Annotated in this window: 201 protein-coding genes and 6 pseudogenes (2 of these 207 cut by a window edge); 98 read left to right on the forward strand and 109 right to left on the reverse strand. The window is 57.2% G+C overall.

Annotated features, from left to right (window positions below; all coding sequences use genetic code 11):
- Positions 1–351, forward strand: partial view of a Fe2+-dependent dioxygenase gene (locus tag ACA048_RS04025; RefSeq protein WP_497628025.1) — the 3' portion only. It extends 330 nt beyond the left edge of the window; 351 of the gene's 681 nt are visible here — the last part of the coding sequence; its start codon lies beyond the left edge, outside the window; it ends in the stop codon at positions 349–351.
- Complete coding sequence (locus tag ACA048_RS04030; protein WP_497628026.1) at positions 348–1,109, forward strand: tetratricopeptide repeat protein; 762 nt, start codon at positions 348–350, stop codon at positions 1,107–1,109. The genes ACA048_RS04025 and ACA048_RS04030 overlap by 4 nt, the downstream gene beginning before the upstream one ends.
- On the opposite strand, the gene ACA048_RS04035 is transcribed toward ACA048_RS04030, so the two are convergent.
- From ACA048_RS04035 to ACA048_RS04065, 7 genes are all read right to left on the reverse strand, one after another.
- The gene (locus tag ACA048_RS04035) at positions 1,106–2,098 is read right to left on the reverse strand and encodes an alpha-xenorhabdolysin family binary toxin subunit B (RefSeq protein ID WP_497628027.1); all 993 of its coding nucleotides are present in this window, start codon (positions 2,096–2,098) and stop codon (positions 1,106–1,108) included. The genes ACA048_RS04030 and ACA048_RS04035 overlap by 4 nt on opposite strands.
- Before the next feature lie 38 nt (positions 2,099–2,136).
- A complete protein-coding gene (locus tag ACA048_RS04040; RefSeq protein WP_497628028.1) occupies positions 2,137–3,246 on the reverse strand; it encodes an alpha-xenorhabdolysin family binary toxin subunit A in 1,110 nt (369 codons plus the stop codon).
- Positions 3,247–3,413: 167 nt separating this feature from the next.
- Positions 3,414–4,577 carry a type III PLP-dependent enzyme gene (locus ACA048_RS04045; protein ID WP_497628029.1) on the reverse strand — a complete coding sequence of 388 codons (1,164 nt, stop codon included), beginning with the start codon at positions 4,575–4,577 and terminating at the stop codon, positions 3,414–3,416.
- A gap of 466 nt (positions 4,578–5,043) precedes the next feature.
- A complete protein-coding gene (locus tag ACA048_RS04050; RefSeq protein ID WP_497628030.1) occupies positions 5,044–6,201 on the reverse strand; it encodes an osmoprotectant ABC transporter ATP-binding protein OsmV in 1,158 nt (385 codons plus the stop codon).
- Complete coding sequence (locus ACA048_RS04055) at positions 6,198–6,851, reverse strand: ABC transporter permease (RefSeq protein ID WP_007942812.1); 654 nt, start codon at positions 6,849–6,851, stop codon at positions 6,198–6,200. Before ACA048_RS04055 ends, ACA048_RS04050 begins: the two co-directional genes overlap by 4 nt.
- 13 nt (positions 6,852–6,864) lie before the next feature.
- Positions 6,865–7,758 (reverse strand): glycine betaine ABC transporter substrate-binding protein, encoded by an 894-nt coding sequence (locus ACA048_RS04060; protein ID WP_497628031.1) that lies wholly within the window; start codon positions 7,756–7,758, stop codon positions 6,865–6,867.
- A gap of 20 nt (positions 7,759–7,778) precedes the next feature.
- A complete protein-coding gene (locus ACA048_RS04065; protein ID WP_483842519.1) occupies positions 7,779–8,495 on the reverse strand; it encodes an ABC transporter permease in 717 nt (238 codons plus the stop codon).
- A gap of 454 nt (positions 8,496–8,949) precedes the next feature.
- Here ACA048_RS04065 and ACA048_RS04070 point away from each other — a divergent pair, with 454 nt between their 5' ends.
- Complete coding sequence (locus ACA048_RS04070; protein WP_483842520.1) at positions 8,950–10,533, forward strand: peptide chain release factor 3; 1,584 nt, start codon at positions 8,950–8,952, stop codon at positions 10,531–10,533.
- A 64-nt stretch (positions 10,534–10,597) separates the two neighbouring features.
- Here ACA048_RS04070 and ACA048_RS04075 read toward each other — a convergent pair whose 3' ends face one another.
- From ACA048_RS04075 to ACA048_RS04090, 4 genes are all read right to left on the reverse strand, one after another.
- Positions 10,598–11,152 (reverse strand): protein-tyrosine phosphatase family protein, encoded by a 555-nt coding sequence (locus ACA048_RS04075; RefSeq protein WP_497628032.1) that lies wholly within the window; start codon positions 11,150–11,152, stop codon positions 10,598–10,600.
- 78 nt (positions 11,153–11,230) lie between these two features.
- The gene (locus tag ACA048_RS04080; RefSeq protein ID WP_497628033.1) at positions 11,231–12,217 is read right to left on the reverse strand and encodes a hypothetical protein; all 987 of its coding nucleotides are present in this window, start codon (positions 12,215–12,217) and stop codon (positions 11,231–11,233) included.
- Between the two features lie 162 nt (positions 12,218–12,379).
- A complete protein-coding gene (locus tag ACA048_RS04085) occupies positions 12,380–13,384 on the reverse strand; it encodes a hypothetical protein (protein WP_497628034.1) in 1,005 nt (334 codons plus the stop codon).
- 19 nt (positions 13,385–13,403) lie between these two features.
- Complete coding sequence (locus ACA048_RS04090) at positions 13,404–14,504, reverse strand: alpha-xenorhabdolysin family binary toxin subunit A (RefSeq protein ID WP_497628035.1); 1,101 nt, start codon at positions 14,502–14,504, stop codon at positions 13,404–13,406.
- A 788-nt stretch (positions 14,505–15,292) separates the two neighbouring features.
- Between ACA048_RS04090 and ACA048_RS04095 the strand changes: the two genes are divergently transcribed.
- Positions 15,293–15,547 (forward strand): hypothetical protein, encoded by a 255-nt coding sequence (locus tag ACA048_RS04095; protein ID WP_497628036.1) that lies wholly within the window; start codon positions 15,293–15,295, stop codon positions 15,545–15,547.
- Between the two features lie 164 nt (positions 15,548–15,711).
- On the opposite strand, the gene ACA048_RS04100 is transcribed toward ACA048_RS04095, so the two are convergent.
- From ACA048_RS04100 to ACA048_RS04135, 8 genes are all read right to left on the reverse strand, one after another.
- On the reverse strand, positions 15,712–16,692 hold the full coding sequence (locus ACA048_RS04100; protein WP_046045819.1) for a peptide ABC transporter ATP-binding protein: 981 nt from the start codon (positions 16,690–16,692) through the stop codon (positions 15,712–15,714).
- The gene (locus ACA048_RS04105; RefSeq protein WP_497628037.1) at positions 16,692–17,660 is read right to left on the reverse strand and encodes an ABC transporter ATP-binding protein; all 969 of its coding nucleotides are present in this window, start codon (positions 17,658–17,660) and stop codon (positions 16,692–16,694) included. Before ACA048_RS04105 ends, ACA048_RS04100 begins: the two co-directional genes overlap by 1 nt.
- A gap of 10 nt (positions 17,661–17,670) precedes the next feature.
- A complete protein-coding gene (locus ACA048_RS04110; protein WP_497628038.1) occupies positions 17,671–18,582 on the reverse strand; it encodes an ABC transporter permease subunit in 912 nt (303 codons plus the stop codon).
- A gap of 10 nt (positions 18,583–18,592) precedes the next feature.
- The gene (locus ACA048_RS04115; RefSeq protein ID WP_140664146.1) at positions 18,593–19,603 is read right to left on the reverse strand and encodes an ABC transporter permease subunit; all 1,011 of its coding nucleotides are present in this window, start codon (positions 19,601–19,603) and stop codon (positions 18,593–18,595) included.
- A gap of 74 nt (positions 19,604–19,677) precedes the next feature.
- Positions 19,678–21,273 (reverse strand): ABC transporter substrate-binding protein, encoded by a 1,596-nt coding sequence (locus ACA048_RS04120; RefSeq protein ID WP_497628040.1) that lies wholly within the window; start codon positions 21,271–21,273, stop codon positions 19,678–19,680.
- Positions 21,274–21,350: 77 nt separating this feature from the next.
- Positions 21,351–22,763: an OprD family outer membrane porin gene (locus tag ACA048_RS04125; protein ID WP_497628041.1), complete on the reverse strand. Its 1,413-nt coding sequence runs from the start codon at positions 22,761–22,763 to the stop codon at positions 21,351–21,353.
- Between the two features lie 173 nt (positions 22,764–22,936).
- On the reverse strand, positions 22,937–24,538 hold the full coding sequence (locus ACA048_RS04130) for an ABC transporter substrate-binding protein (protein WP_497628042.1): 1,602 nt from the start codon (positions 24,536–24,538) through the stop codon (positions 22,937–22,939).
- Positions 24,539–24,844: 306 nt separating this feature from the next.
- The gene (locus ACA048_RS04135; RefSeq protein WP_497628043.1) at positions 24,845–26,470 is read right to left on the reverse strand and encodes an ABC transporter substrate-binding protein; all 1,626 of its coding nucleotides are present in this window, start codon (positions 26,468–26,470) and stop codon (positions 24,845–24,847) included.
- Between the two features lie 1,250 nt (positions 26,471–27,720).
- On the opposite strand from ACA048_RS04135, the pseudogene ACA048_RS04140 reads away from it, so the two are divergent.
- Positions 27,721–28,088: pseudogene (locus ACA048_RS04140) on the forward strand (DUF6124 family protein).
- Between the two features lie 140 nt (positions 28,089–28,228).
- Here ACA048_RS04140 and ACA048_RS04145 read toward each other — a convergent pair.
- Positions 28,229–28,945, reverse strand: coding sequence for an SIMPL domain-containing protein (locus ACA048_RS04145; RefSeq protein WP_497628044.1), 717 nt, complete (start codon positions 28,943–28,945; stop codon positions 28,229–28,231).
- 316 nt (positions 28,946–29,261) lie between these two features.
- On the opposite strand from ACA048_RS04145, the gene ACA048_RS04150 reads away from it, so the two are divergent.
- From ACA048_RS04150 to ACA048_RS04165, 4 genes are all read left to right on the forward strand, one after another.
- Positions 29,262–30,524, forward strand: a complete 1,263-nt coding sequence (locus ACA048_RS04150) for an ATP-binding protein (protein ID WP_497628045.1) — start codon at positions 29,262–29,264, stop codon at positions 30,522–30,524.
- A complete protein-coding gene (locus tag ACA048_RS04155) occupies positions 30,517–31,077 on the forward strand; it encodes a response regulator transcription factor (RefSeq protein WP_497628046.1) in 561 nt (186 codons plus the stop codon). The genes ACA048_RS04150 and ACA048_RS04155 overlap by 8 nt, the downstream gene beginning before the upstream one ends.
- A 96-nt stretch (positions 31,078–31,173) precedes the next feature.
- On the forward strand, positions 31,174–32,901 hold the full coding sequence (locus ACA048_RS04160) for an ABC transporter ATP-binding protein/permease (protein WP_497628047.1): 1,728 nt from the start codon (positions 31,174–31,176) through the stop codon (positions 32,899–32,901).
- Positions 32,902–33,075: 174 nt separating this feature from the next.
- On the forward strand, positions 33,076–33,825 hold the full coding sequence (locus ACA048_RS04165) for a FadR/GntR family transcriptional regulator (protein WP_497629796.1): 750 nt from the start codon (positions 33,076–33,078) through the stop codon (positions 33,823–33,825).
- A gap of 69 nt (positions 33,826–33,894) precedes the next feature.
- Here the strand turns inward: ACA048_RS04165 and ACA048_RS04170 are convergent, their stop codons facing one another.
- The 3 genes from ACA048_RS04170 to ACA048_RS04180 all read right to left on the reverse strand — a co-directional run bounded on the left by ACA048_RS04170 (position 33,895) and on the right by ACA048_RS04180 (position 35,980).
- Positions 33,895–34,227, reverse strand: coding sequence for a hypothetical protein (locus ACA048_RS04170; protein ID WP_497628048.1), 333 nt, complete (start codon positions 34,225–34,227; stop codon positions 33,895–33,897).
- Between the two features lie 242 nt (positions 34,228–34,469).
- A complete protein-coding gene (locus ACA048_RS04175) occupies positions 34,470–34,661 on the reverse strand; it encodes a hypothetical protein (protein ID WP_497628049.1) in 192 nt (63 codons plus the stop codon).
- Positions 34,662–34,675: 14 nt separating this feature from the next.
- Positions 34,676–35,980 (reverse strand): phospholipase, encoded by a 1,305-nt coding sequence (locus ACA048_RS04180; RefSeq protein ID WP_497628050.1) that lies wholly within the window; start codon positions 35,978–35,980, stop codon positions 34,676–34,678.
- A 242-nt stretch (positions 35,981–36,222) separates the two neighbouring features.
- On the opposite strand from ACA048_RS04180, the gene kdgD reads away from it, so the two are divergent.
- The 5 genes from kdgD (at position 36,223) to ACA048_RS04205 (ending at position 42,864) form a co-directional block, all read left to right on the forward strand.
- On the forward strand, positions 36,223–37,134 hold the full coding sequence (gene kdgD / locus ACA048_RS04185) for a 5-dehydro-4-deoxyglucarate dehydratase (RefSeq protein WP_497628051.1): 912 nt from the start codon (positions 36,223–36,225) through the stop codon (positions 37,132–37,134).
- A 61-nt stretch (positions 37,135–37,195) separates the two neighbouring features.
- On the forward strand, positions 37,196–38,641 hold the full coding sequence (locus tag ACA048_RS04190; RefSeq protein ID WP_497628052.1) for an aldehyde dehydrogenase family protein: 1,446 nt from the start codon (positions 37,196–37,198) through the stop codon (positions 38,639–38,641).
- 167 nt (positions 38,642–38,808) lie between these two features.
- Positions 38,809–40,176, forward strand: a complete 1,368-nt coding sequence (locus ACA048_RS04195) for an MFS transporter (protein WP_497628053.1) — start codon at positions 38,809–38,811, stop codon at positions 40,174–40,176.
- An 11-nt stretch (positions 40,177–40,187) separates the two neighbouring features.
- The gene (gene garD, locus ACA048_RS04200; protein ID WP_497628054.1) at positions 40,188–41,741 is read left to right on the forward strand and encodes a galactarate dehydratase; all 1,554 of its coding nucleotides are present in this window, start codon (positions 40,188–40,190) and stop codon (positions 41,739–41,741) included.
- Positions 41,742–41,922: 181 nt separating this feature from the next.
- Positions 41,923–42,864: an AEC family transporter gene (locus ACA048_RS04205; RefSeq protein WP_497628055.1), complete on the forward strand. Its 942-nt coding sequence runs from the start codon at positions 41,923–41,925 to the stop codon at positions 42,862–42,864.
- Positions 42,865–42,981: 117 nt separating this feature from the next.
- Here the strand turns inward: ACA048_RS04205 and ACA048_RS04210 are convergent, their stop codons facing one another.
- From ACA048_RS04210 to gatC, 6 genes are all read right to left on the reverse strand, one after another.
- Positions 42,982–43,362 carry a carboxymuconolactone decarboxylase family protein gene (locus ACA048_RS04210; protein ID WP_497628056.1) on the reverse strand — a complete coding sequence of 127 codons (381 nt, stop codon included), beginning with the start codon at positions 43,360–43,362 and terminating at the stop codon, positions 42,982–42,984.
- The gene (locus ACA048_RS04215; RefSeq protein WP_497628057.1) at positions 43,359–44,420 is read right to left on the reverse strand and encodes a calcium/sodium antiporter; all 1,062 of its coding nucleotides are present in this window, start codon (positions 44,418–44,420) and stop codon (positions 43,359–43,361) included. Before ACA048_RS04215 ends, ACA048_RS04210 begins: the two co-directional genes overlap by 4 nt.
- A 50-nt stretch (positions 44,421–44,470) precedes the next feature.
- Positions 44,471–44,845 carry a septal ring lytic transglycosylase RlpA family protein gene (locus ACA048_RS04220; RefSeq protein WP_497628058.1) on the reverse strand — a complete coding sequence of 125 codons (375 nt, stop codon included), beginning with the start codon at positions 44,843–44,845 and terminating at the stop codon, positions 44,471–44,473.
- Positions 44,846–44,993: 148 nt separating this feature from the next.
- Positions 44,994–46,439, reverse strand: coding sequence for an Asp-tRNA(Asn)/Glu-tRNA(Gln) amidotransferase subunit GatB (gene gatB / locus ACA048_RS04225; protein WP_150782085.1), 1,446 nt, complete (start codon positions 46,437–46,439; stop codon positions 44,994–44,996).
- A 10-nt stretch (positions 46,440–46,449) separates the two neighbouring features.
- Entirely contained in the window at positions 46,450–47,901 is a 1,452-nt protein-coding gene (gene gatA, locus ACA048_RS04230) for an Asp-tRNA(Asn)/Glu-tRNA(Gln) amidotransferase subunit GatA (protein ID WP_497628059.1), read from the reverse strand.
- A 16-nt stretch (positions 47,902–47,917) separates the two neighbouring features.
- Positions 47,918–48,205, reverse strand: a complete 288-nt coding sequence (gene gatC / locus ACA048_RS04235; protein ID WP_007901429.1) for an Asp-tRNA(Asn)/Glu-tRNA(Gln) amidotransferase subunit GatC — start codon at positions 48,203–48,205, stop codon at positions 47,918–47,920.
- Between the two features lie 211 nt (positions 48,206–48,416).
- On the opposite strand from gatC, the gene mreB reads away from it, so the two are divergent.
- The 8 genes from mreB to tldD all read left to right on the forward strand — a co-directional run bounded on the left by mreB (position 48,417) and on the right by tldD (position 59,685).
- Positions 48,417–49,454 (forward strand): rod shape-determining protein MreB, encoded by a 1,038-nt coding sequence (mreB, locus tag ACA048_RS04240; RefSeq protein WP_002555108.1) that lies wholly within the window; start codon positions 48,417–48,419, stop codon positions 49,452–49,454.
- A 142-nt stretch (positions 49,455–49,596) separates the two neighbouring features.
- Positions 49,597–50,751, forward strand: a complete 1,155-nt coding sequence (gene mreC, locus ACA048_RS04245) for a rod shape-determining protein MreC (RefSeq protein ID WP_497629797.1) — start codon at positions 49,597–49,599, stop codon at positions 50,749–50,751.
- A complete protein-coding gene (gene mreD, locus ACA048_RS04250; protein ID WP_223516488.1) occupies positions 50,751–51,242 on the forward strand; it encodes a rod shape-determining protein MreD in 492 nt (163 codons plus the stop codon). The genes mreC and mreD overlap by 1 nt, the downstream gene beginning before the upstream one ends.
- Positions 51,243–51,284: 42 nt before the next feature.
- Positions 51,285–51,881, forward strand: a complete 597-nt coding sequence (locus tag ACA048_RS04255; protein ID WP_497628060.1) for a Maf family protein — start codon at positions 51,285–51,287, stop codon at positions 51,879–51,881.
- A gap of 57 nt (positions 51,882–51,938) precedes the next feature.
- Entirely contained in the window at positions 51,939–53,396 is a 1,458-nt protein-coding gene (rng, locus tag ACA048_RS04260; RefSeq protein WP_497628061.1) for a ribonuclease G, read from the forward strand.
- A 75-nt stretch (positions 53,397–53,471) separates the two neighbouring features.
- Positions 53,472–57,275 carry a YhdP family protein gene (locus ACA048_RS04265; protein ID WP_497628062.1) on the forward strand — a complete coding sequence of 1,268 codons (3,804 nt, stop codon included), beginning with the start codon at positions 53,472–53,474 and terminating at the stop codon, positions 57,273–57,275.
- A gap of 100 nt (positions 57,276–57,375) precedes the next feature.
- Positions 57,376–58,224, forward strand: coding sequence for a carbon-nitrogen hydrolase family protein (locus ACA048_RS04270; RefSeq protein ID WP_497628063.1), 849 nt, complete (start codon positions 57,376–57,378; stop codon positions 58,222–58,224).
- A gap of 18 nt (positions 58,225–58,242) precedes the next feature.
- Positions 58,243–59,685, forward strand: coding sequence for a metalloprotease TldD (tldD, locus tag ACA048_RS04275; RefSeq protein WP_497628064.1), 1,443 nt, complete (start codon positions 58,243–58,245; stop codon positions 59,683–59,685).
- 50 nt (positions 59,686–59,735) lie between these two features.
- On the opposite strand, the gene yjgA is transcribed toward tldD, so the two are convergent.
- A complete protein-coding gene (gene yjgA, locus ACA048_RS04280) occupies positions 59,736–60,260 on the reverse strand; it encodes a ribosome biogenesis factor YjgA (RefSeq protein WP_007901505.1) in 525 nt (174 codons plus the stop codon).
- A gap of 107 nt (positions 60,261–60,367) precedes the next feature.
- On the opposite strand from yjgA, the gene pmbA reads away from it, so the two are divergent.
- From pmbA to ACA048_RS04310, 6 genes are all read left to right on the forward strand, one after another.
- The gene (pmbA, locus tag ACA048_RS04285; RefSeq protein ID WP_497628065.1) at positions 60,368–61,714 is read left to right on the forward strand and encodes a metalloprotease PmbA; all 1,347 of its coding nucleotides are present in this window, start codon (positions 60,368–60,370) and stop codon (positions 61,712–61,714) included.
- A gap of 247 nt (positions 61,715–61,961) precedes the next feature.
- Positions 61,962–62,357 (forward strand): FagA protein, encoded by a 396-nt coding sequence (locus tag ACA048_RS04290; RefSeq protein WP_497628066.1) that lies wholly within the window; start codon positions 61,962–61,964, stop codon positions 62,355–62,357.
- Positions 62,350–63,726 (forward strand): class II fumarate hydratase, encoded by a 1,377-nt coding sequence (locus ACA048_RS04295; RefSeq protein WP_497628067.1) that lies wholly within the window; start codon positions 62,350–62,352, stop codon positions 63,724–63,726. Before ACA048_RS04290 ends, ACA048_RS04295 begins: the two co-directional genes overlap by 8 nt.
- Positions 63,727–63,753: 27 nt before the next feature.
- Positions 63,754–64,182, forward strand: a complete 429-nt coding sequence (locus ACA048_RS04300; RefSeq protein ID WP_497628068.1) for a DUF2753 family protein — start codon at positions 63,754–63,756, stop codon at positions 64,180–64,182.
- Between the two features lies 1 nt (position 64,183).
- Positions 64,184–64,795 carry a superoxide dismutase gene (locus tag ACA048_RS04305; protein WP_497628069.1) on the forward strand — a complete coding sequence of 204 codons (612 nt, stop codon included), beginning with the start codon at positions 64,184–64,186 and terminating at the stop codon, positions 64,793–64,795.
- A 30-nt stretch (positions 64,796–64,825) separates the two neighbouring features.
- Positions 64,826–65,719 carry a ZIP family metal transporter gene (locus tag ACA048_RS04310; RefSeq protein WP_497628070.1) on the forward strand — a complete coding sequence of 298 codons (894 nt, stop codon included), beginning with the start codon at positions 64,826–64,828 and terminating at the stop codon, positions 65,717–65,719.
- An 8-nt stretch (positions 65,720–65,727) separates the two neighbouring features.
- Here ACA048_RS04310 and ACA048_RS04315 read toward each other — a convergent pair whose 3' ends face one another.
- From ACA048_RS04315 to ACA048_RS04360, 10 genes are all read right to left on the reverse strand, one after another.
- Entirely contained in the window at positions 65,728–66,003 is a 276-nt protein-coding gene (locus tag ACA048_RS04315) for an HPr family phosphocarrier protein (RefSeq protein ID WP_497628071.1), read from the reverse strand.
- Between the two features lie 15 nt (positions 66,004–66,018).
- Complete coding sequence (gene rapZ / locus ACA048_RS04320; protein ID WP_497628072.1) at positions 66,019–66,876, reverse strand: RNase adapter RapZ; 858 nt, start codon at positions 66,874–66,876, stop codon at positions 66,019–66,021.
- Between the two features lie 2 nt (positions 66,877–66,878).
- Positions 66,879–67,343, reverse strand: a complete 465-nt coding sequence (gene ptsN / locus ACA048_RS04325; RefSeq protein WP_497628073.1) for a PTS IIA-like nitrogen regulatory protein PtsN — start codon at positions 67,341–67,343, stop codon at positions 66,879–66,881.
- A 12-nt stretch (positions 67,344–67,355) separates the two neighbouring features.
- A complete protein-coding gene (gene hpf, locus ACA048_RS04330) occupies positions 67,356–67,664 on the reverse strand; it encodes a ribosome hibernation-promoting factor, HPF/YfiA family (protein ID WP_007942757.1) in 309 nt (102 codons plus the stop codon).
- 74 nt (positions 67,665–67,738) lie between these two features.
- Entirely contained in the window at positions 67,739–69,232 is a 1,494-nt protein-coding gene (locus tag ACA048_RS04335) for an RNA polymerase factor sigma-54 (RefSeq protein ID WP_497628074.1), read from the reverse strand.
- 183 nt (positions 69,233–69,415) lie between these two features.
- Positions 69,416–70,141, reverse strand: a complete 726-nt coding sequence (gene lptB / locus ACA048_RS04340; protein ID WP_007942755.1) for an LPS export ABC transporter ATP-binding protein — start codon at positions 70,139–70,141, stop codon at positions 69,416–69,418.
- Positions 70,141–70,689, reverse strand: coding sequence for a lipopolysaccharide transport periplasmic protein LptA (gene lptA / locus ACA048_RS04345; RefSeq protein WP_497628075.1), 549 nt, complete (start codon positions 70,687–70,689; stop codon positions 70,141–70,143). The genes lptB and lptA overlap by 1 nt, the downstream gene beginning before the upstream one ends.
- Entirely contained in the window at positions 70,676–71,248 is a 573-nt protein-coding gene (lptC, locus tag ACA048_RS04350) for an LPS export ABC transporter periplasmic protein LptC (RefSeq protein WP_497628076.1), read from the reverse strand. Before lptC ends, lptA begins: the two co-directional genes overlap by 14 nt.
- Before the next feature lie 7 nt (positions 71,249–71,255).
- A complete protein-coding gene (locus tag ACA048_RS04355; protein WP_452624958.1) occupies positions 71,256–71,780 on the reverse strand; it encodes a KdsC family phosphatase in 525 nt (174 codons plus the stop codon).
- Entirely contained in the window at positions 71,780–72,754 is a 975-nt protein-coding gene (locus ACA048_RS04360) for a KpsF/GutQ family sugar-phosphate isomerase (protein ID WP_452624959.1), read from the reverse strand. The genes ACA048_RS04355 and ACA048_RS04360 overlap by 1 nt, the downstream gene beginning before the upstream one ends.
- 276 nt (positions 72,755–73,030) lie before the next feature.
- Between ACA048_RS04360 and ACA048_RS04365 the strand changes: the two genes are divergently transcribed.
- From ACA048_RS04365 to hisC, 10 genes are all read left to right on the forward strand, one after another.
- Positions 73,031–73,840 carry an ATP-binding cassette domain-containing protein gene (locus ACA048_RS04365; protein ID WP_007942749.1) on the forward strand — a complete coding sequence of 270 codons (810 nt, stop codon included), beginning with the start codon at positions 73,031–73,033 and terminating at the stop codon, positions 73,838–73,840.
- Positions 73,840–74,637: a lipid asymmetry maintenance ABC transporter permease subunit MlaE gene (mlaE, locus tag ACA048_RS04370; RefSeq protein ID WP_007942748.1), complete on the forward strand. Its 798-nt coding sequence runs from the start codon at positions 73,840–73,842 to the stop codon at positions 74,635–74,637. Before ACA048_RS04365 ends, mlaE begins: the two co-directional genes overlap by 1 nt.
- Positions 74,637–75,104, forward strand: a complete 468-nt coding sequence (gene mlaD, locus ACA048_RS04375) for an outer membrane lipid asymmetry maintenance protein MlaD (protein WP_497628077.1) — start codon at positions 74,637–74,639, stop codon at positions 75,102–75,104. Before mlaE ends, mlaD begins: the two co-directional genes overlap by 1 nt.
- An 11-nt stretch (positions 75,105–75,115) precedes the next feature.
- Positions 75,116–75,757 carry an MlaC/ttg2D family ABC transporter substrate-binding protein gene (locus tag ACA048_RS04380; RefSeq protein WP_497628078.1) on the forward strand — a complete coding sequence of 214 codons (642 nt, stop codon included), beginning with the start codon at positions 75,116–75,118 and terminating at the stop codon, positions 75,755–75,757.
- On the forward strand, positions 75,754–76,059 hold the full coding sequence (locus ACA048_RS04385) for an STAS domain-containing protein (protein WP_497628079.1): 306 nt from the start codon (positions 75,754–75,756) through the stop codon (positions 76,057–76,059). Before ACA048_RS04380 ends, ACA048_RS04385 begins: the two co-directional genes overlap by 4 nt.
- Positions 76,060–76,172: 113 nt before the next feature.
- Positions 76,173–76,412, forward strand: coding sequence for a BolA family protein (locus ACA048_RS04390; RefSeq protein ID WP_008054378.1), 240 nt, complete (start codon positions 76,173–76,175; stop codon positions 76,410–76,412).
- Between the two features lie 22 nt (positions 76,413–76,434).
- On the forward strand, positions 76,435–77,700 hold the full coding sequence (gene murA / locus ACA048_RS04395; RefSeq protein WP_007942739.1) for a UDP-N-acetylglucosamine 1-carboxyvinyltransferase: 1,266 nt from the start codon (positions 76,435–76,437) through the stop codon (positions 77,698–77,700).
- Positions 77,701–77,842: 142 nt separating this feature from the next.
- Positions 77,843–78,478, forward strand: a complete 636-nt coding sequence (gene hisG / locus ACA048_RS04400) for an ATP phosphoribosyltransferase (protein ID WP_007942738.1) — start codon at positions 77,843–77,845, stop codon at positions 78,476–78,478.
- A gap of 124 nt (positions 78,479–78,602) precedes the next feature.
- Positions 78,603–79,928, forward strand: a complete 1,326-nt coding sequence (gene hisD, locus ACA048_RS04405; protein ID WP_497628080.1) for a histidinol dehydrogenase — start codon at positions 78,603–78,605, stop codon at positions 79,926–79,928.
- Positions 79,929–79,930: 2 nt separating this feature from the next.
- A complete protein-coding gene (hisC, locus tag ACA048_RS04410) occupies positions 79,931–80,983 on the forward strand; it encodes a histidinol-phosphate transaminase (protein WP_497628081.1) in 1,053 nt (350 codons plus the stop codon).
- Positions 80,984–81,109: 126 nt separating this feature from the next.
- On the opposite strand, the gene algW is transcribed toward hisC, so the two are convergent.
- Positions 81,110–82,270: a Do family serine endopeptidase AlgW gene (gene algW, locus ACA048_RS04415; protein ID WP_497628082.1), complete on the reverse strand. Its 1,161-nt coding sequence runs from the start codon at positions 82,268–82,270 to the stop codon at positions 81,110–81,112.
- 102 nt (positions 82,271–82,372) lie between these two features.
- Between algW and ACA048_RS04420 the strand changes: the two genes are divergently transcribed.
- The 3 genes from ACA048_RS04420 to cysN all read left to right on the forward strand — a co-directional run bounded on the left by ACA048_RS04420 (position 82,373) and on the right by cysN (position 86,209).
- Positions 82,373–83,131: a Nif3-like dinuclear metal center hexameric protein gene (locus ACA048_RS04420; RefSeq protein ID WP_497628083.1), complete on the forward strand. Its 759-nt coding sequence runs from the start codon at positions 82,373–82,375 to the stop codon at positions 83,129–83,131.
- Positions 83,132–83,383: 252 nt separating this feature from the next.
- Positions 83,384–84,301 carry a sulfate adenylyltransferase subunit CysD gene (cysD, locus tag ACA048_RS04425; protein ID WP_010463281.1) on the forward strand — a complete coding sequence of 306 codons (918 nt, stop codon included), beginning with the start codon at positions 83,384–83,386 and terminating at the stop codon, positions 84,299–84,301.
- 9 nt (positions 84,302–84,310) lie between these two features.
- Entirely contained in the window at positions 84,311–86,209 is a 1,899-nt protein-coding gene (cysN, locus tag ACA048_RS04430; protein ID WP_497628084.1) for a sulfate adenylyltransferase subunit CysN, read from the forward strand.
- Positions 86,210–86,366: 157 nt separating this feature from the next.
- Here the strand turns inward: cysN and yihG are convergent, their stop codons facing one another.
- Genes yihG through ACA048_RS04445 form a run of 3 tightly spaced genes read right to left on the reverse strand, consistent with a single transcriptional unit; the run spans position 86,367 to position 89,768 of the window.
- Positions 86,367–87,269: a 1-acylglycerol-3-phosphate O-acyltransferase, YihG family gene (yihG, locus tag ACA048_RS04435; RefSeq protein WP_497628085.1), complete on the reverse strand. Its 903-nt coding sequence runs from the start codon at positions 87,267–87,269 to the stop codon at positions 86,367–86,369.
- Positions 87,270–89,369, reverse strand: a complete 2,100-nt coding sequence (gene pta / locus ACA048_RS04440) for a phosphate acetyltransferase (RefSeq protein ID WP_497628086.1) — start codon at positions 89,367–89,369, stop codon at positions 87,270–87,272.
- 60 nt (positions 89,370–89,429) lie between these two features.
- Positions 89,430–89,768: a DUF3565 domain-containing protein gene (locus ACA048_RS04445; protein WP_497628087.1), complete on the reverse strand. Its 339-nt coding sequence runs from the start codon at positions 89,766–89,768 to the stop codon at positions 89,430–89,432.
- Between ACA048_RS04445 and ACA048_RS04450 the strand changes: the two genes are divergently transcribed.
- From ACA048_RS04450 to ACA048_RS04460, 3 genes are all read left to right on the forward strand, one after another.
- Positions 89,737–90,222, forward strand: a complete 486-nt coding sequence (locus ACA048_RS04450) for an FKBP-type peptidyl-prolyl cis-trans isomerase (protein WP_497628088.1) — start codon at positions 89,737–89,739, stop codon at positions 90,220–90,222. The two genes, ACA048_RS04445 and ACA048_RS04450, sit on opposite strands and share 32 nt — an antisense overlap.
- A 122-nt stretch (positions 90,223–90,344) precedes the next feature.
- Positions 90,345–90,827, forward strand: coding sequence for a glutathione peroxidase (locus ACA048_RS04455; protein ID WP_497628089.1), 483 nt, complete (start codon positions 90,345–90,347; stop codon positions 90,825–90,827).
- A 196-nt stretch (positions 90,828–91,023) separates the two neighbouring features.
- A complete protein-coding gene (locus ACA048_RS04460) occupies positions 91,024–92,127 on the forward strand; it encodes an NADH:flavin oxidoreductase (RefSeq protein WP_497628090.1) in 1,104 nt (367 codons plus the stop codon).
- Positions 92,128–92,244: 117 nt separating this feature from the next.
- Here ACA048_RS04460 and ACA048_RS04465 read toward each other — a convergent pair whose 3' ends face one another.
- Positions 92,245–93,444 (reverse strand): glycosyltransferase family 4 protein, encoded by a 1,200-nt coding sequence (locus tag ACA048_RS04465; RefSeq protein ID WP_497628091.1) that lies wholly within the window; start codon positions 93,442–93,444, stop codon positions 92,245–92,247.
- A gap of 40 nt (positions 93,445–93,484) precedes the next feature.
- On the reverse strand, positions 93,485–94,237 hold the full coding sequence (gene cysZ / locus ACA048_RS04470; RefSeq protein ID WP_497628092.1) for a sulfate transporter CysZ: 753 nt from the start codon (positions 94,235–94,237) through the stop codon (positions 93,485–93,487).
- A 313-nt stretch (positions 94,238–94,550) separates the two neighbouring features.
- On the opposite strand from cysZ, the gene trxB reads away from it, so the two are divergent.
- Positions 94,551–95,513: a thioredoxin-disulfide reductase gene (trxB, locus tag ACA048_RS04475; RefSeq protein ID WP_497628093.1), complete on the forward strand. Its 963-nt coding sequence runs from the start codon at positions 94,551–94,553 to the stop codon at positions 95,511–95,513.
- Positions 95,514–95,573: 60 nt separating this feature from the next.
- Here the strand turns inward: trxB and ACA048_RS04480 are convergent, their stop codons facing one another.
- The 7 genes from ACA048_RS04480 to ACA048_RS04510 form a co-directional block, all read right to left on the reverse strand.
- A complete protein-coding gene (locus ACA048_RS04480; RefSeq protein WP_497628094.1) occupies positions 95,574–96,824 on the reverse strand; it encodes a 2-aminoadipate transaminase in 1,251 nt (416 codons plus the stop codon).
- A 196-nt stretch (positions 96,825–97,020) separates the two neighbouring features.
- On the reverse strand, positions 97,021–97,359 hold the full coding sequence (locus ACA048_RS04485; RefSeq protein WP_497628095.1) for a HopJ type III effector protein: 339 nt from the start codon (positions 97,357–97,359) through the stop codon (positions 97,021–97,023).
- Positions 97,352–97,648, reverse strand: a complete 297-nt coding sequence (locus tag ACA048_RS04490) for a DUF1244 domain-containing protein (protein ID WP_140666726.1) — start codon at positions 97,646–97,648, stop codon at positions 97,352–97,354. The genes ACA048_RS04485 and ACA048_RS04490 overlap by 8 nt, the downstream gene beginning before the upstream one ends.
- A 68-nt stretch (positions 97,649–97,716) precedes the next feature.
- Positions 97,717–98,088, reverse strand: a complete 372-nt coding sequence (gene folX, locus ACA048_RS04495) for a dihydroneopterin triphosphate 2'-epimerase (protein WP_497628096.1) — start codon at positions 98,086–98,088, stop codon at positions 97,717–97,719.
- Complete coding sequence (folE, locus tag ACA048_RS04500; RefSeq protein WP_497628097.1) at positions 98,088–98,666, reverse strand: GTP cyclohydrolase I FolE; 579 nt, start codon at positions 98,664–98,666, stop codon at positions 98,088–98,090. Before folE ends, folX begins: the two co-directional genes overlap by 1 nt.
- Before the next feature lie 21 nt (positions 98,667–98,687).
- Entirely contained in the window at positions 98,688–99,398 is a 711-nt protein-coding gene (gene folM, locus ACA048_RS04505) for a dihydromonapterin reductase (protein WP_497628098.1), read from the reverse strand.
- Positions 99,399–99,481: 83 nt separating this feature from the next.
- The gene (locus ACA048_RS04510) at positions 99,482–100,051 is read right to left on the reverse strand and encodes an antibiotic biosynthesis monooxygenase (RefSeq protein ID WP_497628099.1); all 570 of its coding nucleotides are present in this window, start codon (positions 100,049–100,051) and stop codon (positions 99,482–99,484) included.
- Between the two features lie 208 nt (positions 100,052–100,259).
- On the opposite strand from ACA048_RS04510, the gene ACA048_RS04515 reads away from it, so the two are divergent.
- On the forward strand, positions 100,260–101,219 hold the full coding sequence (locus tag ACA048_RS04515; RefSeq protein ID WP_497629798.1) for a MerR family transcriptional regulator: 960 nt from the start codon (positions 100,260–100,262) through the stop codon (positions 101,217–101,219).
- A gap of 3 nt (positions 101,220–101,222) precedes the next feature.
- Here ACA048_RS04515 and ACA048_RS04520 read toward each other — a convergent pair whose 3' ends face one another.
- Both ACA048_RS04520 and ACA048_RS04525 read right to left on the reverse strand, forming a co-directional pair.
- Entirely contained in the window at positions 101,223–101,828 is a 606-nt protein-coding gene (locus ACA048_RS04520) for a hypothetical protein (protein ID WP_497628100.1), read from the reverse strand.
- Positions 101,829–101,882: 54 nt separating this feature from the next.
- Positions 101,883–102,359, reverse strand: coding sequence for a PAS domain-containing protein (locus ACA048_RS04525; RefSeq protein WP_497628101.1), 477 nt, complete (start codon positions 102,357–102,359; stop codon positions 101,883–101,885).
- 100 nt (positions 102,360–102,459) lie between these two features.
- Between ACA048_RS04525 and ACA048_RS04530 the strand changes: the two genes are divergently transcribed.
- From ACA048_RS04530 to ACA048_RS04545, 4 genes are all read left to right on the forward strand, one after another.
- On the forward strand, positions 102,460–102,912 hold the full coding sequence (locus ACA048_RS04530) for a flavodoxin (protein ID WP_497628102.1): 453 nt from the start codon (positions 102,460–102,462) through the stop codon (positions 102,910–102,912).
- Between the two features lie 194 nt (positions 102,913–103,106).
- Positions 103,107–103,889: a class II aldolase/adducin family protein gene (locus ACA048_RS04535; RefSeq protein ID WP_497628103.1), complete on the forward strand. Its 783-nt coding sequence runs from the start codon at positions 103,107–103,109 to the stop codon at positions 103,887–103,889.
- Positions 103,889–104,791 carry an alpha/beta fold hydrolase gene (locus ACA048_RS04540; protein WP_497628104.1) on the forward strand — a complete coding sequence of 301 codons (903 nt, stop codon included), beginning with the start codon at positions 103,889–103,891 and terminating at the stop codon, positions 104,789–104,791. The genes ACA048_RS04535 and ACA048_RS04540 overlap by 1 nt, the downstream gene beginning before the upstream one ends.
- Positions 104,792–104,902: 111 nt before the next feature.
- Positions 104,903–105,814, forward strand: coding sequence for an SDR family oxidoreductase (locus tag ACA048_RS04545; protein ID WP_452624987.1), 912 nt, complete (start codon positions 104,903–104,905; stop codon positions 105,812–105,814).
- A 72-nt stretch (positions 105,815–105,886) separates the two neighbouring features.
- Here ACA048_RS04545 and ACA048_RS04550 read toward each other — a convergent pair whose 3' ends face one another.
- From ACA048_RS04550 to ACA048_RS04575, 6 genes are all read right to left on the reverse strand, one after another.
- Complete coding sequence (locus tag ACA048_RS04550; RefSeq protein WP_497628105.1) at positions 105,887–106,654, reverse strand: N-acetylmuramoyl-L-alanine amidase; 768 nt, start codon at positions 106,652–106,654, stop codon at positions 105,887–105,889.
- Between the two features lie 236 nt (positions 106,655–106,890).
- Positions 106,891–107,154 (reverse strand): bacteriocin immunity protein, encoded by a 264-nt coding sequence (locus ACA048_RS04555; protein WP_497628106.1) that lies wholly within the window; start codon positions 107,152–107,154, stop codon positions 106,891–106,893.
- Positions 107,155–107,157: 3 nt separating this feature from the next.
- Positions 107,158–107,397: an HNH endonuclease signature motif containing protein gene (locus ACA048_RS04560; protein WP_497628107.1), complete on the reverse strand. Its 240-nt coding sequence runs from the start codon at positions 107,395–107,397 to the stop codon at positions 107,158–107,160.
- Between the two features lie 32 nt (positions 107,398–107,429).
- Complete coding sequence (tnpC, locus tag ACA048_RS04565; protein WP_497370897.1) at positions 107,430–108,962, reverse strand: IS66 family transposase; 1,533 nt, start codon at positions 108,960–108,962, stop codon at positions 107,430–107,432.
- Positions 108,963–108,980: 18 nt separating this feature from the next.
- Positions 108,981–109,340, reverse strand: a complete 360-nt coding sequence (gene tnpB, locus ACA048_RS04570; protein ID WP_024647222.1) for an IS66 family insertion sequence element accessory protein TnpB — start codon at positions 109,338–109,340, stop codon at positions 108,981–108,983.
- Positions 109,341–109,410: 70 nt separating this feature from the next.
- On the reverse strand, positions 109,411–111,441 hold the full coding sequence (locus ACA048_RS04575) for an S-type pyocin domain-containing protein (RefSeq protein WP_497628108.1): 2,031 nt from the start codon (positions 111,439–111,441) through the stop codon (positions 109,411–109,413).
- A 650-nt stretch (positions 111,442–112,091) separates the two neighbouring features.
- Between ACA048_RS04575 and ACA048_RS04580 the strand changes: the two genes are divergently transcribed.
- From ACA048_RS04580 to ACA048_RS04595, 4 genes are all read left to right on the forward strand, one after another.
- Positions 112,092–113,885 carry a DUF1302 domain-containing protein gene (locus ACA048_RS04580; RefSeq protein ID WP_497628109.1) on the forward strand — a complete coding sequence of 598 codons (1,794 nt, stop codon included), beginning with the start codon at positions 112,092–112,094 and terminating at the stop codon, positions 113,883–113,885.
- Between the two features lie 23 nt (positions 113,886–113,908).
- Entirely contained in the window at positions 113,909–115,276 is a 1,368-nt protein-coding gene (locus ACA048_RS04585; protein ID WP_497628110.1) for a DUF1329 domain-containing protein, read from the forward strand.
- Positions 115,277–115,416: 140 nt separating this feature from the next.
- On the forward strand, positions 115,417–117,978 hold the full coding sequence (locus tag ACA048_RS04590; RefSeq protein WP_497628111.1) for a LuxR C-terminal-related transcriptional regulator: 2,562 nt from the start codon (positions 115,417–115,419) through the stop codon (positions 117,976–117,978).
- A 139-nt stretch (positions 117,979–118,117) separates the two neighbouring features.
- On the forward strand, positions 118,118–120,535 hold the full coding sequence (locus tag ACA048_RS04595) for a dermonecrotic toxin domain-containing protein (RefSeq protein ID WP_497628112.1): 2,418 nt from the start codon (positions 118,118–118,120) through the stop codon (positions 120,533–120,535).
- Between the two features lie 33 nt (positions 120,536–120,568).
- On the opposite strand, the gene ACA048_RS04600 is transcribed toward ACA048_RS04595, so the two are convergent.
- Positions 120,569–121,363 carry an IclR family transcriptional regulator gene (locus ACA048_RS04600; RefSeq protein ID WP_497628113.1) on the reverse strand — a complete coding sequence of 265 codons (795 nt, stop codon included), beginning with the start codon at positions 121,361–121,363 and terminating at the stop codon, positions 120,569–120,571.
- 164 nt (positions 121,364–121,527) lie between these two features.
- Here ACA048_RS04600 and hmgA point away from each other — a divergent pair, with 164 nt between their 5' ends.
- The 3 genes from hmgA to maiA are packed head-to-tail and all read left to right on the forward strand — an operon-like array spanning position 121,528 to position 124,788.
- Entirely contained in the window at positions 121,528–122,832 is a 1,305-nt protein-coding gene (gene hmgA, locus ACA048_RS04605; protein WP_497628114.1) for a homogentisate 1,2-dioxygenase, read from the forward strand.
- Positions 122,833–122,835: 3 nt separating this feature from the next.
- Positions 122,836–124,140: a fumarylacetoacetase gene (gene fahA / locus ACA048_RS04610; RefSeq protein WP_497628115.1), complete on the forward strand. Its 1,305-nt coding sequence runs from the start codon at positions 122,836–122,838 to the stop codon at positions 124,138–124,140.
- Positions 124,141–124,152: 12 nt separating this feature from the next.
- Entirely contained in the window at positions 124,153–124,788 is a 636-nt protein-coding gene (maiA, locus tag ACA048_RS04615; protein WP_497628116.1) for a maleylacetoacetate isomerase, read from the forward strand.
- 146 nt (positions 124,789–124,934) lie between these two features.
- Here the strand turns inward: maiA and ACA048_RS04620 are convergent, their stop codons facing one another.
- Positions 124,935–125,738: a SirB1 family protein gene (locus ACA048_RS04620; RefSeq protein WP_497628117.1), complete on the reverse strand. Its 804-nt coding sequence runs from the start codon at positions 125,736–125,738 to the stop codon at positions 124,935–124,937.
- A 183-nt stretch (positions 125,739–125,921) separates the two neighbouring features.
- Here ACA048_RS04620 and ACA048_RS04625 point away from each other — a divergent pair, with 183 nt between their 5' ends.
- Positions 125,922–126,941: a Glu/Leu/Phe/Val dehydrogenase family protein gene (locus tag ACA048_RS04625; protein ID WP_497628118.1), complete on the forward strand. Its 1,020-nt coding sequence runs from the start codon at positions 125,922–125,924 to the stop codon at positions 126,939–126,941.
- 175 nt (positions 126,942–127,116) lie between these two features.
- Here ACA048_RS04625 and ACA048_RS04630 read toward each other — a convergent pair.
- Positions 127,117–127,356, reverse strand: a pseudogene (locus ACA048_RS04630) (YebG family protein); the annotation flags it as partial.
- Positions 127,357–127,672: 316 nt separating this feature from the next.
- Between ACA048_RS04630 and ACA048_RS04635 the strand changes: the two are divergent.
- Entirely contained in the window at positions 127,673–128,173 is a 501-nt protein-coding gene (locus ACA048_RS04635; protein ID WP_223516618.1) for a phosphate-starvation-inducible protein PsiE, read from the forward strand.
- On the opposite strand, the gene ACA048_RS04640 is transcribed toward ACA048_RS04635, so the two are convergent.
- Positions 128,170–128,487 carry a DUF3509 domain-containing protein gene (locus tag ACA048_RS04640; RefSeq protein WP_497628119.1) on the reverse strand — a complete coding sequence of 106 codons (318 nt, stop codon included), beginning with the start codon at positions 128,485–128,487 and terminating at the stop codon, positions 128,170–128,172. The two genes, ACA048_RS04635 and ACA048_RS04640, sit on opposite strands and share 4 nt — an antisense overlap.
- A 307-nt stretch (positions 128,488–128,794) precedes the next feature.
- Positions 128,795–130,171, reverse strand: coding sequence for an L-serine ammonia-lyase (locus ACA048_RS04645; RefSeq protein WP_497628120.1), 1,377 nt, complete (start codon positions 130,169–130,171; stop codon positions 128,795–128,797).
- A gap of 135 nt (positions 130,172–130,306) precedes the next feature.
- On the opposite strand from ACA048_RS04645, the gene ACA048_RS04650 reads away from it, so the two are divergent.
- Together ACA048_RS04650 and ACA048_RS04655 are read left to right on the forward strand one after the other, a co-directional pair.
- Positions 130,307–131,254, forward strand: a complete 948-nt coding sequence (locus ACA048_RS04650) for a LysR substrate-binding domain-containing protein (RefSeq protein ID WP_497628121.1) — start codon at positions 130,307–130,309, stop codon at positions 131,252–131,254.
- 213 nt (positions 131,255–131,467) lie between these two features.
- Entirely contained in the window at positions 131,468–131,875 is a 408-nt protein-coding gene (locus ACA048_RS04655) for an HPF/RaiA family ribosome-associated protein (RefSeq protein WP_497628122.1), read from the forward strand.
- Between the two features lie 244 nt (positions 131,876–132,119).
- Here ACA048_RS04655 and ACA048_RS04660 read toward each other — a convergent pair whose 3' ends face one another.
- Positions 132,120–132,995: a helix-turn-helix domain-containing protein gene (locus ACA048_RS04660; RefSeq protein WP_497628123.1), complete on the reverse strand. Its 876-nt coding sequence runs from the start codon at positions 132,993–132,995 to the stop codon at positions 132,120–132,122.
- Positions 132,996–133,132: 137 nt separating this feature from the next.
- On the opposite strand from ACA048_RS04660, the gene ACA048_RS04665 reads away from it, so the two are divergent.
- A complete protein-coding gene (locus tag ACA048_RS04665) occupies positions 133,133–134,035 on the forward strand; it encodes a DMT family transporter (RefSeq protein ID WP_497628124.1) in 903 nt (300 codons plus the stop codon).
- A 27-nt stretch (positions 134,036–134,062) separates the two neighbouring features.
- Here ACA048_RS04665 and ACA048_RS04670 read toward each other — a convergent pair whose 3' ends face one another.
- The 4 genes from ACA048_RS04670 to ACA048_RS04685 form a co-directional block, all read right to left on the reverse strand.
- Positions 134,063–134,572: a DUF2165 family protein gene (locus ACA048_RS04670; protein WP_497628125.1), complete on the reverse strand. Its 510-nt coding sequence runs from the start codon at positions 134,570–134,572 to the stop codon at positions 134,063–134,065.
- A 144-nt stretch (positions 134,573–134,716) separates the two neighbouring features.
- The gene (locus tag ACA048_RS04675; RefSeq protein ID WP_497628126.1) at positions 134,717–135,691 is read right to left on the reverse strand and encodes a 2-hydroxyacid dehydrogenase; all 975 of its coding nucleotides are present in this window, start codon (positions 135,689–135,691) and stop codon (positions 134,717–134,719) included.
- 212 nt (positions 135,692–135,903) lie between these two features.
- Positions 135,904–136,281 carry a DUF6124 family protein gene (locus tag ACA048_RS04680; RefSeq protein WP_497628127.1) on the reverse strand — a complete coding sequence of 126 codons (378 nt, stop codon included), beginning with the start codon at positions 136,279–136,281 and terminating at the stop codon, positions 135,904–135,906.
- Positions 136,282–136,606: 325 nt separating this feature from the next.
- Positions 136,607–137,575: a LysR family transcriptional regulator gene (locus tag ACA048_RS04685; protein WP_497628128.1), complete on the reverse strand. Its 969-nt coding sequence runs from the start codon at positions 137,573–137,575 to the stop codon at positions 136,607–136,609.
- A gap of 272 nt (positions 137,576–137,847) precedes the next feature.
- On the opposite strand from ACA048_RS04685, the gene ACA048_RS04690 reads away from it, so the two are divergent.
- The 4 genes from ACA048_RS04690 (at position 137,848) to ACA048_RS04705 (ending at position 142,771) form a co-directional block, all read left to right on the forward strand.
- Positions 137,848–139,359, forward strand: a complete 1,512-nt coding sequence (locus ACA048_RS04690) for an efflux transporter outer membrane subunit (protein ID WP_497628129.1) — start codon at positions 137,848–137,850, stop codon at positions 139,357–139,359.
- A gap of 141 nt (positions 139,360–139,500) precedes the next feature.
- A complete protein-coding gene (locus ACA048_RS04695) occupies positions 139,501–141,693 on the forward strand; it encodes an FUSC family protein (RefSeq protein WP_497628130.1) in 2,193 nt (730 codons plus the stop codon).
- The gene (locus ACA048_RS04700) at positions 141,683–141,883 is read left to right on the forward strand and encodes a DUF1656 domain-containing protein (protein WP_007896379.1); all 201 of its coding nucleotides are present in this window, start codon (positions 141,683–141,685) and stop codon (positions 141,881–141,883) included. The genes ACA048_RS04695 and ACA048_RS04700 overlap by 11 nt, the downstream gene beginning before the upstream one ends.
- Positions 141,884–141,922: 39 nt before the next feature.
- The gene (locus ACA048_RS04705; RefSeq protein ID WP_497628131.1) at positions 141,923–142,771 is read left to right on the forward strand and encodes an efflux RND transporter periplasmic adaptor subunit; all 849 of its coding nucleotides are present in this window, start codon (positions 141,923–141,925) and stop codon (positions 142,769–142,771) included.
- Positions 142,772–142,899: 128 nt separating this feature from the next.
- On the opposite strand, the gene ACA048_RS04710 is transcribed toward ACA048_RS04705, so the two are convergent.
- The 3 genes from ACA048_RS04710 to ACA048_RS04720 all read right to left on the reverse strand — a co-directional run bounded on the left by ACA048_RS04710 (position 142,900) and on the right by ACA048_RS04720 (position 144,768).
- Positions 142,900–143,298 carry a DUF4440 domain-containing protein gene (locus tag ACA048_RS04710; RefSeq protein ID WP_497628133.1) on the reverse strand — a complete coding sequence of 133 codons (399 nt, stop codon included), beginning with the start codon at positions 143,296–143,298 and terminating at the stop codon, positions 142,900–142,902.
- Between the two features lie 148 nt (positions 143,299–143,446).
- A complete protein-coding gene (locus ACA048_RS04715; RefSeq protein WP_497628134.1) occupies positions 143,447–144,271 on the reverse strand; it encodes an SDR family oxidoreductase in 825 nt (274 codons plus the stop codon).
- A gap of 32 nt (positions 144,272–144,303) precedes the next feature.
- Complete coding sequence (locus tag ACA048_RS04720) at positions 144,304–144,768, reverse strand: multidrug transporter (RefSeq protein WP_497628135.1); 465 nt, start codon at positions 144,766–144,768, stop codon at positions 144,304–144,306.
- Between the two features lie 165 nt (positions 144,769–144,933).
- On the opposite strand from ACA048_RS04720, the gene ACA048_RS04725 reads away from it, so the two are divergent.
- Both ACA048_RS04725 and ACA048_RS04730 read left to right on the forward strand, forming a co-directional pair.
- Positions 144,934–147,228 carry an RHS repeat domain-containing protein gene (locus ACA048_RS04725; RefSeq protein ID WP_497628136.1) on the forward strand — a complete coding sequence of 765 codons (2,295 nt, stop codon included), beginning with the start codon at positions 144,934–144,936 and terminating at the stop codon, positions 147,226–147,228.
- A 36-nt stretch (positions 147,229–147,264) separates the two neighbouring features.
- The gene (locus tag ACA048_RS04730) at positions 147,265–147,777 is read left to right on the forward strand and encodes a hypothetical protein (protein ID WP_497628137.1); all 513 of its coding nucleotides are present in this window, start codon (positions 147,265–147,267) and stop codon (positions 147,775–147,777) included.
- A gap of 89 nt (positions 147,778–147,866) precedes the next feature.
- On the opposite strand, the gene ACA048_RS04735 is transcribed toward ACA048_RS04730, so the two are convergent.
- The 13 genes from ACA048_RS04735 to yaaA all read right to left on the reverse strand — a co-directional run bounded on the left by ACA048_RS04735 (position 147,867) and on the right by yaaA (position 166,146).
- Positions 147,867–149,318, reverse strand: a complete 1,452-nt coding sequence (locus ACA048_RS04735; protein WP_497628138.1) for a mannose-1-phosphate guanylyltransferase/mannose-6-phosphate isomerase — start codon at positions 149,316–149,318, stop codon at positions 147,867–147,869.
- A gap of 189 nt (positions 149,319–149,507) precedes the next feature.
- Entirely contained in the window at positions 149,508–150,176 is a 669-nt protein-coding gene (locus ACA048_RS04740; protein WP_497628139.1) for an alginate O-acetyltransferase AlgF, read from the reverse strand.
- Between the two features lie 17 nt (positions 150,177–150,193).
- On the reverse strand, positions 150,194–151,369 hold the full coding sequence (locus ACA048_RS04745; protein WP_497628140.1) for an alginate O-acetyltransferase: 1,176 nt from the start codon (positions 151,367–151,369) through the stop codon (positions 150,194–150,196).
- Between the two features lie 11 nt (positions 151,370–151,380).
- Positions 151,381–152,946, reverse strand: coding sequence for an MBOAT family O-acyltransferase (locus ACA048_RS04750; RefSeq protein WP_497628141.1), 1,566 nt, complete (start codon positions 152,944–152,946; stop codon positions 151,381–151,383).
- Positions 152,947–153,138: 192 nt separating this feature from the next.
- Entirely contained in the window at positions 153,139–154,269 is a 1,131-nt protein-coding gene (locus ACA048_RS04755; protein WP_497628143.1) for a mannuronate-specific alginate lyase, read from the reverse strand.
- An 8-nt stretch (positions 154,270–154,277) separates the two neighbouring features.
- Entirely contained in the window at positions 154,278–155,726 is a 1,449-nt protein-coding gene (locus ACA048_RS04760) for an alginate O-acetyltransferase (protein ID WP_497628144.1), read from the reverse strand.
- 10 nt (positions 155,727–155,736) lie between these two features.
- Positions 155,737–157,326 carry a mannuronan 5-epimerase AlgG gene (algG, locus tag ACA048_RS04765; RefSeq protein ID WP_497628145.1) on the reverse strand — a complete coding sequence of 530 codons (1,590 nt, stop codon included), beginning with the start codon at positions 157,324–157,326 and terminating at the stop codon, positions 155,737–155,739.
- A gap of 26 nt (positions 157,327–157,352) precedes the next feature.
- Positions 157,353–158,834 carry an alginate export family protein gene (locus tag ACA048_RS04770; RefSeq protein WP_497628146.1) on the reverse strand — a complete coding sequence of 494 codons (1,482 nt, stop codon included), beginning with the start codon at positions 158,832–158,834 and terminating at the stop codon, positions 157,353–157,355.
- The gene (gene algK / locus ACA048_RS04775) at positions 158,831–160,375 is read right to left on the reverse strand and encodes an alginate biosynthesis TPR repeat lipoprotein AlgK (RefSeq protein WP_497628147.1); all 1,545 of its coding nucleotides are present in this window, start codon (positions 160,373–160,375) and stop codon (positions 158,831–158,833) included. The genes ACA048_RS04770 and algK overlap by 4 nt, the downstream gene beginning before the upstream one ends.
- A 9-nt stretch (positions 160,376–160,384) precedes the next feature.
- Positions 160,385–161,554: a PilZ domain-containing protein gene (locus ACA048_RS04780; RefSeq protein WP_497628148.1), complete on the reverse strand. Its 1,170-nt coding sequence runs from the start codon at positions 161,552–161,554 to the stop codon at positions 160,385–160,387.
- A gap of 35 nt (positions 161,555–161,589) precedes the next feature.
- Positions 161,590–163,071 (reverse strand): mannuronan synthase, encoded by a 1,482-nt coding sequence (gene alg8 / locus ACA048_RS04785; protein ID WP_497628149.1) that lies wholly within the window; start codon positions 163,069–163,071, stop codon positions 161,590–161,592.
- Positions 163,072–163,222: 151 nt separating this feature from the next.
- Positions 163,223–164,539 (reverse strand): nucleotide sugar dehydrogenase, encoded by a 1,317-nt coding sequence (locus tag ACA048_RS04790; protein ID WP_497628150.1) that lies wholly within the window; start codon positions 164,537–164,539, stop codon positions 163,223–163,225.
- A gap of 827 nt (positions 164,540–165,366) precedes the next feature.
- Positions 165,367–166,146, reverse strand: a complete 780-nt coding sequence (gene yaaA / locus ACA048_RS04795; RefSeq protein ID WP_497628151.1) for a peroxide stress protein YaaA — start codon at positions 166,144–166,146, stop codon at positions 165,367–165,369.
- Between the two features lie 168 nt (positions 166,147–166,314).
- Between yaaA and ACA048_RS04800 the strand changes: the two genes are divergently transcribed.
- Positions 166,315–167,439 (forward strand): polysaccharide deacetylase family protein, encoded by a 1,125-nt coding sequence (locus ACA048_RS04800; protein WP_497628152.1) that lies wholly within the window; start codon positions 166,315–166,317, stop codon positions 167,437–167,439.
- A 335-nt stretch (positions 167,440–167,774) separates the two neighbouring features.
- The gene (locus tag ACA048_RS04805) at positions 167,775–169,169 is read left to right on the forward strand and encodes a PhoH family protein (protein WP_497628153.1); all 1,395 of its coding nucleotides are present in this window, start codon (positions 167,775–167,777) and stop codon (positions 169,167–169,169) included.
- A gap of 194 nt (positions 169,170–169,363) precedes the next feature.
- On the opposite strand, the gene ACA048_RS04810 is transcribed toward ACA048_RS04805, so the two are convergent.
- The 4 genes from ACA048_RS04810 to ACA048_RS04825 form a co-directional block, all read right to left on the reverse strand.
- Positions 169,364–170,587, reverse strand: coding sequence for an MFS transporter (locus ACA048_RS04810; protein WP_497628154.1), 1,224 nt, complete (start codon positions 170,585–170,587; stop codon positions 169,364–169,366).
- On the reverse strand, positions 170,584–171,948 hold the full coding sequence (locus ACA048_RS04815) for a carbamoyltransferase C-terminal domain-containing protein (protein WP_497628155.1): 1,365 nt from the start codon (positions 171,946–171,948) through the stop codon (positions 170,584–170,586). The genes ACA048_RS04810 and ACA048_RS04815 overlap by 4 nt, the downstream gene beginning before the upstream one ends.
- A gap of 193 nt (positions 171,949–172,141) precedes the next feature.
- Positions 172,142–173,977 (reverse strand): methyltransferase domain-containing protein, encoded by a 1,836-nt coding sequence (locus tag ACA048_RS04820; RefSeq protein ID WP_497628156.1) that lies wholly within the window; start codon positions 173,975–173,977, stop codon positions 172,142–172,144.
- A gap of 24 nt (positions 173,978–174,001) precedes the next feature.
- The gene (locus ACA048_RS04825; protein ID WP_497628157.1) at positions 174,002–175,114 is read right to left on the reverse strand and encodes a SagB/ThcOx family dehydrogenase; all 1,113 of its coding nucleotides are present in this window, start codon (positions 175,112–175,114) and stop codon (positions 174,002–174,004) included.
- 479 nt (positions 175,115–175,593) lie between these two features.
- Here ACA048_RS04825 and ACA048_RS04830 point away from each other — a divergent pair.
- The 5 genes and pseudogenes from ACA048_RS04830 to ACA048_RS04850 form a co-directional block, all read left to right on the forward strand.
- A pseudogene (locus ACA048_RS04830) lies at positions 175,594–175,842 on the forward strand (PhoH family protein); the annotation flags it as partial.
- Positions 175,843–176,082: 240 nt separating this feature from the next.
- Complete coding sequence (gene moaC / locus ACA048_RS04835; RefSeq protein ID WP_497628158.1) at positions 176,083–176,556, forward strand: cyclic pyranopterin monophosphate synthase MoaC; 474 nt, start codon at positions 176,083–176,085, stop codon at positions 176,554–176,556.
- Positions 176,553–176,795 (forward strand): molybdopterin converting factor subunit 1, encoded by a 243-nt coding sequence (moaD, locus tag ACA048_RS04840; protein WP_149628750.1) that lies wholly within the window; start codon positions 176,553–176,555, stop codon positions 176,793–176,795. Before moaC ends, moaD begins: the two co-directional genes overlap by 4 nt.
- A gap of 3 nt (positions 176,796–176,798) precedes the next feature.
- Positions 176,799–177,251 (forward strand): molybdopterin synthase catalytic subunit MoaE, encoded by a 453-nt coding sequence (moaE, locus tag ACA048_RS04845; protein ID WP_497628159.1) that lies wholly within the window; start codon positions 176,799–176,801, stop codon positions 177,249–177,251.
- Between the two features lie 323 nt (positions 177,252–177,574).
- Positions 177,575–178,351, forward strand: coding sequence for an ABC transporter substrate-binding protein (locus ACA048_RS04850; protein ID WP_497628160.1), 777 nt, complete (start codon positions 177,575–177,577; stop codon positions 178,349–178,351).
- Positions 178,352–178,456: 105 nt separating this feature from the next.
- Here the strand turns inward: ACA048_RS04850 and ACA048_RS04855 are convergent, their stop codons facing one another.
- From ACA048_RS04855 to ACA048_RS04875, 5 genes are all read right to left on the reverse strand, one after another.
- Positions 178,457–179,083, reverse strand: a complete 627-nt coding sequence (locus ACA048_RS04855) for a helix-turn-helix transcriptional regulator (RefSeq protein ID WP_497628161.1) — start codon at positions 179,081–179,083, stop codon at positions 178,457–178,459.
- Positions 179,084–179,172: 89 nt separating this feature from the next.
- Positions 179,173–180,300, reverse strand: a complete 1,128-nt coding sequence (locus tag ACA048_RS04860) for an NAD(P)/FAD-dependent oxidoreductase (RefSeq protein ID WP_497628162.1) — start codon at positions 180,298–180,300, stop codon at positions 179,173–179,175.
- 147 nt (positions 180,301–180,447) lie between these two features.
- On the reverse strand, positions 180,448–181,395 hold the full coding sequence (locus ACA048_RS04865) for an ornithine cyclodeaminase family protein (protein ID WP_497628163.1): 948 nt from the start codon (positions 181,393–181,395) through the stop codon (positions 180,448–180,450).
- A gap of 136 nt (positions 181,396–181,531) precedes the next feature.
- A complete protein-coding gene (rhlB, locus tag ACA048_RS04870; protein WP_497628164.1) occupies positions 181,532–183,019 on the reverse strand; it encodes an ATP-dependent RNA helicase RhlB in 1,488 nt (495 codons plus the stop codon).
- Positions 183,020–183,115: 96 nt separating this feature from the next.
- Positions 183,116–183,772 (reverse strand): alpha/beta hydrolase, encoded by a 657-nt coding sequence (locus tag ACA048_RS04875; protein ID WP_497628165.1) that lies wholly within the window; start codon positions 183,770–183,772, stop codon positions 183,116–183,118.
- A gap of 466 nt (positions 183,773–184,238) precedes the next feature.
- Here ACA048_RS04875 and ACA048_RS04880 point away from each other — a divergent pair, with 466 nt between their 5' ends.
- The 4 genes from ACA048_RS04880 to ACA048_RS04895 all read left to right on the forward strand — a co-directional run bounded on the left by ACA048_RS04880 (position 184,239) and on the right by ACA048_RS04895 (position 188,400).
- Complete coding sequence (locus ACA048_RS04880) at positions 184,239–185,270, forward strand: amino acid ABC transporter substrate-binding protein (protein WP_497628166.1); 1,032 nt, start codon at positions 184,239–184,241, stop codon at positions 185,268–185,270.
- A 65-nt stretch (positions 185,271–185,335) separates the two neighbouring features.
- The gene (locus ACA048_RS04885) at positions 185,336–186,517 is read left to right on the forward strand and encodes an amino acid ABC transporter permease (RefSeq protein WP_497628167.1); all 1,182 of its coding nucleotides are present in this window, start codon (positions 185,336–185,338) and stop codon (positions 186,515–186,517) included.
- A gap of 10 nt (positions 186,518–186,527) precedes the next feature.
- The gene (locus ACA048_RS04890) at positions 186,528–187,625 is read left to right on the forward strand and encodes an amino acid ABC transporter permease (protein WP_223521451.1); all 1,098 of its coding nucleotides are present in this window, start codon (positions 186,528–186,530) and stop codon (positions 187,623–187,625) included.
- Positions 187,626–187,635: 10 nt separating this feature from the next.
- Positions 187,636–188,400 (forward strand): amino acid ABC transporter ATP-binding protein, encoded by a 765-nt coding sequence (locus ACA048_RS04895; RefSeq protein WP_497628168.1) that lies wholly within the window; start codon positions 187,636–187,638, stop codon positions 188,398–188,400.
- Positions 188,401–188,481: 81 nt separating this feature from the next.
- On the opposite strand, the gene lhpI is transcribed toward ACA048_RS04895, so the two are convergent.
- The 6 genes from lhpI to ACA048_RS04925 form a co-directional block, all read right to left on the reverse strand.
- Complete coding sequence (gene lhpI / locus ACA048_RS04900; RefSeq protein ID WP_497628169.1) at positions 188,482–189,450, reverse strand: bifunctional Delta(1)-pyrroline-2-carboxylate/Delta(1)-piperideine-2-carboxylate reductase; 969 nt, start codon at positions 189,448–189,450, stop codon at positions 188,482–188,484.
- 180 nt (positions 189,451–189,630) lie between these two features.
- Positions 189,631–191,310, reverse strand: coding sequence for a thiamine pyrophosphate-binding protein (locus ACA048_RS04905; RefSeq protein WP_497628170.1), 1,680 nt, complete (start codon positions 191,308–191,310; stop codon positions 189,631–189,633).
- Positions 191,311–191,432: 122 nt separating this feature from the next.
- A complete protein-coding gene (gene hglS, locus ACA048_RS04910) occupies positions 191,433–192,833 on the reverse strand; it encodes a 2-oxoadipate dioxygenase/decarboxylase HglS (protein ID WP_497628171.1) in 1,401 nt (466 codons plus the stop codon).
- Positions 192,834–193,160: 327 nt separating this feature from the next.
- Positions 193,161–196,217 carry a D-2-hydroxyglutarate dehydrogenase YdiJ gene (gene ydiJ / locus ACA048_RS04915; RefSeq protein WP_497629799.1) on the reverse strand — a complete coding sequence of 1,019 codons (3,057 nt, stop codon included), beginning with the start codon at positions 196,215–196,217 and terminating at the stop codon, positions 193,161–193,163.
- Between the two features lie 4 nt (positions 196,218–196,221).
- On the reverse strand, positions 196,222–197,472 hold the full coding sequence (locus tag ACA048_RS04920; RefSeq protein ID WP_497628172.1) for a 2-aminoadipate transaminase: 1,251 nt from the start codon (positions 197,470–197,472) through the stop codon (positions 196,222–196,224).
- A 230-nt stretch (positions 197,473–197,702) separates the two neighbouring features.
- A complete protein-coding gene (locus tag ACA048_RS04925) occupies positions 197,703–198,608 on the reverse strand; it encodes a LysR substrate-binding domain-containing protein (RefSeq protein ID WP_497628173.1) in 906 nt (301 codons plus the stop codon).
- A gap of 143 nt (positions 198,609–198,751) precedes the next feature.
- Here ACA048_RS04925 and amaB point away from each other — a divergent pair, with 143 nt between their 5' ends.
- The 17 genes and pseudogenes from amaB (at position 198,752) to ACA048_RS05010 (ending at position 220,391) form a co-directional block, all read left to right on the forward strand.
- Positions 198,752–200,242, forward strand: a complete 1,491-nt coding sequence (amaB, locus tag ACA048_RS04930; protein ID WP_497629800.1) for an L-piperidine-6-carboxylate dehydrogenase — start codon at positions 198,752–198,754, stop codon at positions 200,240–200,242.
- A gap of 554 nt (positions 200,243–200,796) precedes the next feature.
- On the forward strand, positions 200,797–202,083 hold the full coding sequence (gene amaA, locus ACA048_RS04935; protein WP_497628174.1) for an L-pipecolate oxidase: 1,287 nt from the start codon (positions 200,797–200,799) through the stop codon (positions 202,081–202,083).
- A 167-nt stretch (positions 202,084–202,250) separates the two neighbouring features.
- Positions 202,251–203,372 (forward strand): branched-chain amino acid ABC transporter substrate-binding protein, encoded by a 1,122-nt coding sequence (locus ACA048_RS04940; protein ID WP_497628175.1) that lies wholly within the window; start codon positions 202,251–202,253, stop codon positions 203,370–203,372.
- Positions 203,373–203,442: 70 nt separating this feature from the next.
- Positions 203,443–204,357 carry an ABC transporter permease subunit gene (locus tag ACA048_RS04945; RefSeq protein WP_497628176.1) on the forward strand — a complete coding sequence of 305 codons (915 nt, stop codon included), beginning with the start codon at positions 203,443–203,445 and terminating at the stop codon, positions 204,355–204,357.
- Between the two features lies 1 nt (position 204,358).
- Complete coding sequence (gene livM / locus ACA048_RS04950; RefSeq protein WP_497628177.1) at positions 204,359–205,639, forward strand: high-affinity branched-chain amino acid ABC transporter permease LivM; 1,281 nt, start codon at positions 204,359–204,361, stop codon at positions 205,637–205,639.
- Entirely contained in the window at positions 205,636–206,511 is an 876-nt protein-coding gene (locus ACA048_RS04955; RefSeq protein WP_497628178.1) for an ABC transporter ATP-binding protein, read from the forward strand. The genes livM and ACA048_RS04955 overlap by 4 nt, the downstream gene beginning before the upstream one ends.
- Complete coding sequence (locus ACA048_RS04960; RefSeq protein ID WP_497628179.1) at positions 206,508–207,224, forward strand: ABC transporter ATP-binding protein; 717 nt, start codon at positions 206,508–206,510, stop codon at positions 207,222–207,224. Before ACA048_RS04955 ends, ACA048_RS04960 begins: the two co-directional genes overlap by 4 nt.
- Before the next feature lie 94 nt (positions 207,225–207,318).
- Positions 207,319–207,840: pseudogene (locus ACA048_RS04965) on the forward strand (NAD-glutamate dehydrogenase); the annotation flags it as partial.
- 339 nt (positions 207,841–208,179) lie between these two features.
- Positions 208,180–212,157 (forward strand): annotated as a pseudogene (locus ACA048_RS04970) (NAD-glutamate dehydrogenase); the annotation flags it as partial.
- Between the two features lie 230 nt (positions 212,158–212,387).
- Positions 212,388–213,395, forward strand: a pseudogene (locus ACA048_RS04975) (cache domain-containing sensor histidine kinase); the annotation flags it as partial.
- A 129-nt stretch (positions 213,396–213,524) separates the two neighbouring features.
- The gene (locus ACA048_RS04980; protein WP_497629801.1) at positions 213,525–214,253 is read left to right on the forward strand and encodes a methyl-accepting chemotaxis protein; all 729 of its coding nucleotides are present in this window, start codon (positions 213,525–213,527) and stop codon (positions 214,251–214,253) included.
- Between the two features lie 86 nt (positions 214,254–214,339).
- A complete protein-coding gene (locus ACA048_RS04985) occupies positions 214,340–215,986 on the forward strand; it encodes an acetolactate synthase large subunit (RefSeq protein ID WP_497628180.1) in 1,647 nt (548 codons plus the stop codon).
- A 476-nt stretch (positions 215,987–216,462) separates the two neighbouring features.
- Positions 216,463–217,122, forward strand: coding sequence for a FadR/GntR family transcriptional regulator (locus ACA048_RS04990; protein ID WP_497628181.1), 660 nt, complete (start codon positions 216,463–216,465; stop codon positions 217,120–217,122).
- Positions 217,112–218,422 (forward strand): CynX/NimT family MFS transporter, encoded by a 1,311-nt coding sequence (locus ACA048_RS04995; protein ID WP_497628182.1) that lies wholly within the window; start codon positions 217,112–217,114, stop codon positions 218,420–218,422. The genes ACA048_RS04990 and ACA048_RS04995 overlap by 11 nt, the downstream gene beginning before the upstream one ends.
- Before the next feature lie 114 nt (positions 218,423–218,536).
- The gene (locus ACA048_RS05000; protein WP_497628183.1) at positions 218,537–219,007 is read left to right on the forward strand and encodes a nuclear transport factor 2 family protein; all 471 of its coding nucleotides are present in this window, start codon (positions 218,537–218,539) and stop codon (positions 219,005–219,007) included.
- A 39-nt stretch (positions 219,008–219,046) separates the two neighbouring features.
- On the forward strand, positions 219,047–219,367 hold the full coding sequence (locus ACA048_RS05005) for a GIY-YIG nuclease family protein (protein ID WP_497628184.1): 321 nt from the start codon (positions 219,047–219,049) through the stop codon (positions 219,365–219,367).
- Between the two features lie 88 nt (positions 219,368–219,455).
- Positions 219,456–220,391: a glutathione S-transferase family protein gene (locus tag ACA048_RS05010; protein ID WP_497628185.1), complete on the forward strand. Its 936-nt coding sequence runs from the start codon at positions 219,456–219,458 to the stop codon at positions 220,389–220,391.
- 136 nt (positions 220,392–220,527) lie between these two features.
- Here the strand turns inward: ACA048_RS05010 and ACA048_RS05015 are convergent, their stop codons facing one another.
- Together ACA048_RS05015 and yejK are read right to left on the reverse strand one after the other, a co-directional pair.
- The gene (locus tag ACA048_RS05015; protein ID WP_497628186.1) at positions 220,528–220,878 is read right to left on the reverse strand and encodes a glutaredoxin family protein; all 351 of its coding nucleotides are present in this window, start codon (positions 220,876–220,878) and stop codon (positions 220,528–220,530) included.
- Positions 220,878–221,882 carry a nucleoid-associated protein YejK gene (yejK, locus tag ACA048_RS05020; protein ID WP_007944833.1) on the reverse strand — a complete coding sequence of 335 codons (1,005 nt, stop codon included), beginning with the start codon at positions 221,880–221,882 and terminating at the stop codon, positions 220,878–220,880. The genes ACA048_RS05015 and yejK overlap by 1 nt, the downstream gene beginning before the upstream one ends.
- A gap of 394 nt (positions 221,883–222,276) precedes the next feature.
- On the opposite strand from yejK, the gene ACA048_RS05025 reads away from it, so the two are divergent.
- The gene (locus ACA048_RS05025; RefSeq protein WP_007905514.1) at positions 222,277–222,558 is read left to right on the forward strand and encodes an HU family DNA-binding protein; all 282 of its coding nucleotides are present in this window, start codon (positions 222,277–222,279) and stop codon (positions 222,556–222,558) included.
- Positions 222,559–222,712: 154 nt separating this feature from the next.
- On the opposite strand, the gene rlmF is transcribed toward ACA048_RS05025, so the two are convergent.
- From rlmF to ACA048_RS05050, 5 genes are all read right to left on the reverse strand, one after another.
- A complete protein-coding gene (gene rlmF / locus ACA048_RS05030; protein WP_494376373.1) occupies positions 222,713–223,735 on the reverse strand; it encodes a 23S rRNA (adenine(1618)-N(6))-methyltransferase RlmF in 1,023 nt (340 codons plus the stop codon).
- A gap of 266 nt (positions 223,736–224,001) precedes the next feature.
- On the reverse strand, positions 224,002–226,848 hold the full coding sequence (locus ACA048_RS05035; protein WP_497628187.1) for a valine--tRNA ligase: 2,847 nt from the start codon (positions 226,846–226,848) through the stop codon (positions 224,002–224,004).
- 122 nt (positions 226,849–226,970) lie between these two features.
- Positions 226,971–227,360 (reverse strand): DNA polymerase III subunit chi, encoded by a 390-nt coding sequence (locus tag ACA048_RS05040; protein ID WP_497628188.1) that lies wholly within the window; start codon positions 227,358–227,360, stop codon positions 226,971–226,973.
- Positions 227,361–227,368: 8 nt separating this feature from the next.
- Positions 227,369–227,797, reverse strand: a complete 429-nt coding sequence (locus ACA048_RS05045) for a DNA polymerase III subunit chi (protein WP_497628189.1) — start codon at positions 227,795–227,797, stop codon at positions 227,369–227,371.
- Between the two features lie 60 nt (positions 227,798–227,857).
- The gene (locus ACA048_RS05050; protein WP_497628190.1) at positions 227,858–229,348 is read right to left on the reverse strand and encodes a leucyl aminopeptidase; all 1,491 of its coding nucleotides are present in this window, start codon (positions 229,346–229,348) and stop codon (positions 227,858–227,860) included.
- A gap of 308 nt (positions 229,349–229,656) precedes the next feature.
- Between ACA048_RS05050 and lptF the strand changes: the two genes are divergently transcribed.
- A protein-coding gene (gene lptF, locus ACA048_RS05055) for an LPS export ABC transporter permease LptF (protein WP_497628191.1) crosses the window boundary here: on the forward strand, positions 229,657–230,686 show its 5' portion. The gene runs 89 nt beyond the window's last position; only the first 1,030 of its 1,119 coding nucleotides appear in the window; its start codon is at positions 229,657–229,659; the stop codon falls past the right edge of the window.

A 230,686-nucleotide genomic window follows, 5' to 3' on the forward strand; every position in this document is an offset into this window, starting at 1 on the left:
GTGCGCACCGATCTTTCGGCGACGCTGTTCTTCAGCGAGCCTGCGGACTACGACGGCGGTGAACTGGAAATCCAGGACACCTTCGGCACGCAACGCGTGAAGCTGCCGGCGGGCGACATGGTTTTGTATCCCGGCACCAGCCTGCACAAGGTCAACGCCGTCACACAAGGCACGCGTTACGCCTCGTTCTTCTGGACGCAAAGTCTGGTACGCGAAGACAGTCAGCGCGCGCTGCTGTTCGAGATGGACGGGGCGATCCAGCAGTTGACGCAGGACATGCCGGATCATCCTTCGTTGATTCGCCTCACCGGCACCTATCACAACTTGCTTCGCCGCTGGGTCGAGGTATGAGTTATCAACTGCGCCGCGAGGAAGTCCTCGACGGTGATTCGCTCAAGGCCATGCTGGAGGAAAGCCCGGCGCGCGCAGCCCAGGCAATTTTGATGGCTGCTCGCGAAGGCGTACTCGATGCTCAGGCTTTGCTGGGGCAGATTCTGCTGGATGGGAACGGCATCGCACAGGATCAGACGTTGGCGTTGCGTTGGTTCGAGATTGCCGCTCGTGGCGGACACCTGATGGCGCGCAACATGCTCGGTCGTTGTCACGAACACGGCTGGGGTTGTGCGGCGGATGCTTCGGTTGCCGCGCAGCATTATCGGTTGGCGGCCGACGCAGGGCTGGATTGGGCGATGTACAACTACGCCAACCTGCTGGCGACCGGGCGCGGGGTGGCGGTAGATCAGCCCAAAGCCTTGAGTCTGTATCGACAGGCAGCCGAACTGGGCCATGCGAAGTCGATGAATTTGCTGGGGCGGTATCTGGAGGAAGGCGAATATTGCCTCGCCGACCCGCTAGCGGCGCGACTCTGGTATCGACGATCTGCCGAAGGTGGGGATTTCCGGGGGCAGTTCAGTTATGCGGCACTGTTGGCCGATGACGGGCAGGTTGAGGATGCACTGCTCTGGCTACGTCTAGCATTGGCCACCGGTAACCAGAACTTTTTGCGAGTGAGTGGGGAGGCGTTGAATAACGCTCCCCACCCAAGGATTCGAGCAATAGCTCGGGAGTATCACCAGCGTGCGTCCGAACTCGTTCAACTGTTGGGTTAACCGCGCAGCCACTGGCCTTTAAGGTTTTCCAGGTAGCGTGCTAAAGGCTTGGCCTGCGCTATCAACTTTTGGCCCTTTTTGATGACGTCATTGTCGGCGATGGCCTCAAGAAACAGCGACAAAGCGTCGACGATCTTGCTGGTTTCATCCGCGTACGAATCCCGCGGTTCGATCACCTTTTTTGTATCGTTCAGCTGTTTTACTTTCTTGTCGTTGTCGCTCATTTGGGCGAGAAGAGAATCCAGGCGGTCCTGTCGGTCTTTAAGACGAACCCGCAGCGTTGTACGAGCTTTGATCAGGTCCTGGTATTTGATCAGTTGGTTTGCCTCATCGAGAAACTTGTTCGCGACCACCAGGCCAGCCTTCATTGCGGCGGTTTGAGGTGTTTCAGGTTGAGTGCCGATCATCCCGGTCAGTTGCTCGAAAAGCGGTTTCAGGCGATCAAGGAAGCTGAGGCTTTCAAACAGCCTGATTGCTTCGTTCAAGACTTTTTCATCTTCGAGAAGCTTATCCACAGGTGGCTTTTCTTTTTCCAGTTCCGCGACGAGCGACTCGCGAGCCTCCACCAGTTCGGCAATCTTGAAACGGTTATTGCTGATGGGGGAATACCTGACACTGTAAATAGCGTCACTGAGTTCTGTTTGCGCTTCATTCAGCTTGTCAGTGCACTGCGAAATTAACTGCCTGGCTATTTTGGTATAGGACTCAATAGCATTTTTATTTTGCGGATTTGTTTCTCCTGCGGACAGAGCGGCCAGTGCTTCCAGCGTCTCATTGAGTGCTCTGGTATCCAGGCTGATAATAGCCGAAGTTATTGTCCCGGAAACCACCAGGTCTGTCGTGCTGACTTCGGAATTAAGCTTGATCAGTTCGTTTCGCAGTGCTTCGATATACAAGTCGGCGGAGCCGATAATGGCTTGATAGCGAATGATTTCCCGGCTGTCGCGAATGATCGACATGTCGGGTGTGGTATACGATTGGGTGTCCATAAATATCCTTATTTACAGTGGGTTAGATAGGTTTTGTATTAATCGAAAGCTTTGGTTAGCGCTTTGGCGTTGGATTCGATGTTTTTCCAGTCGCTGAGTATGACTTTCAGGTTCGACACAAAAGCCCTGAGTGTGAGGAACTCGTGAATGCCATCAACTTTGTTTTTTGACGAGTCGATGTATTCAGAAATCGTGATCCAGACGGTTTCCAGCAGAGCGGTACTTTGCGTCGCTCCGAGGATATAAGAGTCGACGCTGTACAGCCGGTCGTGGAGGGCCAGCAAGGTACCTGTCAGCACGCTTTTCTTGCGGACTTGCTCGGTGAGTTCATCCCGACTCCGGATCAGTGGAGCGACATGCACCGTCTGCAGTGTTGCTTTGAGTTTTAGATATTGAGAGCCCAGCGGGTCGGTGAAGGCCAGAAAGTAATCGAAGAAGTTGGGTTCGTGCTCCCGGGATTTTTCCTCGACCAGGCGTTGAGCTTCATCAATTTCAGCATTGAGTCGAGTGATCTCGGCATTCAGCTCGTGGTTGCCCGCCAGCTTCAGCTTTTCGCCAATCGACACCGCCACCACGTCCGTCAACTCGGTTTTAAAGTGTTTCAGGCGAAGCTGGATATCAGTGCTGCTGGTTTTCTTTTGGACGATGGAGCTGGCGATGAACTGAATAGAGTCTTTGATGGACGGAAATCTGTTTTTCTCATCTTGGCCAATTTTTAGCTCAGGCAGTTTGGCAATTTCTTCCTCGGTCAGACCTTCAATTGTGCCGATGTAATTCTGGTAGCCCGGCATGGTTTCAATGGCCGCGATAATGTCATCTCCGAAATACCGCAGGTCTTCGGAGAATGCCTGAAGGCTGCCACTGACTCTTTTCATCGACAGTTCGATATCGTTCCAGTTATTGGCATTGGTGACGACTTTGGCACAGGTGTTTGCAATGTCATAAGGCTCCAGTCCTGCGATGCCAGTGTTTTCGCTTTTTAGCAGGTTTTTAACGTCGTCGATATTCACTGGAAGTGATTTGGCTTGAGCAATATATTCTTTGATTCGTTGGATGTCTCCTTTGGTAACTATGGGCGGCGATGCACTAAAGGCTAATCCTTTACTGATTGGCTCGACGGTAGAGAATGGTGCTTGATAAAGTTGCATGTTGAAATCCCTTTCGAGTTAGTGAGCGCGCAGCATAACTTTACTTTGGGTTTTGGTGGTCGATGGGTGTGTAACGATATATGGAGTTGGTGGTTAGGTTGTTTTAACTATCAGTGGCAATAAAAAACCCGTGAAGTTCACGGGTTTTATTAGTCGGTCATTACGTATTAAACGTAAAACGACTTCAGCGGCGGAAAGCCATTAAATTCAACCGCGCTATAACTGGTGGTGTAAGCACCGGTCGACAACCAGTACAAACGATCACCAATCGCCAGGTTTAGCGGCAGACCGTACTTGTAGTTCTCATACATGATGTCGGCGCTGTCGCAGGTCGGGCCGGCGATGACCACTTCTTCCACTTCGCCTTTCTTCTCGGTCCAGATCGGGAACTTGATGGCTTCGTCCATGGTTTCGATCAGGCCGGAGAACTTGCCCACGTCCGTGTACACCCATCGCTCTACAGCGGTACGGGATTTACGCGCCACCAGCACCACTTCACTGACCAGGATGCCAGCGTTGGCGATCAACGAACGGCCTGGCTCCAGAATGATTTCCGGCAGATCGTCACCGAAATCTTCCTTGAGGAAACGGATGATTTCTTCAGCGTAGGTTTCCAGGCTGTTGGTGCGGGTGATGTAGTTGGCCGGGAAGCCGCCACCCATGTTGATCAGCTTGAGGTGAATGCCGTCTTCTTCCTTCAGGCGTTCGAAGATCACTTTGACCTTGGCGATGGCCGCGTCCCAGACGCTGATGTCGCGCTGTTGCGAACCGACGTGGAACGAGATGCCGTAAGGCACCAGACCCAGGTCACGGGCGAGGATCAGCAGGTCCATGGCCATGTCGGTCTGGCAGCCGAATTTGCGCGACAAAGGCCAGTCAGCGGTGGTCGAGCCTTCGGTCAGGATGCGCACGTAGACTTTCGAACCCGGTGCGGCCTTGGCAATGTTGCGCAGGTCGGCTTCGGAGTCGGTGGCATACAGACGCACGCCCTTGTCGTAGAAGTAGCGAATGTCTTTGGATTTCTTGATGGTGTTGCCGTAGCTGATACGATCCGGGCCGACGCCCTGGTTCATCACTTTGTCGAGCTCGTAGATCGAGGCGATGTCGAAGTTCGAGCCTTTCTCTTTGAGCAGGTCGATGATTTCGACGGCCGGGTTGGCCTTGACCGCGTAGTAGACCTTGGCGAATTCGAAACCGGCGCGCAGGTCGTCATAGGCCTGGCTGATCATCGCGGTGTCGATCACCACGAACGGGGTTTCTTGTTTGTCGGCAAAAGCCTTCATTTTGTTGAAGGTATCGCGCGCGAAATAGTCTTCGACGTTGATCGACATGCTGGGGCTCCTAATGGCAAACGAGTAAAAACAATGGGTGCAAATGAACGTCCTCCGTATCCCCACTTTGGTTCGCCTACTTCCCAAGGCATGTCGCCGAAAGCAAAAAGGCCATGGGAAGCGGTGCTTTCCCTTGGCCTTGCTGTCTCGTCGTCAGTACTTGAGCCGGATGGATCGTTTCCAGCATGGACGTTCGGCGCGAACTTTAGGGCGTGAGGGGCTTGAGATCAACAAAAAATGTCGCGTTTTTGCACGCTTCCGTCGTGCGGTCCCGGACAGCTACTGATGTAACCGACCTGCATGACAGTGTGATGTTCCCGTTGGATGGGTATTTGAGGGGTGTAAGAGGGATTTGTGGTGCCCCCAATCGCGGGCAAGCCTTGCTCCTACAAGTTTTGTGGCGTGCCAATTTCGTTTGCACGACACCAATCCCGTAGGAGCAAGGCTTGCCCGCGATGGCGTCAGATCAGACCAACGCAGTCTCGGCGGGCGAAACAATGCTGGTCTTGCCCCCACGGGACTTACCAGAGCTCAAGTATTCGGCGATCGACTCCTGCGTCACCTCTCCCAGGAACACCCGCTCGGCATCCATCACCGGCAGCCACGAACGATTGAACTCGTACATGCGCGACAGCAGGATGCGCAAATGCTCGTCGTACGCTGCGGTAGCGTTGAACTCCCGCAGGTATTGCGCGCAAGTACCCGTCTGACGGTGCAAGTCGCGACGTCGTACATAACCGAGCGCCTTGTTCTCACCATCCGTGACCACCACATAACGACGGTCCAGTTCGTCCATCAACTCCAGGGCTTCAGGCACCGGCGTTTCCTGGCTCACCGATGGCGCGTTGTCCGCCGCGTCTTCGGCTTTCACCAACAACAGACGCTTGAGGGTGCTGTCCTGGCCGACGAAGTTGCTGACAAAGTCATCCGCCGGGTGCGCCAGCAGGGTGTCCGGGTGATCGATCTGCAACAGCTTGCCGGCGCGGAAGATCGCAATCTTGTCGCCCAGCTTGATCGCTTCGTCGATGTCGTGGCTGACCATGATCACGGTCTTGTTCAGTGCGCGCTGCATCTCGAAGAACTCGTTCTGGATCATTTCGCGGTTGATCGGGTCGACCGCGCCGAACGGTTCGTCCATCAACAACAATGGCGCATCCGCCGCCAATGCACGAATCACGCCGATCCGCTGCTGCTGGCCACCGGACAATTCACGCGGATAGCGATTCAGGTACTGCTTGGGTTCGAGCTTGATCATGCTCATCAACTCGCGGGCGCGGTCGTGGCATTTCTGTTTGTCCCAACCGAGCAGACGAGGAACGATGGTGATGTTTTCCTCGATGGTCATGTTCGGGAACAGGCCGATCTGCTGGATCACATAACCGATGTTGCGACGCAGGGTCACTTCGTCGAGGTCAGTGGTGTCTTCGCCGTTGATCAGGATCTTGCCCGAGGTCGGCTTGATCAGGCGGTTGATCATCTTCAGCGTGGTGCTTTTGCCGCAGCCCGATGGCCCGAGGAACACGCAGATTTCGCCTTCATTGACGGTCAGGCTTACCGAGTCCACGGCTTTCACGTCTTTGCCGTTGCTTTGGAAGGTCTTGCTGAGGTTTTGAAGTTCGATCATTTGAGCAGTCCTTTTGGAGTCAGCGTGCGTTGCAGCCATTGCAGAAGCAGGTCGGCGAAGATGGCCAGAAGACTGACCAGCACGGCGCCGACGATCAGCATCGACATGTCGCTGCGGCTGATGGAAGCGAGAATGAGGACACCGAGGCCACCGGCGCCGATGGTCGCGGCGATGGTCATGACACCAATGTTCATGACCACGGCGGTGCGCACACCGGCAAGGATCACCGGCACCGCGATCGGCAACTCGACCATGCGCAGGCGCTGGCCGAAGGTCATGCCGATGCCGCGCGCGGCTTCGCGAATGCCCGGTTCCACGCCGGTGAGGGCGAGGTAGGTGTTACGCATGATCGGCAGCAGTGAGTACAGAAACACTGCCGTGATCGCCGGCATCGGCCCGAGGCCTTGGCCGAACTTGGAGTAGAACGGCAGTAGCAGGCCGAACAAAGCAATCGACGGCACGGTCAGCAGCACCGTGGCGCTGGCCTGCAAGGGACCTGCGAGCGTCGGGAAGCGCGTCATCAGAATGCCCAGTGGCACGCCAACCAGAATCGCCAGGGTCACGGCGATGCCGACCAAAGTGATGTGCTGCCACGTCAGGTGCAGCACCAACGGCCAGTCGAGATGGGAAAAGGCGTTGAGAAATTCCATGGCTTTTCCTCCCTCAGTTCAGTGGATGCTGGCGCAGGAAATCTGCGGCAACGGATGACGGGCTTTCATGATCGACATCGACCCGCGCGTTGAGCTGGCGCATGGTTTCGTCGTCGAACAGTTCGGCCAGGGGCTTGAGTTCCTCGGCAAGTTTCGGATGGGCGTCGAGGTAGACCTGGCGCACCACTGGCGCAGCGGTGTAGTCCGGGAAGTAGTGCTTGTCGTCTTCGAGCAGTTTCAGCTTGAAGGCGTTCAATCGACCGTCAGTGGTGTAGACCAGACCGGCAAACACCTGGCCGTTGCGCAGGGCGGTGTAGACCAGCCCGGCGTCCATCTGCCGAATGTTTTTGCGGGTCAGGTTCATGCTGTACAGGTCGACCATGCCGTTCAGACCGTCGGAACGGTTGGCGAACTCGGTATCCAGCGCCACCAGATGATTGTCCTTTTGCTCAGCCTGCAACACCGTGTTCAGCTCGCTGATGGTGTTGATCTGCGGGTAAGCCTGTGCGGTGGTTTCCGGCAGGGCCAGGGCGTAGGTGTTGCTGAATTTCGACGGAGTCAGCCAGACGAGGCCTTTTTTAGCGTCGAGCTCTTTCACCTTGGCGTAGGACTGAGCGCTGTCGAGTTTGTCGGTGACATGGTTGTACGCCACCAGCGACACGCCGGTGTATTCCCACATCAGGTCGAGCTGACCACTTTCGTGGGCGCTGCGGGCCAAGTTGCTGCCCAGACCGCCAGTCACCTGCGTGTCGTAACCCTTGGTGCGCAAGTATTGGGAGGTGATTTCGGCCAGCAGGGTTTGTTCGGTGAACACCCGGGCGCCGATGCGGATCACGGGTTTTTCAGCGGCTTGGGCAAATCCTGCGAACAGCAGGGCGCAGCCTAGTAAAAAGCTAAATGTCTTCATAAAGATTCCTTTGCCGAGGCTTAAGACGGGCGCAAGCCGCGTTCGAGCCAGAGGCGGCTGGCGAGTGTCACCAGACCGTCGAGCAGCAAGGCCAGCAGGGCGGTGCAGGCCGCGCCGAGCAGCAGTTGCGGCTGATTGTTCAAGGCGATGCCGGGGAAAATCAGGCTGCCCAGGCTGTTGGCGCCGATCAGGAACGCCAGCGGTGCGGTGCCGACGTTGATTGCCAGCGCCACGCGCACGCCACCGATGATGATCGGCACGGCGTTCGGCAGTTCGACTCGCCACAGCACTTGGGTCGGGGTCATGCCGATGCCGACGGCCGCTTCTTTGAGCGAACCCTGAACGTTTTTCAGGCCTTCATAGGTGTTGCGCACGATCGGCAACAGCGAGGCGAGGAACAGGGCGAAAATCGCGGGGCCGCTGCCGATGCCCAGAATCCCCAGGGCGATGGCGAGTACGGCGAGAGGCGGCACGGTGTTGCCGATATTGAAGAGCTGCATGAAGCGCTCAGCTCGGTCCACCATGGACGGACGGCTGAGGAAGATACCGGCGGGGATGCCCACAACGAGGGCGGCCAGCATGGAGACAAGGACGAGAATCAAGTGAGCTTGCAGGTAAAACAACAAATCGTCGCGGTAATGTTCGATCGTGTTGATGCCAATCCAGTGGACCAGCAGGGCCAGGAGTGCGACGACAACCGCACCTCCTATAAGCCCCTTGCCATAGCGAATAGCCACAGGCGGACTCCTTTTTTCTTTGTCGGCGAACGCAGTCCCGTGTGGCAATGCCATCACTGGCTGCCGGGAAATCAACGTTCGCGAGAAGCAGCTCTTCATGCGGGTAAAACCGCATGAGATCGAGCCATAAGCGCAGCCTCGTCAGGCTAACTTGCTGATTTTTCAGCCCCTGGTACGAGTGCCGTAACAGGGGAGTGGACGTCTGCACCTTTTAAAAGGTTCCATATTTAACAGCAGATAGCCACCCTTGATGCCCAAACACGTACCTGTAGGAGCCAGCTTGCTGGCGATGGCATCACCTCGGTGTATCTGACAGACCGAGGCGATGCCATCGCCCGCAAGCCGGCTCCTACAGAGTGATGCGGTGTTCGGTGGGCCTACGAGCGGTGGTCCGTGACCCTCGGTTTGCGCTATACTCGCCGCCCTTTTTTGAATCACCGCCAGGCGATTTCCCATGACCAAACAGGCCGCCGAAGTCGCGAAACGCCGCACTTTCGCCATTATTTCCCACCCCGATGCCGGTAAAACCACCATCACCGAGAAGCTCTTGCTGATGGGCAAGGCGATTGCGATTGCGGGCACGGTGAAGTCTCGCAAGTCCGACCGCCATGCCACCTCCGACTGGATGGAAATGGAAAAGCAGCGTGGTATCTCGATTACCACGTCGGTCATGCAGTTCCCGTATCGCGACCACATGATCAACCTGCTCGACACCCCGGGCCACGAAGACTTCTCCGAAGATACCTACCGCACCCTGACGGCAGTGGACTCGGCCTTGATGGTCCTCGACGGCGGTAAGGGTGTAGAGCCTCGGACCATCGCGCTGATGGACGTTTGCCGTCTGCGTGACACGCCGATTGTCAGCTTCATCAACAAACTCGACCGTGACATCCGCGACCCGATCGAACTGCTCGACGAAATCGAAGCGGTCCTGAAGATCAAGGCCGCGCCGATCACCTGGCCGATCGGTTGCTACCGCGACTTCAAAGGCGTTTACCACCTCGCCGACGACTACATCATCGTGTACACCGCCGGTCACGGCCACGAGCGCACCGATGTGAAAATCATCGAGAAACTCGACTCCGATGAAGCCCGTGCACACTTGGGCGACGAGTACGATCGCTTCGTCGATCAGCTGGAACTGGTGCAGGGCGCCTGCCACGAGTTCAACCAGCAGGAATTCCTCGACGGTCAACTGACCCCGGTGTTCTTCGGTACTGCATTGGGTAACTTCGGTGTCGATCACGTGCTCGACGCCGTGGTCAACTGGGCGCCGAAACCGCTGGCCCGTGTGGCCAACGAGCGCACCGTAGAACCGGTCGAAGAGAAATTCGCCGGCTTCGTGTTCAAGATCCAGGCGAACATGGACCCGAAGCACCGCGACCGCATCGCCTTCATGCGTATCTGCTCCGGCAAGTACGAAAAAGGCATGAAAATGCGCCACGTGCGCACCGGCAAGGACGTGCGGATCGGCGATGCGCTGACCTTCTTCTCCTCTGAACGTGAGCAACTGGAAGAAGCGTTTGCCGGCGACATCATCGGTTTGCACAACCACGGCACCATCCAGATCGGCGACACCTTCACCGAAGGCGAAGTCCTGGGCTTTACCGGTATCCCGCACTTCGCCCCGGAACTGTTCCGTCGCGTGCGTCTGCGTGATCCGCTGAAATCCAAGCAGCTGCGTCAAGGCTTGCAGCAACTGGCGGAAGAGGGCGCGACCCAGGTGTTCTTCCCCGAGCGCAGCAACGACATCATCCTCGGCGCCGTCGGTGTGCTGCAGTTCGACGTGGTCGCCAGCCGTTTGAAAGAGGAATACAAGGTTGAGTGCTCCTACGAGCCGATCACCGTTTATTCCGCGCGCTGGATCGATTGCAGCGACAAGAAGAAGCTTGAGGAATTCTCCAACAAGGCGGTGGAAAACCTCGCGATCGACGGTGGTGGTCACCTGACCTACCTGGCCCCGACCCGGGTCAACCTGGCACTGATGGAAGAGCGCTGGCCGGACGTGAAATTCCGTGCGACGCGTGAGCATCACTAAGCGTTGCAGGAGAATAGAGAGTGGTCATGATGGCCACTCTCATTTCTAAGGCGGTGCAGTCTTTCTACGGATTTTGTAGCTTGTAGAGTGCGCGCAGGCTTTTTTCCTGGTCATCGGTTTCTGCAGTAGACGCGGCGATAACGGCTTCTAGTTTGGAGACCGCACTTCCTTTGGGAAGTTTGTATATTTCATAAGCCGTCATCATCGTCCCTGTTCTTCCCTGACCAAAGCCACAATATACCAAAACGTTTCCTTTGCTCACGGCACTATCGATTGCCTTGCACCCCTGCAAGAGCTCTTGGGCTGTAGGGGTGTTAAAGTCTTTAACTTCAAGATGGTGATAGGTAATACTTTCCTTGCTCAATTCAGATGCACTAGTACCCTCTAATAGCTTTTGATTCAGGCTGATAATGCCTTTTATTCCGTAGTTTTTTAGAAGTGTAATAGCCGGGGCATCAAATTTTTGAAGCGTGTCCTCCTTGTCGTTGTAGTAGGGTTGTGAACTTCGGAATACTGTTGTCTTGCCTTTGTCAAAAGTAATCCAATTTTGGTACACAACCAATTTGCCATGCGATAGTTTTGTTACGTAGCCTGGGAGCGTGCTGACTTTTATTTTCATTTTAATTCTCGCTATTTAATTATTCAGTGCCCATAGAGTGCGGGGAGGTGCTCGAGCGAATGTAGATATATTATTTATCTACTGCATAATCATGGGTTGATCCCCTAGGGTTTTTTTTACATCACTCCAGTCTTTCATGATTTTTTTCATTCTCACCCTAAAGACTTTAAGCATTTTTATGTCTTTGATAGTGTCGACATTGTCTTTCGAATTCAGAATAAAGCTGCGCGTTTCTATCCAGAGGATTTCGAATTTGGACAAGGCTGGCTGCACGCGAGATATGGACTCAGAAATTTCTAAGAAAACTCTTAGTAAGCCACCAAATTCCAATGGTGACTTAACCTCTGTAGAATTCCGTTTAGCTAGATCATTTCGTATGCTTAAAAACATTTTTTCTCGAGAGAGTGCTTCTTCTATAGATGTTCCGTTTTTTTTTCCTTCTTCTATAATTATGCGGGTGGAATTGATGAAGGATGTATGGAGTGGGTAACTAAAAGCTAACGCACCATCGATAGCGGGGCGCACGCTGTTAGCTAAAAGAAACTTTAGATCCGAAATCTTGCTTTGAAATTTAGAGACGTCATCCAGAGCGCTGGAAATGGACTCTCGAAGTGCGTCCATATGACTTGAAAAGTTCTGGACGCAACCAGCATCTTCAATACTCAATAACGTTGAGTTAAAGTCATCTATCTGTGCTTGGCTGAGGTTCTGAGTGTTGGTGCTTGCTGAGGTGCCATCGATTACTTTAATCACTGAGTCCCCAAAAAGCTGAATGTTTTCCTCTATATTTAAAAGTTTACTTCGGACAGCTAAAGTTTCTGTGCCAAGATGTTTGCGTGCGTCTGAATAGGTAGCGGTGTCTATAGCGAATTGTTCAAGCTTCTTGCTGTCGCCTGACCAATAGTGCGGCAGGTGAGGCCAGCACTCCTCAAACCATCTGACAGAGCCTAGAAGTGTGTCTTGCCATCCTCGGGAACGTTCAATTACCCGCCAATAGCTCAAATTCGTATTAAAACAGTTAGACATCTCTTCTTCTAAGAAAAGACTGATTGTTGAACTATCCATGTGTGTGCCTCGTTAAAGATTCGACTTGTTAAATAGGTGAGTTGAGATGATTCATGTTTGCATCTGGATTTCCTGTCACGTCACAGTCTACGGCAGCACCAGGAAATGCGTTGTTTTTTTTGTCGCGGTTAAAAGAGTTAAAAGTACTGGCTGCTTATATGATTACGCGTTGCGTAACCAATAATACGCGAGTGAGTCAATATGGATCGGGACCGCTGAGTAATTTTCCAGAAGCTTATCCGCTACGACAACTAGTCCTTCTGAAGTGGTTAAATCGTAATTGATGAAAAAAACGTAGTTTATAAGTTTTACAAACATTCCAATGATTTTCCGCCCTTCTACTATATAAAGCTTGCGGGGTTCGATAATGTCAAAAAGCGCCAGTATTTGTGATTTCTTGTCATCTATAATATTGACCTGTTTTTGCTCATAGTTCATTTGTGATTGCCAGATGTGAATTTCACCGGACAGCTTATCGCGCGCCTCAATTAAGTTGTTGTACTTAAGGTTCTCATTCGTAATGGCAAGCAGGCTTTGCGCAATATTCATACCTGCCTTGACCGCCGTTTTCGCCTTTTCAGAGGGTTGGTCAACAACTTCTGTGACTGCTTTTTTTAGCTCGTCAACAATTGGTTGACCTCTATCGATGAACGTTTTTGACTGGAATTCGATGATTGCCTTTTCAAGCACGTCATATTGCTCCCGAAGGATGCTTAGTTTCTTTTGGTCGCTGGGAAGGTTACTTACTAATTTGATACGTTCAGATTCCAGAGTGGAAAGCTCCCCAGAATAGTCGGAGATTGTAGCTGTTTCAAAACCACCCAAAGAAGCCTTCATACGACGTGTAAGCGCTTCAAGTTCTGATTTGAGTGTTTCAAGAGCCTTTTTTAGCTCCTTTTTAGAAGGGGTGATAGTAGACTCTTGAGCGGTGCTCTTGATGACTTTTAAGTAGTCTCTGATTTCGCTGTCATCCAAAATGCTCGATACCTCGCTTAGGGACTCATTAAAAACTCGATCGACATCGTCGAGCGCGATTTTAATACTTTGGAACTCTTGACTTAGCGCTGGGATATAGGCGTTGCTCAGTTTGATATTCGCGTACTCCCGTATCAGGATGCGCGCTTTAATAATGTTAGGATTGTAGGGGGTGATCAATTCGATGGTCATTTTTTTTCGTCCTCCAAAGTTAGTTTCTTTGGCTAAAGGCGTTTGTCATGTCTGTCATATAATCATTGATCTTTTTCCATCGATTCAGCACGGCGGTCATTTTTATAATGAAGATGGTGAGTTCACTGAAATCTTTAGTTTTGCTCAGTATGTTTTTCGACGCGACCACTTCCTTAAGCGTTGTAGCCCAAAGCGTCTCAATTTGCATCAAACCTTCGATGGCGCCGCGTGTAAAAATGCCAAGGCTACGCATCGCGGATTGAATGTTATTAAGTACTGCAGCTACTTTTTGTAGTTCGGCTTGCCTGGATAGTAACGTATTTTCTTCGTTGTGCAGGTCGTTGATTTCAGAGTTATATCCACTGTCTCGAGTGCCAAAATATGCGCCGCACAGCGGCGCACCTATCACTGGGAATACAAGAGTGGCAAACATAAACCACTCGCCAACACTGTATTTTGATTCTTTTCTTAAATCACTGATGGAATTGTTAATAGCGACAAGTTTTGCTGTTATGTCTCTTAGTTCCTGCAATGTCTTTGATGCCAGTGCTTTCGCAGCTTTCTGACCCACATCTACTTCAATCGAGTTCAGGTTTTTGTCAAAATCCACTAGTCGGTCTTTTATTTTGGTTGCTTCAGTTTGTTTGCTCTGAATCGATTTGATGATTGAAATTACGTACTCGTCGATAGTGTCGTAAGTGTTTTTTGTATTGGCATCTCCCTCGTCTAGAGGGGATCGAAACATACTGATCTGATCTTCGGTCAGGCTACTGGTTTTAAGTGCATAATCATTGTAACCCTTCATTTCTTTGATTTCGTCAATGGCAGGTTCTGTATAGTCCTTAAGGTCGCCTGCAAATCTTTTAAGAGAAGTAGCAACCTTTATGATTTCAGTTTCTAGAGGTGACCACTGACTGGCATGTCTATTGATATTGACAAACGTAGTCAAAAGATCTGTAGCGCTAATACCATCCTCGTTAACGGCACCCCGATACACAATGTTGATACTGTCTAGTGTCATGGGAAGTGATAATCCAGTATTTACATACTTTCTTACTTTATCAACATCGTTGCTGGTCACCTTTGCGTTCGGTGGGGTGTACTCAATATCGGTACTCATGGGGTGCTCCTTTTATTAAATGGACTCGTTGCATTGCTGAATCTAGCAATAGCTTTTAAAACGGTATACTGTCAGTTATGACAGTTGACAGTTGGCGTTCATAGTCTTGTTGTTAGGTGTGAAATATGAATGCTTTAAAAAACAATAGCTTGGGTGCGGTGATTGTTGTTGCTTTTTACTCGAGTTTCATAGGTTCGGGACATTAGCCCAGCGGAAGGGTAAATAAATTAGAAGTAGTAGATGCTGGCGCAATAATCCGTTGGAATAACTTAATGTCGCAGAGGCAGACTTAATGTTTGACTACTGCATTAAAGTGCTGCTTTACGACGATTATCACGGACTCAGCATCAAAGGTTGCGACACTCTCAACGTTGTCTACTCGGCTTGATCCAACGCTGGTCAGCAATGGACTCGTAAGTCGAGTTGAAAAAAAGCCCCGCCTGCCGGACTGATGAGCAATTCGACGGGGGCGGTAGAACTCATGTACTGCCCTAGGCTCAAGACCCGGGGGCATGTTTATTGCCTGAAGCAAATCCGCAGGCGAGCCTGCTCGCGATGGCGTCCGGTCAATCACTTGCAGTGTTGAATGGATGACCGTAATCGCGAGCATGCTCACTCCAGGGGCAATAGCGATTCGAGATAACGGTTATTCAAAACCATTCTGCCGATCACGGGCATTTCCAGCCCGTCGTTAGCGTCCTATCTGGTGAACCACGCTGATCGGAACTAGATTTCATTCAGCGCCAGTCAGGCACCCACGCGTTACCCCAAAAAGGATGGATTCGGCTATGAGCATTTTTCAACGCATTGTGCTGTTGCTTAAGGTGTTAGTGATGTTGTCCGTGGGCATGTCGGCGGCATGGGCGGAGTGCCCTGAGCATGGTGAGCAGGTGTCGAGCGGGCAGGTGATACATGCCGGGATGATGATCGCTAAATCTGACTCAGAGCCCGGGAATGAAGATCAGGGCGGCAGCAAGGACGATGACGATTCGACCACTGAAGAGCCTGACACCGACGATGATGAAGGCGACAGCCAGTCTTGATCGACAGGCAAAAGAAAACCTCTTCTACTCCAACTGATGCGCCGTTGGAGTAGAAGAGGTCAGATATCCCTATGGGAGCGAGCCTGCTCGCGATAGCGGACTGTCAGGCACCGTGATGGTGACTGACACACCCTTTTCGTGAGCAGGCTCGCTCCCACATTTTTTCAGGCTGCGCCGTCGAGGAACTGCTCGGCGTAGTGGCAAGCCACCTGGCGGCTGTCGAGCAGGCGCAAGGCTGGCTCTTCGGTGCTGCAGCGCTCGGTTGCGTACGGGCAGCGCTTGTGGAAAGCGCAACCCGACGGCGGGTTCAACGGGTTAGGCAACTCGCCGACGATTTTGATTTTCGGCTTGTTCGGGTCCGGGTGAATGGTCGGCGTGGCCGACAACAGCGCCTGGGTGTACGGGTGCAGAGGGCGCTCGTAGATGTCATTCTTCGGACCCATTTCTACCGGGCGACCGAGGTACATCACCATCACGTCATCAGCAACGTGTTGCACCACTGCCAGGTTGTGGGAGATGAACACGTAGGCGGTGTTGAACTCCTGCTGCAAATCCATGAACAGGTTGAGTACCTGCGCCTGAATCGACACGTCCAGCGCCGAGGTCGGTTCGTCCGCTACCAGCACTTTAGGCTGGAGCATCATCGCGCGGGCGAGGGCGATCCGCTGGCGCTGACCGCCGGAGAACATGTGCGGATAACGCTGGTAGTGCTCAGGACGCAAGCCCACCTGTTTCATCATCGCCTGGACTTTTTCGCGACGTTCGGCCGCCGACAGGTTGGTGTTGATCAGCAAGGGTTCGCCGAGCTGGTCACCGACTTTCTGCCGTGGGTTGAGCGAGGCGTACGGGCTCTGGAACACCATCTGCACGTCTTTGCGCAGCTGCTTGCGCTGGGCCTTGTCGGCACCGGTGACTTCCTGGCCGGCGATTTTCAAGGAGCCGGAGGACGGCTCTTCGATCAGCGTCAACGCACGGGCCAGGGTGGATTTGCCGCAGCCCGACTCGCCTACAACTGCGAGGGTCTTGCCGGCTTCCAGTTCGAAAGACACACCGTTCAGGGCGCGTACGGTCGCATGTCCCTTGAACAGGCCACGGGACACTTCGTAGTGACGGGTCAGGTCGCGGGCGGTAAGTACGACGGCCATTACGCCACCTCCTGATTAAGCGGGTAGAAGCAGCGGGCGAGGCTGTGGCTTTTCGGGTCCAGGGTTGGACGCTGTGCGCGGCAGCTCTCTTGCACGTACGGGCAACGCGGCGACAGCAGGCAACCCTGCGGACGGTCATAACGACCGGGAACAATGCCCGGCAGCGTGGCCAGGCGCGTGGCGCCCAGGCTGTGTTCCGGAATCGCCTTGAGCAATGCTTCGCTGTACGGATGCGCCGGAATGTCGAACAACTGGGGTACTTGACCGACTTCAACCGCTTGGCCGGCGTACATCACGCACACGCGCTGGGCGGTTTCGGCCACGACCGCGAGGTCGTGGGTGATCAGCACCAGGCCCATGTTCTGCTCTTTCTGCAACGCCAGCAGCAGGTCCATGATCTGTGCCTGAATCGTGACGTCCAGTGCCGTGGTCGGTTCGTCGGCGATCAGCAGTTTCGGCTCGCCGGCAATCGCCATGGCGATTGCAACACGCTGGCTCATACCGCCGGACAGTTGGTGCGGGTAGGCGTCCATACGGCTTGCAGCGCCCGGGATTTCGACTTTTTCCAGCAGCTCGATGGCACGCTTGCGCGCTTGCTTGCCGGACATTTTCAGGTGCAGGCGCAGCACTTCTTCGATCTGGAAGCCGACGGTGTAGCTCGGGTTCAGCGCGGTCATCGGGTCCTGGAAGACCATGGCCAGGTCTTTGCCGACGATTTGTCGACGCTGACGGTTGCTGAGCTTGAGCATGTTCTTGCCGTCGAAATTCAGGGCGTCGGCGGTGACGATGCCCGGATGCTCGATCAGGCCCATCAGCGCCATCATGGTCACGGATTTACCCGAACCCGACTCGCCAACGATGGCCAGGACTTCGCCTTTTTCCACGGTGATGTCGAGCCCGTCGACCACCGGAACGGCGTTCTTGTCGCCGAAGCGAACGTTGAGATTCTTGATTTCTAACAGTGACATTTGAATCTCCTCAGGCGGCGTTCTTGAGTTTCGGGTCCAGCGCATCGCGCAGGCCGTCGCCCATCAAGTTGATTGCCAGCACGCTGAGCAAAATGGTCAAACCAGGCAGGCTTACCACCCACCAGGCGCGTTCGATGTAGTCGCGAGCCGAAGCCAGCATGGTGCCCCACTCAGGGGTTGGCGGTTGTACGCCAAGGCCGAGGAAGCCCAGTGCGGCGGCATCGAGAATCGCCGAGGAGAAGCTCAAGGTGGCCTGAACGATCAGCGGTGCCATGCAGTTAGGCAGCACGGTGATGAACATCAGGCGTGGCAGCGTGGCACCGGCCAGGCGCGCGGCGGTCACGTAGTCGCGGTTCAGTTCGCCCATCACCGCGGCGCGGGTCAGACGAACATAGGACGGCAGGGACACCACGGCGATGGCGATAACGGTGTTGATCAGGCCAGGGCCGAGGATGGCGACAATCGCCACAGCCAGCAGCAGGGACGGCAGGGCCAGCATGATGTCCATCAGACGCATGATGGTCGGGCCGAGCAGGCGCGGGAAGAAACCGGCGAACAGGCCCAGCAGGATCCCCGGAATCAGCGACATCACCACCGACGACAAACCGATCAACAGCGACAGGCGCGAGCCCGTGATCAGGCGCGACAGCAGGTCGCGACCCAGTTCATCGGTGCCGAGCAGAAACTGCAACTGCCCACCTTCCAGCCAGGCTGGCGGGGTCAACAGGAAGTCACGGTATTGCTCGCTCGGGTTATGCGGGGCAACCCACGGCGCGAAGATCGCGCAGAAAATTACCAGCAACATGAACATCAGGCCGGCGACGGCGCCTTTGTTGCGCGAAAACGCGTGCCAGAATTCTTTGTACGGGGACGGATACAGCAGGCTTTGATCGACTGCTACCGCTGGAGTTGGAGTGGTCATGGTCATGATCTCAGCGCTGGTGACGGATGCGTGGGTTGGCAAAGCCGTAGAGGATGTCCACTACGAAATTGACCACAATCACCAGGCAGGCGATTAGCAGGATGCCGTTTTGCACGACTGGATAGTCTCGGGCGCCAATGGCTTCGATCAGCCATTTGCCGATGCCGGGCCACGAAAAGATCGTTTCGGTCAGAACCGCACCGGCCAGCAGCGTGCCGACTTGCAGGCCGACCACCGTCAATACCGGAATCAGCGCGTTGCGCAGGCCGTGCACGAACACCACGCGCGACGGCGACAGGCCTTTGGCGCGGGCGGTACGGATGTAGTCTTCACGCAGCACTTCGAGCATCGACGAACGGGTCATCCGCGCAATAACCGCCAGCGGGATGGTACCGAGCACGATGGCCGGCAGGATCAGGTGATGCAGGGCATCGAAGAACGCACCGACGTCATCGGCCAGCAGCGTGTCGATGAGCATGAAGCCGGTGCGCGGCTCGATGTCATAGAGCAGGTCGATCCGCCCGGACACCGGGGTCCAGCCCAGGCTCACCGAGAAGAACATGATCAGGATCAGGCCCCACCAGAAGATCGGCATCGAGTATCCCGCCAGGGAGATGCCCATCACCCCATGGTCGAACAGGGATCCTCGCTTGAGTGCCGCAATCACCCCGGCCAGGAGGCCCAGGATGCCGGCGAACAACAGGGCGGCCATGGACAGTTCCAGGGTCGCGGGGAATAGAGAAGTGAATTCGCTCCACACGCTTTCACGGGTACGCAGCGATTCGCCGAGGTCGCCGTGAGCCAGCTTGCCGATGTAGTCCATGTATTGGGCATACAGCGGTTTGTTCAGACCAAGGCGTTCCATTGCCTGAGCATGCATTTCGGGGTCGACTCGACGTTCGCCCATCATTACTTCCACGGGGTCGCCAGGAATCATGCGAATCAACGCGAAAGTCAGCAAGGTGATGCCGAAGAACGTGGGGATCAATAACCCCAATCGGCGGGCAATAAAACTAAACATCTTGTGGTGTACCTCATCAGCCGGTTAGGCGTGCCCGGTGTCCCTGGAGTCAGGGACACCGGGAGTTTTCTTATTTACTTCACCTGGGTGGTGGCGAAGTTATTCGTGGTAAGCGGGCTAATGTGATAGCCCTCTACGTTGTTGCGCATTGCAGTAAACATACGGGTGTGCGCCATGCTGATCCATGGCTGGTCCTGATTGAAAACCTCCTGGGCTTGCTCGTAGAGCGCTGCACGTTCCGTCGGGTTCACTTTAGCTCGGGCTTCGTCGATCAGCGTCTGGAATTTCTCGTTGCACCAGCGCGCGTAGTTTTCGCCGTTCTTGGCTGCTTCGCAACTCAGCATAGGCGTCAGGAAGTTATCCGGGTCGCCGTTATCACCCGCCCATCCGGCGGAAACCATGTCGTGCTCGCCGTTTTTCGCACGTTTGAGCATTTCGCCCCATTCCATGACGCGAATATCGAGGTTGATCCCGACCTGAGCCAGGTCAGCCTGCATCATCTGCGCACCGAGCATCGGGTTCGGGTTGGTCGTCCCGCCGCCGTTGCGGGTAAACAGTGTAAACGTAGTGCCTTCTGGTACGCCCGCTTCCTTGAGCAAGGCGCGGGCCTTGTCCAGGTCACGCGGTGGATTTTTCAGGGCGTGGTTGTAACCCAGCAGGGTGTCCGGGTACGGATTGACTGCCACGGTCGCATTGCCTTTGCCGAACAGCGCGTTGACATAGGCGGCCTTGTCGAACGCGATGTCGATGGCTTTACGCACGCGCACATCGCTCATGTATTTGTGCGAGGTGTTCATCGCGATGTACGAAACGGTCATCGCGTTCAGCTCATCAACCTTCAGGTTGGTGTCTTTCTTGATGCTCGGGATGTCATCGGGCTTGGGATACAGCGCGATCTGGCATTCGTTGGCCTTGAGTTTTTGCAGGCGCACATTGTTGTCGGTAGCAATCGCCAGAATCAAGGCTTCAGCGGGTGGCTTGCCACGGAAATACTCCGGGTTGGCCTTGAAACGAACCTGAGCGTCCTTGTTGTAACGCTGGAACACGAACGGGCCGGTGCCTATTGGTTTGTTATTCAGGTCGCCGGCCTTGTTCGTCTTGAGCAACTGGTCGGCGTATTCGGCGGAATAGATCGAGGAGAACGCCATGGCGATGTCCGCCAGGAACGGCGCTTCGCGACGGGTCAGGGTGAATTTGACGGTGTTATCGTCGACTTTCTCGACGTTTTTGAGCAGTTCTTTGAAACCCATGCTTTCAAAGTACGGGAAGCCCACGCTCGACAGTTTGTGCCATGGGTGATTCGGGTCCAGCTGACGCTGGAAGCTCCAGACAACGTCGTCGGCGTTCATGTCGCGGGTCGGCTTGAAGTAATCGGTGGTGTGAAACTTGACGCCTTTGCGCAGGTGGAACGTGTAAGTCAGACCGTCTTCACTGATGTCCCAGGAGTCGGCCAGCGCCGGAATCACCTCGGTGCTGCCGGGCTTGAAGTCCGCCAGGCGATTGAAGATGGTTTCGGCCACGGCATCGGCAGTGACTGCAGTTGTGTACTGGACCATATCGAAGCCTTCCGGGCTGGCTTCGGTGCAGACCACCAGGGGTTTGGCCGCGACGCCAACGGCGACACTCAGCAACGCGGCCGTGATGGCCGCACGTAGGGGAAGCATTTTCATCAAGAACCCTCTGCAATCGGTTAAAGGACAAAACCCAAAGGCTGATTCGTCACTGAACCAGCCGTTGGGCAGGTGCATCACAAAATATTGAACGGAATGGTAGTCACGAGGCGGAACTCGTTGATGTTGCCATCACCCTGGTTTTCGCTGGCACGGTGAGCGGTGTAGGTCACGCGAACAGTGGTGGCCTGGAACGGGCCGCTCTGAATGGCGTACGTAGAACCGATGCCGTATTCGTAATGATGTTCGTTGTCCATGTTCTTAACGTCGTAGGCCGTGCCGGTGTAGTGAGTACCGTTGATGTCCCAGCCACGCGCCTGGTAGATGTTGAACTTCAGGCCAGGCACGCCGTATTCGGCCATGTTCAGGCCATAGGCCACCTGGAAGGATTTCTCGTTCGGGCCGTTGAAGTCCGACAGCAGGGAGTTGGCCAGGTAGATGCCGTTGGTTTCGTGCAGGTAGTCGAAGTACTCGTTACCTTCCACTTGCTGGTACGAGAAGGTCAGGGTATGAGCCTGGTGAGTCAGGCCGAACGACAGGGAGTAAGTGTCGTTGTCGATGTTGCCGAGCAGGGCCTTACCTTCTTCCTGGGTTTTGTAGTAGTTCAGGCCGGAGGTCAGGCTAAGCACCTGGCTGTCACCCAGGATGTGAGTGGCGCCGAAATAGTATTGGTTCCAGATATCTTCGGCCTGGGTCGCCCACAGGCTGGTGGTCAGGCTGGCGAATGGTGTGAAGGTGATACCGCCGGTGTAAACATGATCGGTTTCAACGAAGCCGTTGGCGTATTCGGTACGGAATTTACTCAGGCTTTCTTCGGTTCGCGGTGAGTTGCGATCGAACGTGCCCAGGTCGAATGCCAGGTTGTTCAGCTCTTCGCTGTGGATCGCCACACCCTGGAAGCTCGAAGGCAGCGCACGGTTGCCGATGACATCGACCATCGGGCTGCTGAAGTTCATGCGGCCGGCGGTCAGGGTGGTGTTGGAGACGCGGGCCTTGACGTTGGCCAGGCCCAGCTTGCTCCACTGACCTTGAGCGTCGCCGCCCTCTTTGGTCAGGGTACGGTTGTTGCCCGCGCCTGGACGGGTGCCCGGTGCGCCACCGTTGTTGGAAGCCAGGCTCTTGCGGTCACGTTCCAGAGCAACCTCGTTGTAGGCGCCCACTTCAGTGCTCAAGCCCACAGCGCCTTGGGTGAAGCCCGAGTTGTACCTGACGATGGTGCCTTGAACCCAGTTGATACGGCGATCCGTCGGGGTGGCTACACCGTTTTTGAGGTAAGTGAACTTGCTGCCACGATGCAATTGTTCATTGGCGTACCAGTTGCGCGTGGTGCCGCTGATGGACTGGCCTTCGACAAAGCCGGTTGCGTCGGCTTGTGCGCTTTTGGTGTTGACCGTGACCGGGGTGAATTCCTGGCTCTGGGTTTCTGCGTAAGCCGTGGCGGTTATGCTGCTGATGGCCAGGGCCAATATCGCGCTGCTGCTCAGGTTCATGGGTGAAGCTCCTTAGTATTTTTTTTATTAATGCCGGTCTTATTGGGTGATCCGGCTATTTGGTTTAGAACGCAAACAAGGCTTCGCAAACGTTTGCTGTGCGCCTGCCTGGCGAATTTCGGCAATACGCTTGCGTGAGGGCGCAATGCGCCCCCAGCGTTCTGGCTAATCGGTTATTGGTCGATACTGACGCCCGAGAACACATTGCGGCCGAAGGGGCTGACTTTGAACCCTTCGACTTTGGTGCTTAACGGCTGGTTAACCGTCGAGTGGGCGACTGGCGTGATGGGTACCTGTTGTTTGAGGTACTGCTGCGCCTGTTTGTAGAGCACGGTGCGCTGGTCCCGGTCGGTGACGACCTTGGCCTGCTTGATCAGCTTGTCGTAAGCCGGATCGCACCACATGGAGTAGTTGTTGCCACCAATGGCGTCGCAGCTGTAAAGCGTGCCGAGCCAGTTGTCCGGGTCCCCATTGTCACCGGTCCAGCCGATCAGGCTGATGTCGTGTTCGCCATTCTTGGTGCGCTTGATGTACTCGCCCCATTCGTAGCTGACGATCTTCACTTTGAGACCGATTTTTGCCCAGTCAGCCTGGAGCATTTCGGCCATCAACTTGGCGTTCGGGTTGTAAGGGCGCTGAACGGGCATCGCCCACAGGGTGATTTCGGTGCCTTCTTTCACGCCGGCAGCCTTGAGCAATTCCTTGGCTTTTTCCGGATTGTAGGCGGCGTCTTTAATCGTTTCGTCGTAAGACCATTGGGTCGGCGGCATGGCGTTGACGGCCAATTGCCCGGCACCTTGGTAGACGGCGTTGAGAATGCTTTGCTTGTTCACCGCCATGTCCAGCGCCTGACGCACTTCGAGCTGGTCGAAAGGCTTGTGTCGAACGTTGTAGGCGATGTAACCCAGGTTGAAGCCAGGCTTCTCGATGAGCTGAAGTTTGCTGTCGTTCTTCAGCGCAGTCACATCGGCAGGGCGCGGATGCAGGGTGATCTGGCACTCGTTGGCCTTGAGTTTCTGCACGCGCACCGAAGCGTCGGTGTTGATGGCGAAAATCAGGTTGTCGAGCTTGACCCGGCTCGGGTCCCAGTACTGCTTGTTGCCGGTGTAACGGATGTTGGAGTCTTTCTGGTAACTCTTGAATACGAATGGGCCCGTGCCGATCGGCTTCTGGTTGATGTCGCTCGGCTTGCCTTCGGCCAGCAGCTTGTCGGCGTATTCGGCGGACAGGATAGCAGCGAAGCTCATGGCGATATTCTGGATGAACGCGGCGTCGACGCTGTTGAGCGTCATGACCACGGTCAGCGGCCCGGTCTTTTCGACCTTGGCGATGTTCTTGTTCAGGCTCATCCCGTTGAAATACGGGAACTCGGTCGGATAAGCCTTACGGAAAGGTTGTTGCGGGTCGAGCATGCGATTAAACGTGAACAGCACGTCATCGGCGTTGAGGTCGCGGGTCGGCGTGAAGTATGGGGTGGTATGAAATTTCACCCCTTCGCGCAGGTGGAAGGTGTACGTAAGGCCGTCCCCGGAAATATCCCAGCTCGTGGCCAGGCCCGGTACGACGTTGGTCGCGCCTTTTTCAAACTCTGCCAAACGGTTGTACAGCGGCTCGGCGGCGTCGTTATCGGTCGCAGTGGTGTACTGCGCCGTGTCGAAACCGGCGGGGCTGCCTTCGGAGCAGAACACCAGACTGTTACTGGCGGCCTGGGTGATGGAAGTGGCGGCCAACAGGCCGGTGCCCAGCAATGCGGATAAAACCAAGGTATGGCGCATGATGCTCCCTCTTATCGTTCACGAGTGTTATGACAATGAGCCGCCGTCCCGTCCTGGAACGTGGAGGATCATTGATTTCAAACCCTGCTTGCAGCAAAACCGAGAGCCCACGCATGAGCTGGTCAGATCCCGACGGTAGGGGCCGTGGGTCTGGCAGTAAATGCGTAGAGTCCTAAAGACTCGTAGGAAATGGCAACGCGTCCGATGCGACAGCAGTAGTGCGCGACGGAATTGGGTGTAAGAGATTTCCTACTTTGTCGGCAGATAAAACAACGGCGACGTCAGAAACGTCGCCGTTGCAAAACCTTACTTGCTGACGCTGACGCCGTAGAAGGAGTTCAAGCCAAACGGGCTGATCTTGAAGTCCTGCACGTTGTCGCGCATAGGTTGGAACACCGTCGAGTGAGCGATAGGTGTCATAGGAACTGCATCTTTGAGCACGTGTTGAGCCTGTTTGTACAGGTCAGTGCGCTTGGCCTGATCGGTCGTGCGCTTGGCTTCCTTGACGATGCCGTCAAACTTCTTGTCGCACCACTTGGAGAAGTTGTTGCCTTCCAGCGAATCGCAGCCGAACAGCACGTTCAGCCAGTTGTCCGGATCACCATTGTCGCCGCTCCAGCCAATCAGCATCGCCTGGTTTTCGCCACCTTTGGAGCGCTTGATGTACTCGCCCCACTCGTAGCTCTGAATCTTGACCTTGAGACCGATCTTGGCCCAGTCGGACTGGAGCATTTCTGCCATCAGCTTGGCGTTCGGGTTGTACGGACGCTGTACCGGCATCGCCCAGAGAACGATTTCGGTGCCTTCTTTCACGCCGGCTTCCTTGAGCAGCTCTTTGGCTTTCTCAGGGTTGTACGGCGCATCCTTGATGGTGGTGTCGTAGGACCACTGGGTCGGAGGCATGGCGTTGACGGCCAGTTGGCCGGCGCCCTGGTACACGGAGTCGATGATCTGTTGCTTGTTGACGGCCATGTCCAGTGCCTGGCGAACCTTCAGGTCGGCCAACGGGTTTGCATCGGTTTGACCCTTGACCTTGTCCATCACGTTGTAGGCGATGTAACCCAGGTTGAAACCAGCCTGGTTAGGCACTTTCAGGGTCTTGTCTTCTTGCAGCGCCTTCAGGTCGGCTGGACGTGGGAACAGAGTGATTTGGCACTCGTTCTTCTTCAGCTTCTGGATACGCACCGACGGGTCGGTGGTGATGGCGAAGATCAGGTTGTCGATCTTCACGTCGTCCGGCTTCCAGTAGTCCTTGTTCCCGGTGTAGCGGATGTTGGAGTCTTTCTGGTAGCTCTTGAACACGAACGGACCAGTGCCGACCGGCTTCTGGTTGATGTCGGCGGCTTTGCCTTCTTTCAGCAGCTGGGCTGCGTACTCGGCGGACTGGAGCGAGGCGAAGCTCATGGCCATGTTCTGGATGAACGCGGCATCAACTTCCTTGAGGGTGAACTTGACGGTTTTGTCGTCGACTTTATCGATCTTGGTGATGTTGGTGTCCATCCCCATGTCGGTGAAGTACGGGAATTCGGTCGGGTACGCTTTGCGGAACGGATCATCCTTGTTAATCATGCGATTAAAGGTGAACAGCACGTCGTCGGCGTTGAACTCGCGAGTCGGCTTGAAGTACGGGGTGGTGTGGAACTTGACGCCGTCGCGCAGGTGGAAGGTGTACGTCAGGCCGTCATCGGAGATGTCCCAACTGGTCGCCAGACCAGGAATCACGGCGGTGCCGCCGCGTTCGAACTGGGTCAGGCGGTTGAACATGGTTTCTGCAGAGGCGTCGAAGTCGGTACCGGTGGTGTATTGACCTGGATCGAAACCGGCCGGGCTCCCTTCGGAGCAGAACACCAGGTTAGTCGCGGCTTGGGCGAAGGGTGCGCTAGCTAACAAGCTGGCGCCGAGTAAAAACGGAATGACCGCGTTTTTAAGCATGGTGGCCTCATGATTGTGGCTTTTTTGGAATTATAGGACGACCTCGTGAGCCGACCCTGCGGATACTTATGCAGGGGCCATACCCAATGCAAGATCCCGAGTGGCTACAAGCCTTAAACGGTGGCACGAACGTACCTTAATGTCGCATATGTGTAAATCCACGCGCATTTGACCGTTTGCGCAGGTTTTTTTCGGTGCAACCGGGCGCACCGGTGCAGGGCAATTGCTTCGTGTTGCGCACTCGGTTGGCGCGCGGTGTTACTTATTTATACCCGCAGTTTGGGGGCAACCGCCGCTGCTTTCGGTAGCGCCTCAGGGATGATAGAACATGACTGCTACCCCGTATTTGTTTGTGTCCACATTTCCAAAAGGTGGTAGCTGGCTTGTTGGGTCGCCGCATCGCTGCGATGGCGGCCTGACAGCCGACCAGTCTCTTGCAGGTGTACATATCCATTCCTGCGGTAACGGCCGCGTATGGTTTCGCTCTTACGGCGAGTCCCTTTTGTCAAACGCCACAAAAGGAACCAAAAAGGCTCGCCCCGAGCGTCCGGCCCCTCGCCTGGGCTCGGCGTTCCTTCGCTCCGGTATCCATCCGTGGACACTGCCCTCCGGTCGGCTTCGCTTCGACCTACATGCAGCGTGTTCGACTGCGTCGAACGGCGCTGCGCGCCACTCCCCGGATGAACACCTCCACTCAGCCTCCCGAAGGGGCGGGTGGATCAAGATCAAGAGCTGAAGGCGAGCTAACACTCGGCCTGATGAGGGGTGAAGAGCGGCGGGTGTACGCCGATTCATTGTAGGAGCTGGCTTGCCAGCGAAGGCGGCCTGACTGCCGACCAATCCCTTTCTGCTGCCCTCCGACTGATCGTTCCCACGCTCCCGCTTGGGATTGCAGCCAGGAACGCTCAGCGTTCCATTTTTGTGTTGAACGATGTGTAAGAAACGCAGCGCTTTCCCACGCATTTTTCAGGTTGCCGGGTAGGAAGCGGTCCTTCTAACCTTTGGCCGTCGCTGCGATTTCAGCGATCGGGCGTGGAAACCTGGAACTCTTAGTAGCCGCATAGCTGGACCATCGTAATCGTTGCCGACGTCTTCTTTCGTCTGCAAACTGCGTCATGGCGGCTGTGCGTGGGCAGACTTCGGTCTGGCCGGGTCCTACTAACCGGTATTTCCACCCTGCGTGCAGCCGCCACCTATTTGTCGTGTGGAAACGACATTGGATGGCTCCCATTTATAAGTAGGAGTATTCCATGGATAAGTTAATCCCCGATCCGCCCACCACGCCCGAAACCGAAGCCGAAGACTTACGCGCCGAGACGTTGCTCAAAGACCGCGAAGCCATAAAACGCGCGCTCGATTACTACCTCGATCCCCCCTCGCAATACACCGAAAAACCCCGCCGCCCCAGCACGATGTACATGATCGCCCGAACATGGACACCGAAAGCCTGCTGGCCCAAGCCTGCGAGTCACTGGCATCCGCCAGTGTCATGATCAGTGATTTCGCCACCCACCTGATCGGCCCGCAGCGCAACACCGTGTTGGCGATTCAGCAGATCATCATGCTGGCGGAGCTGGCGGTGAATCGGGCGCTGGATAACGTGGATCCGCAGGGCTGATCAAAGACCGCGTTATCGTTCATCGCAGCGGTGCCGGATCACCCAGAACAGAATTTGCTGGTTCAACCGGGCTTTTGGCAGGCAATAAAAAACGGCGACCACTCCAGTAATCGCCGTTTTTTATGTACGGGGTTATCGAATCAAGGCATCAACACTTCAATCGCCCCATCCGCCGTCATGCTGACCTGACTCGTGCCCGCCTCAACATCCGGTGTCACTGGCGCTGCATCCATCGCGGCGGCTTTCATCATCATTGGGCCGCGCATGTACGGTTGTGGATAACCGTTGCTGTTCAAGTTCAGGTTCACGATTTTGTAGCTCTTGCCGCCCAACGCATCCGTTGCCAATTGCGCGCGAGCCTTGAAGGCGGTCACGGCTTCTTTAAGCAGCGCATCTTCACTGGCCTTGCGCGTTGGCGTGGCGATGGCGAAGTCCATGCCGCCCATTTTCAGGTCGGTGAGCAGTTCGCCGGTCAGTTTCGACAGGGCGGCGAAGTCCGAGCTTTCCAGGCGCAGTTCGGCGCGTTCGCGCCAGCCGGTGATTTTCTGGCCCTTGGTGTCGTAGATCGGGTAGCTGTTGCGGCTGCCCTGGCGCAGGGTGATGTCTTTGACCTGTTTGGCCTGGGCCAGCGCTTTGTTCATGGTGGTGCTGACGTCGGCGGCGAGTTTGGCCGGGTCGGTGTTTTGGTCTTCGGTGTAGAGGGTTACGATCATCAGGTCGCGCGCCACTTCCTGGCTGACTTCGGCGCGCAGGGAAATCTGGTTGTAGTGCAGCTCGTCGGCGGCCAAGGCCGGGAGGCTGGCGAGGGTGCCGACACTCAGGGCGAGAAGGGCGGTGCAGCGGCGCGATGTGTGCATGAAAAGCTCCTTGGGCGGTGCGCAGGTGTTGGGTCCGAGCCTGCGTGAAACCATCAGACTCTACCTTTGATGATCCGGTTCGCACAGTTACAACTTCTATACAGATGGATTGCCAGTGACCGCTGCGCGGTCAATCGCGAGCAGGCTCGCACAGGGGGAATGCATTTCAATGTGGGAGCGAGCCTGCTCGCGAAGGCGGTCTTATAGACGCCACCATCCTTTTTGCCATGTGGCTGTTTGCCGCACTTTTGCCTGCCAACCCCCATGCTTGGTTATACTCCGTGCGATCCGCCTGGAGCGCTCATCAGGAGAGCTCATGCTCGCCCCCGTTCAAATCACTTCTGCCACTCGCCAGAACCTCTGGCGGCTCACGTTTATCCGCACATTAGTCCTCGCCGCTCAGGCAGGTTCCGTGGGGTTGGCCTACTGGTTCGACCTGCTGCCGCTGCCGTGGGTGCAGCTGGCAATGACCCTCGGGTGTTCGATGCTGCTGTGCGTGTTCACGGCGGTTCGATTGCGTACGTCATGGCCAGTAACCGAGCTCGAATACGCGCTGCAACTGGCCTGCGACCTGTTTATCCACAGTGCCCTGCTGTATTTCTCCGGTGGCTCGACCAACCCGTTCGTCTCTTATTACCTGGTGCCGCTGACCATCGCCGCGGTGACGTTGCCATGGCGCTATTCGGTGATTCTGTCCGGTATCGCGTTGACGATGTACACCTTGCTGCTCGTGCGTTTTTATCCACTGCAAACCTTCCCGATCGCCCGGGAAAACCTGCAGGTCTACGGGATGTGGCTGAGCTTCGCGCTGGCTGCGGCGGTGATTACGTTTTTCGCCGCGCGCATGGCCGAAGAGCTGCGCCGACAGGAGGAGCTGCGTGCCATTCGTCGTGAGGAAGGCCTGCGTGATCAGCAATTGCTGGCCGTAGCGACGCAAGCGGCAGGCGCGGCTCATGAACTGGGCACGCCGCTGGCGACCATGAGCGTGTTGCTCAAGGAGATGCGTCAGGACCATCACGACCCGTTGTTGCAGGACGATTTGAGCGTGTTGCAGGATCAGGTCAAGCTCTGCAAAGAAACCTTGCAGCAACTGGTGCGCGCCGCCGAGGCCAATCGCCGCTTGGCGGTGGAGATGCAGGACGTCACCGACTGGCTCGACGAAGCGCTGAACCGCTGGCACCTGATGCGCCCGGAGGCCAGTTACCGCTTCCAGCGCCAGGGCCAAGGCACCGTGCCGCGCATGGCGCCGCCGCCCGACCTGACCCAAGCGCTACTGAATTTGCTGAACAACGCCGCCGATGCGTGCCCCGAAGGGCTGCAAGTGACGTTGGACTGGAACGCCGAAGACCTGACCATCAGCATCCGTGACCACGGTGCCGGTGTGCCGCTGGCCATCGCCGAACAGATCGGCAAACCGTTTTTTACCACCAAAGGCAAAGGTTTCGGCCTGGGCCTGTTTTTGAGCAAGGCCAGCGTGACACGCGCCGGCGGCTCAGTGAAACTCTACAGTCATGAGGAAGGCGGCACGCTCACCGAGCTGCGCCTGCCCCGTGTCGCCCGAGGAGACGAACATGAGTGACGAGATCCAAGTAGAAGGCGAAGAACTGCCGCATTTGCTGTTGGTCGACGACGATGCAACCTTCACCCGCGTAATGGCCCGCGCCATGGCCCGCCGTGGTTTTCGCGTCAGCACCGCAGGCTCTGCCGAAGAAGGCCTGACCATCGCCCAGGCCGATCTGCCGGATTACGCCGCGCTGGACCTGAAAATGGACGGTGACTCGGGTTTGGTCTTGCTGCCCAAGCTGCTTGAGCTGGACCCGGAAATGCGCGTGGTGATCCTCACCGGTTATTCGAGCATCGCCACCGCCGTCGAAGCGATCAAGCGCGGCGCCTGTAATTACCTGTGCAAACCGGCCGACGCCGACGACGTGCTGGCCGCGCTGCTGTCCAAGCACGCCGACCTCGATACCCTGGTGCCGGAAAACCCGATGTCGGTGGACCGTTTGCAGTGGGAACACATTCAGCGCGTGCTGACCGAGCACGAAGGCAACATCTCTGCCACGGCCCGCGCCCTGGGCATGCACCGCCGAACCCTGCAGCGCAAATTGCAGAAACGTCCGGTCCGCCGCTGAACGGACGCTGAACGATCATCGCCAGCCCTCGCGATAACCCGAACCGATCAACTATGATCGGTTTGTGTGTGTTCTTTTCCCTATCGAGCCTTATCCATGAATCAGAACGCTGAATATTCCGCGGTCAACGATGCCGTGCGCGGGCAGTTTTTCCGCAAGGTCTGGGCGATCATCACGCCCTACTGGCGAAGTGAAGAGAAGGTCAAGGCCTGGACCCTGCTGATCGCGGTGATTGCGTTGTCGCTGATCAGCGTGGGGATCTCGGTGTGGTTCAACACTTGGTACAAGGATTTTTACAACGCCCTGCAAAAGAAAGATGAAGCGGCCTTCTGGCAGCTGATTCTGTATTTCTGTGCGATTGCAGCGGTGGCGATTGTTGGTGCGGTGTACCGGCTCTATTTGACGCAGATGCTGACCATCCGCTGGCGAGCGTGGCTGACCGAGAAACACTTCGCCCGTTGGCTTGGCAACAAAAACTACTACCAGCTGGAGCAGGGCGGTTACACCGATAACCCGGACCAGCGGATTTCTGAAGACCTCAACAACTTCACTTCGAACACCCTGGAGCTGGGCATTGGGTTGCTTCGCAACATTGTCAGTCTGGTGTCGTTCTCGATCATTCTGTGGGGCGTGTCGGGCAGTATTGAAGTGTTTGGTTTTACCATTCCCGGCTATATGTTCTGGTGTGTGCTGGTCTATGCCGTGGTCGGTAGCTGGCTGACGCACTTGATCGGTCGTCGCTTGATCGGCCTGAACAACCAACAACAACGCTTTGAAGCCGACCTGCGTTTCTCCATGGTCCGGGTTCGCGAGAATGCCGAAAGTATTGCGCTGTATAACGGCGAACCGAACGAAAATCGTCGCTTGAGCAGCCGTTTCGGCATGGTCTGGCACAACTTCTGGGACATCATGAAAGTGTCCAAGCGCCTGACTTTCTTTACGGCGGGTTATACCCAGGCGGCCATCATCTTTCCGTTCATGGTTGCCGCACCGCGTTACTTCGCGGGCAAGATTGAACTCGGGGAGCTGATGCAGATCAGTTCGGCGTTCGGCAATGTTCAAGAGAGTTTCAGCTGGTTTATCAGTGCGTACCAGAACCTTGCATCATGGCGCGCTACCTGTGATCGTCTGCTGAGTTTCCGTCAGGCCATGACTGAAAATGAAGAGCGCCAGCCGGCCATTGACGTACAGAATCAGGGCAATGAACTGAAGATCCACAACCTCGGCCTCGATCTGGCGGACGGCCGCCATCTGCTGACCAACGCCGACATGACGGTGGAAGAGGGCGAGCGTGTCATGCTCAGCGGTCGTTCCGGCAGCGGAAAGTCGACCTTGTTGCGTGCGATGGGGCATCTGTGGCCGGCGGGCCACGGCAGTATTCGTCTGCCATCGGCGCGCTACCTGTTCCTGCCACAAAAGCCGTACTTGCCGATTGGCAGCCTGCGTGAAGCGTTGAGTTATCCACAGTCTGGCGATACCTATTCGCAGGAGCGCTACGTCCACGTGCTGGAAACCTGCCGATTGCCGCATCTTGTTGGACGTCTGGATGAAGCGAACCACTGGCAGCGCATGCTCTCGCCGGGTGAGCAGCAACGTTTGGCGTTTGCCCGTGCGCTGCTGTATGCACCGCAATGGCTGTACATGGACGAAGCGACCTCGGCGATGGATGAAGAGGATGAGGCGTCGCTGTATCAGGCGTTGATCGATGAAATACCGGGGCTGAGCATTGTCAGCGTCGGGCATCGCAGCAGCCTGAAACGTTTTCATCCACGGCATGTTCGTATCGAGAACGGCCATTTAATGGACCAGACCGTGACCGCATAAACACTGCAATCCCTGCAGGAGCAAGGCTTGCCCGCGATGGCCACAACTCGGTCTATCCGAACGAGCGCGTTATCGTTCATCGCGGGCAAGCCTTGCTCCTACACCGACGGTGATCGTACAACCGCGTTGAGCTATGATGCGGATTCAGCCGAATTTTCGAGACAAATGTTCAACATGGAAAACCCGAACGACGCACCACGCCTCCCTCGCAAGCGCCGCAGCCTCGCACAGGAACTGGTGACGGTGCTGTCCGAGCAGATCCGCGACGGTCACCTCAAGCGCGGCGACAAATTGCCCACCGAGTCGGCGATCATGGACGCCCATGGCGTCAGCCGCACCGTGGTGCGCGAAGCGATTTCCCGCTTGCAGGCAGCCGGGCAGGTTGAAACCCGCCATGGCATCGGCACCTTCGTGCTCGATACCCCGAGCCCAAGCGGTTTCCGTATCGACCCGGCGACGGTGGTCACCCTGCGTGACGTGCTGGCGATTCTGGAACTGCGCATCAGTCTCGAAGTGGAATCCGCCGGCCTCGCCGCGCAACGCCGTAGCCCCGAACAGCTTGGTTTAATGAGAGCCGCACTGGACGCCCTCAACGAAAGCGCTTCCCATGCCAGCGATGCGGTCGCCTCGGACTTCCAGTTCCATCTGCAAATCGCGCTGGCGACCGGTAACCGCTACTTCACCGACATCATGACCCACCTGGGCACCAGCATCATCCCGCGCACGCGGCTGAACTCGGCGCGCCTGGCCCATGACGACCAGCAGCACTACATGAATCGTCTGAGCCGTGAACACGAAGAGATTTACGACGCCATCGCCCGCCAGGATTCCGATGCGGCGCGGGCAGCGATGCGCTTGCACCTGACCAACAGCCGCGAGCGGCTGCGCCATGCGCATGAAGAGGCTGAGGCGCAGCGGGGGTAAATGCTTGGGGTGCGGTCGAGGCCGACGCCTTTTGCCGCAACGCAAAGGCGCCCAGCTCAAGTTGACGGGTTACTCTACAATCGGTGCGACAACCACCTCAGAGTCGTTGCTTTCAATTGAGTATTTGATCGTTGCCGTTTTGCCCGCATGCAGCTTGAAGTTCGCGTTATCGAGGATGAACTTGAGTGCTGAGCCCTCGACCAGTTTGAACTCACTCCAATCCACCCCGGTAATCACGCTGAAATGGGCAGTAAGTTTTGTGTCTTGGGCGAATGGGGTTGTGTCGACTTTGATCACCACACCGTCGCTGTTTTTTCTCACGGAAATCTTATTGTCAGGGAGAGCCTGACCTTCGCGATTTTCCAGAATGGGAGCGGGATAGGTTTTGGATTGAGTTGTCATGATCAGCGGTCCTTTACTGGTTTGGGGGGGGCATGCGTTACCCACCATTTATGCTATTCACTGCACCTGCCAGACTACTGTCATAAATAACAGTTCAGACGAGTGGTGAATATGTAAAGGCAGTTGCTCGCGAAGAGTCGCGAGCAGGCTCTCTCCCTCAGGCGATTTTCAGTAAACACACTATGGGTGTTCACCCTCGATCAATTGTGGGAGCGAGCCTGCTCGCGATGGGGCCATTAGCTTCAGCCAGTTTTCAGAATCGAACGATCCACCCGCACGGCCAACTGTGCCGCCGCAGATTTAACATCGAACGTCACACTTCCATGTTGATCCACAACCCCACGAGCAATCGGCATCCCTTTGGACAACAACTCCAGCGGCGCCCCCTTAAGCGATTGCCCCGAAGCCAGTTCCAGTGTCAATTTGATAGTCATCATCGATCTCCTTATCAGGCAACGTTGCCAGTGGGTGCGTAGTCCTTGAGCAGCAAGTAAGTGCTCCAGCCCCACCAGTCGTCGATGGTGGCGGTATCGTTCAGGTTGTTGACGTCCTTGCGTCGCAGCACTTTGTTGCCCTCGACCTTGAACAGTGGCGAGAAATTGCCCGCCGGGTTCAGCACGGCTTGCAGGTCCGGCAACTTTTTCAAGGCGCTGAAATGGCCGGGCAGCGGTGCGACGCCGCTGAGATACGCCGCGAAAATTTCATCCGCAGAAAGCTGTACCGCTTGATTAACCTGGAGCCGGTTGGCGCTGTCGATCGCATCGAAATAACGCTTGTCGCCGTAGGCTCGCCATTGGTCGCCGTTGCCGTTGCGTACATTGAGGCCGAACTTGCTGTCTTCATCGTGCATGAAGCGGGTGATCAGCGAGCCTAGGTCACTGGGCGTGACCACTGCCGCCAGCTGTTTGCGGGGGACGCGCAAGTGGCCGGCGGAAAACAGGTCGGTCAGGTAGTGATCAGCAAAGGCATTCATCGCGTAGGCGATTTCCAGCTGTTTTTCATCACCACTGTTTTTCGCCAGCACCGCTTGCTGCACGGCTGCTGTGTGGCCTGCGATATAGGCTGCCAGTGCCCCTTCGGCAAAGTGGTCAGAATTGTTCGCGGCCAGTTTCAGATAACGCCCCAACGGGAACAAAGCCGAGACAAAACTGCCGCCACCGGTAATCTTGTTCCACTCTTCCGACAACGTATCTCCGAGGGCGTCATAGACCTCGTGAGGTTGTTTACCGTCCCGGATCGCCTGGTTAACCGCGGCGATTTCCTTTTGCATGACGGCGAGGATCTGCTTCGCCTCGGCATTGGAGGCCGGCAGAACGGCGAGGGAGTTAAAGGCGTTGGCAAAACGCTGGACGCGATCAGCAGCCGTCGCGCCATTACTGATGGGCTGATCGGGAATGCCATAAAAATCACCCCCCAGCGCAACGACTTGGCCATAGGTCAGCGCCAGGCCGTTGGGCAGGTGCAGCTCAACCTGCGCTGCTGGAATGGCGGGGGCATCCTTGACGAAACGCAGCAGCGTGGTGTCGCCGATTGCGGTGTGCTCACCCCCCTCGAAACGCAGCTGAGGCTGGCCTTTCAAGGCATACACGGATGCTGAGGCGGACGTTGGAGGTGCTGCGTTGTGTTGCTCGCCAAGGCGCAGAACCAAGTGTTCGTTGGCGCGGATGGTGATGCCGTCCTCGGTAAAAAGATCATCCAGATTGGCAATGACCTGATTGGGGGTTTCCTGCGGTTTTGTGTGTAGACCTGACATTTCTTTCTCCTTGATATGCCATCGGTACAAACTCATCTAACTGTATGCATATACAGTTGTTTCGATCATAGATGAGAAATTTCCTACGTCAAGAAAATACTTGTCCCACACAAAAACTGCAGACGGCGATGAAATGCAGTTGACGGTTATTATTTAAGTTGTACGATGACCTACAACTAGGCGAAAGCTGAACGGTTTTCTCACACACACACACAAACGTTGCTACCCAGGGTGTTCGAATAATGAATCCACAAGAACTGAAGTCCATCCTCTCTTCCGGTCTGCTGTCTTTCCCGGTTACCGATTTCAATGCTCAGGGCGACTTCCATCGCGCGGGCTATATCAAACGTCTCGAATGGCTGGCCCCATACGGCGCCTCGGCACTGTTCGCCGCGGGCGGCACCGGTGAGTTCTTCTCTCTGGCGGCCAGCGAATATTCGGAAATCATCAAGACTGCCGTCGACACCTGCGAAACCAGCGTGCCGATTCTGGCTGGCGTGGGCGGTTCGACCCGTCAAGCCATTGAATACGCACAGGAAGCCGAGCGTCTGGGCGCCAAGGGCCTGTTGTTGCTGCCGCACTACCTGACCGAAGCCAGCCAGGACGGCGTTGCCGCCCACGTTGAAGCCGTGTGCAAATCGGTAAAAATCGGCGTGGTGGTTTACAACCGTAACGTCTGCCGCCTGACCGCTCCGCTGCTGGAACGTCTGGCCGAGCGTTGCCCGAACCTGATCGGTTACAAGGATGGCCTGGGCGATATCGAGCTGATGGTGTCGATCCGTCGTCGCCTCGGTGATCGTTTCAGCTACCTGGGTGGTTTGCCGACCGCCGAAGTTTACGCAGCGGCTTACAAGGCCCTGGGTGTGCCGGTTTACTCCTCGGCGGTGTTCAACTTCATCCCGAAAACCGCGATGGATTTCTACCACGCCATCGCTCGCGAAGATCACGCCACCGTCGGCAAGATCATCGACGACTTCTTCCTGCCGTACCTGGACATCCGTAACCGCAAAGCCGGTTATGCCGTGAGCATCGTCAAGGCCGGGGCAAAAATTGCCGGCTATGACGCAGGTCCTGTGCGTGCACCGCTGACCGATCTGACGGCCGAAGAGTACGAAATGCTCGCCGCGCTGATCGACAAGCAAGGTGCGCAATAACACATCCGATTTAATAAGGCCGCTGAGTGATCAGCGGCCTTTTGCGTGAGGAGAACATTCCGTGGCAGATGCAAAGCGTTTTGATAACTACATCAATGGTGAATGGGTAGCGGGCAGTGAATACTGCGCCAACATCAACCCGTCCGAACTGACCGACACCATTGGCAACTACGCCAAAGCCGATCTGGCACAGGTCCACGCCGCCATCGACGCCGCTCGCGCCGCGTTCCCGGGCTGGTCGACCTCGGGCATTCAGGCTCGTCACGATTCGCTGGATAAAGTCGGCACTGAGATCCTCGCCCGTCGCGAAGAACTCGGCACCTTGCTGGCCCGTGAAGAAGGCAAAACCTTGCCTGAAGCCATCGGCGAAGTGACCCGCGCCGGTAACATTTTCAAGTTCTTCGCCGGCGAAACCCTGCGTCTGTCCGGCGACTACCTGCCGTCGGTACGCCCGGGTGTGAACGTTGAAGTGACCCGCGAAGCATTGGGTGTGGTTGGCCTGATCACGCCATGGAACTTCCCGATCGCAATTCCTGCGTGGAAAATCGCCCCGGCCCTGGCTTACGGTAACTGCGTCGTGCTGAAACCAGCCGACCTGGTGCCGGGTTGTGCCTGGGCCCTGGCTGAAATCATCTCTCGCGCAGGCTTCCCGGCCGGCGTGTTCAACCTGGTGATGGGCAGCGGTCGTGTGGTTGGCGATGCCATGGTGCAGAGCCCGAAAGTCGACGGCATCAGCTTCACCGGTTCCGTGGGCGTTGGTCGTCAGATTGCGGTCAGCTGTGTCTCGCGTCAGGCCAAGGTTCAGCTGGAAATGGGTGGCAAGAACCCACAGATCATTCTCGACGACGCCGACCTCAAGCAAGCAGTCGAGCTGTCGGTACAGAGCGCGTTCTACTCCACTGGCCAGCGTTGCACCGCTTCGAGCCGCTTCATCGTGACGGCCGGCATCCACGACAAATTCGTCGAAGCCGTGGCCGAACGCATGAAGTCGATCAAGGTCGGCCACGCGCTGAAAGCTGGCACCGACATTGGTCCGGTCGTCTCGCAAGCGCAGCTTGAACAAGACATGAAGTACATCGACATCGGCCAGTCCGAAGGTGCGCGTCTGGTCAGCGGTGGCGGTCTGGTGACTTGCGATACTGAAGGCTACTTCCTCGCGCCAACGCTGTTTGCCGACAGCGAAGCTGCGATGCGCATCAGCCGCGAAGAGATCTTTGGCCCGGTGGCCAACGTGGTTCGCGTTGCCGATTACGAAGCAGCGCTGGCCATGGCCAACGACACTGAATTCGGTCTGTCGGCGGGTATCGCCACCACTTCGCTGAAGTACGCCAACCACTTCAAACGCCACTCCCAGGCCGGGATGGTGATGGTCAACCTGCCGACCGCTGGCGTGGATTACCACGTTCCATTCGGCGGGCGTAAAGGTTCATCCTATGGATCCCGCGAGCAAGGTCGCTATGCGCAAGAGTTCTACACCGTGGTGAAGACCTCTTACATCGGTTCCTGATACACCGCAGTACCTGTAGGAGCCGGGCTTGCCCGCGATAGCATCACCGTGGTGTGTCAGTCGCACCGCGGTGATGCTATCGCGGGCAAGCCCGGCTCCTACAAAAGCCAGATCCGGCAAGAAATTGTTGTTACCCGCATAAAAATAATCAGTGGGAGTCCATCTACATGCAAGCGACCAAGCCGACTCACGTCCGCTATTTGATCCTGCTCATGCTTTTTCTGGTGACCACGATCAACTACGCCGACCGGGCCACTATCGCCATCGCAGGCTCCAGCCTGCAAAAAGACCTCGGCATTGACGCGGTCACCCTCGGTTATATCTTCTCTGCATTCGGTTGGGCCTATGTGGCCGGGCAAATTCCCGGTGGCTGGTTGCTGGACCGTTTCGGCTCGAAAAAAATCTACGCGCTCAGCATCTTCACCTGGTCGCTGTTCACCGTGTTGCAGGGTTATGTCGGCGAGTTCGGCATGTCCACGGCGGTGGTTGCGCTGTTCATGCTGCGCTTCCTGGTGGGCCTGGCCGAAGCGCCATCCTTCCCCGGTAACGCGCGCATTGTGGCGGCCTGGTTCCCGACCGCTGAACGCGGTACGGCGTCTGCGATTTTCAACTCGGCGCAATACTTCGCCACGGTGCTGTTTGCGCCGCTGATGGGCTGGATCGTTTACAGCTTCGGCTGGCAGCACGTGTTCATCGTCATGGGTGTGATCGGCATCATTTTCTCGGGCATCTGGCTGAAAGTTATCCACAGCCCGCGTCAGCATCCGATGATCAATGACGCCGAGTTCAAACACATCGCCGATAACGGCGGCATGGTCGACATGGACCAGGACAAAGGCAAAGGCAAAAAGGTCGACGGTCCGAAGTGGGACTACATCCGCCAGTTGCTGACCAACCGCATGATGCTCGGTGTGTATCTGGGGCAGTACTGCATCAACGGCATCACCTACTTCTTCCTGACCTGGTTCCCGGTGTACCTGGTGCAAGAACGCGGCATGACCATCCTCAAGGCCGGTTTCATTGCCTCGTTGCCGGCGATCTGCGGCTTTATTGGTGGTGTGCTCGGCGGCGTGATTTCCGACTACCTGCTGCGCAAGGGCCATTCCCTGACCTTCGCCCGCAAGGCGCCGATCATTGCTGGCTTGCTGGTCTCCAGCAGCATCGTGGCCTGCAACTACGTGGACGTTGAATGGATGGTCGTCGGCTTCATGGCCCTGGCGTTCTTTGGTAAGGGCGTGGGTGCGCTGGGTTGGGCCGTGGTGTCGGATACCTCGCCAAAACAGATTGCCGGTCTCAGCGGTGGCCTGTTTAACACCTTCGGCAACATCGCTTCGATCACCACCCCGATTGTCATCGGCTACATCATCAGCTCCACCGGTTCGTTCAAATGGGCGCTGGTGTTTGTCGGTTGCAACGCACTGGTCGCAGTGTTCAGCTACTTGGTGATTGTCGGTCCGATCAAACGCGTGGTACTCAAGGAGCCGCCAGTCAGCGGTCCTGAAATAAACAACAAATTGTCACAAGCGCATTCCTGAGGAGCGGCGTCATGCAGTTGATTGAACATTCCGACTCGCCGCGTTACATCCGCCTGCACGAGCGGGACAACGTAGTGATCGTGGTCAATGACCAAGGCGTGCCAGCCGGCACTGAATTTCCGGATGGCCTGGTGACTGTGGACTTCGTGCCACAGAGCCACAAAGTCACGCTGGAAGACATTCCCGAAGGCGGGCAGGTGATTCGTTACGGCCAGACCATTGGCCACGCGTTGCAGCCGATTCCGCGCGGCAGCTGGGTCAAGGAAGATCAACTGCGCATGCCCACCGCGCCACCGCTGGACAGCTTGCCGCTGTCCACCGAAGTGCCGGCGGCGCAGGCACCGCTGGAAGGCTTTACGTTCGAGGGTTACCGCAACGCCGACGGCACTGTCGGCACGCGCAATATTCTTGGGATCACCACGACTGTTCAGTGCGTCACCGGCGTGCTCGATCATGCGGTCAAGCGCATCAAGGACGAGTTGCTGCCCAAGTACCCGAACGTCGATGATGTGGTGGCGCTGACCCACAGTTACGGCTGTGGTGTGGCGATTACGGCGGCCGACGCGTACATCCCGATCCGTACCGTGCGCAACCTGGCGCGCAACCCGAACCTGGGCGGCGAAGCGTTGGTGATCAGCCTGGGCTGCGAGAAGTTGCAGGCCGGGCAGGTGATGCACGAGAACGACAGTTCTGTGGATTTGAGCGAGCCATGGTTGTACCGCTTGCAGGATTCGAGTCACGGTTTCACCGAGATGATCGAACAGATCATGGCGCTGGCCGAAACCCGTCTGAAGAAGCTCGATCAGCGTCGCCGGGAAACCGTACCGGCGTCCGAGCTGATTCTGGGCATGCAGTGTGGTGGCAGTGATGCGTTTTCCGGGATCACCGCTAACCCGGCGCTGGGTTATGCCTCGGACCTGTTGCTGCGTGCCGGTGCGACGGTGATGTTTTCCGAAGTCACTGAAGTGCGCGACGCGATTTATCTGCTGACCTCTCGCGCAGAGACTGAGGAAGTTGCTCAGGAGCTGGTGCGGGAAATGGACTGGTACGACCGTTACCTGGCCAAGGGCGAAGCGGATCGCAGCGCCAACACCACGCCAGGCAACAAAAAGGGCGGGTTGTCGAACATTGTCGAGAAGTCCCTGGGCTCGATCGTCAAGTCCGGCAGCAGCGCGATCAATGGGGTGCTTGGCCCTGGCGAGCGTTTCAAGCGCAAAGGGCTGATCTTCTGCGCGACCCCGGCCAGTGACTTTGTCTGCGGGACGTTGCAATTGGCGGCAGGGATGAACCTGCATGTGTTCACTACCGGTCGCGGCACGCCGTATGGTTTGGCGATGGCACCGGTGGTGAAGGTCTCGACCCGTACGGAGCTGGCGCAGCGCTGGCCGGATTTGATCGACATCGATGCCGGGCGGATTGCCACCGGGCGCGCTTCGATTGAAGACCTCGGCTGGGAGTTGTTTCACTACTACCTGGACGTGGCCAGCGGCAAGAAACAGACGTGGGCGGAGACGCACAAGCTGCATAACGACATCACGCTGTTCAACCCGGCGCCGATTACCTGATACCGAGTCGCCTGCATCGCGGGCAAGCCTTGCTCCTACGGTTTTATGTCGTTCACGCCATTGCGTACGACGCAGATCTGTAGGAGCAAGGCTTGCCCGCGATGGCGGTCTACCAGACGCCGGGGTCCTCAGTGGCTTATCATTAGCCCCCTAACGACGCTCACCCAAGGTTCCCCCCTGCATGCTGGCTATCTTCCTCGAAACCCTGAACATCACCGCGCCGGTGTTTGCCATGCTGTTTCTGGGGGTGTTGCTCAAGCGCATCAACTGGATCAACGACAACTTCATCCACACCGCGTCGGCCTTGGTGTTCAACGTCACCATGCCGGCGTTGTTGTTTCTGGGCATCCTGCATGCTGACCTCCACGCCGCGCTACAACCGGCGCTGCTGATCTACTTCTCGATTGCCACGCTGGTGAGTTTCGCCATTGCCTGGGGCTGGGCGATCTGGAAGTGCCCGCGTGAAGATCGGGGGATCTACACCCAAGGCGCGTTTCGCGGCAACAACGGGGTGATCGGCCTGGCGCTGGCGGCGAGTATGTACGGTGATTACGGGATATCCCTCGGCGCGATTCTCGCGGCGCTGGTGATTCTGTTCTACAACACGCTCTCGACCATTGTGCTGGCGGTGTACAGCCCGGTGATCAAGTCCGATCCGTGGAGCATCTGCAAAAGCGTGATGGGCAACCCGTTGATCATCAGCGTGTTTGTGGCGGCGCCGTTTGCCTATTTCAATATTGGCTTGCCGGGCTGGCTGGAGAAATCCGGCCAATACCTGGCGCAAACCACTTTGCCACTGGCGTTGATCTGCATTGGTGGCACGCTGTCGCTGGCGGCGTTGCGCAAAAGCGGCAACATGGCGCTCAGCTCAAGCCTGGTGAAGATGATCGGCCTGCCGGTGCTGACAACACTTGGGGCCTGGCTCTGGGGCTTTCGGGGGGCGGAGCTGGGGATTCTGTTTCTGTACTTCGGCAGCCCGACCGCTGCGGCCAGTTTTGTCATGGCGCGGCAGGCCAATGGCAATCACGAACTGGCGGCGGCGATCATTGTGATCACCACGTTGATGGCGGCGGTGACCACCAACATCGGGATTTTTTTGTTGCAGTGGGGTGGGTGGATTTAGCCTTGGGATTTGCGGTGCCCTTCAGATCCGATCGCGAGCAAGCTTTGCTCCTACGAAGCCTGTAGGAGCAAGGCTTGCCTGCGATGGGGGTGTCGCTGACGACGAAAATCCTGGGACTTACTCCGGCTTCTGATAGCTCTCAATCACTTCCTGCGCCGCCCGAAACGCATCAATCGCCGCCGGGGCGCCAGCGTACACCGCGCAATGCAGCAGCGTTTCACGAATCTCCTCCACCGTGCAGCCGTTGTTCAGTGCACCGCGCACGTGGCCTTTCAATTCTTGCGGGCATTTGAGCGCGGTCAGCGCGGCAAGGGTGATCAGGCTGCGGGTTTTCAGCGCCAAACCATCACGATTCCAGACCGCCCCCCAGGCGTGTTCATTGACGAAATCCTGCAACGGCTGGGTGAACGCTGTGGCATTGCCCAGTGCGCGGTCGACGAAGGCATCGCCCATTACTTGGCGTCGGACTTCAACGCCAGGTTTTTTATTGTCAGTCATGGCACATCCCTCTTGTGGTGTTGGCGACGCCAGGCGAGCAGGGACGTGAACAGCAGATACGCCACCAGCGCCGGCAGGACGAAAAACAGCATCAGGTGTTCAAGCTTGCCGGCCAGTGGCATGCCGGTGGTGAACGACACCACGTGCAGCCCGTAAGCCAGGTACAAACCCAGACACAGCAAACCTTCGGCCCGGGTCACCCGGTAGCCGGTGTAGAACAGCGGCAGACAGAACACCGCGACACCGAGCATCACCGGCAAGTCGAAATCCAGGGCATTGGGTGAAACCGACAGGGGCGACGGCGCGATCAGTGCCGTCACGCCCAGCACACCCAGAAGGTTGAACAGATTGCTGCCGATCACGTTGCCCACGGCAATCTCCCGCTCACCACGCAGGGCTGCGATCAATGAGGTGGCCAACTCTGGCAGGGACGTGCTGACGGCAACAATGGTCAGGCCGATGATCCGTTCCGACAACCCTAGGTCGGTCGCCACCTCTACTGCAGCCCCCAACAGCAGATGCCCGGCGTAGATCAGCATCGCCAGCCCGGCCACGATCATCAGCAGGCTGACGAACCATGGGGGCGGACGGCTTTGCGGATCGCTCGATAGCGGACGAACCGAGTGCCGAGACTGACGCAGCAGCAAGCCCAGGTAGAGCGCCAGCGCCGCCAGCAGTATTACGCCATCCGTTCGGGTCAGTTCTTCATTCCAGGCCAGGAGGAACACCAGCAGGCTGGCGCCGATCATCAGCGGAATATCCAAGCGCACCAGTTGCCGCGAAACGCGCAGCGGAATGATCAGCGCCGAGAGCCCGAGGGTGACGAGAATGTTGAAGATACTGCTGCCGATCACGCTGCCGACGGCGATGTCGGCATTTTCCGCGAGGGTGGCTTGCAGGCTGACCGCCATCTGCGGTGCGCTGCTGCCGAGAGCGACGATGGTCAGGCCGATGATCAGCGGTCGCACATGCCACCGCGCTGCGAGGCGCACGGCGGCACGCACCATTAGCTCCGCGCCTGCGATCAGTAAAACCAGGCCGCTGAGCAGTTCAACCACACTGATCAGGGGTAGATCGACAAGTCCGAAAATAGTTGGTGCTCCGTCTGTCAGTCGTCGAGGGCTTGCACGCGAACCTTGGCGGTGCCGCTTTTGATCATGCCCAAGCGCTCGGCGGCTTCATGGGACAGATCGATCAGGCGCCCGCGGGTATGCGGCCCGCGATCGTTGATGCGGACCACGCAGGACTTGTCGTTGCTCAAATTAGTGACTTTCACCCGCGTGCCGAAAGGCAACTGGCGATGGGCGGCGGTCATGGAATTCTTGTCGAAACGCTCGCCACTGGCGGTGCGTTTGCCTTGGTGTTTGGCGCCGTAATAGGACGCCGTGCCGGTCTTGTCGTAGCCGTGTGGATCGACGACATCGTTACTGGCACAACCGGCCAGCAGAGCGAGCAGGGCGCAGGCACTGAGCAGACGCTTCATTTAAAGGTTCCGAAACTAACTGTAGGAGCGAGCTTGCTCGCGAAAGCGGCATGGCAGTCAACAGAAATGTTGAATGCGATGCCCCCTTCGCGAGCAAGCTTGCTCCTACAAGGATTTGAGCCAGGCTTTAAAACTGGCTCCATGCTCATCAGCCTTCGAGCTTGCTTTTCAGCAGTTCGTTGACCTGTTGCGGGTTGGCCTTGCCTTTGGAGGCTTTCATGGCCTGGCCGACGAAGAAGCCGAACATTTTGCCGCGTTTGGCTTCGTCTGCCGCGCGGTACTGTTCAACCTGTTCGGCATTGGCCGCGAGCATCTCGTCCAGCACCGCCGAGATGGCGCCGCTGTCGGTCACTTGCTTGAGGCCGCGCTTGTCGATGATTTCGTCCGCGCTGCCTTCACCGTTGGCCATCGCTTCAAACACCACCTTGGCGATCTTGCCGGAGATGGTGTTGTCCTTGATGCGCAACAGCATGCCGCCCAGTTGCTCGGCGGAAACCGGTGACTGTTCGATGTCCAGGCCTTGCTTGTTGAGCAGGCTGCCCAACTCGACCATCACCCAGTTGGCCGCCAGTTTGGCGTCGCCGCCGATGCTCGCGACTTTCTCGAAATAATCGGCTTGCTCGCGGCTGGTCGCCAGCACGCTGGCGTCGTAGACCGACAGACCGAATTGCTCCTGGAAACGCTCGCGTTTTTGCGGTGGCAATTCCGGCAGGGTGGCCCGCACGTCGTCGAGGAACGAGTCTTCGATGACCACCGGCAGCAGGTCCGGATCGGGGAAGTAACGGTAGTCGTTGGCTTCCTCTTTGCTGCGCATCGGACGGGTTTCGTCCTTGTTTGGATCGTACAGACGGGTCTGCTGGATCACTTTGCCGCCGTCTTCGATCAGCTCGATCTGACGCTGGACTTCGCTGTTGATCGCCTTCTCGATGAAGCGGAACGAGTTGACGTTCTTGATCTCGCAGCGAGTGCCGAATTCAACCTGACCCTTTGGACGGATCGACACGTTGCAGTCGCAACGCAGCGAACCTTCGGCCATGTTGCCGTCGCAGATGCCCAGGTAGCGCACCAGTGCGTGGATGGTCTTGACGTAAGCCACGGCTTCCTTGGCGCTGCGCATGTCAGGCTCGGACACGATTTCCAGCAGCGGCGTGCCGGCACGGTTCAGGTCGATGCCGGTGGCGCCGTTGAACTCTTCGTGCAGGCTTTTACCGGCGTCTTCTTCCAGGTGCGCACGGGTCACGCCGACACGTTTGATCGTGCCGTCTTCCATGGCGATGTCCAGGTGGCCCTTGCCAACGATCGGCAATTCCATCTGGCTGATCTGGTAGCCCTTCGGCAAGTCCGGGTAGAAATAATTTTTACGGGCGAACACGTTGTGCTGGCCGATCTCGGCGTCAATCGCCAGACCGAACATCACCGCCATGCGCACCGCTTCCTGGTTCAGCACCGGCAGTACGCCGGGCATGCCCAGGTCGACCAGGCTGGCCTGGGTGTTCGGCTCGGAACCGAACGTGGTGGAACTACCGGAAAAGATTTTCGACCGGGTGGTGAGCTGGGTATGAATCTCCAGCCCGATCACGACTTCCCATTGCATGTGTTTCTCCTCAGAAGCCGGTTGGGGTGCGGGTGTGCCAGTCAGTGTTGAGCTGATACTGGTGCGCAACGTTGAGCAAACGGCCTTCCTGGAAATACGGCGCGAGCAGTTGCACGCCCACCGGCAAGCCATCGACGAAACCGGCGGGCATGGACAAGCCCGGCAGGCCGGCGAGGTTGGCGGTGATGGTGTAGACGTCTTCCAGGTACGCAGCGACCGGGTCGCTGTTCTTGGCGCCCAGCTTCCACGCCGGGTTCGGCGTGGTTGGGCCGAGGATGATGTCGACCTCATTAAAGGCTGCCATGAAGTCGTTCTTGATCAAGCGACGAATCTTCTGCGCCTTGAGGTAGTAGGCGTCGTAATAACCGGCCGACAGCGCGTAGGCACCGACCATGATCCGGCGCTGCACTTCCGGGCCGAAACCCTCGCCACGGGAGCGCTTGTACAGGTCGATCAAATCTTTCGGGTTTTCGCAGCGATGGCCGAAACGCACGCCGTCGAAACGCGACAGGTTGGACGAGGCTTCCGCCGGGGCGATCACGTAGTACGCAGGAATCGCGTGCTGCATGTTCGGCAGGCTGATTTCCTTGATCACGGCGCCGAGCTTTTCCAGCTCCTTGACGCTGTTGTGGATCAGCTCGGCAATGCGCGGGTCGAGACCTGCGCTGAAATATTCTTTCGGCACACCGATGCGCAGGCCTTGCAGCGAGCCGTTGAGGCTGGCGCTGTAATCAGGAACGGGTTCGTCGATGCTGGTGGAGTCTTGTGGGTCGAAACCGGCCATGCCTTGCAACAGGATGGCGCAATCTTCGGCCGTGCGAGCCATCGGGCCGCCCTGATCGAGGCTGGAGGCGTAGGCAATCATGCCCCAGCGCGAAACACGACCGTACGTCGGTTTCAGGCCGGTGAGGTTGGTCAGTGCGGCTGGCTGACGGATCGAGCCGCCCGTATCGGTGCCAGTGGCCGCAGGCAGCAGGCGCGCGGCAACCGCAGCCGCCGAACCGCCGGACGAACCGCCTGGAACGTGTTCCAGGTTCCACGGGTTTTTCACCGGGCCGTAGTAGCTCGACTCGTTGGCCGAACCCATGGCGAATTCGTCCATGTTGGTCTTGCCCAGGGTTACGGTCCCGGCAGCGGCCAGCTTGGCAACGACGGTGGCGTCGTACGGTGCTTTAAAATTGTCGAGCATCTTCGAGCCGCAGCTGGTGCGGATGCCCTGGGTGCAGAACAGGTCTTTGTGCGCAATCGGCGCGCCGAGCAGGGCGCCGCTCTCGCCATTGGCCCGGCGTGCGTCAGCGGCTTTCGCCTGCTGGAGCGCCAAGTCCTCGGTGAGGCTGATGAAGCTGTTGAGCTGAGGATCGAGCAGGGCGATACGCGCCAGCAGGGTTTTGGTCAGCTCTTCGGAAGAAAACTTTTTATCGGCGAGACCGCGGGCGATCTCGGCCAGAGTCAATTGATGCATTGCAGGCTCTTTCCCTTTAGTCGATGACTTTCGGAACCAGGTACAGGCCGTTTTCGACCGCTGGTGCGATGGACTGATAGGCCTCGCGATGATTGGTCTCGGTCACGACGTCTGCACGCAGGCGCTGGCTGGCTTCCAGTGGGTGGGCCAGCGGCTCGATACCGTCGGTATTGACCGCCTGCATTTCGTCGACCAGACCCAGAATGCTGTTCAGGGCCGAAGTGATGTGTGGAAGATCGGCATCATTTAGGCCAAGGCAGGCCAAATGAGCGATTTTTTCCACGTCGGAGCGTTCAAGCGCCATTGCGATTCTCCAGTGGAAAACAGAACGGACGGCGTCCGTGTGTTAGATTGTCTGAACACTACCGCATTTCTACGGTCATAAGGCCGCGATTGTGGGGGTTGGTGCACAGAAAAGCGGCCAATTTAACATATTGGCGCCTTGCCCAAAATCCCTGTCGTTGTTAGAGTTTGCCGCACTTTTTTACCCACGCGTTGCCTAGGGTCCCTTTCCCATGTTCAAGAAACTGCGTGGCATGTTTTCCAGCGATCTTTCCATTGACCTGGGCACTGCCAACACCCTTATTTACGTGCGCGAGCGCGGTATCGTCCTGAATGAGCCATCGGTTGTGGCTATTCGGACACACGGTAACCAGAAAAGTGTCGTTGCTGTCGGCACCGAAGCGAAGCGCATGCTCGGCCGAACGCCGGGCAACATTGCTGCCATTCGTCCGATGAAGGACGGCGTGATTGCCGATTTCAGCGTCTGCGAAAAGATGCTGCAATATTTTATCAACAAGGTTCACGAAAACAGCTTTCTGCAGCCTAGCCCTCGTGTGCTGATCTGCGTTCCGTGCAAATCCACTCAGGTTGAGCGTCGTGCCATCCGTGAGTCGGCCCTTGGTGCCGGTGCTCGTGAAGTGTTCCTGATTGAAGAGCCAATGGCTGCCGCGATCGGTGCCGGCCTGCCGGTTGAAGAAGCACGCGGTTCGATGGTGGTCGATATCGGTGGTGGTACTACCGAAATCGCACTGATCTCCCTGAACGGTGTGGTTTACGCCGAATCCGTACGGGTTGGCGGCGACCGCTTCGACGAAGCGATCATCACCTACGTGCGTCGCAACTACGGCAGCCTGATCGGCGAGTCCACCGCCGAACGCATCAAACAGGAAATCGGTACAGCCTACCCAGGCGGCGAAGTTCGTGAAGTCGACGTGCGTGGCCGTAACCTGGCCGAAGGCGTTCCACGTGCTTTCACCCTCAACTCCAATGAAGTGCTGGAAGCTCTGCAAGAGTCCCTGGCCACCATCGTTCAGGCTGTGAAAAGTGCATTGGAGCAATCGCCTCCTGAGCTGGCGTCCGACATCGCCGAGCGCGGTCTGGTACTGACCGGTGGTGGCGCCTTGCTGCGTGACCTCGACAAGTTGCTGGCCCAGGAAACAGGTCTGCCGGTGATCGTCGCCGAAGACCCGCTGACCTGCGTTGCTCGCGGCGGTGGCCGTGCGTTGGAAATGATGGATAAACACACCATGGACCTGCTTTCCAGCGAGTGATTTCGCCGGTTGCATCTATGCTGTTGGCGCGCAGGCAGCACTTTGCAGTGCTGCCTGTTGGCGTTTATCTTCTGTCAGTCTGCATCCAGCCCGGTTTGATGCCGTATGAATAAAGAGAACATTTGCCTGGGAGGAGCGGCTTATTAAACCGCTTTTCACCAAAGGGCCTTCACTGGGCGTGCGCTTGTTGGTGCTGGTCGTGCTATCGGTCGCGCTGATGGTGGTCGATGCCCGCTTCACACTGCTCAAGCCAGTGCGTAGCCAAATGTCGTTGGTGCTGATGCAGTCTTACTGGATCACCGACCTGCCGCAGCGGCTATGGCAGGGTGTGGCCAGCCAATTTGGCAGCCGTACCGAACTCGTCGCGGAAAACGAAAAACTCAAAACCGAAAACCTGCTGTTGCAAGGCCGCATGCAGAAGCTTGCCGCCCTCACCGAGCAGAACGTTCGGCTGCGCGAGTTGCTCAACTCTTCAGCACTGGTCAACGAGAAAGTCGAAGTGGCCGAGTTGATCGGCATGGACCCGAACCCCTTCACTCATCGCATCATCATCAACAAAGGTGAGCGCGACGGTGTGATCCTCGGTCAGCCGGTGCTCGATGCACGCGGCCTGATGGGGCAGGTAGTCGAGTTGATGCCCTACACCTCCCGCGTATTGCTGCTGACCGACACCACCCACAGCATTCCCGTGCAGGTGAACCGTAACGGTCTGCGGGCGATTGCCAGCGGCACCGGCAACCCGGAACGCCTCGAGTTGCGTCATGTAGCCGATACCGCCGACATCAAGGAAGGTGATCTGTTGGTCAGCTCCGGCCTTGGCCAGCGGTTCCCGGCGGGTTACCCGGTGGCGACGGTCAAGGAAGTGATTCACGACTCCGGGCAGCCGTTTGCCATCGTTCGCGCCGTACCGACCGCCGCGTTGAACCGCAGTCGTTATTTGCTGCTGGTGTACAGTGACGGCCGCACGGCCGAGGAGCGCGCCAACGAAGCGGCCCAGGCGCAGGAAGCACTGGACCAGCACGGCGGCGGCCCGATCATTCCGGCGACTGTACCCAAACCGGTTCCTGTGACACCTGCTGCAACGGTTGCACCTGCTGCCGCGCCGACCGCACCTGTCGCGCCTGCTGCCCCGGCTAGCGCAACTCCGGCCAAGCCTGCTGCTGCGAAACCGGGCGCTAACAAGCCGCCGGAGGCTGTACCTGCGGCCGCTAAACCGCCGGCAACGCCACCCACCGTCGTGAAGCCTGCAGCCAAACCGCCTGTCCCCGCGCCGGCGACCACTGGGAGACAAGAATAATGGTCGGTGTCAAAGCCTCCCGAAATGGCTGGATGGTCTGGGTGACGTTTGCTGTAGGCCTGTTGCTCAGCGTCTCGCCGTTGCCGCAATTCATGGAAATTCTCCGCCCGCTGTGGCTGGCGTTGCTGCTCGCGTTCTGGGCGCTGGCCATGCCGCAAAAAGTCGGCATGCTCACCGCCTGGTGCCTTGGACTGGCTGAAGACGTGCTTTATGGCACGTTGCTTGGCCAGAATGCGCTGATCCTGACGTTGATCACCTTCCTGGTGCTGTCGCTGCAACAGCGCTTGCGCATGTTCCCGATGTGGCAGCAGAGCCTGGTGATCCTGGTGATCTTCGGCCTCGCACAGCTTGTTCAACTGTGGCTGAGCGCTTTGACCGGCAATCGTCAGCCAACACTGGCGCTGGTGCTGCCTGCCCTGGTCAGTGCGTTGCTGTGGCCATGGGTCAGCTACGGTTTGCGTGGTCTGCGTCGGCGCTACAAAATCAATTAATTCGGTCAGGCATTTGCCCGCACCAGACAGGGAGATGTCTTGATGAAACAGCTGTACCTTGCCTCAGGCTCGCCGCGTCGGCGTGAACTGCTCACGCAGATTGGCGTGCCGTTCTGCGCCATCAGCGCGGACATCGATGAAACCCCTTTAACTCATGAATCCCCGTCGGCCTATGTCGAGCGCCTGGCGCGCGGCAAGGCCGAGGCCGGGCGAGGCGTCGTCGTGTCCGATGCGGATTTTTGCGTGCTGGGGGCCGATACGGCGGTAGTGCTGGACGGGAAAATTCTTGGTAAGCCGGTGGACGAAGCCGAAGCGTGCGCCATGCTTATGCTGTTGGCCGGCCGTGAGCATGAAGTCTTGACCGCCATCGCCGTACTCGACGCAGAGCGCTGCGAGTCTCGGGTGGTGCGCAGTCTGGTGCGGTTTCGCAACATCAGTCGCGAAGAAGCGGCAGCCTATTGGGCCAGCCGTGAGCCTCGCGACAAGGCGGGTGGCTACGGAATTCAGGGGCTGGGGGCGGTATTTGTTGCCGGGCTCAACGGCAGTTACTCGGCTGTGGTCGGGCTGCCGCTGTGCGAAACCGCAGAACTTCTCGGCCATTTCGGCATACCCTGTTGGCAAACACTTAACGCGCGCTGAGCGTCGTACTGACAAGATGCAGCCATTATCGTGAATACGCCTGAACGAGACCCTGCCATGAGTGAAGAGATTCTGATCAACATCACGCCGATGGAATCGCGCGTGGCGGTGGTCGAAAACGGTGTTCTGCAAGAGGTCCACGTCGAGCGAACGCAAAAGCGCGGGATCGTCGGCAACATCTATAAAGGCAAGGTCGTACGGGTTTTGCCAGGCATGCAGGCGGCGTTCGTCGACATCGGTCTGGACCGCGCGGCGTTCATTCACGCCTCGGAAATTTCCCTGCGCGAAGGCCCGGCAGTCGAAAGCATCAGTGCCCTGGTGCATGAAGGCCAGAGCCTGGTGGTCCAGGTCACCAAGGACCCGATCGGCTCCAAAGGCGCACGCCTGACGACTCAGCTGTCGATTCCATCGCGTTATCTGGTGTACATGCCGCGCACCGCTCACGTCGGTATTTCGTTGAAGATCGAAGACGAGGCCGAGCGCGAACGCCTCAAGCAGGTGGTCACCGATTGCGTGGCCAAAGAAGGCATCATAGAGGCTGGCGGCTTCATTTTGCGCACCGCTGCCGAAGGGGCTGGCGCCGATGAGATCCTCATGGACATCCGCTACCTGCGCCGGCTTTGGGACCAGATCAACGAGCAGATCAAAACCATCGGCGCGCCGAGTGTGATTTACGAAGACCTCGGCCTGGCGTTGCGGACATTGCGTGACCTGGTGAGCCCGAAGATCGAGAAGATCCGCATCGACTCCCGGGAAACCTTCCAGAAAACCACGCAGTTCGTCGCCGAACTGATGCCGGAAATCGCCGATCGTCTTGAACACTATCCGGGCGAGCGGCCTATTTTCGATTTATATGGCGTCGAAGACGAAATCCAGAAGGCCCTGGAGCGCAAAGTCCCGCTGAAGTCCGGCGGGTATCTGGTGGTTGATCCGGCGGAAGCCATGAGCACCATTGACGTCAACACCGGGGCTTTTGTCGGCCATCGCAATCTCGAAGAAACCATCTTCAAGACCAACCTTGAAGCTGCCACCGCCATTGCCCGACAGCTGCGCCTGCGCAATCTGGGCGGGATCATCATCATCGACTTCATCGACATGGAAGACGAGGAGCACCAGCGTCAGGTTTTGCGCACGCTCGAGAAGCAACTGGAGCGCGACCACGCCAAAACCAACATCATCGGCATTACCGAGTTGGGCCTGGTGCAGATGACCCGCAAGCGAACCCGCGAAAGTCTTGAACAGGTACTGTGCGAACCGTGCAGCAGCTGTCAGGGGCGAGGCAAATTGAAGACGCCGGAAACGGTCTGCTACGAAATTTTTCGAGAAATCCTCCGCGAGGCGCGCGCCTATCAAGCGGAAGGCTATCGTGTATTGGCGAACCAGAAAGTTGTCGACCGATTGCTCGATGAAGAGTCAGGTAATGTTGCCGAACTGGAAGGATTTATCGGACGCACCATTCGATTCCAGGTGGAAACCATGTACTCCCAGGAACAATACGACGTGGTGTTGCTCTGAATCGCTGTGTTTCATCCTTACTAGATCGGCTGGCCTCAACTTTTTGCAGCATTTTCGCCATGGGAGCCACCTGACATGGATCGTCTGACACGCATATTGGTCGCACTGACCCGCTGGGGTCTGGGCCTGTGCGCGTTGGTATTGGTGTTGATGGCGTTGTACGTCAGCCTTGGCCGTGAACTGACGCCTCTGGTGGCCGAATACCGTACAGAAGCCGAAACCAAAGCCAGCGAAGCCTTGGGCATGCCGCTGAAAATCGGCAAGCTGGAAGGTAACTGGAGTGGTTTTGCGCCGATCTTGCTGGCTCATGACGTGACAGTCGGAGAGGGCGCCAATGCCCTGCGTCTGGACCAGGTGCGTGCGGTGCCGGACCTGCTGGAAAGTTTATTGGCGCGCCAGGTGCGCATCGCTCACCTGGAGCTGAACGGCCTGAAGATCAGCCTCAAGGAAGGTGAGGACGGGAAGTGGGCGTTGGAAGGTTTACCGGTGCAGAAGGATCTGCCACTTGATCCCGAACAACTGCTCAACCGCCTCCAGATGGTCCAGCAGTTGTCGGTGATTGACAGTCAGGTGACCTTGCAACCACTGGATCATCCGCCGCTGACCCTGACCTACGTCGGCCTTAATCTGAAAGTCGGTGCTGCCCGCCAGCGCCTTGATGCCCGTTTGACCTTGCCTGACGGTCAACCGGTGGCCATGAGCCTGCGCACCCGTATCCGCGCCAGTGAATGGCGCGATGGTGAAGCCGAGGCTTACCTGAGCCTGCCACAAAGTGATTGGTCGAAGTGGCTGTCCGAGCGCCTCACCCGACAATGGGATTTTTCCGAGATCAAGGCCGGTGGCGAGCTCTGGATCAATTGGGGCCAGGGCACACTGCAAAGCGCTGCGATCCGCCTGAACGCGCCACTGCTCAAAGGGGCTTACGCCGAACGCAAGCCGATCCAGATCAACAATCTGGCGCTCAATGGCTATTTCCAGCGCAGTGCCGAAGGCGTCTTGGTGACGCTGGACTCCCTGGCCATGAGCTTCGGCGAGACGCGCTGGGAATCGCATCTGCAACTCAAACAAACTTCAGCGACCGACAAGGTCGAAGAACTCTGGCACCTGCAAGCCGACCGCCTCGACCTCACCCCGCTTACGCCGCTGCTGAACGCCTTGGGTCCACTGCCCGAAGGCGTTGCCACGGCGGTCGAAAAGCTCAAGGTGACCGGCGAGTTGCGCAATGTGCTGATCGACGTTCGACCCAATGCCACTGACGACAGCAAGTTCAGCTTCGCCGCGAACCTCGACCGGGTTGGTTTTGATGCCTATTACGGCGCTCCGGGGGCGCGAAATGTCAGCGGCAGCATCAGCGGTGACCTCGGCAAGGGCGAGCTGCGCATGGACAGCAAGGACTTTGTCCTGCACCTGACCCCCATTTTCGCCAAGCCATGGCAATACCTTCAGGCCAACGCGACGCTGACCTGGAAGCTCGACAAAGAAGGCTTCACCCTGATCTCGCCGTACCTCAAGGTGCTCGGTGAAGAGGGCAAGATTGCCGGCGACTTCCTGATTCGCCTGCGTTTCGATCCCACTCAGGATGATTACATGGATCTGCGGGTCGGCATGGTCGATGGGGACGGTCGTTACACCGCCAAGTACCTGCCGACAATGCTCGGCCCGGCGCTGGACGAATGGCTGCGTACGGCAATTATCAAGGGCGCGGTGGACGAAGGTTTCTTCCAGTATCAGGGGTCGCTGAAACCTGGCGCCGGCGATACGGACCGCAGCATCAGCCTGTTCTTCAAGGTGCACGATGCCGAGTTGGCTTTCCAGCCGGGCTGGCCGCATGTCAGCAAGGTCACAGGTGATGTGTTTGTTGAAGACAGTGGCGTGCGGGTTCTGGCCAGCAAGGGCCAGTTGCTCGATACGCAGGTTCGCGATATTTACGTCGATATTCCCCATGTCCCTGATGGAAAAATCGTCCATCTGTTCCTCGACGGTGGATTCGCCGGCGGCTTGCGCGATGGCCTGAAAATTCTTCAGGAAGCGCCGATAGGCACTGCTGCAACCTTCGCCGGTTGGGAAGGTGAGGGCGATCTACAGGGCAAGTTGAAACTGGATATCCCGCTGGCCAAAGGCGAGCAGCCGAAGATTATCGTCGACTTCAAGACCGCCAAGGCACGTCTGAAACTGGCTGAGCCCGTGCTGGAGCTGACTCAACTCAAGGGCGATTTCCGCTTTGATAGCACCAAGGGGTTGAGCGGGCAGCACATTAGCGCACACGCCTTTGATAAGCCTGTCACCGCGCAGATTTTCGCCGATGGCAATGCGAGTCAACTCAAGACACGCGTCACGGCTTCCGGTCGGGTCGAAGTCAAAAAACTCACTGACTGGTTGCACGTGACTCAGCCCGTGCCGGTTTCCGGGGTGATCCCGTATCAGCTGCAACTGAACCTGGACGGCGCTAACAGTCAGTTGATCGTCAATTCCAACCTCAAAGGTGTGACAGTCGATTTACCGGCTCCTTTCGGCATGACGGCCGATGCTGGCCGCGATACGTTGTTTCGCATGACCTTGCAAGGGCCGGATCGGCGCTACTGGGTCAACTATGGTCAGTTGGCAAACTTTACGTTTGCAGCACCGAACGGCAATTTTTCCGAGGGGCGTGGTGAGCTGCTCCTCGGTGGTGGCGATGCCGTATTGCCCGGTGCCAAAGGCCTGCGGGTGCGAGGCGTGCTGTCGGAGCTGAATGTTGGCCCGTGGAAGGATTTGGCAGACAAGTACGCCGCCCAGGTTTCGGGCGACAGTGCCAAACAGTTGCTCAGCAGTGCGGACTTGAAGGTTGGCAAGCTCAGTGCTCTGGGCGCTACCCTCGATCAGGCTTCTGTGCAGTTGAACCGAAAGCCCGCCAGTTGGGCTCTGCAACTCGACAGTCAGCAGGTCAAAGGCACCGTCGGTGTTCCAGATGCGAAAGGCGCACCGATCACGGTCAATCTGCAATACGTGCGCCTGCCCGCAGCGGATCCTAAGGTAGTGACCGACGAGAACGCACCCGATCCATTGGTCACGGTGGACCCGACAAAGATTCCGGCGCTGGACATCACCATCAACCAGCTGTTCCTGGGGCAGGATCTGGTGGGCGGCTGGTCAATGAAAATCCGTCCGACCGCGAAGGGGATTGCGCTCAACGCGCTGGACATGGGCCTCAAAGGGATTCTGTTGCAAGGCAGTGGTGGCTGGGAAGGTGTACCCGGTAGCTCCAGCAGTTGGTACAAGGGGCGGATCAGCGGCAAGAACCTCGCCGATGTGCTCAAAGGCTGGGGTTTTGCACCGAGTGTAACCAGTGAAAAATTTCATATGGACGTTGACGGTCGCTGGCCAGGTTCGCCGGCCTGGCTGGCCAGCAAGCGTTTCTCCGGCACCCTTGATGCAACGATCACCAAGGGCCAGATTGTTGAGGTCGACGCCAGTGCCCAGGCCCTGAAAGTCTTCGGCCTGCTTAATTTCAACTCCATCGGTCGACGCTTGCGCCTGGACTTTTCCGACTTGTTCGGCAAAGGCCTGAGTTATGACCAGGTCAAAGGTGTGCTGGTCGGGACCAATGGCGTCTACGTCACCCGTGAACCGATCCGGATGGCCGGTCCGTCCACCAACCTTGAACTTGATGGAACCTTGAACCTGGTGGGTGACCGGATCGACGCCAAGTTGCTAGTGACGTTGCCGGTGACCAATAACTTGCCGATTGCGGCGTTGATCGTTGGCGCGCCGGCTGTCGGCGGCGCGTTGTTCCTGATCGACAAACTGATCGGTGACCGCATGGCCCGTTTTGCCAGTGTCCAATACACCGTCAAAGGCCCGTGGAAAGATCCGAAAATCACCTTCGACAAGCCTTTTTGAAAAGCCACGTCTTACGCTGATGGAGTAGCATGACGAAGGTCTTGTAGCAGCCTTCGGCAGTGGCTACAGGTAGCTGACACTTCTCAAGTAAGGAAAGACCATGTCGGTAGCGGTGATTCAAATGGTCAGCCAGAGCGACGTGCTGGCCAACCTGACTCAGGCACGCCGGCTGCTCGAACAGGCGGCGGCCGGCGGTGCGCAACTCGCCGTATTGCCGGAAAACTTCGCCGCGATGGGCCGTCGCGACATCGCCGACATCGGCCGTGCCGAAGCGTTGGGCGACGGCCCGATCCTGCCGTGGTTGAAACAGACCGCCCTCGACCTCAAGTTATGGATAGTGGCGGGCACGTTGCCGTTGCCCCCTGTGGGCCACCCGACGGCGAAAGTGCATGCCTGCTCGTTGTTGGTGAATGATCACGGCGAGACGGTGGCGCGCTACGACAAACTGCATTTGTTCGACGTGGACGTGGCGGACAATCGTGGGCGTTATCGTGAGTCCGATGACTATGCTTATGGCAGTGGGGCGGTGGTTGCAGATACACCGGTCGGTCGAGTCGGGCTGACGGTGTGTTATGACCTGCGCTTCCCGGAACTGTACAGCGAATTACGCGCTGCCGGAGCGGAGCTGATTACCGCTCCGTCGGCGTTTACCGCGGTGACCGGAGCGGCGCATTGGGATGTGCTGATTCGCGCCCGCGCCATCGAGACGCAATGTTATGTGTTGGCGGCCGCTCAGGGTGGGACTCATCCGGGGCCGCGAGAAACCTGGGGGCATGCCGCAATCATCGACCCCTGGGGTCGGGTGCTGGCGCAACAGGATCAAGGCGAGGCCGTGCTGCTGGCCGAACGCGATAGCAGCGAACAGGCGTCCATCAGGGCGCGGATGCCGGTGTCCAGTCACCGGCGCTTTTTCTCGCAGGGCGCTCAGCGACCTGCCTCAGAACGATGAATTTAAGGCGTAAAGCATATGAGCGAGTTGTTGTCCTCAGTCAGTGAACACCTCCTGGCGCCCGGTGGCGTAACGATCGAGAGCCTGCAAGGCGTGCTTGGCGATCTGGCCGGCCCAGGCATCGATGCCGCCGACCTGTATTTCCAGGGGCAGATTTCCGAGTCCTGGGCGCTGGAAGACGGGATCGTCAAGGAAGGCAGCTTCAACCTCGACCAAGGTGTCGGCGTGCGCGCACAATCGGGTGAAAAAACCGGTTTTGCCTACAGCAATGCCATCACTCTGGAAGCCCTCGGTGCGGCGGCCCGTGCCGCGCGTTCGATTTCCCGCGCCGGGCAGAATGGTGCGGTGCAGGCGTTCACCACGCAGGACGTCGCCCAGTTGTACGGGCCCGATAACCCGCTGGAAGTGATAACCCGCGCCGAAAAAGTCGAACTCCTCAAGCGCATCGATGCGGCCACCCGCGCCCTCGATCCGCGTATCCAGCAAGTCACGGTGAGCATGGCCGGTGTCTGGGAACGTATTCTCATCGCGTCCACTGATGGCAGCCTGGCCGCCGATGTGCGGCCGCTGGTGCGCTTCAATGTGAGCGTGATCGTCGAGCAAAACGGTCGCCGCGAGCGCGGTGGACATGGTGGCGGCGGGCGTACCGATTACCGTTATTTTCTCAGTGACGACCGCGCCATGGGTTACGCCCGTGAAGCGTTGCGTCAGGCGCTGGTAAACCTTGAGGCCATTCCTGCGCCGGCCGGTACGTTGCCGGTGGTATTGGGTTCCGGCTGGTCCGGCGTGCTGCTGCACGAAGCGGTTGGCCACGGTCTGGAAGGCGACTTCAACCGCAAGGGCAGCTCTGCCTACAGCGGGCGCATGGGCGAAATGGTTGCATCCAAACTGTGCACCATCGTCGATGACGGTACGTTGGCAGGCCGTCGCGGCTCCCTGAGCGTCGACGACGAAGGCACCCCGACCGAGTGCACCACGTTGATCGAAAACGGCGTCCTCAAAGGCTACATGCAGGACAAGCTCAACGCGCGCCTGATGGGCGTGGCCCGTACCGGTAACGGTCGTCGCGAGTCTTACGCGCACTTGCCAATGCCGCGTATGACCAACACTTACATGCTGGCGGGCGAAAGCGATCCGGCAGAAATCATTGCCTCGGTAAAGCGCGGCATCTACTGCGCCAACCTCGGTGGTGGACAGGTGGACATCACCAGCGGCAAGTTTGTGTTCTCCACCAGCGAAGCGTATTTGATCGAAGACGGCAAGATTACCGCGCCGGTCAAAGGCGCGACATTGATCGGCAACGGTCCGGAAGCCATGAGCAAGGTGTCGATGGTCGGTAACGATCTGGCGCTGGACAGCGGCGTGGGGACGTGTGGCAAGGATGGGCAGTCAGTGCCGGTGGGTGTCGGCCAGCCAACGCTGAAAATCGATGCGATTACTGTGGGTGGTACAGGATCGTAAGCAGGGATGGAGCTTCGGGTGAACCGCGTGCGGTTCACCCGATTCGGGACTTAACGCAGACCGCGTTGAGTCTCGTCCAGCTCACGGATGTACTTGAAGATTTTACGGCTCGATGCCGGTGGCTTGTTGGTCGCCAATTCGTGCTGGGCCTGACGGATCAGGGAGCGCAATTGCTGACGATCAGCCTCCGGGTAGTCGAGCACGAACTTCTCCAGGACTGCATCGTCGCCCGCGATCAAGCGATCGCGCCAGCGTTCCAGTCCATGGAAACGTTCGTTGTACTGCCGGGTGGAGGCATCGAGTTGATCGAGCAAAGTCAGAATGGCGTCAGTGTCCTGATCGCGCATCAGTTTGCCGATGAACATAAGGTGCCGTTTACGCGCGATATTCGCGGTGTGCTTGGGCGCATCGGCCAGGGCCCGGCGCATAGCGTCGGTCAACGGCAGTTTTGCCAGCAAGTCAGGCTTGAGTGTTGTAAGGCGCTCGCCAAGGTCAACCAGAGCATGAAGCTCGCGTTTAACCTGGGATTTGCTTTTTTCTCCCGTATCGAGGGAGTCGTCGTAAGAATCAACCATGGTGGCCGTCCGCAAAGAAACGCCGCCATGATAACCAGTCGGGGGCCGCTTGTCCGGCCCGGTCGCTCGAAGGCCATACCGAAAGCAGAATTTGAGTGGAGAACAGCATGAGTGCAGTTGAAAGCGTCGGCCCACAAGCGTTGCCGGCACTGCAAGAACAAGTCGAGCAGATCATCGCTGAAGCCAAGCGTCAGGGCGCCAGCGCCTGCGAAGTTGCCGTGTCCCTGGAGCAGGGCCTGTCGACGTCGGTGCGTCAGCGTGAGGTCGAAACTGTCGAATTCAACCGCGATCAGGGCTTTGGCATCACCTTGTACGTCGGCCAGCGCAAAGGCTCGGCCAGTACCTCGGCGAGCGGTCCTGAGGCGATTCGCGAGACCGTCGCTGCGGCGCTGGCCATCGCCAAACACACTTCCGAAGACGAAGCCTCGGGCCTGGCTGATGCCGCGCTGATGGCTCGCGATCTGCAGGATTTTGACCTGTTCCACCAATGGGATATCACGCCGGAGCAAGCCATCGAACAAGCGTTGGCCTGCGAAGCCGCGGCGTTTGCCACTGACAGCCGGATCAAGAATGCCGACGGCACCACGCTCAGCACCCATCAGGGTTGCCGCGTGTACGGCAACAGTCACGGATTTATCGGTGGCTACGCGTCGACGCGCCACAGCCTGAGCTGCGTGATGATCGCCGAGGCCGATGGTCAGATGCAGCGCGATTACTGGTACGACGTGAATCGCCAGGGCAACTTGCTGGCCGACCCGGTGAGCATCGGCCAGCGCGCCGCGCAACGGGCGGCGAGCCGTCTGGGCGCGCGTCCGGTGCCGACCTGCGAAGTGCCGGTGCTGTTTTCCGCCGAGTTGGCCGGTGGTTTGTTCGGCAGCTTCCTGTCGGCGATTTCCGGCGGCAGTCTGTACCGCAAATCGTCGTTCCTCGAAGGTACGCTGGGTCAGAAGTTGTTCCCGGAATGGTTGACCATCGACGAGCGTCCGCACTTGATGCGCGCCATGGGCAGTTCCGCGTTTGATGGCGATGGCCTGGCGACCTACGCAAAACCGTTCGTCGAAAAAGGTGAGTTGGTCTCCTACATCCTCGGCACCTACTCCGGCCGCAAGCTCGGCATGCCGAGCACCGCCAACGCCGGCGGCGTGCACAACCTGTTCGTCACCCATGGCGATGAAGACCAGGCCGCGTTGCTGCGTCGCATGGGTCGTGGCTTGTTGGTCACGGAGTTGATGGGCCAGGGCCTGAACATGGTCACCGGCGATTACTCCCGAGGCGCGGCGGGTTTCTGGGTCGAAAACGGTGAGATCCAGTTCGCGGTGCAGGAAGTGACCATCGCCGGCAACATGCGTGACATGTTCAAACAGATCGTTGCGGTCGGTAATGACCTGGAGTTGCGCAGCAACATCCGCACCGGTTCGGTACTGATCGAGCGGATGACGGTGGCGGGTAGCTAAACCTTACCGCTTCAAAAAAGGCGCGCCATCCCATCGGATGGCGCGCCTTTTTTATGCGCCTTGCACCGGCCCCCCTGTAGGAGTGAGCCAGCTCGCGATAGCGGTGGAACATCCACCAACGATGTCGACTGACACTCCGCAATCGCGAGCAGGCTCGCTCCCACAATTAGTTCAGCGCAAGCTGCGGGGTTGTTTTGGTTCTCATTATCATCTAATAATAAATCTCATTACCGAATAGGCCCGGATCATGAGTTCTGCCTTGCACGAGCAGCCGTACCTCGAAAGCTGGCGCTGGATGAGCCGCCAGATCCGTTGCGCGATGGATCCCGACGAGCCGCGCCTGATCGAACATTACCTGGCTGAAGGCTGGTATCTGGCCTGTTGCACGGCGACCTCACCCTGGACCATCGCCGAAACGTCTTTGCGTCTGCTGCTCGATAGCGCCGCCGATGTCGCGCTGCCGTGGCACTGGCGGACCTATTGCCTGGATCAGGCATGGCGTCCGCTGCGCGAACTCGAACGCCTGTCTCTGTGCCAATGCCGCCTCAAGCGTTGGCAACGCTACACCTGGCAGCTGGCGACCTGCGAGTTGCAGCCATCGATTCCCCTCATAGAACTGATGCAAGGATTCCACGATGAGTAAAACTCGTATCGAACGCGACAGCATGGGAGAGCTTCAGGTGCCGGTGGACGCGCTCTATGGCGCACAGACCCAACGCGCGGTGGATAACTTCCCGATCAGCGGCAAGCCGATGCCCGTGCAGTTTGTCCGCGCGTTGATTCTGGCCAAGGCCGCCGCCGCCCGGGCCAACGTCGAGCTCCAACAAGTCAGCGAAGCCCAGGGCAATGCCATCGTCAAGGCGGCATTGGGCCTGCTCAACGGCGACTTCATGCAGCACTTCCCGGTGGATATCTTCCAGACCGGTTCGGGCACCAGTTCGAACATGAACGCCAACGAAGTGATCGCCACACTGGCCAGCCGTGTGCTCGGCGAGCCGGTGAACCCCAACGATCACGTCAATTGCGGCCAGAGCAGCAACGACATCATCCCGACGACTATCCATGTCAGTGCGGCGCTGGCTTTGCATGAGCAACTGCTGCCGGCGCTGGTGCGTCTGGTGCAGGTGATCGAACTCAAGGCCGAGCAGGTTCATCACCACGTCAAAACCGGACGCACTCACTTGATGGACGCGATGCCGGTACGCATGAGCCAAGTGCTTAACGGCTGGGCGCAACAGCTCAAGGCCAACATCGGCCATCTGCACGATTTGCTGCCGAGTCTGCAATCGCTGGCACAGGGCGGCACGGCGGTGGGCACCGGAATCAACGCTCATCCCGAGTTCGCCGCGCGCTTCAGCCAACAGCTGAGCGAGCTGACCCACGTTCAATTCACCCCTGGCACAGACCTGTTTGCGCTGATCGGCTCCCAGGACACAGCCGTCGCAGTCTCCGGGCAGCTCAAAGCCACGGCGGTGTCCTTGATGAAGATTGCCAACGACCTGCGCTGGATGAATTCCGGTCCGCTGGCCGGTCTTGGTGAAATCGAGCTCGAAGCCTTGCAGCCGGGCTCTTCGATCATGCCGGGCAAGGTCAACCCGGTGATCCCGGAGGCCACCGCGATGGTCGCCGCTCAGGTGATTGGCAACGATACCGTCATCACCATTGCCGGTCAGTCTGGCAATTTCGAACTGAACGTGATGCTGCCAATCATCGCCCAGAACCTGCTGAGCAGCATTGAATTGCTGGCCAACTCCAGTCATCTGCTGGGTGAAAAGGCAATCGGCAGCTTCAAGGTCAATGAAGCAAGGCTCAAGGAAGCGCTGTCGCGCAACCCGATTCTGGTCACGGCACTCAACCCGATCATTGGTTACCAAAAAGCCGCCGAGATCGCCAAGAAAGCCTATCAACAAGGCCGGCCGGTGCTCGATGTCGCACTGGAACACACCGACCTGACACGCAGCCAGCTTGAAGTTTTGCTGGACCCGGAAAAACTCACCGCAGGCGGCGTGTAACCACCTCAACCGCTTTGGAGGCTCACCATGGAGCACTGGAAACGCACGATCGAACGGGCAAATCGTTGTTTCATGCTGGGCGAATACGTCGATGCCCGCGAGGCTTACTTGCAGGCGTTGGCCCTGGCCCAGGTGTTGTTCGAGCGCTGGGCGGATGCCGACGAAGCGGTGACGGCCTGCGTGATTTCCCACCACAACCTGGCGGATCTGCATTTGCGTCTGAACCAGCCGGAGGAGAGCGCCGAGTATTTGTGCGCGATCCATCAACGGCTGTTGCAGACCATGCAGGATCCGCGTCTGGTGCCCGCCCTGCGCGATGCCGCACTACGCCAAAGCAGCAAGACTTACGTCGAACTGCTGAATTTCATCAGCGAACACGGCGAATACCCGCGCACCTATCGTCTGCTGCACATCGATGCTGCCTCGCCTGCGCCCCTACATCATGGAGTTCATTGAAATGGCTTTTACCTTGCCTGCCTTGCCCTACGCCTACGACGCCCTGGAACCGCACATCGATGCGCAGACCATGGAAATCCACTACACCAAACACCACCAGACCTACATCAACAACCTCAACGCTGCGGTGGAAGGCACCGAGTTTGCCGAGTGGCCGGTGGAGAAACTGGTGTCGGCTGTCCAGCAACTGCCGGAGAAGCTGCGCGCGGCGGTGATTAATCAGGGCGGCGGGCATGCCAACCATTCGCTGTTCTGGGAAGTGATGGCGCCCAACGGCGGCGGCAATCCTGAAGGCTCCTTGGCTGAGGCGATCGATGAGCAACTGGGCGGCCTGAGCAGTTTCAAGGAAGCCTTCACCAAAGCCGCGCTGACTCGTTTCGGCAGCGGCTGGGCGTGGCTCAGCGTGACGCCGCAAAAGACGCTGGTCGTTGAAAGCAGCGGCAATCAGGACAGTCCATTGATGAACTGCAATACGCCAATCCTCGGCCTGGATGTCTGGGAGCACGCTTATTACCTGCAATACCAGAACCGTCGCCCGGAATACATCAACGCGTTCTACAACGTGATCAATTGGCCTGAAGTCGCTACGCGCTATCAGGCTGCACTGGTTTAAGACTTCTGCAAAAACAATCCAAGGCTGGCTATGGGCACTGAAACACTGGCGATCGGAAGTGGACGAATGTTTCGTTACGCATTCGGATCGCTGTTACTGCTGGCAGGCATGACGTTATTGGTTGCCCAAGGCTTGGCGTGGCTGGACCTCGAGCCGAAACTACTGCGCGCGCTGCAAGGCGGGGCGATCTGCGCTTTGGGCACTGCGTTGGGCGCGGTGCCTGTGCTGGTAATTCGACGGATGCCCCAGACAGTCAGCGATACGCTGCTCGGCTTCGGGGCCGGGGTGATGCTCGCGGCGACAGCGTTTTCGTTGATCGTTCCGGGGATCTCTGCCGCTGAAAGCCTGGGGCTGACGCCTTGGACGGCCAGCGGACTGATCAGTTTCGGCATCATGCTGGGTGCGTTTGGATTGTTCCTGGTTGATCGCAAGGTGTCGGGTGCGTCGCCGGAAATGCTCGTAGGCACGCTGGAGCGACCGGTCATCCCGCCGCGAATCTGGTTATTTGTGTTTGCGATCATTGCCCACAACATTCCTGAAGGCATGGCGGTCGGGGTCTCGGCGGGAGGTGGAATGCCGGATGCTGATAGCCTGGCCATGGGCATCGCGTTGCAGGATGTCCCGGAAGGGCTGGTGATTGCGTTGGTGTTGGCCGGGGCGGGGATGTCGAGGGTCAAGGCATTCCTGATCGGTGCGGCGTCAGGGTTGGTCGAGCCGGTGTTCGCGCTATTGTGCGCGTGGCTGGTGAGCCTTGCCGAACTGTTGTTGCCGCTTGGATTGGCACTGGCGGCGGGGGCAATGCTGCTAGTGGTCACCCATGAAGTGATTCCCGAGTCACGACGCAATGGTCACGACAAGCTCGCAAGTCTTGGCTTGCTGATTGGGTTTTGTCTGATGATGGTGATGGATACGGCGCTCGCCTAGGCGAACGTTTATTCGCCTTCGTCGAAGTATCTGTTGATCAAATCCACCAATGCCTGCATCGCTTCGTCAGCTTGTTCACCTTCAGTGCTCAGGTGGATTTTGGTGCCCTTGCCCGCAGCGAGCATCATCATGGCCATGATGCTTTTGCCGTCGACCGTGGATTCCGGCGTGCGTCCTACTCTGATCGTGCAATCCTTGAATTCACCGGCGACGCCAACGAATTTTGCAGAAGCGCGGGCATGCAGGCCCAATTTGTTGATGATTTCGATTTCCAGAGCAGGCATCGCGGTGTGAATCCTTTAGCTGAGGTCGCGGTGGCGGACCTGGACGTTCTTCAGGGATTGTTGCAGAACCTGGCCCAGACGTTCGGTCAGGTAGACGGAGCGATGATGTCCTCCGGTGCAGCCAATGGCGATGGTGACATAGGCGCGGTTGCTCGCGGCAAAGCGCGGCAGCCACTTGAGTAAATACGATGATATGTCCTGGAACATCTCTTCGACGTCCGGTTGGGCCGCCAGGTACTCGGCCACCGGTTGATCAAGCCCGGACTGAGCGCGCAATTCCGGCTTCCAATAAGGGTTGGGCAGGCAGCGCACGTCGAACACCAGGTCTGCATCGACCGGCATGCCACGTTTGAATCCGAAGGACTCGACCAGGAACGCAGTACCGGCTTCCGGCTGATTCAACAGGCGCAGCTTGATGGTATCGCGTAGCTGATAAAGGTTCAGGTTGGTGGTATTGATTTTGAGATCTGCCAGATCGGCGATCGGCCCCAACAGATTGGTTTCGTCCTCGATGGCTTCAGCCAACGAACGGTTGGCGTTGCTTAGCGGGTGACGACGGCGGGTTTCGGAAAAACGCTTGAGCAGGGTTTCGACGTCGGCGTCCAGGTACAGCACATCGCACTTGATATGCCGGCTCCGGACTTCATCCAGCAGTTCGGGAAACCGCGAAAGGTGGCTCGGCAAGTTACGCGCATCTATGGATACGGCGACCAGCGGTTGTGCCAGTTCGGTATGAATCAGTGCGCGTTCTGCCAACTCCGGCAGCAGGCCGGCGGGCAGGTTGTCGATGCAGTAGTAGCCGTTGTCCTCGAGAACATCGAGGACGGTGCTTTTACCTGAGCCGGAGCGGCCGCTGACGATGATCAAGCGCATGATTACTGACCGTTTTGCTCGTCCAGGACAACCTGATACAAGGCTTCGTTGCTCGGGGCGCTGCGAAGACGTTCACGAACTTCCTTGCGATCGAGCATGCTGGCGATCTGGCGGAGCAGTTCCAGGTGCGCATCGGTAGCCGCTTGCGGGACCAGCAGTACGAACAGCAGGTCAACCGGAGCGCCGTCGATGGCGTCGAAATCAATGGGGGCGTCCAGGTGCATCAAGGCGCTGATGGGTGACTCGCAGCCCTTCAGGCGACAGTGAGGGATGGCGATGCCGTTGCCAAAACCGGTCGAGCCGAGTTTTTCACGGGCAATCAAAGCCTCGAAGACATCTTGCATCTCCAGATCCGGCACTTCCCGGGCGATCAGGTTGGCAATTTGCTCGAGGGCTTTCTTTTTACTGCCGCCCGGCACGTTCACGAGGGAGCGGCCGGGGGTCAGGATGTTTTCAAGTCGGATCATGGGTTGGGAGTGTTAACGACCGGTCGCACCCTGGAGGAGGCTCTGGGTCTTTTCCTTATGCTTTTTGAGTTGTTTATCTAGCTTGTCGGTCAGTGAGTCGATCGCCGCGTACATATCGGTATGTTCCGCGTTGGCGACCACTTCATTGCCGGGAATATGCAGGGTGGCTTCGATTTTCTGCTTCAGCTTCTCGACCGTCATCGTGACCTGCACGTTGGTGATCTTGTCGAAATGCCGCTCTAATCGTTCGAGTTTTTCGCCGATGTAGGCGCGCAGGGGTTCGGTCACTTCCAGTTGGTGTCCACTGATGTTGACTTGCATACAGCTTCTCCTTCGTTGCCAGTGCATAAAGCGGTAGATCAAATGATCTACCACTGGAACGCTGTGGCGTGGCTCTACATCAACCGCTTGCGTTCGCTCGAAGGCGCGATCCCGAGGGACTCGCGGTACTTGGCGACGGTGCGGCGAGCCACCTGAATGCCTTGTGCCTCCAGTAAACCAGCGATCTTGCTGTCACTCAACGGCTTTTTCTGATTTTCCGCGGCAACCAGCTTTTTGATGATCGCGCGGATCGCTGTGGACGAGCATTCACCGCCTTCGGAGGTGCTGACGTGGCTGGAAAAAAAGTATTTCAGCTCATAAATACCCCGTGGGGTATGCATGAATTTTTGCGTGGTCACCCGTGAAATCGTCGATTCGTGCATGCCCACTGCTTCGGCAATGTCATGCAGGACCAGTGGTTTCATGGCTTCGTCGCCGTATTCCAGGAAGCCGCGCTGATGCTCGACGATCTGGGTGGCAACTTTCATCAGTGTTTCGTTACGGCTTTGCAGGCTCTTGATGAACCAGCGGGCTTCTTGCAACTGATTGCGCATGAAGGTGTTGTCGGCGCTGGTGTCGGCGCGTCGTACAAATCCGGCGTATTGGGCGTTGACCCGCAGTCGTGGCACTGATTCCTGATTCAGTTCCACCAGCCAGCGTTCGTTGTCCTTGCGCACGATAACGTCGGGAACGACGTATTCGGCTTCGCTGGATTCGATCTGCGAGCCGGGGCGCGGGTTGAGGCTCTGGACCAGTTCGATGACCTGGCGCAGTTCATCTTCCTTGATCTTCATCCGGCGCATCAGCTGGGAGTAGTCGCGGCTGCCGAGCAAATCGATGTAGTCGCTGACCAGGCGCTTGGCTTCGGCGAGCCAAGGCGTATTGGCTGGCAATTGGCGCAATTGCAGCAGCAGGCATTCGCCCAGGTTACGAGCGCCGATACCGGCCGGCTCGAATTGCTGGATGCGGTGCAGGACGGCTTCGATTTCGTCGAGTTCGATGTCCAGTTCCGGATCGAAGGCTTCGAGGATTTCCTCGAGAGTTTCATCCAGATAGCCCTGATTGTTGATGCAGTCGATCAGAGTCACGGCGATCAGGCGATCGGTGTCGGACATCGGTGCCAGGTTCAGTTGCCACAACAGGTGGCTTTGCAGGCTCTCGCCGGCCGATGTGCGAGTAGTGAAATCCCATTCGTCGTCATCGTTGCTCGGCAGGCTGCTGGCGCTGGTCTGGTAAACGTCTTCCCATGCAGTATCGACCGGCAGTTCATTGGGAATGCGCTCGTTCCAGTCACCTTCCTCGAGGTTGTCCACCGTGGGGGCGGTTTCCTGGTAGGAGGGTTCCTGAATGTCGGCGTTGGGTTGCAGCTCGGCTTTGTCGGCCAAGGGGTCGGCGTTGTCGAAGTCGTCGCCCTCTTCCTGGCGTTCGAGCATCGGATTGGACTCCAGGGCCTCCTGGATTTCCTGTTGCAGGTCCAGGGTCGACAATTGGAGCAGGCGGATGGCCTGTTGCAGCTGCGGTGTCATCGTCAGCTGCTGGCCCATTCTCAAGACTAGCGATGGTTTCATGGCAGGGGCTTAACACCTTATTCGCCGGCGCACATGCGCCATCCACTACAGGGCGCCGGAGCGCCAAACATAAGCAAATTATATGCCTGAAACTGAAGTGTTTGCCTAGAGCGCTGTAACAATAAAAACCTGTTGATTTTTACTGTGATAAGCGCTCAGTCGACTAGCCAGACACCTCAACGCTTACAGGCGGAACTCATGGCCCAGATAGACTTCTTTAACCAGGTCGTTGGCCAGGATAGTGGCGGCATCGCCTTCGGCGATCAGCTGGCCATCGTTGACGATGTAGGCGGTTTCGCAGATATCCAGGGTTTCACGGACGTTGTGGTCAGTGATCAGCACGCCAATGCCCTTGGCCTTGAGATGGTAGATGATCTGTTTGATGTCGCCGACCGAAATCGGGTCCACGCCGGCGAAGGGTTCGTCGAGCAGGATGAATTTCGGGTTGGTAGCCAATGCCCGGGCGATTTCGACGCGGCGGCGTTCACCACCCGACAGGCTCATGCCGAGGTTGTCGCGGATGTGGCTGATGTGGAATTCCTGCAGCAGGCTTTCCAGCTCTTTGCGACGCCCGGCCTTGTCGAGTTCCTTGCGGGTCTCGAGGATCGCCATGATGTTGTCGGCGACCGATAGTTTGCGGAAGATCGACGCTTCTTGCGGCAAATAGCCGATACCGGCCTTTGCGCGACCGTGCATTGGCTGGTGGCTGACGTCCAGATCGTCGATCAGCACACGGCCCTGATCGGCCTGCACCAGGCCGACAATCATGTAGAAGCAGGTGGTCTTGCCGGCGCCGTTAGGACCCAGCAGGCCGACGATTTGACCGCTGTCGATCGACAGGCTGACGTCACGCACGACCTGGCGGCTCTTGTAGCTCTTGGCCAGATGCTGAGCTTTCAGAGTTGCCATTACGGGGCCTTTTGCTCGTCGGTTTTTTTCTTCGGCTGGATCACCATGTCGATACGCGGACGCGACTCGGTCACCTTGCTGCCGGTAGCGCGACCGGCGCTGGCAAGCTTTTTCTCGGTGTCATAGACGATTTTCTCGCCTTGGGTGATGTTGTTGTCCTTGTCGATAACCTTTGCCTTGTCGATCAGTACTACGCGATTTTGCGCGGCGAGGTACTGGATGGTCACCCCCCAACCCTGGACAGGTTTGGGGTCGCCTGCAGTTTGCAGTTGCTCGAAGTAGGCCAGATTGCCCACCGAGGTCACCACGTCGATGTCACCCGCCGGGGTGCGGGTCATGGTCACTTTATTGCCGGTAACCTTCATCGAACCCTGGGTGATGATCACGTCGCCCGTATAGGTAGCAACGCCGTTCTTGTCGTCCAGCTGGGCGTCGTCGGCTTGTATGCGGATAGGCTGCTCTTGATCGTTCGGCAGAGCCCAGGCGCTCACGCTTCCCAGTGCTGCGCCCAGACTGAGCAAAATAGGGAGGGTTTTAACGAGCCTCATACTGTCCTCTTACGTTAGATAGCAGGTGTATCCTGCTTTCTTTCAAGTACGCTTTCATTCCGATGCCTGTCGATACACCGCCAGCGCCGTCGATACTAACGGGTTGATCGGTCTGCGCATATTGCTGCTGCGGGAACACAGTCATACGGGTGGTGGTGATCAGGGTCCTGCGGTTTTTTTCGTCGAAGCGGGTGATGCGTACCGAATCGATCAGCTCGACCTGGGTGCCGTCCGGGTTGACTTCCCCGTGTTCACTCTGAACGTGCCAGGGAAACTCGGTGCCGCGAAACATGTTCAGGTCCGGATTGGTCAGCAATGTGACCTCGGACGCTTTCAGGTGTTCGACCTTGTCGGACGTCATTTCGTACTGCAATTTGCCGTCCGGCAGGAACTGCACGCTGTGGGCGTTGGTCGCGTAATAGTCGATCGCGCTTTCATCGGCCTTGACCACAGGTTTGTCGAGGAAGCGTTCCGGGCTGATGTTCCAGTAGCCGACCGCAGCGAACAGCGCGGCGATGCAACTGAATAGCAGGATGTTACGAAACTTTTTGCTCAGCATAGTGGGCTCACAGGTACGCAGCGTTGGCCGCATCGAGGCGGCCCTGGGCGCGCAGGATCAATTCGCAGAATTCGCGAGCGGCACCCTCGCCACCTCGGGCAACGGTAATGCCATGGGCGTTTTCACGCACGAAGCTGGCGGCGTTGGCTACCGCCATGCCCAGGCCGACGCGGCGAATCACCGGCAGGTCCGGCAGGTCGTCACCGAGGTAGGCCACTTGTTCATAGCTTAGGTTGAGTTGAGCCAGAAGCTCGTCCAGCACCACCAGTTTGTCTTCGCGCCCCTGATAAAGGTGGGGGATGCCGAGGTTTTTCGCTCGCCGTTCGACCACCGGGGTTTTGCGGCCGCTGATGATAGCGGTCTGCACTCCCGCTGCCATCAGCATCTTGATGCCTTGGCCATCGAGCGTATTGAATGTCTTGAATTCACTGCCGTCTTCGAGAAAGTACAGGCGCCCGTCGGTCAGCACGCCATCGACGTCGAACACCGCGAGTTTGATCTGTTGGCCGCGTTGCAGCAGGTCCGTGTTCATTACATTACTCCCGCACGCAGCAAGTCGTGCATGTTCAGGGCGCCGACCGGACGGTCTTCGCTGTCGACCACCACCAGCGCGTTGATTTTGTGGTCTTCCATGATTTTCAGGGCCTCGGCGGCGAGCATTTCGGCGCGGGCGGTCTTGCCATGAGCGGTCATGACCTGTTCGATGGTGGCGCTGTGGATGTCGATGCTGCGATCCAGTGTGCGACGCAAGTCACCGTCGGTGAAGATCCCGGCCAGCTTGCCATCAGCTTCCAGAATGACGGTCATGCCCAAGCCCTTGCGGGTCATTTCCATCAATGCGTCTTTAAGGAGGGTACCGCGCTGAACCTGTGGCAAATCTTGCCCGGCGTGCATGACATTCTCCACTTTCAACAGCAGGCGGCGGCCAAGCGCGCCACCGGGGTGGGAAAAGGCGAAGTCTTCAGCGGTAAAGCCACGAGCTTCCAGCAGCGCGACAGCCAGGGCATCGCCCATCACCAGCGCGGCCGTGGTGGAGGAGGTGGGTGCCAGGTTCAGCGGGCAGGCCTCGTGTTCGACGTGAACGTTGAGGTTGACCTCGGCAGCCTTGGCCAGCGGGGAATCCGGGTTGCCGGTCACGCTGATCAATTGAATGCCGAGACGCTTGATCAGGGGCAGCAAGGTCAGGATTTCATTGGTGGAGCCGGAGTTCGACAGGGCCAGGATGATGTCATCCCGAGTGATCATACCCATGTCGCCGTGGCTGGCTTCGGCCGGGTGGACGAAAAAAGCCGTGGTGCCGGTGCTGGCCAGGGTCGCGGCGATCTTGTTGCCGATGTGTCCTGATTTACCCATGCCGACCACAACCACGCGGCCTTTGCTGGCCAGAATCATCTCGCAAGCGCGTACGAAATCTGCGTCGATGTGGGGCAGCAAGCCTTCTACGGCTTCCAGTTCGAGGCGGATGGTGCGTTGTGCTGATTGAATCAGGTCACTGGATTGGCTCATGTCAGAAATCGTATAGCCTGATGAAAGGCGGCGATTATAGCGGTAATGATCAAAACCCTCACGCAAGTTCGTTGCGCTTTGTCATTCCCGGTGACGCAATCCCCTCTAAACAAGGCTTTTTGCCGATGATGTTACAGAATATGGGCTGGCTTTGGCCTTGGGCGCTGGGCCTTTGCAGTGATATAGTTCGCGGCCAGTTCGGCCTGCCCGGGGAGGTATGTGCTTTCGTCAGAGAGTCAGGCGTCCGAGTGAGAGGCTGCATCGCAAGGAGTTTAGATGAGTGCCGATAACGCCTACGCGGTCGAGCTGAAGGGACTGTCCTTCAAGCGCGGTACGCGCAGCATTTTCAATAACGTCGATATCCGTATCCCGCGCGGCAAGGTCACCGGCATCATGGGGCCTTCCGGGTGTGGCAAAACCACACTGTTGCGATTGATGGGCGCACAATTGCGTCCAACAAAGGGCGAAGTCTGGGTCAACGGCCAGAACCTGCCGAAGTTGTCGCGCAGTGATCTGTTCGATGCGCGCAAGCACATGGGTGTGCTGTTCCAGAGCGGCGCCCTGTTTACCGACCTGGACGTGTTCGAGAACGTCGCCTTCCCGCTGCGCGTTCATACCGAGCTGCCGGAAGAAATGATCCGTGACATCGTCCTGCTTAAATTGCAGGCCGTGGGCTTGCGTGGTGCCATCGATCTGATGCCTGACGAATTGTCCGGCGGCATGAAGCGTCGTGTTGCGCTAGCCCGGGCGATTGCCCTCGACCCGCAGATCCTCATGTACGACGAGCCCTTTGTCGGCCAGGACCCCATCGCAATGGGCGTGCTGGTGCGCCTGATCCGCCTGCTCAACGATGCGTTGGGCATCACCAGTATCGTGGTCTCCCACGATCTGGCTGAAACCGCGAGCATCGCCGACTACATCTATGTCGTCGGTGAAGGTCAGGTATTGGGGCAGGGGACTCCCGAGGAATTGATGAACTCGCAGGAGCCTCGGATCCGTCAATTCATGACCGGCGAACCCGACGGTCCGGTCGCATACCACTTTCCAGCGACGGATTACCGCGCAGATCTTCTGGGGAAGCGTTGATGCGCAAGATTTCATTAATAGAACGCGTGCGCCGGTTTGGCCACGCCGGCATCGATGTGCTGGCGGTGTTCGGTCGTTCGACGATATTCCTGTTTCATGCCTTGCTCGGTCGCGGTGGCATCGGCGGCGGTTTTGGCCTGCTGATCAAGCAACTGCATTCAGTGGGCGTGATGTCCCTGGTGATCATTGTGGTCTCCGGGGTGTTCATCGGGATGGTGCTGGCGCTGCAAGGCTTCAACATTCTGTCGAGCTACGGCTCGGAGCAGGCGGTCGGGCAGATGGTTGCGCTCACGCTGCTGCGTGAACTGGGTCCCGTTGTGACGGCATTGTTGTTCGCCGGGCGTGCCGGTTCGGCGCTGACGGCCGAAATCGGCAACATGAAATCCACCGAACAGTTGTCCAGTCTGGAAATGATTGGTGTCGACCCGCTCAAATACATTGTTGCTCCGCGGCTGTGGGCCGGCTTCATTTCCCTGCCGGTGCTGGCGATGATCTTCAGCGTGGTGGGTATCTGGGGTGGCTCGTGGGTGGCAGTCGACTGGCTGGGTGTGTATGAAGGCTCTTACTGGTCGAATATGCAAAACAGCGTGACGTTCACTGATGATGTGCTCAACGGCATCATCAAAAGCATCGTCTTCGCATTCGTCGTGACCTGGATCGCCGTATTCCAAGGCTATGACTGTGAGCCCACTTCCGAGGGGATCAGTCGTGCCACTACCAAGACCGTGGTGTATGCCTCTTTGGCTGTTCTCGGCCTGGACTTTATTCTGACCGCTTTGATGTTTGGAGATTTCTGATGCAAAACCGCACCCTGGAAATCGGTGTCGGCCTTTTCTTGCTGGCTGGCATCCTGGCTTTGCTGTTGCTGGCTTTGCGGGTCAGTGGCCTGTCCCCGAGTCCGAGCACCGACACGTATAAACTTTATGCGTACTTCGACAATATCGCCGGTTTGACTGTCAGAGCCAAAGTGACCATGGCCGGTGTGACTATCGGTAAGGTCACAGCGATCGATCTGGACCGCGACAGCTTCACCGGTCGGGTGAGCATGCAACTGGAAAAGCGCGTAGATAATCTGCCGACTGACTCCACTGCATCTATTCTGACCGCTGGCCTGTTGGGCGAGAAGTACATCGGTATCAGCGTAGGCGGCGAAGAAGCCTTGCTCAAGGATGGTGCAACCATTCACGACACCCAGTCGTCGCTGGTGCTCGAAGACCTGATCGGTAAATTTCTGCTCAATACCGTAAGCAAAGACGCCAAATGAGGAGCTTTTGAATGATCTCTACCTTGCGACGTGGCCTGTTAGTAGTACTCGCGGCACTGCCGTTGATGGCTAACGCCGTAGCGGCGCCTTCCGCGCACGATCTGGTACAGGACACCACCAACCGGATGCTGGCCGATCTGACGGCCAACAAAGAGAAGTACAAGCAAGACCCGCAGGACTTTTATATGGCACTGAACACGATCGTCGGACCTGTGGTGGATGCCGAGGGTATTTCCAAGAGCATCATGACGGTCAAGTACTCAAAGAAAGCCACGCCGGCGCAGATGAAAACCTTTGAAGAAAACTTCAAGAAGGGTCTGTTCCAGTTTTATGGCAATGCTTTGCTTGAGTACAACAACCAGGGCATCACTGTTGATCCCGCCAAAGACGAGTCCGGCGATCGCACCAGCGTTGGCATGACCGTCAAAGGCAGCAACGGCGCGATCTATCCTGTGTCTTACACACTGGAAAAGATCAATGGCGAGTGGAAGCTGCGCAACGTGATCATCAACGGGATCAACATCGGCAAGCTGTTCCGTGATCAGTTCGCTGATGCGATGCAGCGCAATGGCAACGACCTGGACAAGACCATCAACGGTTGGGCCGGGGAAGTCGCCAAAGCCAAGGCATCCACCGAGACAAACGCCCAATGAGTGTGTCGGCCATTCGCATGAGCGAATCCGGCGAGCTGCAGTTGAGTGGCATGCTGGACTATCGCACCGGCCCGGATCTGCGCAAGCAGGGGCAGGCGTTGATCAAATCCAGCACGGCTACTGAACTGGTAGTCGATTGTTCGGCAGTGTTGAAATCCAGCAGCGTCGGCTTGTCGCTGCTGCTGTGCTTCATGCGTGATGCAGAGGCGGCCGGTAAGGCGCTGAGCATTCGCGCGATGCCCGAAGACATGCGTGAAATCGCTCAGGTCAGCGAATTGACCGAGCTGTTGGCGCACCCCTGACCGCATCTATAAAGAAGCCCCCCGTCAGAGTCCTGCTTAGCGGGGTTCGCAGGCGCGGGGCTTTTTTGTATGATGTCCGACCCGTGCGCACAGGGCGCCGATTGAGGTTGAGCATGCAGGCCGTAGAAGTGAAGAGCTTCCTTGAAGGAAAGCTGCCCGGAACGAAAGTAGAAGTCGAGGGCGAAGGCTGCAATTTCCAGCTGAACGTGATTAGCGATGAACTGGCGGCATTGAGCCCGGTGAAGCGTCAGCAGCAGATCTATGCCCATTTGAACCCATGGATCACCGATGGCAGCATCCATGCGGTCACTATGAAATTTTTCAGCAGCGCGGCCTGGGCCGAGCGCACCTGAGCCCAAGGGCGTCGAGATTCTTATGGATAAATTGATTATTACCGGTGGCGTTCGTCTTGATGGCGAAATCCGCATCTCCGGGGCAAAGAACTCTGCCCTGCCGATCCTGGCTGCCACCCTGCTGTGTGATGGCCCGGTGACCGTGGCCAACTTGCCGCACCTGCACGACATCACCACGATGATCGAGTTGTTCGGTCGCATGGGCATTGAGCCGGTGATCGACGAGAAGCTCAGCGTCGAAATCGACCCGCGCACCATCAAGACCCTGATCGCACCGTACGAACTGGTTAAAACCATGCGTGCGTCGATCCTGGTACTGGGCCCGATGGTTGCCCGTTTCGGCGAAGCCGAAGTCGCACTGCCTGGCGGTTGCGCCATCGGTTCGCGTCCGGTTGACCTGCACATCCGTGGCCTTGAAGCCATGGGCGCGGTCATCGACGTCGAAGGCGGCTACATCAAGGCCAAGGCGCCAGAAGGCGGCTTGCGCGGCGCGAACTTCTTCTTCGATACCGTCAGCGTGACCGGTACCGAAAACATCATGATGGCCGCTGCCCTGGCCAAGGGTCGCAGTGTGTTGGCAAACGCCGCACGCGAGCCAGAAGTGGTCGACCTGGCCAACTTCCTGAACGCCATGGGTGCCAAGGTTTCCGGCGCTGGCACCGACACCATCACCATCGATGGCGTCGAGCGTCTGCACACCACCACTTACAAAGTGATGCCCGACCGAATCGAAACCGGTACTTACCTGGTCGCTGCTGCCGTGACCGGCGGCCGTGTAAAGGTCAAGGATACCGATCCGACCATCCTTGAAGCCGTGCTTGAGAAACTCAAGGAATCGGGCGCTGAAATCACCTGCGGCGAAGACTGGATCGAGCTGAACATGCACGGCAAACGGCCAAAAGCCGTCAACGTGCGGACCGCTCCATACCCGGCGTTCCCGACTGACATGCAAGCGCAGTTCATCTCCCTCAACGCCATTGCCGAAGGCACGGGCGCAGTGATCGAGACGATCTTCGAAAACCGCTTCATGCACGTTTACGAACTGCACCGCATGGGCGCCAAGATCCAGGTCGAAGGCAACACCGCCATCGTCACTGGCACCGAGACGCTCAAAGGTGCGCCCGTCATGGCCACCGACCTGCGTGCTTCGGCCAGCCTGGTCATCTCGGCGCTGATCGCTGAAGGCGACACCCTGATCGACCGCATCTACCACATCGACCGTGGTTACGAGTGCATCGAAGAGAAACTGCAAATGCTCGGCGCCAAGATCCGCCGCGTACCGGGCTAGTTTCTGCTGCATGGGCACAGGGACGTGCCCGTTGAATTCGTTTCAAATCGAGGCTGTCTTTTCATTGTTGAGAAAGCCTCGAAGTATGTCCGGCGCCGTTTGCGACCGGGCATGAGTACCTTGATAAGGACTGACGTTTCCCATGTTGACCATCGCATTGTCCAAGGGCCGCATTCTTGACGACACCCTGCCGCTTCTGGCTGAAGCGGGCATCGTGCCAACCGAGAATCCGGACAAGAGCCGCAAGCTGATCATCCCCACGACCCAGCCTGACGTTCGTCTACTGATCGTACGCGCCACCGATGTGCCGACCTACGTCGAGCATGGTGCCGCGGACCTCGGCGTCGCCGGTAAAGATGTGCTGATGGAATATGGCGGCCAGGGCCTGTACGAGCCTTTGGACCTGCGAATTGCCCTCTGCAAGCTGATGACCGCCGGCCGTGTTGGCGATGTCGAGCCTAAGGGCCGCCTGCGGGTGGCGACCAAGTTCGTCAACGTTGCCAAGCGTTACTACGCCGAGCAGGGTCGCCAGGTCGACATCATCAAGCTTTACGGCTCGATGGAGCTGGCGCCGCTGATTGGTCTGGCGGACAAGATCATCGACGTGGTCGACACCGGCAACACCCTGCGCGCCAATGGCCTGGAACCCCAGGATTTCATTGCCGACATCAGCTCCCGGCTGATCGTCAACAAAGCTTCGATGAAAATGCAGCACGCCCGAATCCAGGCGTTGATCGACACCCTGCGCAAGGCAGTGGAGTCTCGACACCGCGGCTGATTTACCTGCGCGACGTTAAGTCGCGCCCGTCTATCCGCCTCATAGCCAGAATTCTCAGGTGCCCAAGCGGATCGATGGTAGCTTCGGGCACCTGAGTTTTTGCCATTCCTATGAGGCTCTCGCTATGACCGCACCGACTGCAATTCGCCGACTCAACGCTGCTGACCCGGATTTCGCACATCATCTGGATCATCTGCTGAGCTGGGAAAGTGTGTCTGACGACTCGGTCAATCAGCGGGTGCTGGACATCATCAAAGCCGTGCGCGAGCGTGGCGATGCGGCGCTGGTGGAATTCACCCAGAAGTTCGATGGCCTGGAAGTCACCTCGATGGCCGACCTGATCCTGCCGCGCGAACGTCTGGAACTGGCGCTGACCCGGATCACCGTGCCTCAGCGCGAAGCCCTGGAAAAAGCTGCAGCCCGCGTGCGCAGCTACCACGAAAAACAGAAACAGGATTCCTGGACCTACACCGAAGCCGACGGCACGGTGCTGGGCCAGAAGGTCACGCCGCTGGACCGCGCCGGTCTCTATGTACCGGGCGGCAAGGCGTCGTACCCGTCCTCGGTGTTGATGAACGCGATCCCGGCCAAAGTGGCTGGCGTGACCGAAGTGGTCATGGTGGTGCCGACCCCTCGCGGTGAAATCAACGAACTGGTGCTGGCCGCGGCCTGCATTGCCGGTGTTGATCGCGTATTCACCATCGGCGGCGCGCAAGCGGTTGCCGCGTTGGCTTACGGCACTGAAAGCGTGCCGAAGGTCGACAAAGTGGTTGGCCCGGGCAACATCTATGTCGCCACCGCCAAGCGTCACGTGTTCGGTCAGGTCGGTATCGACATGATCGCCGGCCCGTCCGAGATTCTGGTGGTGTGCGACGGTCAGACCGATCCGGACTGGATCGCCATGGATCTGTTCTCCCAGGCCGAACACGATGAAGACGCCCAGGCGATTCTGGTCAGTCCGGATGCCGAGTTCCTCGACAATGTTGCCGCGAGCATCAACAAATTGATGCCGACCATGGAACGTGCCGAGATCATCGCAACTTCGATGAATGGCCGTGGTGCGCTGATCAAGGTCCGCGACATGGAACAAGCCATCGAAGTGGCCAATCGCATTGCCCCGGAACACCTGGAGCTGTCGGTCGCTGATCCGCAAGCCTGGTTGCCGCACATCCGTCACGCAGGCGCGATCTTCATGGGGCGCCACACCTCTGAGGCGCTGGGCGACTACTGCGCCGGTCCGAACCATGTGTTGCCAACTTCCGGCACCGCGCGTTTCTCGTCGCCATTGGGTGTCTACGACTTCCAGAAGCGCTCCTCGATCATCTTCTGCTCCGAACAAGGTGCGTCCGAGTTGGGCAAGACCGCTTCCGTGCTGGCCCGTGGCGAGTCGCTGACCGCCCACGCCCGTAGCGCCGAATACCGCATCGTTGACGACAAGCAGGGGAACTGAGCATGAGTAAATTCTGGAGCCCGTTCGTCAAGGATCTGGTGCCTTACGTGCCGGGCGAGCAGCCGAAGCTGGCGAAACTGGTGAAGCTCAACACCAACGAAAACCCGTACGGTCCCTCGCCCAAAGCCTTGGCGGCGATGCAGACCGAATTGAACGACAACCTGCGCCTGTACCCGGATCCGAACAGCGATCTGCTCAAGCAAGCCGTGGCCAAGTATTACGGCGTGCAGAGCAATCAAGTGTTCCTCGGCAACGGGTCCGATGAAGTCCTGGCGCACATTTTTCACGGCTTATTGCAACACGAAAACCCGCTGTTGTTCCCGGACATCAGCTACAGCTTCTACCCGGTTTACTGCGGGCTGTATGGCATCAAATTCGACGCGGTCCCGCTGGACGAGCAGTTCCAGATCAACCCGGCGGACTACGCCAAACCGAACGGCGGGATCATCTTCCCCAACCCGAACGCCCCGACGGGTTGCCTGTTGGCGCTGGACGCTGTGGAGCAAATTCTTAAAGCCAGCCCAGACTCTGTCGTGGTGGTGGATGAGGCTTACATCGACTTCGGCGGCGAGACGGCGATCAGCCTGGTGGACCGTTATCCGAACCTGCTGGTGACTCAGACCCTGTCCAAGTCCCGCTCGCTGGCCGGCCTGCGGGTAGGCCTGGCGGTGGGGCACCCGGATTTGATCGAAGCGCTGGAGCGGATCAAGAACAGCTTCAACTCCTACCCGCTGGATCGTCTGGCGATTGTAGGGGCTGCGGCGGCGTTCGAGGATCGCGAGTACTTCGACAAGACGTGCCGGTTGGTCATTGATAGCCGTGACAAGGTAGTCGGGCAACTGGAGGCGAAGGGCTTTGAGGTGTTGTCGTCGGCGGCGAACTTCATTTTCGCCCGTCACCCAAAGCACGATGCGGCCGGGTTGGCGGCGAAGTTGCGTGAGCAAGGTGTGATCGTTCGGCACTTCAAGCAGGAGCGGATTGCCCAGTTTTTGCGGATTTCCATCGGCACACCTGAGCAGAATCAGGCGCTGATCGACGGCCTCGGCGACCTCTAAAAGACCCCTCTGACTGATCGTTCCCACGCTCTGCGTGGAAATGTATCCCGTGACGCTCCGCGTCACAGTGGACGCAGAGCGTCCATGGCGGCATTCCCACGCAGAGCGTGGGAAACGATCAATCACTTACTCTTCTTCTTTCTCTTTGACCGGTGCTGGTGGCGGGCGCAGGCCGATCTCGGCGGTAAGCTTCAGCTCTTTGCCGTTGCGCATCACCTGAATAGTGACCTTGTCCATCGGCTTGATCCGCGCAACCTGGTTCATCGAACGGCGCCCATCACCCGCTGGCTCACCGTCGATGGAGAGAATCACATCTCCCAATTGCAGGCCGGCCTTCTGCGCCGGACCATCCCGGAAAATCCCCGCGACCACAATCCCCGGACGTCCTGACAGACCAAACGACTCCGCCAGTTCCTGGCTCAACGGCTGTACTTCAATGCCCAGCCAACCGCGAATCACCTGGCCGTGTTCGATGATCGACTTCATCACTTCCATGGCCAGTTTGACCGGGATCGCAAACCCGATGCCTTGCGAACCGCCGGACTTGGAGAAAATCGCGGTGTTGATGCCCGTCAGGTTGCCATTGGCGTCCACCAGCGCACCGCCGGAGTTGCCAGGGTTGATCGCGGCGTCGGTCTGGATGAAGTCTTCGTAGTTGTTCAGGCCCAACTGGTTACGCCCAGTGGCACTGATGATGCCCATGGTCACGGTCTGGCCGACACCGAACGGGTTGCCAATGGCCAACGCCACGTCACCGATGCGGATGTTGTCGGAACGGCCAACAGTGATGGAAGGAAGGTTCTTCAGATCAATCTTCAGGACCGCGAGGTCCGTTTCCGGGTCGCTGCCAATCACACGGGCCAGGGTTTCGCGGCCATCCTTGAGCGCCACCACGATCTGGTCGGCACCCATGGTCACATGGTTGTTGGTCAGCAAGTAGCCTTCCGGGCTCATGATCACGCCGGAGCCGAGACTCGATTCCATGCGCTTCTGCTTGGGCGAGTTGTCGCCGAAGAAGCGGCGGAACTGCGGGTCTTCAAACAGCGGATGGCTCGGTTTGTTGATGACTTTGGTGGTGTACAGGTTGACCACCGACGGCGCGGCCGTGGTGACGGCGTCGGCGTAAGACACCGGCCCCTGTTGCACGCTGGTGGTTTGTGGTGCTTGCTGCAAATTCACGTCGAGGCTTGGAAGCCCGACCCACTGCGGGTAACGCTGAATTATCAAAAGAGCGATAAGCACGCCGGCCAACAGCGGCCAGCCGGAAAAACGCAGCGCCTTGAGCATTAAGCACGTCCTGAAAGGTTGCAGGCGGTATGAGACCGCCCATAATGTCGCGCATTATACGAGGCCACGCGCGCCTCTGAACGGGATATTTAGGAGTCTTTTATGGCCGTCGCCCTGAGCACCCTGGTCGAAGAAGCCGACCGTTACCTCGCCTGCGCCAAAATTGCCGATTACTGCCCCAATGGCTTGCAGGTCGAAGGTCGGCCGCAAGTGATGCGCATTGTCAGTGGCGTCACCGCCAGCCAGGCGCTGCTGGACGCTGCCGTCGAAGCCCAGGCCGATCTGGTGCTGGTGCATCACGGTTATTTCTGGAAGGGCGAAAACCCGTGCATCACCGGCATGAAGCAGCGTCGGTTGAAAACCTTGCTCAAGCACGACATCAGCCTGCTGTCCTACCATTTGCCGCTGGATCTGCACCCGGAAGTCGGTAACAACGTGCAGTTGGCCCGGCAGTTGGATATCACCGTCGAAGGCCCGCTGGATCCGGAGAACCTTAAAGTCGTCGGTCTGGTCGGTTCGTTGAACGAGCCGATGACACCGCGTGATTTCGCCCGTCGTGTCCAGGAAGTCATGGGTCGCGAGCCGCTGCTGATCGAAGGCAGCGCGACGATTCGCCGGGTAGGCTGGTGCACCGGTGGCGGCCAGGGTTATATCGATCAGGCGGTTTTGGCCGGTGTCGATCTGTACCTCAGTGGCGAGGCCTCCGAGCAGACTTTTCACAGCGCCCGGGAAAACGACATCAGCTTCATCGCCGCCGGCCATCACGCCACCGAGCGTTATGGTGTGCAAGCGTTGGGCGATTATCTGGCGCGCCGATTTGCCCTCGAACACATCTTCATCGATTGCCCGAATCCGATCTGACCCACCACGGATCAAAATGTGGGAGCGGGCTTGCTCGCGAAAGCGGTATATCAGACGACATTAATGTTGAATGGAAGTCAGCATTCGCGAGCAAGCCCGCTCCCACAGGGTGCTTCAGCGCCCGAACTGGCCGGTATATTCATATACTCTTTCGATCTAGCTGGCGTCCTGATTAGAAGAGGTCGCTGTGCTAGGATTCCTCGCTCGAACACGGCCCGCTGGCCGTCCATAAGATCGTTTTCGTGAGTAGCCATGGTCGACAAACTGACGCATCTGAAACAGCTGGAGGCCGAAAGCATCCACATCATCCGCGAGGTCGCCGCCGAGTTCGATAACCCGGTGATGCTGTACTCCGTCGGTAAAGACTCCGCCGTGATGCTGCACCTTGCGCGCAAGGCATTCTTCCCGGGCAAGCTGCCGTTCCCGGTGATGCACGTCGACACCCGGTGGAAGTTCAAGGAAATGTACGCGTTCCGCGACCGCATGGTCGAAGAACTGGGCCTGGACCTGCTGGTACACGTCAACCCCGATGGCGTCGCGCAGGGCATCAACCCGCTGACCCACGGCAGTGCCAAGCACACCGACATCATGAAAACCGAAGGCCTCAAGCAGGCCCTCGACAAGTACGGTTTCGATGCCGCTTTCGGTGGCGCTCGTCGCGACGAAGAGAAATCCCGTGCCAAAGAGCGCGTGTATTCCTTCCGCGACACCAAGCACCGCTGGGACCCGAAAAATCAGCGTCCGGAGCTGTGGAACGTCTACAACGGCAACGTCAACAAGGGCGAATCCATTCGTGTGTTCCCGTTGTCGAACTGGACGGAACTGGACATCTGGCAATACATCTACCTCGAAGGCATCCCGATTGTGCCGCTGTATTTCGCCGCCGAACGCGACGTCATCGAGATGAATGGCACCTGGATCATGATCGACGACGAACGCCTGCTCAATCACCTGAGCGATGAAGACAAGGCGCGCATCGTCAAGAAGAAGGTCCGTTTCCGTACGCTGGGTGACTACCCGCTGACCGGTGCGGTCGAGTCCGAGGCGACCAGCCTGACCGACATCATTCAGGAAATGCTCCTGACGCGAACTTCCGAACGCCAGGGCCGGGTCATCGACCACGATGGCGCAGGCTCGATGGAAGAAAAGAAACGTCAGGGTTATTTCTAAGGGGTTGTCATGTCGCACGTATCTGATTTGATCAGCGAGGACATCCTCGCCTACCTGGGCCAGCACGAACGCAAGGAAATGCTGCGCTTTCTGACCTGTGGCAACGTCGACGACGGCAAGAGCACCCTGATCGGGCGCCTGCTGCACGACTCCAAAATGATCTACGAAGATCACCTGGAAGCCATTACCCGCGACTCGAAAAAAGTCGGTACCACCGGCGATGACATCGACCTGGCATTGCTGGTCGACGGCCTGCAGGCAGAGCGTGAGCAGGGCATCACCATCGATGTCGCGTACCGCTATTTCTCCACCGCCAAGCGCAAATTCATCATCGCCGACACCCCCGGCCATGAGCAGTACACTCGCAACATGGCCACCGGTGCCTCCACCTGTGACCTGGCGATCATCCTGATCGACGCCCGCTACGGCGTGCAGACCCAGACCCGTCGCCACAGCTTCATCGCCTCGTTGCTGGGCATCAAACACATCGTGGTGGCCGTCAACAAGATGGACATCAATGGTTTTGATCAAAGCGTGTTCGAGTCGATCAAGGCCGATTACCTGAAGTTCGCCGAAGGCATCGCCTTCAAGCCGACCACCATGGCCTTCGTGCCGATGTCGGCGCTCAAGGGCGACAACGTGGTGAACAAGTCCGAGCGCTCGCCGTGGTACACCGGCCAGTCTCTGATGGAGATTCTCGAGAGCGTCGAGATCGCCAATGATCGCAACTACACCGACCTGCGTTTCCCGGTGCAGTACGTCAACCGTCCGAACCTGAACTTCCGTGGTTTCGCCGGCACCCTGGCGAGCGGCGTCGTGCACAAGGGCGACGAAGTCGTGGTACTGCCGTCGGGCAAGAGCAGCCGCGTGAAATCCATCGTCACCTTCGAAGGTGAACTGGAGCACGCAGGTCCGGGTCAAGCGGTGACGCTGACCATGGAAGACGAAATCGACATCTCCCGCGGCGACTTGCTGGTGCACGCCGATAACCTGCCGCAAGTGACTGACGCCTTCGACGCCATGCTGGTGTGGATGGCCGAAGAACCAATGCTGCCAGGCAAGAAATACGACATCAAGCGCGCCACGACGTACGTGCCGGGTTCGATCACCAGCATCGTCAACCGTGTTGACGTGAACACCCTGGAAGAAGGTCCGGCCAGCGCCTTGCAGCTGAACGAGATCGGTCGGGTCAAGATCAGCCTCGACGCGGCGATCGCGTTGGACGGCTATGCGAGTAACCGCACCACCGGCTCGTTCATCGTCATTGATCGTTTGACCAATGGTACTGTCGCCGCCGGCATGATCATCGCTCAGCCAGTCGCGCATGGCAGCGCTACGCACCATGGCAAGCTGGCTCACGTCGCCACCGAAGAACGCGCCCAGCGCTTCGGCCAGCAACCGGCCACCGTGTTGTTCAGCGGCCTGTCGGGCGCGGGCAAAAGCACCCTGGCCTACGCGGTTGAACGCAAGCTGTTCGACATGGGCCGTGCGGTGTTTGTGCTGGATGGCCAGAACCTGCGTCATGACCTGAACAAAGGCCTGCCACAGGATCGCGCCGGGCGTACCGAGAACTGGCGTCGTGCGGCGCACGTTGCGCGTCAGTTCAACGAAGCCGGTCTGTTGACCCTGGCTGCATTCGTTGCGCCAAGTGCTGAAGGTCGTGAGCAGGCCAGGGAACTGATCGGCAAAGAGCGTTTGCTGACCGTTTACGTTCAGGCGTCGCCGACTGTTTGCGCCGAGCGTGACCCGCAAGGTCTGTACGCGGCAGCCGGGGATAACATCCCGGGCGATTCCTTCCCGTTCGATGTGCCGCTGGATGCTGACCTTGTAGTCGACACTCAGTCGCTGTCGCTGGAAGAAAGCGTCAAGCAGGTGCTGGATTTGCTGCGTCAACGCGGCGCGATCTAAGCATTAGCCGTTAATAAAAAACCCGCCGATGAGTGATCCTCGGCGGGTTTTTTTGTGTCTGGTCGGACGCCTTCGCTGGCAAGCCAGCTCCTACAGTCCAGCGTATTTCCCTTGTAGGAGCTGGCTTGCCAGCGAAGAGGCCAGAACATTCACCTGATTACTTGGCCGGATACTCCCGATGCATCTGCTCCAGCAACGCATCCTTGTCCAGCCACAACTGATTGATCCACCCCTGAAACTGCAATCGATACTCCCCATCCTGGTCGTAGTTCTTGCCGATAAACTGCGGTGGAATCTTCAGCTCCTGAAAATGCACCACAACATCCTTCACATTTCCACAGAGCAAATCCCAGTACCCCGGACGCCCGCCCGGATAGTGAATCGTCACGTTGACGATGGACTCCAGCTGCTCACCCATCGCATCCAGCACAAACGCAATGCCGCCGGCCTTGGGTTTCAGCAAATACTCGAACGGTGATTTCTGCTGCGCATGTTTACCTTCGGTGAAGCGCGTGCCTTCAACGAAAATGAAAATCCCCACCGGGTTATTGCGAAACTTCGCGCAAGTCTTGCGGGTGGTCTCCAGGTCTTTGCCTTTTTTCTCCGGGTGCTTTTCCAGATACGCCTTGGAGTAGCGCTTCATGAACGGAAAGCCCAGCGTCCACCAGGCCAGACCAATCACCGGCACCCAGATCAGCTCTTGCTTGAGAAAAAACTTCAGCGGCTGGATACGTCGATTGAGCACGTATTGCAGCACCATGATGTCGACCCAGCTCTGGTGGTTGCTGGTGATCAGGTACGAGTGCTGATAGTCCAGGCCTTCCAGGCCGCTGAGGTGCCAGCGGGTACGGCAAACCAGGTTCATCCAGGCCTTGTTGTTGCTGATCCAGGCCTCATGGGTGTGGCTCATCAGCCAGCGCGTGAAGCGTTGGGTGAGGGCGAACGGCAGCACCTTGAAAATCGCCACGCAGAACAGAAACGAGCAAAGCAAAATGGTATTGAGGGCCAACAACAACGAGGCAATCACGCCGCGCACTGCGGCAGGCAGGGAATCCAGCATTTAAACATCCATAGGTCGGTTGGCAGCCTGAATCGCGGTCAACGCGATGGTGTAGACGATGTCATCGACTTGCGCGCCGCGCGGCAGGTCGTTCACCGGTTTGCGCAGGCCTTGCAGCATCGGCCCGAGACTCACGCAATCGGCGCTGCGCTGCACGGCTTTGTGGGTGGTGTTGCCGGTGTTCAGGTCGGGGAACACGAACACCGTGGCACGACCGGCGACTTGACTGTTCGGCGCCAGTTGCCGGGCGACGGTTTCGTTGGCGGCGGCGTCGTATTGCAACGGGCCGTCGATCAGCAGCGAGTTCTGCTGTTCGTGGGCGAGCAATGTCGCTTCGCGCACTTTTTCGACTTCTTCGCCACTGGCGGACTCACCGCTGGAATAGCTGATCATCGCCACGCGCGGGGTGATGCCAAACGCGGCAGCCGAGTCGGCGCTTTGCAGGGCGATCTCGGCCAGTTCGCTGGCGCTCGGGTGCGGGTTCATCACGCAGTCGCCGTAGACCAGCACTTCCTCGGGGAAGAGCATGAAGAACACCGACGACACCAAGGTGCAGCCCGGCGCGGTCTTGATCAATTGCAGAGCCGGGCGAATGGTGTTGGCCGTGGAGTGAATGACGCCGGACACGAGGCCGTCGACTTCATCCAGCGCCAGCATCATGGTGCCGATCACCACGGTGTCTTCCAGTTGCTGCTCGGCCATCGGCGCGTTGAGGCTTTTGCTCTTGCGTAGCGCAACCATCGGCTCTACGTAGCGTTCGCGGATCAGGTCGGGGTCAAGAATCTCAAGCCCCGGTGGCAGCTCGATGCCTTGCGCGCGAGCCACGGCTTCGACGTCCGCCGGTTTGGCCAGCAGCACGCAACGGGCAATGCCGCGCGCCTGGCAAATCGCCGCCGCTTGCACGGTCAGCGGCTCGTTGCCTTCTGGCAGCACGATGCGTTTGTTGGCTGTCTGGGCGCGCTGGATCAATTGGTAGCGGAATACGGCGGGCGACAGGCGCATCTCACGCGGAGTGCCGCAGCGCTGGTGCAGCCAGTTGGCATCGAGGTGACTGGCGACGAAATCGGTGATGATCTCCGCGCGTTCGCGGTCGTCGATCGGGATTTCCTTGTTCAAACCGTTCAACTGATTGGCGGTGTCGTAGGAGCCGGTGCTCACCGACAGCACCGGCAAACCCGCCTGCAACGCGCCACGGCACAGGTCCATGATGCGCGGGTCGGGCAGGGTGTCGCTGGTCAGCAGCAGGCCGGCCAATGGCACGCCGTTCATGGCAGCGAGGCTGACGGCGAGGATGATGTCGTCACGATCGCCGGGCGTTACCACCAGCACACCGGGCTTGAGCAGCTCCACAGTGTTGCGCATGGTGCGGGCGCAGATGATGATTTTGGTCATGCGCCGGGTTTCGTAATCTCCGGCATTGAGGATTTGCGCGCCCATCAAATCCGCCACGTCGCGGGTGCGTGGCGCATTCAATTCCGGCTGGAACGGAATGCAACCCAGCAGACGGAAATCACCGCTGCGCAGCAACGGCGAGTGTTCTCTCAAGCGTGTGGCGAAGACGTCCATGCTTTCGTCGGTCTTGACCTTGTTAAGGATCACGCCGAGGACTTTCGGGTCTTTCGGCCCGCCGAACAATTGCGCTTGCAATTCCACGCGACCGGAGAGTTCGGTCAGGGCTTCGCTTTCCGGCGCAGAGACCAGAATCACGTCGGCATCCAGGCTCTTGGCCAAATGCAGATTGACCCGCGCGGCGTAGCTGGCGCTGCGGGTCGGGACCATGCCTTCGACGACCAGCACATCCTTGCCGACGGCGGCTTGCTGATAAAGCGTGATGATTTCTTCGAGCAGCTCATCCAGCTGACCATCACCGAGCATGCGCTCGACGTGTGCCAGGCCCAGCGGCTGAGGCGGCTTCAAGCCGTGGGTGCGGGCCACCAGTTCGGTGGAGCGTTCCGGTCCGGTGTCACCCGGATGTGGCTGGGCAATCGGTTTGAAAAAACCGACCTTGAGGCCGGCACGTTCAAGCGTGCGTACCAGCCCGAGGCTGATGGAGGTCAGACCCACACCAAAGTCGGTGGGTGCAATAAAAAAAGTTTGCATGCGGATTCTCTAAGGGAGCATGGCAAAGGCGATCGTTTATACCTGACGATCTACCGAAATTCAGTCGTCAAGGTTATCGCTAACCGGGCCTTGTGCGCACCAACCGCAATCAAAGGGCTGGCCTATTTTTTCAATACGTTGCGCGGGGTCCAGGACCCAGGCGCGCAATTGCCACGGTGGCTGGTGGCGCAGGTGCTGGGTGTGGCCGCAGGAAAGCTCCGCCACCCAATGCCCGTCCTCGTCCTGATGGAAACCTGTAACCGTTGCGCCAAGCGCCTCAAACCTTCCGTCCGGGTTGTGTTCGCTTTCGGACGATTGCTTCGCTAAACTTGGCCTTTCTTTATTCTTATGCAAAAGGTCTCGCCCCATGCTGATCGCCGCCAATAAGGCTGTCTCCATCGACTATACCCTGACCAACGACGCTGGTGAGGTCATCGACAGCTCCGCCGGTGGCGCGCCGCTGGTCTACCTGCAAGGCGCAGGTAACATCATCCCGGGCCTGGAAAAGGCTCTGGAAGGCAAAACCGTCGGCGACGAGCTGACCGTAGCCGTTGAACCTGAAGATGCCTACGGCGAATACGCTGCCGAACTGGTCAGCACCCTGAGCCGCAGCATGTTCGAAGGCGTCGATGAACTGGAAGTGGGTATGCAGTTCCACGCTTCCGCTCCGGACGGCCAGATGCAGATCGTCACCATTCGCGATCTGGACGGCGACGACGTCACCGTTGACGGCAACCACCCGTTGGCCGGTCAGCGCCTGAATTTCCAGGTCAAGATCATCGACATCCGTGAAGCCAGCCAGGAAGAAATCGCTCATGGTCACGTCCATGGCGAAGGTGGCCATCACCACTGATTTTCTGCGCTAAGCTCAGAGAACTGGAGAGGCGCCCGAGGGCGCCTTTTTAGTCCGCGGCTGTCCTTGGTGGCATTGCCAAGTGGCTGTTTCGAGAAGAACACGGGAATTTGGAGTTCGTCATGAGTGCTTTTCACGACCTTAAGTTAACAGCCTTGGATGGACAGGAACTACCGCTGGCGCCCTTCAAGGGGCAAGTCGTGCTGGTGGTCAACGTCGCCTCCAAATGTGGCTTGACCCCACAGTACGCGGCGCTGGAAAACCTTTACCAGCAATACAAAGGTAAAGGTTTCAGCGTGCTCGGCTTGCCATGCAACCAGTTTGCCGGGCAGGAGCCAGGTTCCGAGAAAGAGATCCAGGAGTTTTGCAGCCTCAACTATGGCGTGACCTTTCCGTTGTCCAGCAAGCTGGAAGTCAACGGTCATGAGCGGCATCAGTTGTATCGCCTGCTGGCGGGCGAGGGTGCGGAATTCCCGGGTGACATTACCTGGAACTTCGAAAAATTCCTGCTGGGCAAGGACGGTCGTGTGCTGGCGCGGTTTTCGCCCCGTACGGCACCGGATGATCATGCTGTCATCCAGGCGATCGAAAAAGCACTGAGCTGACATCCTCCTTGTAGGAGCTGGCTTGCCAGCGAACGCGGCGTATCTGACACACTGCATCGTCTGATTCGCCAGCAAGCCGGCTCCTACAATATTTACGAACTTTTAGGCCTTAATCACTGCAATCAATAGTGCTATTCAATACGCTGCGCTCCCCATATTATCTCCGTCATAAAGCCTATATCCCGTGGAGCGTCCCATGCCCGTCAAAGCCCTGTTCAAGCCTTTTCACCTAGGCGCTCTCGAGTTGCCGACCCGTGTCGTCATGGCGCCGATGACCCGTTCGTTTTCGCCGGGTGGCGTACCTAATTCCAAAGTGATCGAGTACTACCGTCGCCGCGCCGCTGCCGGTGTAGGTTTGATCATCACCGAAGGTACGACCGTCGGTCACAAGGCCTCGAACGGCTATCCGAACGTACCGCACTTCTACGGCGAAGCGGCATTGGCCGGCTGGAAGAAAGTCGTCGACGCCGTGCATGCCGAAGGCGGCAAGATCGTTCCGCAACTGTGGCATGTCGGCAGTGTGCGCCGTATCGGCACCGAACCGGACGCCAGCGTTCCGGGTTACGGCCCTTCGGAAAAATTGAAAGACGGTCAGGTCGTGGTTCACGGCATGACCAAACAAGACATCCAGGACGTAATCGCCGCGTTCGCCCAAGCCGCCAAAGATGCCCAGAGCATTGGCATGGACGGCGTGGAAATCCACGGCGCCCACGGTTATCTGGTCGACCAGTTCTTCTGGGAAGGCAGCAACCAGCGCACCGACGAATACGGTGGCGATCTGGCAAACCGTTCACGGTTCGCGATCGAACTGATTCAAGCCGTGCGTGCGGCGGTCGGCGAAGGTTTCCCGATCATCTTCCGCTTCTCCCAATGGAAGCAGCAGGATTACACCGCGCGCCTGGTGCAAACCTCAGAAGCACTGGGTGAATTCCTCAAGCCGTTGTCCGATGCCGGCGTGGACATTTTCCACTGCTCGACACGCCGTTTCTGGGAGCCGGAATTTGACGGTTCCGAGCTGAACCTGGCCGGCTGGACCCGCAAACTCACTGGCAAGCCGACCATCACCGTGGGCAGCGTTGGCCTGGATGGCGAGTTCCTGCAATTCATGGTCAACACCGACAAGATCGCCCAACCGGCGAGCCTGGAAAAACTGCTGGAGCGTTTGAACAACGACGAATTCGACCTGGTGGCTGTGGGTCGTGCGTTGTTGGTTGATCCGGACTGGGCGCAGAAGGTACGTGACGGTCGAGAGGAAGACATCCTGCCGTTTAGCCGTGAGGCGTTGATGACGCTGGTTTAAGCGGCGTCTGAACTGGCCCCATCGCGAGCAGGCTCGCTCCCACAGGTTTTGTGCACGACACAGAACCCCTGTAGGAGCTGGCTTGCCAGCGAAGACGGATTCAAAGTCACCCAACAGTCAGGATAAGGTCTGTGCCTCAGGAACCACCTGCTCCCGCACACAAGCCCCCCGCAACTGCCCCTCAAACTGCTCGATTATCGCAGCCCAACCCTGCCGGCTCGCATGCTGGCGCGCATTCAACCGCACGCAACGCAATGTCTCGCGCTCTTCCAACAGCCACACTGCCGCATCGCAGAACGCCTCTTCATCCCCCGGCATTGCCAGCACGCCGTTGTAGCCATGGCGAATATGCTGAGCCGCTGCCGCCTGGTCGTACGCGACCACACCCAATCCCGACGCCAGTGCTTCAAGCACCACGTTGCCAAAGGTTTCGGTCATGCTCGGAAACAGAAATACATCGCCTGACGCATAGTGACTGGCCAACGCTTCGCCCCGTTGTGAACCGCAGAAAACCGCCTCGGGCAGTTCCTGCTCCAGCGCCGTTCGTTGCGGGCCGTCGCCGATCACGATCAAGCGTAGGTTGCGCTGTGGATAAGTCGCTTTCAGCACGTCGAAACTGCGCTTGAGCAAGCCCAGGTTTTTCTCGGGGGCCAAGCGTCCGACATGGATGACTGCAATGTCATCCTCGGCCAATCCCCACGCCTCGCGAAGTGATGCCAGCCTTTTGCTTGGATGAAACAATTGGCTGTCGACACCCCGAGAGAGCAATGCCAAACGCTCGAATTGCCGACGCTCAAGCTCCATCCGCTGGCTGGGGCTCGGCACCAGTGTCAGGGTCGAACGATTATGAAACCAGCGCAAATAGTGAGTCAGCAATCGGGTCAGGACCCCCAGCCCGTATTGGCTGGAGTATTGCTGAAAGTTGGTGTGAAAACCGCTGACCACCGAGATCCCCAGCCGCCGTGCTGCGCGTAACGCAGACAAGCCCAGTGGCCCTTCGGTGGCGATGTACAGCACGTCCGGGCGATGCCGCGTCCAGCGCCTTAGCAGCTTGTGCATAGACGACTGGCCCCATTGCAAACCGGGATAACCCGGCAGCGGCCAGCCGCGACATAACAGCAAATCATCGTCACTGCTCAACTGCTGATCACACAGCTGGCGTGGTCGCACCAATTCCACTTGATGCCCGCGCGCGCGCAAGCCATCGCACAAGCGACCAAGGGTATTGGCCACGCCGTTGATTTCCGGTGGGAATGTTTCAGTGATCAGGGTGATATGCAGAGCTGTCGTCATGACCTCAGTGTGGGCTGAGGCCATGTCGTCATTGTGGCGCTTTGATGATGGATTTGTGACTGGGTCAGCGCTGGGCCACCAGATTTTCCGCGCCGCGTTCACGCACCCAGAACAAGGTCGCACCCGCCACGGCGGCCGGCATCATCAGGATGTTGACCACCGGAATCAGCAGCACCAGATAAACACTGCCGCCGAAACTCATGCTCTGCCAGCGCTTCTCGCGCAGCCAGGCGAGCATCTCGTTCCAGCCGAGTTTGTGGTTGTCCGCCGGGTAGTCGATGTACTGGATCGCCATCATCCACACCCCGAACAGCAGCCACAGCGGTGCGGCAATAATGTTCACCACCGGGATAAAGGACAGGATGAACAACCCGATTGCCCGTGGCAGGAAATAGCCGAGTTTGCGCATCTCCCGGGCCAGGGTGCGCGGGATCATTGCGGTCAGCTCACCCCAGCTGAAGGCCGGGAAATCGTCGGTGCCACGCACCACCACTTCGACTTTTTCCGCGAGGAAGCCGTTGAAAGGCGCGGCGATGACGTTGGCGAGCATGGTGAAGGTGAAAAACACCATCAACACCACCAGCACCACAAAAATCGGCCAGAGGATGTAGCCGAGAAAACTCAGCCAGTCGGGCAGGGTCGGCATCAGCGTATCGACCCACAGGCTGAATTGATGGCCGGCCAGATAAATCAATCCGACGAACAGCACCAGGTTGATTGCCAGCGGCAATAACACGAATAAACGCAGGCTGGGGCTCAGAACCAGCTTGAGGCCTTCGCGCAGGTATTGCGGTCCGGACAGGACAGGTGCGGGCATAACGTGCTCCGGGCAGAGGGAAACGCGCCGACCTTACCGACTTTGCCGGAAGGGGGAAAGCGCGGCAGTGGAATCGACATTCACTGTAACAAAGACGTCTTTATAGTCTTGGCAGTGGGATAGAGACCACCTATGAGCTGGATTGTTAAACCGTATTTCCTTAATCTTCGCCCCCTCGATACGCTGCACCCCATCTTTTTGCAGGACTGTCGTTTTCAAACCTTCCCCAAGGTCAACCACGGTCCTTTTTTATTCCCGCCGGCAACCCGGCGTTCCGCGCCCGGTGTTCAGGGCCGGTCAACAGGAGCAGGTCATGTCTGAAGCCCGTCATTCGCGAGTGATTATTCTCGGTTCCGGCCCTGCCGGTTACAGCGCTGCGGTCTATGCCGCCCGTGCCAACCTCAAGCCACTGCTGATCACCGGCATGCAAGCCGGCGGTCAACTGACCACCACCACCGAAGTCGACAACTGGCCGGGCGACGTCCATGGCTTGACCGGCCCGGCGTTGATGGAGCGCATGAAAGAACACGCCGAGCGCTTTGAAACCGAGATCGTTTTCGATCACATCAATGCCGTGGACTTCGCTTCCAAGCCGTACACCCTGGTCGGCGACAGCGCGACGTACACCTGTGACGCTCTGATCATCGCCACCGGCGCCAGCGCTCGTTACCTGGGTCTGCCGTCCGAAGAAGCGTTCATGGGCAAAGGCGTTTCGGCCTGCGCGACCTGCGACGGTTTCTTCTATCGCAACAAGCCTGTGGCTGTGGTCGGCGGAGGCAACACCGCTGTTGAAGAAGCCCTGTACCTGGCCAACATCGCCAGCAAGGTGACCCTGATCCACCGTCGCGAAACCTTCCGCGCCGAGAAGATCCTGATCGACAAGCTCAATGTCCGGGTTGCCGAAGGCAAGATCGAGCTGAAATTGAACTCGAACCTGGACGAAGTACTGGGCGACAACATGGGCGTGACCGGTGCTCGCCTGAAGAACAACGACGGCAGCTTCGACGAGCTGAAAGTCGACGGCGTGTTCATTGCCATCGGCCACACCCCGAACACCTCGTTGTTCGAAGGTCAGCTGACGTTGAAAGATGGCTACCTGGTGGTGCAAGGCGGCCGCGAAGGCAATGCCACGGCGACCAGCGTCGAAGGCATCTTTGCCGCCGGTGACGTGGCTGACCACGTTTACCGTCAGGCCATCACCTCGGCCGGCGCCGGCTGCATGGCGGCACTGGACACCGAGCGTTACCTGGACGACCTGCAGAACGCCAAGTTCTGAGATCGTTGAAATGAAAAAACCGGCTTCGCAGCCGGTTTTTTTTTGCCCGCGATTTTGGGTTCAGTCCAATTTCTTCAGGCATGCCTCAAGGATGTCCAGCCCTTCCTCCAGCACCGAGGCTTCGGTGGTCAACGGCGCCAGTAGACGGATGATGTGGCGCGACTTGCCGCTGGGCATCAGCAGCAAGCCTGCCTCCCGGGCTAACGCCAGCAGCTGCGTCAACTGGGCCGGCGCCGGTGTGCCATCGGCATTGGCCAGTTCAATGCCGCGCATCGCGCCAACACCGGTCAAACGCCCCAGATACGGTGAAAGTTTGCTGGTGCGCCAGGTTTGGTAACGGCTGACGATCGCTTCTTCCTGCTGCGCGCCCCAGGCTTGCAGGTTGGCATCTGTCATTTCATCCAGCGTCGCCAACCCGGCGGCGCAGGCAATGGGATTGCCCGAGTAAGTCCCACCCAGCCCGCCCTTGGGCAAAGTGTCGAGCAACGCCTTGCGCCCGACCACCGCACCCAGTGGAACGCCACCGGCAATGCTTTTGCCCAGCAGGATCAAGTCCGGTTCAATGCCCAACCGCGAAAACGCAAACCGCTCGCCGGTGCGGCCGAAGCCGGACTGGATTTCATCAGCGATCAGCAGGATGTTCTTTTCATTGCAGAACTTGCGCAGCGCTTGGGCGAACTCGACGTCCATCGCCAGGAAGCCCGCTTCACCCTGCACCGGTTCGACGATAAAGCACGCCACGTCTTCGACGTCGATCTCGACGCTGAACAGTCGGTCCATGGCTTTCAACGCTTCGGCGCAGGTTACGCCGTTGTCTTTGCTCGGGTACGGCAAGTGATACACCGGCCCCGGCAGCACGCCGACTTTTTGCTTGTATGGCGCGACCTTGCCGTTGAGGTTAAGGGTGGCGAGCGTGCGCCCGTGGAAGGCGCCGTCGAACGCGATCACGGCGGTGCGGCCGGTGGCGCCACGGACGATCTTCAGGGCGTTTTCCGCCGCTTCCGCGCCGCTGTTGGTGAGCATGCCGCTGACTGGGTAATCCACCGGAATGTACGCGGTCAGGCGTTCCATAAGTTCGAGGTAGGGCACATGCGGGGCGGCGTTGAACGCGTAGTGGGTCAGGCGGGTGGCTTGTTCGCGAATGGCGTCGACGATGCGCGGGTGGCAATGGCCGAGGTTCAGCACGCCGATGCCACCGACGAAGTCGATGTAGCGTTTGCCGTCGGTGTCCCATACCTCGGCATTTTTGCCGTGGCTGAGCGTGACAGGATGAACGATGTTGATCGACCGGCTGATGGATTCGCTGCTCATGGATGACCGACTCTGAAGAAGGGATGCTTCTTTTTATCTAAGCCGTGAGCAGCGGTACCCGGCAAACGAAATAAAGTTGCCGGGTCAATCTTAAAAGTCGGGATGTGGTGTGGAGCGACTGTAGGAGCACGGCTTGCCGGCGATGGCGTCTCTGTGATCGCCATCGCGAGCAAGCTTGCTCCTACAGAAAAAGCGTTTAGCGGCTAGTGAGTGGTTGCTGAGTGAACTTAACACCGGCCAAGCCGTGGGTCATCAATGCGCGGATATTGCCGTGGTCGCTGCCATCAGGCGTTGCGACCACCGAACGGTAATGCTCACCAAACGCCAGCAGCGCTTCTTCATCGCTCAGATCTTCCAGCAGCGCCAGGCCCAGGGTCTTGCACGAACCTTCGTTCTGACCGGCCGCGTTTTCCACGCCACCGTTGTTGAAAGCCTGTGGTTGATAGTCGTAACCGGCGGCGATGAAAGCCAGGGTATCGGCAAAGACGTGTTCACCACTCTTGAGGCTGGCGCGCAGGGTATTCAAATCACTCATTGGGTTTTCCTTTGGCAAACGCCGCTTGTTGTTCGGCGCTGGCTTCTTGCTGGTATTGGGCTTTCCATTCGGCGTACGGCATGCCGTAAACCACTTCGCGGGCGTCATCGAGGCTGACGTCGATCTGGCGTTCGTCGGCAGCGGCCTTGTACCACTTGGACAGGCAGTTGCGGCAGAAACCGGAGAGGTTCATCAGGTCGATGTTCTGGACATCTTTGCGGCTGTCCAGATGGGCCACCAACCGGCGAAAGGCGGCGGCTTCAAGTTCAAGGCGTTGTTGATCGTTCATGGCGGGCTCTGTGCAGTCAAATCGTGACACGAATGATAAAAGTCTGACGGCCAATGCGCCAGACGCGGTCAGCGGCTTGCCGCGAGCGTAATCGACACCGATTCGGCGAATCGCAGCGCGTGAGGTTTGTCGACCTCAACCTCGGCGTACAGCACCGACTCGTTGGCCATCACCAAGTCCAGCAACTCCTTAGTCAGCCGTTCGAGCAGGGCGAAACGATTGCCCTCTACGTGGGCGATGATTGCCTTGGTGATGGTGCGGTAGTTCAGCGCGTGATCAATGTCGTTGTCGCGCACCGCGTCCTGGGCCGCATACAGGATGGTCAGGTTGATCAGCACATCCTGTTTGTTGAGGATTTCATCCTCGTTGATTCCGATGTAGGTCCGCAGGCACAGGTCCTTGACCCGGATGCGTGCCATTCCTGGTTGAAGTTGTGGCATTACGACGTGCTCCGTCCAATCAATTGCAGGAACTCCTGGCGGGTGTTGCTCGACTCGCGGAAGGCGCCGAGCATCACCGAGGTGTTCATGGTCGAATTCTGTTTCTCTACACCGCGCATCATCATGCACATGTGCCGGGCTTCGATGACCACCGCGACGCCGGCGGCATTGGTCACCTGTTGCACCGCTTCGGCGATTTGCCGGGTGAGGTTTTCCTGGATTTGCAGGCGACGGGCGAACATGTCCACCAGCCGCGCAATTTTCGACAGACCCAGCACCTTGCCCGTTGGAATATAAGCCACATGGGCCTTGCCGATGAAGGGCAGCAGGTGATGTTCACAGAGCGAGTACAACTCGATGTTGTCGACAATGATCATTTCATCGTTGTCGGAGGCGATCAGCGCGCCGTTGACGATCTCTTCGACACTTTGTTCGTAACCATGACAGAGGTACTGCAGGGCTTTGGCCGCCCGCACCGGGGTGTCGATCAGACCTTCGCGATCCGGGTTCTCACCGAGGCCGATGAGAATCTCGCGGTAACTCTGGGACAGGGCGTTCTGGGGCAGGGTTAGCGACATGTAGCATCCTCGCGGGGCATCTTATTTGATGTGCCGTCCGCCGTTGACGGTCAGGGTGGTGCCGGTGACATACGGGTTGTCGAGCAAATAGCGCAGGCTCTGGTAGATCACTTCACTGCCGGGTTCGATGCCCAGCGCGGATTTGGCCAGCGCCTTGGCGCGGTAAGCCGCGTCATCCTCGGGGTTGAACATTAGCAGGGCGGGCGCGATTGCGTTGACCTTGATTGTCGGCGCGTATTTCGCAGCGAAGGACAGGGTGAGGCTGTCGAGCCCGGCTTTGCTGGCGCAGTAGCCAATGTGCTGGCTGCTGCCTTTGCGGGTCACGTCATCGCTGATGTGCACAATGTCCGCCGGGCTTGAGCGTTGCAGCAAGTCGGCACAGTGCAGGTTGATAAGGTAAGGCGCAAGCATGTGCACGCTGAACATGCGGGTGAAGGCGGCGGCGTCGGTGTCCGGCGTTTCGGTCAGCCATTCGGAGGCGTTATGGACAATCGCCCGCAGGCTATCAGTTTGGGTTTTCAGGGCGGTGATGAATGCGAGGATCCCGGCTTCAGTGGAGAAGTCGGCAAACACCGCTGTGGCGCCCAGATCGCGCAACGTCTGGACGCCAGGGCGTTCGCTGCGGTAGCTGAAGATCACCCGCTGGCCGTCTTCAATCAAACGCTGCGCACAATGCAGGCCAACACGCTGGCCGGCACCGGTGATGAGGATGGGGGCTGCGGAAGAAGTCATGAATGGCTCGCGTCGCGGTAAGAGCAAAACTATACCAGCGCGCGGCGGCATTCACCTACCGTGGGGCTCGCCCTACATTGGGATCATTGATTTTGGGGGACGGGCTCGGTGGGCAACGGCCGTATTACCGCGCTGTTCAGCCAGCTGGCCAGCAGACGGGTCGACAATGGAATGAAGAAGTAGACCATCAACGGCGTCAGACACAGCGTGCTGATGAACACCCGTGGCAGCAGGCCCATTTCGCTCAGCAATGGGCCGAGGACAAAATTGAACAACAGGGACACCGGAAAGAATGCCAACCAGATCGCCACCGCCTGTTTCCAGCGTGGCGGGCGCTGACCGACCGCGCCGAACCAGCCCTCGATTCCGCTGACACGATGTTCCGTCTTGTGGGCAAACAGGTCGCTGCCGCGCGCCAGCCAGGCCGTGCGCGACACAGAGTGTTCCCAAGCGTGCAGGGTCTGCTCGTCGGCAAAGCGGAAAACAATCTGGAATTCGTCATCGTCGGGCGGCGGAGCGAGCACGCCAGAGCCGAGATAGCCGGGAAAATCGGTGGCCAATTGTTCGCCTTCGCGCAACCAGACCATCAGGTCCTGATAGCGCCCTTCGGCAACGCGGCGCGCAACCATCAGCGTGACGGGTGAGGTAGACATTGTGTATCTCCATATGACAGTTGCGTTACTCCGGGTAGGAGTTTCGCCAGGCACAACGCCGGGGTGGTGGGCTGCGCTTTGAGACAAGCAAGGATTATTCCTGATTCTGGCCAATACACCAGCATGATGCGTCGATTATCAAGGTGTTGAATAGTAGGAGGGAGAGTTAGAATGGGATCCAATTTTATCCATGGACGTCGACTCTCTGATGCCTGTCCTGACTGACGTTACTCCTACTCGGCAATCGGATCTGTCCCTTGATCGGGAAGAGCTCTTTCCTATTCGTGAGGTAGCGCGTCTGACGGGCATCAACCCGGTTACGCTGCGCGCCTGGGAGCGGCGTTATGGTTTGATCCAGCCTACGCGCACCGAAAGTGGGCATCGTCTGTACTCGATGCACGACATCGAGAAGGTTCGCAGCATCCTCGACTGGATCGACCGCGGCGTCGCGGTCAGCAAAGTCGGCAAGATCCTGGCCAGGACCGAACCGCTCAAGGCGCTGGCGCAGATCATTTCCACCGCACTCGTTCAGGCTGACTACGCCCAATGGCAACAGCAGATTCAGGATGTGGTCAGCGCCTTTGACGAGGTTCAACTGGAGCAGATCTATGGTCAGATTTTTTCCAGTTACCCGCTGACGGTCGTGTTTCAGGACATTTTGCTTCCGGTCTGGAAGCAATTACTTCCGCGCCATGAAGCGTTCGGTCAGGCCAGCGAGTGGCTGTTTCTGGATGCCTTTCTGCGTTCCCGGGTATTGCAACGCCTGCTGCTGGTGCGCGTCATGCAACCGCGCCGAGTGATTGTCTGCGCCCTGGCCGATCAGGCCCGTGAGCTGGATGTCCTGGTCACCGGGCTGTACCTGAGCAGTGTCGATTTGGCGATTCAACTACTCGCTATTGGTCAACCCTCCGATGAGTTGACGCTGGTCTGCGAGAGGGTCAAACCTGCGGCGCTGGTGCTGGTGTCCAATCACGCACCTTCCCCGGAGCTGCCGCGTCGGTTGAGCCGATTGGCCATGAGCCTCGACTGCCAGCTATTGCTGGCGGGGGACGCGTCGGACCTCGCGCAAGAGAGCCTAGCCGGATCATCGATCGGGTGTCTGGGGAGCGACGGAAGGGTAATGCGCCAGCGTCTGAAACAGTTCTTGGCGGGAAACCTTGATACTTGAAATTCAGATGTGCAGCGCGGGGTGTGTCAGGCGATGTTGCTGAAGGATGTACTGGCGCAGACGCTCGGTTTCGTCCTTGTCAGACTGACTCAATTCGTAGGCGAAGAAACCTTGCTCGGTTTCACGCTCAAAGGTGCCGCGCAATGCAATCCGTTCGTAGCCTGACGGGCTGAACCACAAGGCAAAGTGTTTGGGTGGCTTGGTCTTGTTGCGCACTTCCAGCAAAACTCCTTTGAACGAGATTTCGTGCACATACATTGTGCCGGGCTGGCCTTTGGCATTCTCCAGCGCCACCGGTTCTTCAAGTGCCAGGCGCCAAGGACGAACCATTGGCCCGTCCTCGTAAATGCTTGGCACGCCCAAGCGCAAATGCAGCGCGTGAAACTCGTCTTCCACCAGGTGCAGCGGAAAGGTCATTTGTTGATTTTCGAAGTTGGCCTGAATGGTGACTTGCTCATGAGCCGCGAGGCGCGTGAGCAAATCACGTATCTGCGAACCACCGTTGACGAGCAGGCTCGACGTCGCATCCCGCACATTAAGTTGCGGGTTGTGTTGCATGGTCTGGATAAAATCCAGCTCATCCTGAGTGAGGAGTGCGTCGCGCTGCATGGCTTGCTCGAAAGATATAGTTACAAAGTCGTTGGTGATTGTAGTTAATGACACTTAATTCGCAGTTTTGTTTGCGCCGTTCGTCGCTTTCAGTGCAGATAGTTCGGCGATCACCTCCGCCAACTGTGCTTCCAGTTGCTCAACACGCTGCTGCGTTTTGACTTGGGTGGTGACGTCCTTCTGCACACCGACGAAATAAGTCTGCCCGTCGCTCGGGTTTTTCACCGTCGACAGCGAGAGTTCATTCCAGAAGGGGGTGCCGTCCTTGCGGTAGTTCCTGAGGATTTCCCGGCAGGATCCTTCCTTGTTCAACGCCTCGCGAATGGTGGCAAGTGCTTCCTGGTCCCGGTCACCGGACTGCAAGAAACGACAATCCTGGTAGAGGATTTCTTCGTTGGTGTACCCCGTCAGACGTTCGAATGCCGGGTTGACGTAAATCAGGATGTTGTCCTGCTCGCCTTCCTTTTCGGCAATCACGATGCCGTCGTTAGAAGCATTGATCGCCATTTGCAGCAGCTGAGCATTGATCATCGGAGAATCCTTTCCGGAGTGATTGAGTGCTGCATTCTAAAAGAACAATGCAGGTCCTGCTGTTAATATCCGGTTTTCACTCAGTTTCAGGAACAGATTGATGAAAGTCGCCATCCTTTCCGGCTCGGTATACGGCACGGCCGAAGAAGTCGCCCGCCACGCCGCGAGTATTTTGAAGACCTCCGGTTTCGAAACAATGCACAACCCACGCGCGTCACTGGCCGATGTCCTGGCTTTCGAGCCGCAAGCGTTTCTGGCGGTGACCTCGACCACCGGCATGGGTGAATTGCCGGACAACCTGCAACCCTTGTATTCGATGATTCGTGATCAGTTACCCGCGGCCTGGCGCGGTCTGCCGGGAGCGGTCATCGGCCTGGGCGATGCGAGCTATGGCGATACCTTCTGTGGCGGCGGCGAGCAGATGCGTGAATTGTTCAGTGAACTAGGTCTGCGTGAAGTGCTGCCCATGCTGCGCCTGGACGCCAGCGAAACTGTGACACCCGAAACCGATGCCGAACCCTGGTTGGCGCAGTTGGTCAGTGCATTGCAGTGAAAATCGGGTTCGTCATGGTTCTGATGAAATTGCTGAACAGGGTTATTAGCGTCGGTCCTTTGACATGGATCCAGACTCATTGCGTCACTGACTCGCTCGGCCATCAAGCTGGCTGCCAATGCAACTACACGAAGTCCGGGGGCTGACTAGACTGCTGTAACGACAGCAGAACAATAAGAATAGGAGGTCATGCCGTGAATGTTGCCCCCGTCCAGTCGCCCCACAGTGTCAAAGGTAAAGTCAGTGCCGCCGAGTGGCAGACCCGCGTCGATCTGGCGGCCTGCTATCGTCTGGTCGCCGCGCATGGCTGGGACGATCTGGTCTTTACGCACATCTCGGCCAAAGTGCCCGGTACCGAAGATTTTCTGATCAACCCGTTCGGTCTGATGTTTCATGAGATCACGGCGTCAAGCCTGGTCAAGGTTGATCAGGCCGGCAACAAGCTGATGGACAGTCCTTACGACATCAACCCGGCGGGTTACACCATTCACAGCGCCGTGCATGAAGTTCGCCACGATGTGGTCTGCGTCCTGCACACCCACACCGCTGCCGGGGTTGCGGTGTCGGCGCAAAAGCAGGGCGTTCTGCCGATCAGCCAGCAATCCTTGTTTGTCCTGTCCAGCCTGGCTTACCACGCGTATGAAGGCGTTGCGCTGAACCATGAAGAGAAGGCGCGCCTGCAAGCAGACCTCGGTGAAAACAATTTCCTGATGCTGCACAACCACGGTTTGCTGACCTGTGGCGGCACCATCGCCGACACGTTCCTGATGATGTTCACCTTTCAGCGCGCCTGCGATATCCAGGTGCTGGCACAGCACGGCGGCGCCGAGCTGATCGCCATCGAACCGCAGATTCTGGCGGGCGCCAAGGCGATGATCGCCGGCGTGACCAAAAGTACTCAAGGGATGGGTGGCGCGTTGGCCTGGCCAGCGCTGCTACGTAAACTCGATCAACAAAACCCGGGTTATATACTCTGATGCCACTCGCCGAGATCCCCCTGTGTGTCTGGCGCAAACGCGGCCAGACTTTTATATTCCGTGGCCAGACTATCCGCTATTGGACGGCCGGGCAGGGTGAGCCGCTGTTGCTCATCCACGGCTTTCCGACCGCCAGTTGGGATTGGCATTACCTGTGGCAACCACTGGCCCAGCGCTATCGGGTAATTGCCTGTGACATGCTCGGCTTCGGCGACTCCGCCAAACCGGTGAACCACGAATACAGCCTGCTCGAACAAGCTGATTTGCAGCAGGCATTGCTGGCGCATTTGAGTGTCACGCAACCGGTGCATGTGCTGGCCCACGACTATGGCGACAGCGTGGCGCAGGAGCTGTTAGCCCGGCATTACGAAACCTGCATTCACATCGCCAGTTGTGTGTTCCTCAACGGTGGCCTGTTTCCGGAAGCCCATCGCCCGCTGTTGGCGCAAAAACTGTTGCTCAGCCCCTTGGGCTGGATGATTGGCCGCGCGTTCACGCGTGACGCGCTGGTGAAGAGTTTTCGGCGGGTTTTCGGTCGGATGACCCGGCCGACCGAAAGTGAGATGGATGATTTCTGGGGACTGATCAACAGCAATCACGGCCCGCGGATCATGCACAAGCTCATCACGTATATTCCAGAGCGGCGGGTCCAGCGCGACCGTTGGGTCGGCGCCATGCAGCGCGGTGAAGTGCCGCTGCGTGTCATTGATGGCGAGGTCGATCCGATTTCCGGTGCGCACATGGTCGCGCGCTATCACGAACTGATCCCCAATCCGGACACGATCCTGCTGGCCGAAATTGGCCATTACCCCCAGATCGAAGCACCGGGGCAGGTACTCAAGCACTATCTGGAGTTTCGTGATCGGCTGGCGTTGCCTCCGCGCAGGGCCGCCTGTTCCTGACTATCCCCCAGCCTTATCGGGCACCATTCAGCCCGACCCTTGTTCATTGTGACCAGCAGCGCCGTGCCTGACACTCGGGTTCATCGTCCCTTGGCCTGCTGGAGTTCCCCTATGAATGAGTCTGTGCGCTTCGAAGATAAAGTCGTGATCGTCACCGGTGCAGGCGGCGGCCTGGGGCGGGCACATGCGCTGCTGTTCGCCAAACAGGGCGCCAAAGTGCTGGTCAACGATCTCGGCGGCTCAGCGCAAGGTGAGGGCGCCAACGCGTCGGCAGCAGACCGCGTAGTGGCAGAAATTCGCGAGGCCGGCGGGACTGCCGAGGCCAACCACGACTCCGTCACTGACGGCGATAAAATCGTTCAGCACGCGCTCGACGTTTTCGGTCGTATCGATGTAGTAGTCAATAACGCCGGGATCCTGCGCGACAAGACCTTCCACAAAATGGAGGATGCCGATTGGGACCTGGTTTACCGCGTCCATGTCGAAGGTGCCTACAAGGTCACACGCGCTGCGTGGCCGCACATGCGCGAACAAAATTATGGCCGCGTGATCTTCACTGCGTCGACCTCGGGCATTTACGGCAACTTTGGCCAGTCAAACTATGGCATGGCTAAACTCGGCCTCTACGGCCTGACTCGCACACTTGCCATTGAAGGCCGCAAGAACAACATCCTGGTCAACGCCATCGCACCTACCGGCGGCACTCGCATGACCGAAGGCCTGATTCCGCCGCAGGTGTTCGAGCAACTTAAACCGGAATTGGTCAGCCCGTTGGTCGTGTATTTGGCCAGTGAAAATTGCAAAGAGACTTCCGGGTTGTTTGAAGTGGGCGGCGGCTGGATGGGCAAGGTGCGCTGGGAGCGCAGCCTGGGCGCCGGGTTTGATCCGCGGGTGGGGTTCTCACCGGAAGATGTGGCGGCACAGTGGGAGCAGATTTGTGATTTTGAGGGTGCCGCGCATCCGAAGGACAATATTGAAGCGCTGAAGGAAATGATGGGGAATCTGCAGAAGTACTCGCTTTAATGGACGCCAGCAAGGTCCTTCCTGGACCTTGCTGGTTGTTAATGTTCGGAACGTTTCAGTTTGCCGTGGCTATCAAGGACAATATTTGCAAACCAATGCCGCCAGATTCGCTGCCGTTTGCGCATCCATGATCCCGTCGTAATTTTCAGGACGGAAGTGCAGCTGAAATGCTCGAACAAGTTGTGTGAAGCCTTGGTCGGTTGATGCATTTGAAACGTCATAGCCATAGGTTTTGAACAGTTTCAGCAATTCAATTCGGGCTGGAATGCCGGTTTCGGTGTACTGCTGCAGATAAGTGTCTCGGGTAGCATCCTCGAACCACGCGCCAATTCCTTTCAAATAAAGTGCATGCCAGGGAAATTTCGGCCCTGGATCACTCTTGCGACCGACCGCAATATCAGAGTGGCCCAGGACTTGGGTCGGGCTGATATCCGGATAGCGTTCAAGGATGTTTAGCGCCAGTTCTTCAATCGCGGCAATTTGTTCAGGCTGATACGGCGGGAAATTGAAAACCCCTTGGCTGAACGTTGCCAGGTTAACGATTTCGACCCCGATAGACGTGTCGTTCAGATTGCTTCGGTTACCCCACTGACTGACGCCGGCATGCCAGGCGCGCCTTGTTTCGTCGACGAGGCTGAAGACTTCTTGCCCGGTGTAACCTGCTTTGAGGTAGCTCGGATCGGTGATGTCGGGAACCAGGTAGTGTGCGCTGACATTCGGGCCAGTCAATGCATTGACCGAGCTGGAGAAGTTGCCGGCTGTGTAGTGGAAAATCAGAAAACGTACGCGGCTGTTGGAACTCTGGGTAGAGTGAAGTTTGTTGTAGATGAAGGGTTTCATGAAAGCGGCTCGCAATTAATTAAGTTAAAGTCAGCGCGTAATGAGTGTTAGTGGCTGAGCTGTAGTTAACCTTAATTGTTGTTGCGCTTCGCGTGGTTACAGAATCCTGTAGTCGCTTTCCGAAGGATGTGTAGGTTGTAGATAAATAGAGTTTGACTAACTCCGGTGGCAGAGCATTCGACTGGCGAGAAGGTATAAGGGGAGCAAGCTACAATGCTTGCTCCCTTGTTAGTATTTTAATCTTCAGCTTTAAAGCCTGGTTTTCTGTTGGCGGCTCGCCATTCTTTGATCGCTTTTAATACACCGGCAGGGCTGTCTTCAACGCCCGGTTCAGGGTAATACAAGATGCCTGTTCCGTTTGGATGTTCTGAAGTGCTTACGATGTTGTCAACAATTGCATCATGTTCTTCTTCCGAAGAAAACCCTCCTTTAAACAGGCGATTAATAAGGTTTGCGAATTCAGATTCTGTGTAATCTTCAAATTTACTTTTAAGAATCATGCTTTATTTCTCCTTTTTAGAGTGGGTTTCGATGTGTTGCTTTGGTGTTAGCACACGAAGATTATCTAGATCGTAGACCGCGCCGCCCTCACTGATCGGTTTGACGTGGTGTATCTCAAATTTTTTTCGTCCACCCACTTGTTCTGAAGGCAATGCACTCGGCGATAAACCATCTCTCACATCAGTTTTGTTGAGTTGTGTGAACTGATCAAACAGGAGTTGTTCGTTTGGTAAGCGCTCCATAAAACCCACCTAGTCAAAGGTGGGCGGTGCGGTTAGCTATGAGATTGGGGTGCGCAGTTCCAAGGTAGCAGGGCTTCGTAATCTTCCACCGAAGCCGCCATTGGCAGGCGCTCAAGTGCGTGGCGCAGCCACGCATAGGGCTCTTGGCCGTTGGCTTTAGCAGTCTCGACCAAGCTGTAAAGTTGAGCGCTAGCCGTCGCCCCTTTTGGCGTGTCGCTAAACAACCAGTTTTTTCTTCCGATAACGAACGGCCGTATTGCACGTTCTGCGGCGTTGTTGTCGATGGGCAAGTAACCTTCCTCGACGTACCGCTCGAGTTTGTTCCAGTTGTTTGCCAAGTAGCTGACGGCTTTGCCCAATGCGTTCTGTGTAGTCACGTACGGCAGCGTCTTTAGCATCCAGTCTTTCAGTTGACTCAGCACGCTGGCGCTCAACTCCTGGCGGCCTCTTTTCCGCGCCTCATCACCACTCCGTTTGTAGGCGATCTCGATGCCATATAGTTTGCTGATCAACTTCAATGCGATGTCGGCCCGTCCTGTCTTGCCCTTGGGCTGTACTTTTTGCGCTTCGACAAATTTACGCCGTGCGTGAGCCCAACACCCTAAACGTTCAACTCCGGCCTGTGCTCCCAGCGCGTTGTAACCCGCGTAATCGTCAGTCATGACGTAGCCGCGATAACCTTCGAGCAGGCGCGACGGCACCTCCTGCGCTCGGCTGGTGGAGTAGTCGAAAAGGATCACCGGTTTGTCTGGCGGGCCGCCGGTTTGCACCCACATCCAGGACTGACTGCTCGGCTCTCGGTCAGGCTCTTTCAACACCTGTACGCGTGTTTCATCGCAGTGGATGACACGGCTGGCCAACAGGCTATCGCGCATTAAATTCAGCAGCGGCTGGAAGTGCTCGCCGCACTGGATAACCCAGCGAGCCAGGGTCTGGCGCGGAATATCGATGCCGTGGCGGCCTAGTACTTTTTCAAAACGGTGAAGCGGCAGACCGTCCACGTACTTGGTGGTCAGCAGCATCGCCAGAACACTTGGGCTGGCCATGCTTTTTTCAATCAGTTGAGCCGGCTTATCCGCAGTGACCGGTGCCGTCTCACAATCGCGGCAGCCATAAACTTTGCGCACATGTTTGATAACGCGAATCTGCATCGGCACGATTTCAAGCTGCTCGCTGACTTCTTCGCCAATGGCGTGTTTGCGGCAGCCGCAAACGCAAGTCAGTTCATCCTCGGGAAGTTCGTGGATGACTTCGATACGTGGCAGGTCGGCGGGCAGCGGCTTTCGTTTACCGCGACGCCTGGCTGGACCGACGACCTCTTCTTCAGCGTCTTCGCCGACGGGTTCGGCGATGCTTTCAGTTTCGTTGAAAAGAGCTAACTGCGGCGTGGCCGGATCGGCTGTTTGTTCGGACTTGCGTCCGAACAGGCGCTGACGCAGCAGCGCGTTTTCTTCTTCAAGATGAACAATACGGCCCTTGTTAGACTCGCGCTCAAGCAGCATTTGCTCTAGCAATTGCTTGAGCAGCGCAGGATCGTCAGGAAGATCTTTGGGCATTGAAATCATGCCCTGGATTATAACGAATCAGGCCACGAATCGCGGCGTCAAAACCTGATGAGGACGGTTACGCCAGAGGTCGAAACCGTCGAGCATCCAGTTGAGTTCCTGAACAGTTAGGACAATCGCCTCGTCGGTGGCATCGGGCGATGTTTTGAATCGCTCAGATTCAAGGCGCTTGAGCCAAAGGCAGAAGCCGTTGCGCTCCCAGTACAAAATCTTCACGCGGTTGCGCGGTTTGTTGAGGAAGACGAAGAGCACCGGGTCAAACACGGCGACCTTGATGTCCAGCTCGACCAGCGCAGCCAGGCCATCAATGGATTTTCGGAAGTCGACGGGCTTGGGGTACAGATACACTTTTTCGACTTTTGCGTCGGGTCGCATCATGGCGGATGGGCTCCAGAAAGGAATCGGGAGCACAGCATCCGGGATCAATTGGCGGCTTTGAATGTGGGGTTCATGGAGCGGTTACTTCGTTTGCGACAGACTTCCAGAATTCTCTGCGAAACGCTTTAAAGCTTGAAAACTCCCTCCCTCGAAGTTTATCCGCAATCTGCCTGGGAATCGGCGCACCTCCCAGCGTCGAGGCCGTACCCACCCAATTTCCCGAAACCGACTGTCCGGAACCACTGGCAACACCCGGTTCGTTCCGTCGATCCCTGAACATAGTAAAAATCGGGGGGATACCCGATTCAGCCGGGAAGACTGTGATAAACCCACCAAAGCTGTACAGATCCAGATCTGGAAATTCATCGACCCTCCCTTCCAAGGCGGTTGGGGTCGTGCCGTCATAAACGGCAATGTTCCGCTCGCTTGCGGGGAGGGTGGTTGACGCGTTGTTCGGCCTGACGATAGGCGTCCAGGTCATGCCGATGGACGGGGCATCCGGGTTGTAAGACTTGTACGCATTAGCGGCTGGATCGAAAGTGGCGAGTCGCACCGGGACGTTGCCAGGTATCGATGTGTCGTTTGTGGCAGCGACAACGAACTCGGTTATGTTCCCCACTGATCTGGAGCCGATCGCTACCGGCAGCCTGACCTCTCCATCGACCTGGGCTACTGCATACAGGTCATCAAGATTGCCCTGTGCGAGATCCGAGAGCGGGATGCTTAAGGCGTGGAGCTCGTTGGGCTGGTACTCGGTCAGAGCGAGGTTCCAGGTATGGAAGTCGTCGGGGACAAGATCCGAAAGCGGGGTGCTCAGTTGACGTCTTTCACCGTCAGCCAGCGGCGAAGGAAACAGTAGCGCCGCAAATCCGACCAGTACGGCGCTTGCCGCTGCGGTGCCCACTGTTGTTACTGCGGCAACGGCAGTGTGCAGTGCGGACCTGACGGCTTGGGTTGTCGCTACGCCAGTGGCGAGACGCCCCGATGCCAAGGTGAACACCGGTCCCGCTGCGGCTGACCGGCCTGATACGGGAAACGGCCGACTCGCTTTGGCGGCTTCCCATGATTTGAACATCGCAACCATCGCTCTGAATCGTTCGAGCTCTTGCGCATGTTTTTTGGCTTCGGCCTCCTTCCTTTCTTTTTCCTCCTGTTCTTCGCGTGCCTTTTCTTCCTGCCGTTTGACTTCGGCTTGTGCTTCGAGAAGCGCCCGTTCCGCAGCGACCTGCCGGGCTGCCGCTTCTGCTGCAATCCGCGCCTGCTCAACCGCCAATTGCCGTGCGCTTTCCAATGCGGCAAGTCTTGCTTGCCCTCGAGCCTGTTCCTCCGCCACTTGTCGCGCGTTCTCCAAAGCGGCAAGTCGCGCTTGCTCTTGAGCTCTTGCCGCAGCCTCTTCATTTACGCGCGCCAATTCAGCCGCCACTCGATGAGCTTCGCGCTCCGCTTCTAGTTGTCGTTGTTCTTGCGCTTGAGTAGCTACAAGAAGGTTCTGCACATGTATTTGTTGGGTATGTAAAAGTTGAATCTGCTCTGTTAGGAAGTTTGCAGAGTAAGCGGCTTTATAGGAGGCCACCCACCTTGCATATACGGGCCCGTGAGGTGTTACAGGTCTTTCAAGCGTTTGAGCTTTGGCTAAATAGTCACCAATTGTTTTGTTGGTTGGACTGTGTCCATAGAAAGAATTGGCTACTAAAGTTTGGGTGTGTAGTTCAGCTGTCTTTTGTTGGATTAATAAATTCCTGATGTTGAGTTCGTGTTGATACGCTTGTGTTGGACTCGTTATTGATATCGGATGTTGAGTTCTCAGGTTTGCCAGATCAATTTCTGTTGATCCTGGTAAGTGATGAAGTTTTGCACTGTGTTCGGCTTTTACGGAGCTCTCCGTAACTTTAATATTATCCCGGGTTTCGCGTCGAAGTTGTTCGTTTAGCGTGAGGCTGGAGCCAATTCCTCCGGGGCGCGTCGGCGGGACGCGAAATTCACCTCCTGTTGGGTTTGTTCCAGGCTTTGGTTGTTTGCCAACATAAGTTGTCGGTAATTCAATTTTTCCATGTTTTCCGGCAACATGTGAGGTCGGCGGGGGAGCTTGTTTCTCTGACATATCGTTCTTCCATGAGTGGTTGTCGCTCGCTGAAAAAAAGCTTATGCCAGGGGTTAAAATGTTGGGTCTGTGAAACGTGTAGGCGTTTTCTTTTTGGATAGTAAGTAGTTACTGCATCTATCCAGATCTAAAGATTTATCCCGCGTTAAATTCAGAAACTTCTTTTTTCCTTGCCCATAAAAAAGGCCGCTGCAAACGCAGCGGCCAAAGTAAGACGTGGATCAGGAGCTTCAAATCAACGTCAGAGAACACAGGGCGATCAATCGATTGAGCGTCGACTCATCTGAAATCTGTCGCCAATGGCGTGGACTGATCTCACACCATTGCTTCATGCGATCCGGCTGATCACCGTGAAAGCCCGGCAAGAATAAGCCGCTGAGCCAAAAGGAAAAATAGCGGTTCGCGACATGCAGTGTTGCAGTCTGGGTAACAGTCCCGCCTCACACAGGAATGTGTAGATACCGTCTTGAACCTCACCCATGCATCTGACTGATAACCCTCCATCCAGCCCATCCATGCCCCGCGCAAACCCGCGTCCTGTCTGGCCATTCATCCTTTAGAGGTACACCGCGAATACCTCCTTGGTGCGCTTATCGCTCCCGGGTTGCGGCAGTAGGGTGGGGCCTTCTGTCACTCACCGGGGAAGACGCATGACAAAAACAACAATGCGCGCCATCTTCACACCGCACGCGCTGGCCGCTGCGGTTGCCTTGGGCTGCTGTGCCCAGGCGCAGGCTGTTTCATTCAATATCGGGGAGATCGAGGGGTCGTTTGACTCCTCACTGTCCGTCGGCGCGAGTTGGGGCATGCGCGATGCCGATGATTCTTTGGTGGGCATTGTCAACGGCGGGACCGGACAGTCATCGACGGGTGATGACGGGCGGCAGAACTTCACGAAAGGCGAAACCTTTTCCAAGATCTTCAAAGGCATTCACGACCTCGAACTGAAGTATGGCGACACCGGTGTATTCGTTCGTGGCAAGTACTGGTACGACTTCGAGTTGGAGGACGAAACTCGCCCGTTCAAGCCAATCAGCGACAACGGCCGCAAGGAAGGCGCCAAGTCCGCAGGCTCGCAAATCCTCGACGCCTTCGTTTATCACAACTATGCCATCGCCAACCTTCCGGGCAGCGTGCGCGCCGGTAAGCAAGTGGTGAGCTGGGGGGAAAGTACCTTCATCGGCAACTCGATCAACAGCATCAACCCGGTTGACGTTTCTGCGTTTCGTCGTCCGGGTGCCGAGATCAAGGAAGGCCTGATTCCGGTGAACATGCTGTACGTCTCCCAAGGCCTGACGGATCAGCTCTCGGTCGACGGGTTCTACCAACTGGAGTGGGACCAGACTGTTGTCGACAACTGCGGCACCTTCTTCGCTGTCGACGTAGTGGCGGATGGTTGCAACAACAATTACACCGTCGGCAGTCCCGCGATTGCTCCGTTGGCGCCGGTGGCCGCAGCGTTCGGCCAGCCGATTCTGGTGACCCGCGAAGGTGTGGTCGTTCCCCGTGGCGGCGACCGCGATGCGCGGGATTCCGGACAGTGGGGTACCGCCTTGCGCTGGCTAGGTGATGACACCGAGTACGGCCTGTATTTCATGAACTACCACAGCCGCACACCCAATGTCGGCACCGTCACGGCCGGCGCGTCGACACTGGCCAGCCTGCCGGGCATGGTTGCCGTTGCCAACCGTCTGGCACCGGGTAGCGGTGCGGGTCTGGCCCAAAGTGTGATGCTGGGGCGCGGTCAGTATTACCTCGACTACCCCGAAGACATTCAACTCTACGGCGCCAGTTTCTCCACCACCTTGCCTACCGGCACAGCGTGGAGCGGTGAGATCAGCTATCGCCCCAACGCACCGGTGCAGGTCAGTACCAACGACCTGACCCTGGCCTTGATCAACCCGATTGCCGGCGGTGCCGCATCGCCCATCGCCACGACGCCTGGCGGTGACAACAAAGGCTATCGCCGCAAGGAAGTCACGCAAATCCAGAGCACCATGACGCAGTTTTTCGACCAGGTACTGGGCGCTCAACGTCTGACAATTGTCGGTGAAGCGGCAGCGGTATTCGTCGGTGGTCTGGAGCCGCGCAGCGAATTGCGTTATGGCCGCGACTCGGTCTACGGCCAGTATGGTTTCGGCGGCGACACCGAAGGTTTCGTGACCTCGACCTCCTGGGGCTATCGCGCCCGGGCAATCCTTGACTACGCCAACGTGATCGGTGGGGTCAACCTCAAACCCAACTTGTCCTGGGCGCACGACGTTGCCGGCTACGCCCCTAACGGGGTGTTCAACAAAGGCTCCAAGGCGGTCAGCGTCGGTGTCGATGCCGACTACCGCAATACCTATACCGCGAGCCTCAGTTACACCGATTACTTTGGCGGTAACTACAACGTCCTCGAAGACCGCGACTTCGTGGCGCTAAGTTTCGGCGTGAACTTCTGATCTGACTGAGAAGGATGATTTCAATGCGCAAGATGATTCTGCAATGCGGCGCCCTGGCTCTGAGCTTGCTGGCTGCCAACGTAATGGCGGCAGTCTCGCCGGAAGAAGCGAACAAACTCGGCACCAGTCTCACACCGCTGGGTGCCGAGAAGGCTGGCAACGCCAACGGCTCGATCCCCGCCTGGACCGGTGGCATCCCGAAAAACGCTGGCGCCGTTGACAGCAAAGGCTTCCTGTCTGACCCGTTCGCCAGCGAAAAACCGCTGTTTGTCATCACCGCTGCGACCGTCGACAAGTACAAGGACAAGTTGTCAGAAGGCCAGGTGGCGATGTTCAAGCGCTATCCGGAAACCTACAAGATTCCGGTTTACCCGACCCACCGCACCGTGACCGTGCCGCCGGAAATCTTCGAGTCGGCCAAGCGCAGCGCACTGAGTGTGACCACCATCAACGACGGTAACGGCCTGGCGGGTTTCACGGGCGAACGTTACTACGCGTTCCCGATTCCCAAGAACGGCGTCGAAGTGTTGTGGAACCACATCACCCGTTACCACGGTGGCAACATCAAACGCATCATCACCCAAGTGACCCCGCAAACGAACGGCAGTTACACGCCGATCCGCTTCGAGGAAGAAATTTCCGTCCCGGAACTGATGAAGGATCTGGACGCGGACAAAGCCGCCAACGTGTTGACCTTCTTCAAACAGTCGGTGACCGCGCCGGCGCGTCTGGCGGGTAACGTGTTGCTGGTGCACGAAACCCTTGATCAGGTCAAAGAACCGCGTCTGGCGTGGATCTACAACGCCGGGCAGCGTCGTGTACGTCGCGCCCCGCAAGTGGCCTATGACGGACCGGGCACCGCCTCTGATGGTCTGCGCACGTCCGACAACTACGACCTGTTCTCCGGTGCGCCGGATCGTTACGACTGGAAACTGGTCGGCAAGAAGGAAATGTACATCCCCTACAACAGCTACAAACTCGACTCGCCGAGCCTCAAATACGACGACATCGTCAAGGCGGGCCACATCAATCAGGACCTGACCCGTTATGAACTGCACCGCGTCTGGGAAGTGATCGGCACGGTCAAGCCGAGCGAGCGCCACATCTACGCCAAGCGCCACATGTACATCGACGAAGACAGCTGGCAAGCAGCGCTGGTGGATCACTACGACGGTCGCGGTCAATTGTGGCGAGTGGCTGAGGGGCATTCTCAGTACGTCTACGATCACCAGGCTCAGGCTTATACGCTGGAAGCGCTCTACGACATTATTGCCGGCCGATACATCGCGCTTGGAATGAAGAACGAAGAGAAACACAGTTACGAGTTTGGCTTCGTAGCCAAGGCTGCCGACTTCACGCCATCGGCGTTGCGTGCAGAGGGTGTCCGGTAAGGCGGTGGATACAGACGCAGGGCAAAAGGCGACCGGGTGGTCGCCTTTTTTATGGGCGCCAATCAGCGTCCTGAATACTTCTCAACAAGCGGGTTGGACAGGTCTAGGGTTGCCCCACAATTATAAAAAGGCACGCCGCAATGACCGCCATGACTCTATGTCTGGACCGTTCTGGATTTTTGCCCCGTCTCTCTTCGCATCACCTGTCGCGTGATCGCTTGAGCGAGCCGTTGCTGGGCTCGACCGCACGGGTGAAATTAATCTGCGCCCCGGCCGGCAGTGGCAAGTCGGCGCTGCTCGCCGACTGCCTGTTGCAGGCACCGCCGCAGTGCCGGGTGTGTTGGTTGCCACTGTCGGGTGTTGCCATGAGCGCGGAGGACTTTCGCCAGTGTCTGGCGGAGTCAATGGGGCTGGCGTCATCGGAGGAGACCGCGATGCTCCGCGCGCTGGCGCGTTTGCAATCGCCAACCTGGCTGTTTCTTGACGATTATTGCCGCGTCCCGAACCCGGAACTCGATCAACTGCTCGATCGCATGCTGGCCGTCAGCAACCCGATGTTGATCTGGTGGCTGGGGACCCGCCGTCGCCCGCAATGCAATTGGCCACGGTTGTTGCTCGATGACGAACTGTTCGAATGTGAGTGCTCCGCGCTGGCCTTCAATCAAACTGAAATCGCCTCGCTGTTGCACCACCTGACGCCGGCCGATGCCCACACCGCCTCCAGCAAGATCATCCAGCACAGCGGCGGCTGGTGCGCCGGGGTTCGCGTGGCGCTGCTGCAAAAGTGCGACTGGTCACGCAACGACTCGCTGCACGGTCGACCGAACACGTTGCTCGATTACCTTGAACATGAACTGTTCACCTCCCTGACCCCGGAATTGACCGAGGTCTGGCGGGTGCTCGCGCATTTGCCACGATTCAATGCACGGCTGTGCGATCACCTGTTTGGCGTGGGTGAGGGCGCGCAATGCCTCAAGACCTTGCAGGAACTGGGGTGCTTTATTGAACCCTGGCAAGATTCGACCGACTGGCTACAGATTTTCCCGCCGCTTACGCAATTGATGCGCAATGAACAATGGCCTGCCGGGCGCTCCTGGCATCGTCGTGCCTGCCAGTGGTTCGCCACTGAACTGGATTGGAAAGCAGCGTTTGAACAGGCATTGCTGGCTGAAGAATTCGAAGTCGCCGTGAGCTTGTTGCAGCACTTCAGTTTCGAGCACTTGTTCGAGGAACAGACCGTCGTGCTGTTATTGCGTTTATATGAGCATCAAGGCGAAGAGCTTATGTTCGGCTCACCGCAACTGGTCGGCTTGATCACGGCGGCCTCGTTGTTTGCCGGGCGATTCGAACAAGCCGCCGAGTGCATCGAACAGTTGTCGCGATTCACTCCGCAGCCGTCGGCGATTCTGCAGCGGCAACTGGTTGCACGGTGGCAGGCGCAACAGGGGTGGCTCCTGCATTTGCAGGGGCGGATGGACGGTTCGCGCGCACATTTTCTCGATGCGTTGAACGACCTCGGCCCCGAGCTCTGGACGGTGCGTGTGATGTGCTTGTCGGGATTGACTCAGCAAGCCTTGCTGCGGGGCGAGCTTGACGTCGCGCAGGCGATGAATCGTGAAGCCTTGTGCCTGGCGCGTGCACAAGGTTCGCTGGTTTTTGAAGGGCTCCTGGAACTCGATCATGCGCAATTGCTTGAACAGCGTGGCGCTCCCCTGCGTGCGGAAAGTTTGCTCGCGAACATCCATGAGTTGCTGAGTCAGCCAGTCGAGCGACCTGTGCCGTTGCTTGGACGGATCGCGCTACGTCGGGGTCGGCTTGCATTGTGCCAAGGACACGATGAATGCGCCGAGGCGTTTTTTCAGGCCGGGCTGCAGCAGTGCTTACGCAGCCACGACAAACGTGTGCTTTACGGCTTTCTTGGTCTGGCACAAGTGGCGGCTAATAAGCGCGATTATGCCCAGGCGTTCGTCCTGCTGCGCGACGCAGAGAGACTGATGCAGCAACGGCATATTCCAGACACGGTATATCGCGGCGTCCTGCTGCAAATCAGTAGTCATTTCTGGTTGCAACAGGGACGTGCCGAACTGGCGTGCGAGGCCTTGAGTCGTGTGCTCAATCACTATCGCGGCCCCCAAGCGCGGCAGGCGCCCCCGGCCACTCTTGAGCTGATTCCGCGCATCGAGTATTTGTTGATCCTCGCCCGAACTCGCTCAGAGCTGGATGCAATTGACGCAGCAGCACAGGTTGAATCATTGATGAAACAAGCGCAGACGCATGGAATGTGGGCGCTCGCTACCGAATTAGAACTGGCTTTGGCAGAAGTGTTTTGGCTGGGCGGTCAAACCACGAAGGCCAGTGAAGTGTTGCAGGAGGGAGTACGCAACGTTGCCCGGTATCAAACATTCCAGGCGTTAAATGAGTTAAACCTGCGTCAGCCCTTGTTGTTTCACGATGAGCAGACTTCACTGTTGTCTTGCAATCAACTTTGCAGTCGTGCGGATGCAACGGAAACATTAAGTCAGCGTGAGCTGCAAGTTTTAAAGCTGATTGCGCTTGGTCATTCCAATCAAGAAATTGCCGATGCACTGTTCATATCGTTGCATACCGTTAAAACCCATAGCCGGCGCATACATGGAAAGTTACGGGTTGAGCGCAGGACGCAAGCGGTGGCGAAGGCTAAGTTGTTGGGGTTGTGGGATTGATTCAGGTTATCAGCCAAGCACCGGGCTTGATGTTTAAAGCTTGGATTTTTACATGTGGTTTGATTTGTAAATAGTTGGTATTGCTTAGTGGTTTCGGTGTTTTTGGGTCTTGGGTTAATTTTGGCGGTGCGAGTTTTTCGTGCTGTTTTTTTTATTAACCAAGGGCAGCAATATGAACGTCATGAATAAATATTTACCCGTTACTAATGGCAGTCGTCCGCAGTGGCTTGAACGTGCCGATGTTAGTGAGCAACTTAATTATGTCGAACTTGAACAACAGTTGATTGCCAGTCAGGCTGATCTGGATAAACAATTAGGAGCACACGCCAGTCTGCAGACCTACGCAAAAAGCATTGCCAGTCAGTTGCTGCAACTGGAATTTGGCAGCACGCTGGATCCCGACAATGTGATGACCACTAGCCGTTACATCTTCGATGTGGCCGGGAGCCGAGTCGAGCAGGAGGACAAGCGCTCTCTGACGGATTTGCTGATGTGTGGACTGCACGAGGAAGGTTGGCGGGGGTGGATCACTTTTTTCGGTGAGGATCTTCCTTCCGGATTGAACCAGCAATGGTTGGAGAAAGTACTGACCGAAGACGTGCGCGCTGTCTATGGCGCTGAACTTCGGGCGATCTACCAGCGTAACGAGGTTCTTGCCACCATGACCCGCGTCACCCGGCATCAATTGCTGCTGAGTGCCTTTGGCGCGAAGCTCCAGGGGCATCTCGGCGACGCCAGTCTTCAACGGGTTCAACGTGCTGTGGACGGGGATGCGAACCTGATGATTGCGCCATTAAAGCTGCGCGACGATACCCGCCCACTCCTGGAGCTGGTTGCCATCGGCAGCTCGAGTCAGGACAACTGGCTGCTGTATGCACCTGATTCACCTGGCGCACAGGACTGGTATGAACTGCCTTCCCTCAGGCGATTGAGTCTTGATATCGGCGAATGGACGCAAATGCCAGAAGGGCGCGACTATCTGCTATGGCGCTCCCATGCAGTGGATCGCGAGGCAGTCAGTGGTTATCTGAAACAGGTCTTCAAACTGCCCAATCTGTGGCGAGGTGTGGCGCTCGCGCCTACCCCTTACTCAGGGGCCGAAGTTCTGAATTCGATTGTTTACAACCAACGGGCCTGGCTCATGGCTCAGGAAGAAAATCACATTCCCTATGGTTATCGCACCGCGACCGATCAGCAGCGCCAGAATTTTACCCGGATCAATTGCGAGCTCCGCGCACTGAAAACAATTGAAGTACGTGAGGGTGGCTTTGTCAGCTATGAGCGTTTTTGCCATCAACTGATCAAACAACGAATAGAAGAACACCTTCTGACCACAGGCGAGCGTACTGAGATCAACCCAGATCATATTTATGTGGAAATTACGCCGGAACAAAAGATGACGCTGACGCAGTTAATTGTCGGCGAAGTGGTGTTTTACGCGGAGAACCAAAAGTCCCATTACCCGCGTTTTACTGTTGAGGCTGGCCACCCGCCTGTCAGTAATCTCCATATCAACGATCTCGCCATACACTCGAGAGTGTTGCGTCCTGGCGAAAAGTACATCGACATGTTGCGGACAAATTACATCGACCGTTCCAAAGGCTATTTCAAGCAGCAGTTATCCAGGGCGATCATGCAACGCCAGATGCGCGTGGCAATCATGCAGGCGCTGTTCACAGGCCGATTGGCCAAGGAACACTTCGAGGAACTGGTGAAGGTCGTCGAGGCGTTCGATCATCCGCAAGCGACGAGTCCGGTGGGCGAGGCGCCTGACGAGGTGCGCCACAGTGCGCTGTACAAACTTCATCTGAGGGGACGTTTAGTCGTCGGGGCGTTCGTCTTCAGGCTGCATGTTGCCGGGAAGATCGAGGAATATCTGTATACGCCCGATGCACCGGACGGCTGTGAACTGCGGCCGTTCAAGGACTTCGTGGGTGCGGTGAAAACCCGCGGCCTGGGTGACTATTTTTATGATCGGGTGTTCGGGAAATACCAGCCGCAGGTCGGTACTTATCTGACGGATCTCGAGCAGGTTGCCAATTTTATCGAGGCGCCGAGGCTGGAGCGTAACAGTCGCATCACGGATTTGTACTGGTGCTATTACGACGTGTTGACCAAGGTCATTTCTGATGTCGACGAGAAAACGCAAAGCCTTGAAGAGATCATCACCGGCCTGGTTTACAACGCCGTGGTATCAGCGGTGAGCGTCATCGCCATTGTCTACGCCCCCGTTGGTATCGCATTGAGCGTCGCCTTGCTGACTCAGAATCTGGTGCAAGGTGTTCACGCCTATACCGAGGGCAATCGGTCCAAAGCCCTGAGTCATTTCGCGAAGGCGGTGATTGAGTTGGCGACCCTGGGCAAGGCAGGTTATGGGCTGTCGAAGGCTACCAAATTGCAGAAAGACCTGATCGGATTGCTGGGTGATGTGTATACCGTCGAGAAACTGTTCGCTGATATAACCGGGCAACCGCGATTGCATGAGCGGGCGCTGGAGGCCATTCAGGAAATTCTCGACGACCCTGAGAGCATCACCAGCAAAACCACCATCAGCTAGCGGCAATGACTGATCGCCGATGTCGCGTCTGGCTCAGCGACTGACATCGTCGGCTTGATACCCCATCCGCCAACTCACGGCCCGCGTCGCCGCCAGCAAACGCTGCGCCGCCGGGCCGTTTTCGTCGGCGTGAAACAACGAGGTCGGGCCGACAATGGTCAGGACCGCCGCTACGTTCCCGACCGCATTGAAGACGGGGGCCGACAATGCGTCGACACCGGGCATCAGCAAACCATGCACATGATGCAGACCACGTTCGCGGATCTGTTCGCACAACGCTGCGTAGGCTTGATCGTCCGCCAGCGCATGGGCGGTTACGGTTTGCAGTTCCTGCTCGCGCAAGTCGACGGTTTCGCGCTTCGGCAAAAACGCGCCAAACACCAGACCGGTAGAGGAACTGAGCAACGGCAACACCGACCCCAATTGCGTCACCACCGTCACCGCGCGCACGGCGGGTTCGATGTGCACCACGGTCGCCCCCTGATTGCCCCATACCGCCAGAAAGCAGGTCTCATTCAGTTCATCGCGCAGTTCGGCCAAGGGCAGGGCAGCGACTTTCAGCACGTCCATACTGTTGAGTGCCGCCAGCCCCACGCGCAACGCTTCACGGCCCAGGCCGTAATGGTTGGTGGCGGTGTTCTGCTCGGCAAAACCGCTGGCGATCAGCGCCTGCAAATAGCGGTGAACCTTGCTCGCCGGCATCTGCACGTGTTCAGCCAGGCGCGAAAGCGAGGTCGAGGGCGACAACTCGGCCAAGGCCTTGAGAATGTCGGTGCCGACCTCGGCCGAGCGGACTTTTTGTTTGTCGTTGTTGCGCGGCGTTTCCATGGAGGCGGTCTGATCCCGGGACGAATGGGCGTCTTTATAGCTTGACGGTCAATACCAATCAAATTACGTTATGCGTAATTAGATTACGATAAAAATAACCCAGGCGTGCCGAACCTCTGCAACAGAGTGACAGGTCATCGCCTTCTCCCTGTTCAGGAGGCTCCATGAACCCTGATTCAACCGCGCCAGCGCTGGCTTATCAGTCCGGCTTCGGCAACGAGTTCAGCAGTGAAGCGTTGCCCGGCGCATTGCCCGTCGGCCAGAACTCCCCGCAAAAAGCCCCGTATGGCCTCTACACCGAATTGTTCTCCGGCACTGCGTTCACCATGGCCCGCAGTGAAGCGCGGCGTACCTGGATGTACCGCATTCAGCCTTCGGCCAATCACCCGGCGTTCGTCAAACTGGATCGGCAACTGGCCGGCGGCCCATTGGGTGAAGTGACCCCCAATCGCCTGCGCTGGAATCCGTTGGAGATCCCGAGCGAGCCCACCGATTTCATCGATGGTCTGGTAAGTATGGCCGCCAACTCGGGTGCGGAAAAACCGGCCGGAATCAGCATCCATAGCTATCGCGCCAACCGCTCCATGGAGCGTGTGTTTTTCAATGCCGACGGCGAATTGCTGCTGGTGCCGGAGCTCGGCCGTTTGCGCATCGCCACCGAACTCGGCGTGCTGGAGCTGGAGCCGCTGGAAATCGCCGTGCTGCCGCGCGGGCTGAAATTTCGCGTCGAACTGCTCGACCCGCAAGCCCGCGGTTACATCGCCGAGAACCACGGTGCACCGCTGCGTCTGCCAGACCTGGGGCCGATCGGCAGCAATGGCCTGGCCAACCCGCGGGACTTCCTGACGCCGGTTGCGCACTACGAAAACCTCAAACAACCGACCACGCTGGTGCAGAAATTCCTTGGCCAGTTGTGGGGCTGCGAGCTCGATCATTCGCCGCTCAACGTGGTCGCCTGGCACGGCAATAACGTGCCGTACAAATTTGACCTGCGCCGTTTCAACACCATCGGCACGGTCAGTTTCGATCATCCGGACCCGTCGATTTTCACCGTCCTGACCTCGCCAACCAGTGTGCATGGCCTGGCCAACCTGGATTTCGTGATCTTTCCGCCACGCTGGATGGTCGCCGAGAAAACCTTCCGCCCACCGTGGTTCCACCGCAACCTGATGAACGAATTCATGGGCCTGATCAAGGGCGAGTACGATGCCAAGGCCGAAGGCTTCGTGCCCGGCGGCGCGTCCTTGCACAGTTGCATGAGCGCTCATGGCCCTGATGGAGAAACATGCACCAAGGCGATCAACGCGGAACTGGCACCGGCGAAAATCGACAACACCATGGCTTTCATGTTCGAGACCAGCCAGGTATTGCGCCCGAGCCGTTTCGCACTGGATTGCCCGCAACTACAAACTAATTACGATGCCTGCTGGGCCACGTTGCCCGCCACTTTCGACCCGACCCGGAGATAACCCATGACTCAGACAACCATCACTCGTAGCTGGGTTGCCTCCGCCAACGGCCACGCCGATTTCCCGCTGCAAAACCTGCCGTTGGGGGTGTTCAGTGTGAACGGTTCGGCCCCGCGTAGCGGCGTGGCGATTGGCGAGCATATTTTTGATCTGGAAGCAGCGCTGGAAGCGGGCCTGTTCGATGGCGCGGCTCGTACCGCTGTTGAAGCGACCCGTGGCGGTCAGTTGAATGCGTTTTTCGAGTTGGGCCGCGATGCTCGTGTTGCCCTGCGTGAGCGCTTGATCGAACTGTTCAAAGAAGGCAGCACCCTGCACGGCAAGATCGAAGCCCAGGGCGCAAAACTGCTGCCGTTGGCGGCCCATTGCGCGATGCACCTGCCAGCGAAAATCAACGATTACACCGACTTCTATGTGGGCATCGAACACGCGCAAAACGTCGGCAAACTGTTCCGTCCCGACAACCCGCTGCTGCCGAACTACAAGTACGTGCCCATCGGCTACCACGGTCGCGCCTCGACCATCCGCCCGTCCGGCACCGACGTTCGCCGTCCGAAAGGGCAGACCTTGCCGGCCGGTCAGACCGAGCCGACATTTGGTCCGTGCGCACGTCTGGATTACGAACTGGAACTGGGCATCTGGATTGGTCAGGGCAACGAGATGGGCGACTCGATCGCCATCGGTGACGCCGCCGATCACATCGCCGGTTTCTGCTTGCTGAACGATTGGTCGGCGCGTGACATTCAAGCGTGGGAATACCAGCCGCTTGGGCCGTTCTTGTCGAAAAGTTTTATCACCAGCATCTCGCCATGGGTCGTCACAGCCGAAGCGCTGGAACCGTTCCGTCGTGCTCAACCGGCACGACCTGAAGGCGATCCGCAGCCGCTGCCGTATCTGTTCGACAAGCGCGATCAAGCCGCAGGCGGTTTTGACATCGAACTGGAAGTGCTGCTGCTCACCGAAGGCCTGCGCGAGCAAAACTTGCCGGCCCATCGCCTGACCCTCAGCAACACCCAACACATGTACTGGACCGTGGCGCAAATGGTTGCGCATCACAGCGTCAACGGCTGCCAGTTGCAGGCCGGCGACCTGTTCGGTTCGGGCACCTTGTCGGGGCCGGAAAACGGTCAGTTCGGCAGCCTGCTGGAAATCACCGAGGGCGGTAAAAAGCCGATTGAGCTGGCATCGGGCGAGGTGCGTAAATTCCTTGAAGACGGCGATGAAATCATCCTGCGTGCCCGTTGCCGCCGCGATGGTTTTGCTTCCATCGGCTTCGGTGAATGCCGCGGCAAAGTACTGCCGGCGCGTTAAGAGGATTGGGTGATGGAACTTTATACCTACTACCGTTCGACCTCGTCTTATCGGGTGCGTATCGCGTTGGCGCTCAAGGGCCTGGATTACCAGGCCCTGCCGGTCAACCTGATTGCACCGCAAGGTGGCGAACATCGACAGCTGGCGTACCGGGGCATCAACCCGCAAGGCCGGGTGCCGGCCTTGCGCACCGACGAAGGCGAGCTGTTGATTCAGTCGCCGGCGATCATCGAGTACCTGGAAGAACGTTATCCACAGGTGCCGCTGCTCTCCAAAGACCTCGTCGGCCGCGCCCACGAGCGCGGTGTGGCGGCGGTGATCGGTTGCGATGTGCATCCGCTGCACAACGTCAGCGTACTCAACAAGCTGCGCCAGCTGGGTCATGACGAACCGCAAGTGGTCGAGTGGATCGGGCACTGGATCAGCCAGGGGCTGGCGACGGTGGAACAGTTGATCGGGGAGAGCGGTTATTGCTTTGGCGACGTGCCGGGATTGGCGGATGTCTACCTGATCCCGCAGCTGTACGCGGCGGAGCGATTCAACATTTCCCTTGAGGCGTATCCCCGGATTCGCCGAGTGGCGGCGTTGGCGGCAACACATCCTGCGTTCATAAAAGCCCACCCGGCCAACCAGCCAGACACCCCATAACGCCAGACACTGATCCCTGGGGACCTGAACCCTGTGGGAGCGGCGGTGCGACGATTCGACTTGCCCGCGATGAACGATGACACGGTTACCTGATAAACCGCGTCGCCCGAATCGCGAGCAGGCTCGCTCCCACAGGGGATCTGCGATCAATGGACGATTGCGTTGGGTGGAAGATGCCCCAGGCGTTCTGTCAGGCGAATCCGCTGGATCGGGTCGTCGCTGAGCAACAGCGCATGCTCCAGGTCAAAGCGCTCGGCATTCGGGCAGTCCAGTCGTTGATAGAGGCTGGCCCTGGCCAGGTAATCGGCGGCGTTGGCGTTGCCCAGTTCCAGCACACGCTCGGCGTCGATCAGGGCGCCGATGTAGTCATCGTGGGAGAGGTGCAGTTGACGCAGGTTTCGCGACAGGCGTTGCAGCATCTGCACCGGATCGGCCGTCAGTAAATGGTCTGCGCTGAGTTTCATGTTCGGGCCGTACTGGCGTTGCAGCAGTTCCCGGCAGTCGTTGGGGTACAACCGACGCCCGCCACAGGGGTCGAGCAGGTGGTCGGCGCCCGGAACCCGCAGCAGGAAATGCCCGGGGAAATTGACCCCGACCATCGGGATTTCCAAGCGTTTGGCCAACTCCAACGCAATCAGCCCAAGTGACAGCGGCTGGCCGCGCCGCAGTTCCAGAACTTTATTGAGCAAGGCAACTTGTGGGCGCAGCGGTGAGAAGTCGTCCTGGGCGAACCCCAGGTCATTCATCCGCCGCAACAACGGCTGAGCCAGTTCGCTGACCGGTAGCATCGGCAAGCCATGGCTGACGCGTTGTGTCAGGCCGTTGAAGTCGGCCAACACCGCCTCGGTATTCAGCTTGTTATCGTGCTCGGCCGCCATCCACAGCGCCGCTTCGAACAGCGCGGGCGGTGAACGTTGCAGGCAATCGAAGAAGCATTGGCGGGGCGTCATCAAAATCTCCGGCGAATGCCTCGTTTTAGCCCCGTCTCCGGCATTCGTCCAGTGCTGCACACATGCGGTTTCAGGTTATGTCCGAAAGGCTGCAAATTAACGTCGCTTATTCCGGTGCGCTTCTGCAATTTTTAGGCGCAAGCCTATACTGGCGACTACAAGAAGTGATTCGGGAGCCCCACGATGTTCGCTCTCATGCAAAGCACTCGCCTTGAATCGCTACATCTGAGCGTCGACTCGGTCACCGGGTTGAAGGCGGTCATTGCCATTCATAACAGCCGGCTTGGGCCTGCCCTGGGCGGTTGTCGTTACCTTGCCTACCCCAGCGACGAATCGGCGGTCGAGGATGCCATACGCCTTGCGCAAGGCATGAGTTACAAGGCTGCTCTCGCCGGGCTGGCCCAGGGTGGCGGGGTAGCGGTGATTGTTCGCCCGGTCCACGTGGAAAATCGTGCTGCGCTGTTCGAAGCCTTCGGGCGCTGTATTAACCAGCTCGACGGTCGCTATATCACCGCCATCGACAGCGGCACTTCTGTGGCCGATATGGATTGCATCGCCCAGCAGACCCAACACGTCACCAGCACCACGTCGGCGGGCGACCCTGCGCCGCATGCCGCCATGGGCGTGTTCACCGGCATTCGAGCGACCGCGATGGCCCGTTTGGGCAGCGATAATCTGGAAGGCCTGCGCGTGGCCATTCAAGGTTTGGGCAATGTCGGATATGCACTTGCCGAACAACTGCACGCGGCGGGCGCGGAACTGCTGGTCAGCGATATTGATCACGGCAAGGTGCAACTGGCGATGGAGCAACTGGGCGCTCACCCAATTGCCAACGACGCACTGCTCAGCACTCCATGCGACATCCTCGCGCCGTGCGGTCTGGGTGGCGTGCTCAACAGCCACAGCGTGACGCAACTGCGCTGCTCGGCGGTGGCCGGCTCGGCGAACAATCAACTGACACACCTGGAAGTCGCCGATCAACTGGAACGGCGGGGCATTCTGTATGCACCGGATTACGTGATCAATTCGGGCGGGCTGATCTACGTTTCGCTTAAACACCGCGGCGAAGAGTTGACGACCATCACTGCTCACCTGTCGAAAATCGCCTCACGCCTGACCGAAGTCTTCGCCCATGCCCAGGCGGAAAAGCGTTCGCCTGCGCGGGTGGCGGACGAATTGGCAGAGAAGGTCCTGTACCGCTGAGTCGTTCTGTTATCCCAGACATGAAAAAGGCCCTGAGTCAGTCGACTCAGGGCCTATTCAATTCGGGCGTTGCTTACTTCGGTGTCTTGGCCGCTTTGGCTGGCTTGGTCGGCTCAGCGGCTTCAATGGTCTCTACAGGTTCAGCCTGCTCAACCACTTCAACCGGCGCATTCAGCAGTTCGGACAACGCATCCGGCTGGCTCTTGAATGCCTTGGCGAACACATCGCGATTTTTCGCCATGTAGATCCCGGCTTCTTCCACTTGCTGCTCGGTCAGGGACGGAACGGCTTTTTGCAACACTTCAGCCAGCAATTCGGCCAGTTCGAGCATTTTGTCATGACGGTCAGCTTCGGCTTTATCCATGAACAAGCGCTCCAGATCTCGGCTGCTGCGGTATACCACTTCGACGGCCATTCACCACCTCACATGCCTTCACATTAGTTGTCTGTTTCGACTACTGTATTTATATACAGCGAAAAGGATAAGCGAATCCCCGCGTTTTGGGTAGTGGCTTTTTAATGTAGACCGAAATTGGCGTTTGTGAACCCTGTGGGAGCCGGCGGTGCGACGATTCGACTTGCCCGCGATGGCGTCAGTGAAAACCCCAAAAAGTGTCCAGCAACAACTCATCACCATCTCACTCACAGCCTCTGGCCTTTTTTCTGCATGCAGAACAACCGTCACGTCCATCCCGCATCATCCGCTCGAACCGAGCTAAGGAAGCATCATCGTGAAAATCAACTGGGCCGAGAACCTGCGGCAGAACGTGCATCAACTGGCCGAGTCCTTGGGCAACCTGTTCGTCGAGACCTTCCACTACCTGGCGCTGTTCGCCATTGGTGCAGTGACCGCGTGGGCGGCGGTGATGGAATTTCTGGGGATGATCGAGGCAGGACACATCAAGATCGACGACATCTTGCTGCTGTTTATCTACCTGGAATTGGGGGCGATGGTCGGGATTTACTTCAAGACCAATCACATGCCGGTGCGATTCCTGATCTACGTGGCGATCACCGCATTGACGCGGCTGCTGATCTCCAATGTCTCGCACCACAATCCGCCGGATGTCGGGATCATCTATCTGTGCGGCGGGATTCTGCTGCTGGCGTTTTCGATTCTGGTGGTGCGTTACGCCTCGTCGCAATTCCCTTCGGTGAAGATCGAACACCCGCAACGCAAGGTTGGTGCGGGTTCCAGTGAACATCCCGAAGTGGAGAAAGGCGAGCTTTAAAGCCTGATGGCAGGTCGGGGCTGGCCATTGAACGGGGGCGGCGGCAGAGAGCGATTGTCGCCGTCGGTCATGGCTTCGAGGAGGGTCATGGCACTGTGGCCTTGTTCGATGGCGATGCCGAATTGAATACTTTGCACCAACCGTTTGAGGCGTTTTGGGTCATTGCGCTGCTCGGCGCTGATCAAGCGTTTGACGACCACGCGGCCGGCGTTGGAGAGGGTCAGCATGATGCTGCCGTCCAGACCTTGAATGCTCAGATTGATCTGGTAGTCCGGTGCAAAGGCATCGGTAATGACCTGAAAAGGGTTGTCCATGATGCGTCACCGCCTGATTGAACGTGCAGTTGTTGACCGACCATGTTCGGGTTGGTTCGCACCACCAGATCACCGGCAGATCGTTCGCTAAGGTTTCAACAGCCTCACCGGTGACTTAGCAAGGGGCATGCCGGAAAAATTGTCGAACACTAATCACGGCAAAAAAGCCGCGGGCACGGCGGCCCGCCTTGTTTTTGTCGGCCCGTTTCAGGGCATGAATGCATAGATGATCGCTGACAGTGCAATAACGATGACCGACGTCTTGAAGTGGTCGGTCAGGCGAGGCAGGATCGAGATGAATTGCGCCTCAGCACTCCACCCAGCTCACCGCCAGGCCACCCCGTGAAGTCTCTTTGTATTTGTCATGCATGTCGGCGCCGGTATCGCGCATGGTGCGGATCACCCGGTCCAGGGAAATGAAGTGTTTGCCGTCGCCGCGCAGGGCCATTTGCGTGGCGTTGATCGCCTTCACAGCGGCAATCGCATTACGCTCGATGCAAGGCACTTGCACCAGGCCGCCGACCGGGTCGCAGGTCAGGCCGAGGTTGTGTTCCAGGCCGATTTCGGCGGCGTTTTCCAGTTGTTCCGGCGTGGCACCGAGCACGTCGGCCAGACCGGCAGCGGCCATCGCGCAGGCCGAACCGACTTCGCCCTGACAACCGACTTCAGCGCCGGAGATCGAAGCGTTTTTCTTGCACAGAATGCCGACCGCCGCCGCACCCAGAAAGAACGCGACCACGTCATCGTCCGACGCGTCCGGATTGAACTTCATGTAGTAATGCAGCACCGCCGGAATGATCCCCGCCGCGCCGTTGGTCGGTGCCGTGACCATGCGCCCGCCCGCCGCGTTTTCTTCGTTCACCGCGAGGGCGAACAGGTTGACCCACTCCATGGCCGACAGGGTGGACGTGATGACATTCGGCTTGCCGATTTCCAGCAGGCTACGGTGCAATTTCGCTGCACGACGCGGCACGTTCAGGCCCCCCGGCAAGATGCCTTCGTGACGCAAGCCTTGTTCGACACACTCGCGCATCACCGACCAGATGTGCAGCAAGCCTTGGCGGATCTCGGCTTCGCTGCGCCAGGCTCGTTCATTAGCCATCATCAGTTCAGAAACGCGCAGACCGTGCTGGTTGCAAAGCCTGAGCAATTCGGCGGCGCTGGAGAAATCGTACGGCAGCACCACATCGCTGGTAGGCGCAATGCCGGACTCGGCTTGCGCCGCTTCGACGATAAAACCACCGCCGATCGAGTAGTACGTTTGCTCGTAGAGTTCGCCGGTTTCGCCTAAGGCTGTCAGTGACATCGCGTTGGGGTGGTAGGGCAGGCTCTCGTCCAGCAGCAGGAGATCGCGCTTGCAGTTGAAGGCGATAGTCGTTTTGCCGGCAAGGGACAATTCGCCGGTTTCACGCAGGGTCTGGATGCGGCTGTCGATAGACGTGGGGTCGATGCTGTCCGGCCATTCGCCCATCAGGCCCATGACACAGGCGCGGTCGGTCGCGTGGCCGACGCCGGTGGCGGAAAGCGAGCCATACAGGCGGATTTCCACCCGGCGTACGGCATCCAGCAAGCCTTGGTCAATCAGTGCCTGGGCGAAGGTCGCAGCGGCGCGCATCGGGCCGACGGTGTGGGAACTGGACGGACCGATGCCGACTTTGAAGAGATCGAAAACACTGATAGCCATGCTAAAGCCTATACAAGCAATGGAAGAGAAATCGCTGCCATTTTTGTAGGACGAGCGCAATGTAGTCGATACTGCCTACGTCGGTCCTGCGTGACCAACGAAACTTCCTAAGATAGCCTTTAGCAGGACTAAACGATGAGTCGTCAATTGCATGCCCAGACCTATGTCTGGCTGCACGTGTTTTCCTGTGCCGCGCGGCACTTGTCGTTCACCCGTTGCGCCGAAGAACTGCACATCACGCCGGGGGCGGTCAGTCAGCAAATTCGGCAACTGGAAGAGCGTTTGGGCTTTCGCCTGTTTCACCGTCGTGCCCGAGGTGTGGAACTGAGCGCTGAAGGCCAGCGCCTGGCCATTACGGTCAACGAAGCTTACGGCAGCATCGATGCAGAGTTGCGTCGTCTGGACGCTGGAATGATCAGCGGAATTTTGCGGGTACGCTCGATTCCGTCATTCCTGAGCAAATGGCTGACCCCACGCCTGCCACGTTTGCAGCAGCGCTTTCCAGACATTCAGTTGCGCCTGGTGGCCGAGGACAGCAGCGTGCCGCTGCACGAGGGTGACTTCGATTTGGCCATCGACCTGAACGATGGCAGTTACCCCGGCCTGTTATCCACAGCCTTGCTCGACGAGCAGATCTTCCCGGTCTGTGCCCCAAACCTGCTGCGGGGCCGACCGCCGCTGCATGGCCCGGCGGACCTGATGCATTTTCCGTTGTTGCACGACATCACCGCTTGGCGCGGCAGTTATGAATACGCGGAATGGGAGTTCTATCTCGATGCCATTGGCTTCGAGGGCGCGGACGTGCGACGCGGGCATACCTTCAATCGCAATCACCTGACCATCGAAGCGGCCATTGCCGGGATGGGCGTGGCAATTGCGCGCCGCACATTGCTCAACGATGAGCTGGAGCGTGGGGCATTGATCGTGCCGTTCGGGTTGGCGGTGCCCAATCACAAGCGCTATATGCTGTTGTATGCGCCGGGAGCATTGAGCCATCCGGGCGTGCGCGCGGTGCATGACTGGCTGGTGGAGGAGGCGGGGATCTTTCGAAGTTTGCACCCGCTGGCAGAGCAACAGATGTGAGCAACTGTGACAAAGAAGCGAGCGGACCCAACTCCCGACCTTAGCAGCGCTTTTGCTCGTTGTCCGGGTTTTTTTGCTAATCCATATTTATCTTTTTTTAGGGGTTGAAATGTTCTGCGCACAGACCGATTGTGTAAGTAAGAGGTCACGGTGACGACGCCCAAGGGCTAGCCGAAGGGCCTCTCGCGAGCTAGCTGAAATAAGGGATGAACTATGCAAATCCAAGTCAACAGCGATAACCATATTCAAAGCAGCATCCGACTGGAGGAGTGGGTACGTACTACCATTGAGAGCACGCTCGAACGTTATGAAGAGGACCTGACCCGCGTCGAGGTTCACCTGCGGGACGAAAACGGCGACAAGCCCGGACCGCACGACATGCGCTGCCAGCTGGAAGCGCGGCCAAAAGGCCACCAACCGATTTCTGTCACCCATAAAGCCGCTAACCTGGAACTGGCGATCGACGGCGCGGCCGAAAAACTCGAACATGCGTTGGAACACCTGTTCGGCAAACTGCGGGGCAAGCCACGTGCCGCTATTGTGCCGTTCGAGCGAGCCGCAGCCGATGCGCTGCTGGAAGACGAGTTTCTCGAGAACGAACAGGCTGCACTGAACGGCTGATACCTGATTCACTTTTTACCTTTCCACCACTGACAACGGGCCTGCTGATGCAGGCCCGTTCTTGTTTCAGGGTTCGGCACGTTGGAGTTCTGATCGCAGAAAGCGTCATCGTTCATCGCGGGCAAGTCGAATCGTCGCACCGCCGGCTTCCACACCTGACCGCATTCTCATGAATGACCACGAACTCTGTGGGAGCCGGGCTTGCCCGCGATGGCGTCCTTACAGACACCGACTATCTTCAGGATTACCGCAAAAACGCCTGCCGATACTCCCCAGGCGTCCCACCCAAAGCCTGCCGAAACCGATTGGTGAAATGACTCGCACTGGCAAACCCGCACGCCAACGCAATCTCCCCCAACGGCTGCGACGTCGAACGCAATAACTCCCGCGCCCGGCTCAGTCTTCGAGCCAACACATACTGATGCGGCGGCAAGCCAAAACTCTCCCTGAACATCCGCGCAAAGTGGTATTCCGACAACGCGCACAGCGCGGCCAATTGCCCAAGGTTAATGGCTTCGGCCAACTGGTTATCGATGAACTCCACCAACTGTCGCCGCTGATGCGCCGCCAATCCACCCTTGAGCCGCAACCCCTCGCGCATGCCGACTTGGCCAAGCAACACGTGGCTGAGCATTTCGTGGGCCAGGCTGCTGGTGAGCAAGCGTTCGCCGGGCTCGTCCCAGTTGAGGGTGAGCATGTGCCGAAAGCGCCGCGCTTGCGCCGGATCGTCGAGAAAGGTCCCTTCGCGCAATTGCAGTTCGCGCGGTTCGCGGTCCAGCAGCGTGACGCAGCCGAGGGCGAATTGCTCGGGGCTGAAATACAGGTGGGCCAGGCGAATGTCGCCGTTGATCACCCAGCCTGATTGATGCTCGGCGGGCAGGATGCACAGCTTGTCCGGGCCGCCCTTGGTGCCGGGCTGATCGCGGCGGAAGGTGCCGGTGCCGCCGGCGATGTAACACGACAGCGTGTGATGGCTCGGCGCTTCGTAGTCCTGGGCGTCGTGCTGGTTGCTCCACAAGGCTGCAGCCATGCCGTCACCGAGTTCGGCGCTGTGCTCCAGGCGAGCATTGGGCGAACGGTTAAGGGCTTGAAAGACTTGCAGTGATTCCAGTGCGGGCATGATCGCTTCTCTCCAACGCTTTGCATCCTACTCCGTAGACGTTGGCCTGCCAGCCTCTGCGCTGACAAAAGCGCAAGTTTATGCAAGTGCGAAAAGGTGTGGCGCAGGACACTGAACCTCTATTGAGGAGTGTTGCCATGAACCTGTCGTTGTACTTGCTGACTGTGCTGATCTGGGGCACCACCTGGATTGCCTTGAAATGGCAGTTGGGCGTGGTGGCGATTCCGGTATCGATTGTCTACCGCTTCGGCCTCGCGGCGTTGGTGCTGTTTGCCCTGCTGCTTTTGAGTCGGCGGCTGCAAGTGATGAACCGTCGTGGGCACTTGATCTGTCTGGCGCAGGGTTTGTGCCTGTTCTGCGTCAACTTCATGTGCTTCCTGACCGCCAGTCAGTGGATTCCCAGCGGCCTGGTCGCCGTGGTGTTTTCCACCGCTACCCTGTGGAACGCGCTGAATGCGCGGGTGTTCTTCGGCCAGAAAATTGCCCGCAACGTGCTGATGGGGGGCGCACTGGGCCTGTTCGGGCTTGGCCTGTTGTTCTGGCCTGAGCTGGCCGGACACACCGCCAGCCCGCAAACCTTGCTCGGCCTGGGCCTGGCGCTGCTCGGAACCCTGTGCTTCTCGGCCGGCAACATGCTGTCGAGCCTGCAACAGAAGGCCGGCTTGAAGCCGCTGACCACCAACGCCTGGGGCATGGCCTATGGCGCGGCGATGTTGTCGGTGTGGTGCCTGGTCAAAGGCATTCCGTTCGACATCGATTGGAGTACGCGTTACATCGGCTCACTGCTGTACCTGGTCATTCCGGGTTCAGTGATTGGTTTCACCGCTTACCTGACACTGGTCGGTCGCATGGGGCCCGAACGCGCGGCGTATTGCACGGTGTTGTTCCCGGTGGTGGCGCTGAATGTCTCGGCATTTGTCGAGGGCTATCATTGGACGGCACCGGCACTGGTCGGTTTAGTGCTGGTGATGCTGGGCAACGTACTGGTGTTTCGTAAGCCCAAGGCGCCGATGGCGCAAGGCACTGGCAAGCTCGCTTGAAAGGCTTGGGAAGAGCGTTGAGGCCACTCAGCGCTCAGTCCTGAGGGCTACGAATATCAGCAACGGAAGTATGAAATCGACAATATGCCGAGCCCAGTCCTTGGCGTTCCAAACTTGTGATTCATCCATGTTGAACCATTCGACGCCGATCACTTGCAAACAGACGTAATAGACAAATATGGCGATCAATAATCCGATGATTGAGAACTTTTTGGCCTCATGGAAAACTTCGGCAGGCGCGTTTATATTTCGGTAAAGGTGATAGGCACCTACCATGCAAAAAGCCGTATAGATAACTTCCAGGGTAATAATGAACCAGTAAATCCGGTGGTGGAGCATGGGCGAGGTGATGGCCCTGTAGCTCAGGTTCAGGTTTTCCCGAGTCGTGTCCATGCTCAGGATATGTCCGACGTATTCATAATTTGATGTGTAGTCGGTGAAGTTGCTGTACATCACCAACAGGCCAAAAAAGCTTATATAAGCCATCAGCGAGAACTTGCTGTATCTGATGAGCTTGTCCGTGGAAAGGTTATTCAAGGTTAATGTGCTCCATCACTGTTTTTCCGTAGGATCGGATAAGGTGTCTGGAGTGTATAGTGCTTAACTTTTTTTCGTTGCTGGACTGAATTGCAAGTTGTGTAACAAGCGGGCAGATACATTAAAAGTATCTGCCCGTTTTAGTTAGCCTTTCCAGACTTGCGGGTTGACCAGATCCTGCGGTCGATCACCCAATAGCGCGCTGCGCAGGTTGGTCAGGGCGCGATTGGCCATGGCTTCGCGGGTTTCGTGAGTAGCGGAACCGATGTGTGGCAATGTCACAGCGTTTTTCAATTGGAACAGGGGCGACTCGGCCAGCGGTTCTTTTTCGTAGACGTCCAGACCGGCGCCGCGAATGCGGTTGTTTTGCAGCGCTTCGATCAGGGCCGGCTCGTCGACGACCGGGCCGCGCGCAATGTTGATCAGGATCGCGCTCGGCTTCATCAGTGCCAGTTCGCGGTGGCTGATCAGGTGTTTGGTTTTTTCGCTGAGCGGCACGACCAGACAGACGAAGTCGGCTTCGGCCAGCAATTGATCCAGCGTACGGAACTGGGCGCCGAGTTCTTGTTCCAGCTCGGTCTTGCGGCTGTTGCCGCTGTAAATGATCGGCATGTTGAAGCCCAAACGACCCCGACGGGCAATGGCTGCGCCGATGTTGCCCATGCCGACAATGCCCAGGGTTTTGCTGTGCACATCGGTGCCGAACAACGGTGCGCCGACGGTGGCTTGCCATTGGCCGGCCTTGGTCCACGCGTCCAGTTCGGCAACGCGTCGGGCGCTGCTCATCAGCAGGGAGAAGGCCAGGTCGGCGGTGCTTTCGGTGAGCACGTCGGGAGTGTTGGTGAGCATGATCCCGCGTTCATTGAAGTACGCGACATCGTAGTTGTCGTAGCCGACCGAGACGCTGGAGACCACTTCCAGTTTGGCGGCGTTTTCCAGTTGCGCGCGACCGAGTTTGCGACCGACGCCGATCAAGCCGTGGGCGTGGGGCAGGGCTTCGTTGAATTGGGCATTGATGTCGCCGTTTTTCGGGTTCGGCACGATCACGTCGAAGTCTTGTTGCAGGCGCTCAACCATTTCAGGGGTGACACGGCTGAAGGCGAGGACGGTCTTTTTCATGGGAGGTGGGCTCGTCGGGCGTGGAGAATGCCAAGCACGCTAACATTCTTCCCCGACATTGTGCGAGTCCCCGGATTACCGGATGTACACCGACCAAACTGTAGGAGTGAGCCTGCTCGCGATAGCGGTGTGTCAGTCGACATCAATTATGAATGTCCGACCGCTATCGCGAGCAGGCTCACTCCTACAGGGGGATTGGCGTTTGCTGGGGATCAGCGGTGTGGCGTGGGTTTGGGGAGTTCGAGGTTGTCCAGCATCCGGTTCGCCGCCAGTTCGGCGAGCATGACGATCTGCTGGATGGCCATGGCGGTGTTGCGGTGCGGGCCTTCCAGATAGCCGGCAAAATCACTGGCCATCACACTGGCCTGGGCCAGGGATTCACAGGTGTGGGCCAGCAGGTCTTCGTCTTTGAGATCGGGTGCAAGCATGAACATCGTGCTGGGTTTGCGGGTGGGCGGTGATTTCAGGGCCGCGGGGTTGAGGTAGTGATTCAGCGCGCGTTCGGCAGCGTCGTGGAATTTTTTGGAATCGATGGATTCGTAGGGGGAAACGTCGTCGGTTTCTGGAGGATTTGGAGTTTCTTTAATCATGGAAATACGCTCTAAGACAGGATTAATAGAGCTGCCATTTTCGTTTCCAAGCGAGGGGTGGCAGCCATGCGCGGTTTGGAAAACCGGAAATCCCATCAAACCCGGCAGACCCGAAGGTCTCCCGCGCACAGCCGCCATAACAAGGAATTGCGTGCAGAAAAAAGCGCCGCAGTATGCCATGTGCTGTGATGGGAATCAGGTTTCCAAGCCTGGTCGCTGATTTTGCAGCGACACCCAAAGCCTACCCATTTCCCGTCCGACCCAACAACCGACAGAACTCGTCAGAATCCTTCCCCAAAATCAGCGCGTCTGTAGGACCGTGAAATCAGTTCGCCAGCCGGACCCCGCCCAGATTCCCACTCAAATCATAAGCCGCCAATTCCGCCTGATGCGCCGCCAGTATCTCCGGCAACGACCCGCGCAAGTACTCGACCCAGGTCTTGATCTTCGCGTCCAGATATTGCCGCGAAGGGTAAATCGCATACAGGTTCAATTCCTGTGAGCGGTAGTTCGTCATCACCCGCACCAGCGAGCCGTTGCGCAACCCTTCAATCGCCGCATACACCGGCAACACGCCAACGCCCATGCCGCTGGTAATGGCGCTCTTCATCGCGTCCGCCGAGTTCACCAGAAACGGTGAGCTGTTAATGGTCACGGTCTCCTGGCCTTCCGGACCGTCGAAGGCCCATTTCTCCAGCGGAATCACCGGGCTCACCAGGCGCAGGCACATGTGGTTCAGCAAATCGCTGGGCTTCTGCGCGCAGCCGTTGGCTTTCACGTACGCCGGCGAAGCGCAGACGATGCTGTAGGTGATGCCCAAGCGCTGGGACACGAAGCCCGAGTCAGGCAGTTCACTGGCGAGGACGATGGACACGTCGTAGCCCTCGTCGAGCAAGTCCGGCACGCGGTTGGCCATGGTCAGGTCGAAGGTCACGTCCGGGTGGGTTTTGCGATAGCGGGCGATGGCGTCGATCACGAAGTGCTGACCGATCCCGGTCATGGTGTGCACCTTGAGCTGCCCGGCGGGACGCGCATGGGCGTCGCTGGCCTCGGCTTCGGCTTCTTCGACGTAGGCCAGGATCTGCTCGCAGCGCAACAGGTAGCGCTTGCCGGCCTCGGTCAGGGCGATGCGGCGGGTGGTGCGGTTGAGCAGGCGGGTTTGCAGGTGGGCTTCCAGGTTGGAGACCGCGCGCGAGACGTTGGCGGTGGTGGTGTCCAGTTGCACGGCGGCGGCGGTGAAGCTGCCGGCCTCGGCCACGTAACTGAAGGCGCGCATGTTTTGCAAAGTGTCCATGGGGTGCTCTCAAGGGAGATGGCAAATTGTGACACGAAGTTACGGGGGCGGTGACCCCGACGAAGGGATTATCGCGTTAACGGTAACAAAGATTCACAAGATTCCCAGCTTATCGCCATCCGGGCCGACCCCTAGAATTGCGCCACTGTAGGAGCCGGGCTTGCCCGCGATGGCATCACCGCGGTCATCCAGATCCACCGCGGCGCTGCCATCGCGGGCAAGCCCGGCTCCTACAGGAATTCGTACCTCCCCTATTTCAGGAAATCGCAGCAGTGCCGCGTCGCATCAGCAGAGCGCTTCAGACGCTCAGTGTTTTGGCTTTAACCCTGGCAATCAGCGGCTGCATCGGTACCGCAGGTATTGCCCCGCAGGGCAAGGCACTGGAGGCCAATTCTCTGGCCACCGACGAAGCCATTCAAAGCGCCGCGCAGGACGCGAACTGGCCCACCGCGCACTGGTGGCAGGCCTATGGTGACCCGCAACTGAACCGCTGGATCGACCTCGCCGTGCAAGGCAGCCCGAGCATGGCCATGGCGGCAGCGCGGGTTCGTCAGGCCAAATCCATGGCCGGTATTGCCGAGTCCGCCGAGTCGCTGCAGGTGAATGGCGAAGCAACCCTCAAACGCCACAACTGGCCCACCGATCAATTCTACGGTCCGGGTGAGCTGGCCAACACGACCACGTGGGACAACAACGCCGCACTGGGCTTCAGCTATGCGCTCGACCTCTGGGGCCGTGAAAGCAATACCACCGAGCGCGCCGTGGACATGGCATACATGAGCGCCGCCGAAGCGCGCCTGGCCCAGCTCGAATTGCAAAACAACCTCGTGCGCGCATACATCGAACTGTCGCTGCATTACGCACAACGTGACATCGTCGAGGCGACGCTGATGCAGCAACAGCAGATTCTCGACCTCGCACAGAAACGCTTGAACGGCGGTATCGGCACGCACTTTGAAGTCAGTCAGGCCGAGACGCCGCTGCCGGAAACCCATCGCCAGATCGATGCGCTGGACGAAGCAATCGCCCTCAGCCGCAACCAGCTCGCAGCGCTGGCAGGCAAAGGTCCGGGGGAGGGCGCGCAATTGCAGCGGCCAACGCTGTCGTTGGGCGCGGCGCTGAAACTGCCATCGTCGCTGCCTGCGCAATTGCTCGGACAACGTCCGGACGTGGTTGCCAGTCGCTGGCAAGTGGCGGCTCAGGCGCGTGGAATTGATGTCGCCCACGCCGGTTTTTATCCCAACGTCGATCTGGTCGGCAGCCTCGGCTACATGGCCACGGGCGGCGGGGCGCTGGAGTTTTTGACCGGTAAGAAACTCAACTACAGCGTCGGCCCGGCGATCTCGTTGCCGATCTTCGATGGCGGACGTTTGCGCTCCGAATTGGGCGAAGCTTCGGCGGGGTATGACATCGCCGTGGCCAAGTACAACCAGACGCTGGTCAATGCGCTGAAAAGCGTCTCCGACCAGTTGATCCGCCGCGAGTCCATGGACAAGCAGCAAGCCTTCGCCGCTGAGTCGGTGGCCACCGCGCAGAAGACGTATGACATCGCAATGATCGCGTATCAGCGTGGGCTCACTGATTACCTCAACGTGCTTGACGCGCAGACGTTGTTGTTCAAGCAGCAGCAGGTTCAGCAGCGGGTTCAGGCGGCGCGGCTGAGTGCGCATGCTGAACTGGTGACAGCGCTCGGCGGCGGGCTGGGTGCGGGTAATGATGTGCCGAAGGACAGCCAGACCGCAGCCCCCAAAACCCCGGCACTTCTTCAGAGCATCACAAATTGAACACGGACCCTGTAGGAGCCGAGCTTGCTCGCGATAGCGGTGTGTCAGTCAATGCTTGTGTTGCCTGACACGCCGCTATCGCGAGCAAGCTCGGCTCCTACAGGGGCTAGGTCTCCACGGACATTTTTCAAGCAGGATTTCATGACTCCCTTGCCCGCACCCTTGCGCTGGCTGTATTCCCTTGAATGGCGCCGGGGTTTCTTTGACTGGGCACGCAGCGACGGCGTGACCTGGGTTTACATCTTCAAGGTGTTGTTCGCGGCGTTCTTGACGTTGTGGCTGGCGATGCGTCTGGAGTTGCCGCAGCCGCGCACGGCGATGATCACCGTGTTCATCGTCATGCAACCGCAAAGCGGTCAGGTATTCGCCAAGAGTTTCTATCGCTTTCTCGGAACCTTGACCGGCTCGGCGGTGATGGTTGCACTGATTGCCCTGTTTGCTCAGAACACCGAACTGTTCCTCGGCTCGCTGGCGATCTGGGTCGGCGTCTGCTCGGCCGGTGCTGCTCGCTATCGCAACTTTCGCGCCTACGGTTTTGTGCTGGCCGGGTATACCGCCGCGATGGTCGGTTTGCCGGCGTTGGCGCATCCGGATGGGGCGTTCATGGCGGCGGTTTGGCGCGTCCTGGAAATATCACTCGGCATTCTCTGCTCGACGCTGGTCAGCGCGGCGATCCTGCCGCAAACCGCCAGCGCGGCGATGCGCAATGCCTTGTACCAACGCTTCGGCGTGTTCGCCTTGTTCGTCACCGATGGCTTGCGCGGTCGCAGCAAACGGGATGCTTTTGAAGCCAGCAACGTGCGCTTCATCGCCGAAGCGGTGGGGTTGGAAGGCTTGCGCAGCGTTACTGTGTTCGAAGACCCGCACATGCGTCGGCGCAACGGTCGACTCAATCGTTTGAACAGCGAGTTCATGGGCATCACCACGCGATTCAACGCCTTGCATCAGTTGCTCGAACGCTTGCGCAGCAGCGGCGCGGACCCTGTCGTCGCCGCGATCAAACCGGGTTTGCAAGACCTGGCGGAATTGCTCGACGGCTTCAGCGGTCGCGCCTTGACCAGCCCCGACGCCGCGCGCCTGACGACGGCATTGGCGACCTACAAGGAACACCTGCCGGCACGGGTTCGAAGCCTGCGGGCGATCTTTCAAGAGAGCCATCCCAGCGACGCCGAACAACTCGATTTCCACACCGCATACGAGTTGCTCTATCGCTTCGTCGACGACTTGCACAGTTATGCACAGACTCACGCGTCCTTGGCCGATCACAGCCATGCGCGCGAGCAATGGGACGAACCGTTCACCCCGCAAACCAACTGGATGGCCTCGGCGGCGTCGGGGATTCGGGCGGCGTTTATTCTGGTAGTGCTCGGCAGCTATTGGGTGGCGACGGCTTGGCCCAGCGGGGCGACGATGACGTTGATTGCCGCCGCCACCGTCGGTCTTTCAGCCGCGACGCCGAACCCGAAACGCATGGCGTTTCAGATGGCCTGCGGGACCTTCCTTGGCGCGCTGATCGGCTTCGTCGAGATGTTTTTCATCTTTCCGTGGATCGACGGTTTCCCGCTGTTGTGCGTGATGCTCGCGCCGGTGATCGTGCTCGGTTCGTTCCTCACTTCGCGGCCGCAATACGCCGGTGTCGGCCTCGGTTTGCTGATCTTTTTCAGCACCGGTTCGGTGCCGGACAACCTCACGGTCTACAACCCTTACGCCTTCATTAACGACTACATCGCCATGGTGCTCGGCATGCTGGTGTGCGCGGCGGCCGGGGCAATTATTTTGCCGCCGAACAGCCGCTGGTTGTGGCGACGGCTGGAGCAGGATTTGCGTGGGCAAGTGGTGTATGCGATCAGCGGCAAACTCAAGGGGTTGGTGTCGAGTTTTGAAAGCCGCACGCGGGACTTGTTGCATCAGGCGTATGGGCTGGCCACCGGTCAGCCGCAGGTGCAAAGGGACTTGTTGCGCTGGATGTTTTTGGTGCTGGAAGTCGGTCACGCGATCATCGAGTTGCGCAAGGAACAGGCGATTCTGCCGGTGCATCCGGCCTATGCCGAATCGCAGCCGTGGCGTCAGGCAATTCGTGTGATGGGCCGTTCGCTGGTGCGGCTGTTTCTGCAACCGAGCCAGAGCAATCTGGAGCGCAGTCTGATCGCGGTCGACCATGCGATCAGCCGCGTGCAAGCCACCGACGAACCTTTCGCACCGCACTTCGACACCTCGGCATTGCGTCGGGTGAAGAGTTACCTGCACTTCATTCGTACTTCTTTGCTGGACCCGCAGTCACCACTCGCGGCCTACACGAAAACCGAGCCCCAAGGATTTGAACATGCCTCGTGAAATCGCCTTCCACGGCGTGTACATGCCAACCATGACCCTGATGTTTTTCATCGCCGCCGCACTGGCCTGGGCGCTGGACCGGTTTCTGTCCGGGTTCGATCTGTACCGCTTCTTCTGGCACCCGGCGCTGTTACGTCTGAGTCTGTTTACCTGTCTGTTCGGCGCCCTGGCGCTGACTGTCTACCGTTGACTCTCTATCACTGACTCTCTATCTCTGAAGAAGGCCCTGATGAAAAAGCTTTTCAGCCTGCTCGCCACCCTGTTGGTGCTGGCCCTCGCGCTATGGATCGGCCGGACCCTGTGGGTGCATTACATGGACACCCCCTGGACCCGCGACGGCCGGGTGCGCGCCGACATCATCAACGTCGCCGCCGACGTCAGCGGGGAAGTGGTGGACGTGCCGGTGCGCGACAACCAGCAGGTGAAGAAGGGCGACTTGCTGATGCAGATCGACCCCGAGCACTACCGCATTGCGGTCAAACAGGCACAGGCGCTGGTGGCTTCACGCAAGTCGACCTGGGAGATGCGCAAGGTCAACGCCCGTCGCCGCGCCGACATGGACAACCTGGTGATTTCCCGGGAAAACCGTGACGACGCCAGCAATATTGCCGACTCGGCACTGGCTGATTATCAGCATGCACAAGCGCAACTCGAAGCCGCTGAACTGAATCTCAAACGCACCGAAGTCCGCGCGGCGGTAGACGGTTACGTGACCAACCTCAACGTCCATCGTGGCGACTACGCGCGCATCGGTGAAGCGAAAATGGCCGTGGTCGATATGAATTCGTTCTGGGTGTATGGCTTCTTTGAAGAAACCAAGCTGCCGCACGTGCGGGTGGGCGACAAGGCCGACATGCAATTGATGAGCGGCGAAGTGCTGAAGGGGCATGTGGAGAGTATTTCTCGCGGTATCTACGACCGGGATAACCCGGAAAGTCGCGAGCTGATTGCCGATGTGAACCCGACGTTTAACTGGGTGCGACTGGCGCAGCGCGTGCCGGTGCGGATTCACCTTGATGAAGTGCCGGAGGGGGTGCTGTTGGCGGCGGGGATTACGTGTACGGTGGTGGTTAACTAGTCGTTAGACCGAGTTGGCTTCATCGCGAGCAGGCTCACTCCTACATTAGATCTGCAGTGAACACAAAATTTGTGTACTACAAAAATCAATGTGGGAGTGAGCCTGCTCGCGACGGACGCGGCGCGGTCTCACCCCTTGCAAAACGTCTCATGCAAATGCCGCCAAATAATCTTGCCATCGGCCTGTGTCTCAAACACCACCGTCGAGCGCCGATCCGAATGCAGCCCAGTGGCATCGGTCTGCTGCTCGCGATAACTCACCACCGCACCACCGTCGTAGACCGCAACACCGCGCAATTCGCTGAGCTCGATCCTGAACCCGAGCTTCTTCCCACCCGCTATCTGAAACAACTCGCTCAACGCTTCGAAATCCAGTACCCGGCCTAATGGCGAGACCATGGAAAACCGAGGCGAAAACCGGGTCAGCAGTTGTTCAAGCGCGGACGCGTCTTGCTCCTCGGCCAGCCATTGTTCGATGGCGACGTGGGCCTGGATGACTTCGTCGAAGTAGTCGGTGTAGTCGGTCATGGAAGTATGTCCTGAAATTTTTCGGTGTTCGTTCTGACGCTTTCGCGAGCAGGCTCGCTCCTACAGTGATCTTTGGTGTGAATGCTATCTATGCCACCCCGAAGAACCCTGTGGGAGCGAGCCTGCTCGCGAAGGCGTCGACTCGGTTTCAGAGCGGCCCGCGCAACCCGAACCGCCTCATCAACCCCGCCTCCAACAACCCCTTGGGCAACAACCCCGCCAACAACGGCAACGCCCGGCTGCCATTGCCCAGACGAATCAAACGTGGTGTTTTGCCCCGCTGCACAGCCTTGAGCAAACCCTCTGCAAACTCCCTGGCCGGTGTCGGTTTGTCCTGCGAAGCCTTGGCCCGTGCACGAATGCCTTCGCGCAGTGGAAACCACGGCGATTGTTCGGTGATCAATTGTTCTGCCTCATGCCCGGCATTTTTAGCGAAGCTGGATTCGATGGCGCCCGGCTGGACCTCCATTACGCGGATCCCGAACGGCGCCAGCTCCATGCGTAACGCATCGCTCAAGGCATGAACGGCGGCTTTCGAGGCACAGTAGGCGCCGGCGAACGGTGTGACCAAAATCCCTGAAACGCTGCCGATGTTCACCACTAATCCTTTGGCGCGACGCAGCACCGGAAACAGTGCGCGGGTGACGCCGACAATCGCAAACACATTGGTTTCGAACTGCCGCTGCATGGCCGGAACACCGCCGTCGAGCAACGGCCCCATGGCGCCATAACCGGCGTTGTTGATCAGCACGTCGAGGCCGCCATGTTGCAAGTTGATGCGCTCGCTCAATTGTTCGAGTGCCGCGCCGTCATTGACGTCCAGTTGCACGGCGGTGAAACCGGCAGCAGTTAACGCGGCTACGTCTTCAGCCTTGCGGGCGCTGGCCCAGACTTCGTAACCGGCGTTTTTGAACACCTCGGCGAGGGCGCGGCCAATGCCGCTGGAGCAACCGGTAATCAACGCAACGGGCATGGCGCGGTCCTTGTGCAAAAAGAAGAAGGGAATCAGTCGGAGAAACTACCTTGCAAACGCTCGGCGCGAAACTCCAGGGTTTGTGGGCGATAGCCGGGGCGCAATGGCGGCATTGGCAAACAGTCCTCCCAGTTGGCGCCGGCCTGCAATTCGCCGGGGCCACGATAACGCGGGGCGTCGTACTGGTTGTCGGCCAGATTGACCGTGTCGCCCGGCGCGTAGGCGGCGATGCGCCAGCGCACTTCGGTCAGCGGCACGTCGTTGCCGTTGTTCATTTTCAATTGCAACGGGCGGTCTGCCGGGCACTGCTCCGGCGCATAGATAATGCGCAGTTCCAGGCGCGCGAGTTGCTTGACCTCGCGGCTGTCCAGCCAGATCACCCACGTGGCCACAAGCCCCAAACCGACTGCGGCCGCCACAGAAACGGGAAACGCCTTTGCCGGGTAGCGCAGCAACAAAATCAGCCAGGTAATGACCAGCAGGACGCCGATGAACATGTATGTACGCTCCTTGAACTCATGCCCACCATCCTACCGAACGGCTGCGGGAATGGACATTCATGGATCAGGTCTGTTGCCGTTGGTCGGTACTGTAATTTCTGACAGTAGCCCGTCATTGCCAGGAACCGTTAGATAACCGTTGGTTTACAGGGACACGCCAGGATGCATTGCAAAACCCCCACACTGTCCGTCGTCGATCCGCGAGAGTTGCCAATCCGTTCAATTGATTATTGGCGCCAGGTTGAAGGCGAACTGACTCAGGCCCGCATCAACCGCACCCTCCACAATGCTGCCGGGCACGCCGTCAAACAGTGGGACCCACGGCTTTGGTTGCTACAGGACCAAGATCCGCTGGCGCCCGCCAATCTCGTGACGGTGCATTCGCTGTCCGGTAACGCGGTGTCGATGCTCAGCGTTGATGCCGGCTCGCAGATCATTCTTTTCGGCCTGACTCATGAAATTCTGCATGGTTGGGACAGTCGGGGCACTCACCGCAAGGTTGAATACGACGACTTGTTGCGCCCCGTGACGGTGTTTGAGCACCTCGTCACGCAGCCACCACGGTGTGCCGAGCGAATGGAATATGGTCGTCCTGGTCAGGGGCGCCGGGACCAAAACCTTCTCGGTCAGCTCATTCGGCGAGATGGCCCCGGTGGAACCGCATTGTTTGAGGCGTTTGCGATCACCGGCCAATGCACAAGGCAGGTGCAGCACTTTACCAAGGATGCCGTCGCACCTGATTGGCCAGAGCCGATTGCTGATCGCAATAGTGTGTTGGAGCCGGGCGATGGTGCCGTCTCGACGTGGCGGTTCGGTCCGCTGGGGGATGTGCTGGATTCGGTCGATGCCCGGCATAACTGCCAGACCTTTGGCTTCACCCTTGATGGCCGACTACGCCACAGTGCCTTGAAGCTTGCAGGCAAGACTGCTTGGCAAACACTGGTGAGTGACATCGAGTACAACGCCCAAGGACAGATCACTCGCGAAGTGACGGGTAACAACGTAGAAACGACCCTCAAGTATTCCCCTGAAGAGGGGCGATTGATCGAACGGCGGGCGCACGGCGATCACAGCGGCTTGCTGCAACACCTGTTCTACGTTTATGACCGAATGGGTAATGTGCTGAGCATCGATGACAAGGCGTTGCCGGTGCGGTACTTCAACAATCAACGCATCGAACCCGTCAGTCGATTTATCTATGACAGTCTTTATCAATTGATCGCGGCATCTGGCTGGGAGGCGGGGGCTCCCAATCAAGGGCCGGCATCCGTCGGGCGCAACGATTCGGCGGCACTCAGCAACTACCACCAGGTCTACTCCTACGACGAGGGTGGCAACCTGCTGAAGCTGACGCACGTCGGCGCACAAAGTCCGGGAGGTGAGCTAAAACCCGCCCGCTACAGTAATCGCTGTTTGCCCTGGCGCAATGGCGTGCCGCCGACCGAAGACGAGATCGCCTCGGCATTCGACGCCAGGGGTAATTTGCTGGAGCTGGGTCAGGGGCGGTTTTTGACGTGGGATCTGCGTAACCAAGTGCAGTCGGTCAGCCCGGTGGAGCGCGATTCCGGGCGCAATGACTACGAGTCCTATGTCTACGATGGTGGTGGCCAAAGGGTGCGCAAAATCCGCTCGTTGCAGACCAATGCCCGAACCGTGATGGCCGACGTGCGCTACTTGCCGCAGCTGGAACTTCGTGCCGACAGTGGCACCGGGGAGGTGCTACAGGTCATTATGGCTCAGACCGGTCTTAATACGGTTCGGGTGTTGCATTGGGACATTAATCCGCCGTCCGGCATCAACGATCAGTACCGTTACACCCTGGTCGATCATCTGAATTCCAGCACCGTAGAGCTGGCCGACGATGCACGAATCATCAGCCGCGAACTCTATTACCCGTTTGGCGAAACGGCCTGGTTTGCCAGGGATGATGTGATTGAGGTCAGTTATAAATTCATCCGTTACTCAGGCAAGGAACGGGATGCCACAGGGCTTTATTACTATGGCCTGCGTTATTACGTGCCGTGGTTGCAGCGCTGGCTCAATCCTGACCCCAAGGGGTTGGTCGACGGGCCGAACCTGTATCAGATGGTCGGTAATTCGCCCATGAGATATGTCGATAGCGACGGCGGGGGAAGGACCGAAGCTTCAGAGTTGAATGCAAGCATGGACAAGCAACGAGCCCTTTTGTCTTCGGTCGAAGGCGCTGCCGCTGATGCCAAAAATTCAATACTCAACCACGTCTATTCGCAGCATCGGTTCAAAGCGTTGGGCCGTCGGGTAGTGACCCAACTTGCCAGCAGTGCTTTCAGTTCTGCCAGTGAGGCGGTGGGTGCTGCGGGGGGCGGTGCTTTGGGTGGATTGGGGGGGCCGTTGCCCGGTGCGATTGGCGCTAAAGTCGGAAAGGTTGCGGCCTCAAAGATCTCAGGTGCCCTTATTTCCAAGGTGAAGGACACCTAGCAGCTGGAACGCCCGATCAACTTCAAGGGGGACGAAATGAACCCTAAAGCGTTCATTGAAAGCGTTGAACCCAAAAAGAAACTCAGCCTTGCAACGGTCAAACTTGAACTGTCTGCAGTTGACCCGCGGACCAGTGAAGGGCGAAAACAATTGCGGAAAAAAATCACCACCGCGGTTGTTGATAAGGCAGTCGAAAAGGTCGGCAGTCAGTTGGGGTCGCAAGGGACGGGTTTGATCAAGACAGGTCGGGAGTTTTATCAGGCTTCGTTAGGGCTGAACGCGGGCGCGCTTAGCGAGGCATATGAAGAAACGCCGGCAGTGATCGATATGCTGGAGTTCAGGATGCAGACCATCAACACTGAATTTGCAGGTTCCGGTAGTCGCGATCCGGAAGCCTTCGAGCGTATCGCCGAGATCTCGATGCAGACGCAAACGGTGGTTCAGGCGTTGAACCGAAGCCAGGACTTCATTGAGCTTGTCGCACCCAAGCCTTATGCCGGAAGACGACATTCACTGAATGGAACCTCCAGGTCGGCCTCGGCCCGGTAGATGTCACTGGGCTAAAAAAGCCCCCGCCCAACCCACTGCGGATAGGGAACGCAGCGGGCTGGACGGGGGCTTCTTGGGTTACCGATCAATCACTGCGCGATGGTTTTCACCGAAACGCCGCGCTCGATCGGGGTGGAGCGACCGTAGATATCTTCAAACCGCTCGATGTCGTCTTCACCCAGGTAGCTGCCCGATTGCACTTCGATGATCTCGAGTGGAATCTTGCCCGGGTTGCGCAAACGGTGGACCGACGCAATCGGGATGTAGGTCGACTGGTTTTCGCAGAGCAGGAACACGTTGTCGTCGCAGGTCACTTCGGCGGTGCCGCTGACCACGATCCAGTGTTCGGCGCGGTGGTGGTGCATTTGCAGGGACAGGCACGCGCCCGGTTTGACCGAGATGTGCTTGACCTGGAAGCGGCCGCCCATGTCCACCGAGTCGTAGGAACCCCACGGACGATAGACTTCGCAGTGGTTCTGGGTTTCGCTGCGACCCTGTTCGTTGAGGGTGTTGACCATTTGTTTCACGCCTTGGACCGCGTCCTTGTGCGCAATCATCATGGCGTCCTTGGTTTCGACCACCACGATGTTTTCCAGGCCGATCACCGACACCAGTTTGCCGTTGCCGTGGATCATGCAGTTTTTGCTGTCCTGAATGACCACGTCGCCTTTGGTGACGTTGCCGTTGGCGTCTTTTTCGTTCACTTCCCACAGCGACGACCAGCAACCGACATCGCTCCAGCCAGCGGTCAGCGGTACGACGCAGGCGCGCTGGGTTTTTTCCATTACCGAGTAGTCGATGGAATTGTCCGGGCAGCAGGCGAACGTGGCTTCGTCGAGGGTGATGGTGTCGTTGTCGTGGACACTGCGTTCAAGGGTCAGCAGGCAGGTGTCGTAGATGTCCGGGTCGTGCTTTTTCAGTTCTTCGAGGAAGCGGCTGGCGCGGAACAGGAACATGCCGCTGTTCCAGAAGTAACCGCCGGACGAGACGAACTCGGTGGCGCGTTTGACATCCGGTTTTTCGACGAAGTGCGAGACGCGGCTGACGCCTTCCGGCAGCAGCGAATCATTGGTCGACTTGATGTAGCCATAACCGGTTTCCGGTTTGGTGGCCGGGACGCCGAACAGCACCATTTCGCCGTTTTCAGCTGCGACGGTGGCCAGGGCCAGGGCGCGCTGCAGGGCTTTCTGGTCTTCCAGCACGTGGTCGGCCGGCAGCACCAGCATCAGCTCGTCACGACCTTCATTGACCAGCATCATCGCGGTCAGGGCCACGGCCGGCGCGGTGTTGCGACCGAACGGTTCCATCAGGATGCGCTGGGCTTCCAGTTTGCGGTTGCTCAGCTGCTCGTTGACGATAAAGCGGTGGTCCTTGTTGCACACCACGATCGGAGTGTCCATGCCTTCAAACACCAAGCGTTCCAGGGTTTGCTGGAACAGCGTGTGTTCGCCGGTCAGGGCGAGGAATTGCTTGGGAAACTGCTTACGCGAAAGCGGCCAAAGACGTGAGCCGCTACCACCTGACAAGATCACCGGAATCATGTTGTTACTCCTTTAAAATCGATTGGTTAGAGCTACGAACGTTCTGTCGTTTCACTCTTGTTCTTATTCCGTAGCCCGACTCACCCCTCGGCCGTTGTAGGAGCCTGGCTTGCCAGCGATGGCGGTCTCAAGGGCCTCATCGCCGGCAAGCCGGGCTCCTACAGGACACGTGGCAGTCAGGCAAATGTGTTAACGCGTCGAAACCGGGCGTTTTACCCAGACTGGCGACAGGCTGGTGCCGCTGCCGGTGACGTACAGCACCGCCGCTTCACCGCGTTCCAGGGCAACCGGCTTGACGTCACCGACTTTGGTCGCGCCGTCGTACAGCGCCAGGCTGACCTTCACCGGGTTGATTTCACGCTCGCCACGGCCCTTGGCGGCCACGCTTGGCACCACGTCAGTCTTGCCGTCGGCAGTCTTCAGGGTCAGGGCCTTGTCGCTCAGGTTCTGCAGACGCACCAGCGACTTCTGCTTGTTCTTGAACGGCGGTTCTTCGATCAGTTGCGGTGCACCGCTGGCGTTGTTGACCAAGGTGTAATAGTGGTCACCGGCCAGTTTCACCGGCAGCGATTGGCTGCCGACCTTGGCGCTGTAGTCGCCGCCCGGCATGAAGCTGAAGTCGGTGCTGGACAGCGGTGCAACGTCGCTAAGATTAGTGGTACCGACGGTGGCGCTGACTTCAGCGTTACCGGCGTTGTAGACCCGTACGAAGCTCGAGCCTTTTGGTGCGGTCGGGCCGTAGAGTGCGGCGTCGCCACCGGCGAAGGCGTTCATCGACAACACGCTGAAGGTCGCTGCCAAAGCAACTGCCTTTACGGAGCGAGCGGCGAGACGGCGAGGAGTAGTAGTGAAAGTCATGGAAGTACCTCTCTCTTTCAGTTTTGCGCCCGGTCGGGCGTCTCGGATTTAGTGTTTGCGGCTACGTTTTGTTGGCGGGCGCCAGCTTCTTTGAGCTCTGCGACCCACTGCGGGTCGGCGTCGCCGATTTCGTTGTTCACAGGCAGATAGCGTTCAGGAAACTCCCAGATCAGCACCTGTGGCGGGCTGTTCTTGAAAGCATCGCTTTTCAAGTAGCTGAGCATCGGCAGGATCGGGCCGTGGCCGTCTTCGGCGTAATTGACCACGTCGCTGCGCAGCGCTTGTTTCAGTGCACCGACGAAGTTCCAGTTCGGGTTGGCGCTGTAGCTGGTGCCGATCAGGGCCACCGGCACTTCGGTGTTGGCGAACAGGGCGTCGTCACCGGTCGGCTGATCGCCAGCCGCCACGGTGTTGCGCTTCTGCAGTGGCTCTTGCGCTGGCATCAGGTTTTCGAACAGCGGGTCCAGCGGCAGGAACAGGCGCAGGTCGCCCTTGTGCGTGACGTTTTCCGCTGGTGTGGTGACGAAGTTTTGCGGCTCGCCGCTCAGCGGGAGTTTGTCGGCGATGGTTTTGGCCAGGGTCTCGGCGGCGACTTGTGCGCCTTCCGGGGTCCAGTGGGTGTCGGTGCGCAGGAACACTTGCTGACCGTTCTGCTTGGCCTTTTGCAACGGGCCGAGCAGGTCGGGGGCGAGGATCTTGTCGGCCGCCACACGAGCGTGGAAGTCCTGATAGAGGTTGGCGTGAATGCTCGAAGGTTTCACTTCACCCAGGTGTTCCGGGTACAGACGGGTCTTGGCGGGCACGATGGCCATCACCAGTTTCACGCCTTGCGCTTTCAGGGTCTGGCGCACGCCTTCGACCAGCGCGTAGTTGCCTTGCAGGTTCAGCTCTTCGTTGACGATCGGGTTGAACTCTTCATCGCTGTAGAGCCACTGATCGCGACCGAGCACAACGCCCGGTCGACCTTCGTTGAACAGTTTGAAATCCAGCGCGGCCCAGAGGTTGGTGCCCAGGCGCTTGATCGGAAACTCGTCGTCGTAGTGCGTCTCCACGGCTTTGGTCCAGCGGCCGTTGAGCACCGTCGCATCGGCGTTGGTGCTGAAGCCGAAGAAGCTGCGCGTGGACCACAGGCCCAGTGCCAACAAGGTCAGCAGGAACAGGGCAATGTAGAAGATGCGTAATGAGCGGGTCATGGTCAGATCCCTCAGAACTGGAAGTAAAGGAACGGCGAAAAGCTTTGCGCCGAGAGTTTGAAAATCGAAGCGATGAACAGCACCAGTACCAGCGTGCGCATCACGTAACGCGGCCAGTCAGCGGTCCAGTAAGCCGGTTGCACGGTCGCTTCAACGCCGACGGTGTAACCCGGTTGGTGGATGCTGGCCGGGTTGTCGCCCGGTACCGCTTTGATCATTCCAGGGGTTGCGCCAGCAGGGCCGTAGGCCTCGACGTTGACGGCAGGCTTGGTCTTGGCCGGCGGCTGATTGGTGTAGAAATCACGGATGCCGAAGAACGCCAGCGTCACATAAGCCACTACCAGGGTTGCCACTTGCAGACCGGTGAGGCTGGCCTGATTGAGTTCCGACAGCGACCATTCGTTGAAGCTGAACATCGCGCCGTACATACGGCCTGCGACGTGCAGGTTTTCCGAGCGGAAGATCACCCAGCCCATCACCACCAGCAGGAACGTCAGCGCCCAGCGGATCGGGTTGATGCTGCGCGGCGAAGTGTTCAGGCCCAGCGCTTTTTCAATCGCCAGCCACATGCCGTGCCACGCACCCCAGACGATGTAGGTGATGTTCGCGCCGTGCCACAGACCACCGAGCAACATGGTCAGGAACAGGTTGCGATAGGTCATCAGCGTGCCTTTGCGGTTACCGCCCAGCGTGATGTACAGGTAGTCACGCAGCCAGGTGGACAGGCTGATGTGCCAGCGCCGCCAAAACTCGGTGATCGACTGGCTGATGTACGGCTGTTTGAAGTTTTCCATGAAACGGAAACCCATCATCAAGCCCAGGCCGATGGCCATGTCGCTGTAGCCGGAGAAGTCGAAATACAGCTGCGCGGTGTAGGCCAGCGCGCCGAGCCAGGCATCGCCCGTGGTCGGGTTTTGCAGGGCGAAGCAGTGGTCGGCCACGACTGCGAGGGTGTCGGCGATGAAGACTTTCTTGATGAAACCCTGCATGAACCGCGTGCAGCCCTCGGAGAATTTATCGAGGGTGTGGGTGCGGTTGTTGAACTGATCAGCGAGGTCGCGGAAACGCAACACCGGGCCGGCAATCAGGTGCGGGAAAATCGCCACGAACGCCGCAAAGTCGATCAGGTTGCGCGTTGCCGGGGTGTCACCACGGTAGACGTCGATGATGTAGCTGATGGACTCGAAGATGTAGAACGAGATCCCGATCGGCAACAGCACGTGGGTCAGGATGAACGGCGACAGGCCGACCGACGTCATCATGGCGTTGATGCTGTCGACGCCGAAGTTGGCGTACTTGAAGTAGCCCAGGATGCACAGGTCGACGGCGACGCCGAGCAGCAGCCAGCGCTGGGCCGGTTTGGTGCGCACGCCTGCTGCACCGACTTTGAGGCCGATCCAGTAATTCCACAGCGTGACGGCGGCGAACAGCGCCAGGAAGTCCACACGCCACCAGGCGTAGAACACGTAGCTGGCGATCAGCAGCAGCAGGTTGCGATAGCGTATTCCGCTCAAGTAGTACATGCCGAGAAAGATCGGCAAGAACAGAAACAGGAACACGTTGGATGAAAATACCATCCCGATCTCTCCATGTTTAATGTGTAGGAGCTGACTTGCCAGCGAAAGCGGTGTGTCAGTCACACCGAGTCATTCGCCAGCAAGCTGGTTCCTACAGGGTTAGCGGTGCGTCAGATACACCGTGTCATGCCATTCGCCAGCAAGCCGGCTCCTACGGGGTTAGCGGTGTATCAGGTACACCGTGTCGTGCCGTTACAGGTCCTGGGAACCTTTGCCTTTTTCATTGGCCGGGTCGTAGACCTTGGTCAGATCCCCGCCGAGGCGGAAGGTCTTGAACGGTTGCATCCCGTGCTTCTTCTGCAACACATCCGGCGAGCAGGTGTAGAGCGTGCAGAACGGTTCGAGCCAGGCAAATTTCGAGTCAATCTTGAGGTCGGTCATGTCCTGTTCCTTGCCGTTCTTCTTCTCGAAGATGTCCGGGTCTTTAACCCCGGCCAGCACCTGATCACCCAAGCGTTTCAGCGCGCCGTTGTTTTCCTGGCGCACGTCCACACCGTTGACCTGAGCAAAACTGGCGATCATCGCCAGTGGCGGCAAGGCGTAGTTGTGGTAGGCGAGGGCGCGTTGCTGGCGCTTGAGTTCGTTGGGCAGGAAACCCTGCGCGTCGACCTGATTGGCGCCGACTTTGTATTCCTTCACGGCCCAGTCAAACAGGTCGCGGCGGTTGGTCGCGACCGACGTTGCCATCACCGACCAGGCAGCCCAGTACGAGTGATTGTTGGTTTGCTCAAGCGGCAGGTTGTCCCAGTCGCTGACCACTTGATCAGCCATTTTGCTGAACCAGGCTTCAATCAACTGCGACTCTTGCTGATGGTTGGCCAATGGATGCGAGTCGGAGAACTTCAGGCGGATATACGACGACGCCATGCTGCCCAGCGCCCATTTGCGCATGGACTTGCCGGTGTGGTTGAAGTCCTTGGACATCAACGCATCGGCCTTTGCCCAGGCTGTCAGCCAGTTCAACGTGCATTCCAGTTGTTCCGGGCGACCGTCGCGCATGAACTGCATCACGCGCTTGCTGGTGCCGCGCTCGATTTTGGTGATGTCGGCGGTGCTTTCGCGAAAGGCTTTTTCCGATTGCTCGTTCAGGGTCGAACGGGCCTTGTCGGAGCCTTCGTATTTGCTGCGAAATTGCAGCGAGCCGGTGTATGGCGCCGGCATCGCATCACAGCCTTTGCTGTTATCGCCGGTTTTGATTTTTTCAATCGGCGCGAAGTAGCCCTGTGGCGGACGCAGGGGGGCGGCGGCCTGGCTGGCACCGGCGAACATCGCCAGGGTCAGCAGTGAGGGCGCGAGTAGATTTTTCAACGTTCGGTTTTGCATGGCAGACCTCATTGCCCGGCCTGAGCGGTACGTTGCTCAGCACTCGGGAACACGTTGCGTTTGCAGATTTTCGCTTCGACTTTCTGCGGCGCGGCGCCTGCTTCAGGGCCCTGGACTTCGACGGCCAGCAGATTCTGCGAGGCCCAGTCTTCGTCCGTGCGCAACTCAAAGGCGAAACGCCCGTCGGTGTCGGAGGTTTCCGGTTTATCGATCTTGATGTCCTCGTGGCGACCGTTCATGTACCAGAGGGTGGCTTGCAGGGTTTTCACCGACGGATCGGTGAAGCGGATGTCAACCTGGTGGCTGCTGTTTTGCAGGTTCAGGTTCTTGCTGTTGACCATCAATTCGTTCTTGCCCGGTTTCAGCGTGGTGCTGCCGGACATCTGTGCATCCTTGCCTTCGCAACCGTTGTCCAGCAGCGCCATCATCTGGCGGTAGATGGTTTCCTGGTCGAGGCGATAGAGCGGCGAGAATTCCCAGATCAGAATCTTTGGCGGCTTGGTCTGGAACTCTTCGCTGCCCAGGTACTGCAGCATCGAACCTTCCAGGCCACCGCCGGGGAACGCTACGTTGAGGATGTCGGCGCCGATGGCCTCTTCGAGGAAACCGCCGAAGTTGTAGTTCTTGCCACTGTGGCTGGTGCCGACCAGGGTAATTTCCGGATTGCCGGCGTCGCTGAACAGATCGCCGTCGGCGGCTTCGCCCTTGGGCTCGGTGGTGAATTGATCCATGTACTGGATCGCGTAGCTGGTGCCACAGAGTTGACCGGCCATGTTGTGTAACGTTCCGGTCTTGCCCATGCGACCTGACTTGTGGGTCTCGAATTCGCGTTTCGCAATGTCGGCAAACGCCGGGATCTGCTTGACCTTTTCCGCGACGATTTTCGCCGTGCGCTGGGCGCCATACGGCGTCCAGTGTTGGTCGCCACGAAAGTAGAAGTCGTGGGCGGGCAGGGTGTCCGGCAGCGATTCGTTGGTCAGCGGCGACAGGTCTGGCACTACGTAACCCATGGCGGCGAAACGCCCGAGCATGGACTTGTAGTTCTTCAGTGCCTTGTCGAAATCGTACTTGGCCTTTTCTTCCGGGTTGAGCTTGTTGCGGTTCACCAGGCCACGGGTCGGCTGGTAGACGACCACCAATTCCACGCCTTTGCTCTTGAACGCATCGTGCAGTTCTTTCATGCGTTTGTAGCCAGCGGGGGTGGTGTCGAATTCGGTGCGCAAGTCTTCCTGGGTACGGAACAGCCAATCGCCTTGAGCCTGGACCAGCGTGGTGAAGTTCTGCTGATAACGCGTGGTGTAGTTTTTCGCGTCATGGGCTTCGGGGCACAGGTTGCAGCACGGTTCGGCGCTGAAGCTGGGCGCCTTGACTTCGTCGGCGCGAACACCGCCGCTGGCCGCGAGAATGCCGGCGGTCAGGGCCGACAGGCTGAGTAATTTGATCAAGTGTGAGTGCATAAAATTATCCTCAGTCCCGCATTTCGGTCTGGCGTTCGACAGGGTCGATCAGCACGGCTTTCTGCTGGCGCACCAGCAGGTCGAGAATTTCATCCTGACGCTCGCCGAGAATCCCGCTGAAGCTGATGCCGCTGGATTTGGTCGGGGCGAGCATGGACACGCGATACAACTCGACGCTCAGCGGCGAGTCGATGGACAGCGGGCCACTGCCGTTGCCGGCCAGTTCGCCGCCGACCACGATCAGCGACACTTGGGCGTCGAACGGGTCGAGCTTGATGTCGCGGTCGGTGTCGCTCAGGTCTTTGATGTGGCCGTAGACACCGGTCAGGCCGTTGGCCAGGGACAGGTTTTCGTAGAGGCGAATGTTGACGCTGTTACGAATACGGATGCCGTGGCGTTTGTTGCTGATCACCTTGTTGCCGTAGATCAGGTTGTCGGCACTCTCGTAGAGGGTGATGCCGTCGGTGTGGTTCTTGTAGATCTCGTTGTAGGCGATCAGGTTGTTCACGCTGTTACGGTCGATCACCAGCCCCGAGAGCTTGTTGTCGTAGCTGCGGTTGTTGAAGATGAAGCTGTCGTTGACCTCACGGGAAATGATGATCCCGTGCTTCTTCTTGGTCCCGTAGACGGTGTTGTCGGCAATGATCAGGCGATGGGACCTGTCATGCGGGTCGATGCCGTAGACGATGTTGTCTTTGTAGGTGTTGCCCTTGACCACGAAGTCGCGGGTTTCGTAGCAGTAGAAGCCGTACCACATGTCCGAGAACTCGGAGCCGACGATCCAGCCAGTCGGTTCAGGGCGCTTCAAGACCTTGGCCATGTTCGGTGTGTACTGGGAAATACTCACGCCGTAGGACTTACTGTTGGCGTAGCCGAAACTGGCGATCTTGCTGTTGGCGATGTAGGTTTCGGTGCCACCCCAGGACAACAGGAACGGACGGAATTCCTTCGGCGAGTTGAACGTCGCCGGGCCGTTGTCCTTCTCGCGCCAGCCAGTGATTTTGGTGTCACGCACAAACAACTGACCGTCGTTGACCAGGAACGAACCGGCCTCTTGCGACAGGCGCAATTCCTGGGTCTGCTTGTCGATTTCAAGGATGCCGTGGCGGCCGACCACAATCGGCAACTTGGCCAGGAACACCCCCGGCGAGGTTTCGCTGAAGTACTGCTTGGGCAGTTTGTTCGCCAGATCCTTGAGGTTCATGTAGCCGTCGTCGACGAAGATCGCCTGCGGGATACCGTGCTGACGCACCACCCATTCGGCCATCTTGTTGTCGCCGCCGATGAAGTCCTTCAGGGCGTCTTCCTGCATCATCCGGCGCACGCTGATTTTGCCGGCCTTGGTGCGTACGATTTTCGCGGCGATAGCTTCGGCAGTGTAGCCGGACAGGTCCGGCAGTTTTGGCTTTGCAAGCTCCAGCGGTGCAGTCGGCGCGCTGCTGACGGTGTAGGTCTTGGCCTGTTGCAAACCTTTGGCAAGCGTCGCCGGTTGTCCTTTCTGGACAGGTGTTACCGGCTCCACATTGGCGAAGGCAGCCGCGCTTGCCAGCAACATCGCACTGGCCAGCAAGGAGATCGAACCTCGCTTCGAATTGTTCATATCGGGCACTCCCTTCGCGGTTCGCATCAGAAGCGCCAGATCACGTCGATGAACGCGCGGTGCATGTACGAATCGACGTTATTGCCGTAGGCATCACCCGGCTTGAACACGCCACCACGGAACCGCACCAGCGCCGATGGCTCATCGATCGACTGGCTCAACGATGCCGGCAACAGACCCTGCTTGAAGTACTTGGTGACGACCAGGTCCATTTCCTGACCGAGGTCTTTTTCGCCATCGTTCAGCGGCAGGGAACTGGTGGAGAGAATTGCGCCGGTGGCGTCGTCGATGTTGTTCTCGACGGCGTTGATGCCGTTGCTGCCGATCGGCTTGTTGCCGTCGACACGCCAGAACTTGTGGTAGATCAGCGTGGCGTCGTACTCGTCGTTGAGCATCCACGAACCGAACAATGTGCCGCTCTGCAGGTTGCTCAACTCGCCACGGAAGGCCTCGCCGAAACGGTGAACCCGCGAGCGCGTGCCGGTGTAGTTTGAGCGGTTGCTTTCCAGGCCGTTCTGTTCGTAATCGCCGCTGGCGCGGGCATAAGCCGCACCGACTTGCCATTGCGGATCGAGGCGCAGGCGCACACCCAGGTCGGTGGCCCAGCCATCGACGTCACCGCTGCTCTTGGGTTGTGCCGGTGCGGTGCCATTGGCGTTCAACGGGTTGACCGTGTCGCGCTCGCCGCTCATGCCGGTGACGCTGGCCCAGTAATTGACCGTGCTGGTATTGCGCCAGTTATAGGCGTCGCTATCGGCGTTGAGGCCGAGCCAGCTGATGTTACCGTTCTGTTTCTTGTCCGAAGAGTCGCTGGCCTCCCCCGGTGTCGGGAAGTCGAGCTTGCCGTTGTCGTGGACGTGATGACCGCGGATGCCGACCCAGTGACCCGGTGTCCACTGATACGCCGCATCGGCGAAAGCGTGCTGGCGATCTTTGTCGTCGGGTGCCAGCTCTGTCAGGTCGGTACGGTACTCGCTGAAGCGTTCAGCAATACCGGCGTTGGCGCGCAGCAGGGTGGTGTCGAAAGTCCAGTTCAGCGCTTCGATGTTGGTGTCGCGCCACTGGCCGTCATCATTGTGCAGGCGCTGGCGACCGAGCTTGAGGTTCTCGCCGGGGTACGGCGTGAAGCCGCTATAGTCGACCCAGAACTCGCGCATCGCCAGGTAGTTTTTCTTCGCCTTGCGACCGCCGACATCGGTGGACTCGACGCCGTTGGCCTGTTGCAGGGTGTCGGTTTCGATGATGTCGGTGGAGGTGACCGCTTGCCCCATGGCATAGGCGCTCCATGCGCCGCTCTCGCCATAGATCCACGGACGCAGGTCGAGGCCGACGCCATTGACGTCGCCGCCACTTTGCGTGCCCAGGTCAGTGTCACCTTCGGACTGACCGGTGATTTTTACGTCAAGGCCGTAGTTCTTGGTTTCGGTCAAAGCCGCCAGGGTCGGACACGACCACAACAAGGCGAATGTCAGGCCAATACCGGCCTGAACGAATGGATTCAACTTCATAGGGATTCCTCGCCGTCTTCTTCTTGCAGGGCATGCAGTTCCAGCGTGTTCTGGCTCAAGGCACCACGAACGGCCTGTTCTTGTTTCAACAGGCGTTGGGCCTCGGCGAGCTGGGCTGGCGGCAGTTGTGCTTCGAGTGTTTGCGCAAGCTCGGTGGCTTGCGGGGTGTTCTGAGCCTTGGCCAATTGGCTGAAGACATAGGCGTTAAGCGGGTCGGGCTTGGTGCCCTTGCCTTGGGAAAACAGTTGGGCGATGGCGAAGTCAGCGCTGTTCTGGCCGTTGCGCGCAGCGGTCAGCAAGTGATCCAGAGCTTTCTGCGAATAGACTTTGCCCAAGTAACCACGGCGGTAGATTTGGCCGAGGTAATAATCGGCGGCGACTTCGCGGCCGACGGCTTTCTGGAAATGTTCTTCGGCGACCTTGGCGTCGGCCGGGACCATTTTGCCTTCGTAGTAGAGCTTGCCCAGCAGCAGTTCGGCGCGTGGCTGGTCGGCGGCGCGGCCGTTGTCCAGGTACTTCATCATCTGGTCGACATCACCCAGTTCAGGGAAGTCGTAGATCAATTGCGCGAGGGTGACCCACGACGCCGGGTAACCCGCAGCGATGGGTTCGAGCAGCGATTGCGCGGTTTTCTCGTCAGTCTTGCCCAGGGTCGGGTCCGCGAGTACACGGGCGACGCTGTCCACCCGCTGTGCGGAGACGGTGCCGCGAGCGTGCGCAGCTTGCATCTGCTTGATCAGCTCGGCCTGTTGTTCTGGCTTGGCCTGTTTCTGATAAACCGTGGCCAGTTCGACGTAGCAGATGTCGGTGGTGTTGAGCGCGGCTTTGCAGATGCTGGCGATTTCGTCCAGGTGCTGGTCGTAAGTGCCTTGGGTGCGATAGAGCAGCACTTGCGCCAGGCCTGCTTCCGGTTTGCCTTCGGCGCGCCATTGACTGATCTGCTTCTGCGCGTCGACGTTGGGGAAACTGTGCGGGTATTGCAGGTACAGCATGGCCAGCGGAATCAGGGTGTTGCCTTCGCCATTGGCCGAGGCTTTTTTCAACAAGGCTTCGGCTTCGTGCTGCTCGGCTTCGGTGGAACCGGGTTTGGCCACCAGCAGACGCCCCAAACGAGCCTGAGCGCGCGGCGAGACGTCGGCCGCGGCGCGATAAGTCGCCTCGGCCTGCTTGATCTGCGCCGGGTCACGGCTGTCGACCTGGATATCCGCCAGGCCTACTTGCGCTTCGCTGTAGCCGAGGTCGGCCAGTTGCTTGTAGTTCTGCTGAGCCAGCGCCGTGTCACCGCGCTTGAGGGCTTCATTGGCCAGACGCTGGTCAGGCAGGCCGGCGCAACCGCTGAGGCTGACTGCCAAAGCCAGTGCACACACCGCATATCCCCTGTGGGAGCGAGCTTTTGTGGGAGCCGAGCTTGCTCGCGATGCAGACGACTCGGTATCACAGGTAGATCGAGCCGATGCTTTCGCGAGCAGGCTCGCTCCCACACAGGCTCGCTCCCACAGGGACTGCGGTGTGTTCGAGATTTTTGTGATCGTCACAGGCATGTCCTCGACTTAAAGACCGGCGGCCATGGCTTTTTCGATCAGCCAGTTCAGGTTCGGGCCACGATCGCTGTTCACTTCCACCGGGCGACCGGCGAGGCTGCTGTCCAGGGCTTCATCAGGCTGAATCAGCACGCGGATGTCGGAGGACAGGTCAGCGCTTTTCAGGCTGGTGCTGCTGACGATCTTGCCGGTGCGGCTCTTGTCTTCGCCGGCGATCTGGAAGCTGACCGGAGTACCCGGACGCACATCGCGGAACTGGCGATAGGAGAAGCGGGCTTCAACGTTGGCTTCGCTGTTACGCGGTACCAACTGGAAGATCACGTCGCCCTTGCTGGCGTACTGACCGTTGGCAACCAGTTGTTGCGCCACGGTGCAATCGCACGGCGAGGTCAGGGTGCCGGTCATTTGCTTGCCGAACAGTTCTTCAACTTTGGCCGGTTGCAGTTGGTCTTCGTCCAGATGGCCTTTGAGTACATCGAGCATGCTGGTGCTGAAGGTGGCGAGCGGGGCGCCTTTGGCGGCAATGCCGTCGGCCTTGATCAGGCTTTGCACGGTGCCGTCGCGCGGCATGGTGATGTTCATGCCCGGCACGCTGACCAGACCGGCCTGGGCGTGGCTGACGAAGTACATGCCGTACACCGATTTGAAAATGAAGCCGAACGCCGCCACGCCGACGATGAAAATCCCCAGGCTGAAGGTCACTGCACGCAGACGACCGAACGCGGTCATGCCGTGGCCGCCATCCTTGACCTTGCGCGCCTTGGTGAAGTTGTCGCGCTGCAGGGTCGCCAGCACTTCACCCATGCTGACGATGTCGCCGGCCAGGTGAGAAGTGATCAGGTGACGCAGAGTCGAGATGTCTTGCGGTTCCAGGTTCTGGAACTGGCAACCGGCGCGGCCGGTCTGGCGGTCGAAGGAGCGAACCTGCAATTCCACGTCCATGGCCAGGCCGAGGTTATCGATGACGAATTGCAGACGGGCCTTGTACACGTCGCCGATCTTCAGCGGCAATTGACCGGCGTTGAACGCCAGGCCGCCAGCGGAAAGGTCGATCACACGGGCTTCAACCGGAGTCCGGTCCGGACCGAAAAAACGCAGCTTGGCCGGGATTTTCACTCGGGCGTGTTGGCGCTGGGCTTCGGATTCATGCACTACGTTGGCGTTGACGGCGGTATTCATAGGGGCGATTTCCTTGTTAATTCAATAGGGGCGGGTCAGACCATCATCAGCAGCACGGCGACAAAAATGCTGCCGGCGGAGAAGGTCATGGTCCGAGACGACCAGGTGTTGAACCAACGTTGAAAGCTGGCGAGATCACGGGTCAGAGAAGTGGGCTGGCGAGTCCAGGACTGTTGATCGAGGCGGAAGAACACGTAGATCTTCACCAACGCGCCGACGATCTGGTTGTAATAGAGAATCGCCGGGTAGGCCGGGCCGATCCGGTGACCGGACAACGACAGCAGCACGGTCAGGATCAGGCGGGTAATGCCGATCCACAGCAGGTAAACCAGAATGAACGCGGTGCCATATTTGAAGCTGGCAATCAGCGCGACTGTCAGGCCCAGCAACGAAGTCCACATCGACACGCGTTGATCGAACAGCACCACCGAGGTGAACAGGCCGAGGCGTTTCATCCCCAGGCCCAGGGCGCGGGAGTTCTGGCGCAGGTTGTTGCCGTACCAGCGGAACATCAGCTTGCGACTGGCCTTGATGAAGCTCTTTTCCGGCGGATGCTCTACGGTGTTGATCGCGGCGTCCGGCACGTAGAAGGTGTCGTAACCCAGGCGCATCAGGCTGAACCAGCTCGACTTGTCATCACCGGTAAGGAACTTGAAACGACCCAGGCGCCAGTGTTGCAGCGAGTCGCTTTCCACGTCGGCAATGAACTCCGGGTTGGTGACCACCGTGGCTCGGAACACCGACATCCGGCCGGTCATGGTCAATACGCGCTTGGACAGGGCCATCGAGCACATGTTGATGTGGCGCTGGGCGAAACGCAGCTTGTGCCATTCGCTCATGATGTAGCCGCCGCGCACTTCGCAGAACTCGTTGGTGGTCAGGCCGCCGACGTTGCCGAACAGCTGGAACCACGGCACGGTCTTGCGCACCGTGCCTTCGCCGAGCACGGTGTCGCCATCGATCACGGCGACCACGGCGCGGTCGTCCGGCAAGTGGCGGGAGATGGCGCGGAAACCGTAGGCCAGGCCGTCGCGTTTGCCGGTGCCGGGAATACGCACGAAGTCGAGCTTGACCCGATCCGGTGGATTCATCCGGGCCCAAAGGCTTTTCACCAGCAGCTCATCGGACATTTCCACAATCGAACAGACCATGGTGGCGGGCAGGCCGCAGTCGATCGCTTCGCGAATCACCGAGCTGTAAACCTGCGCGGTGGTCAGCGCATCGATACGAAAACTGGTGACCATCAGGTACACATGAGACGGGTCTGCCGCTTTGCCCAGCTTGCGAACTTTGCGCCGCAGGTGCGGGTAGACCACGTACAGGAACAGCATGCCGCGCAGAAAGTGCGTGGCACCCATCGAGTAACGCCAGATCCCGATGAAGCCGATCAGGAAGATAAAGTCCTTCGACTCGGAGTCGAACGTGGACGCAGGCAACGCCATGGCGATGCCCATCAATAAACTTAGGTAAAACAGCCAACCGGCGGCCTGAAGCAGGCCGTGCTTTAGCCTGTGCATAATCGGAATCCTAAAGTCAGTTACAAGCCCCGCGCCCCTGTAGGAGCAAGGCTTGCCAGCGATGGCGATCTCAAGTACGTCATTGCCGGCAAGCCGTGCTCCTACAGGTGTTTCATCCGCAAAAGCGCGGTGTCGGAGACGGGATTCCGTATTACCAGCAGATGCCTTCGGTGCGGCCGCTGACGCTGGTGGCTTTGGTCATGAAGCCAACCAGGTCGACCACTTGCTTGCCGTGCGGAGCGTTCTGCGCCAGGGCGCGGAATTTCTCGTCACGGTTGCCGAGGATGATCACGTCGGAGTTGTTGATCACGTCGTCGAAGTCGGAATTGAGCAAGGACGAGACGTGGGGAATTTTCGACTCGATGTAATCCTTGTTCGCGCCGTGGACACGGGCGTATTCGACGTTGCTGTCGTAGATGCTCAGGTCGTAACCCTTGCCGATCAGCATTTCCGCCAGATCAACCAGCGGGCTTTCACGCAGGTCGTCAGTACCGGCCTTGAAGCTCAGACCCAACAGGGCCACTTTGCGTTTGTCGTGGCTGGAAACGATGTCGAAGGCGTTCTGCACCTGGGACTCGTTACTGCGCATCAGCGAGTTCAGCAGCGGGGCTTCCACGTCCAGGGAACCGGCGCGGTAGGTCAGGGCACGTACGTCCTTTGGCAGGCAAGAGCCGCCGAACGCGAAGCCTGGGCGCATGTAGTACTGGGACAGGTTCAGGGTTTTGTCCTGGCAGACCACTTCCATCACTTCACGACCATCGACGCCGACCGCCTTGGCGATGTTGCCGATCTCGTTGGCGAAGGTGACCTTGGTGGCGTGCCACACGTTGCAGGTGTACTTGATCATCTCGGCGACGGCGATGTCCTTGCGGATGATCGGTGCGTCGAGCTCTTCGTACAGCGATTGCAGAACGTCGCCCGAAGCCTTGTCGAACTCGCCGATGACGGTCATTGGCGGCAGATCGTAGTCGGCGATTGCGGTGCTTTCACGCAGGAACTCAGGGTTCACTGCAACACCGAAATCAACGCCGGCTTTCTTGCCGGAGCAGTCTTCGAGGATCGGGATCACCACGTTGGCCACGGTGCCCGGCAGCACGGTGCTGCGAACCACGATGGTGTGGCGGGTGGTCTTGTCACGCAGGACAAATCCGATTTCGCGGCACACGGCTTCGATGTAGTTCAGTTCCAGGTCGCCGTTCTTCTTGCTCGGCGTGCCGACGCAGATCATCGACAGGTAGGTGTCACGAATCGCCTCGGCGAAGTTGGTCGTGCCGCGCAGTTTGCCGGTATCGATACCCTTGCGCAGAAGCTCGCCCAGACCCGGTTCAACAATCGGTGATTTACCGGCGTTGATCATATCGATTTTGTCTTTGGCAACATCGACGCCAACGACGTCATGGCCCCGTGCAGACAGGCAACCGGCACAGACAGCGCCGACATAACCCAAACCAAATATGCTGATGCGCATCGCAATTACCTCTCTGTTATCAAGACTGTATTCAACAAGCCATTAGATGGCCGGAGTTAAGGGGGTTCAGCGGTCATAGTGCACTCGAAAGTGCGGCTTACAGGCGCCACAATGCCGCGTGCAGGCATATTAAGTTCCGAGTGTCTAAATAAGTGCACTCAAGACGTGCGCAACTAGGCCTTATTGTTATGACGTGCCCTGTTATGCATCCGATCCTCTGGCCTGAGGACGCTGGTGCAAAGATCTTGCGAGCTCAATGCCAGGCAATCTGCCTGTAAATCAAGCGGTTGGGTGCTCTGTTGAGCACGTTTATAGGGGCGCTGCCTTGGCCTTGTAGGGGATATTAATGGTGCATATCTCCTGTCCTTTGTGTGTTGCCCAAATAAGCGACTCAGGGTCGGAAGTTAATGTGACAACTTCACTACGTGAATGGCTTGCCTGCGTAAGTTATCTCGTACAAGCACGTTGATAATCGTTACCGGTGGTATGAGCTACGCATTTGGACATAGTTCCAGTCCACCCATCACGAAATCTGAAATTTCTTGAAATATTAAGAAAGATGGCACTACTTTCATATTGATGGCACTAGCAGTTTCACCCTTGATACATAGGGTGATTGCCGAGCTCGATAGTTTTATGCCACTACCGATAAATATTTTCAGTGCCACTACTGAAAAAAAATATCGAAGTCGAGTGAAACTAAAGTTAGAAAAAACGGGTGATGTTTTTTTGGCGCCAATAAATCGGCTATGCAGGAGGGAGATTGTTGGACGATCTGCGGTGGGCGCACGACGAGGTTGTCGATGTCCTGCACCCTATACGTGCATTTATTCGGGCGCGTGATCGCGCAGGAAAACCAGATTGTCCGGTTTGGACTGCTCGGCGCTGTAGCGGTAACCCTGAACGTCAAATTGCTTGAGGTCGGAAGGGTTGTTGATGCGCTCTTCGATGACAAACCGGCTCATCATGCCGCGGGCTTTTTTCGCGTAGAAACTGATGATTTTGTACTGGCCGTTCTTCAGGTCCTTGAAGTCGGTATTGATGATGCGCGCGTTCAAGGCGTTGCGTTTGACGGCCGAGAAATACTCATTGGACGCCAGGTTCAGCAGCACGTCATCGTCTTGATCAGCCAGCGCTTCGTTCAGCCATTCGCTGATGCGCGTGCCCCAGAAGGCATACAGGTCCTTGCCACGGGCATTCGCCAGTTTGGTGCCCATCTCCAGCCGATACGGTTGCATCAGGTCCAGAGGGCGCAGCAGGCCATACAGGCCGGACAACATGCGCAGATGCTGTTGGGCGTAATCGAAATCGGCTTCGCTGAAGGTTTGTGCGTTGAGGCCGGTATAGACGTCGCCTTTAAAGGCCAGCAGCGCTTGCTTGGCGTTTTCCGGGGTGAAGGCGGGAGTCCAGCTGCCGAAACGCGCGGCGTTGAGCCCGCCGATCTTGTCGGAAACGTGCATCAATTCGCTGATTTGCGCCGGTGTCAGGTCGCGCAACTGCATGATCAACTCTTGGGAGTGATCGAGGTACTGCGGCTGGGTAAAGCGCTGGGTCGCCGGCGGTGTTTCGTAATCGAGGGTCTTGGCGGGGGAAATCACCATCAGCATGAAGTCGTCTCCTTTAATCGTGGGCGCGATTCTAGGGGGTTGTCCGTGTTGACTCCAGCTATGGGTGTCATAGGTGATGGGTGGTGTCATGGGGCAGAACGCGAGGCTGCGTTCTTTTGATCGTCTCGATATATAGTGCGGCGCGGGTTTTGTTATGGAGACATCCCATTGCGTATCGTTTTTCTATTCTCGGCCTGGCTGTTGAGCTTGGGTGCCATGGCGGCGCCCGGCGATGTGGCGACGCTGGATCGCAGCACCTGGCCAGAGATACTCAGTAGCCCGACCTTGTTCGACGTGGCGTCGCGGGCCGAAATCCTCATGTTTGCACGCGTGCTGCTGGCCAGCGAATCGCTGGACGAACCCGCCCTGGCCCAGCACCTGGGGTTACGCAAAATCAATTCGGAAGCGGTCAACCAACTGCGCCAGCGCCTGTGGCAGCGCTTGCTGAGCAACTACAACTTCGCCCAGCAAAGCTGCGATCAGGATGCGTCTTTTTGTTTCCTGGTTGAGGACATGGACACCTTGCGCGGGCAAGCGGCCAAGTTCCAGGTCAGCGAAGAGAGCTACTACATCAAATGGGCCGAGCCGAGCCGATTGTTCCACGCCCGATACCTGGACGAGCAACTGCGCAAGGCCGCCCTGTTTCCGCAGACCAGCAGCGAAGTCGATCGTTTTGGCGACTATGAGCGCAACGGCGACGGGATGCATGACCGCTTGTTTTTGCTGACCTTCGACAGCGCCGCCAACGCCGTACCAGACAACACCGGTTGGGTCGCCGAGTACCTGCGCAAGTCGAACATCAGCGGCACTTTTTTCGTCCTCGGCAAGGACATTCAGGCGCGTCTGGCGGCAGGTTCGATGGCCAGCCTGCAAGCGATGTACTCGCAGCAATGCATCGGTGTGCAGGGCTGGGAGTTCCGTTCTCACAGTCACTGGCAGGACTGGCAGGACTCGGTGCGACGCAGCGTCGAACTGGTCAAGAGCAAGTTGCCGGAGAACTACGTGCCGCTGTTTCGTCCGCCCGATGGCCAACGCCGCTCCGATGCCGAAGGCTTCTTCAACGCCCAAGGCTTGCAGGTAGCGTTGTGGGACATCGATGCGCAGGACGGGGCGGGCAAGCTCAAGGGCAACCCGAGTGCGCAACGCGTGTTGACGCTGATGTTGCTGTGGCGCCACGGCGTGATCAATTTCAATGTGAAGCAGGACGCGGTGAAAACGGCGATGCCTTGGCTCATCACGCAAACGGCGCAAAGCGGGATCGGTTGGGAACACTGTCAGGACGGTTTTCGCTGAATCGTACAAACCCCGTAATCATTGGGTTTGGGGCGTTTTTGGGAGTGATTTCGATGCAGGCGGACTTCCGACTTTAACGGGGTGATGGCAGTCCGCCAAGTGTTATTGGTCACTCTGAAAAATAAACTTCAAAAAAACGTCAAAGTACTTTTTTCTGTCATGGGTTTTGGAGTATTACGAAGACAGACCGCCGAAACCTGCAACACAGGTGGCGTCTCCCAAGACCCAACTTGTGTGCAGTTCACTTGAATCCTCGCAGGTGAATTCGGTGGCCACTTCGAGGCGCAGCACTGTCATGGTATTGCGTCGACTGGCTCCCACAAAGGTGACCGAGTATGGATGATCACGGACGTAGTTCTTCTTCCAACCAGCCAATCCTTTATGTACTCGATACCAACGTATTGATTCACGATCCAAACGCCCTGCTTAACTTCGAAGAACACCACGTTGCTATCCCGATGACCGTGCTTGAGGAGCTGGACAAGCTCAAGAGCGGGCATCACAGCGTGGCTGCGGAATGCCGCCAGGCCATTCGCCTGATCGACAAGACGCTGGGCGATGCCAGTCCTGAAGATGTAGAGCTGGGTGTTCCGATCCAGCGTGGCAAAAGTGGTCCCAAGGGTTTGCTGTCAATTCTGATGAGCAAACGCGCCGAACCGAACATCATTCTTCCCGAACACCTGAACGACAACATCATCATCAATCAGTTGATTGATCTGCACGCGCGCGAACCCAAGCTGCCCGTCGTGCTGGTCACCAAAGACATCAACATGCGCCTCAAGGCCCGGGCGTGCGGGATCGCGGCCGAGGACTACAGCACCGACCAGTTGGTTGACGACGTTTCATTGCTGCCCAACGGTTACCACAACATGACCGGCTCCTTCTGGGACCGTGTGAGCAAGGTCGAAACCCGTCAGGACCACGGCCGCACCTGGCACCAGGTGCAGTTGATCGACAACCTGCCAGCGGTGCACATCAATGAGTTCATCATTGACGAACAGGGGTTTGTTGGCTGGATCAAGGAGATTGCAGAAGACCGCTTGCTGATCCTCGACCTGCACCAGGAACCGCTGCTGCATCAGGAAGCCTGGGGCCTGAAACCGCGTGACATCTATCAGAGCCTGGCGCTGTATGCCTTGCTTGACCCGGATATCCACCTGGTCAACCTGACCGGTGCTGCCGGCTCGGGTAAAACCATCCTGGCCCTGGCAGCGGCGATCGAGCAGACCATGGTCAGCAAACGCTATCGCCGGATCATCGCCACCCGTAGCGTGCAGGGTCTGGACCAGGAGATCGGCTTCCTGCCCGGCACCGAAGCAGAAAAAATGGAGCCTTGGCTGGGCGCCATCACCGACAACCTCGAAGCCTTGCACATGGATGACGAAAACACCCATGGCAGCGTCGATTACATCCTCAGCAAAGTGCCGTTGCAGTTCAAATCCCTCAACTACATCCGAGGTCGCAGCTTCCAGCAGAGTCTGATTTTGATCGATGAATGCCAGAACCTGACACCGCACCAGATGAAAACCATCATCACCCGTGCCGGCGCCGGTTCCAAAGTGGTGTGCCTGGGCAACCTGGCGCAGATCGACACCCCTTACCTGTCCGCGACCAGTTCCGGGCTGACGTACCTGACCGAACGCTTCAAAGACTTCCCCAACGGTGTGCACATCACCCTGCAAGGGGTGCCTCGTTCGATTCTGGCCGAATACGCCGAATCGCATTTGTAAACCCTCTGATAACCGGGCGAGCTCAAAGTCGCCCGGTTTTGATCCGCTGCTTTTATCTAGTAGTAAACTAGCTTGTACTCCTAACGGCCCTTTGGAAGTTTGTAATCTGTATATTTTAAAAATCTTAATTTACAATACTCCACGTTTCCAAAGCCAAGGCAGTAGGGTTTAGGGGGTATTATTTTCGAAACTATTTATTCGTTGATGATGCGACTTGTCTCTGCGGAAAAAATGTCGCGGTATTTTATGTGTAAAAACGCACCTAGCAATATTGCACTAGCACCTGAAGCAACAAGAACGCCTCCGATTGACAAGAACTTTGAAAGCCATGCCCCAAAAATTGGTCCTGTAATCATAAATATCAACATCAAACTGCGGCTGGATGCTGATACTGCTCCCAGATTAGATAGAGGGCAGTATTTCTGAAGGGTTACGCCAAACCCTAAAGATGTCAATCCATAGGCATACCCAGCAATGGCAAATACTAGTATTAGTATTGCTAATGTTGTCATATTGCCAGGTTCAGTTAATAATCCCGCCATTACTACCATCAGGCCGAATGTAAATAGGGAGAACGTTGAGCAGAAGAAAATTTTATGAGGGTAAACTAATTTGAAGCTCAAGCCTGCAATAATTCCACCTATTGCGGTAGAGCTAACGACAACTCCAAATACGTATTCGTCGAGCCCCAGGTTTTTTATATGCAGACTAAGTAGCGAGTCATAGCATCCCAGCACAGCAGATTGGATTAAGGCACAGATAAAAAATAGTTGTGTGGATGGGCCGGAGCTTAGTAATACTTTTAATGCCTCTAAACTCCCAAAGGACCGCTTATCAGATGTGCGTATGTTTTTTTGCCGGTTACTCATAGAAAGAAAAATCACGCAGAATATCCCTAACAGTGAAAAAAGCGCGGAAATTAAAAAGCCATACGCTTTGTCTGACATGCTTGCAATAACACCTGCAGCTAAAGGTGAGCAGACCTTGATAAATTGATCCATTACCGTGATTAGTGAAATATTACTGATCAGGTCTTTGTTTGTAAGAAGCTTCCTCGTCAAGATTATTTCTGCCGCGCCAGACCCAAGGTTCGATACACCCTTAAGGAAGACTAATGTTAAGAAAATAGATTCAGAACTCGTTCCAAATAAAAGGCAGGCAACGATAAATCTGAAGGTGAAACTTATTAGTAAAAATTTTATAGGACTAGTATGGTCTGCTAACGTACCTATTAATGGCCCCAGGAAAAGTGCTGGTAAGCCGTACAGCGCCGCTGCATATCCCAAAGTTTGTGGGGAAGCGTCATATGCGAATGTAAGTACAGTAAAAATTAAAATAAAGTCTACCCAGAGTGTTACAGAGCTACTAAATCTCACTCCACATAAATAACCGTAGCCTTTCACGCGGGGAACGCTCACTGCGCTATCCCCTTGGCGTGGTACATTACGTCATCTACCACAAATGTGGATATATTATTAATTGAGCAAAATAACTCAAGATCTGAAAGTGTGTTTATAAAACCTTTGCCTTTGAAATTCAGCGAGGTATTGCAAAGGACGCTGACGCCCGACTGTTTTTTGAACTCGAGTAGAAGCTTGTACATTTTAATATTGTCTTGAAGGCTGACTGTCTGAACTCTTGCTGTTCCATCGATATGAGTAATTGCTTTAAGTCGTTTGTCAATTACATGATGAAATGACAGCATGAATTTGCTTTGAATGCAGTTTTCAAAGTAAAGATTGGCATCCTCCTCTATGCAGATGGGAGCTACTGGGCGATAGTGCTCTCTTTTTTTTATGGAGTTAAGCTTTTCAGTTGTGTTCGCAGAAAATGGTGCCGCTATTATTGATCTATTGCCTAGGGCTCTGGGTCCTATTTCACAATTTCCCTGTACCCAACAAATAATCTCTCCAGAAATAAGCGCTTCGCACACGTGTTCGAGTACCAATGGACTTGTTGAAAATGAGGAGTTTTTTGTGGGGTTGAAAATAAAAGGTTGTCCTGAATATACGGACCATTCAAGTTTTGCCTTACCAGTTAATAAATTTTGGGCAATCGCGGACGCCCCGATCCCGACACCTGTATCATTTGTACACGGTGGAACAAAAAACCCGTCGAATAATTCGGAGGTTTCCCATTTTTTGTTCCATTCACAGTTCAAGCCACAGCCGCCTGCAATTAAAAGCGGAAGCTTTTCTGTAATGTGTGTACTGATGAAATCATAAAATTCGTTAAAAAGCTTGTCTGATAGCTTTCTTGCCAGGTTGCAAAATTTCGTTGTGTTGACACCTATGTTGTAAAAGCCGCTATCTTTTAAGTCAAGTTTGTTGAGTGTGTCTATTGCTGAGTTGCAGTTGATTATGTAGTCAATAACCTTTGACTCGGATGCATCTGGTTCACCATTTGTTCCAAATGCAGCTAACGCCATCATTTTTCCCGCGTCACCGAGCCTGCAATAACCTTTTTTTAAATTGAAAGTTGGATCGGCTAAGCCGTAGGTAAATGCATAGCGAAGACCCGGCCCTTGCAGAATATTACCTATAGTTTGAATCGTCATGTCAGAGTTGATTTTATAAAAATTGCCTATGAAGCCCTCCCAAAGTAATACGTAGCAAGATGTTTTTTCCGCATAGGGGGACAGTGCGTAAGAGGCGAATATGTGTGATATTTCATGGCTGCAGTTTATCCACGCTATATTTTTCCCAGCAAAATTGCAGGTTGATTGTTCGATATTAAGACCAAGATAACCGCCTTCAGTTGGATGATTTCTGGGGTCCATACCTTCAGCCCATCCGCTTACAGCGATTGCGTCAAGATCTTCTATGTTTTGAACGGCGTGGGTTATTGCTGAGCTCAGGGAAAGAGGGGCATACCTGTTGCCGCCATTTTTTCCGATTCATAACTGAAGACTAATTTTCCATTTTCAATGAGACATATATGACCGTCATGGCCCGTGTTTACGCCTAGTATTTTCATTGGTGATTCCTTATGGGTTTTAACCAGAATAGGTACATTTCACTGAAAAAATTTGGGTTAAAGTTTTCAAATAACTCCCAAGCGCTAAAAAGAGAATCCAGGTTCGAATGCTCGTTGAATTTTCTAAACGCAGGGGATTTGTTTTGTCCTTCCTTTTCAAAGCCTGCAAATTCACAATTTAAGGTTCTTATTAATGAGTGAATGTCACGGGTTGTGAACGTTTTTTCCAGCGGGTTGAAAAGTAAATCCATGCACCCACTTCTACTAAAGAAATCTTGTGAGTTAACTATTTCGCTTATTCTTTTGTATTTATAGTTTTGAATTGACAAATTCCGTATTCTTTCTAAATTGCTGGGTGTGTAGAGGATTTCGTTTTTGGACGCAAGGTTTGCCAATTCTGCAATAGGAGTTCGAGCGTATGTGCTATACAGTCCTATTTTAGCAATACCACCATTTTCGAGGGCGGAGAGAATTGCTTGGCATCCTTTCAAAGGATCTTGTAAGTGATGTAGAACACCAATGCACTCAATAAGGCTGAACCTCATATTTAAAGAGAGAATGTTATTTAGGTCGCCGTGGATGAACTCCAAGTTTCTAATGTTGTATTCTTCCCTCTTTCGTGTGGCATATTGCAAGCTTGCTTTGCTAACATCCAGTCCTATGATATTTGTATGTGGGTAAGTTAAGGCGAGTTGAATCGCATGACGTCCAGTTCCACATCCTGCTACTAATATGTTGTTATTGTTTGGCGGTGCTTGCGTTAGGTTTAGCTTTATGAAAAGCTCATCGAGTGTCGATTCAGAATGTTTTGGTTTGGATGTCCATGTTGGATATGGATTTGATTCATAAAAATTCTGGATAAGCGTTCTGCTTTTCTGAAGGATTGGTAATGTAACTTCTTTGTTTTGCTTTTTAGTAATCCGGCAATTTAAATGGTTTTGGCTTTTTAATGTGTTTATAACGTTTGTATCTGAGTAGGATTCAAGTATTAACTGCGCATCAATTTTTATTGTTGATGACACTTTTAGGGCTTTTTCTTTTAGTTTTTCTACATTTGACAGTTCTTCTTTATCAGTCAGATAGATGAAATCATTTAGCTTGCATTGTTTTTTTAGGGCGCGAAGGAATGCTGGGTGTGTTTTTTTGTAGTTGTTGCTGAGTATGGACTCTATTAGTTTTTTTCTTATGGTTATAATGGCTTCCTCTATGATGTGGTTCGAAATTAGGCTGTTACTCAAAAGTTCTAAAGCAATTTGCTCCGATTCGATTATGTCCAGAATAAGTATGGCGCACTCTTTTTTTGTATGTGTCATCTTTGCAAATTTGAGTGCTAGCTGTGAAAAGTACACTCGGGTTAGTGTGTCAATGTCTATTCCTTCTGTATTAAAAAGTGTCGCTAGACTGGCGAATGTTGCTGCATCAAATGAGGTAAGGTGGACCGACTGAAGTAAATCAAGATAGTTAAAGGCAATTCTGCTTTTTGTGAAGCCTTCTATTTTTGCGGCTGATTGGTATGTCCAGAGTGCAGCATTGGTTTTTCCATTTTTTTCTTGAATGGATGCTAGGTTTTGATGGAACTTAAGTTTGTCCGCTTCTGAAGCTCCTGGTAAGTCGCAAGCAAGCTTGTAAAGGCGTTCTGACTTATTTTTGTCACCCAGTGCTTCGTATAAAGCCGCAAAATTGTTCAACGCTTTTACGTTTTTTGAATCGTTCTTTATACTCAATTCGTATAGCCGTGCAGCTTCTTGGAGTTTGTTGTTGTTAAAGCTGGAATCTGCCATTTCTCTGATTTTTTCGGAGTATTCTTTTTTTCTCAACGTATCATCGTGCATGTGAGCACCTAAGAATAATTTGTTTTATTTTACTGCATTCAAAAGTTTTACTACTCCGGGGCTAAGAGGATCTTGCAGGCCATGTCCACCTGCTAAAACAAATAACGAATGTTCATTAAATCCATCAATCTTTATAAGTTCATTTAGTAGGTTGTCTATAAAGTATCCGGTTAGCCAGGTGTTAAGTTTGTGAGCTGTGGCTACGAGATTGAATGTCTGAGATAAATGTCCAACATCCATTAAAGCTGATCGATAAGCGCGTGAATGTGGGTATTTCCACCAAAGCTTATCAAATCGCGAACTCATTACTATCAGGAAGCCCGCTTTCACTGCGAAGTTTTGATGGCATAATATTTGTGATAAGTCGGCGTTTATTCCACTATCCAATTTTGTTAACACATGCTGGTGGGACCTATAGTGATAGATGCCTCGCTCCAGGTTGCTAACATTTAAAGCAATCAAGTAGGCCTCGGTTGCTTGCAAGCACCCGGCGCTTGGTGAGGATCTACGATAGCCCACAGTCGAAATACCGCGCTCTGCGAGATTTTTTTTATGCGAGTCGCCGTGGATTTTTCCGAATGTAGTGAATAAAATATTAGATACAATTTCCAGTGGGACAGACTCCCCATTGAAATTTCGACTTGTTGTCCTCTCCCATAACGCTTTCTTCAAGCTATAAGTGTCAATTGCGTTGCTGTTCCAAGGCGGAAGTTTTATTAACTCTCCCTCTCGTTCAATGTCGAGGTTTGGAGCGCTTTCTGCGATGCTTTCGCAAAAGCTCACATAGCCTATCTCTTTGTTTTCTTCAGTGTTTGTCAAGTCGCTTGGAAAATTGTGCTTGCTTCCAAGATGAAATATTTTTGAAATAGGGTCCCAACCCCAAGGGCCATTAGTTTTTTGCGTATTTTGATATTGTTCAGCTTTTTCGCCTATTAGTAATATTTCTGCTTCAATCAGTATTCCATCCTCGGGTTTTGATGTGTAAGGCATACCAACTAATTCGTTGAGTTCGAAAATTCTGTCAAGATAGCGTCGTTCGAATATCTCGTACTGTTCACCTGTTTCCAAGTTCCATAATCCGAAAATCCCTTCGTTTAAGGTAATTGTCAGGTTTTCATTAACTTTAAACTCGCTCATCTTACATGCTCCGTAAAAACTGTGCCGAGAGAGTCTGGAGGCTCTCTCGGCATTGGCCAAAATTAACTGACCAGTTTTGATTCCGGTTTTGCCGGTGTAATCAGGATGTTGTAAGCGTTATTGGAAAGAGCTGTTAATCGAGTTTGCAGATTTGCTTTGCGCATAATAAGAACCTCTTGAGTTTTAGTCTGTATGGATTGAAGTCATAGGACTTCATTGGCGAAGCTAATCGCGTTGTATTTGCTAGTCAATAACTGGGCTTGTAGGATGGTTCGTGCCTGGATGGTTGATAAGTCTTACGCCGAATTCTTACCGGCAACTATTTTATTAAGTTAATCAGGTTATTGCAGCTAAGCACTTCAACTACATTTGCTTCGATGCATTCTTAGAAAGTCTTAATCGGTAGTATTTAGTTACGTAATGGCTTCTTTGGGGGCGGCGTCAGCGAATACCAAAAAATATTGTCCAACAGCAGGAGAATCCTGATCGATGAATGCCAGAACCTGACACCACACCAGATGAAAACCATCATCACCCGTGCCGGCGCCGGTTCCAAAGTGGTGTGCCTGGGCAACCTGGCACAGATCGACACCCCTTACCTGTCCGCGACCAGCTCCGGGCTGACGTACCTGACCGAACGCTTCAAAGACTTCCCCAACGGTGTGCATATCACCCTGCAAGGGGTGCCTCGTTCGATTCTGGCCGAATACGCCGAATCGCATTTGTAACAGCTCCATCCAAACCGGGCGGCCCCCAAAGGTCGCCCGGTTTTTTGTGCCCAACACAAATCCAAATGTGGGAGCGGGCTTGCTCGCGAAAGCGGTGTATCAGTCAAAATAAATGTCGACTGACACTACGCCTTCGCGAGCAAGCCCGCTCCCACGGGGTTATGTGACGAACCGATAATCAAACGTGCGGAAAATTGACCCGCAGGTTTACAATCGACGCTCCTGATCAGGAGTAACCCTGTGCTGACTCATCTCGATTCCCAAGGTCGCGCCAACATGGTCGACGTCACTGAAAAAGCCGTGACGTTCCGTGAAGCGACGGCCCAAGCGCTGGTACGCATGTTGCCCGACACCCTGCAGATGATCGTCAGCGGCGGTCACCCCAAGGGGGATGTGTTCGCCGTGGCGCGCATCGCCGGCATTCAGGCGGCGAAGAAAACCAGCGATCTGATTCCCCTGTGCCATCCGCTGATGCTGACCGGCGTCAAAGTCGAACTCAGTGCCGAAGGTGACGACACCGTGCGCATCGTCGCGCGTTGCAAGTTGTCCGGGCAGACCGGCGTCGAGATGGAAGCGCTGACCGCCGCCAGCGTGGCGGCATTGACTATCTACGACATGTGCAAGGCCGTGGATCGCGGCATGACCATCGAAAGCGTGCGATTGCTGGAGAAGGTCGGTGGCAAGAGCGGTCATTTCCAGGCAGATCAGCAATGAACGTCACCGTGAAGTTTTTCGCTCGATACCGCGAAGCGCTCGGCGTGGACTCGGTCAAGGTTGAAGGTGATTTCGCCACGGTCGACGACGTGCGCGCACTGCTGGCTCAGCGCGACGGTGCCGATGTGCTGAGCGAGCAGAACCTGATGTGCGCCCGCAATGAAGACCTTTGCCAGCTGGACGAACCGGTCAGCGATGGCGATGAAGTGGCGTTCTTTCCGACCGTGACCGGGGGCTGATCCATGGCGATTCGCGTGCAGTCCACGGCGTTCGATCCCGGTGCCGAAGTCAATGCCATGCACGCCGCCAATGTGGGCGTCGGGGCGGTGGTAAGTTTTGTCGGTTATGTGCGCGACTTCAACGACGGGCTGGATGTGGCCGGGATGTTTCTTGAGCACTACCCGGGCATGACCGAAAAGGCCCTCGGCAAAATAGGCCTCGAGGCCGAGCAACGCTGGCCGCTGTTGAAGCTGGAAGTGCTGCACCGCATCGGCGCCCTGGAACCGGGCGAACCGATCGTCTTCGTCGGCGCCGCTAGTGCCCATCGTCAGGCAGCCTTTGATGCCTGTGCCTTTGTCATGGACTACCTGAAAACCCGCGCGCCGTTCTGGAAGAAGGAAAACACCAGCGATGGCCCGCGTTGGGTTGAGGGGCGTGACAGCGATCATGCGGCGGCGGATCGCTGGAAGAAGTGAACAGTCTGTTGTTTCTTTGTCGTCGGCATTGCCGCCTTCGCGAGCAAGTCGAATCGTCGCACCGCCGCTCCCACATTTAACCGAGTTCTCCCAGAAGAATGCGGTCGAATGTGGGAGCGGGCTTGCTCGCGAAAGGGCCGTCAGCCGCACCGCATAAACTTCATGACTCACCTCCCGACCATAGGCCAGGTATGATCCCGTTTGGCCGATTGACGACCAATACATAAAAGTCCAGTATGGAATTCTAAGTACAAAAAAGCGTTTCCCGTTTCAGCTCTTTCTTCTGTCTTGCCAAACCAACAACAACCCGCGAGAGAACGAACATGAAGAAATTCCCCCTCATCACCGGTCTGGCCCTGAGTCTGTTGGCGTGCAGCAGCGTGTTTGCCGCCGAGAAAGCCCTGCGCATAGGTATTGAAGCCGCTTACCCGCCGTTTGCTTCCAAAACTGACGAGGGCAAGATTGTCGGTTTCGACTACGACATCGGCAATGCCCTGTGTGCGCAAATGAAGGTCGAGTGTGTGTGGGTCGAAGGCGAATTCGACGGTCTGATTCCTTCCCTGAAAGTGAAGAAAATCGACATGGCGCTGTCGTCCATGACCATCAACGAAGACCGCAAGAAGTCGGTGGATTTCACTCACAAGTACTACTTTACGTCGTCGCGCCTGGTGATGAAGGAAGGCGCGGTGGTCGATGACCAGTACGCCAGCCTCAAAGGCAAAACCGTTGGCGTGCAGCGCGCAACCACCACCGACCGTTATGCCACCGAGGTTTTCGAACCCAAAGGCGTCAACGTCAAGCGCTACAGCAACAACGAAGAAATCTACATGGACTTGGCCGCCGGTCGCCTCGATGCCATTTTTGCCGATACCATTCCGCTGAATGACTTCCTGTCGATGCCCCGTGGCAAGGGCTACGCATTTGTCGGGCCGGAATTGAAGGACCCGAAATACGTGGGCGAGGGCGCCGGGATTGCGGTGCGTAAGGGCAATGCTGAGTTGGTGAGCGAACTGAACGCGGCCATTGATGGTATTCGCGCCAATGGCGAATACCAGAAGATTTCGGACAAGTACTTCAAGTCAGACATCTACGGCGATTGATAGTCCGTCATCGCGGGCAAGTCGAATCGTCGCACCGCCGGCTCCCACATGGGTTCTGTGTTGATCACAAATCCCCTGTGGGGGCCCTGCCAGCCAACACACCTCTCAGCCCTTCAATTCCTTCAAATGCTTGTAAACCGTCGCCCGCCCCATGTTCAGCACATTGGCCACATAGTTCGATGCGCTCTTGCCCTTGAAAGCACCTTCGGCATGCAGCGCCAAAACCAGTTCGCGTTTGTGGTCGCGTGTCAGCAGGTTCAGGCTCAGCTGACGTTCGCGCAGCCAGGCGTGCAGGAAGGTGTTGATCCGCTCCTGCCAGTCATCCCGAAACAGTGAGTCCGGTTGCGGGATCAGTTTGCTGGGCGAAAGGAACAGGTCGAGCGCCGCTTTTGCATTTTCGAACAGCGAGATGTTCAGGTTGACGCACAGGACCGCGAGCGGATGACCTTCGCTGTCGCGCAATATCGTGCTCAAGCTGCGAATCTTCTGACCATCCCAGTTGAGCTTTTCGTACGGCCCAATGTTGGTTTCGCTGACATCGTCGCTGAGCATGTCCTCCAGCGCGGCGTCATCGCCGATTTCGCGTTTCGACAGGTTGTTGGCGATGTAGTCGATCTTTTGCGTGCGCAGGTCGTGCAGCACCACCTCGGCATGGGGGAAGAACAGCGTGGCGATGGCATCGGCAATCGCTCGGTAGTTGTCCAGCGCCGGGTCTTTTTCAGGTGCGTTCATACAGTGGAGCTCCAGGCAGCGTCAGCGCCCTGCAAAAGGGGCGCTGGAAGTTTGCCGTAATCGTGTGGACACGTCACCTGACCAGTCGATCAGCCCAGGCGTGCGGGGGAGAGCATCTCGGCGTCCAGCCCGAAACGCGTGAGCTGTTCGGGCAAGCTTTCACCGCGTACCAATGCAGCACTGGCCTGGCCCATGGCCGGCGAAGTCTGGATGCCGTAGCCGCCTTGTGCCGCGACCCAGAACAAGCCGGGCACATTTGGATCGAATCCGGACAGTAAATCACCGTCGCTGACAAAGCTGCGCAACCCGGCCCAGGTTCGGGTCGGACGGCGAATGGTCAGGGTTGTGGCCTCTTCGATCTGGTAAATGCCCATGGCGATGTCCAGTTCTTCTGGCTGTACGTCGTGCGGTTCCACCGGGTCGGCATTGGCGGGTGAGCCGAGGAACATGCCGGCGTCGGGTTTCATGTAGAACGACTCGTCGAGGCTGACCAGCATTGGCCAGTGATGGATATCCACGCCCTCGGGGCCGGCGAAGATAAAGGCAGCACGGCGTTTAGGTTGCAGGCCCAGCGACCGGGCGCCGGCCAGTGCACCGATTTTGTCAGCCCAGGCTCCGGCGGCGTTGATGATGATGGGGGCACTGAACGTCTGGCCGTTGGTGGTTACCTGCCACACGCCCTCGGCATCGCGGGTCAGGCCGAGCACTTCGGTGTCGGTAATGACCTCGCCTTTGTTACGTCGGATGCCGCGCAAGTAACCCTGGTGCAGGGCATCGGTGTCGATGTCGCTGGCGGTCGGGTCGTAGATCGCGCCATGAACTTTTTCCCGGCGCAGGATCGGCATGTGCGCACAGGCTTCATCGGCACTGAGCAGTTGCATCTCGGGCACCGTGGCTTTGGCACTGAGGTATTGATTGTTCAGTTCGGCGGGGTCGCCAGTGAAGTCCACGGTCATCTCACCGCGCGGCGTCAGCAACGGGTGTTCGCAGAAACCGGCGGGCGGGGCGTCAAAAAAATCGCGGCTGGCCTGGGTCAGTGCGCGAACCTGAGGTGTGCCGTAGGCGGCGGTGTAGAGCGCGGCGGAACGTCCGGTGGAGTGATAGGCCGGATGCGATTCGCGTTCAAGCACAATCACCCTGGCCTGCTGCGACAGCCAGAAACCGGTGGAAGCCCCGGCAATCCCGCCGCCGATGATGATGAAATCTGCCTGGCTCATGAACGTCTCCTGATGGGGCGCAAATGCCATTGATATAGAGGAACCCTGTGGGAGCCGGGCTTGCCCGCGATTGCATCACCGCAGTGTGCCTGACGGAGCGAGGCGCCTGCATCGCGGGCAAGCCCGCTCCCACAGTGAGTTGTGGTGTTAGTGCTGTAGGTGGTAAATGGCATTGGCCAGAGCGATGTCTTCCAGGCCCAGGCCGATGGAGCGGAAGAACACCGGCCGGTTGTAATCGGGGCGCTGCACCTTGCCGCTCAGCAGATCGGGCAGGTCGCCGACTATTGCACTGCTGTCCCAGCCATGTTGTTCACCAGCAATCAGCATCTCACCCGCCGAGCCCGGCGTTGTCAGGCGATAGTCGCAGAACACCTGCATGTCATTGAGGCTTTGCGGCGGCACTTCGTGGGCGCGCGGGGCGTTGGTGCTGATCGAGGTGATCAACGCTGGTTTGCTCAAGTTTGACGGGTCGATCACCGGGCCGGCGGACGAGGTGCACAGCATGATCACGTCGGCGTCCTGAATCGCCGCTTCATGACTGTCGACGATGGTCAGTCGTGGGTCGAGGCTTTTGAGCTGATCCAATGCGTCTGGATGCTTGTCGCTCAGGCTCGGCGAATACAGGGTGATGCTTTGCCAATCACGCAGATCCTTGACGTAATGCAGGTGCGCCTGGGCGACTTTGCCGCTGCCGATGATCGCCAGACGCTGCGCCGTTAAAGGCGCCAGTGCATCGACTGCTACGGCGGTGGTTGCGGCTGTGCGTGCGGTGGTCAATTCACCGGCATCGCAAAGCAGCAACGGCTGGCCGGTCTGCATCGACATCAGCAGTGTCCACGCGGTCACCAGCGGACCTTGTTCACGCACGATGTACGGCGAAGTTTTAACCCCGTAGACACCGTCTTGCGCCAGTACGCCGAGGTAGTTGATGAAGTCGCCAGCGCCCTGAGGGAATTCCACCAGTTGCTGCGCCGGTTGTACGGCTTGGCCTGCGGCCAGGTCGCGGAACAGCTTGCGCAGGATCTGCGGCACGTCAACTTTCGCCAGCAGCTCGCGGGCCTGAGATTGGGTGATCACGTAAGGCGTACTGGACATGGCCGGCTCCGGGCGCTGAATTAAACTAATTTGTCCATTATGGACTTTTAGTCGTGTTGGGCAAGCTCTTGTAAAAAACGAGGCGAAAAAAAAGCGCAGTCCGTTTCCGGCTGCGCCTCTTTCTGCAAATCCCCGGTTACGGGCGTTTGCGCTCAACCGCCCGCAGTAGATGCGTCGGTGGTGTTTCACAGCTGATCTTGCGACCCAGCAACGCCTCGATGGACGGTAGCTGGTAAGAGTCATCTTCGCCGGCGAAGCTGATGGACACGCCATCGGCGCCTGCGCGACCGGTACGACCGATACGGTGTACGTAGTCGTCCGGGACTTCCGGAAGGGTGAAGTTGATCACGTGGCTGATGCCGTCGATGTGAATGCCGCGACCGGCGACATCGGTGGCGACCAGTACGCGAATCTTGCCTTCGCGAAAGCCTTCCAGGGTCTTGATGCGCTTGTGCTGCGGCACATCGCCGGACAGTTGCGCGGCGTTGACGCCGTCACGCACCAGGCGTTCTTCAATGCGGCGTACTTCATCCTTGCGGTTGGCGAACACCATCACCCGCTCCCAACCATTGTCGTTGACCAGGTTGTAGAGCAGTTTGTATTTGTCCGCACCGGCGACGGCGTAGATGTGTTGCTCGACGTTTTCGCTGGCCACGTTTTGCGCTTCGATCTCGACGATCGACGGCTCGGTGGTCCATTGCTTGGCGAGGTTCATCACGTCTTCGGTGAAGGTCGCCGAGAACAGCAGCGTCTGACGCTCGTTCTTCGGCGGCGTCTGGCGAATGATCTGACGCACTTGTGGGATGAAACCCATGTCGAGCATCCGGTCGGCTTCGTCCAGCACCATGACTTCGACCATGTCCAGGTGCACGTCGCCGCGCTGGTTGAAGTCGAGCAAACGGCCTGGGGTGGCCACGAGAATGTCGCAGTGACGGGCTTCGAGGTGCTTGAGCTGCTTGTCGAAGTCCATGCCACCGACAAACGTCATGACGTTGAGGCCGGTGTATTTGGTCAGGTCGGCCGCATCCTTGGCGATCTGCACCACCAGTTCGCGGGTTGGCGCAATGATCAGCGCCCGCGGTTCACCCATGTAGCGCTCTTTCGGCGGTGGGGTTTGCAGCAGTTGGGTGATGATCGAAATCAGGAACGCGGCCGTTTTGCCGGTGCCGGTCTGGGCGCGACCGATGGCGTCTTTGCCCGCCAGGGTGAAGCCAAGCACCTGCGCCTGGATCGGCGTGCAATACGGAAAGCCCAGGTCCTGGATAGCGTGCATCAGTTCCGGGGCAAGTTTGAAATCGTGGAAGCGGGTTTTGCCTTCCTGGGGTTCGACGACGAAGTCTTCGAGTTTCCAGGGGATGACGGGTGCCTTGGGCTTGGGTTCGCGACGCGGTTTTGCCGGTTTCGGCGCTTCGCTGCGCGGCTGTTCAGAGGCAACGACCGGGGCAGGTTGGTTGGCCGGTGTGGTCATCGGCTCGTGTTTCGGTACCGCTGCGGTTGCGGTCCGGCCAGGCTGATTACCGTCGGTGCGGTGGCTGGGGGTATGAGACGGAGCGCTGGGAACTGGCGCGAGCTGCTCAGTCTCGCTTTTACCGAACATTTTCTTGAGTGCTTTGAGCACGGTCATCTCATCAATTGGTTAAGGAATGTACGCCGGCCAGTGTAATGCAAGAATCGGGCGCGGCGTAGTGGGATGATCAAAGGGCTGCAATTCGCCTGACAGTTAACGTAAACGCTCGGCAAGCCAGACGCCGATGTCGCGAATCTCTTCGGGTAACACTTCGTGGCCCATTGGGTATTCTTGCCATGTCGCGGTGACACCACGCTGCTTCAAATGCTCGTAGGCCGAGCGGCCCATGGAGTTTTGCACCACGTCATCGTATTGACCGTGCAAAGACAGCAACGGAATGCGCTGCTGGCTGGCGCAAAGCTCGAGTTCATCGCTGAATGTCGGCGCGTATGTGGAGAGGGCAAGTACGCCACCCAGCGGCCCCTGCCATTTCAGAAACGCGGTGTGTAACGCCACCGCGCCACCCTGGGAAAAACCTGCCAGAAATATCCGCGAGGCGTCTATTCCAATGGCTCGCTGCACTTCGATCAACTTTATGACCCGTTGCGCCGACTCTTCCAACTGTTCGCGGTTGATCGCGCGCGCCGGGCTCATGGCCAATATGTCGTACCAACTCGGCATCTCGTAGCCACCATTAATGGTGACAGCGCAGGTCGGCGCTTGAGGCAGAACGAAACGGGTGGTCAGCAGGCTTTCCTGCAACGCTTCAGCGACCGGCAGGAAATCGTAACGGTCAGCGCCCAGGCCGTGCAGCCATATAACGCAGGCGTCTGCCGGCTTGACGGGTTGAAGAATAAGGGGCTCGGTCATGGCTGCTCCATTGTTGTGCGTGCGCGCTCATTGGGTGCGAGGTCCAAGTGCGCGCCAGGTTGATCAGTTAAGAAGATGTCGCAAGGCTACAAGTTTTGCTATTGACCTGTCGCGTAATTGCTTCGGCAAGCGGTCTGGTACGGGCTTTGCTAAGGGGAAAAGGTGCAACCCATCTCGCGCCTTGCGGTAACACTATCAGTGTACTGCTGGCCGCGGGATAGCAAAGAATCCGGTAATGGATGTTCGCCAGTGGCCGTTACGGGCTTCGCGAACGTGAAAGGGCTACAGCCCGTTCGGCCGATTGGTGAGAAGTGAGTTATCCATGATGTGGATTTTCTCCTACTAGACTCATAGCGCAGGTCCTACGCCGGTTGACCCTAAAAAAAACCAATAAGGGTCGATTACGCCTCAAAAGGGTGCGGCAGGATTCAGCTCCGACACAACAAGAGCAAAACTGGAGGTTTGAATGAAGATGTTGAAATCCACCCTGGCTATCGTGACTGCAGCCGCAGTACTCGGTATCAGCGGGTTCGCTCAGGCGGGTGCAACCCTGGATGCAGTGCAGAAAAAAGGTTTCGTACAGTGTGGTGTGAGTGACGGTCTGCCGGGCTTCTCGGTTCCGGACTCCACCGGCAAGATCGTTGGAATCGATGCTGACTATTGCCGTGCTGTAGCGGCTGCCGTTTTCGGCGACGCGACCAAAGTCAAATTCAGTCAGTTGAACGCCAAAGAGCGTTTCACCGCGCTGCAGTCGGGCGAAATCGACATTCTGTCGCGCAACACCACCATGACCAGCTCTCGTGACTCGGGCATGGGCCTGAAGTTTCCTGGCTTTATCACTTACTACGACGGCATCGGCTTCCTGGTTAACAACAAGCTGGGCGTGAAGAGTGCCAAGGAACTGGACGGTGCAACCATCTGCATCCAGGCCGGTACCACCACCGAGCTGAACGTTTCCGACTACTTCCGCGGCAATGGTCTGAAATACACCCCGATCACCTTCGACACCTCCGACGAAAGCGCCAAGTCGCTGGAATCCGGTCGTTGCGACGTTCTGACTTCCGACAAGTCCCAGCTGTTCGCCCAGCGCAGCAAGCTGGCCTCGCCGAAGGATTACGTGGTACTGCCGGAAACCATTTCCAAGGAGCCTTTGGGCCCGGTCGTGCGTAATGGCGACGACGAGTGGCTGGCTATCGCGCGCTGGGTTGGTTACGCCATGCTCAACGCTGAAGAGGCAGGCATCACTTCGAAGAACGTCGAAGCTGAAGCCAAGTCCACCAAGAACCCTGACGTTGCCCGTCTGCTGGGTACCGATGGCGAATACGGCAAAGACCTGAAAGTGAAAAAGGACTGGGTCGTCCAGATCGTCAAGCAAGTCGGCAACTATGGCGAAGTGTTTGAGAAAAACCTCGGCAAGAACACTCCGCTGGAAATCGACCGCGGGCTGAATGCTCTGTGGAACAACGGCGGCATTCAATACGCACCACCAGTGCGCTGATGGTTCTATCACCCGGCGGGCCAACCGCCGGGTGATGTTCTGTTCCATTAAATCCGGGGCACTTCATGCAAAATTCAATCGGCGCACCAAAGCAGAGGCTCAGCCTCAGCGATCCCAAAGTGCGTGCGTGGGTATTTCAGATCATCACCATAGTGGCGGTGGTCTCGATGGGCTGGTATCTGTTCGACAACACGCAGACCAACCTCCAACACCGGGGCATTACCTCCGGTTTCGACTTTCTGGAGCGCAGTGCCGGTTTCGGCATCGCTCAAACCCTGATCGACTACACCGAATCGGACAGCTATGCCCGGGTGTTTGTCATCGGCCTGCTCAACACCCTGCTGGTGACCTTCATCGGCGTGATCCTGGCGACGATCCTCGGGTTCATCGTCGGTGTGTCACGGCTGTCGAAGAACTGGATCATCGCCAAGCTGGCAACTGTTTATGTGGAAGTCTTCCGCAATATTCCGCCGCTGCTGCAAATCCTGTTCTGGTACTTCGCGGTGTTCCTGACCATGCCGGGGCCACGCAACAGCCATAACTTCGGCGACACCTTCTTTGTCAGCAGCCGCGGCCTGAACATGCCCGCAGCGTTGGTGGCGGACGGTTTCTGGCCGTTTGTGGTCAGCATCGTTGTGGCCATTGTCGCCATCGTGCTGATGAGCCGCTGGGCGAGCAAACGCTTCGAAGCGACGGGCGTACCGTTCCACAAGTTCTGGGTTGGTCTGGCGCTGTTGCTGGTGATCCCTGCGCTGTGCGCCTTGATCTTCGGCGCGCCGCTGCACTGGGAAATGCCGAAGCTGCAAGGCTTCAACTTCGTCGGTGGCTGGGTGCTGATTCCCGAACTGCTGGCATTGACCCTGGCCTTGACGGTATACACCGCGGCGTTCATCGCCGAGATCGTGCGCTCGGGCATCAAGTCGGTTAGCCACGGTCAGACCGAAGCGGCCCATTCGCTCGGCCTGCGCAACGGTCCGACCCTGCGCAAGGTAATCATCCCGCAAGCGCTGCGCGTGATCATTCCACCGCTCACCAGCCAATACCTGAACCTGGCGAAGAACTCCTCGCTGGCGGCCGGTATCGGATATCCGGAAATGGTTTCGTTGTTTGCCGGTACGGTGCTGAACCAGACCGGGCAGGCGATCGAGGTGATTGCGATCACCATGAGCGTGTACCTGGCGATCAGTATCAGCATTTCCCTGCTGATGAACTGGTACAACAAGCGCATTGCGCTGATCGAGCGGTAAGGAAAAGCGCATGAGCACTCATACTTTCAAACCTGACATGCCGCCACCGAACCGCAGCATCGGTGTCGTGGCGTGGATGCGCGCCAACATGTTCTCCAGCTGGCTCAACACCCTGCTGACCCTGTTTGCGTTCTACCTGATTTACCTGGTTGTCCCGCCGATCTTGCATTGGGCGATCCTCGATGCCAATTGGGTTGGCACCAGCCAGACCGACTGCACCAAGGAGGGCGCCTGCTGGGTGTTCATCCAACAGCGTTTCGGCCAGTTCATGTACGGCTACTACCCGCCGGATCTGCGTTGGCGCGTGGACCTGACCGTGTGGCTGGCAGTCATCGGCGTGGCACCCCTGTTCATCTCGCGCTTTCACCATAAAGCGGTGTATGGCCTGAGCTTCCTGGTGCTGTACCCGATCATTTCCTGGTGCCTGCTGCACGGCGGCGTGTTTGGCTTGAGCGCCGTGGCGACCAGCCAGTGGGGCGGCCTGATGCTGACCCTGGTGATTGCGACTGTCGGTATCGCTGGCGCTCTGCCGCTGGGTATCGTCCTGGCATTGGGCCGTCGTTCGAACATGCCGGCGATTCGAGTGGTCTGCGTGACCTTTATCGAATTCTGGCGCGGTGTGCCGTTGATCACGGTGCTGTTCATGTCTTCGGTGATGTTGCCGTTGTTCCTGCCCGAAGGCATGAACTTCGACAAATTGCTGCGGGCGCTGATCGGCGTGATCCTGTTCCAGTCCGCCTACGTGGCCGAAGTGGTGCGCGGTGGTCTGCAAGCGATTCCAAAAGGTCAGTACGAAGCGGCCGCAGCGATGGGCCTCGGGTACTGGCGCAGCATGGGCCTGGTGATTCTGCCGCAAGCCTTGAAGCTGGTAATCCCTGGCATCGTCAACACCTTCATCGCGCTGTTCAAGGACACAAGCCTGGTGATCATCATCGGCCTGTTCGACTTGCTCAACAGTGTCAAACAAGCTGCCGCCGACCCGAAATGGTTGGGCATGGCCACTGAAGGCTATGTGTTCGCGGCCCTGGTGTTCTGGATTTTCTGTTTTGGTATGTCGCGCTATTCCATGCATCTGGAACGCAAGCTCGACACTGGCCACAAGCGTTAGGAGTTCTGTAATGAGCGAAGCAATCAAAAAGCCTGCGAGCCCTGAAGGCATTATTCAGATGCAGGGCGTCAACAAGTGGTACGGCCAGTTCCACGTATTGAAAGACATCAACCTGAACGTCAAACAGGGCGAGCGCATCGTGTTGTGCGGCCCGTCGGGTTCGGGCAAATCCACCACCATCCGTTGCCTCAACCGTCTGGAAGAACACCAACAGGGTCGCATCGTGGTCGATGGCGTGGAGCTGACCAACGACCTTAAGCAGATCGAATCGGTCCGTCGTGAAGTCGGCATGGTGTTCCAGCACTTCAACCTGTTTCCGCACCTGACCATCCTGCAGAACTGCACCCTGGCGCCGATGTGGGTTCGCAAAATGCCCAAGCGCCAGGCCGAGGAAATCGCCATGCATTACCTGGAACGCGTACGCATTCCGGAGCAGGCGCATAAATTCCCGGGGCAACTGTCCGGTGGCCAACAACAGCGTGTGGCGATTGCCCGCGCGCTGTGCATGAAACCGAAAATCATGCTGTTCGACGAACCGACTTCGGCACTCGACCCCGAGATGGTGAAAGAGGTGCTGGACACCATGATCGGCCTGGCTGAAGACGGCATGACCATGCTCTGCGTGACCCACGAAATGGGCTTCGCTCGCACCGTGGCCAACCGCGTGATTTTCATGGACAAGGGCGAAATCGTTGAGCAGGCGGCACCGAACGACTTCTTCGATAATCCGCAGAATGAGCGGACCAAGATGTTCCTGAGCCAGATTCTGCATTGATCGAAGCCAGGCAGTGAAATAAACCCGGACAGTGTTCCGGGTTTATTTTTGGCTGGGGTTTGAGGATCAGGAAGCAAGTCGTCAGGCGTTCTGAGGGGCTGATACACGTTCATAGGCGAGAATCGCCGCAGCGAGATCCTCAATGGACGCGCCTACGGATTTGAACAGGGTCATGGCGCGGTCAGGATTCTCCAGTTGCGCTCGACCTCTGTGGGTGCCTGCGCACAGCTCGGTGAATTCAGCCAAGATGTCGCTGGTGGTCAGGTTGCCATTGCTCATCGGAATGATGAGGTCGCCGGATTCCGCCAAAGCACCGGCGCGGGTGTCGACGAAGACGTCGCAATGTTGAACGGCCACGTCATCGGCTTCGCGCATGGTCGGCGTAAAACTGCCAACCAGATCCAAATGAACTCCCGGTTGTAGCCAATCCCCGTAAATCAGCGGTTCGGTGGAGAGCGTGGCGCAACTGATAATGTCGGCATTGGCGGTCGCCTGCTCCAGCTGATCCAGGCTGATGGCGTTCGCCTGCAGGCCGGTGCTGCGAAGTTCTTCGGCAAATTTTTGCGCCGAAGCCAAGGACAGATCCGTTACCGTCACCTGGGTGATATTGCGAACCGAGCAATGGGCGGGTACCAGATAGCGTGCCATGCGCCCACTACCGACCATCAAAAGTCGACTGGCATCAGGACGTGACAAATATCGGGAAGCTAATGCGGACGCTGCGGCAGTGCGGCGCGCGGTCAGTTCATTTCCCTCAAGCTGGGCCAGCGGCTGGCCTGTCTTGCCGCAGCTGAGCAGATAGTGGCTGCTCAAGGCCGGCAGGCCTAAAGCGTTGTTGCCAGGAAACACATTGACCTGCTTCACCCCAAGGTATTGCCCTTCGATCCAGGCCGGCATCAACAACATCATTGCGGCGGGTGCATCCGGCAAGTCAATACGATGGTGATGACGCACGGGCGAATGCACAGGCTGAGTGAAGATGTGCGACAACGAATCGATCAACGCGGGCCAAGGGAGGGCGGCGGCGACTTTCTGAGCGTCTAAATACATGGGTGATGTCTCGACAGGTTTGGTTGTAATGACTCATGCCGTGGGAGCGGAGCGGCAGTGAATCGGTTGTTCTCAGGGCAATAAGTTGTAAAGGACAAGTGCAACAGAGCTTGTCCGCAATAGAGGGGCGTCTTGACAGTTGATGATCAGACGCCTCCGTCAGAGGGCACTGACTGCCGATTACTGTTTGCGTGATTGTTCTCGGATTTGCGTCAGACTCATCCGTGGTGTCAAGGCCTCAGGATCGATCCTGACTTCAATCAAGGAAGCGCCGGATGCTTGCACGCAGCGTTCGAACGCTGGTGCGAACTCGCCGGTGTGGGTGACGACTTCGCCGTGGAGCCCATAGGCCTGTGCAAGTGCTGAGAAATCCGGGTTGTGCAATTCGGTTCCTGAAACCCGTCCAGGATAGTTCCGTTCCTGGTGCATTCTGATGGTTCCGTACATGCCGTTATTGATCACAATAAAGATCACATTGGCGCCATATTGTGCGGCGGTTGCTATTTCCTGGCCGTTCATCAAGAAACAGCCATCCCCGGAAAAGGAAACCACCAGTCGATCGGGGCAAGTCAGTTTTGCGGCCACCGCAGCGGGTACGCCATAACCCATAGAGCCGTTGGTAGGTCCTAGCTGAGTGCGGTAATGGCGGAACTGATAAAAGCGTTGGAGCCATACGGCATAGTTGCCAGCGCCATTGGTAAGGATGGCGTCGTCAGGAAGGCGCCGATTTAGCCAGTTTATGATTTCGGCCAGTTGAACATCGCCAGGGGCGGCAGGGCACTGGAGGTTGCGTTGATAGTTTTCATTCAATGAGCGCGTCCATTCACTGTGTCGTTCAGACGTGTCCGGCTTCAGCTTCGCTGCCCATGTTGCGAAACTCGACATACTGCTGTTGATAGCCAGTGTTGGCTGGTACACCCGCCCCAGCTCCTCAATGCCTTGGTGTACGTGGATCAGGCTTTGTTTGGGGACGGGGATGTCCAATGCTGCGTATCCACCCGTCGACACTTCCCCCATTCGAGAGCCCACAACCAGCAGAAGATCAGCGTCTTTCACTGCTGCGCTGAGTTGGGCAGACGCTGCGAACCCAAGGTCGCCGGCGTAGTTGGGGTGACGATTGTCGAACAGGTCCTGGCAACGGAAGGAGGCGGCAACCGGGAGGTTCTGCTGTTCAGCAAAACACTGAATGTTGTGCACTGACTCGGTATCCCAACCACTGCCTCCCAGCACCAGCAATGGACGCTCGGATTGCTGAAGCAGTTGCTCCATCTCGGCCATTTGCTCGACTGCCGGTGTCATCACGACTCGCTTGAACGGCCCGGCATCACTGACTTCCACCCTCTCGGTCAGCATGTCTTCTGGCAGGGCGACCACTACAGGCCCGGGTCTGCCATTGACCGCTCGATGGAACGCCTGACTTATCAGTTCGGGAATTCTGCGGGTGTCCTCTATTTGCACGACCCATTTTGCGAGGGGGCCAAACATCTGCCGGAAATCAATTTCCTGAAACGCTTCGCGATACTGTTGATCGCGAGCGACTTGGCCGATGAACAGAATCATGGGCGATGAGTCTTGAAACGCAGTGTGAACGCCAACAGAAGCGTTTGTGGCGCCCGGGCCTCGGGTCACGAAGCAGATGCCCGGCTCTCCGGTGAGCTTGCCATAGGCTTCTGCCATATAGGCTGCACCGCCTTCCTGGCGGCAGACGACCAGATCGATTTCTTCGCGCACGTCATGCAGGGCATCGAGGACTGCCAGATAACTTTCGCCAGGCACGCAAAAGGCTCTTTTGACGCCATGGATGCGCAATGCATCCACCAAAATCTGACCTCCGCTACGACGAGAAATGTTTTTATTCATTGTTATCTCCTGAGTCGAATGGGGTGATGTGAGCGTTGAGTCGTTCAATGGCAGGCAGGTGCCGACCCGATCAATTTAGAAGCGCAAAGGCAAAGCGCTGTTTGCCGTTGTGCAGCCGCCCACTAGACGAGGGGAGGGACCACCAGAATAGTCGAGCATTCGAGCAAGGAGCGGCGTTGGGTATCGGCGTACAGAGTGAGTTCGTTGATCACCTTGCAACCCAAGTCCTTCTCAAACTCCTCCTGGTTGGAGCTGCCGGCGTAATGGTTTTGCGACTCATCACCCAGGTTGGACTGAAAGATCCCTGCTGCGCTGACGGGGAGGAAGTCTTCATACACCAGCGGCTCGTAATGAATATGTCCTTGAGCAATCAGTTCTTCCCGAGAATTTGGCCGGTAGGCATTGCTACGCGATGCAATGCCCAGCGGTGACGGGAAGTAGCGGAAATAGACCAGGTTCTGCTGGCGAAGATCGGCGTAGTTATCCGGGAATTCCTTGAAGTGCTGTTCCAGCAGCGCAGAGTAGCGTTCAGCGTTGGCTTCGTTGGGGAACTCGCCCAATTCGGCTCGAGCGGCATTTAGCAGGGTGTCATAGAGGGCGCGACCTTTTGGTGTCAGCGCTGCCCCGCGCTGTTCGATCTCACCAAAACGAGCGGTATGGCTACCGCAAGCGTTGTTGTTTTGATCGGTGAAAGCAACGGTTTCCTGAAGCGCTTTGAAGCTGGTTTGGCGCAGCAGGATAGGGCACTCGCGACGCGGGGGGCCTTCGATGACCGCTTTTGGCGTGATGCCTTTATCGGGCATGCCCAACTGAATCTGGTCGATGTCCAGCGTCCGAGGGGTGAGGTGGTTGATATGCGGGCCTTTGAACGCCACAACATCGGCGATCAGTCGATGCTGGTCGTGCAGGCGCTGATATTCTTCAGCGGTCACCGTCGCTTCCCGGTGCCAGCGGAACGTCTCCAAGGCCTGCTGAATAAAGTCCTCGGCATCCTCGGAATCAAGGGCGCCATTGGCTTCGAATTTCTCGATCAGCGTCAAAGCCTTCGGTGTGAAGATCTGACGTTTATCCAGGATCGTCTGCACCAGATGCCGCAGTTCCTGGTTTTCGATCAGGTCCAGGCGAAGTAGGGATGTGAAGACGCGGAATGGGCTGGCCTGCAGCGATTTCTCATGCACGGCGCGAAATGCCGTGGAGTGCACTGGGACGCCGGCGGTGGTGAGGTCGTAGTATCCGACCGGTTGCATGCCCATTACGGCAAATAGCCGAGCAATTGTTGCCAGCTCCTCTGGCGTGCCGACGCGGATGGCGCCGTGGCGCTCCATGTCTAAACGCTCAATCTCGCCTGTACGGTTCAGATAATCCGCAACAGCTTTGTTCGACGTCAACACCTGTTGGTTGGTCTGCGAGACCAGTTCCATGAGCGTGCCGTAGAGCGGTACCTCGTCCTTGTACATGTCGGACATGGCGCGAGAAAACCGGGTGCGAATTTCGTCCGGACTGACGAAACCTGGGGTGTTCATCAAAAGAACTCCTTGCTGGATATCTACGTGTGGCATGGGCTTTCGAGCTCAAAACAGTGAGTGCATATCAGAAATTTTTGCGCACTATTGGGGTGCTGTACAAACGAAGAATCCTCAGCACTTCATTCCTTGAGCTAATGAATTTAAGTGGAAGATCAACGGGGGTCTGTAAATCTCTGATATTGGCGCGTGTAACCGCCGGCGGCTCAGCGTAAGCATTCCTGTCGCTAATGAAGTCAGGAATTAAATGCAGGGCCGCCGTGCAATCATTGCAACGTGAGGACGCGGGTTTGAAGGGCCGCGATTGAGAAGCGCCTCCCCGCTGTTTCAGGAATTCATATGGGCGAGGAGTGCTTGAATAGGATGATTGATGTGTTCGCCCGCAAATCGCTTCACTTGGCTGCGGCAAGAATAGCCATTGGCCAGAAGCGTACCGCTGGCTTTGTGTTGTTCAACAATCGGTTGCCAGGATAATCCGTAGATTTTCTTTGAGGTCTCGTAGTTTCTATCTTCATGGCCATAGGTGCCGGACATTCCACAGCAACCTGTGGCTACGACAGTGAGCTTCAGACCGAACTTTTCAAATACAGACTGCCAAAGTGCAGTGCTTGCAGGCGTATTTGTTTTTTCGGTGCAATGAGCCATCAACTTGTAGGGAGCCGGGGACGGGGCGCGGTTGTTTATGACCGGCGATCCAACCTCGAAAATTTTGGCCAACCATTCCTGTGGCAGAAAGACCATGGGGCAGGGGCTATCAGCCGATAGTTTCGAATACTCCTGGCGGTACACAAGTGTCATCGCCGGATCCAGTCCTACCAATGGAATCCCGAAATTGCCGAGTTCACTCAGCTTGGCTGAGCTTTTCCGAGCTGTTTTTTCGAACGCGCCCAGAAAGCCCAATACCTGGAGCGGCTTTCCGTTTGGGGAAAATGGCGCCAGGTAGATGTGGTAACCGATCCTGGAAATCAGCTCGATCCAGTCGGACACCACTTGGGTCTCGAAATATCGGGTAAAGGCGTCCTGCACCAGGATAACGCTGCGCTTGCGCTCGCTATCGGAGAGTGACGTCAGTATTTGAGGCGTAGCAACTTTAACCTTTGCTTTTTTGAGTGCAGCACAGAGGCTGACGTTGCTGAGCAATGGGCTATCTACCATCCCACCGTATTTCTTCAGGAAAAGGCTGATTGGCTTCGCACTCATAAGGGCGTTATAGAGCCAAGGCACTCTTGCAAAATACGGGATCGTGAACTCCAGGGAACCAATCAAGTAGTCCTTGAGAGGGCGGAAGAAGCGGGTATGGTAAAGCTCCAAAAAGCGCGATCGGAATTCGGGTACGTTTACCTTTACAGGGCACTGGCCGGCGCAAGACTTACAGGCCAGACAGCCCGACATTGCTTCGAAAACCTGATGAGAAAAATCCTCATCGGTGTTTCGCGAGGTGAGGCTGGCCTTTAGCTTTCTAAACAGGCTGGTGATAGCGCTTGTGTCCCTGGCACGCTGCGCAACGCCAAGAACATCAATGCCGGCATTACCCTGGATTCTCAGCCATTCACGAATCAGGGATGCGCGCCCTTTTGGTGAATGGACCCGTTCCCGCGTGGCTTTCCAGGATGGGCACATTGCATCATTTGGATCGAAGTTATAGCAGGCACCGTTGCCGTTGCAATGCACGGCACTCTCAAAGCTTTGCCAGACGCGCTCGTCGATTTGCCGGTCGTACTCACCTCGCATGGGCACTTCATCAATCTTCAGCAGTTGTTCATCGCTATTCAGGGGGGTAGCGATTTTTCCTGGATTGAGTTGATTGTGCGGGTCGAAGGCTGCCTTTAGTTGTTGCAGCGCCGGGTAGAGTTTGCCAAAGAATTTGGGAGCATATTCTGACCGAACGCCTTTACCGTGCTCACCCCACAACAAACCGCCGTACTTGTGGGTCAGTTGCGCCACACCATCAGAGACTGTTCGTACAAGGGAGGCCTGGATCGGGTCTTTCATATCGAGAGCGGGTCGTACATGGAGTACACCTGCATCGACATGACCGAACATTCCATATTGCAGGTTGTGTGAATCGAGCAGTGCCCGAAATTCGGCAATGAAGTCCGGCAGATGTTCTGGTGGTACCGCAGTGTCTTCGACAAAGGGTTGAGGACGAACCTCACCTTTGACGTTTCCAAGTAGCCCGACTGCCCGCTTGCGCATCGAGTAGACCCGAGAAATGGCCTGCGCCCCTTTGGCCAGCGTATGTCCAATACGCTCAACGCTTTTGTCGGACGATAGATGTGCAAGGAATTCGTTGACGATGACGTCCAGCGCGGCGAGATCATTGCCACTGAATTCGATCAGATTGATGCCTAGCGTAGGGCGGCTCTCGTTGTGAGGAAAATATTCGGCCACGTCATGCCAAACAATGTCCTGCATCGCCAAGCCCAATACTTTGGAGTCTACGGTCTCGATCGATAGTGGTTTGAGTGCCATCAACGCACGAGCATCTCGCAAGGCTTCCATGAAGCTTGCGTACGAAACGTTGATCAATACGGAATGCTTCGGGATCGGCAAAACGTTGAGTTTGGCCTCTACAACGAAGCCGAGCGATCCTTCAGAGCCGCATAAAATGTTGTTCAGGTTGACCTGGCCACGCTCGTCACGGATGTGCGCCAAATCATATCCAGTCAAGCATCGATTGAGCTTTGGGAAGGTCTGGTCAATCAGCTCTCGGTGTTCTGCGTGAATGGCTGTTACGCAACGATGCACCTCACCGATAATCCCCTGTTCAGCGCTGAACTGTTGCAGCTCGATGTCATTGAGTGGCCTGCTATTTAGCGGATGGCCACCCATGAGTATGCTCTTGAGCTCCAGGACATGATCTCTGGTTTTGCCATATGTACAGCTGCCTTGCCCGCTGGCATCGGTGTTGATCATGCCGCCAATGGTGGCTCTGTTGGAGGTCGAAAGCTCTGGAGCAAAGAACAAGCCATGTGGCTTCAATGCCGCATTGAGCTGGTCTTTGACAACACCCGCCTGGACGCGAACCCAACGTTCTTCGACGTTGATTTCAATAATCCGGTTTAGATGTTTTGACAGATCCACGACCAGGCCGTGCGTTAACGATTGCCCATTGGTGCCAGTACCGCCGCCGCGCGGGGTAATAACGATTTGCCGAAATTCTTTCTGTGCAACAAGTCGAGTCAGTCTCTGGATGTCATCGACATCACGGGGGAACAGCGCCGCTTGTGGCAGGCGCTGATAGATCGAGTTGTCGGTCGCGAGTACCGTGCAGTTGGCATGGTCAGGGGTAATTTCTCCCTTGAATCCTTGCGCACTGAGCGTCTCTAGAAAAGTACGGTAGATCTTGGTCAGTTCTACCGGTGCAGCAATCTGGGCGATCATGTGTTTAGCGAATTCCAGCCAGGCAGGTCTCGAAAATATCGAGACCTTCATTCAATATTTCGGGTTCGATAGTCAGTGGGGGCAGGAGTCGAATGATGTGACGGGATTTCCCGCTAGGCATCAACAGCAGACCGTTTTTCCTGGCGCTCTCAAGTAGCTGAGCAAGCACTGAAGTCGCTGGCGATCCTTCAGGAGTTATCAGCTCAATACCTCTCATGGCGCCCACACCGGTTAATCTTCCAAGATAGGGGGAGAGCTTGTTTTGCTGCCATGTCAGATAACGGCTGACAATGGCCTTCTCCTGAATTTCGCCCCAGGAAGAAAGGTTGGCGTCGGTCATTTCATCCAGCGTGGCAAGCGCCGCTGCGCAGGCAATCGGGTTGCCCGAGTAAGTGCCTCCCAAACCACCTTTGGGCAGAGTGTCGAGCAACGGTTTTTTGCCCACCACCGCACCGAGCGGCAGGCCGCCAGCGATGCTTTTACCCAGAAGTATCAAGTCCGGTTCGATGCCTAGACGTGTGAACGCAAAGCGCTCACCGGTGCGACCGAACCCTGACTGGATTTCATCGACAATCAGCAAGATGCCGTTTTCGTCGCAGAACTTGCGCAATGTTTGGGCGAATTGAGGGTCGAGGGCGAGGAAGCCACCTTCGCCTTGTACCGGTTCCAGAATGAAACAAGCGATTTCATTCACGTCAATCTCGACGCTGAACAGGCGATCCATTGCTTTGAGTGCTTCTTGCGTCGTAACGCCGGTGTCCTTGCTAGGGTAGGGCAGGTGGTAAACAGGGCCAGGCAAGTTGCCTACTCGCTGCTTGTACGGCGCCACTTTGCCGTTGAGATTCAGGGTGGCCAGGGTTCGCCCATGAAAGCCACCATCGAAGGCTATGACTGCGGTACGACCTGTCGCAGCGCGTACGATTTTCAGCGCATTCTCTGCGGCCTCGGCGCCGCTGTTGGTCAGCATGCCACTGACCGGATAGGAAACTGGAATGAACTTGGCCAGTCGCTCCATCAGTTGCTTATAGGGCGCATGAGGGGCCGCATTGAAGGCGTAATGCGTCAGTTTGGAGGCCTGATTGCACACGGCCTCAACCACTCGAGGATGGCAATGACCCAGGTTCAAAACGCCAATCCCGCCTACGAAATCGATGTAGCGCTTGCCTTCAGTGTCCCACACTTGAGCGTTGCTGCCGTGGCTCAAAGTGATGGGATGGACGACGGCGATAGACTCGCTGATGGAGGACTGTGTCATGACGGCACGTTCTCCAAAACTTGAGCTTTCAAGTTTCCATTACCGTTTTTCTTGCATTGTGAAACGCAAGATTCCCCGCTAATGGGGGATGTCCATTGGTACTTGTTTGTGGAACGCATTGGCATTTTGGTGTCCTGGCTGCATAGATATATTTTCTATGTAAGCGAGGAATGCAGGGTCGCGACAAGCGAAAAGAAATTACAGCTTCATTCCGTAAACTCTTAAAGCACTCATAGTTCGTGCTTTCCGAGCTTCGCTTGTTCCAGTATCCATTCAACAAAATTGCCCACCTTCGGTATTTCTGCTGCGTGCTCTGCATAAGCCATGAAATGCGACCCGGTGCTACGCACGGAGTAGTCCCAAGCGACCACGAGTTTCTTCTCGGCAATCTCGTCGTTGACCAGGAATTTCGGGACCAAGGCGACTCCGCAGCCTGCCTGGGCTGCGCGTATGCACATATAAAATGTGTCAAACCGTGGGCCGTGATAGCTGTTTTCCGTATGCAGATCCTGTTCAAGAAACCATTCGTGCCAGGCTTCCGGGCGAGACGTGCATTGCAGGAGTACAAGATCAGTAAGGTCGGCCGCACTCTTGATTGAAATGTTCGCAAGAGTATCTGGTGAGCAAACCGGCACCACGTCTTCTTCGAAAAGCTTGGTGCAGATGGCTCCTGGCCAGGATCCCTGACCGAAGAAGAAGGCCACGTCAGCCTTTGCCTTGAGCAGATCAAAGGGCTCCAGCTCGCTACGGATGTCTAGATGGATGTTGGGAAACCGCTTACCGAAACCTTTTAGATTGGGTATCAGCCAGCGTGCGCCAAATGTGGGTTGGGTCGCCACTCGCAGGACTTCGGTTTCGCCTCCATACGAGAGAATGTACCGGCTCGATATATCAACTTGGGTCAATATTTTATCGACCTCCGCGAGATAGAGCTCTCCCGCGGGCGTCAGCTGCAGCCGTCGGCGTATGCGATGGAAGAGGTTATGTCGCAGCATTTCCTCCAACTGAGCAACCTGTTTGCTAACGGCGCTCTGGGTCAGATGGAGCTCTTCGGCGGCTCGAGTAAAACTCAAGTGACGAGCTGCCGCTTCAAAGCACTGAAGGGCTGCCATGGAGGGAGCAAGGCGTTTGTACATGTCTCTCTCTCTACTGACGGCTAATCAACTTCATTCATTGGGGGAATGATGTGCTGAGGAAACGTCGTTTGTTGATCCGTGGGTTCAGATTAATAATGACCCAGATCAATAATTTCAACCACCATCTGAGTCAGGAGAAAAAAATGGTTGATGGACTGCTTAAAGGCCTTGGCGTTTCTGAGGCTGCTTTCACGAATGGCGGCTATCCCATTCATACACCTATCGATGGTAGTCAGATTGCTTCTGTGACTTTAGAGAGCAAAGCAACCGTTGCGCAGAAGATTGATCTCGCTCATCAGGCCTTTTTGGCCTGGCGCGACGTACCGGCACCACGTCGTGGCGAACTGGTCCGTGTGTTCGGCGAAGTCCTGCGTAAAAACAAAGAGCAGCTCGGCGAACTGGTGTCGGTGGAAACTGGCAAAATTTTCCAGGAGGGCCTGGGTGAAGTTCAGGAGATGATCGATATCTGCGACTTCGCTGTCGGGCTGTCTCGTCAGTTGTATGGTTTGACTATTGCGTCTGAGCGCCCGGGTCACCACATGCGTGAAACGTGGCAGCCACTTGGCGTCGTAGGCGTTATCAGTGCCTTTAACTTCCCGGCCGCAGTATGGGCCTGGAACACCTCCCTGGCACTGGTTTGCGGTAACTCCGTGCTGTGGAAACCGTCTGAAAAAACACCACTGACGGCGCTGGCGTGTCAGGCGTTGTTTGAGCAGGCACTGAAAATCTTTGGTGCGGCGCCTGAAGGGCTTAGCCAACTGATCATCGGTGATCGCGAGGCGGGCGAGGTTCTTGTCGATGATCCGCGTATCCCTTTGATTAGTGCTACAGGTAGCACTCGTATGGGTCGTGAGGTTGGTCCGCGTGTGGCTGCTCGTTTCGGTCGTACTATCCTGGAGCTCGGCGGCAATAATGCAATGATCCTGGCGCCAAGTGCTGACCTTGATTTGGCCGTGCGTGGCATCCTGTTCAGCGCCGTGGGTACGGCAGGTCAGCGTTGCACTACCCTGCGCCGTTTGATCGTGCATCGTTCGATCAAAGATGAAGTTGTCGCTCGAGTGAAAGCTGCATACGCGAAGGTGCGCATCGGTGATCCACGCAAGGACAATCTGATCGGACCGCTGATTGATAAACAGGCTTTCGAATCGATGCAAGGTGCTCTGAGCAAGGCACGTGACGAAGGTGGTCAGGTGTTTGGTGGTGAGCGTCAATTGCAGGACCAGTATCCAAACGCTTATTACGTTGCTCCGGCCATTGTTGAGATGCCTGGCCAATCCGAAGTCGTTCGTCATGAAACATTCGCACCGATTCTGTACGTGTTGACCTATGACGATTTCGAGCAAGCGTTGCGCCTGAACAACGAAGTGCCTCAAGGTCTGTCGTCCTGCATTTTCACCCTGGACGTACGAGAAGCCGAGCGTTTCCAAAGCGCATCCGGCAGCGACTGCGGCATTGCCAACGTCAACATCGGCACCAGCGGCGCCGAAATCGGCGGAGCATTCGGTGGCGAGAAGGAAACGGGTGGTGGACGCGAATCCGGTTCCGACTCCTGGAAGGCTTACATGCGTCGTCAGACTAATACGGTGAACTATTCCCGCGAGCTGCCTCTGGCTCAGGGCATTGTATTCGATTGATGAAGCAGCTCCCTACATCGGTTTTTTCGATGTAGGGAGTGCTGTCTTTAGGAGCAAAATTATTCGCTGAAGGATTTAAAACAGCAGTGATAGGTCGGGGCTCACCGTGTTCTCGCCTGAATGAAATAATTGGCTGACAAGCAGTAGCAATAATAAAAGGCCAGCGCCATGTTCGTGATACTTGAATCTTTCATCCTGTTTGTAAGAGAGGCTTGACTTTGAACACTGAACAAGTGACAAGGGCTAGTACTCCATTCTGGATGACAGTCGCTATGTTATTGGTAATAACCCTCATTTTAATGGTGCCGTTGTCTTTTTCCGGTATTTACACTTCGTCAGTTCTGCTGGCATTTAGCATCTTGCTCGTAACTGTTATATCCCTGGGCGCTGTTTATTGGGTCGGTCAGTCGCTGATCCGCTCTTCCTTCGAATCCACTACGCTCATATCCAATGTTTTGGTTACGAGTGAGTGTTATGAGTTCGCCCTTCCTGAACCCTTGGTTCTATAAACATACGTGTTCCACTGCGGGTTAGCGGTCGAGAGGTTGATGTATATGGTTGAGTTACGTAAAGAGTGTCTCTGGGAACATATAACGCCTAAACAGGTGTCGCCTGTTGCACTGACAAGCAGCGTCAAAGTCGACGTCTGTATTATTGGTGGCGGTATAACGGGGCTCTCTGCTGCATTGAACTTGCTTGAGAAAGGCAAGAGTGTGGTGTTGCTTGAGGCGCATCAGATTGGTAACGGCGGTTCGGGGCGTAACGTTGGATTGGTGAATGCGGGAACCTGGATCCGTCCTGATGACGTTGAATCCACCTTGGGAGCCAAGGTAGGCAGCCGTCTTAACAAGGTTCTGGGTGAGGCGCCAAGCCAGGTTTTTTCCACGATCGAAAGGCTGGGCATTGAGTGCCAGGCTCGTAACGATGGCACGCTTCATATGGCTCATAACGCGTCAGGTGCTGCCGACTTACAAGCCCGCCATGACCAGTGGAAGCGTCGAGGTGCAGATGTCGAATTGCTCACCGGGGCTCGATGCCAGGAATATTGTGGCACCGATAAAATTTCATCTGCATTGCTGGATCGTCGAGCTGGAACGATCAATCCAATGGGATATACCAAGGGTCTGGCTGACGCAGTAAAGCGCCTCGGTGGACGATTGTTTGAGCGTTCAGCTGTCACCCAAGTGGAAAAACAGGGCAGCGGTTGGCTGGTCAAGACTGCGGGTGGTGCGGTGACCTGTGACAAGGTCGTCATATCGACGGGTGCCTACACCGAAGGTGACTGGTCCGAACTGCAAAAGAATTTTTTCCGCGGTTATTACTACCAAGTGGCGTCGACGCCTTTGGTGGGGACAGAGGCCGATAATGTCTTGAAGCATGGCCAAGGCTCCTGGGACACCCGCATGGTGTTGAGCAGTATTCGTCGAGATGCGGATGGACGGTTGTTGCTCGGCAGCATGGGCCGTACAGATAACAAACCGGCCTGGTTCATTAAAAGTTGGGCCGATCGAATCCAGGGTCACTATTTTCCAAAATTGGGCAAGATTGAGTGGGAGATGCATTGGACCGGATGCATCGACTTCACGCCGGATCACTTGATGCGTTTGTTTGAGCCGGCTGCCGGGATTGTTGCAGTAACAGGTTATAACGGGCGCGGAAACACCACGGGTACAGTCATTGGTAAGGCATTGGCCGATTACTTGATGAATGACAAGCCGGATGACTTGCCGTTACCGTTTACAGCCATGAAGCCGCTTTATACGGCTGGCTTGCGAAGTGCACTCTATGAAGGCGGGTTCTCCCTTTATCATGCTGGTCAGTGCATGAGAGTAATACTTTAAAGCAGGGTGATTGTCATTTGAGTTGTTCGCTGTGCTCGTGATCGAGTGCGGTTGTGGTGGATTGTATTGCCTGTAGTTCAGTATCTGTTGCAACTGTTTTGATGTTGAAAACAGTGATGCAACTAATGAGATTGATGTTTTTCGTTAAAACAAGAAGAGAGGAAGACATGAAAACCAATAATTTTAAAATCAAGGCTCTCGGCTTGGCGCTTACAGCTGCCATGGGACTTTCGACTCAAGTCTATGCCGACATAAAAATCGGCGTGGCCGGCCCCCACACCGGCGCTAACGCCACCTACGGGGATCAACTCTGGAGAGGCGCTTCCCAAGCCGCAGAGGACATCAACGCCAAGGGTGGTATCAACGGCGAAAAAATCGTCCTGGTGAAAGGTGATGATGCTTGTGAGCCCAAGCAAGCTATCGCTGTCGCTAACCGCCTGGTTGATTCCGATAAGGTCAACGCGGTCATTGGCCACTTCTGCTCTTCCTCCAGCATTCCGGCAACGGAAGTCTATGAGGAAGCCGGCGTCATCTCGATCACCCCGGGTTCTACCAATCCCAAGTTGACAGATCGTGGTTACGGCACTGTTTTCCGGATTTGTGGTCGTGACGATCAACAGGGCGTTGTCGCGGGCAACTACATTGTTGATGTCTTGAAAGCCACCAAGGTCGCAATCATTCACGACAAGGATACCTACGGCCAGGGCGTGGCCCAGGCCACTCGTGATCAGTTGCACGCGCGTGGTATGCAGGAGGTGATTTTTGAGGGGCTGACGCGCGGTGAGAAAGATTTCAATTCGCTGGTCTCGAAGATCGGCGCCTCTGGGGCTGACGTCGTCTATTTCGGTGGTCTTCACTCCGAAGCAGGTCCGTTGGTCCGACAGATGCGTGAGCAGGGGCTGAAGGCAAAGTTTATCTCTGACGATGGCATCGTGACAGACGAACTGGTGACCACTGCGGGTGGGGCACAGTACACCGAGGGTGTCCTGATGAGCTTTGTGGTCGATCCTCGAGGCCTTCCGCAAGGGCAGGATGTGGTCAAGCGTTTCCGCGACAAGGGCTATGAGCCGGAAGGTTACACACTGTTTTCTTATGCTGCTCTGCAGACACTGGCTGCTGCCTATAAAGCCACCGGCGGTACCGATAACGAAAAAGCCGGCGCCTGGATTAAATCCCATCCTGTGGACACGGTAATGGGCAGTAAGGAATGGGATGAGAAGGGCGATCTGAAGACGTCCCCTTATGTCATGTATCGCTGGGATGCCGCTGGTAAATATAAGCAGATTTGATTTTATCAAGTCGCTCAATGCCCATACCGTTATCGGTATGGGTTGAACTACTTTAAATAGGAGAGTCAATGTGGACGCTCTGTTCCTCCAACAAATGGTCAATGGATTGACGTTGGGATCGGTTTACGGACTGATCGCAATTGGTTATACCATGGTGTATGGAATCATCGGCATGATTAACTTCGCACACGGCGAGGTTTATATGATTTCCGCTTACCTTTCTGCTATTACGTTGGCTCTCTTAGCATTTTTTGGTCTGCATTCGTTCCCGCTCTTGATACTCGGCACACTCATAATCACTATCGCGATTACTTGTGCCTACGGTTGGGTCATTGAACGTGTAGCCTATAAGCCGCTACGCAACTCAACTCGCCTTGCTCCACTGATATCTGCCATCGGGATTTCATTGATTCTGCAGAACTATGTCCAGCTAACTCAGGGCGCTCGACAGCAAGGTATTCCAACCCTGTTGGAAGGTGCAGCACGTTTGGATTTTGCCGGTGGTTTCGTTCAAATCACTTACACCAAAATCTTTATTCTGTTGGCTTCCTTTATAGGCATGGGCTTGTTGACTTACATCATCAAGTGCACCCGCTTGGGAAGAATGTGCCGAGCGACACAGCAAGATCGCAAGATGGCATCGATATTGGGCATCAATACAGATCGGGTTATTTCCTATGTGTTTGTTATTGGTGCAGCCATGGCTGCTTTGGCAGGCGTTCTGATTACAATGAACTACGGTACCTTTGATTTTTATGCAGGGTTCATCATTGGTATTAAGGCTTTCACTGCGGCCGTATTAGGTGGTATCGGTTCATTGCCGGGTGCGATGCTGGGTGGGCTCATTCTCGGTATTGCTGAAGCTCAATTTTCGAGTGTCATAAACTCGGATTACAAAGACGTGTTTTCGTTTGCGTTGCTAGTAGTAATTTTGATCTTCCGTCCGCAAGGCCTCTTGGGGCGTCCGAAAGTAACGAAGGTGTAACATGAGTGCTCAATCTTCATCTATCGACTTGAAAAAAAGTCTTCTGGATACTGCGCTTGCGGGGTTGCTTGCGTTAATTATATTCGGGCCGATTGTAGGCGTAGTCCTGGATGGCTACGGCTTCAATTTCCATGCTGATCGTGTCGTGTGGTCTGTTGCTGTTGTGATGGCGGGACGCTTCCTCGTAAGTGTTTTTTTACAAACATCTCATGGTAAAAAATTCAGCTCACGTTTTGATTTGACCGGTAGTGGCGTTACTGTGCTCCCTCCTGGCTATAAATCGAATATGCGCTGGGTTCTGCTTCTGGTTGTATTAGTTGCGGTGGCTCTGCCTTTTTTGGCGAATAAATACATTCTCACCGTGGTTATCCTCGGGCTCATATATGTACTTCTTGGGCTGGGACTGAACATCGTTGTTGGTTTGGCCGGCTTGCTCGATCTGGGGTATGTGGCATTTTATGCTATCGGTGCCTATGGCTTGGCCCTCGGATACGAACATCTGGGGTTGGGATTCTGGTCAGCGATTCCGTTGGCAGCCCTGTTAGCGGCTTTTGCAGGTGCGATTTTGGGTTTTCCGGTCTTGCGCATGCATGGCGACTACCTGGCAATCGTGACCTTGGGGTTCGGGGAGATCATTCGGCTGGTTCTGAATAACTGGTCGTCCCTGACGGGTGGCCCTAATGGCATGTCTGTACCTTCCCCTACTTTTCTGGGACTCGAATTTGGGCGCAAGGCCAAGGATGGTGGTATTCCGTTTCATGAGTTCTTCGGGGTGGCCTATAACCCTAATCTGAAATACATCTTCATATACACCGTCCTTTTCATCGTAGTGATGACGGTGCTCTATCTTAAACATCGCCTGACTCGCATGCCCATAGGCCGTGCCTGGGAAGCCTTGCGTGAAGATGAAATCGCTTGCCGTGCCATGGGACTCAATCATGTTTTGGTGAAGCTGTCGGCCTTCATGATTGGTGCATCGACCGCAGGTATCGCTGGCGTTTTCTTCGCCAGTTACCAGGGTTTTGTTAACCCGACATCCTTCACCTTTTTTGAATCCGCACTGATCCTGGCGATTGTCGTTTTGGGTGGTATGGGGTCAACCGTCGGGGTAGTGATTGCAGCCTTTGTGCTCACAGTAGTACCGGAGCTGCTGCGTAATTTTGCCGACTACCGCGTGCTGCTCTTTGGGGTACTGATGGTGGTGATGATGATTTGGAAGCCGCGAGGACTGATCCGTATTAACCGGATTGGTATTGCAGTTCCGGAAGGGGTCGCGAAATGAAAGACGCCATTCTGCGTGTAGAGAATCTCATGATGCACTTCGGTGGCATCAAGGCGCTGAAGGACGTCAATCTCGAGGTCGAGCGCTCTTCTATTACCGCATTGATCGGGCCCAACGGTGCCGGCAAGACCACCGTTTTCAACTGCCTGACTGGTTTCTATAAAGCCTCGGGGGGGCGGATCCAGCTCAATGCGCGTAAGCGCGATACCAACATCATCAAGATCCTTGGTGAGCCATTTCAGATGACGGACTTCGTCAATCCGCTGAAGTTTGCGTCTCGGCTATGGTTCAAGATGTTCGGCGGTACCCACTTGGTGAATCGTGCCGGTTTGGCTCGAACCTTTCAGAACATTCGCTTGTTCAAAGAAATGTCAGTGATTGAGAACCTGTTGGTGGTCCAGCACATGGAGGCCAATCGGAGCCTGTTGGCCGGTGCGTTGAATACGCCAGGTTACCGTCGCACGGAGAAGGAACTGATCAAAAATGCGTTTCGCTGGCTGGAGTTCGTCGATCTTGGCGAATTTGCAAATCGACTGGCGGGAGAGTTGTCCTACGGGCAGCAGCGCCGTCTCGAGATCGCCCGTGCGATGTGCACCAACCCGGAACTGGTTTGTCTAGATGAACCCGCAGCGGGCTTGAACCCGGCAGAAACGCTGAAACTCACAGCCATTATTCGGGGCCTGCGTGATATTCACGGTGTCACGGTGCTGTTGATTGAACACGATATGGGCATGGTCATGAGTATCTCCGATCACATCATTGTGCTTGAGCACGGTGACGTTATTGCCCGCGGAGGGCCCGAGCATATTCGTTCTAACGAACGCGTCATTGCCGCTTATCTGGGTGCTACTGATGAGGAGGAAGTTGCATGAAGGTGCCAATCCTGGAGTTACGCAATGTCGATGTTTTTTATGGGCCTGTTCAAGCACTACGTGAGGTCTCGCTAGAGATCCATGAAGGCGAAACGGTCTCACTGATCGGCGCTAACGGGGCCGGTAAGTCAACGCTACTGATGTCCATCTTCGGTCAACCCCGTGCAAGCGGTGGGGAGATTCTTTACAGAGGGGAGGACATCAGCAAGAAATCATCCCATTACATCGCCTCCAATGGCATTGCGCAGTCACCCGAAGGGCGCCGTGTCTTTCCGGATATGACGGTTGAAGAGAACCTGTTGATGGGAACTATCCCCATCGGAATGACGCATGCCGAGGAAGACTTGCAACGCATGTTCGAACTCTTTCCGCGTCTGAAGGAACGGCGAAATCAGCGAGCAATGACGATGTCCGGTGGTGAGCAACAGATGCTCGCTATTGCGCGTGCCCTGATGAGCCGTCCCAAGATTCTGTTGCTGGATGAGCCTAGCCTTGGATTGGCGCCGATAGTCGTCAAGCATATCTTCCAGACCCTTCGCGAACTGGCTAAAGGGGGGATGACGATTTTCCTGGTTGAGCAAAATGCCAATCATGCGCTCAAGCTGAGTGACCGGGCCTATGTCATGGTCAACGGGCAGATTCGCATGTCCGGCACTGGCCGGGAGCTTCTTGAGGATCCGCAAGTGCGAGAGGCCTATTTAGGCGGGCACTGACCCTCAACCAAGCCGCTCTCGGAGGGTGCTGAGGGCGGTATGCCGATTCTTCCCATCCAGCCGCATTTCCATCACTCCTCCGTTTAGGCAGGCTATGAATAGTGTCTGTGTTATCAGTGAAAGTAATTTGAAATCTCAACTGCACCAAGCGCTGGGGCAATATGTCAGTGATGCTGAGATAAGCCAGGTTGTTCAATTTGCTGATCAGTTTTATAGCTTTGCGGCGCTGGAGGAATTGAAGGAACGGCGGGTTTCAGATTTAGCGGGTGCAACCATTTCTACATGGCGAATGCTCATGCAGCATGATGCCAAGAGCTCAACAGTTCGTGTTTATAACCCTGACTTTGAACGGCATGGTTGGCAGTCATCGCACACAGTTGTCGAATTGGTTTGCCCTCAAGTTCCCTTTCTAATTCACTCGATTCGAATGGAACTTAATAATCGCGGATACAATATTCATACTCTGCAAACCGCTGTTTTTGAGCCCGAGATCGAACAGAGGGGGCAGGCGGTAGGGCTATCTCTTAACGCATCCGACGCGTCGAGTTCATGCAAGACCGCAGTGGCCTATCTCGAGATTGATCGCTGTTCAAGTGCAAGCGAGCTTCGATCCATCGAAGCCGCGCTGCTAGAGGTACTTGAGGAGGTCAGGCTGGTGGATACGGATCTCGTCCTGATGAAGGTCAAGATCAACGAACTCAATACGTCTTTGGAATTGCTTGACCCGAACGCTCAATCCACTGAACTCGCGGAAATAAGAGCTTTCTTCGATTGGATGCTAGAGGGCCATTTTACTTTCCTGGGCTATGAAGAGTTCAAGGTAGTCGATGGTGTCCCGTCGGGGCATGTTCAATATGATGAGTCGTCATTTTTGGGCGTCAGCCATAGACTGCATGGTGGCTTGGGCAATAATGATGTGCGGGTTCGGCCAGAAGTACAGCGTTTTCTGACCACCTCTTTGCTGCTCTCCTTTGCAAAATCGTCCTGCCTCAGTCGCGTCAGACGCTCCACCTATGCGGATTACGTTTCTCTAAGAGAGATCGACTCTGCTGGTAATGTCGTTAAAGAGCATCGATTCATCGGCTTGTTCTATTCTCGCGGCCAAAGCGTACGGGATATTCCTTTTATTCGAGCTAAAGTTGCTCAGGTAGAAGAACGCTCAGGGTATGGTGCTGAAAGCCATTTAGGGCAGGAGCTTTCGAGAGTCCTTGAGGTCTTGCCCAGAGATGACCTGTTCCAGAGTTCTGTTGAAGAGTTGTTTCCAACCGTCATTTCCATCACGCAGATGCAAGAGCGGTTCAAGGTTCGTGCGTTTTTCCGAACTGATCCATATGACCGATTCTTCTACTGTCTTGCTTATGTTCCTCGTGAGATTTACTCCACTGAGATTCGTCTGAGGATCCAACAAGTACTGATGGCGGCGGTAGGTGCTGAGGGTTGTGAATTTTGGACGGTTTTCTCTGAGTCTGTTCTGGCTCGCGTTCAATTCATTCTGCCTCTGACGGATCACTCCGTTCAGACCGTAAATTACAAACTCCTTGAGCAGCAGGTGATCCAGGCGTGCCGTTCTTGGCAGGATGAATTCGCCAGTCTTGTGGTTGAAAGCTTCGGCGAAGCTCACGGCACCAACGTGCTGGCCGACTTCCCGAAAGGCTTCCCGGCCGGTTACCGCGAGCGTTTCGCAGCCCACTCGGCTGTGGTCGACATGCAACACCTGCTGAGCCTGAACGAAAAAAATCCATTGGTGATGAGCTTCTATCAACCACTGGGTCAGGTGTCCGGACAACGCGAGTTGCACTGCAAGCTGTATCACGCCGACACGCCGCTGGCGCTGTCCGACGTGTTGCCGATCCTGGAAAACCTCGGCCTGCGCGTGCTGGGTGAGTTCCCGTATCACCTGCGCCACACCAATGGCCGCGAGTTCTGGATTCACGACTTCGCGTTCACGGCTGCCGAAGGTCTGGAACTCGACATTCAGCAACTCAACGACACCTTGCAGGACGCGTTCGTCCACATCGTGCGTGGCGATGCCGAGAACGATGCGTTCAACCGCCTGGTGCTGACCGCCGGCCTGCCGTGGCGCGATGTGGCGCTGCTGCGTGCTTACGCTCGCTACATGAAGCAGATCCGTCTGGGCTTCGACCTGGGCTACATCGCCAGCACCCTGAACAACCACACCGACATCGCTCGCGAGTTGACCCGGTTGTTCAAGACCCGTTTCTACCTGGCGCGCAAGCTGTCCGGCGACGATCTGGAAGACAAGCAGCAACGCCTGGAACACGCGATCATCGCCGCTCTGGACGAAGTCCAGGTGCTCAACGAAGACCGCATCCTGCGTCGCTACCTGGACCTGATCAAGGCCACCCTGCGCACCAACTTCTATCAGACTGATGCCAACGGCAAGAACAAGTCCTACTTCAGCTTCAAGTTCAATCCGCACCAGATTCCAGAGCTGCCCAAGCCCGTACCGAAGTTCGAAATTTTCGTGTACTCGCCTCGCGTCGAAGGCGTGCACCTGCGCTTCGGCAACGTGGCGCGTGGCGGTCTGCGCTGGTCCGACCGTGAAGAAGACTACCGCACCGAAGTCCTGGGCCTGGTAAAAGCCCAGCAAGTGAAAAACTCGGTCATCGTGCCAGTGGGCGCGAAGGGCGGCTTCCTGCCGCGTCGCCTGCCACTGGGCGGCAGCCGTGACGAGATCGCGGCCGAGGGCATTGCCTGCTACCGCATCTTCATTTCGGGCCTGTTGGACATCACCGACAACCTGAAAGACGGCGCGCTGGTTCCGCCGGCCAACGTCGTGCGTCATGACGACGATGACCCGTACCTGGTCGTTGCAGCGGACAAGGGCACTGCGACCTTCTCCGACATCGCCAACGGCATCGCCATCGACTACGGGTTCTGGCTGGGTGACGCGTTCGCTTCCGGCGGTTCCGCCGGTTATGACCACAAGAAGATGGGCATTACCGCCAAGGGCGCGTGGGTCGGCGTTCAACGTCACTTCCGCGAACGCGGCATCAATGTCCAGAAAGACAGCATCACCGTGGTCGGTGTCGGCGACATGGCCGGCGACGTATTCGGTAACGGCCTGTTGATGTCCGAGACGCTGCAACTGGTGGCTGCGTTCAACCACCTGCACATCTTCATCGATCCGAATCCGCAGCCGGCGAACAGCTTCGCCGAGCGTCAGCGCCTGTTCGACCTGCCGCGTTCGGCCTGGTCGGATTACGACACCAGCATCATGTCCGAAGGCGGCGGGATCTTCTCCCGTAGCGCGAAAAGCATCGCCATTTCCCCGCAGATGAAAGAGCGCTTCGACATTCAGGCCGACAAGCTGACCCCGACCGAACTGCTCAATGCCTTGCTCAAGGCACCGGTAGACCTGTTGTGGAACGGCGGTATCGGTACGTACGTCAAAGCCAGCAGCGAAAGCCACGCCGATGTGGGCGACAAGGCCAACGATGCACTGCGCGTGAACGGCAACGAACTGCGCTGCAAAGTCGTGGGCGAGGGCGGTAACCTCGGCATGACCCAACTGGGTCGTGTCGAATTCGGTCTCAATGGCGGCGGTTCCAACACCGACTTCATCGACAACGCCGGTGGCGTGGACTGCTCTGACCACGAAGTAAACATCAAGATCCTGCTGAACGAAGTGGTTCACGCCGGTGACATGACCGACAAGCAACGTAACCAGTTGCTGGCGAGCATGACCGACGAAGTCGGCAATCTGGTGCTGGGCAACAACTACAAGCAGACTCAGGCCCTGTCCCTGGCGTCGCGTCGTGCCTTGCCGCGTATCGCTGAATACAAGCGTCTGATGAACGATCTGGAAGGCCGTGGCAAGCTGGATCGCGCCATCGAGTTCCTGCCGAACGAAGAGGCGATCAACGAGCGCGTTGCAGAAGGCCATGGCCTGACCCGTGCCGAGCTGTCGGTACTGATCTCCTACAGCAAGATCGACCTCAAGGAGGCGCTGCTCAACTCCCTGGTACCGGACGACGACTACCTGACCCGCGACATGGAAACCGCTTTCCCGCCGACGTTGGTGAGCAAGTTCTCCGAAGCCATGCGCCGTCACCGTCTGAAGCGCGAAATCGTCAGCACCCAGATCGCCAACGACCTGGTCAACCACATGGGCATCACCTTCGTTCAACGACTCAAAGAGTCGACCGGCATGAGCCCGGCGAACGTGGCTGGCGCTTACGTGATCGTGCGTGACATTTTCCATCTCCCGCACTGGTTCCGGCAGATTGAAGCCCTGGATTACCAGGTTTCCGCCGACGTACAACTGGAGCTGATGGACGAGCTGATGCGCCTGGGCCGTCGCGCCACGCGCTGGTTCCTGCGCAGCCGTCGTAACGAGCAGAACGCCGCCCGTGACGTCGCGCACTTCGGGCCGCATCTGGCAGCGCTGGGCCTCAAGCTCGACGAACTGCTGGAAGGCCCGACCCGCGAAGGCTGGCAGACCCGCTATCAGGCCTACGTCGCGGCTGGCGTACCTGAGTTGCTGGCGCGCATGGTTGCTGGTGCCGATCATTTGTACAACCTGCTGCCGGCGATAGAGGCCTCCGCTAGCACCCGCCACAGCCCTGAAGAAATGGTTAAAGCCTTCTTTGCAGTAGGGAGCGTTCTCGAGTTGAACTGGTACCTCCAGGAGCTGAGTAATCTCCCTGCGGAAAACAACTGGCAGTCATTGGCCCGCGAGTCTTTACGGGATGACGTGGACAAACAGTTGGGCACCATTGCAGTGTCGATCATGAAGTTTAGGTTGGCGTCCTCGGACGGTTCTGAGGCGGTGCAGGAGTGGGTAACTCAGAACGCCGTGGCTATAAAAAAATGGATTCTTTTGATCGATGAACTGAAATCTGCGGCGAGCAGTGACTGGAGCATGTACACGGTCGCTAATATTCAGCTAATGGGGCTTTCTTCAATCTGATTCGGGCTTAAGTTCATGATAAGTCTGTCGGTTGAATTTCGTTCTGGGCACTAGGCAATAGTTTAAATTGTTAGTTAGGGTTGACTAATGCTTTGCATGGGTGGGTCGGTGCAATTAATAGTCATTGCAAATCTTGGGATGGATTACTTATGAATATAAAACAAAAGCTCACTTTGGCTTTTGCGGCAATTGCATTTACACCGATTTTTATTGTGGCGGCGCTGGTTGTCATGAATCTACGCTCGGAAGCAAAGGACAATTTTATTGATAGTAGCGGTCGAGAGATTCGCCAAGTATCAAACTCCATGCAGATTTTTTTTGAAGGCATCAGTCAGAATGTTGAGTTTCTGGCAAATCAGCCTTTGCTAAAAAGTGTTGATGGGGACATCAAACAGTACATGTCTGCCGATGCACCCTCTATCGAGCTTGGCGCTTTGGATAAACAGCTGACTGAATATTTTTCGAGTTTGGCTGCCAGCCATCCTTCGTACGCCTATATCGCGGTGGGCACGACCGAGGGTGGTTATGTGTTCTGGCCCGGCGATCCGAAGATGGCCAACTACGATCCTCGCCAACGACCCTGGTTCAAACTTGCACAGGAAAATCCTGGGAAGACGATGCGTACCGACGCTTACTACTGGGCGGGCGATGATGCTGTGCTTGTAAGCACAGTTCGTACGATGGCAAACCGTCTCGGACAGCAGGGTGGTGTCGTCAATATAGATGTCTCGCTCAAGCAACTCACTGAAATCGTGAAACAAATCAAACTTGGCGAAAGTGGCTATTTGATGTTGCTTGAGCGCAATGGTGTTGTTTTGGTGGACCCACAGAGTCCCGAACACAATTTCAAAAAGCTGAGCGACCTTGGTGGGGGATATCAGCAGCTAGCAGCAGCGGGTAAAGGGCTGATAGAGGTTGAGCTCGGCGGCGAGCGGTACATGGCGAACGTCTGGCCGTCCGAAAAACTTGGCTGGAGCTTTGTAGGGCTGGTCAAGCGTGACGAGGTCATGGCTTCGACTACTCGCTTAACATGGCTTGTCGGCGTCATTGCCGGCGTAATGGCAATGGTGTTTGCGCTGGCTGGCTATATTTTTTCCAGGATGATTGTTCGTCCCATTTTAGACGTGACCAAAGGTCTTGAAGACATCGCCCAAGGTGAAGGTGACTTGACTCGCAGTCTAGGAATACGCGGTAACGATGAAACGTCCCAGTTATCCGGTTGGTTCAATCAATTTCTGGGGGCGATCCGCAATTTAATTCACCGCATCAGTCAAGCGGCTGAAGGTATTTTGGCCAACTCAAACAGCTCCACTAAAGTTTCCGGTGAAATGGCTGACGCCGCTGGCCGTCAGAGAGAGGCCATTGACATGGTATCAACCGCCTTCCATGAAATGGTGGCGACAGCTAATGAAGTGGCCCGCTCATGCAGCCAGGCAGCGGAGTCGGCCGACAATGGTCGACAACAAGCCCGCGAAGGACAGCAGGAGATTGACGCCGCAGTTAGTAGCGTTGATCAGTTGAGTCAAGGGATTGAGCATTCCGCACAGTCTATGCAGCAATTGGAGCGAGACAGCAATGATATTCAGTCCATCCTGAGTACCATCCGCTCCATTGCCGAACAAACCAATCTGCTTGCACTAAATGCGGCGATTGAGGCAGCTCGCGCGGGTGATCAGGGGCGTGGATTTGCTGTGGTGGCTGATGAGGTCAGGGCACTGGCCCGGCGAACTGCAGACTCCACAGAGGAAATTGATGGCCTGCTTGGTAATCTGGCGCGACGCACTAGCGATGTGGCCTCCCAAATGCTTGAAAGTTTGAAAGTGTCCCAGGAGTCGGTCAATCGAATTGGGCTTGCCCGGGGCAGGTTCGGCCAGATCCGCGAGTCGGTGGATGTGATCCGCGACATGAACATTCAGATAGCCACTGCAGCAGAGGAACAGCATCAGGTTGCCGAAGATATCAATCGGCACATCAGTCGTGTCCATGGGGACGCTCAATTGGTTGCTCAATTGGCCGGCGATGCTCGAAATGATTCGCAGGCCCTGGTCCAGTTGTCCCATGAGATGGACGCGCTAGTGCGTAGATTCAAGATATAACCCGCTGAGATTTATGTTCTGCGTGTTGTTCGCTGTTACTTCGTGTTAATGCGCGTTTGCGCAAATTAAAGTTAAAAGGTGACGTGATGGCCAAAGCCGCTGATGTTGTCGTGCAATGTCTGGAAAACGAAGGTGTTGAATACGTATTTGGAATTCCAGGTGAAGAAAATCTTGATTTGCTTGAGTCTCTGAGGCGATCCAAGCAAATAAAACTTGTTCTTACACGACATGAACAATCGGCCGGTTTCATGGCTGCCACTTATGGTCGGCTAACTGGAAAGACGGGAGTCAGCTTATCTACGCTTGGCCCGGGTGCCACTAACTTGGTTACGGCGGGGGCATATGCCTACCTCGGTGGCATGCCAATGTTGATGATCACTGGTCAGAAGCCAATCAAAAAATCCAAGCAAGGCCGTTTTCAGATTTTGGACATCGTGGGGATGATGGCCCCGCTAACGAAATACACCCATCAATTAGCGTCAGCAGACAACATCCCTTCTCGAATTCGTGAAGCCATTCGCTTGGCAGAGGAAGAAAAGCCAGGAGCAGTTCACCTCGAACTGCCGGAAGATGTGGCTGCGGAGCACACTGAAAGCACACCGATACCACCTAGCTTTACCCGCCGCCCGTTGGCTGAGTGCAAATCCATTCAAGCAGCCGTTGCGAAGCTGAAAGACGCGAACAGTCCTATTATCGTTATTGGTGCGGGTGCAAACCGCAAAATGACTGCCCGGGTGCTCCTTCAGCTTGTGGAGAAAACAGGGATTCCTTTCATTACCACGCAAATGGGTAAGGGCGTGGTTGATGAGCGCCATCCAATGTTTCTCGGTAACGCCGCGTTGTCATCCGGGGATTTTGTACATCGCGCGTTGGAATCCGCGGACCTCATTGTAAACATTGGCCACGACGTCATTGAGAAACCACCCTTTTTCATGGTGCGTGGAGGAACCGAAGTTATTCATGTGAATTTTCGATCTGCCGAGGTCGATCCTGTCTACTTCCCGCAGATTGAAGTCATAGGTGACATCGCTAATTCCATTTGGCAGATCAGTGAGGCGCTCAGTGATCAGGAGCAATGGGATTTCACTCGTATCCTTAGCATACGGGAGGCAAACGAGGCTCAGATTATTGAGGGGGCGGACGATGCCCGTTTCCCGATGTATCCCCAGCGTGTCGTGGCGGATCTGCGTAAAGCCCTGCCTTCGGAAGGAGTCGTCGCGTTAGATAATGGTATCTATAAGATTTGGTTCGCTCGTAACTATAAAGCGCACATGCCCAATACCGTTCTGCTCGATAACGCGCTTGCTACTATGGGCGCCGGTCTGCCCTCTGCTATGGCTGCGCGATTGGTTTATCCCGAGAAGCCCATTGTCGCAGTATGTGGTGATGGTGGATTTATGATGAACAGCCAAGAGCTTGAAACTGCAGTCCGTATGAAGATGAACCTGGTCGTGGTGATCCTGCGTGATGATGGCTACGGCATGATTCGTTGGAAGCAAGCTCAGATGGGGTTTGAGGATTTTGGTCTGGACTATGGCAATCCAGACTTCGTACTGTACGCCCAGAGTTACGGTGCCCAGGGTCACCGCGTAGAAAGTGCTGAAGATTTTCTTCCAATGATTCAGCACTGTATTGCGCAGCCAGGTGTGCATGTCATCGATTGCGCTGTCGACTACTCGGAAAATGACTTCATCCTCAACGTCGCGCTGAGGGAGCGTAGTGCTGCTTTGTAAGCATTCCCTTAAATCATTACATTTAGATACTGGCCAGAAAAGCTGTGGGCAGCATGCCCCGTGCAGGAACGATTGGTTTTTGGCCTTTTGTGACTGGCTGCTTCTGGCCGACTCTGTTGAAAAGCTCCGCTGCAAAAGTCGCCGCAAAAGACAGTGACAGCGGAGTTTCAACCCAATGAGCGTTGCAATGTAATTTGCAATGAAAAGAAAGCTCTCAGACTTACAACCGCGATCCAAGCATTAGACCCACAACTGCTGAACGTTTACGCCGAGTCGGTAAACCACTTTGATGTAATCTCCAATCCGTGGCTCCTCATGTGGTAACCGTCCTGCCAGATATGATGGTCAGCGTAGTTTAAATAATCGAAATTTCTGCTCCTTTGCCCGCCCTTAAACCCTGCCCCGTTGCCCTTCCGGATGAAGCTGACTAACATGTCAGAAAATTCATCCTATGATTGGATGAAAGGGTGAAATCCATGTCAGACATTTCTCCATTGACCAAGCGATCCTTGGTCGACCAAGCGCTGGATCATCTACGCCTGCGCATTACGCAAGGCGTCTGGGTCGTTGGCCAACGCTTGCCCACCGAGCCGGAACTGGCGACCGAGTTGGGCATCAGCCGTAACACCGTGCGCGAAGCCATGCGCGTGTTGGCATTTTCCGGGTTGATCGAAATCCGTCAGGGTGACGGCAGCTACCTGCGGGCCGTGATCGATCCGCTGGACACCCTGAAAGCGCTGTCGCGCTGCTCCCACGAACAGGCCCGCGAGACTCGGCACATTCTTGAAGTCGAAGCCATCGGCCTCGCGGCATTGCGCCGTACCGATGAAGACCTGGTGGCCTTGCGCGAAGCGCTCGGCGTCAGCGGCAGTCACTACCACGGCGATCTCGACAGTTACATCGCCTGCGATCTGGTGTTTCACCGCCGTCTAGTGGACGCCGCGCACAACCCGACGCTCAGCGAGCTGTATCGCTATTTTTCCAGCGTCGTCGGCGCGCAATTGCGCCAGACCTTGAATATCACTCCGCGACGCCAGGAAGTGTTCGACCTGCACATCGAACTGCTGGATGCCGTCGAGCAACGGGACCCGGAACGGGCCAAAGCCTTGTCGAGGCAGTTGATCAATGAACCTTGAAACCGGGAAGTCCATGTCCAGCAGCGATCGCAACCTCACTCAACCCAAGCGCACGGCGGAGCTCGAAGAGTTGCTGATCGACGCCGAGGCCGATGATGAACAGGTCCAGCAGAGCCACCCGCTGCTGCGCCGACCATGGCTTTTATTACTGGGTCTGATCCTGGTAGCGCTGAACTTGCGCCCGGCACTGTCGAGCATGGCGCCGATGCTCAGCGAGATCTCAAAGACCCTCGGTTTGTCGGCTGCGCAAGCCGGTTTGCTGACGACATTGCCGGTGTTGTGCCTAGGCTTGTTCGCGCCTTTGGCACCGGTGCTGGCGCGCCGTTTTGGCGCAGAGCGGGTGGTGTTGGGGATTCTGTTGACGCTGGCGGGCGGGATCATTTTGCGCAGTTCATTTGGCGAGGTCGGCTTGTTTGCCGGTAGCGTGCTGGCGGGTGCGAGCATCGGTGTGATCGGTGTGTTGTTGCCGGGTATCGTCAAGCGCGACTTCCCGAAACAGGCCGGGACCATGACCGGTGTCTACACCATGGCGTTATGTCTGGGCGCCGCGATGGCTGCCGGCGCCACCGTGCCGTTGAGTGAGCATTTCGACAAGAGCTGGGCCATGGGGCTGGGCTTCTGGGGGCTGCCGGCGCTGGTCGCGGCGATCTTCTGGCTGCCGCAAGTGGGTGGACAGAAACATGGCGCACATAGCGTCGCTTACCGTGTTCGCGGACTGTTGCGCGATCCGCTGGCCTGGCAAGTGACTTTGTATATGGGCCTGCAATCGTCCTTGGCGTACATCGTTTTCGGCTGGTTGCCGTCGATCCTGATCGGTCGTGGGCTGACACCGACTCAGGCCGGTCTGGTGTTATCCGGTTCGGTGATCGTCCAATTGGCCAGTTCTCTCGCGGCGCCTTGGCTGGCGACACGCGGCAAGGACCAGCGACCGGCCATTGTGGTGGTGATGTTGATGACGCTCGGCGGTCTGTTCGGCTGTCTTTATGCGCCGATTGAAGGCCTGTGGGGTTGGGCGATTCTGCTGGGGCTGGGGCAAGGCGCTACGTTCAGTCTGGCGTTGACCCTGATCGTGCTCCGTTCGCGGGACTCGCATGTCGCGGCCAACCTGTCGAGCATGGCCCAAGGGTTCGGTTACACCCTGGCATCGATGGGGCCGTTCGCCGTTGGTGTCGTGCATGACTGGACCGGCGGCTGGACGGCGGTGGGCTGGATCTTCGGCGTGATCGGTCTCAGTGCAATCATCGCCGGCCTCGGCGCCGGACGTTCGCTGTACGTTCAAGTCGAAAGCGAAAAAATCTGATGCCCTTCGCACTGTCGGTATTCGGCCCACGAATGCCGATAGTGTTTCGCGTCGTTGCAGACTATCGTGCAGGCAATCTTACGTAGTCATTTTGCAAGCACAGGGAGTCTGCCCATGAGTGATGCCCACAGCGCATTGATCACCCGGTTCTACCAAGCCTTTCAGCGCCTGGATGCCGAGGCCATGAGTGCCTGCTACACCGACGATGTGCTGTTCAGTGATCCGGCGTTCGGCGAACTGCGCGGCCGGGATGCCGGCGACATGTGGCGCATGCTCACGACCCGGGCCAAGGATTTTTCCCTGACTTTCGACAATGTGCGAGCTGACGAGCGCACGGGCGGCGCTCACTGGGTTGCCACCTATTTGTTCAGCCAGACCGGCAACATTGTGGTGAACGACATTCAGGCACGCTTCGTGTTTCGCGACGGCAAGATTTGCGAGCACCACGACCGCTTCGACCTGTGGACCTGGTCGCGGCAGGCGCTGGGTTTCAAAGGGCTGGTTCTGGGCTGGACACCTCTGGTCAGAAACGCCGTTCGTGCTCAAGCCCTCAAGGGGCTGAAGGCATTCCAGGCCAGTCGCTGATAAGATCGAGGCCTGTTTCCTACAAGCCATGATCGTCACGTGAGCACCCTCAGCGAATCTTCCGACATTGCCGCCGAACCGGCGCTGCCCGTCAGCAAACCCTGGTTCGTCTACCTTGTTCGCGCGGCCAATGGTTCGCTTTACTGCGGAATCAGCGATGACCCCGTGCGGCGCTTTGCTATTCATCAGAGTGGCAAGGGCGCGCGATTTTTCCTCTCCAGCCCGGCGGTGGCCTTGGTCTACACCGAAGTCTGTCGCGATAAAAGCGAAGCACTGCGCCAGGAATGGCTGATCAAAAAACTCAAGAAAAGCGCCAAGGAGTGTCTGGTCGCTAGTGCTGCTGCGGGCTTGTCAACCTGACTGATAAGTGCCTATCAGGCAGATCTGTAGGCCGCCTGTCGATTGCGCGCTAAGCTGCGGATTCCTAATCCGTGCGGCGGAGCCGAGCATGTCCGAGTTGATTCTCCATCATTACCCGACGTCCCCTTTTGCCGAAAAGGCCCGCCTGCTGTTGGGCTTCAAAGGGTTGTCCTGGCGCTCGGTGAACATCTCGCCGGTGATGCCAAAACCCGATCTGACTGCGCTGACCGGTGGCTACCGCAGGACGCCAGTGTTGCAGATTGGCGCGGATATCTATTGCGATACGTCGTTGATCGCTCGTCGTCTGGAGCAGGAAAAAGCCTTGCCGGCGTTCTTTCCGGAAGGTCAGGAAATGATCGCTGCAAGTTTTGCAGCCTGGGCTGATTCGGTGGTGTTCCAACATGCCGTCAGCCTGGTATTTCAGCCGGAATCGATCGCAGTGCGCTTCGGCAATTTGCCACCGGAAGCGATCAAGGCATTCATTGCCGATCGCGCCGGGCTATTCAGTGGTGGCAGTGCAACCAAGTTGTCCGCCGAGCAGGCAAAGCATCAATGGCCAACGATCATGGCGCGGCTGGAACAACAGCTGCAGCGCGAGGAGGGTGACTTCTTGTTTGGCGAGCCGTCAATTGCTGACTTCGCACTGGCCCATCCGTTGTGGTTCCTCAAGGCGACGCCGGTGACTTCACCGCTGGTTGATGCTTATCCAGCGGTTTCGGCGTGGCTGGGTCGCGCAATGGGGTTCGGTCACGGTGCGTCCAGCGAGATGACGTCTGAGGAGGCGCTGGAGGTGGCGCGTAATGCCACGCCAGCCGCATTGCCGGATGAGCAGTTCGACGAGCCGAATGGCTTTGAGGCTGGCCAGCAGGTGGTGATTGCCGCAACCGATTATGGTGTTGATCCGGTGGCGGGCGAGTTGCTGTTTGCGGGCAGTGAAGAACTGATTCTGCGCCGGGAAGACGAGCGCGGCGGCGTGGTGCATGTGCACTTTCCGCGATATGGATTTCGCATCGAAAAGCACTGAACCCCACTCCTGTAGGAGCATGCGGTGCGGCGATCCGACTTGCCCGCGATGAACGATTACGCGGTGTGACGGTTACACCGGGTCGCGGCCATCGCGGGCAAGCCCTGCTCCTACAGGATTTTTGTGAGGCAATGAGTTACTTCAGGGCGGCGAGGATTGCGTCCGGGTCATACCCGCGAATCAACGTTCCGTTCACATCGATGATCGGAATCCCGCCGCCACCCAGCGCTTCATAAGCCTTGCGCGCCTCGGCATCTTTTTCGATATCGAATTCCTTGTACGGAATGCCTTTCTGATCGAGAAAGCGCCGGGTCAGTTTGCAGTAGCCGCACCAGTCCGTCGCATAGAGCACGACGTTGGCCTTGGCCTGTGTCTGCTCTGACACCACTTGTGAAGGGTTGAACACCCGCTCGATCTTGCCCCAGTTCTGATAAACCACGACCACCAGCAGAATCAGCAGGAATTTTTTCAGGATGCCGTTCAGCATCAGTTGCGTCGCTTGAGCTGGTCGGTCAACTGAGTCGGCAGGCCCTTGATGATCAGCGTGCCGGCTTCTTCGTCGTACTCGATCTTCGAGCCCAACAGGTGCGCTTCAAAGCTGATGGACAGGCCTTCCGCGCGGCCAGTGAAGCGACGGAACTGGTTCAGGGTGCGTTTGTCCGCCGGAATTTCCGGGGACAGGCCGTAATCCTTGTTGCGGATGTGGTCGTAGAACGCTTTCGGGCGCTCTTCGTCGATCAGCTCCGAGAGTTCTTCCAGGCCCATGGGCTCGCCGAGCTTGGCCTGGCTGCTGGCGTAATCCACCAGGGTCTTGGTTTTCTCGCGGGCGGACTCTTCCGGCAAGTCTTCGCTTTCAACGAAATCACTGAAGGCCTTGAGCAGTGTGCGGGTTTCGCCCGGGCCGTCGACGCCTTCCTGGCAACCAATGAAGTCGCGGAAATACTCCGAAACCTTTTTCCCGTTCTTGCCTTTGATGAACGAAATGTACTGCTTGGACTGCTTGTTGTTCTGCCACTCGGAAACGTTGATCCGCGCCGCCAGGTGCAATTGGCCCAAATCCAGGTGCCGGGACGGGGTCACGTCCAGTTGATCGGTCACTGCAACCCCTTCACTGTGGTGCAGGAGGGCGATGGCCAGGTAATCGGTCATGCCCTGCTGGTAATGCGCGAACAGCACATGGCCGCCCACTGAGAGGTTTGACTCCTCCATCAGCTTTTGCAGATGCTCCACCGCCACCCGGCTGAACGCCGTGAAGTCCTTGCCGCCTTCGAAGTATTCCTTCAGCCAGCCGCTGAACGGGTGCGCCCCGGATTCAGCATGGAAAAACCCCCAGGCCTTGCCTTGTTTGGCGTTATAGCTCTCATTGAGGTCGGCAAGCATGTTCTCGATGGCGCTCGACTCGGCGAGTTCAGAGTCGCGGGCGTGAAGAACTGCGGGCGTGCCGTCGGGTTTTTTGTCGATCAGGTGGACGATGCAATGACGGATCGGCATGGGCTTCTCGGCTGATTGAAGAGAGGAGGGCGTGCTCCCCGAAAAAGTGCCAAGTGTACCGCAACCACTGGTTTGGGCGCGGCATGAAGGGCAAATCCCGGGCGACCGGCGGTGCTTATGCGTTTTTTTCCCGTTTTAGAGCAATAAAGCTGACCAAATGGGTAGCTAGAGGCGGATATTTCCCCGTCGCTGTGCTAGTTTTGCCCGGTCTTACGCGAAGTCACTGCGTTAAGCGTGCATTCAGCATTTGTCAGGTCGAACCAAACCCTGATTTCGGCATCTATAACCCCGATCCAGTGGTTATTGGTCGAGGGTGCCAGATCCAGAAGATCGGGCTCGATGGCTGACACTGCACTCTGCAATCCATATGAATTTGATAGGGAAGGAACACTACATGGCTCTTACTAAAGACCAACTGATCGCCGACATCGCTGAAGCTATCGACGCGCCAAAAACCACCGCGCGTAACGCTCTGGACCAACTGGGCCAAATCGTTGCTGATCAGCTGGAAAACGGCGGCGAAATCACTCTGCCAGGTATCGGCAAACTGAAAGTGACTGAGCGTCCTGCCCGTACTGGCCGTAACCCTTCGACTGGCGCTGCCATCGAAATCGCTGCCAAGAAAGTTATCAAGCTGGTTGTGGCCAAAGGCCTGACTGACGCTGTTAACAAGTAAGACTTGTTAAAAAAAACCGTGCTCCGGAGCAATCCGGGCACGGTTTTTTTGTGTCTGCGATTCAGCGATTGTCCTGCAACACCACTTAGTCAATGTAGGAGTGAGCCGCCCGGAGCCGGCTCACTCCTACAGTTGATCTGCGGCGGTCCGTTACTCAGCTTTTTTTAACCCAGCGTTCGCGCCAGACCTGCTGTTCGGATTTGGTCTGGAAGGTCCAGGCAACGAAGCGGCTTTGCTTCTGGCCTTGGGACATTTCCACCACTTGGCTTTCCAGCACACCAGCCTTTTTCAAGGCCGTCTGGATCGCAGGCAGGTTGGAAGCTTTCGACACCAGGGTGCTGAACCACAGCACTTTGTGCTGGAAGCTCGCACTTTCGGCGATCAATTGCGTCACAAACCGCGCTTCACCGCCTTCACACCACAGCTCGGCAGACTGGCCGCCGAAGTTCAGCACCGGCAATTTACGTTTCGGGTCGGCACGGCCCAGGGCGCGCCATTTGCGCTCGCTGCCCTTGGTCGCTTCGTCCATCGAGGCGTGGAACGGCGGGTTGCACATGGTCAGGTCAAAGCGTTCGCCCGGCTCCAGCAGGCCCAGCAGGATGTGCTTGGGATTGCTTTGCTGGCGCAGCTGGATAGCTTTGTTCAGGCCGTTGGATTGCACGATGGCTTTGGCGGCGGCCACGGCCGTCGGGTCGATTTCCGAGCCGAGGAAGTGCCAGCGGTAATCGCTGTAGCCGATCAATGGATAGACGCAGTTGGCGCCCATGCCGATGTCGAGCACCTTGACCGGCGCACCGCGAGGAATTTCACCGTCGTTGACGCTGGCCAGCAGGTCGGCGAGGAAGTGAACGTAGTCGGCACGCCCCGGAACCGGCGGGCAAAGGTAATCAGCCGGGATATCCCAATGGGCGATGCCGTAAAAGGACTTGAGCAACGCCCGGTTGAACACGCGTACCGCGTCTGGGCTGGCGAAGTCGATGCTTTCCTTGCCGTACGGGTTGATGATCACGAACTTCGCCAGCTCCGGCGTGGTTTTGATCAGTGCGGGGAAGTCGTATCGACCCTGATGGCGATTGCGCGGGTGCAGGCTGGCCTTTTCACGCGGCTCCACGGCTTTGGCCGGGGTGGCGGTGTCAGGCTTTTTGCGCGCAGGTCTTGGTGTGCGGGGGGCGTTCATGGGCGTTGTCGATTCGGGTATGGCTAAAAGTGGCGGGTATTGTCCCACATCGGCTCGGTATTGATGACAAAAGTGCGGACAACGCCGATCAAGTGTGGGAGCGGGCTTGCTCGCGAAGGCGGGGTGTCAGTCGACATCAATGTTGAATGTAACGCCGCCTTCGCGAGCAAGCCCGCTCCCACAGGGGATATGAGGTGTTTGGAGGAGAGGGCAGGCACAAAAAAGGGAGGCCGTTGCGGGCCTCCCTTTTTCATCGCGATGTGCCGTTACAGGCTGGCAATCCGCGCATGTTGCTCGGCCAGCTTGCCCAAAGCCTGTTCGGCCTCGGCCAGTTTGGCGCGTTCCTTCTCGATGACTTCAGCCGGGGCCTTGTCCACGAAACCAGCGTTGGACAGCTTGCCACCCACGCGCTGGACTTCACCCTGCAAGCGCAGGATTTCCTTGTCCAGGCGCGCCAGTTCGGCGTCCTTGTCGATCAGGCCAGCCATCGGTACCAGCACTTCCATCTCGCCAACCAGTGCGGTGGCAGACAGCGGTGCTTCTTCGCCGGCAACCAACACCGTAATCGATTCGAGGCGAGCCAGTTTCTTCAACAGGGCTTCGTTCTCGGTGAGACGACGCTGATCTTCGGCGCTGACGTTTTTCAGGAACAGGTTCAGCGGCTTGCCCGGACCGATGTTCATTTCGCCACGGATGTTACGCGTGCCGAGCATCAGGCCCTTGAGCCATTCGATGTCGTCTTCGGCGCCCTGATCGATGCGCTCTTCATTGGCCACTGGCCAAGGTTGCAGCATGATCGTCTTGCCCTGAATACCGGCCAGCGGCGCGATGCGCTGCCAGATTTCTTCGGTGATGAATGGCATGAACGGGTGCGCCAGACGCAACGCCACTTCCAAGACGCGAACCAGCGTACGGCGGGTGCCGCGCTGACGCTCGGCCGGGGCGTTTTCGTCCCACAGCACAGGCTTGGACAGTTCCAGGTACCAGTCGCAATACTGGTTCCAGATGAACTCGTACAAGGCTTGTGCTGCCAGGTCGAAACGGAACTGGTCGAGTTGACGGGTCACTTCGGCTTCGGTGCGTTGCAGCTGCGAGATGATCCAGCGATCCGCCAGCGACAGCTCGTAGGCTTCGCCGTTCTGGCCGCAGTCTTCGCCCTTGTCCAGAACATAACGCGCGGCGTTCCAGATCTTGTTGCAGAAGTTGCGATAGCCTTCAACGCGGCCCATGTCGAACTTGATGTCACGGCCGGTGGACGCCAGCGAGCAGAAGGTGAAGCGCAGTGCGTCGGTACCATAGCTGGCGATGCCGTCGGCGAACTCGTCGCGGGTCTGCTTCTCGATCTTCTTCGCCAGTTTCGGCTGCATCAGGCCGGAGGTGCGTTTCTGCACCAGGTCTTCCAGTTCGATGCCGTCGATGATGTCCAGCGGGTCCAGGACGTTGCCCTTGGACTTGGACATTTTCTGGCCTTGGCCATCACGCACCAGGCCATGCACATATACGGTCTTGAACGGAACCTGCGGCGTGCCGTCTTCGTTTTTCACCAAATGCATGGTGAGCATGATCATCCGGGCAACCCAGAAGAAAATGATGTCGAAGCCGGTCACCAGCACATCGGTGGAGTGGAATTTCTTCAGGAACTCGGTTTGCTCAGGCCAGCCGAGCGTGGAGAAGGTCCAAAGGCCCGAACTGAACCAGGTGTCGAGAACGTCGTTGTCCTGTTGCAGCGCAACGTCCGGGCCGAGGTTGTTCTTGGCACGCACCTCGGCTTCGTCGCGACCGACGTAGACTTTGCCCGACTCGTCGTACCAGGCTGGAATCCGGTGGCCCCACCACAGCTGACGGCTGATGCACCAATCCTGGATGTCGCGCATCCACGAGAAGTACATGTTTTCGTATTGCTTTGGCACGAACTGGATGCGGCCGTCTTCAACAGCGGCAATCGCAGGCTCGGCCAACGGCTTGGTCGACACGTACCACTGGTCGGTCAGCCACGGCTCGATGATCGTGCCGGAGCGGTCGCCTTTCGGCACTTTCAGCGCGTGATCGTTGACGCTGACCAGCAGGCCGGCGGCGTCGAATGCCGCAACTATTTGCTTACGGGCTTCGAAGCGGTCGAGGCCGGCGTATTCAGCCGGGATCTTGCCGTCGATGCTCTCGTTCAGTGTGCCGTCGAGGTTGAACACCTGGCAGGCTGGCAACACGGCCGCGTTCTTGTCGAAGATGTTCAGCAGCGGCAGGTTGTGGCGCTTGCCGACTTCGTAGTCGTTGAAATCGTGGGCCGGGGTGATTTTCACGCAGCCGGTGCCGAATTCAGGATCGCAATAATCGTCGGCGATGATCGGAATGCGGCGGCCGACCAGCGGCAGTTCGACAAATTTGCCGATCAGGGCTTGGTAGCGTTCATCGTTCGGGTTAACGGCCACGGCGGCGTCGCCGAGCATGGTTTCCGGGCGAGTAGTCGCGACGATCAGGTAGTCATTGCCTTCCGCGGTTTTGACACCGTCGGCCAGCGGGTATTTCAGGTTCCACAGGAAACCTTTCTCGTCGTGGTTTTCCACTTCGAGGTCGGAAATCGCCGTGTGCAACTTGGTGTCCCAGTTGACCAAGCGCTTGCCGCGATAGATCAGGCCGTCTTCATGCAGGCGCACGAAGGCTTCTTTCACGGATTCCGAGAGACCATCATCCATGGTGAAGCGCTCGCGGCTCCAGTCTACGGACGAGCCAAGGCGACGGATCTGACGGCTGATGTTGCCGCCGGACTGATCCTTCCATTCCCAGACTTTCTCGAGGAATTTTTCGCGGCCCAGGTCGTGACGGCTCTGGCCTTGGGCTTCGAGTTGACGCTCCACCAGCATTTGCGTGGCGATACCGGCGTGGTCGGTACCCGGCTGCCACAGGGTGTTACGACCCTGCATGCGGCGGAATCGGATCAGGGCGTCCATGATCGCGTTGTTGAAACCGTGACCCATGTGCAGGCTGCCGGTGACGTTCGGCGGCGGGATCATGATGGTGTAGGACTCGCCCGCGCCTTGCGGGGCGAAGTAATTCTCTGACTCCCAGGTGTTGTACCAGGAAGTTTCAATGGCGTGCGGCTGGTAGGTCTTATCCATGCGCGGCGGGACCCTATAGGCATTTATTCAGGAAAAGCCGGCAAGTATAGCGGTGCATGGGGCGCAGGGCGAGTTGATCGAGGGATGAACCTGACCGCCGCTCCCACATTAAGATGGCGGTGTTATTCGTACTGACTGAGCAGCCGTTCCATCCGCGCATCCAGCCGGCGTTTGATTTCGGTTTCAATGTGCGGGGCGAAGTCGTCGATCACGTCTTGCATGATCAACATCGCAGCGGCGCGCAGTTCGCTGTCCAGATGCAGCAAGGCGTCGGGGCCTTTGCCGGGTTCCGGCGAAGGCTGTGCGGCAGGGGCGGGCGGCGGTGTCGGTTCGACCGGCTGCGGCGCATTGCCGACAGGCTCGAACAACATGGGAATCTGTTCCTGGTCACCGTCGATGACCGTGTCGGTCAGCAGTGGTGGTTGCAGGTTGTCATCGCCGAGCAGTTGGCGGATCGACTCGAGGTCGTCCAGCAGATGCACGGACTTTTGCTGCGGTTTCGGAGTGTCCATCGGAATGCTCAGAGTCGCTGTAAACGGTGGTCTTGCAGAGGATAGCCCTGTTCGCGGTAGAAACGGAAACTCTCCCGCGCAGCCGCGCGAATCGTCGGTTCTTCTACTACCACTTCCGCCACGCGGGCGAATTGTTTGGCAAATGCCGGGACTTTCAGGTCGAGATTGACCAGCAAATCCTGGTGCTGACCGCAGTCATCGCCCAGACCCAGGACGATCAGGCCGTCCGGTTCGCTTTCGGCAGGGCCATGAGGTACGAAGCTTTCGCCCTTGAAGGCCCACAAACGGGCATCGAGATCCTCACGCTGGGCGGCATCGCTGCAGTGCAGGTAAATGCGGTGGCCCATGCGCCAGGCTTTTTCGGTGAGCTTGCAGGCGAAATCCAGCCGCGCCGAAGGATCGGCGCTGGGCAGGATATAGAAGTCGACTTTGGTCATTGCGGTTCCTGAGCCAGGAGCGGCATCACCCGAAAGTGACGCCGCCCCGGGTCAACGGTTTCAGGCTTTGGCGCGGTCCAGCAGGTATTGGGTCAGCAATGGAACAGGACGGCCAGTGGCGCCCTTGTCCTTGCCGCCGCTGGTCCATGCGGTACCGGCGATGTCCAGGTGTGCCCAGTTCAGGTTCTTGGTGAAACGGGACAGGAAGCAGGCAGCGGTGATGGTCCCGGCTTTCGGGCCGCCAATGTTGGCGATGTCGGCGAACGGGCTGTCCAGTTGCTCCTGGTACTCGTCGAACAGCGGCAATTGCCAGGCGCGGTCGTCAGCCGTCTGGCCGGCGCTCAGCAGTTGGCCGATGAGTTCGTCGTTGTTGCCCAGCAGGCCCGAAGTGTGGGCGCCCAAGGCAACGACGCAAGCGCCGGTCAGGGTCGCGATGTCGATCACGGCTTGCGGCTTGAAGCGTTCGGAGTAGGTCAGGGCATCACACAGCACCAGACGGCCTTCGGCGTCGGTGTTGAGGATTTCCACGGTCTGGCCGCTCATGGTGGTGACGATGTCGCCCGGGCGCGAAGCGTTGCCGCTCGGCATGTTCTCGGCGCAGGCCAGGATGCACACCAGGTTGATCGGCAGGTTCAGCTCAAGCACGGCACGCAGGGTGCCAAACACGCTGGCAGCGCCGCCCATGTCGTACTTCATTTCATCCATGCCGGCGCCCGGCTTCAGGCTGATGCCGCCGGTATCAAAGGTGATGCCTTTACCGACCAGTGCATACGGTTTCTCGGATTTCTTGCCGCCGTTGTATTGCATGACGATCAGGCGTGGCGGCTGGGCGCTGCCCTGGCCTACGGCGTAGAACGAGCCCATGCCCAGATCCTTGATCTTCTTCTCGTCAAGGACTTCGACTTTCAGGGTTTTGAATTCTTTACCGAGGTTCTTCGCTTGTTCGCCGAGGAACGTGGGGTGGCAGATGTTCGGCGGCAGGTTGCCCAGGTTGCGGGTGAAGGCCATGCCGTTGGCGATAGCGGTGGCGTGGGTCACGGCGCGCTCGACTTCAGCCTGTGCAGCCTTGATGGTCAGCAGGGTGACTTTCTTCAGGGTGCGAGGTTCGGCTTTCTGGCTCTTGAACTGGTCGAAGGTGTATTCGCCGTCCACCAGTGTTTCCGCCAGCAGGCGGGTTTTGCCATAGCTGTCGCGGCCTTTGACCACGACTTCATCCAGCGCCAGTACCGCATCGCTGCCGCCCAGGCCTTTGAGGGTGTTGAGTGCGCCGGAAATAATTTTGCGGAACGGGCGGTCGCCGAGTTCTTCGTCCTTGCCCACGCCTACCAGCAGAACGCGTTCAGCCTTGAGGTTCGGCAAGCTATGCAGCAACAGACTCTGGCCAACCTTGCCGGCGAGGTCGCCGCGCTTGAGCACTGCACTGATGGCGCCGCCACTCAGTTCGTCCAGTTGTCTGGCCACGGCGCCGAGCTTGCGGCCTTCGCCGACGGCGACGACCAGAGTGGCAGTCTTCAACGTTTCTGGGCTAACGCTTTTTACAACCAGTTCCATGTCCGGGTCCCTGAATGATGGTCAACGTGCGTGGGCAAAACGGCGACGCACAGACGCTTGCTTATATAGATAGAAAGACGCAGGTCACGGCCCGCGACAAAGGCCGCAGTTTGAACCCCGCTCCCTGCGCCTGACAACCCTCGGTTGTACGATCTTCAGCGCATTGACCGCCAGCTTGAGCATGCGCAGTGACAGGTGCACCCAATCACAGGATAATGCGCCATCTTTTTCGGCAGCTCTGCCCTGCGGGCTGTCTGATACGTTTGCTTGTTTGGCCGCCTTAGCCTGACAACCCTGGAGTCTCTGGTTTGATCGTCTTCCGATATCTGTCCCGCGAAGTCCTGTTGACCTTGAGCGCAGTCAGCGCCGTGCTGCTGGTCATCATCATGAGCGGTCGCTTCATCAAATACCTTGCGCAGGCGGCCGCGGGCCTGCTGGATCCGGGCTCGCTGTTCCTGATCATGGGCTTCCGTCTGCCGGGTTTCCTGCAGCTGATCCTGCCACTGGGCCTGTTTCTCGGGATCCTGCTGGCGTACGGTCGCCTGTACCTCGAAAGCGAAATGACCGTGCTGTCGGCCACCGGTATGAGCCAGCAGCGTTTGTTTGTCATTACCCTGTTTCCGGCCACGCTGGTCGCGCTGATAGTGGCCTGGCTGAGCCTGAGCCTGGCACCACAAGGTGCCAATCAGTTCCAGTTGCTGCTGAATAAACAAGATGCGCTCACCGAGTTCGATACCCTGGAGCCGGGTCGCTTCCAGGCGTTGCGTGACGGGACTCGGGTGACCTATACCGAGCAACTGACCGATGACCGCGTCAATCTGGCGGGTGTGTTCATTTCGCAGAAAAACACCAACTCCGACCAGAAGGATCGCGGGATTTCCGTGCTGGTGGCCGAGAAGGGCCGCCAGGAAATTCGTCCGGACGGCAACCGCTACCTGATTCTCGACAACGGTTATCGATATGACGGCAATCCGGGGCAGGCCGACTATCGGGCGATCAAATACGACGAGTACGGGGTATTGCTGCCAAAACCGGATGTCAGTGACGAAGTAACTGATCGTGATGCAATGAGCACCCGTGCCTTGATCGACAGCAACGACACTCGCCTGCGCGCTGAACTGCAATGGCGTCTGTCCTTGCCGTTGCTGGTGTTCATCGTGACCCTGATGGCGGTGCCGTTGTCGCGGGTCAACCCGCGCCAGGGCCGTTTCCTCAAGCTGCTGCCGGCGATTCTTCTTTATATGATTTACCTGACCATCCTGATTGCCGCCCGCGGCGCCCTCGATAAGGGCAAGATCCCGCCTGCCCTGGGGTTATGGTGGGTTCATGGGGTGTTCC

It is taken from the genome of Pseudomonas sp. LBUM1659, from assembly GCF_059716045.1.

Excerpts from the sequence above, each read along its gene's own strand:
- ACA048_RS04030 (WP_497628026.1), top strand. The coding sequence starts at position 348 with ATGAGTTATCAACTGCGCCGCGAGGAAGTCCTCGACGGTGATTCGCTC.
- ACA048_RS04035 (WP_497628027.1), bottom strand. The coding sequence starts at position 2,098 with ATGGACACCCAATCGTATACCACACCCGACATGTCGATCATTCGCGAC.
- ACA048_RS04040 (WP_497628028.1), bottom strand. The coding sequence starts at position 3,246 with ATGCAACTTTATCAAGCACCATTCTCTACCGTCGAGCCAATCAGTAAA.
- ACA048_RS04045 (WP_497628029.1), bottom strand. The coding sequence starts at position 4,577 with ATGTCGATCAACGTCGAAGACTATTTCGCGCGCGATACCTTCAACAAA.
- ACA048_RS04050 (WP_497628030.1), bottom strand. The coding sequence starts at position 6,201 with ATGATCGAACTTCAAAACCTCAGCAAGACCTTCCAAAGCAACGGCAAA.
- ACA048_RS04055 (WP_007942812.1), bottom strand. The coding sequence starts at position 6,851 with ATGGAATTTCTCAACGCCTTTTCCCATCTCGACTGGCCGTTGGTGCTG.
- ACA048_RS04060 (WP_497628031.1), bottom strand. The coding sequence starts at position 7,758 with ATGAAGACATTTAGCTTTTTACTAGGCTGCGCCCTGCTGTTCGCAGGA.
- ACA048_RS04070 (WP_483842520.1), top strand. The coding sequence starts at position 8,950 with ATGACCAAACAGGCCGCCGAAGTCGCGAAACGCCGCACTTTCGCCATT.
- ACA048_RS04075 (WP_497628032.1), bottom strand. The coding sequence starts at position 11,152 with ATGAAAATAAAAGTCAGCACGCTCCCAGGCTACGTAACAAAACTATCG.
- ACA048_RS04080 (WP_497628033.1), bottom strand. The coding sequence starts at position 12,217 with ATGGATAGTTCAACAATCAGTCTTTTCTTAGAAGAAGAGATGTCTAAC.
- ACA048_RS04085 (WP_497628034.1), bottom strand. The coding sequence starts at position 13,384 with ATGACCATCGAATTGATCACCCCCTACAATCCTAACATTATTAAAGCG.
- ACA048_RS04090 (WP_497628035.1), bottom strand. The coding sequence starts at position 14,504 with ATGAGTACCGATATTGAGTACACCCCACCGAACGCAAAGGTGACCAGC.
- ACA048_RS04095 (WP_497628036.1), top strand. The coding sequence starts at position 15,293 with ATGAGCATTTTTCAACGCATTGTGCTGTTGCTTAAGGTGTTAGTGATG.
- ACA048_RS04100 (WP_046045819.1), bottom strand. The coding sequence starts at position 16,692 with ATGGCCGTCGTACTTACCGCCCGCGACCTGACCCGTCACTACGAAGTG.
- ACA048_RS04105 (WP_497628037.1), bottom strand. The coding sequence starts at position 17,660 with ATGTCACTGTTAGAAATCAAGAATCTCAACGTTCGCTTCGGCGACAAG.
- ACA048_RS04110 (WP_497628038.1), bottom strand. The coding sequence starts at position 18,582 with ATGACCACTCCAACTCCAGCGGTAGCAGTCGATCAAAGCCTGCTGTAT.
- ACA048_RS04115 (WP_140664146.1), bottom strand. The coding sequence starts at position 19,603 with ATGTTTAGTTTTATTGCCCGCCGATTGGGGTTATTGATCCCCACGTTC.
- ACA048_RS04120 (WP_497628040.1), bottom strand. The coding sequence starts at position 21,273 with ATGAAAATGCTTCCCCTACGTGCGGCCATCACGGCCGCGTTGCTGAGT.
- ACA048_RS04125 (WP_497628041.1), bottom strand. The coding sequence starts at position 22,763 with ATGAACCTGAGCAGCAGCGCGATATTGGCCCTGGCCATCAGCAGCATA.
- ACA048_RS04130 (WP_497628042.1), bottom strand. The coding sequence starts at position 24,538 with ATGCGCCATACCTTGGTTTTATCCGCATTGCTGGGCACCGGCCTGTTG.
- ACA048_RS04135 (WP_497628043.1), bottom strand. The coding sequence starts at position 26,470 with ATGCTTAAAAACGCGGTCATTCCGTTTTTACTCGGCGCCAGCTTGTTA.
- ACA048_RS04145 (WP_497628044.1), bottom strand. The coding sequence starts at position 28,945 with ATGCACACATCGCGCCGCTGCACCGCCCTTCTCGCCCTGAGTGTCGGC.
- ACA048_RS04150 (WP_497628045.1), top strand. The coding sequence starts at position 29,262 with ATGCTCGCCCCCGTTCAAATCACTTCTGCCACTCGCCAGAACCTCTGG.
- ACA048_RS04155 (WP_497628046.1), top strand. The coding sequence starts at position 30,517 with ATGAGTGACGAGATCCAAGTAGAAGGCGAAGAACTGCCGCATTTGCTG.
- ACA048_RS04160 (WP_497628047.1), top strand. The coding sequence starts at position 31,174 with ATGAATCAGAACGCTGAATATTCCGCGGTCAACGATGCCGTGCGCGGG.
- ACA048_RS04165 (WP_497629796.1), top strand. The coding sequence starts at position 33,076 with ATGGAAAACCCGAACGACGCACCACGCCTCCCTCGCAAGCGCCGCAGC.
- ACA048_RS04170 (WP_497628048.1), bottom strand. The coding sequence starts at position 34,227 with ATGACAACTCAATCCAAAACCTATCCCGCTCCCATTCTGGAAAATCGC.
- ACA048_RS04175 (WP_497628049.1), bottom strand. The coding sequence starts at position 34,661 with ATGACTATCAAATTGACACTGGAACTGGCTTCGGGGCAATCGCTTAAG.
- ACA048_RS04180 (WP_497628050.1), bottom strand. The coding sequence starts at position 35,980 with ATGTCAGGTCTACACACAAAACCGCAGGAAACCCCCAATCAGGTCATT.
- kdgD (WP_497628051.1), top strand. The coding sequence starts at position 36,223 with ATGAATCCACAAGAACTGAAGTCCATCCTCTCTTCCGGTCTGCTGTCT.
- ACA048_RS04195 (WP_497628053.1), top strand. The coding sequence starts at position 38,809 with ATGCAAGCGACCAAGCCGACTCACGTCCGCTATTTGATCCTGCTCATG.
- garD (WP_497628054.1), top strand. The coding sequence starts at position 40,188 with ATGCAGTTGATTGAACATTCCGACTCGCCGCGTTACATCCGCCTGCAC.
- ACA048_RS04205 (WP_497628055.1), top strand. The coding sequence starts at position 41,923 with ATGCTGGCTATCTTCCTCGAAACCCTGAACATCACCGCGCCGGTGTTT.
- ACA048_RS04210 (WP_497628056.1), bottom strand. The coding sequence starts at position 43,362 with ATGACTGACAATAAAAAACCTGGCGTTGAAGTCCGACGCCAAGTAATG.
- ACA048_RS04220 (WP_497628058.1), bottom strand. The coding sequence starts at position 44,845 with ATGAAGCGTCTGCTCAGTGCCTGCGCCCTGCTCGCTCTGCTGGCCGGT.
- gatB (WP_150782085.1), bottom strand. The coding sequence starts at position 46,439 with ATGCAATGGGAAGTCGTGATCGGGCTGGAGATTCATACCCAGCTCACC.
- gatA (WP_497628059.1), bottom strand. The coding sequence starts at position 47,901 with ATGCATCAATTGACTCTGGCCGAGATCGCCCGCGGTCTCGCCGATAAA.
- gatC (WP_007901429.1), bottom strand. The coding sequence starts at position 48,205 with ATGGCGCTTGAACGCTCCGACGTGGAAAAAATCGCTCATTTGGCCTGC.
- mreB (WP_002555108.1), top strand. The coding sequence starts at position 48,417 with ATGTTCAAGAAACTGCGTGGCATGTTTTCCAGCGATCTTTCCATTGAC.
- mreD (WP_223516488.1), top strand. The coding sequence starts at position 50,751 with ATGGTCGGTGTCAAAGCCTCCCGAAATGGCTGGATGGTCTGGGTGACG.
- ACA048_RS04255 (WP_497628060.1), top strand. The coding sequence starts at position 51,285 with ATGAAACAGCTGTACCTTGCCTCAGGCTCGCCGCGTCGGCGTGAACTG.
- rng (WP_497628061.1), top strand. The coding sequence starts at position 51,939 with ATGAGTGAAGAGATTCTGATCAACATCACGCCGATGGAATCGCGCGTG.
- ACA048_RS04265 (WP_497628062.1), top strand. The coding sequence starts at position 53,472 with ATGGATCGTCTGACACGCATATTGGTCGCACTGACCCGCTGGGGTCTG.
- ACA048_RS04270 (WP_497628063.1), top strand. The coding sequence starts at position 57,376 with ATGTCGGTAGCGGTGATTCAAATGGTCAGCCAGAGCGACGTGCTGGCC.
- tldD (WP_497628064.1), top strand. The coding sequence starts at position 58,243 with ATGAGCGAGTTGTTGTCCTCAGTCAGTGAACACCTCCTGGCGCCCGGT.
- yjgA (WP_007901505.1), bottom strand. The coding sequence starts at position 60,260 with ATGGTTGATTCTTACGACGACTCCCTCGATACGGGAGAAAAAAGCAAA.
- pmbA (WP_497628065.1), top strand. The coding sequence starts at position 60,368 with ATGAGTGCAGTTGAAAGCGTCGGCCCACAAGCGTTGCCGGCACTGCAA.
- ACA048_RS04290 (WP_497628066.1), top strand. The coding sequence starts at position 61,962 with ATGAGTTCTGCCTTGCACGAGCAGCCGTACCTCGAAAGCTGGCGCTGG.
- ACA048_RS04295 (WP_497628067.1), top strand. The coding sequence starts at position 62,350 with ATGAGTAAAACTCGTATCGAACGCGACAGCATGGGAGAGCTTCAGGTG.
- ACA048_RS04300 (WP_497628068.1), top strand. The coding sequence starts at position 63,754 with ATGGAGCACTGGAAACGCACGATCGAACGGGCAAATCGTTGTTTCATG.
- ACA048_RS04305 (WP_497628069.1), top strand. The coding sequence starts at position 64,184 with ATGGCTTTTACCTTGCCTGCCTTGCCCTACGCCTACGACGCCCTGGAA.
- ACA048_RS04310 (WP_497628070.1), top strand. The coding sequence starts at position 64,826 with ATGGGCACTGAAACACTGGCGATCGGAAGTGGACGAATGTTTCGTTAC.
- ACA048_RS04315 (WP_497628071.1), bottom strand. The coding sequence starts at position 66,003 with ATGCCTGCTCTGGAAATCGAAATCATCAACAAATTGGGCCTGCATGCC.
- rapZ (WP_497628072.1), bottom strand. The coding sequence starts at position 66,876 with ATGCGCTTGATCATCGTCAGCGGCCGCTCCGGCTCAGGTAAAAGCACC.
- ptsN (WP_497628073.1), bottom strand. The coding sequence starts at position 67,343 with ATGATCCGACTTGAAAACATCCTGACCCCCGGCCGCTCCCTCGTGAAC.
- hpf (WP_007942757.1), bottom strand. The coding sequence starts at position 67,664 with ATGCAAGTCAACATCAGTGGACACCAACTGGAAGTGACCGAACCCCTG.
- ACA048_RS04335 (WP_497628074.1), bottom strand. The coding sequence starts at position 69,232 with ATGAAACCATCGCTAGTCTTGAGAATGGGCCAGCAGCTGACGATGACA.
- lptB (WP_007942755.1), bottom strand. The coding sequence starts at position 70,141 with ATGGCAACTCTGAAAGCTCAGCATCTGGCCAAGAGCTACAAGAGCCGC.
- lptA (WP_497628075.1), bottom strand. The coding sequence starts at position 70,689 with ATGAGGCTCGTTAAAACCCTCCCTATTTTGCTCAGTCTGGGCGCAGCA.
- lptC (WP_497628076.1), bottom strand. The coding sequence starts at position 71,248 with ATGCTGAGCAAAAAGTTTCGTAACATCCTGCTATTCAGTTGCATCGCC.
- ACA048_RS04355 (WP_452624958.1), bottom strand. The coding sequence starts at position 71,780 with ATGAACACGGACCTGCTGCAACGCGGCCAACAGATCAAACTCGCGGTG.
- ACA048_RS04360 (WP_452624959.1), bottom strand. The coding sequence starts at position 72,754 with ATGAGCCAATCCAGTGACCTGATTCAATCAGCACAACGCACCATCCGC.
- ACA048_RS04365 (WP_007942749.1), top strand. The coding sequence starts at position 73,031 with ATGAGTGCCGATAACGCCTACGCGGTCGAGCTGAAGGGACTGTCCTTC.
- mlaE (WP_007942748.1), top strand. The coding sequence starts at position 73,840 with ATGCGCAAGATTTCATTAATAGAACGCGTGCGCCGGTTTGGCCACGCC.
- mlaD (WP_497628077.1), top strand. The coding sequence starts at position 74,637 with ATGCAAAACCGCACCCTGGAAATCGGTGTCGGCCTTTTCTTGCTGGCT.
- ACA048_RS04380 (WP_497628078.1), top strand. The coding sequence starts at position 75,116 with ATGATCTCTACCTTGCGACGTGGCCTGTTAGTAGTACTCGCGGCACTG.
- ACA048_RS04385 (WP_497628079.1), top strand. The coding sequence starts at position 75,754 with ATGAGTGTGTCGGCCATTCGCATGAGCGAATCCGGCGAGCTGCAGTTG.
- ACA048_RS04390 (WP_008054378.1), top strand. The coding sequence starts at position 76,173 with ATGCAGGCCGTAGAAGTGAAGAGCTTCCTTGAAGGAAAGCTGCCCGGA.
- murA (WP_007942739.1), top strand. The coding sequence starts at position 76,435 with ATGGATAAATTGATTATTACCGGTGGCGTTCGTCTTGATGGCGAAATC.
- hisG (WP_007942738.1), top strand. The coding sequence starts at position 77,843 with ATGTTGACCATCGCATTGTCCAAGGGCCGCATTCTTGACGACACCCTG.
- hisD (WP_497628080.1), top strand. The coding sequence starts at position 78,603 with ATGACCGCACCGACTGCAATTCGCCGACTCAACGCTGCTGACCCGGAT.
- hisC (WP_497628081.1), top strand. The coding sequence starts at position 79,931 with ATGAGTAAATTCTGGAGCCCGTTCGTCAAGGATCTGGTGCCTTACGTG.
- algW (WP_497628082.1), bottom strand. The coding sequence starts at position 82,270 with ATGCTCAAGGCGCTGCGTTTTTCCGGCTGGCCGCTGTTGGCCGGCGTG.
- ACA048_RS04420 (WP_497628083.1), top strand. The coding sequence starts at position 82,373 with ATGGCCGTCGCCCTGAGCACCCTGGTCGAAGAAGCCGACCGTTACCTC.
- cysD (WP_010463281.1), top strand. The coding sequence starts at position 83,384 with ATGGTCGACAAACTGACGCATCTGAAACAGCTGGAGGCCGAAAGCATC.
- cysN (WP_497628084.1), top strand. The coding sequence starts at position 84,311 with ATGTCGCACGTATCTGATTTGATCAGCGAGGACATCCTCGCCTACCTG.
- yihG (WP_497628085.1), bottom strand. The coding sequence starts at position 87,269 with ATGCTGGATTCCCTGCCTGCCGCAGTGCGCGGCGTGATTGCCTCGTTG.
- pta (WP_497628086.1), bottom strand. The coding sequence starts at position 89,369 with ATGCAAACTTTTTTTATTGCACCCACCGACTTTGGTGTGGGTCTGACC.
- ACA048_RS04450 (WP_497628088.1), top strand. The coding sequence starts at position 89,737 with ATGCTGATCGCCGCCAATAAGGCTGTCTCCATCGACTATACCCTGACC.
- ACA048_RS04445 (WP_497628087.1), bottom strand. The coding sequence starts at position 89,768 with ATGGAGACAGCCTTATTGGCGGCGATCAGCATGGGGCGAGACCTTTTG.
- ACA048_RS04455 (WP_497628089.1), top strand. The coding sequence starts at position 90,345 with ATGAGTGCTTTTCACGACCTTAAGTTAACAGCCTTGGATGGACAGGAA.
- ACA048_RS04460 (WP_497628090.1), top strand. The coding sequence starts at position 91,024 with ATGCCCGTCAAAGCCCTGTTCAAGCCTTTTCACCTAGGCGCTCTCGAG.
- ACA048_RS04465 (WP_497628091.1), bottom strand. The coding sequence starts at position 93,444 with ATGGCCTCAGCCCACACTGAGGTCATGACGACAGCTCTGCATATCACC.
- cysZ (WP_497628092.1), bottom strand. The coding sequence starts at position 94,237 with ATGCCCGCACCTGTCCTGTCCGGACCGCAATACCTGCGCGAAGGCCTC.
- trxB (WP_497628093.1), top strand. The coding sequence starts at position 94,551 with ATGTCTGAAGCCCGTCATTCGCGAGTGATTATTCTCGGTTCCGGCCCT.
- ACA048_RS04480 (WP_497628094.1), bottom strand. The coding sequence starts at position 96,824 with ATGAGCAGCGAATCCATCAGCCGGTCGATCAACATCGTTCATCCTGTC.
- ACA048_RS04485 (WP_497628095.1), bottom strand. The coding sequence starts at position 97,359 with ATGAGTGATTTGAATACCCTGCGCGCCAGCCTCAAGAGTGGTGAACAC.
- ACA048_RS04490 (WP_140666726.1), bottom strand. The coding sequence starts at position 97,648 with ATGAACGATCAACAACGCCTTGAACTTGAAGCCGCCGCCTTTCGCCGG.
- folX (WP_497628096.1), bottom strand. The coding sequence starts at position 98,088 with ATGCCACAACTTCAACCAGGAATGGCACGCATCCGGGTCAAGGACCTG.
- folE (WP_497628097.1), bottom strand. The coding sequence starts at position 98,666 with ATGTCGCTAACCCTGCCCCAGAACGCCCTGTCCCAGAGTTACCGCGAG.
- folM (WP_497628098.1), bottom strand. The coding sequence starts at position 99,398 with ATGACTTCTTCCGCAGCCCCCATCCTCATCACCGGTGCCGGCCAGCGT.
- ACA048_RS04510 (WP_497628099.1), bottom strand. The coding sequence starts at position 100,051 with ATGTCTACCTCACCCGTCACGCTGATGGTTGCGCGCCGCGTTGCCGAA.
- ACA048_RS04515 (WP_497629798.1), top strand. The coding sequence starts at position 100,260 with ATGCCTGTCCTGACTGACGTTACTCCTACTCGGCAATCGGATCTGTCC.
- ACA048_RS04520 (WP_497628100.1), bottom strand. The coding sequence starts at position 101,828 with ATGCAGCGCGACGCACTCCTCACTCAGGATGAGCTGGATTTTATCCAG.
- ACA048_RS04525 (WP_497628101.1), bottom strand. The coding sequence starts at position 102,359 with ATGATCAATGCTCAGCTGCTGCAAATGGCGATCAATGCTTCTAACGAC.
- ACA048_RS04530 (WP_497628102.1), top strand. The coding sequence starts at position 102,460 with ATGAAAGTCGCCATCCTTTCCGGCTCGGTATACGGCACGGCCGAAGAA.
- ACA048_RS04540 (WP_497628104.1), top strand. The coding sequence starts at position 103,889 with ATGCCACTCGCCGAGATCCCCCTGTGTGTCTGGCGCAAACGCGGCCAG.
- ACA048_RS04545 (WP_452624987.1), top strand. The coding sequence starts at position 104,903 with ATGAATGAGTCTGTGCGCTTCGAAGATAAAGTCGTGATCGTCACCGGT.
- ACA048_RS04550 (WP_497628105.1), bottom strand. The coding sequence starts at position 106,654 with ATGAAACCCTTCATCTACAACAAACTTCACTCTACCCAGAGTTCCAAC.
- ACA048_RS04555 (WP_497628106.1), bottom strand. The coding sequence starts at position 107,154 with ATGATTCTTAAAAGTAAATTTGAAGATTACACAGAATCTGAATTCGCA.
- ACA048_RS04560 (WP_497628107.1), bottom strand. The coding sequence starts at position 107,397 with ATGGAGCGCTTACCAAACGAACAACTCCTGTTTGATCAGTTCACACAA.
- tnpC (WP_497370897.1), bottom strand. The coding sequence starts at position 108,962 with ATGATTTCAATGCCCAAAGATCTTCCTGACGATCCTGCGCTGCTCAAG.
- tnpB (WP_024647222.1), bottom strand. The coding sequence starts at position 109,340 with ATGATGCGACCCGACGCAAAAGTCGAAAAAGTGTATCTGTACCCCAAG.
- ACA048_RS04575 (WP_497628108.1), bottom strand. The coding sequence starts at position 111,441 with ATGTCAGAGAAACAAGCTCCCCCGCCGACCTCACATGTTGCCGGAAAA.
- ACA048_RS04580 (WP_497628109.1), top strand. The coding sequence starts at position 112,092 with ATGACAAAAACAACAATGCGCGCCATCTTCACACCGCACGCGCTGGCC.
- ACA048_RS04585 (WP_497628110.1), top strand. The coding sequence starts at position 113,909 with ATGCGCAAGATGATTCTGCAATGCGGCGCCCTGGCTCTGAGCTTGCTG.
- ACA048_RS04590 (WP_497628111.1), top strand. The coding sequence starts at position 115,417 with ATGACCGCCATGACTCTATGTCTGGACCGTTCTGGATTTTTGCCCCGT.
- ACA048_RS04600 (WP_497628113.1), bottom strand. The coding sequence starts at position 121,363 with ATGGAAACGCCGCGCAACAACGACAAACAAAAAGTCCGCTCGGCCGAG.
- hmgA (WP_497628114.1), top strand. The coding sequence starts at position 121,528 with ATGAACCCTGATTCAACCGCGCCAGCGCTGGCTTATCAGTCCGGCTTC.
- fahA (WP_497628115.1), top strand. The coding sequence starts at position 122,836 with ATGACTCAGACAACCATCACTCGTAGCTGGGTTGCCTCCGCCAACGGC.
- maiA (WP_497628116.1), top strand. The coding sequence starts at position 124,153 with ATGGAACTTTATACCTACTACCGTTCGACCTCGTCTTATCGGGTGCGT.
- ACA048_RS04620 (WP_497628117.1), bottom strand. The coding sequence starts at position 125,738 with ATGACGCCCCGCCAATGCTTCTTCGATTGCCTGCAACGTTCACCGCCC.
- ACA048_RS04625 (WP_497628118.1), top strand. The coding sequence starts at position 125,922 with ATGTTCGCTCTCATGCAAAGCACTCGCCTTGAATCGCTACATCTGAGC.
- ACA048_RS04640 (WP_497628119.1), bottom strand. The coding sequence starts at position 128,487 with ATGGACAACCCTTTTCAGGTCATTACCGATGCCTTTGCACCGGACTAC.
- ACA048_RS04645 (WP_497628120.1), bottom strand. The coding sequence starts at position 130,171 with ATGGCTATCAGTGTTTTCGATCTCTTCAAAGTCGGCATCGGTCCGTCC.
- ACA048_RS04650 (WP_497628121.1), top strand. The coding sequence starts at position 130,307 with ATGAGTCGTCAATTGCATGCCCAGACCTATGTCTGGCTGCACGTGTTT.
- ACA048_RS04655 (WP_497628122.1), top strand. The coding sequence starts at position 131,468 with ATGCAAATCCAAGTCAACAGCGATAACCATATTCAAAGCAGCATCCGA.
- ACA048_RS04660 (WP_497628123.1), bottom strand. The coding sequence starts at position 132,995 with ATGCCCGCACTGGAATCACTGCAAGTCTTTCAAGCCCTTAACCGTTCG.
- ACA048_RS04665 (WP_497628124.1), top strand. The coding sequence starts at position 133,133 with ATGAACCTGTCGTTGTACTTGCTGACTGTGCTGATCTGGGGCACCACC.
- ACA048_RS04675 (WP_497628126.1), bottom strand. The coding sequence starts at position 135,691 with ATGAAAAAGACCGTCCTCGCCTTCAGCCGTGTCACCCCTGAAATGGTT.
- ACA048_RS04680 (WP_497628127.1), bottom strand. The coding sequence starts at position 136,281 with ATGATTAAAGAAACTCCAAATCCTCCAGAAACCGACGACGTTTCCCCC.
- ACA048_RS04685 (WP_497628128.1), bottom strand. The coding sequence starts at position 137,575 with ATGGACACTTTGCAAAACATGCGCGCCTTCAGTTACGTGGCCGAGGCC.
- ACA048_RS04695 (WP_497628130.1), top strand. The coding sequence starts at position 139,501 with ATGACTCCCTTGCCCGCACCCTTGCGCTGGCTGTATTCCCTTGAATGG.
- ACA048_RS04700 (WP_007896379.1), top strand. The coding sequence starts at position 141,683 with ATGCCTCGTGAAATCGCCTTCCACGGCGTGTACATGCCAACCATGACC.
- ACA048_RS04705 (WP_497628131.1), top strand. The coding sequence starts at position 141,923 with ATGAAAAAGCTTTTCAGCCTGCTCGCCACCCTGTTGGTGCTGGCCCTC.
- ACA048_RS04710 (WP_497628133.1), bottom strand. The coding sequence starts at position 143,298 with ATGACCGACTACACCGACTACTTCGACGAAGTCATCCAGGCCCACGTC.
- ACA048_RS04715 (WP_497628134.1), bottom strand. The coding sequence starts at position 144,271 with ATGCCCGTTGCGTTGATTACCGGTTGCTCCAGCGGCATTGGCCGCGCC.
- ACA048_RS04720 (WP_497628135.1), bottom strand. The coding sequence starts at position 144,768 with ATGTTCATCGGCGTCCTGCTGGTCATTACCTGGCTGATTTTGTTGCTG.
- ACA048_RS04725 (WP_497628136.1), top strand. The coding sequence starts at position 144,934 with ATGCATTGCAAAACCCCCACACTGTCCGTCGTCGATCCGCGAGAGTTG.
- ACA048_RS04730 (WP_497628137.1), top strand. The coding sequence starts at position 147,265 with ATGAACCCTAAAGCGTTCATTGAAAGCGTTGAACCCAAAAAGAAACTC.
- ACA048_RS04735 (WP_497628138.1), bottom strand. The coding sequence starts at position 149,318 with ATGATTCCGGTGATCTTGTCAGGTGGTAGCGGCTCACGTCTTTGGCCG.
- ACA048_RS04740 (WP_497628139.1), bottom strand. The coding sequence starts at position 150,176 with ATGACTTTCACTACTACTCCTCGCCGTCTCGCCGCTCGCTCCGTAAAG.
- ACA048_RS04745 (WP_497628140.1), bottom strand. The coding sequence starts at position 151,369 with ATGACCCGCTCATTACGCATCTTCTACATTGCCCTGTTCCTGCTGACC.
- ACA048_RS04750 (WP_497628141.1), bottom strand. The coding sequence starts at position 152,946 with ATGGTATTTTCATCCAACGTGTTCCTGTTTCTGTTCTTGCCGATCTTT.
- ACA048_RS04755 (WP_497628143.1), bottom strand. The coding sequence starts at position 154,269 with ATGCAAAACCGAACGTTGAAAAATCTACTCGCGCCCTCACTGCTGACC.
- ACA048_RS04760 (WP_497628144.1), bottom strand. The coding sequence starts at position 155,726 with ATGCACTCACACTTGATCAAATTACTCAGCCTGTCGGCCCTGACCGCC.
- algG (WP_497628145.1), bottom strand. The coding sequence starts at position 157,326 with ATGAACAATTCGAAGCGAGGTTCGATCTCCTTGCTGGCCAGTGCGATG.
- ACA048_RS04770 (WP_497628146.1), bottom strand. The coding sequence starts at position 158,834 with ATGAAGTTGAATCCATTCGTTCAGGCCGGTATTGGCCTGACATTCGCC.
- algK (WP_497628147.1), bottom strand. The coding sequence starts at position 160,375 with ATGCCTGTGACGATCACAAAAATCTCGAACACACCGCAGTCCCTGTGG.
- ACA048_RS04780 (WP_497628148.1), bottom strand. The coding sequence starts at position 161,554 with ATGAATACCGCCGTCAACGCCAACGTAGTGCATGAATCCGAAGCCCAG.
- alg8 (WP_497628149.1), bottom strand. The coding sequence starts at position 163,071 with ATGCACAGGCTAAAGCACGGCCTGCTTCAGGCCGCCGGTTGGCTGTTT.
- ACA048_RS04790 (WP_497628150.1), bottom strand. The coding sequence starts at position 164,539 with ATGCGCATCAGCATATTTGGTTTGGGTTATGTCGGCGCTGTCTGTGCC.
- yaaA (WP_497628151.1), bottom strand. The coding sequence starts at position 166,146 with ATGCTGATGGTGATTTCCCCCGCCAAGACCCTCGATTACGAAACACCG.
- ACA048_RS04805 (WP_497628153.1), top strand. The coding sequence starts at position 167,775 with ATGGATGATCACGGACGTAGTTCTTCTTCCAACCAGCCAATCCTTTAT.
- ACA048_RS04815 (WP_497628155.1), bottom strand. The coding sequence starts at position 171,948 with ATGGACCCCAGAAATCATCCAACTGAAGGCGGTTATCTTGGTCTTAAT.
- ACA048_RS04820 (WP_497628156.1), bottom strand. The coding sequence starts at position 173,977 with ATGCACGATGATACGTTGAGAAAAAAAGAATACTCCGAAAAAATCAGA.
- ACA048_RS04825 (WP_497628157.1), bottom strand. The coding sequence starts at position 175,114 with ATGAGCGAGTTTAAAGTTAATGAAAACCTGACAATTACCTTAAACGAA.
- moaD (WP_149628750.1), top strand. The coding sequence starts at position 176,553 with ATGAACGTCACCGTGAAGTTTTTCGCTCGATACCGCGAAGCGCTCGGC.
- moaE (WP_497628159.1), top strand. The coding sequence starts at position 176,799 with ATGGCGATTCGCGTGCAGTCCACGGCGTTCGATCCCGGTGCCGAAGTC.
- ACA048_RS04850 (WP_497628160.1), top strand. The coding sequence starts at position 177,575 with ATGAAGAAATTCCCCCTCATCACCGGTCTGGCCCTGAGTCTGTTGGCG.
- ACA048_RS04855 (WP_497628161.1), bottom strand. The coding sequence starts at position 179,083 with ATGAACGCACCTGAAAAAGACCCGGCGCTGGACAACTACCGAGCGATT.
- ACA048_RS04860 (WP_497628162.1), bottom strand. The coding sequence starts at position 180,300 with ATGAGCCAGGCAGATTTCATCATCATCGGCGGCGGGATTGCCGGGGCT.
- ACA048_RS04865 (WP_497628163.1), bottom strand. The coding sequence starts at position 181,395 with ATGTCCAGTACGCCTTACGTGATCACCCAATCTCAGGCCCGCGAGCTG.
- rhlB (WP_497628164.1), bottom strand. The coding sequence starts at position 183,019 with ATGACCGTGCTCAAAGCACTCAAGAAAATGTTCGGTAAAAGCGAGACT.
- ACA048_RS04875 (WP_497628165.1), bottom strand. The coding sequence starts at position 183,772 with ATGACCGAGCCCCTTATTCTTCAACCCGTCAAGCCGGCAGACGCCTGC.
- ACA048_RS04880 (WP_497628166.1), top strand. The coding sequence starts at position 184,239 with ATGAAGATGTTGAAATCCACCCTGGCTATCGTGACTGCAGCCGCAGTA.
- ACA048_RS04885 (WP_497628167.1), top strand. The coding sequence starts at position 185,336 with ATGCAAAATTCAATCGGCGCACCAAAGCAGAGGCTCAGCCTCAGCGAT.
- ACA048_RS04890 (WP_223521451.1), top strand. The coding sequence starts at position 186,528 with ATGAGCACTCATACTTTCAAACCTGACATGCCGCCACCGAACCGCAGC.
- ACA048_RS04895 (WP_497628168.1), top strand. The coding sequence starts at position 187,636 with ATGAGCGAAGCAATCAAAAAGCCTGCGAGCCCTGAAGGCATTATTCAG.
- lhpI (WP_497628169.1), bottom strand. The coding sequence starts at position 189,450 with ATGTATTTAGACGCTCAGAAAGTCGCCGCCGCCCTCCCTTGGCCCGCG.
- ACA048_RS04905 (WP_497628170.1), bottom strand. The coding sequence starts at position 191,310 with ATGAATAAAAACATTTCTCGTCGTAGCGGAGGTCAGATTTTGGTGGAT.
- hglS (WP_497628171.1), bottom strand. The coding sequence starts at position 192,833 with ATGAACACCCCAGGTTTCGTCAGTCCGGACGAAATTCGCACCCGGTTT.
- ydiJ (WP_497629799.1), bottom strand. The coding sequence starts at position 196,217 with ATGATCGCCCAGATTGCTGCACCGGTAGAACTGACCAAGATCTACCGT.
- ACA048_RS04920 (WP_497628172.1), bottom strand. The coding sequence starts at position 197,472 with ATGACACAGTCCTCCATCAGCGAGTCTATCGCCGTCGTCCATCCCATC.
- ACA048_RS04925 (WP_497628173.1), bottom strand. The coding sequence starts at position 198,608 with ATGTACAAACGCCTTGCTCCCTCCATGGCAGCCCTTCAGTGCTTTGAA.
- amaB (WP_497629800.1), top strand. The coding sequence starts at position 198,752 with ATGGTTGATGGACTGCTTAAAGGCCTTGGCGTTTCTGAGGCTGCTTTC.
- amaA (WP_497628174.1), top strand. The coding sequence starts at position 200,797 with ATGGTTGAGTTACGTAAAGAGTGTCTCTGGGAACATATAACGCCTAAA.
- ACA048_RS04940 (WP_497628175.1), top strand. The coding sequence starts at position 202,251 with ATGAAAACCAATAATTTTAAAATCAAGGCTCTCGGCTTGGCGCTTACA.
- livM (WP_497628177.1), top strand. The coding sequence starts at position 204,359 with ATGAGTGCTCAATCTTCATCTATCGACTTGAAAAAAAGTCTTCTGGAT.
- ACA048_RS04955 (WP_497628178.1), top strand. The coding sequence starts at position 205,636 with ATGAAAGACGCCATTCTGCGTGTAGAGAATCTCATGATGCACTTCGGT.
- ACA048_RS04960 (WP_497628179.1), top strand. The coding sequence starts at position 206,508 with ATGAAGGTGCCAATCCTGGAGTTACGCAATGTCGATGTTTTTTATGGG.
- ACA048_RS04980 (WP_497629801.1), top strand. The coding sequence starts at position 213,525 with ATGGTATCAACCGCCTTCCATGAAATGGTGGCGACAGCTAATGAAGTG.
- ACA048_RS04985 (WP_497628180.1), top strand. The coding sequence starts at position 214,340 with ATGGCCAAAGCCGCTGATGTTGTCGTGCAATGTCTGGAAAACGAAGGT.
- ACA048_RS04990 (WP_497628181.1), top strand. The coding sequence starts at position 216,463 with ATGTCAGACATTTCTCCATTGACCAAGCGATCCTTGGTCGACCAAGCG.
- ACA048_RS04995 (WP_497628182.1), top strand. The coding sequence starts at position 217,112 with ATGAACCTTGAAACCGGGAAGTCCATGTCCAGCAGCGATCGCAACCTC.
- ACA048_RS05000 (WP_497628183.1), top strand. The coding sequence starts at position 218,537 with ATGAGTGATGCCCACAGCGCATTGATCACCCGGTTCTACCAAGCCTTT.
- ACA048_RS05010 (WP_497628185.1), top strand. The coding sequence starts at position 219,456 with ATGTCCGAGTTGATTCTCCATCATTACCCGACGTCCCCTTTTGCCGAA.
- ACA048_RS05015 (WP_497628186.1), bottom strand. The coding sequence starts at position 220,878 with ATGCTGAACGGCATCCTGAAAAAATTCCTGCTGATTCTGCTGGTGGTC.
- yejK (WP_007944833.1), bottom strand. The coding sequence starts at position 221,882 with ATGCCGATCCGTCATTGCATCGTCCACCTGATCGACAAAAAACCCGAC.
- ACA048_RS05025 (WP_007905514.1), top strand. The coding sequence starts at position 222,277 with ATGGCTCTTACTAAAGACCAACTGATCGCCGACATCGCTGAAGCTATC.
- rlmF (WP_494376373.1), bottom strand. The coding sequence starts at position 223,735 with ATGAACGCCCCCCGCACACCAAGACCTGCGCGCAAAAAGCCTGACACC.
- ACA048_RS05035 (WP_497628187.1), bottom strand. The coding sequence starts at position 226,848 with ATGGATAAGACCTACCAGCCGCACGCCATTGAAACTTCCTGGTACAAC.
- ACA048_RS05040 (WP_497628188.1), bottom strand. The coding sequence starts at position 227,360 with ATGGACACTCCGAAACCGCAGCAAAAGTCCGTGCATCTGCTGGACGAC.
- ACA048_RS05045 (WP_497628189.1), bottom strand. The coding sequence starts at position 227,797 with ATGACCAAAGTCGACTTCTATATCCTGCCCAGCGCCGATCCTTCGGCG.
- ACA048_RS05050 (WP_497628190.1), bottom strand. The coding sequence starts at position 229,348 with ATGGAACTGGTTGTAAAAAGCGTTAGCCCAGAAACGTTGAAGACTGCC.